This window comes from Serratia fonticola (genome assembly GCF_001006005.1).
GTDB classification, from domain to species: domain Bacteria; phylum Pseudomonadota; class Gammaproteobacteria; order Enterobacterales; family Enterobacteriaceae; genus Chania; species Chania fonticola.
Genome location: NZ_CP011254.1, coordinates 3,974,810 through 4,205,495, shown reverse-complemented (window position 1 = coordinate 4,205,495; position 230,686 = coordinate 3,974,810). Strand labels below are relative to the sequence as shown.

182 protein-coding genes, 1 tRNA gene and 10 pseudogenes (2 of these 193 cut by a window edge) are annotated in these 230,686 nt (G+C 51.4%); 65 read left to right on the top strand and 128 right to left on the bottom strand.

The window, feature by feature from the left end; genetic code table 11:
• The 18 genes from WN53_RS18615 to tssB form a co-directional block, all read right to left on the bottom strand.
• A protein-coding gene (locus tag WN53_RS18615) for an AHH domain-containing protein (protein ID WP_046808161.1) crosses the window boundary here: on the bottom strand, positions 1–3,242 show its 5' portion. Its footprint begins 1,222 nt before the window's first position; only the first 3,242 of its 4,464 coding nucleotides appear in the window; its start codon is at positions 3,240–3,242; the stop codon falls past the left edge of the window.
• Between the two features lie 32 nt (positions 3,243–3,274).
• Positions 3,275–3,694 (bottom strand): DUF1795 domain-containing protein, encoded by a 420-nt coding sequence (locus tag WN53_RS18610; protein ID WP_037413085.1) that lies wholly within the window; start codon positions 3,692–3,694, stop codon positions 3,275–3,277.
• Between the two features lie 22 nt (positions 3,695–3,716).
• The gene (locus WN53_RS18605; protein WP_390901734.1) at positions 3,717–5,612 is read right to left on the bottom strand and encodes a type VI secretion system Vgr family protein; all 1,896 of its coding nucleotides are present in this window, start codon (positions 5,610–5,612) and stop codon (positions 3,717–3,719) included.
• A gap of 355 nt (positions 5,613–5,967) precedes the next feature.
• Positions 5,968–7,356 carry a VasL domain-containing protein gene (locus WN53_RS18600; RefSeq protein ID WP_024486238.1) on the bottom strand — a complete coding sequence of 463 codons (1,389 nt, stop codon included), beginning with the start codon at positions 7,354–7,356 and terminating at the stop codon, positions 5,968–5,970.
• Positions 7,357–7,416: 60 nt separating this feature from the next.
• Positions 7,417–10,950, bottom strand: coding sequence for a type VI secretion system membrane subunit TssM (gene tssM, locus WN53_RS18595; RefSeq protein WP_024486239.1), 3,534 nt, complete (start codon positions 10,948–10,950; stop codon positions 7,417–7,419).
• 31 nt (positions 10,951–10,981) lie between these two features.
• Positions 10,982–12,376 (bottom strand): type VI secretion system protein TssA, encoded by a 1,395-nt coding sequence (tssA, locus tag WN53_RS18590; RefSeq protein ID WP_024486240.1) that lies wholly within the window; start codon positions 12,374–12,376, stop codon positions 10,982–10,984.
• 5 nt (positions 12,377–12,381) lie between these two features.
• On the bottom strand, positions 12,382–13,047 hold the full coding sequence (gene vasI / locus WN53_RS18585; RefSeq protein ID WP_024486241.1) for a type VI secretion system-associated protein VasI: 666 nt from the start codon (positions 13,045–13,047) through the stop codon (positions 12,382–12,384).
• Positions 13,048–13,049: 2 nt separating this feature from the next.
• Positions 13,050–13,832, bottom strand: a complete 783-nt coding sequence (locus WN53_RS18580; protein ID WP_037413088.1) for a helix-turn-helix domain-containing protein — start codon at positions 13,830–13,832, stop codon at positions 13,050–13,052.
• Positions 13,829–16,429, bottom strand: coding sequence for a type VI secretion system ATPase TssH (gene tssH / locus WN53_RS18575; protein WP_046808160.1), 2,601 nt, complete (start codon positions 16,427–16,429; stop codon positions 13,829–13,831). The genes WN53_RS18580 and tssH overlap by 4 nt, the downstream gene beginning before the upstream one ends.
• Before the next feature lie 9 nt (positions 16,430–16,438).
• Positions 16,439–17,206 (bottom strand): type IVB secretion system protein IcmH/DotU, encoded by a 768-nt coding sequence (gene icmH / locus WN53_RS18570; protein ID WP_021178397.1) that lies wholly within the window; start codon positions 17,204–17,206, stop codon positions 16,439–16,441.
• On the bottom strand, positions 17,206–18,552 hold the full coding sequence (gene tssK / locus WN53_RS18565; protein ID WP_024486774.1) for a type VI secretion system baseplate subunit TssK: 1,347 nt from the start codon (positions 18,550–18,552) through the stop codon (positions 17,206–17,208). The genes icmH and tssK overlap by 1 nt, the downstream gene beginning before the upstream one ends.
• 2 nt (positions 18,553–18,554) lie before the next feature.
• The gene (gene tssJ / locus WN53_RS18560; protein ID WP_024486773.1) at positions 18,555–19,061 is read right to left on the bottom strand and encodes a type VI secretion system lipoprotein TssJ; all 507 of its coding nucleotides are present in this window, start codon (positions 19,059–19,061) and stop codon (positions 18,555–18,557) included.
• Positions 19,058–20,362 (bottom strand): type VI secretion system-associated FHA domain protein TagH, encoded by a 1,305-nt coding sequence (tagH, locus tag WN53_RS18555; protein WP_024486772.1) that lies wholly within the window; start codon positions 20,360–20,362, stop codon positions 19,058–19,060. The genes tssJ and tagH overlap by 4 nt, the downstream gene beginning before the upstream one ends.
• Positions 20,363–20,387: 25 nt before the next feature.
• Positions 20,388–21,440, bottom strand: a complete 1,053-nt coding sequence (gene tssG / locus WN53_RS18550) for a type VI secretion system baseplate subunit TssG (protein ID WP_024486771.1) — start codon at positions 21,438–21,440, stop codon at positions 20,388–20,390.
• Positions 21,404–23,218 carry a type VI secretion system baseplate subunit TssF gene (tssF, locus tag WN53_RS18545; RefSeq protein ID WP_046808159.1) on the bottom strand — a complete coding sequence of 605 codons (1,815 nt, stop codon included), beginning with the start codon at positions 23,216–23,218 and terminating at the stop codon, positions 21,404–21,406. Before tssF ends, tssG begins: the two co-directional genes overlap by 37 nt.
• Positions 23,218–23,658 carry a type VI secretion system baseplate subunit TssE gene (gene tssE, locus WN53_RS18540; RefSeq protein WP_021178403.1) on the bottom strand — a complete coding sequence of 147 codons (441 nt, stop codon included), beginning with the start codon at positions 23,656–23,658 and terminating at the stop codon, positions 23,218–23,220. Before tssE ends, tssF begins: the two co-directional genes overlap by 1 nt.
• Positions 23,659–23,664: 6 nt before the next feature.
• Positions 23,665–25,146: a type VI secretion system contractile sheath large subunit gene (gene tssC, locus WN53_RS18535; protein WP_021804827.1), complete on the bottom strand. Its 1,482-nt coding sequence runs from the start codon at positions 25,144–25,146 to the stop codon at positions 23,665–23,667.
• Between the two features lie 27 nt (positions 25,147–25,173).
• A complete protein-coding gene (gene tssB, locus WN53_RS18530) occupies positions 25,174–25,671 on the bottom strand; it encodes a type VI secretion system contractile sheath small subunit (protein ID WP_024486922.1) in 498 nt (165 codons plus the stop codon).
• 761 nt (positions 25,672–26,432) lie between these two features.
• Between tssB and WN53_RS18525 the strand changes: the two genes are divergently transcribed.
• Positions 26,433–26,951, top strand: a complete 519-nt coding sequence (locus WN53_RS18525; RefSeq protein ID WP_021178406.1) for an Hcp family type VI secretion system effector — start codon at positions 26,433–26,435, stop codon at positions 26,949–26,951.
• A gap of 50 nt (positions 26,952–27,001) precedes the next feature.
• On the opposite strand, the gene WN53_RS18520 is transcribed toward WN53_RS18525, so the two are convergent.
• From WN53_RS18520 to hypA, 9 genes are all read right to left on the bottom strand, one after another.
• Complete coding sequence (locus WN53_RS18520) at positions 27,002–27,487, bottom strand: hypothetical protein (RefSeq protein WP_024486051.1); 486 nt, start codon at positions 27,485–27,487, stop codon at positions 27,002–27,004.
• A gap of 2 nt (positions 27,488–27,489) precedes the next feature.
• A complete protein-coding gene (locus WN53_RS18515; RefSeq protein WP_071785000.1) occupies positions 27,490–28,239 on the bottom strand; it encodes a winged helix-turn-helix domain-containing protein in 750 nt (249 codons plus the stop codon).
• Positions 28,240–28,617: 378 nt separating this feature from the next.
• Positions 28,618–29,268, bottom strand: coding sequence for a response regulator (locus tag WN53_RS18510; RefSeq protein ID WP_024486053.1), 651 nt, complete (start codon positions 29,266–29,268; stop codon positions 28,618–28,620).
• A 17-nt stretch (positions 29,269–29,285) separates the two neighbouring features.
• Positions 29,286–32,537 carry a response regulator gene (locus WN53_RS18505; protein WP_024486054.1) on the bottom strand — a complete coding sequence of 1,084 codons (3,252 nt, stop codon included), beginning with the start codon at positions 32,535–32,537 and terminating at the stop codon, positions 29,286–29,288.
• 86 nt (positions 32,538–32,623) lie between these two features.
• Positions 32,624–33,124, bottom strand: a complete 501-nt coding sequence (locus WN53_RS26885) for a winged helix-turn-helix domain-containing protein (RefSeq protein WP_024486055.1) — start codon at positions 33,122–33,124, stop codon at positions 32,624–32,626.
• Between the two features lie 53 nt (positions 33,125–33,177).
• Positions 33,178–33,756 (bottom strand): LuxR C-terminal-related transcriptional regulator, encoded by a 579-nt coding sequence (locus tag WN53_RS18495; RefSeq protein WP_024486056.1) that lies wholly within the window; start codon positions 33,754–33,756, stop codon positions 33,178–33,180.
• Positions 33,757–34,610: 854 nt separating this feature from the next.
• Entirely contained in the window at positions 34,611–36,677 is a 2,067-nt protein-coding gene (flhA, locus tag WN53_RS18490) for a formate hydrogenlyase transcriptional activator FlhA (protein ID WP_024486057.1), read from the bottom strand.
• A 139-nt stretch (positions 36,678–36,816) separates the two neighbouring features.
• Positions 36,817–37,110, bottom strand: coding sequence for a hydrogenase maturation factor HybG (gene hybG / locus WN53_RS18485; RefSeq protein ID WP_024486058.1), 294 nt, complete (start codon positions 37,108–37,110; stop codon positions 36,817–36,819).
• A 15-nt stretch (positions 37,111–37,125) separates the two neighbouring features.
• Positions 37,126–37,470: a hydrogenase maturation nickel metallochaperone HypA gene (gene hypA, locus WN53_RS18480; RefSeq protein ID WP_024486059.1), complete on the bottom strand. Its 345-nt coding sequence runs from the start codon at positions 37,468–37,470 to the stop codon at positions 37,126–37,128.
• 373 nt (positions 37,471–37,843) lie between these two features.
• On the opposite strand from hypA, the gene hydN reads away from it, so the two are divergent.
• The 15 genes from hydN (at position 37,844) to WN53_RS18400 (ending at position 54,837) form a co-directional block, all read left to right on the top strand.
• Entirely contained in the window at positions 37,844–38,386 is a 543-nt protein-coding gene (hydN, locus tag WN53_RS18475) for an electron transport protein HydN (protein WP_024486060.1), read from the top strand.
• 31 nt (positions 38,387–38,417) lie between these two features.
• On the top strand, positions 38,418–39,038 hold the full coding sequence (locus WN53_RS18470) for a 4Fe-4S dicluster domain-containing protein (RefSeq protein ID WP_024486061.1): 621 nt from the start codon (positions 38,418–38,420) through the stop codon (positions 39,036–39,038).
• Positions 39,039–39,040: 2 nt separating this feature from the next.
• The gene (gene hyfB, locus WN53_RS18465) at positions 39,041–41,056 is read left to right on the top strand and encodes a hydrogenase 4 subunit B (RefSeq protein ID WP_024486062.1); all 2,016 of its coding nucleotides are present in this window, start codon (positions 39,041–39,043) and stop codon (positions 41,054–41,056) included.
• An 11-nt stretch (positions 41,057–41,067) separates the two neighbouring features.
• Positions 41,068–42,018, top strand: a complete 951-nt coding sequence (locus WN53_RS18460) for a respiratory chain complex I subunit 1 family protein (RefSeq protein ID WP_046808158.1) — start codon at positions 41,068–41,070, stop codon at positions 42,016–42,018.
• 17 nt (positions 42,019–42,035) lie between these two features.
• A complete protein-coding gene (locus WN53_RS18455; protein WP_037413834.1) occupies positions 42,036–43,493 on the top strand; it encodes a hydrogenase 4 subunit D in 1,458 nt (485 codons plus the stop codon).
• A gap of 11 nt (positions 43,494–43,504) precedes the next feature.
• On the top strand, positions 43,505–44,155 hold the full coding sequence (hyfE, locus tag WN53_RS18450) for a hydrogenase 4 membrane subunit (RefSeq protein ID WP_024487063.1): 651 nt from the start codon (positions 43,505–43,507) through the stop codon (positions 44,153–44,155).
• 4 nt (positions 44,156–44,159) lie between these two features.
• Positions 44,160–45,743, top strand: a complete 1,584-nt coding sequence (locus tag WN53_RS18445) for a hydrogenase 4 subunit F (RefSeq protein WP_046808478.1) — start codon at positions 44,160–44,162, stop codon at positions 45,741–45,743.
• Positions 45,686–47,476, top strand: coding sequence for a hydrogenase large subunit (locus WN53_RS18440; protein WP_174469079.1), 1,791 nt, complete (start codon positions 45,686–45,688; stop codon positions 47,474–47,476). The genes WN53_RS18445 and WN53_RS18440 overlap by 58 nt, the downstream gene beginning before the upstream one ends.
• 10 nt (positions 47,477–47,486) lie before the next feature.
• Positions 47,487–48,032, top strand: coding sequence for a hydrogenase 4 subunit H (gene hyfH, locus WN53_RS18435; protein WP_024486964.1), 546 nt, complete (start codon positions 47,487–47,489; stop codon positions 48,030–48,032).
• 1 nt (position 48,033) lies between these two features.
• Positions 48,034–48,819: an NADH-quinone oxidoreductase subunit B family protein gene (locus WN53_RS18430; RefSeq protein ID WP_046808157.1), complete on the top strand. Its 786-nt coding sequence runs from the start codon at positions 48,034–48,036 to the stop codon at positions 48,817–48,819.
• Positions 48,809–49,225 (top strand): formate hydrogenlyase maturation HycH family protein, encoded by a 417-nt coding sequence (locus WN53_RS18425; RefSeq protein WP_024487075.1) that lies wholly within the window; start codon positions 48,809–48,811, stop codon positions 49,223–49,225. Before WN53_RS18430 ends, WN53_RS18425 begins: the two co-directional genes overlap by 11 nt.
• On the top strand, positions 49,222–49,674 hold the full coding sequence (hycI, locus tag WN53_RS18420; RefSeq protein ID WP_024487074.1) for a hydrogenase maturation peptidase HycI: 453 nt from the start codon (positions 49,222–49,224) through the stop codon (positions 49,672–49,674). The genes WN53_RS18425 and hycI overlap by 4 nt, the downstream gene beginning before the upstream one ends.
• A gap of 335 nt (positions 49,675–50,009) precedes the next feature.
• Complete coding sequence (gene fdhF / locus WN53_RS18410; RefSeq protein WP_080949246.1) at positions 50,010–52,154, top strand: formate dehydrogenase subunit alpha; 2,145 nt, start codon at positions 50,010–50,012, stop codon at positions 52,152–52,154.
• Between the two features lie 279 nt (positions 52,155–52,433).
• Positions 52,434–53,603, top strand: coding sequence for a putative lipopolysaccharide heptosyltransferase III (gene rfaQ, locus WN53_RS18405; protein ID WP_024485285.1), 1,170 nt, complete (start codon positions 52,434–52,436; stop codon positions 53,601–53,603).
• Positions 53,604–53,622: 19 nt separating this feature from the next.
• Positions 53,623–54,837 carry an O-antigen ligase family protein gene (locus WN53_RS18400; protein WP_037412605.1) on the top strand — a complete coding sequence of 405 codons (1,215 nt, stop codon included), beginning with the start codon at positions 53,623–53,625 and terminating at the stop codon, positions 54,835–54,837.
• A 58-nt stretch (positions 54,838–54,895) separates the two neighbouring features.
• Here the strand turns inward: WN53_RS18400 and WN53_RS18395 are convergent, their stop codons facing one another.
• The 5 genes from WN53_RS18395 to WN53_RS18375 form a co-directional block, all read right to left on the bottom strand.
• The gene (locus tag WN53_RS18395; RefSeq protein WP_046808156.1) at positions 54,896–56,494 is read right to left on the bottom strand and encodes an ABC transporter substrate-binding protein; all 1,599 of its coding nucleotides are present in this window, start codon (positions 56,492–56,494) and stop codon (positions 54,896–54,898) included.
• Between the two features lie 164 nt (positions 56,495–56,658).
• Entirely contained in the window at positions 56,659–57,453 is a 795-nt protein-coding gene (locus WN53_RS18390; RefSeq protein WP_024485284.1) for an ABC transporter ATP-binding protein, read from the bottom strand.
• Positions 57,450–58,352, bottom strand: a complete 903-nt coding sequence (locus WN53_RS18385; RefSeq protein WP_024485283.1) for an ABC transporter permease — start codon at positions 58,350–58,352, stop codon at positions 57,450–57,452. Before WN53_RS18385 ends, WN53_RS18390 begins: the two co-directional genes overlap by 4 nt.
• 80 nt (positions 58,353–58,432) lie before the next feature.
• Positions 58,433–59,395, bottom strand: a complete 963-nt coding sequence (locus WN53_RS18380) for an ABC transporter substrate-binding protein (protein ID WP_024485282.1) — start codon at positions 59,393–59,395, stop codon at positions 58,433–58,435.
• A gap of 364 nt (positions 59,396–59,759) precedes the next feature.
• Positions 59,760–59,948 carry an ATP-dependent Clp protease proteolytic subunit gene (locus WN53_RS18375; RefSeq protein ID WP_024485281.1) on the bottom strand — a complete coding sequence of 63 codons (189 nt, stop codon included), beginning with the start codon at positions 59,946–59,948 and terminating at the stop codon, positions 59,760–59,762.
• A gap of 439 nt (positions 59,949–60,387) precedes the next feature.
• Between WN53_RS18375 and WN53_RS26880 the strand changes: the two genes are divergently transcribed.
• Complete coding sequence (locus WN53_RS26880; RefSeq protein WP_052754322.1) at positions 60,388–61,176, top strand: winged helix-turn-helix domain-containing protein; 789 nt, start codon at positions 60,388–60,390, stop codon at positions 61,174–61,176.
• Complete coding sequence (locus WN53_RS18365) at positions 61,176–61,661, top strand: hypothetical protein (RefSeq protein ID WP_024485279.1); 486 nt, start codon at positions 61,176–61,178, stop codon at positions 61,659–61,661. Before WN53_RS26880 ends, WN53_RS18365 begins: the two co-directional genes overlap by 1 nt.
• Before the next feature lie 380 nt (positions 61,662–62,041).
• Here WN53_RS18365 and WN53_RS28700 read toward each other — a convergent pair whose 3' ends face one another.
• Positions 62,042–62,359, bottom strand: coding sequence for a hypothetical protein (locus WN53_RS28700; RefSeq protein WP_152526601.1), 318 nt, complete (start codon positions 62,357–62,359; stop codon positions 62,042–62,044).
• 593 nt (positions 62,360–62,952) lie between these two features.
• Here WN53_RS28700 and WN53_RS26875 point away from each other — a divergent pair.
• Together WN53_RS26875 and WN53_RS18355 are read left to right on the top strand one after the other, a co-directional pair.
• Entirely contained in the window at positions 62,953–63,405 is a 453-nt protein-coding gene (locus WN53_RS26875; RefSeq protein ID WP_052754321.1) for a winged helix-turn-helix domain-containing protein, read from the top strand.
• Positions 63,405–63,986 carry a helix-turn-helix transcriptional regulator gene (locus tag WN53_RS18355; RefSeq protein ID WP_046808155.1) on the top strand — a complete coding sequence of 194 codons (582 nt, stop codon included), beginning with the start codon at positions 63,405–63,407 and terminating at the stop codon, positions 63,984–63,986. The genes WN53_RS26875 and WN53_RS18355 overlap by 1 nt, the downstream gene beginning before the upstream one ends.
• 448 nt (positions 63,987–64,434) lie before the next feature.
• Here the strand turns inward: WN53_RS18355 and WN53_RS18350 are convergent, their stop codons facing one another.
• The 27 genes from WN53_RS18350 to WN53_RS26870 form a co-directional block, all read right to left on the bottom strand.
• Positions 64,435–64,953 (bottom strand): hypothetical protein, encoded by a 519-nt coding sequence (locus WN53_RS18350; protein WP_037412602.1) that lies wholly within the window; start codon positions 64,951–64,953, stop codon positions 64,435–64,437.
• Between the two features lie 1,073 nt (positions 64,954–66,026).
• Complete coding sequence (locus tag WN53_RS18345) at positions 66,027–66,620, bottom strand: hypothetical protein (RefSeq protein WP_024485275.1); 594 nt, start codon at positions 66,618–66,620, stop codon at positions 66,027–66,029.
• Positions 66,614–66,829, bottom strand: coding sequence for a hypothetical protein (locus tag WN53_RS18340; protein ID WP_024485274.1), 216 nt, complete (start codon positions 66,827–66,829; stop codon positions 66,614–66,616). The genes WN53_RS18345 and WN53_RS18340 overlap by 7 nt, the downstream gene beginning before the upstream one ends.
• 166 nt (positions 66,830–66,995) lie before the next feature.
• The gene (locus WN53_RS18335; protein ID WP_024485273.1) at positions 66,996–67,688 is read right to left on the bottom strand and encodes a hypothetical protein; all 693 of its coding nucleotides are present in this window, start codon (positions 67,686–67,688) and stop codon (positions 66,996–66,998) included.
• Complete coding sequence (locus tag WN53_RS18330; RefSeq protein ID WP_158645288.1) at positions 67,666–68,241, bottom strand: hypothetical protein; 576 nt, start codon at positions 68,239–68,241, stop codon at positions 67,666–67,668. Before WN53_RS18330 ends, WN53_RS18335 begins: the two co-directional genes overlap by 23 nt.
• A 26-nt stretch (positions 68,242–68,267) precedes the next feature.
• Positions 68,268–68,906, bottom strand: a complete 639-nt coding sequence (gene sctJ / locus WN53_RS18325; protein ID WP_235166977.1) for a type III secretion system inner membrane ring lipoprotein SctJ — start codon at positions 68,904–68,906, stop codon at positions 68,268–68,270.
• Between the two features lie 79 nt (positions 68,907–68,985).
• Complete coding sequence (sctI, locus tag WN53_RS18320) at positions 68,986–69,279, bottom strand: type III secretion system inner rod subunit SctI (RefSeq protein WP_024485270.1); 294 nt, start codon at positions 69,277–69,279, stop codon at positions 68,986–68,988.
• A gap of 47 nt (positions 69,280–69,326) precedes the next feature.
• Positions 69,327–69,602, bottom strand: a complete 276-nt coding sequence (locus WN53_RS27620) for a type III secretion system needle complex protein (protein WP_071784978.1) — start codon at positions 69,600–69,602, stop codon at positions 69,327–69,329.
• 5 nt (positions 69,603–69,607) lie between these two features.
• A complete protein-coding gene (locus tag WN53_RS18315; RefSeq protein WP_046808154.1) occupies positions 69,608–70,813 on the bottom strand; it encodes a PrgH/EprH family type III secretion apparatus protein in 1,206 nt (401 codons plus the stop codon).
• A gap of 1,714 nt (positions 70,814–72,527) precedes the next feature.
• Positions 72,528–72,776, bottom strand: a complete 249-nt coding sequence (locus WN53_RS18310; RefSeq protein WP_024485267.1) for an acyl carrier protein — start codon at positions 72,774–72,776, stop codon at positions 72,528–72,530.
• Between the two features lie 100 nt (positions 72,777–72,876).
• On the bottom strand, positions 72,877–75,078 hold the full coding sequence (locus WN53_RS18305) for a hypothetical protein (RefSeq protein ID WP_024485266.1): 2,202 nt from the start codon (positions 75,076–75,078) through the stop codon (positions 72,877–72,879).
• A 286-nt stretch (positions 75,079–75,364) separates the two neighbouring features.
• Positions 75,365–76,459, bottom strand: coding sequence for a hypothetical protein (locus WN53_RS18300; protein WP_024485265.1), 1,095 nt, complete (start codon positions 76,457–76,459; stop codon positions 75,365–75,367).
• Positions 76,460–76,495: 36 nt separating this feature from the next.
• Complete coding sequence (gene sctE, locus WN53_RS18295; protein WP_046808152.1) at positions 76,496–78,325, bottom strand: type III secretion system translocon subunit SseC family protein; 1,830 nt, start codon at positions 78,323–78,325, stop codon at positions 76,496–76,498.
• The gene (gene sicA, locus WN53_RS18290; protein WP_037412608.1) at positions 78,325–78,801 is read right to left on the bottom strand and encodes a type III secretion system translocator chaperone SicA; all 477 of its coding nucleotides are present in this window, start codon (positions 78,799–78,801) and stop codon (positions 78,325–78,327) included. The genes sctE and sicA overlap by 1 nt, the downstream gene beginning before the upstream one ends.
• A 163-nt stretch (positions 78,802–78,964) precedes the next feature.
• Entirely contained in the window at positions 78,965–80,032 is a 1,068-nt protein-coding gene (locus WN53_RS18285) for an EscU/YscU/HrcU family type III secretion system export apparatus switch protein (protein WP_046808151.1), read from the bottom strand.
• Between the two features lie 55 nt (positions 80,033–80,087).
• On the bottom strand, positions 80,088–80,852 hold the full coding sequence (gene sctT / locus WN53_RS18280) for a type III secretion system export apparatus subunit SctT (protein WP_024486133.1): 765 nt from the start codon (positions 80,850–80,852) through the stop codon (positions 80,088–80,090).
• Positions 80,853–80,856: 4 nt separating this feature from the next.
• Positions 80,857–81,117 (bottom strand): EscS/YscS/HrcS family type III secretion system export apparatus protein, encoded by a 261-nt coding sequence (locus WN53_RS18275; RefSeq protein WP_024486134.1) that lies wholly within the window; start codon positions 81,115–81,117, stop codon positions 80,857–80,859.
• 41 nt (positions 81,118–81,158) lie between these two features.
• Positions 81,159–81,818: an EscR/YscR/HrcR family type III secretion system export apparatus protein gene (locus WN53_RS18270; RefSeq protein ID WP_024486135.1), complete on the bottom strand. Its 660-nt coding sequence runs from the start codon at positions 81,816–81,818 to the stop codon at positions 81,159–81,161.
• Positions 81,808–82,773 (bottom strand): FliM/FliN family flagellar motor switch protein, encoded by a 966-nt coding sequence (locus WN53_RS18265; protein WP_024486136.1) that lies wholly within the window; start codon positions 82,771–82,773, stop codon positions 81,808–81,810. Before WN53_RS18265 ends, WN53_RS18270 begins: the two co-directional genes overlap by 11 nt.
• Entirely contained in the window at positions 82,770–83,756 is a 987-nt protein-coding gene (locus WN53_RS18260; RefSeq protein ID WP_024486137.1) for a SpaN/EivJ family type III secretion system needle length determinant, read from the bottom strand. Before WN53_RS18260 ends, WN53_RS18265 begins: the two co-directional genes overlap by 4 nt.
• Positions 83,744–84,199, bottom strand: a complete 456-nt coding sequence (locus WN53_RS18255) for a hypothetical protein (RefSeq protein ID WP_037413054.1) — start codon at positions 84,197–84,199, stop codon at positions 83,744–83,746. Before WN53_RS18255 ends, WN53_RS18260 begins: the two co-directional genes overlap by 13 nt.
• Entirely contained in the window at positions 84,183–85,475 is a 1,293-nt protein-coding gene (sctN, locus tag WN53_RS18250; protein ID WP_024486139.1) for a type III secretion system ATPase SctN, read from the bottom strand. The genes WN53_RS18255 and sctN overlap by 17 nt, the downstream gene beginning before the upstream one ends.
• Positions 85,475–85,876: an InvB/SpaK family type III secretion system chaperone gene (locus WN53_RS18245; protein WP_080660754.1), complete on the bottom strand. Its 402-nt coding sequence runs from the start codon at positions 85,874–85,876 to the stop codon at positions 85,475–85,477. The genes sctN and WN53_RS18245 overlap by 1 nt, the downstream gene beginning before the upstream one ends.
• An 18-nt stretch (positions 85,877–85,894) precedes the next feature.
• Positions 85,895–87,952 (bottom strand): EscV/YscV/HrcV family type III secretion system export apparatus protein, encoded by a 2,058-nt coding sequence (locus tag WN53_RS18240; protein WP_024486141.1) that lies wholly within the window; start codon positions 87,950–87,952, stop codon positions 85,895–85,897.
• Between the two features lie 135 nt (positions 87,953–88,087).
• Positions 88,088–89,233 (bottom strand): type III secretion system gatekeeper subunit SctW, encoded by a 1,146-nt coding sequence (gene sctW / locus WN53_RS18235; protein ID WP_024486142.1) that lies wholly within the window; start codon positions 89,231–89,233, stop codon positions 88,088–88,090.
• The gene (sctC, locus tag WN53_RS18230) at positions 89,224–90,918 is read right to left on the bottom strand and encodes a type III secretion system outer membrane ring subunit SctC (protein ID WP_024486143.1); all 1,695 of its coding nucleotides are present in this window, start codon (positions 90,916–90,918) and stop codon (positions 89,224–89,226) included. The genes sctW and sctC overlap by 10 nt, the downstream gene beginning before the upstream one ends.
• Complete coding sequence (locus WN53_RS26870; protein WP_024486144.1) at positions 90,915–91,706, bottom strand: helix-turn-helix domain-containing protein; 792 nt, start codon at positions 91,704–91,706, stop codon at positions 90,915–90,917. The genes sctC and WN53_RS26870 overlap by 4 nt, the downstream gene beginning before the upstream one ends.
• Before the next feature lie 373 nt (positions 91,707–92,079).
• On the opposite strand from WN53_RS26870, the gene WN53_RS18220 reads away from it, so the two are divergent.
• From WN53_RS18220 to WN53_RS18195, 7 genes and pseudogenes are all read left to right on the top strand, one after another.
• On the top strand, positions 92,080–92,520 hold the full coding sequence (locus WN53_RS18220) for a transglycosylase SLT domain-containing protein (RefSeq protein WP_046808476.1): 441 nt from the start codon (positions 92,080–92,082) through the stop codon (positions 92,518–92,520).
• 187 nt (positions 92,521–92,707) lie between these two features.
• Positions 92,708–92,901, top strand: a pseudogene (locus WN53_RS29165) (transposase); the annotation flags it as partial.
• A gap of 348 nt (positions 92,902–93,249) precedes the next feature.
• Positions 93,250–94,143: a hypothetical protein gene (locus tag WN53_RS18215; RefSeq protein WP_152526622.1), complete on the top strand. Its 894-nt coding sequence runs from the start codon at positions 93,250–93,252 to the stop codon at positions 94,141–94,143.
• 605 nt (positions 94,144–94,748) lie between these two features.
• Entirely contained in the window at positions 94,749–95,705 is a 957-nt protein-coding gene (locus WN53_RS18210) for a DMT family transporter (RefSeq protein WP_046808150.1), read from the top strand.
• A gap of 54 nt (positions 95,706–95,759) precedes the next feature.
• Positions 95,760–97,373: a pyridoxal phosphate-dependent decarboxylase family protein gene (locus WN53_RS18205; protein WP_244887727.1), complete on the top strand. Its 1,614-nt coding sequence runs from the start codon at positions 95,760–95,762 to the stop codon at positions 97,371–97,373.
• A gap of 16 nt (positions 97,374–97,389) precedes the next feature.
• A complete protein-coding gene (locus WN53_RS18200; RefSeq protein WP_024486080.1) occupies positions 97,390–98,643 on the top strand; it encodes a pyridoxal phosphate-dependent aminotransferase in 1,254 nt (417 codons plus the stop codon).
• A 145-nt stretch (positions 98,644–98,788) separates the two neighbouring features.
• On the top strand, positions 98,789–101,056 hold the full coding sequence (locus tag WN53_RS18195; RefSeq protein ID WP_024486079.1) for a M60 family metallopeptidase: 2,268 nt from the start codon (positions 98,789–98,791) through the stop codon (positions 101,054–101,056).
• Positions 101,057–101,206: 150 nt separating this feature from the next.
• Here the strand turns inward: WN53_RS18195 and WN53_RS18190 are convergent, their stop codons facing one another.
• The 5 genes from WN53_RS18190 to WN53_RS18175 form a co-directional block, all read right to left on the bottom strand.
• Positions 101,207–102,697 (bottom strand): IpaD/SipD/SspD family type III secretion system needle tip protein, encoded by a 1,491-nt coding sequence (locus tag WN53_RS18190; protein WP_046808148.1) that lies wholly within the window; start codon positions 102,695–102,697, stop codon positions 101,207–101,209.
• A 969-nt stretch (positions 102,698–103,666) separates the two neighbouring features.
• Positions 103,667–104,089 carry a hypothetical protein gene (locus WN53_RS28695; protein ID WP_158645286.1) on the bottom strand — a complete coding sequence of 141 codons (423 nt, stop codon included), beginning with the start codon at positions 104,087–104,089 and terminating at the stop codon, positions 103,667–103,669.
• 370 nt (positions 104,090–104,459) lie between these two features.
• Positions 104,460–105,251, bottom strand: a complete 792-nt coding sequence (locus WN53_RS18185; RefSeq protein ID WP_024486077.1) for a hypothetical protein — start codon at positions 105,249–105,251, stop codon at positions 104,460–104,462.
• Positions 105,252–105,492: 241 nt separating this feature from the next.
• Positions 105,493–106,197, bottom strand: a complete 705-nt coding sequence (locus tag WN53_RS18180; RefSeq protein ID WP_024486076.1) for a hypothetical protein — start codon at positions 106,195–106,197, stop codon at positions 105,493–105,495.
• Between the two features lie 446 nt (positions 106,198–106,643).
• Entirely contained in the window at positions 106,644–113,789 is a 7,146-nt protein-coding gene (locus WN53_RS18175; RefSeq protein WP_158645285.1) for a hypothetical protein, read from the bottom strand.
• Positions 113,790–115,158: 1,369 nt separating this feature from the next.
• On the opposite strand from WN53_RS18175, the gene WN53_RS28690 reads away from it, so the two are divergent.
• Positions 115,159–115,800 (top strand): hypothetical protein, encoded by a 642-nt coding sequence (locus tag WN53_RS28690; protein ID WP_024486259.1) that lies wholly within the window; start codon positions 115,159–115,161, stop codon positions 115,798–115,800.
• A 45-nt stretch (positions 115,801–115,845) separates the two neighbouring features.
• On the opposite strand, the pseudogene WN53_RS28970 reads toward WN53_RS28690, so the two are convergent.
• The 11 genes and pseudogenes from WN53_RS28970 to WN53_RS18130 form a co-directional block, all read right to left on the bottom strand.
• Positions 115,846–115,941: pseudogene (locus tag WN53_RS28970) on the bottom strand (recombinase family protein); the annotation flags it as partial.
• 132 nt (positions 115,942–116,073) lie between these two features.
• Positions 116,074–116,211, bottom strand: a pseudogene (locus WN53_RS28235) (IS3 family transposase); the annotation flags it as partial.
• A 56-nt stretch (positions 116,212–116,267) separates the two neighbouring features.
• A pseudogene (locus tag WN53_RS28480) lies at positions 116,268–116,400 on the bottom strand (IS3 family transposase); the annotation flags it as partial.
• Between the two features lie 810 nt (positions 116,401–117,210).
• A complete protein-coding gene (locus tag WN53_RS28230; protein WP_235167041.1) occupies positions 117,211–118,971 on the bottom strand; it encodes a reverse transcriptase domain-containing protein in 1,761 nt (586 codons plus the stop codon).
• Positions 118,972–119,334: 363 nt separating this feature from the next.
• Positions 119,335–121,881: a fimbria/pilus outer membrane usher protein gene (locus WN53_RS18160; RefSeq protein ID WP_235167039.1), complete on the bottom strand. Its 2,547-nt coding sequence runs from the start codon at positions 121,879–121,881 to the stop codon at positions 119,335–119,337.
• A 137-nt stretch (positions 121,882–122,018) separates the two neighbouring features.
• On the bottom strand, positions 122,019–122,792 hold the full coding sequence (locus WN53_RS18155; RefSeq protein ID WP_080949243.1) for a fimbrial biogenesis chaperone: 774 nt from the start codon (positions 122,790–122,792) through the stop codon (positions 122,019–122,021).
• A gap of 225 nt (positions 122,793–123,017) precedes the next feature.
• A complete protein-coding gene (locus WN53_RS18150) occupies positions 123,018–123,731 on the bottom strand; it encodes a fimbrial biogenesis chaperone (RefSeq protein ID WP_046808472.1) in 714 nt (237 codons plus the stop codon).
• A 73-nt stretch (positions 123,732–123,804) separates the two neighbouring features.
• Entirely contained in the window at positions 123,805–124,389 is a 585-nt protein-coding gene (locus tag WN53_RS18145) for a fimbrial protein (RefSeq protein ID WP_046808146.1), read from the bottom strand.
• A 46-nt stretch (positions 124,390–124,435) separates the two neighbouring features.
• Positions 124,436–125,014, bottom strand: a complete 579-nt coding sequence (locus WN53_RS18140) for a fimbrial protein (protein WP_024485645.1) — start codon at positions 125,012–125,014, stop codon at positions 124,436–124,438.
• 31 nt (positions 125,015–125,045) lie between these two features.
• The gene (locus WN53_RS18135) at positions 125,046–125,759 is read right to left on the bottom strand and encodes a fimbrial biogenesis chaperone (protein ID WP_024485646.1); all 714 of its coding nucleotides are present in this window, start codon (positions 125,757–125,759) and stop codon (positions 125,046–125,048) included.
• 85 nt (positions 125,760–125,844) lie between these two features.
• A complete protein-coding gene (locus tag WN53_RS18130; RefSeq protein WP_024485647.1) occupies positions 125,845–126,399 on the bottom strand; it encodes a fimbrial protein in 555 nt (184 codons plus the stop codon).
• A 448-nt stretch (positions 126,400–126,847) separates the two neighbouring features.
• On the opposite strand from WN53_RS18130, the pseudogene WN53_RS18125 reads away from it, so the two are divergent.
• The 3 genes and pseudogenes from WN53_RS18125 to WN53_RS18120 all read left to right on the top strand — a co-directional run bounded on the left by WN53_RS18125 (position 126,848) and on the right by WN53_RS18120 (position 128,888).
• Positions 126,848–127,559, top strand: a pseudogene (locus WN53_RS18125) (DUF4942 domain-containing protein).
• A 135-nt stretch (positions 127,560–127,694) separates the two neighbouring features.
• Positions 127,695–127,784 (top strand): annotated as a pseudogene (locus tag WN53_RS28475) (DDE-type integrase/transposase/recombinase); the annotation flags it as partial.
• 381 nt (positions 127,785–128,165) lie between these two features.
• The gene (locus WN53_RS18120; protein WP_024485649.1) at positions 128,166–128,888 is read left to right on the top strand and encodes a hypothetical protein; all 723 of its coding nucleotides are present in this window, start codon (positions 128,166–128,168) and stop codon (positions 128,886–128,888) included.
• Between the two features lie 47 nt (positions 128,889–128,935).
• Here the strand turns inward: WN53_RS18120 and WN53_RS27595 are convergent.
• From WN53_RS27595 to WN53_RS28020, 3 pseudogenes are all read right to left on the bottom strand, one after another.
• Positions 128,936–129,175, bottom strand: a pseudogene (locus WN53_RS27595) (IS3 family transposase); the annotation flags it as partial.
• 3 nt (positions 129,176–129,178) lie between these two features.
• Positions 129,179–129,268, bottom strand: a pseudogene (locus WN53_RS28850) (reverse transcriptase); the annotation flags it as partial.
• Positions 129,269–129,930: 662 nt separating this feature from the next.
• Positions 129,931–130,616 (bottom strand): annotated as a pseudogene (locus WN53_RS28020) (IS3 family transposase); the annotation flags it as partial.
• Positions 130,617–130,695: 79 nt separating this feature from the next.
• Between WN53_RS28020 and WN53_RS18110 the strand changes: the two are divergent.
• Complete coding sequence (locus WN53_RS18110; protein WP_046808145.1) at positions 130,696–131,070, top strand: hypothetical protein; 375 nt, start codon at positions 130,696–130,698, stop codon at positions 131,068–131,070.
• A 550-nt stretch (positions 131,071–131,620) separates the two neighbouring features.
• On the opposite strand, the gene WN53_RS18105 is transcribed toward WN53_RS18110, so the two are convergent.
• Positions 131,621–131,708 (bottom strand) — tRNA-Ser (locus WN53_RS18105).
• 228 nt (positions 131,709–131,936) lie between these two features.
• On the opposite strand from WN53_RS18105, the gene yccA reads away from it, so the two are divergent.
• Entirely contained in the window at positions 131,937–132,596 is a 660-nt protein-coding gene (yccA, locus tag WN53_RS18100) for an FtsH protease modulator YccA (RefSeq protein ID WP_021181987.1), read from the top strand.
• A gap of 109 nt (positions 132,597–132,705) precedes the next feature.
• Positions 132,706–133,035: a sulfurtransferase TusE gene (gene tusE / locus WN53_RS18095; RefSeq protein WP_024485653.1), complete on the top strand. Its 330-nt coding sequence runs from the start codon at positions 132,706–132,708 to the stop codon at positions 133,033–133,035.
• Positions 133,036–133,042: 7 nt separating this feature from the next.
• On the opposite strand, the gene yccX is transcribed toward tusE, so the two are convergent.
• Entirely contained in the window at positions 133,043–133,321 is a 279-nt protein-coding gene (gene yccX / locus WN53_RS18090; protein ID WP_021181988.1) for an acylphosphatase, read from the bottom strand.
• A gap of 93 nt (positions 133,322–133,414) precedes the next feature.
• On the opposite strand from yccX, the gene rlmI reads away from it, so the two are divergent.
• Positions 133,415–134,605, top strand: coding sequence for a 23S rRNA (cytosine(1962)-C(5))-methyltransferase RlmI (gene rlmI, locus WN53_RS18085; RefSeq protein ID WP_024485654.1), 1,191 nt, complete (start codon positions 133,415–133,417; stop codon positions 134,603–134,605).
• Between the two features lie 61 nt (positions 134,606–134,666).
• A complete protein-coding gene (gene hspQ / locus WN53_RS18080) occupies positions 134,667–134,984 on the top strand; it encodes a heat shock protein HspQ (RefSeq protein ID WP_024485655.1) in 318 nt (105 codons plus the stop codon).
• Positions 134,985–135,082: 98 nt separating this feature from the next.
• Here the strand turns inward: hspQ and WN53_RS18075 are convergent, their stop codons facing one another.
• Positions 135,083–135,496 (bottom strand): CoA-binding protein, encoded by a 414-nt coding sequence (locus WN53_RS18075; RefSeq protein ID WP_024485656.1) that lies wholly within the window; start codon positions 135,494–135,496, stop codon positions 135,083–135,085.
• A 239-nt stretch (positions 135,497–135,735) separates the two neighbouring features.
• Here WN53_RS18075 and WN53_RS18070 point away from each other — a divergent pair.
• Both WN53_RS18070 and WN53_RS18065 read left to right on the top strand, forming a co-directional pair.
• A pseudogene (locus WN53_RS18070) lies at positions 135,736–136,429 on the top strand (DUF2057 family protein).
• A 66-nt stretch (positions 136,430–136,495) separates the two neighbouring features.
• The gene (locus WN53_RS18065) at positions 136,496–136,954 is read left to right on the top strand and encodes a methylglyoxal synthase (protein WP_021182049.1); all 459 of its coding nucleotides are present in this window, start codon (positions 136,496–136,498) and stop codon (positions 136,952–136,954) included.
• A 178-nt stretch (positions 136,955–137,132) separates the two neighbouring features.
• Here the strand turns inward: WN53_RS18065 and helD are convergent, their stop codons facing one another.
• Entirely contained in the window at positions 137,133–139,187 is a 2,055-nt protein-coding gene (helD, locus tag WN53_RS18060; RefSeq protein ID WP_024485657.1) for a DNA helicase IV, read from the bottom strand.
• 200 nt (positions 139,188–139,387) lie between these two features.
• Between helD and WN53_RS18055 the strand changes: the two genes are divergently transcribed.
• Together WN53_RS18055 and yccS are read left to right on the top strand one after the other, a co-directional pair.
• The gene (locus WN53_RS18055; RefSeq protein ID WP_024485658.1) at positions 139,388–139,831 is read left to right on the top strand and encodes a YccF domain-containing protein; all 444 of its coding nucleotides are present in this window, start codon (positions 139,388–139,390) and stop codon (positions 139,829–139,831) included.
• A gap of 34 nt (positions 139,832–139,865) precedes the next feature.
• Positions 139,866–142,001 (top strand): YccS family putative transporter, encoded by a 2,136-nt coding sequence (gene yccS, locus WN53_RS18050; RefSeq protein ID WP_046808144.1) that lies wholly within the window; start codon positions 139,866–139,868, stop codon positions 141,999–142,001.
• 4 nt (positions 142,002–142,005) lie between these two features.
• On the opposite strand, the gene WN53_RS18045 is transcribed toward yccS, so the two are convergent.
• Positions 142,006–142,662 (bottom strand): TfoX/Sxy family DNA transformation protein, encoded by a 657-nt coding sequence (locus WN53_RS18045; protein WP_024485660.1) that lies wholly within the window; start codon positions 142,660–142,662, stop codon positions 142,006–142,008.
• Between the two features lie 277 nt (positions 142,663–142,939).
• Between WN53_RS18045 and sulA the strand changes: the two genes are divergently transcribed.
• Together sulA and ompA are read left to right on the top strand one after the other, a co-directional pair.
• Positions 142,940–143,401: an SOS-induced cell division inhibitor SulA gene (gene sulA, locus WN53_RS18040; RefSeq protein ID WP_235166994.1), complete on the top strand. Its 462-nt coding sequence runs from the start codon at positions 142,940–142,942 to the stop codon at positions 143,399–143,401.
• A gap of 359 nt (positions 143,402–143,760) precedes the next feature.
• On the top strand, positions 143,761–144,819 hold the full coding sequence (ompA, locus tag WN53_RS18035) for a porin OmpA (RefSeq protein ID WP_024485662.1): 1,059 nt from the start codon (positions 143,761–143,763) through the stop codon (positions 144,817–144,819).
• Positions 144,820–144,884: 65 nt separating this feature from the next.
• Here the strand turns inward: ompA and matP are convergent, their stop codons facing one another.
• The gene (gene matP, locus WN53_RS18030; protein ID WP_024485663.1) at positions 144,885–145,343 is read right to left on the bottom strand and encodes a macrodomain Ter protein MatP; all 459 of its coding nucleotides are present in this window, start codon (positions 145,341–145,343) and stop codon (positions 144,885–144,887) included.
• 208 nt (positions 145,344–145,551) lie between these two features.
• On the opposite strand from matP, the gene WN53_RS18025 reads away from it, so the two are divergent.
• From WN53_RS18025 to fabF, 4 genes are all read left to right on the top strand, one after another.
• Positions 145,552–147,300 (top strand): AAA family ATPase, encoded by a 1,749-nt coding sequence (locus WN53_RS18025; protein ID WP_024485664.1) that lies wholly within the window; start codon positions 145,552–145,554, stop codon positions 147,298–147,300.
• 68 nt (positions 147,301–147,368) lie between these two features.
• Positions 147,369–147,887, top strand: coding sequence for a bifunctional 3-hydroxydecanoyl-ACP dehydratase/trans-2-decenoyl-ACP isomerase (gene fabA, locus WN53_RS18020; RefSeq protein ID WP_024485665.1), 519 nt, complete (start codon positions 147,369–147,371; stop codon positions 147,885–147,887).
• Positions 147,888–147,999: 112 nt separating this feature from the next.
• Complete coding sequence (locus WN53_RS18015) at positions 148,000–148,524, top strand: winged helix-turn-helix transcriptional regulator (RefSeq protein WP_024485666.1); 525 nt, start codon at positions 148,000–148,002, stop codon at positions 148,522–148,524.
• Positions 148,521–149,795, top strand: a complete 1,275-nt coding sequence (gene fabF / locus WN53_RS18010; RefSeq protein WP_046808143.1) for a beta-ketoacyl-ACP synthase II — start codon at positions 148,521–148,523, stop codon at positions 149,793–149,795. The genes WN53_RS18015 and fabF overlap by 4 nt, the downstream gene beginning before the upstream one ends.
• Before the next feature lie 70 nt (positions 149,796–149,865).
• On the opposite strand, the gene rmf is transcribed toward fabF, so the two are convergent.
• The 6 genes from rmf to rlmKL form a co-directional block, all read right to left on the bottom strand.
• A complete protein-coding gene (gene rmf / locus WN53_RS27580) occupies positions 149,866–150,033 on the bottom strand; it encodes a ribosome modulation factor (RefSeq protein WP_071784464.1) in 168 nt (55 codons plus the stop codon).
• A 269-nt stretch (positions 150,034–150,302) separates the two neighbouring features.
• The gene (gene pqiC, locus WN53_RS18005) at positions 150,303–150,860 is read right to left on the bottom strand and encodes a membrane integrity-associated transporter subunit PqiC (protein ID WP_024486050.1); all 558 of its coding nucleotides are present in this window, start codon (positions 150,858–150,860) and stop codon (positions 150,303–150,305) included.
• Positions 150,857–152,503 (bottom strand): intermembrane transport protein PqiB, encoded by a 1,647-nt coding sequence (gene pqiB / locus WN53_RS18000; RefSeq protein ID WP_024486049.1) that lies wholly within the window; start codon positions 152,501–152,503, stop codon positions 150,857–150,859. Before pqiB ends, pqiC begins: the two co-directional genes overlap by 4 nt.
• The gene (gene pqiA, locus WN53_RS17995; protein WP_235167025.1) at positions 152,490–153,764 is read right to left on the bottom strand and encodes a membrane integrity-associated transporter subunit PqiA; all 1,275 of its coding nucleotides are present in this window, start codon (positions 153,762–153,764) and stop codon (positions 152,490–152,492) included. Before pqiA ends, pqiB begins: the two co-directional genes overlap by 14 nt.
• Positions 153,765–153,884: 120 nt before the next feature.
• Positions 153,885–155,789 (bottom strand): ABC transporter ATP-binding protein, encoded by a 1,905-nt coding sequence (locus WN53_RS17990; RefSeq protein ID WP_024486047.1) that lies wholly within the window; start codon positions 155,787–155,789, stop codon positions 153,885–153,887.
• A 5-nt stretch (positions 155,790–155,794) separates the two neighbouring features.
• Positions 155,795–157,915, bottom strand: coding sequence for a bifunctional 23S rRNA (guanine(2069)-N(7))-methyltransferase RlmK/23S rRNA (guanine(2445)-N(2))-methyltransferase RlmL (gene rlmKL / locus WN53_RS17985; protein WP_024486046.1), 2,121 nt, complete (start codon positions 157,913–157,915; stop codon positions 155,795–155,797).
• A 104-nt stretch (positions 157,916–158,019) separates the two neighbouring features.
• Between rlmKL and WN53_RS17980 the strand changes: the two genes are divergently transcribed.
• Entirely contained in the window at positions 158,020–159,123 is a 1,104-nt protein-coding gene (locus tag WN53_RS17980) for a YcbX family protein (RefSeq protein WP_024486045.1), read from the top strand.
• Positions 159,124–159,129: 6 nt separating this feature from the next.
• Here WN53_RS17980 and WN53_RS17975 read toward each other — a convergent pair whose 3' ends face one another.
• Together WN53_RS17975 and pyrD are read right to left on the bottom strand one after the other, a co-directional pair.
• Positions 159,130–159,678, bottom strand: coding sequence for a cell division protein ZapC (locus WN53_RS17975; RefSeq protein WP_024486044.1), 549 nt, complete (start codon positions 159,676–159,678; stop codon positions 159,130–159,132).
• Positions 159,679–159,835: 157 nt separating this feature from the next.
• A complete protein-coding gene (pyrD, locus tag WN53_RS17970; RefSeq protein WP_021804888.1) occupies positions 159,836–160,846 on the bottom strand; it encodes a quinone-dependent dihydroorotate dehydrogenase in 1,011 nt (336 codons plus the stop codon).
• Between the two features lie 600 nt (positions 160,847–161,446).
• On the opposite strand from pyrD, the gene ssuE reads away from it, so the two are divergent.
• Genes ssuE through ssuB form a run of 5 tightly spaced genes read left to right on the top strand, consistent with a single transcriptional unit; the run spans position 161,447 to position 165,749 of the window.
• Entirely contained in the window at positions 161,447–162,025 is a 579-nt protein-coding gene (gene ssuE, locus WN53_RS17965; protein WP_024486043.1) for an NADPH-dependent FMN reductase, read from the top strand.
• Between the two features lie 18 nt (positions 162,026–162,043).
• Positions 162,044–163,009, top strand: coding sequence for a sulfonate ABC transporter substrate-binding protein (locus tag WN53_RS17960; protein WP_046808142.1), 966 nt, complete (start codon positions 162,044–162,046; stop codon positions 163,007–163,009).
• A 15-nt stretch (positions 163,010–163,024) separates the two neighbouring features.
• Positions 163,025–164,173 carry an FMNH2-dependent alkanesulfonate monooxygenase gene (ssuD, locus tag WN53_RS17955; RefSeq protein ID WP_024486042.1) on the top strand — a complete coding sequence of 383 codons (1,149 nt, stop codon included), beginning with the start codon at positions 163,025–163,027 and terminating at the stop codon, positions 164,171–164,173.
• Positions 164,174–164,184: 11 nt separating this feature from the next.
• On the top strand, positions 164,185–164,976 hold the full coding sequence (gene ssuC / locus WN53_RS17950; protein WP_046808141.1) for an aliphatic sulfonate ABC transporter permease SsuC: 792 nt from the start codon (positions 164,185–164,187) through the stop codon (positions 164,974–164,976).
• Entirely contained in the window at positions 164,976–165,749 is a 774-nt protein-coding gene (ssuB, locus tag WN53_RS17945) for an aliphatic sulfonates ABC transporter ATP-binding protein (RefSeq protein WP_024484581.1), read from the top strand. The genes ssuC and ssuB overlap by 1 nt, the downstream gene beginning before the upstream one ends.
• A 32-nt stretch (positions 165,750–165,781) precedes the next feature.
• On the opposite strand, the gene pepN is transcribed toward ssuB, so the two are convergent.
• Complete coding sequence (gene pepN, locus WN53_RS17940) at positions 165,782–168,397, bottom strand: aminopeptidase N (RefSeq protein WP_024484582.1); 2,616 nt, start codon at positions 168,395–168,397, stop codon at positions 165,782–165,784.
• Between the two features lie 344 nt (positions 168,398–168,741).
• Here pepN and WN53_RS17935 point away from each other — a divergent pair, with 344 nt between their 5' ends.
• From WN53_RS17935 to WN53_RS17915, 5 genes are all read left to right on the top strand, one after another.
• Positions 168,742–170,442 carry a GGDEF domain-containing protein gene (locus tag WN53_RS17935; protein ID WP_024484583.1) on the top strand — a complete coding sequence of 567 codons (1,701 nt, stop codon included), beginning with the start codon at positions 168,742–168,744 and terminating at the stop codon, positions 170,440–170,442.
• A 253-nt stretch (positions 170,443–170,695) separates the two neighbouring features.
• Positions 170,696–171,901, top strand: coding sequence for a nicotinate phosphoribosyltransferase (pncB, locus tag WN53_RS17930; protein ID WP_024484584.1), 1,206 nt, complete (start codon positions 170,696–170,698; stop codon positions 171,899–171,901).
• A gap of 278 nt (positions 171,902–172,179) precedes the next feature.
• On the top strand, positions 172,180–173,580 hold the full coding sequence (gene asnS, locus WN53_RS17925) for an asparagine--tRNA ligase (RefSeq protein ID WP_024484585.1): 1,401 nt from the start codon (positions 172,180–172,182) through the stop codon (positions 173,578–173,580).
• Between the two features lie 303 nt (positions 173,581–173,883).
• A complete protein-coding gene (ompC, locus tag WN53_RS17920; RefSeq protein ID WP_024484586.1) occupies positions 173,884–174,996 on the top strand; it encodes a porin OmpC in 1,113 nt (370 codons plus the stop codon).
• Between the two features lie 247 nt (positions 174,997–175,243).
• Entirely contained in the window at positions 175,244–176,434 is a 1,191-nt protein-coding gene (locus tag WN53_RS17915) for an amino acid aminotransferase (RefSeq protein ID WP_024484587.1), read from the top strand.
• Positions 176,435–176,495: 61 nt separating this feature from the next.
• Here WN53_RS17915 and WN53_RS17910 read toward each other — a convergent pair whose 3' ends face one another.
• The 7 genes from WN53_RS17910 to cmoM all read right to left on the bottom strand — a co-directional run bounded on the left by WN53_RS17910 (position 176,496) and on the right by cmoM (position 187,262).
• Complete coding sequence (locus WN53_RS17910; protein WP_024484588.1) at positions 176,496–177,143, bottom strand: MBL fold metallo-hydrolase; 648 nt, start codon at positions 177,141–177,143, stop codon at positions 176,496–176,498.
• Between the two features lie 68 nt (positions 177,144–177,211).
• On the bottom strand, positions 177,212–177,760 hold the full coding sequence (gene mepK / locus WN53_RS17905) for a peptidoglycan L,D-endopeptidase MepK (RefSeq protein WP_024484589.1): 549 nt from the start codon (positions 177,758–177,760) through the stop codon (positions 177,212–177,214).
• Positions 177,761–177,941: 181 nt separating this feature from the next.
• Positions 177,942–179,792, bottom strand: coding sequence for a L,D-transpeptidase (gene ldtD, locus WN53_RS17900; RefSeq protein ID WP_024484590.1), 1,851 nt, complete (start codon positions 179,790–179,792; stop codon positions 177,942–177,944).
• A gap of 205 nt (positions 179,793–179,997) precedes the next feature.
• Complete coding sequence (mukB, locus tag WN53_RS17895; protein WP_024484591.1) at positions 179,998–184,452, bottom strand: chromosome partition protein MukB; 4,455 nt, start codon at positions 184,450–184,452, stop codon at positions 179,998–180,000.
• Complete coding sequence (gene mukE, locus WN53_RS17890; RefSeq protein ID WP_024484592.1) at positions 184,449–185,177, bottom strand: chromosome partition protein MukE; 729 nt, start codon at positions 185,175–185,177, stop codon at positions 184,449–184,451. The genes mukB and mukE overlap by 4 nt, the downstream gene beginning before the upstream one ends.
• On the bottom strand, positions 185,158–186,480 hold the full coding sequence (gene mukF / locus WN53_RS17885) for a chromosome partition protein MukF (protein ID WP_024484593.1): 1,323 nt from the start codon (positions 186,478–186,480) through the stop codon (positions 185,158–185,160). The genes mukE and mukF overlap by 20 nt, the downstream gene beginning before the upstream one ends.
• The gene (gene cmoM, locus WN53_RS17880) at positions 186,477–187,262 is read right to left on the bottom strand and encodes a tRNA uridine 5-oxyacetic acid(34) methyltransferase CmoM (protein ID WP_024484594.1); all 786 of its coding nucleotides are present in this window, start codon (positions 187,260–187,262) and stop codon (positions 186,477–186,479) included. Before cmoM ends, mukF begins: the two co-directional genes overlap by 4 nt.
• Positions 187,263–187,414: 152 nt before the next feature.
• On the opposite strand from cmoM, the gene elyC reads away from it, so the two are divergent.
• Entirely contained in the window at positions 187,415–188,188 is a 774-nt protein-coding gene (elyC, locus tag WN53_RS17875) for an envelope biogenesis factor ElyC (RefSeq protein WP_024484595.1), read from the top strand.
• Here elyC and WN53_RS17870 read toward each other — a convergent pair.
• The 6 genes from WN53_RS17870 to cspE form a co-directional block, all read right to left on the bottom strand.
• The gene (locus WN53_RS17870) at positions 188,185–189,081 is read right to left on the bottom strand and encodes a YcbJ family phosphotransferase (protein ID WP_024484596.1); all 897 of its coding nucleotides are present in this window, start codon (positions 189,079–189,081) and stop codon (positions 188,185–188,187) included. The two genes, elyC and WN53_RS17870, sit on opposite strands and share 4 nt — an antisense overlap.
• A gap of 132 nt (positions 189,082–189,213) precedes the next feature.
• On the bottom strand, positions 189,214–189,963 hold the full coding sequence (gene kdsB, locus WN53_RS17865) for a 3-deoxy-manno-octulosonate cytidylyltransferase (protein WP_024484597.1): 750 nt from the start codon (positions 189,961–189,963) through the stop codon (positions 189,214–189,216).
• Complete coding sequence (locus WN53_RS17860; protein WP_021804911.1) at positions 189,960–190,142, bottom strand: Trm112 family protein; 183 nt, start codon at positions 190,140–190,142, stop codon at positions 189,960–189,962. Before WN53_RS17860 ends, kdsB begins: the two co-directional genes overlap by 4 nt.
• A gap of 272 nt (positions 190,143–190,414) precedes the next feature.
• Positions 190,415–191,641 (bottom strand): winged helix-turn-helix domain-containing protein, encoded by a 1,227-nt coding sequence (locus WN53_RS17855; protein ID WP_024484598.1) that lies wholly within the window; start codon positions 191,639–191,641, stop codon positions 190,415–190,417.
• A gap of 110 nt (positions 191,642–191,751) precedes the next feature.
• Complete coding sequence (locus WN53_RS17850; protein ID WP_037412097.1) at positions 191,752–191,973, bottom strand: cold-shock protein; 222 nt, start codon at positions 191,971–191,973, stop codon at positions 191,752–191,754.
• A gap of 221 nt (positions 191,974–192,194) precedes the next feature.
• Positions 192,195–192,404 carry a transcription antiterminator/RNA stability regulator CspE gene (gene cspE / locus WN53_RS17845; protein WP_021804914.1) on the bottom strand — a complete coding sequence of 70 codons (210 nt, stop codon included), beginning with the start codon at positions 192,402–192,404 and terminating at the stop codon, positions 192,195–192,197.
• Positions 192,405–192,921: 517 nt separating this feature from the next.
• On the opposite strand from cspE, the gene hglS reads away from it, so the two are divergent.
• A complete protein-coding gene (gene hglS, locus WN53_RS17840) occupies positions 192,922–194,328 on the top strand; it encodes a 2-oxoadipate dioxygenase/decarboxylase HglS (RefSeq protein WP_024484600.1) in 1,407 nt (468 codons plus the stop codon).
• Between the two features lies 1 nt (position 194,329).
• On the opposite strand, the gene lpxK is transcribed toward hglS, so the two are convergent.
• The 10 genes from lpxK to ansB form a co-directional block, all read right to left on the bottom strand.
• Positions 194,330–195,307, bottom strand: a complete 978-nt coding sequence (gene lpxK / locus WN53_RS17835; RefSeq protein ID WP_024484601.1) for a tetraacyldisaccharide 4'-kinase — start codon at positions 195,305–195,307, stop codon at positions 194,330–194,332.
• Positions 195,307–197,052 carry a lipid A ABC transporter ATP-binding protein/permease MsbA gene (gene msbA / locus WN53_RS17830; protein WP_024484602.1) on the bottom strand — a complete coding sequence of 582 codons (1,746 nt, stop codon included), beginning with the start codon at positions 197,050–197,052 and terminating at the stop codon, positions 195,307–195,309. Before msbA ends, lpxK begins: the two co-directional genes overlap by 1 nt.
• 35 nt (positions 197,053–197,087) lie before the next feature.
• Positions 197,088–199,319, bottom strand: a complete 2,232-nt coding sequence (locus WN53_RS17825) for a ComEC family protein (protein ID WP_080660696.1) — start codon at positions 199,317–199,319, stop codon at positions 197,088–197,090.
• Positions 199,320–199,605: 286 nt separating this feature from the next.
• Complete coding sequence (gene ihfB, locus WN53_RS17820; protein ID WP_004928264.1) at positions 199,606–199,890, bottom strand: integration host factor subunit beta; 285 nt, start codon at positions 199,888–199,890, stop codon at positions 199,606–199,608.
• Between the two features lie 62 nt (positions 199,891–199,952).
• Positions 199,953–201,629: a 30S ribosomal protein S1 gene (gene rpsA / locus WN53_RS17815; RefSeq protein ID WP_021804919.1), complete on the bottom strand. Its 1,677-nt coding sequence runs from the start codon at positions 201,627–201,629 to the stop codon at positions 199,953–199,955.
• Positions 201,630–201,820: 191 nt separating this feature from the next.
• Positions 201,821–202,510: a (d)CMP kinase gene (cmk, locus tag WN53_RS17810; RefSeq protein ID WP_021804920.1), complete on the bottom strand. Its 690-nt coding sequence runs from the start codon at positions 202,508–202,510 to the stop codon at positions 201,821–201,823.
• 193 nt (positions 202,511–202,703) lie between these two features.
• Positions 202,704–203,990 carry a 3-phosphoshikimate 1-carboxyvinyltransferase gene (gene aroA / locus WN53_RS17805; protein ID WP_024484604.1) on the bottom strand — a complete coding sequence of 429 codons (1,287 nt, stop codon included), beginning with the start codon at positions 203,988–203,990 and terminating at the stop codon, positions 202,704–202,706.
• A gap of 116 nt (positions 203,991–204,106) precedes the next feature.
• Entirely contained in the window at positions 204,107–205,192 is a 1,086-nt protein-coding gene (gene serC / locus WN53_RS17800) for a 3-phosphoserine/phosphohydroxythreonine transaminase (RefSeq protein ID WP_024484605.1), read from the bottom strand.
• 248 nt (positions 205,193–205,440) lie between these two features.
• Entirely contained in the window at positions 205,441–206,133 is a 693-nt protein-coding gene (locus WN53_RS17795; RefSeq protein WP_024484606.1) for a DUF421 domain-containing protein, read from the bottom strand.
• An 85-nt stretch (positions 206,134–206,218) separates the two neighbouring features.
• The gene (gene ansB, locus WN53_RS17790) at positions 206,219–207,265 is read right to left on the bottom strand and encodes an L-asparaginase 2 (RefSeq protein ID WP_024484607.1); all 1,047 of its coding nucleotides are present in this window, start codon (positions 207,263–207,265) and stop codon (positions 206,219–206,221) included.
• A 148-nt stretch (positions 207,266–207,413) separates the two neighbouring features.
• Here ansB and ycaO point away from each other — a divergent pair, with 148 nt between their 5' ends.
• From ycaO to WN53_RS17760, 6 genes are all read left to right on the top strand, one after another.
• Positions 207,414–209,177 (top strand): 30S ribosomal protein S12 methylthiotransferase accessory factor YcaO, encoded by a 1,764-nt coding sequence (ycaO, locus tag WN53_RS17785; RefSeq protein WP_024484608.1) that lies wholly within the window; start codon positions 207,414–207,416, stop codon positions 209,175–209,177.
• A 527-nt stretch (positions 209,178–209,704) separates the two neighbouring features.
• Positions 209,705–210,565: a formate transporter FocA gene (focA, locus tag WN53_RS17780; RefSeq protein WP_024484609.1), complete on the top strand. Its 861-nt coding sequence runs from the start codon at positions 209,705–209,707 to the stop codon at positions 210,563–210,565.
• Positions 210,566–210,625: 60 nt separating this feature from the next.
• A complete protein-coding gene (pflB, locus tag WN53_RS17775) occupies positions 210,626–212,908 on the top strand; it encodes a formate C-acetyltransferase (protein WP_024484610.1) in 2,283 nt (760 codons plus the stop codon).
• 309 nt (positions 212,909–213,217) lie between these two features.
• Entirely contained in the window at positions 213,218–213,958 is a 741-nt protein-coding gene (gene pflA, locus WN53_RS17770; protein WP_024484611.1) for a pyruvate formate lyase 1-activating protein, read from the top strand.
• Between the two features lie 441 nt (positions 213,959–214,399).
• The gene (locus tag WN53_RS17765; RefSeq protein WP_024484612.1) at positions 214,400–215,020 is read left to right on the top strand and encodes a carbonic anhydrase; all 621 of its coding nucleotides are present in this window, start codon (positions 214,400–214,402) and stop codon (positions 215,018–215,020) included.
• Positions 215,017–216,516: a SulP family inorganic anion transporter gene (locus tag WN53_RS17760; RefSeq protein WP_024484613.1), complete on the top strand. Its 1,500-nt coding sequence runs from the start codon at positions 215,017–215,019 to the stop codon at positions 216,514–216,516. Before WN53_RS17765 ends, WN53_RS17760 begins: the two co-directional genes overlap by 4 nt.
• A 33-nt stretch (positions 216,517–216,549) precedes the next feature.
• Here the strand turns inward: WN53_RS17760 and WN53_RS17755 are convergent, their stop codons facing one another.
• The 11 genes from WN53_RS17755 to WN53_RS17705 form a co-directional block, all read right to left on the bottom strand.
• The gene (locus WN53_RS17755) at positions 216,550–217,695 is read right to left on the bottom strand and encodes an MFS transporter (protein ID WP_024484614.1); all 1,146 of its coding nucleotides are present in this window, start codon (positions 217,693–217,695) and stop codon (positions 216,550–216,552) included.
• Positions 217,696–217,816: 121 nt separating this feature from the next.
• A complete protein-coding gene (gene napF, locus WN53_RS17750) occupies positions 217,817–218,383 on the bottom strand; it encodes a ferredoxin-type protein NapF (protein ID WP_024484615.1) in 567 nt (188 codons plus the stop codon).
• Positions 218,383–218,991, bottom strand: a complete 609-nt coding sequence (gene dmsD / locus WN53_RS17745) for a Tat proofreading chaperone DmsD (protein WP_037412102.1) — start codon at positions 218,989–218,991, stop codon at positions 218,383–218,385. The genes napF and dmsD overlap by 1 nt, the downstream gene beginning before the upstream one ends.
• A 48-nt stretch (positions 218,992–219,039) precedes the next feature.
• Positions 219,040–219,900, bottom strand: a complete 861-nt coding sequence (locus WN53_RS17740; protein ID WP_046808140.1) for a DmsC/YnfH family molybdoenzyme membrane anchor subunit — start codon at positions 219,898–219,900, stop codon at positions 219,040–219,042.
• A 1-nt stretch (position 219,901) separates the two neighbouring features.
• Positions 219,902–220,519, bottom strand: a complete 618-nt coding sequence (locus WN53_RS17735) for a DMSO/selenate family reductase complex B subunit (RefSeq protein WP_021804936.1) — start codon at positions 220,517–220,519, stop codon at positions 219,902–219,904.
• A 10-nt stretch (positions 220,520–220,529) separates the two neighbouring features.
• Positions 220,530–222,980, bottom strand: a complete 2,451-nt coding sequence (dmsA, locus tag WN53_RS17730; protein WP_024484617.1) for a dimethylsulfoxide reductase subunit A — start codon at positions 222,978–222,980, stop codon at positions 220,530–220,532.
• A gap of 211 nt (positions 222,981–223,191) precedes the next feature.
• Positions 223,192–225,645, bottom strand: a complete 2,454-nt coding sequence (gene ynfE / locus WN53_RS17725; protein WP_024484618.1) for a selenate/tellurate reductase subunit YnfE — start codon at positions 225,643–225,645, stop codon at positions 223,192–223,194.
• A 263-nt stretch (positions 225,646–225,908) separates the two neighbouring features.
• On the bottom strand, positions 225,909–227,201 hold the full coding sequence (serS, locus tag WN53_RS17720) for a serine--tRNA ligase (protein WP_046808139.1): 1,293 nt from the start codon (positions 227,199–227,201) through the stop codon (positions 225,909–225,911).
• Positions 227,202–227,309: 108 nt separating this feature from the next.
• On the bottom strand, positions 227,310–228,653 hold the full coding sequence (locus tag WN53_RS17715; protein WP_024485996.1) for a replication-associated recombination protein A: 1,344 nt from the start codon (positions 228,651–228,653) through the stop codon (positions 227,310–227,312).
• A gap of 7 nt (positions 228,654–228,660) precedes the next feature.
• Positions 228,661–229,272, bottom strand: a complete 612-nt coding sequence (lolA, locus tag WN53_RS17710; RefSeq protein WP_024485997.1) for an outer membrane lipoprotein periplasmic chaperone LolA — start codon at positions 229,270–229,272, stop codon at positions 228,661–228,663.
• 270 nt (positions 229,273–229,542) lie between these two features.
• A protein-coding gene (locus WN53_RS17705; RefSeq protein WP_024485998.1) for a DNA translocase FtsK 4TM domain-containing protein crosses the window boundary here: on the bottom strand, positions 229,543–230,686 show its final stretch. The gene runs 2,324 nt beyond the window's last position; only the last 1,144 of its 3,468 coding nucleotides appear in the window; the start codon falls outside the window, past its right edge — the gene reads right to left on this strand; its stop codon occupies positions 229,543–229,545.

Genomic DNA, 230,686 nt, shown 5'->3' with positions numbered 1-230,686 from the left:
AACAGGGCCCGTGGATTGTTCACCCTTTGCTGCGTCGGATAGCCACTGGCATCGTAATTGTAGTGCTCCTGCAACTGGTTACCCTCGCTCACCGAGACCACCTGCCGGTTAGCGTTCACCACATAGCTTAAGCGCTCAAGGTCGTCATTGGCCGCCACCAGGTTCAAAGCACGGTCATAACAGTAGCTGCGATCCAACCCCGCCAAAACAGGCTGGGGAATATCCTGCACCTCTTCCGGAGTAAATATCCGTGTCTGCCGACCTGCCCGTTGGTGGACCAATTGCCCCATCAGGTCATACTGATTACGCAGCATAAAGCCGTCGCCAGCCTTACGCTCGGTATCCTGCCCATTGTCGTTTCGCGTTACCCGCAATGCCTGTGTTTCCGCTTGCTGCGGCAGTTGCAAGGATAACCATTCGCCGACTCGGTTAGTCCGCAGCGTGGTACTCAACGCTGGCTGCATCGCTTCGTCTTCCGGCATCTCCAGGTGGCGGGTTTGCGTCTGCCGATCCGGATATTCCCGACGGATCACCCGGCCATTTTGCGTTTCACGCACCACCCGGCCCTGTAAATCATACTCAAAACTCAGTTCACTAGCGGGCGCTACCACACTCAACAAACGGCCAAGGACATCATATTGGTACTGGGTTTCCCCCTCTGGGGTATGCAGAGAACATAACCGGCCCGCTGCATCGTACTGAAAACGGCTGACTTGCCCCAAGGCATCGCGTTTCTCTACGCACTGCCCGTCTTTATCGTAGACATACTGCCACTCAGTGCCCGCATAGTCCTGCTCAGTCACTACTTGGCCACTGGCGTTGAGCTGATAGCGATAGCTCTCCCCTTGCGGATTAATCACTTCAATGAGTTGTAAATGATCTGGATCGTAACGATATTGCCAGCGTTGCCCTTCCCCGTCCGTGCGCGCCATCGGCAGATCGAACGGGCCGTAATCCACCCGCCACTCAACCCCATTAGCATCCTGATAGTGCGTCAGGTTGCCATGGCGATCGTGGGTGAACTGCTCAAGGCTGTTGTTGGGACGATCGCTAACCGCCAACCGACGGTGATTATCATAGCGATAGCGCCACAGCGCACCGCCTGCATGGGAAAGGCTTCGCAGATCATCTCGTGTGGTGTAGCGTAGATGTAGGCCGCGGTTTTCTTCATCAAACAGGCTGCAGAGGCGATTTCGCTCATCGTAGCGCGCGGTTTGCTGATTGCCCTCGCTATCGGCCACTTGTGTGATCAAGCCAAACGCATTGCGACTCAGGGTAGTGGTGGTGCCATCTGGTGCGATAAAGCGGGACGGGTTACCCTGCTCATCGTATTCCTGCCACCAGACACGCTCCAGCGGATCGGTCATCGCCGTCAGGCGTTCCAGATCGTCGTAGCTATAACGCCAGCAGGCCCCGGCCGCATCGTAAAACGCACTAACCAACCCGGTTTCTTTCAGATACTCCAGCCGGGTAACCCGGCCAGACGGTGAGGTCTGCTCAATCAGGTTGCCAAAGTTATCGTAGGTGAAGCCAGTACGGTTCCCCTGAGGATCCTCTATCGCCGTGACCTTAAGTTGCTCGTTATATTCATAGCGTGTGGTGCGTCCTTGGCTATCGCTGACCAGAGTGATCCCTGGCTGATACTGGAAGCTAACCGGGTAATATCCCCCCGCTCCAATGCTGGTAATGCAGCGGCCCTTCTCATCGTACTGATAATCTACCCAGGTTTGATCATTATCATGCCAGCGGCTCATTAGCCCCTGAGAATTGTAGCTGTAGTACAGGTGATAGAACTGCTGGCTGTCAGCTTCGGTCAGGAAACCTTCTTCGTTTTGCTGATAACGGGCCAGGCTATCCTGCAAACCGCCATCCACACGGATAATCTCCGCCAGATAACCACTGGCATGCCAGCGCAGTTCTAACTCAATGCCGTCGCTGTGGGTAACCTGCAGTAAACGGTTGTTCTTATCATGGGAAAGAGTGAGAACGTTGCCGTTATTATCACTCTGGCGAGTGAGTAAGTAACGTGTTTGCCCTTGCTGCCTCACAGCCAGAGTAAACCACTGGCTGGTCCGGCTTCGCCTGTCGACCAGTTCCCATCCCTGTGGATGGCGATGTAAGGAGAAGTCAGGATGATCGGGATTTACGCTAACCTGGTGCCCTTTGGGCAGCGCAAAATACAATGCACTACCTTCTTGCGTGGTGACCTCAATCACGTCTTCAGTCGCATTGACCTCGACATATTGGTGGAAACTGTCAGTCCAGCCCTGCCCAAGCGCGTAGGTGTGCCCACAGCCTGGGGCCCAAGTACGGGTAAACCACAGCGGCAAGGTTTGCCCCAGCTCAATATCGGTGCGCTGTTCAACCAGGCTGCCATTGGTGACATCAATCGGGTCGCCTTTAACAAACTTTTTCCCGGCTTCGCTAAAGCGTTTTAGGCCTTTTCCTCCTTTAAACGCATTAGTAGCACAGCGGAAAGTTTTGCCAGAAGCGATCTTCGCCACCTGCCTCGCCCCCATTTTTGCGCCGCTTACTACGGCAGCACGGCCAGCTTTGGTAAACAGTTTACCAATGCCTTTCAGCATACCCCGGCTGGGGGGAACCAGGAATTCTACTGCGACCAGAATGGCCTTTTCCCACCAGGAGAATTCTTCATCTATCTCCAGATAACTGCCCTGCCCAGAGCCTACATAAACGCTGCTGGCCCCTTCCTTGATGGTGGCACCGCAGGTAACTTTATCCCCCACCCGTGCGGCGGGTTGGTCATTAATAAATACGCTCTCACTGCCCTGGGCAATTTTTGGGGGTGAACTGTGTTTGGTGCAGGCCACCATATCGACGATGGCTCTGGCGGCTTGTTTACCTTCGATATACACATTAGATGACGCAGTGGAGATAGGGCCATCCATGGAGCCCACACTATCGACAAAATCTGCCACTGCTCCGCTAGCCCGGCTGATCACCCCTCCCATCGCCATGGTGCCTGCCGTTCCTAGTGCCAGTACAGCGACAGTTGCCAACCCGCCAGTGCCTGCGATCAAAAGACCCGCGGCAGCGAAGATAGCAGCACCGATCAGCGCTCCGGTGACGGCCCCAAGTAGCGCCCCCAAAAAACTCTTGTGCTTAATCTGGTCGCCAAGACGTGCCGCAGCAGGGCCCGCTTGCGAAGTGAGAGGTGCAGGCCCGCTGGCAGCATTCATTGCACCGACCCGGGCAATACGCTGGATGATATCTTGTTGCATGGGTTAGGCCTCCTGCCTGTTATCCAAAGCGCTTATTCGGCGCTAAAACTCTGGATAATCTGCTGAAAATAGTCTCTTTGGCTCTCGGCCAAAGCGTTGGGCGAGGTGACGGTAAACGTCAACAGCAGCGCCTGCCGGACCTGCATCACCACATACTGATGCATTTCGCCTTCCGGGCTTTTCCAGCGGTATTCCAGCGTCTGAGCCTGTGCACCATCCAAAGGGATCTGATTACGTGCCAGTTCTTTAAAACCCGGAAGGCTGTTCTGAAACTGCTCCAGGGTCTCGGCATAGTAGGCCTCACAGTCCAATCCAACCGGCACCGGTGTGCGGTTGATTACCAGATTGACCCCACTATCATCAGGCACCACAAACACCTGCATAGAGTCGTCGCGCCAGTTCTCCGGAATGGAAATTTTCCCTTCGTTCATTCGGTAAGTGATGTTGTTCATTCTGTTTCCTGTTAATACACGCTCAGTTCAGATCAATTCGCTTACCGTTGATCCGCACATGTGTCCCTTGAATATCAATATTGCCCGCATGGTCCAACGTAATGCTGGCAGCGGCCGTAGAAATCTTGATGCCTTCGCTGGTGGAGGAGATGAAGATGCTTTTTTTCACCTCAAGCAGGCTGCCTCCCTCAACCGCAATCTGGCGATCCTTGCTTATGGCCGTGACCTCCTTGCCTTGGATCTCTTTAAAGCGATCGTTACGCACCGACAGTACCTGATCGTGACCGATGGCTTCGGTGTGATCGTGCATAACCTGAGTCGCCCTATCGTTCAGCACCGTCGTACTCATATCCTTCTGGGCATGCATAAACAGCCCCTCGCCCCCTTTGGCATCCTCGAACCGCAATTCGTTGAAGCCCTCGCCCTTATGGGTCTTGGAGCGGAACGCCATCTGGGTCTTGCTGGCAGGCAGCGATCCCGGTGGGATATTGTTGGCATGATAGGTACGCCCGGTGACGATCGGTTGGTCCGGATCCCCATGCAGGAAATCCACCACCACTTCCTGGCCGATACGCGGAATGGCCAACATCCCCCAGCCCTGCCCGGCCCACGGTTGAGTCACGCGGATCCAGCACGAGCTGTTGTCGTTGCTTTTACCGTAGCGGTCCCACAGGAATTGCAGGCGGATACGGCCGAACTCATCACAGTAGATTTCTTCCCCGGCTGGCCCCACCACCATCGCGATCTGTGGGCCATCCATGCTCGGTTTTGGCATCGGCGTCGGTCGCCAGGTTTGGGTGTGCGGCAGGAAAACGAACTGGTTGCTCAGCGTGGTGCCTTGCCCACCGGACTCCTGCTCTAGCGCTTGAGGCTGGCTGCCGCTGTGCTGAATGCTCAGTAGTTGCCACTGGTGGTTCAAATCGCCACGCGGGTGGCTGGTCAGCGAAAACAACAGTCCCGGCTGCAGGGTAAAGTCATTGCTCTGCCCCTGCCCCAGGTTGGCATCGTTGCGCAGGGCTTCCAGGCGATAATGGGTAAAGGCTTTGCCGTGCTGTTCGTCTTTGAAACGTCCAGGGAAGTCGAAGTGTTCGTAGTCTGGCCGCTGGTTTTGCAGCTCGCTGGCCTGCTCATTAAAGGCCGCCGACCACTGCGGGTTTTTAAAGGTGTAATCCTTCAGTTCAACCACGGCGGTGCGCACCTGTGCGCTGCGGGTGAAGGTGGTGACGCACAGCTCCAGTGCCTGTGAGGCTACGCCCGGGTTATACGGCAGCACAGCACCCTGCGGCAGGGTCCCTACGTCATCGGTATACACCACGATGTTTTTGCCTTCGGGGTATTCGAAGTAGTAGAACATCCCCTCTTCGGCGGCCAGCCGCTGGATGAAGTCAAAATCCGATTCCTGATACTGCACGCAGAACTCACGGGCCGGATGGGGGTTACGCAAGCCAAAGGCAAAGTCGGTGATGCCGTTCTCTTTCAGCAAGGTGGTGATGATGTTTTCAATGCTCTGCTGCTGGAAGATACGCGAGTTGCGCCGCAGCGTGGTGCGCCACAGTGCCGGGCGGATCACCATGCTGTAACGGGTCTGGTGCAGGCCGGTATCGCCCTGTTCAAAACTCGCCACCATGCCGGTGATGCTGCGTTGCACTACCCCTTCACGCTTGATCACCAGCGTCGCATCTTCATCCAGCACCGCGGCAAAGTCGATGGCCGGATCGGCACTGGCCAGGCCCACGTTCAGCACGAACGGTGAGGAGAGCATCTCGGTCAGGCTGAAATCCACCACCACAAAGGTCTGCGGCGGCAGGTTCGCCGTGAAGAGCGTAAACTGCAACCCGCTCGGTTCCGCACCGCCCAGCAGGGCACTGATAGCCGAAGACGCCATTGCCGTGGCGCTGCCGCCGCTGGCAAAGTTCATCGGCTTAACGCCCGCAGATGAGGCCATGCCCGCGGCACTACCACTGCTGACAATGTTCATCGGTTTCACGCCTGCGGATGAGGCTATGCCCGCTGCGCTCCCACCACTGACAATGTTCTTCGGATTGATGCCTACGGATGAGGCTATCGAACCGGCCTTTTTGGCAATATCTGCCGCCTGCGATACCACCTTGCCCGCCTTGCCGCCTACAGCGCCAGCCGCGGCTCCCACCATATCCGCCACCTGATCGCCACTGACTGTCGGCGTCTCCGTGGCCACAATGTTCTTCGGCTGCACACCCCCCTTGGGGGCGTTTTTCTTATCATCAGCAAACATATCTTTTCCTTCCTGGAGGTTAGCGGGCAGGTGCTGCCTGCTGCGTGAGTTGGTGATAGCGACTGAGCAGTGCATTCCAACGCTCGTCTATCTGCTTGAGCAGCACCGGTGAAGCCGGTTGTTGTTGTTCCACCGAAACCGCCAACTGCCGCAGCAACTCTTCCAGCGGCGTTTCACGGTTCAGTTCACTTTGCATCTGATAAACCTGCGTTTTCAGATAGGAAAGCGTCAGGCTGCCGCGCGTTTGTTCCTGTTCAAGCAACTTGTCCGACAGCGCCTGCAAGCGCTGCTGCACCTGGAAATAGCTGCTGTCGGCCCGCTCGCTGCCGAGCCGCGCCTGTAGCAGCCGTTGCCAACGTTGGCTTTGGGCAATCTGCTCCGGATCGGTCGGCCACAGCTGGTTGGCCAGCGCCACCGAGGCATCGGCGGTACGCAACCCGGCCAACGGAGAAAGGTTTTCCAGGGTGTTCAATTGCTGGCCGTAGCCGTCCAGAGTCGGTTGGGCCAGCCACAGCTGCGCCGAACCGTCCGGGGTGGCGGCCAACCCCGCCAGTCGCTCCTGCATCGGTTTCACCTGCATCAGGTAAACCACACCGGCAACCACCAGGCTGCACAGCACACCGCCGCCAAAGCCCCAAGCCGTCGCCGCGCATTTGGCCGCTTTGGGAACGGCCGGTGGTGGCGGTACAAAACGCACTTCCACATTGGGTAGTGGTTGTTCTTTTGGCTGCGGCGCGGGTTCTTCGTACGCCGGAGGAGGTTCATTCGCGGCCGGTTTTGCCCCCGAGAACAGGGTGCGGACCGGCTCCGTGTCGGGCACCGAGAGATATACCATCGAGGGCATCTTCAGCGGTTGCGCTGGCGGCTGTTTGGCCGTTTCATGGGCGGCTTCCAGCCGTTTGGCGGTGTTCTGCATCAGGTACAGCAGGTTTTCAATGCGTGGAACGCGCTTGAGCTCGACCTGCTGCAGTTTGTCGCACAGCAGTTGCAGCGCCCGCTCGGCGCGGTATACCAGGCGCAGGTCGTCAATGCCGAACTCGTGCTGGCGCAGTTGGCTACCGACGCGGGCGTTGAACCACTCCAGTATTTCCGAGCGGGCCTGCGGCTGCTCTGGCCATAGCCGCTCCCATTGGCTGACTACCATACCCGCCAACAGCTCGCAGCTTTCGGTAAACCCGGCCAGCCCGTGCCTTTGGGTACGCGCCAGGGCGTAGTACGCCGTGGTTTGCAGATCGACCCCGTTGGTACGAAACAGCGTCAACGCCAGGGACTCAATCAGGCGCCAGTTGACCTCTGGCCGTGCCGGGTGGTTGATCTTGTTGATCTCTTCACGAATGGCGCTGAATTCCGGCCAATGGCGCGGATCGCCGCCGGTTTGAATGATGATATTTTCTGAGGCTTCGCTCATGCGGACTCATCCTTAAAGCGTCTCTCTGCCAAGCGCGGCAGAGAGACGGAATAACAACGATTAATACAGCGTGTCTGGCAGGGTGAACTTGCTGAACAGACCGCCAGCGAACGGGTTGTCGGACTCATCCACATGGATGCGGTAGGTCATCTCGCCGCCGTCCACCTTGAAGCGGACATCGAACGAGTTGGTGCCGACGTTGGTCAACTCACCGGCGTTGATCAGCCGCAGCTGTGCCCAAGGGCCGCTGAAGGTGATGCTGCGCGGGGACTTGCCGTTTTCATCTGGAACCAGCGTTACCTTGCTTTCTACCCCGGCCCGCATGGAGTTAGGCCAAACCAGATGCACCATGTTGCTGCGGCCATGTGCGTAGTCCAGCAGCTGCCCATCCAGGTTCAGCACGCTGCGGCGTTTGTTGCCGCTCAGCACCACCGGTTCGATGGCGAACTGGGTGCCCAGACCGTTTTGTGCCGAGAAGAAGGTTTCGCGGATCTTCTGCGCCTGTGCCAGCTGTTGCAGCACGTCTGGGCGGATTAACAGTTGCCCGTCGCTGCCGCTGCTCAGGTTGTTATCCACGAACGGCTTCAGGTTCTGCTGGTAGAAGCTATCCAGAGTGCCTTTCGGGCCGAAGAAGCGTTCAAACTCGCTCAGCGGCACGTCCTGCTGCGATTTAGGATCGAACGGATAACGGCCAGCCAGGTAGGTGTGATACTGCTTCACTACCGTCTCGTTCCACTCGACTTCCAACGATTGGATGGCTTCCATCATCACTACGCGCCAGGCTTGTTCGGCCAAATCCCCTACCCAGCGGTTCAGCGGTTCCGGCAGGTTTTTCGCCAACTGCTGAACTTCGAAGATCGGGTCGCTGCTGTTTTGATCCAGGCGCAGCTGTACCGCCTTCATGGCCGCTTTACCCGGGGCCGGTGAGTTTTGGATCGCCAGCAGGTAACGGTGCAGTTCGGTCAGTTTTTGGTAGACGCTTTGCAGCACGCTGCCTTTGTCACCGTTCTCCACCAGCACGCCGGTTTCCGGCGCGAACTCGCGGTTGACGCGGCCCAGCAGTTGATAATCGGATTTTTGCAGCAGTTCCTGGCGTTCTTTACCCTGCAACGCGTCAGGCACCGCAGGCAGCCGGGTGTTATCACTCAGCGTCTGCAAGGCACGGCGGAAAGGCTGCTCGCCGCTGATCACCTGCTCGATGGCGCTGATCGCCTGCGGCAGATCTTCAAACTCACCGACCGACAGGTTATTCATCGCCGCACGCCAGGTGGCGGTATAGTCACCGATATACTGCTCGGTCACCTGCCGCTGGATCTCTTTGCGATCCGCCTCGCTATACTCGACGTTTTTGCTGAGATTCAGCACCCAGCTATCCATCACCGTCAGATCCACCAGTTGGTCATTCTGCTTGGTGAAGTAGTTCTGCAAACCGTTGCGCGTCAGGAACTGTGGCACCACCAGCAGGCGATCGTTGTTGGAGATAAAGATGTCGTCAAAGCTGGCACCGATCTGATCGCGCAGGTTCAGGGCCGGAGGCAGCGCTTCCTGTGCCTTGATGCGCAGGTTCTGGTACACCCGCTGATAAATCGACAGCTTGCTCAACTCGCGCTGTGCCAGCTGGATCGGCTGGCGATAAGGGATAAAGTTCTTGACGGCAATCTGATCGCCACTTTCCCGCGCGGCACGCCAATCGGTGTGCTTGAGCGCATAGTCCAGATGGCCCATCAACTGCTGTTGTAGTTCGCGCTGGCCGTTAAACTGCTGGCTCCAGCGATCGCCCATAAATTGTTCCACCAGCGCCACGTTGCGGCCACTGCCGTCTTCGAGCATGCGCATCACACGCAGGATCTCGAGTTTCTCTTCGCTACCTGGAGGCGCGGCATTCAACTGCTCCAACAGGCCACTCATCAACGCCGGAACAAAGCGCTGCTGCAACAGTTGCAGATAGGTGCTTTCCACATACGGGCCGATGTTGTTGCCTTGATACAGGCCCATGTCCGCCAACAGGCTGTTGCGCTCATGGTAGTTGCCATAAGCCAGCGTGGCGTCACGGATCGGGTTCAGCAACGGCAGTTGCAGGTTGCCATAGCGATCGTCACCCTTCGGCGTCGGGATGGAGAGGAAGGTTTTGGCCTGGGCAAGGACCTCTTGTCCGGCACGGTAGTTGCTCTGATAGTAGTATTGCCAGCAACCCCACAGCGTCAACGCCACCACGGCCCCCACGCAGGAGAACACCATCAGGCGTTTTCTGGAGTTACGCAGCCACAGGCCGTTTTCGCCCGCCAGATTCGGTTCCGCCAGCAACACCTGATTAAACAACTCTTTGGTGAAGTACGGGGTCGTTTCGGCGACCGGCCAGGTTGGGAAGGCCTGCGGCGACAGGTGATACTGCACGGCGGCAGACTGGGTAAACACGTCATCCATCTGTCCGCGCTGTTGGGCAGATGTCAGGTAGATACCGCGCAGCAGTGGCTGTTGATGATCGCCGCTGTAGAGGATCCCCTCCAGCAGTTGCACCACATACTCTTGCAGGCCCTGCATCTGGCGGGTAAAGCTGAACAGTTGGCTACGCTGCCCGGCATCGACGCCGTTGAGCATCATGTCTGGCATCGCGCCATTCAGTTGGGCGATCCATTGTTGCCAGAACTGCTGCAACTCTTTGCGCCATACCTCCGGCTCGGCGGCATTCAGGCTGAATGTCACCCCCAGCACCGCTTCGCGTTGCGCCTTATCCAGCGTCTGGTACATCGCTTCAAACCCGTACAGCAGGTCCAGTTTGGTAAACACCACGTACAGCGGCAGTTGGCTATGCAGCGCCTGGCGCACATCCTGCAAACGCTGATGGAGGCTGGCAATCATGTTTTCGCGCTGGGCCTTGTTCGCCGTCAGCAGTTGATGCAGATCGACGGTGAGGATCAGGCCGTTCAGCGGCTGGCGTTTACGGTGTTCAACCAGCCAGTTCAACAGGCTTTGCCACAGGCGGCTATTGAGCGCCGCTTTGCCCACTATGGACAGCGTTGGCTGCTCGATCAGTTCACCTGCCGGATCGATCAGCACCGCCTGTTCACCCAGCCAGCAGCGCACGCGCAGCTCACCGGCGTCTTCCACGCTGGTCAGTTCCGGGCTGGCGATTTCGGTCAGCTTGTAGCCTTCTTTGATCAGGGTGCTTTTGCCGCTGTTGCGGGTGCCAATCACCATATACCAAGGCAGACGATAGAGATAAGCCGGGGTATTCAGCCGCCGTTGCAACTGCTGCTTCCAGACGCCCAGATACTGGTCCTGCTGTTCGATATCAGCCAAGATCGGATCGTCGACCTGCGTTTTGGCCTGCAGCTGCAGCTTTTCCAACTGCTGCAAACGCCGCACCATTTTGAAGGTGAGCCAGCAAACCGCCAGCAGCACCACCAATGCAGTCACCAGCCAGCGGCTCAGCAAAGGCTCGAACGGTTGGTAATCCTTCAGCTTCCATTCCGGTCCGTAAATCCAGATCCAAATCAAGCCGATACAGGCCAACAGCGCCAACACCACCGGCACCGAGGCTTTGATGCGTGGAATCGCCGGTCTGGCAAAATGAATAAATGAGGGCAATTTCATGCGTTAACGCTCCTGTTCCCTTCCCTGGCCATCACGGCTTGAGCTGCCGCTGCTTGTCTGTCAGCAAGGCGATCAACGCCGGTTCCCATTCGCTTAGCTGCACTTGCTGCCCCACCTGCAACAGGTTGTGGTAGTGCTGCTGTGCCAGCGCCGTCATCCCCGCTTTTTCCAGTAACTGGGCGCTGAGCAATTGCAGGTAAAAACGGTCCCTGGGTTCGGCTTGCTGCGATTGCCGATCGACCATCTGTAACGCGGCTTCCAGTCCTTGCTGTTGATAGCATTGCCAAATTTCATCCTGTTCAATAGTGTTACCTCCCCCATTGGTACCCGTATCCTGCTGTAACCAGCTGGCAGATTCAGGGGAGAGGAATGGCGTCATATCGGTAAAATAAAGGGTAGTTAACGCCGGCATCCGCTCGATAAAGGCGCTCAGTTCGTCGCGTATGGCCTGCGCAACCCCTGCGTATCCCAGCCGAATAGCGATCTGCGCCGAAAGCGCGTGGCCATCCAGCCAGTAAGGCGCCAGCGCCAGGCTTTGTTCTACCTGTTGCCACAGGGCCAGATCCGAAGTGGCCACGCGCCCCAGATAATCGGCCATGCGATCGACAGAAACGGCTGCCAGCGGCGTGCGCCCATCGGCCTGCGCTATCGGTGGTGCAGTCAAGCTGCCCCACAGGGCATGGCGACGCAGGCGAAAACCAATGGCGGCCTCGGGGTGCAGTTCACACAGTAAATCCGCCATTTTCAGCAGCGTTTGCCGCCAGGCTTTATCGCTGGAGCTATCAATGCTCAGACTGGGGCTGATCGTTCTGCTGGCAGAGGTTGATGTCGATGCCGAACCAGACTGAGGGCGTTCTTCCTCCTCAACTACCGGTTCAACGGTGCGAGTAGGCAACCGCGCATAGCTGGTGCGCAGGCTATCCACCTCTTTCGCCAGGGCCGGTTCCTCGCTGTGCCAGACCTGGGCCAGATGTGCCAGCAAACCTTGCACATCCTGGCGTTGGGCATCCGTCGCCCGTTGGCTAAAGCTGCCGCTGGCGCTGTCAAAACGCTTGAGGATCTGCTGGGCAAAGCGGCGCTTATGCAGCGGGTTCAACGGCCAGGCGCTGGTCCAGAAGTTCTGCACGTAAGCGGTCAGCAAGGAGATCGCCAGCATCAGGTCGCCCGGCTCGCCGCCGTGCTGCAAGGTACGCAGCAGGTGCACCACCAAGCGGAAGTCTTTGCTTTTTTGCGACAACAGAGCCATCGCCTGCTGCTGAAGGTCATCAATATTCAGCGAGCTGTGGGTCAGCGAACCCACTTTGACCATCTGGCTGTCGATATGCTCCCATTGCGGATCGTCATCGGCCAACGCCTTGGCGGTCTGCTCGGGCGTCAGCGGTGTCAGCAATAATGCATGCCAGGGATGTTGTGACGTGCTATCCATAGTCCTCACCAGTGGCAGGCGTTACGCAGCGGTTTCAGCGCTGGCGTTAACTGCGAAATATTAAATGTCAGACGGGGTAACCCGCCGTTGGTGCCGTCGATCGTCAGCGTCTGCGCCGACATCAACCGCTTGATCTCATCAATGCCAGCCAGACCCCGGCTGGATTCCAGCAGATAGCCGTTTTCACGCAGGAACCACTGCACGTTAAACCGGTCGCTATCCGCCATTAGCGTCACCGCACCGTCTTTTTGCGGGCCGACCAAGGCGATCTGCAAACGGGTAATGTTGTCGATGCAGCTCAGCATCAGCACTGGCCGCGGTGGCGGCACACCTATCGCTGGCGTGGTCAGCACCACCTGCGGGTTGTTGCCCTGCCCATCGCTTATCAGGAATGCCGTCGAGTGATCGCGGCGGCCTTTTTCCTGTGCCATGGCTCGCTGCCAGGCTGGCCCGGCCTGTACCTGACCAGGATTGTCGCCGCTGGCCTCTGACAACGCGTTGTCATAGCAGTCCAGACGCACCAGCGGCGAGTTCTCACTGCGGCAGTTCATCAGCAGCGCCAACTGATGCGCATCCCCTTCGGGCTGCGACAACGAAAGGCCGCTTAGCCACTCGGTGGCTGAATTGCTGCCGGAAAGCAGTAACGAACCGATCAATAACCACGTATTCATAGCTAACACCTGTATTTCGCCAACTTGTAACCCAGGGTGCGCGGCGTGATCCCCAGGCTGTCGGCGATGCGGTTTTTGTCATTGCCATACAGACGCTGGCGCTGCGTCAGTACCGCGGCTTCAAACGCCTCCACCGCGCTAGACAGGTCATCTATCTTGCTGTAATCGCGTGATAGTTCTGGCGAGGTGGAAACGTCAGAGGTGCTCAGCGAGATCATCAGCTCATCCAGCTGTTTTTCACGCACCTTGAACATCGACCGCAGCTGGACCAACTGCGATCGCAGATGCTCCACCTCTTGCAGCTTGTTGAGACGGTGCTGAAAAATCTGGCAATAGATAGAGAACATGCCGCGGCTGTCCACAAATCGATCGATATCCTCAGCAAACACCGCAATCACCCCGCAGGCCCGCCCCTGAAAATCAAACAGCGGTACGCCATACATGCTGCAACCGTTGGGCAACGCCTCAATAAAGCCACGAAAGCCGTCATCTTCGATGCGCACCCCGCGATTGAGCGCGTACCAGACTTCGGGCGCGCCATTACGCAGCACCCGCACCAACGGGTGGTTGGTGTCTTCGATATCGGCTTCCAGCTTCACCGTAGCGCGCCGGTTGGCATCAGACAGGCGGAGACATTCCAACTGCCCCTCGCTGGCGTTGAACATCGCCACCATCAAGCCGTCGAACCCGTGACGGTGGTGATCCAGCGTCAAAAAGCCATGGACCAAATGCTCGACCGAATCGTTTTCCAGCAGCGCCAGTAAGCATTTCAGCCGTTGCCTCATAGCGCCTCCTCGACCTGTGCGGTAAACGCATTTCCCTCCGTGGCGATGCGGATATGGCTAATCGCCGTACCTGCCGCCATTTTTTGCAACAGCAGTAGGGAAACCGGTGGCAACAACGCCCCGTCGATAATCGACTCCAGCATGCGCGCCCCGTTCTCGGCACGGGTGGCGCGCAGCAGGATTTCTTCGATCACCTCAGGCTCAATCACCACTTCGGCGTTGAAGCGCTGGCGCAGCAGGTTATCCAGGCGTTTGAGCTTGCCGTGGATGATGGTTTGCAGCGTATCCTTGCCCAGCGGCAGGTAAGGCACTACTTCCATACGCGCCAACAGGGCCGGTTTGAAGAAGGCCGCCAGCTCGGGGTACAGCAGTTCGCCCAGCAGTTCCGGCTGTTCAGCGTGATCGACAATGGTCTGATAGCCCAGGTTGGAGGTCAGGAAGAACACCACGTTCTTGCAGTCGATGATGCGGCCTTCGCCGTCGGCCAGTTCACCCTTGTCGAACGCCTGATAGAACAGGTTGAGCACGTCGGGGTGAGCTTTTTCGACTTCGTCGAGCAGCACCACCGAATAGGGTTTCTGGCGGATGGCTTCAGTCAACACGCCGCCTTCGCCATAGCCCACATAGCCCGGCGGTGAGCCGATCAGGCGCGAAACGGTGTGTTTCTCCTGGAACTCGGACATGTTGATGGTGGTGAGATAGTGGCGCCCGCCGTACAACAGCTCGGAGATCTGCAATACGGTCTCGGTTTTACCGACGCCGCTTGGCCCCACCAGCAGGAAAGCACCCATTGGGCGGCCCGGGCGGCGCAAATCGGCCCTGGCGGTCAGCAGATGCTGGTGCAGGCAGTGGATCGCGGTTTCCTGGCCTTTGATCTGTTCGCCAAGATACGTGGGCAGCTCGGTAACCACCGACAGTTCGCTCTGCGACAGGCGGTTTAACGGCACGCCGGTCCACTCGGCGATCACCGCCGCGATCTGATGTTTATCCACGTGTGGAGAAACCAGGGTTTGATGCTGTTGCAGCTGTTCCAGCTCGGCACCCAGCGCAGCCAGATTAATAGCCTGCTCTTCCGTCGCGTTTTCTTCCTGCGTCAGCAGCTCTGCCCGCAGGGCGATGATCTGCTGCACCAACTGCTGCTGGGTCTGCCAACTGGCATTCAGGTCCGCCAGTTGCTGTTCGATCTCAGCGCGCTGTTGTTGCAATACGGATAAACGCTCATCCGGCTGGCTCAGGTTGAGGCGCTGCTCACGCTCCAACATCTGGATTTCCATCGCCTGCTGATGCAGCTGTGTTTTCAGTGCCGATACCTGGCGCGGTGCCGAAGTCAGGTTGATCGCCACCCGCGCGGCAGCGGTATCGAGCACGTCGATGGCCTTGTCCGGCAGTTGGCGGCCAGAGAGATAGCGATCGCTGAGCACCGCCGACGCCTGTAGAGCCTCGTCGTCGATCAGCACGCCATGCGCCTTTTCATAGATGGTGCGCAAGCCGCGCATGATCACCGTAGCCTCTTCAGCACTCGGCTCAGAGACTTTCACCAGTTGGAAACGGCGCGACAGCGCGGCGTCTTTCTCAAAATACTTTTTGTATTCGCTCCAGGTGGTGGCGGCGATGGTTTTCAGCTCACCGCGCGCCAACGCCGGTTTCAACAGGTTGGAGATATCCAGGCCACCCTGCTGATTGCCCGCGCCGATCAGCGTATGGGCTTCATCAATAAACAGGATGATCGGCGTTGCCGACTGGGCAACTTCCGCCATGATCCCCTTGAAGCGCTTTTCGAACTCGCCTTTTACCGCTGCACCGGCCTGCAACGCGCCAAGATCCAGCGTCATCAGTTCGCTGTTGCACAACTTTTCCGGCACCTGGCCGTCCACGATGCGCAGCGCCAGGCCTTCGATCAGGGCGCTTTTACCCACGCCAGCCTCACCCACCACGATCGGGTTGTTCTTGCGGCGGCGGCACAGGATATCGATCATCAGGTCGATTTCTTCATCGCGGCACAGCACCGGATCCAACGTCCCTTTACGGGCCTGCTCGGTCATGTTGCTGGCATAGCGCGCCAGCAGGCTTTCGCCGTTGGCGGCTGCGGCGGTTTTCTCGCCCGCTTTCGCTACCCGAGGGGCTTCTGCGGAATCGGCGGTCCAGTCAGCAAAGTTCTGGCGCAACAGTTCGCGGTTCACCGGGGATAACAACCGGCTGGCCGCCGGGGTGAGATAACGCATAGGGCTCAGCAGTAGGGTTAACAACATCACCCCGCCGCGCAGTTGGCTGTGATCCATCTCGGCCGACGCCAATAACCAACTGTCCTGCAGCCACTCCACCAACAAAGGCGAGAAGCTGGGATAAGCCTGAGTGACCGACTGATAGCCGGAAATACGTTGATCGAGCGACTCACGCAATGCGTCAGTGTCTACGCCAGCATGATTAAGGATCACCCTGACGTCGCTTAAGGGGCTGGCGACCATCTGCATTAATACCTGCGAGACCGTCACTTCCGCTTCCTGCAGGCTGACGCAATGTGCCGCCGCGGCCTCCAGGGCATGACGGGCGATGGGATTAAGGCGGTTTACCAGCGTGGGCAAGTCAATTTGAATCATCTGTGCTTCCTAGCTCAATAAATTGTTTAGCTGCTGCAAAATATCCTGAGTCTGTCCATGCAACTGGATGGCATAAAACAGGTAAATCACCGTCAACAGGCCTAAGCCACCCCATAGCAGATGCTTGATGGTCAACCGTTTACTCAGGTAATAACGCCCGCCGGTGCGGCTTTGTTTCTGGTGCAAGACGGTTGCGGGGGCTTCACCGCGCAGCTGTTGCAGTTGGTGATGCAGCCGACGGAACAGCCGTTCAAAGTCATCGCTGTTTTGCAATGTCACCTTGTAGCGGCCGCGATAACCCAGGCAGAAACACAGGTAAATGAACTCCAGCAGATCCTGATAACGTTTGGGTTCGCCCATCAGGCGTTCCAGCAGGACGTACACCTTCTCGCCGCCCCAGGTTTCGTTATGGAAATGCACCAGCAAGGACTGCTGCAACCAACCGTTTTGCGTATTCCAACCGTGCCCTAACGCCGTCTCATCGATAAAGGTACAAAGCACGTAGCGGAACGAAACGATCGCCCCTGGCTCGTAGCCTTTGGTTTGCAGGAACTGCTCAATGGCGCGGATATCCGTTACCACCTGCTGATAAAGCTGGTCTGGCAGCGGCTGGTTTTCCATGTCTTTCAAGCGCAGCACCATGCCGAGTAACGGCGTGGCGGCGTCCACCATCGCATTCAGGCTCTCGCCGCGCAGCGGGAGCTGATATTGCCGATACGAAGTGACGGTTTCCGTTTCGGGCAGCGCTGGGTTATCCGTGACGGCATGCATTTTCATTAGCTGCTCCTAATCGCCCAGAACTGCATATCCAGTTCAGGGAAGTCACCCGAAACGTGGAAGGCAATCGCGTTGCTTTGCAGGACCTCTTTCCAGGTCGGGCTTTGTCGATCCAACATGAAGTAGGTATAACCGGAATGGTAAGGCAGCTGACGCGGGGCGGCAGAGAGCGCCACCAGCGGTACACCAGGCAGTTGCAGGCTAACCAGCTCACGGATTTTCTCCAGCGAGGTGATCTTGGTTTGCTGCACGAATTGCCGGCGTAGCTGTTCCTGCGGGATTTGCGCCCGGACGGCCAGCACAAAGTCGGCGCTGCGCAACAGATCGCTATCGTTGATCGTCCCCACACGAATGCCGTTAGGCTGTGGATGCAGCTGTACCGAGATGGCACGCGGTGTCAGCACGGTGCTGAGCGTTTGGCGCATCGCCAGGAACAGCGGCTGGAAGCAGTCGGTCAGGTTGTCATGGTTATAAACGATGAAGCTGCCTGCCAGACGTGATTCGTCGGTAAAGGTGCGCAACTCGCCGCAGGTTTGCACCAGGTGGCTATAAAAATCCTGTGGGTGCAGCACCGCCTGATGAGACAGATGGGTGAACAAAGGCTGCATGCGGTTAAACACCTGCAGCATCATGAATTCGGCCACGTCAGCAATCCCCTGCTGGCCCGGCGAACCGATACGTTTGGCCAGCAACCGGGCGCGCTCCACCAAGGTGCCCTCCACTTCATCCATAAAGTCTTTCAACTGTACGGAGGCGTGCAGGGTGGTGCAGGTAGGAATAAATTCTTCATCCAGGATCAGCGAGCCATCTGGGTGCTTCTCTTTGATGCGGCAGACCGGCAGTACGGAATAGGCGCTGAGATCTTCGGAGCCCTGCATCAAACGCGGTGCCAACTGGGCCAGCAGTAATTGGCTGACATCGCCGCCGTCGGTGTGCAAATCGCGCACGTCATCGGTATGTTCGGCGTAGCGGATCGCCCCAGGCAGTTGGCTGTGCGGGCTGGCAACCTCATTGATGGTGTCGTTGAGCATCGGCAACGCCAGATAGATATCGCGGCTGGCGGCATCGTTGCAGTTCAGTACGTCCAGCGGCTTGGGCGCGCAATCCTGGTAAGGAATATCAAACACCGTGCCATCTGCCATGCTACCGCTGGCGTTGGTCAAACCGATACGCCCCAGCTTGAGCAGTTCCTGATTGATCTGCAGCGAGTGGAAGCCATAGGTGTAATTGGTCAGCGCGGTGATGCGTCGCTGCAGCTGATAATCGTTATGTCTTTGTTGCTGTTGAAAGTGTTGTGGCTTAATGAACAGGCCTTCGCGCCAAATCACCCGATTCTTGGTCGGCATGGTTATTCTTCCTCTTTCCTTAAGTCGATTTCATCCGCTTTAACGTGGATCAGCACGCCATAGTTATGACCAACATCTTTGATCTTGATGATTTTTTTCCACTCAGCGCGATCAACGTCGGCATAGTAGGCAATCACCCCCAGATAGTGGGTCTTCTCTTCCAGCTCAATAGCAGGTAACGGTTTATATTGGCTCGGCAGCAGGGTGTATTCCTGGTGGTCGATGTAGTTCTTACTGAGCGTTTTCTTCAGTATTTCCGTGTCGAGCTGGTCGTAGTCGGCCGCCAGCAGTTTGGAATCGTCGCTCAGGTACACCACCGCAATCTCGGTCGGCGCGGCCTCGCCTTTCTCATTGGGGTTGATATTCGCGTCCGCCAACAGCGTTAACCGCAGCGTAGAAGGCTGCTCGGTAACGCGCTCCGGCTTCTTGTTTTTCCATATCGTGCATCCTGACAGCATCAGCACCAGGCATAGCGCAGTCGTCAGAAAGTAACCTCTGCCACCTTTCATCGTTCGCTGTCCTTCATCCCCTGGCGCAGCGCCTGGTCGTAAGCCTGTTCATACACTTCGCCAAACAGCTTTTCGAAGCCCTGCTGGCGGCTGGAGGCCAATTCCTGGTAGTAGTTTTTGTACATTTCCCAGGCCCAGGCGGAGTCTTGTTCCTGGCGCTCGTTGCTGCGCATGTAATGGCTAAAGCGCGTCAGCAGTCGCTCTGGGGAGAAGGCTTCCAGCATGGTGTTCAACGCCTGGGCAATCGCCTGTTGGTTGGCCTGATGGTGCAGGCGCAGGTTATGCAGGCTCTCGGCCACCGCCGCCGGTGCGGAAAGGTGAACCGGGCTTTTTTGATCGGCAAACAGCAGGCTGAGCGTGGTGTCGTAATCCATATTCAGGCGCAGCGGGTTATCTTCGATTGGCCGCAGATGTTTGTCCCGCAGGCCGTGTTGGCTGCGCTGCAAGGCCAATAACCCTTCAATAGCTGCCCTGAGCGTTTTGCCGGCTTCTTCGAGAAAGTCATTGGCCTCCTGGCTGTTGCGGATTGGCAGTTGCGCGCCAAAACCCCGCATCAGCGGCGTGATTGCTACGTGCTGCTGTTCCATCTTGCTGTCTGACGGTGCCTGCTGGCCGGAAAGAAAACTGCTGATTTGCGGCAGATCGATAAACTCCTGATCCATGGCACTGTCCTTGGTGATATCAGAAAGTGGAGAAGAGAACAGCGGATCGCGGTAGCGATCCTGTTGTAATGATTGATCGGCACCGGTGAGGGTGCTCAAAGGTTCGTGCATCGTCAGGCTTTCGGTTTCCAATACCCGCAGCGGGTCGTGGCTGAAACCGTTAGCGACCGTGGCGGCCAGGCGGTTGTCCTGCTCATGGTGGGAAGGCTGCGCATTGCCCCCTTCCATCATCGCTTCCAGCGGGTTGCTGTAGCTGGAGACCAGCGATTCCGGCGAAACCATCAGCGGATCGATCATATCGGCGTTCGAGCGGCTGATATGGCTCTTGATGGCCAGATTGCCCACGCTGATCTCGTCACCTTGCTGGATGCGCACCAAACCGGAGTTTGCCGTCAGCATCGACTGGTTAATACTCACCGCACCGTTGAGCACCCGCAGGCAAAAGGACCCATCGCGCCATTCGATGGCAAACTGTGAAGGGCTGATATTGCCGCCCTGATCTTGAATAGACCAATGATGGCTGCCGTCACTGCCAACCACCCCACCCTGTGCATTAAACAGGCTGCTGGCCGGTTTGCCACTTTCCAATCTGTCGCTATTGACGACTCGCAATGATAGCGTCGGTTGCTGTTTATCCATGATCTCTCTTCCTGAATCCTGATTGTCATTCCATAACGCTGATGGTTACGTGGGGCTGTTGCTCGGGTTCCCCGAGGAAGCTGGTCCAGCCCAGCAGGTTGTTTTGTTCTGTCCCCAGGATCATGCCGCCCACCTGCTGCTCTGCCAGACCCAGGCGTAAATCCCACGAAAACTGGTCACGCATAATGAAAGCCACAAACATCTCTAACGGCTCGTAATTCTCCCCGTTAGGTAAAAATGACAAGAACTGTTCTCGCGTCAGTTGGTTGAGGCACAACTGATATTTGCCGCTGCGATCCGCCACCTGCGATCCCAGCGAGAAATTGACGCCCAGCACCGATTTCCCCTGGTATTTCTGGCCGCTGACCTTCACCCTGCCGCCCAGGCGATTTTGCTGCTCCGGGGCGATTTTGACCTTGCGCAACTGCCAACTTTGCAGCGTCACATCCGCCAGGTTGAAACAGTGCGCCACCAGGCTGCAAATCACTTCCGGGGCACGCCCAGGGCTGGCCAGCAAGCCGGCATAGGCCAGCATTTTGCCGTGGTGGATGCGCAGTTTTTTGCGGATCGCCTCGTTACTTAATCCCACTAACGCAAACATGCGCTGCGAGACATCATCGTTACCGCCCTCGTCAAAGCAGATGTAGTAGCGGTATTTGCGCCAAATCTGATGCAGCAGCATTAACAGCCGGTGGTTGAACACGTTGAGAAAATCCGTCAGGCGGTTTTCATTCTGGGCATCTTCCCAGGCCAACGAGTCCAGGTAATAACCGGGCAATGGCGACTGGCTGCCATGCAACCCAAGGAAAGAAACTTCCAGCTCAAACTGGCCGCGAGCGGAAGTCTCCAACGCGATCACGTCACGGGTTGGAAAAGCCAGGCTGGCGGTCGATTTAAAGCGGATTGCCTCATCGGCTGGCCTGGCTGAACCCGGGGATTTTTGCCACGCTACCGCCATTTGGTTGAGCAGCTCGACCAATTGGTAAAAGTTATAACGTGACACATCCAGCACTGGCTCAGGCGGTACGCCTTCACCCGCGCTTACATCAATGCATGTTGACCCGTCTGTACCGGCCATTGGTAACATTCCTGATTATCAAGATTGATGACTTTCAAAAGGTGGAACGAGTTGACGCTGGCATACAAGGAGAAGAAGCGTGCCAACACCGTACCAAACAGGTAGAGCTCACCTTCAGAACCAAAAGCGCTTTGCTCCAGCCAGAGGGTGGTTTGCAGACCTCTGACCGGTAAACCACGGAACAACCTGTCGATCGGCTGGGTTTCGATACGCGAAATCGCGTCCAGTTTTTTTTGCGACGACCGAGCGGATTGCCGGTTGTGTACGCTGGGAAAATCATAGGTCTGCAGGATCTGTTTTAACGAATCCTTGTCCAATAATGACATGTAGTTCAATGACATATTTGACAGCAAAGACCATTGCAGGCTGCCATCCAACACCGGATACAGCGGTACCGAAGGCCGGGTTATATTACGGAAGGTGGCAAATGACGGGCCTGCTTGCGTCCGTTGGCAGATATCACCCACGCGTAGCGCCAGCGGTAATTCGCGGTTGGTACAGGTCATGCTGACCGACACGTTTTCTTGAGACAGCGCCACCTGCGTCTCATCACTGCGCACAAAGGAGATGTAATGCTCAAACCCCTTGCGGAACAGCGAGTTTTTCACCCGCAGGCGGTAATAGAGCATGCTGCGCTCCTGCGCAGGCTCCACCTGATGATGGAAACTTTCGAACGCCGGGTAGCTTCTGGCCTGCCCCCGCCCGCTGCCTTTGGGATCTTTGCTTAACCAGCTCTCCACGCGATCGATCGAGAAAATCTCGTAGCGCTCAGGATGATGGTAGCTGGCGCACAACGGATATTCGGTTTGTGTGCCATCCAGGGCTATCGCCTCGCTGTCGCGTTTGAACAGGTTCACCGCGGGGGTACAGTTCAGGCGCAGCGTGGTTGGCCGTATCTTGACCTCAGGAGGCAATGGCTGGGAGAAATGCAGATTGAGGGTGAACTCGCTGGCTTTCAGATGCGCAGGGAAATCCACCACGCCAGCCACGTCAAAGAACAGGAAGCCTTCCGGGAAACAGAAATACTCCTGCAGGATACGGTAGCCGACATAGGCGTTCTTCGGATAAGGCAACAGCGCATCTTCACGCTCAAAGCCCACCGGGTTGAAATCGAAGTCCGGCATCGGAATGGTGATGCCGTTGACCACCAGCTCGGCCCGTTCGAAATAGTGGCTGATCCAGAAATAGAGCTGGGTGCTGGTGTAACCGTCCTCACCCAGATAGAAACGCAGTTTATCGAGCCGCATTTCCTGCACGTTCAACTCCGCCTTGGCGCCGAAGTGAATGCTCAATATCCCCTGTTCGTTGCTGTTGTTGACGGCGATATCCTGGATGCCCATAGGGAACAGCCAGACATCCCGGCACAGTGTGAAGCTGCACTGTGGTCCGTGTGTTTCGCTGTCGTTTTGCAACGCGCCGCGCTCCGCCCTTTGCGCAATCGGGACGCTCTCGATCTGGCTGCCGCGCTCGATCAACGTCGCTTCCGTAAGCGCACTGCTGTTCGGCGTGTATTCGACGATCGTCATGCTGGGCACAGGCCGCAAATAGTTCGGCCACAGCATATTCAGCAGGCCGTGCGTCAACTCCGGGAACTGGTCGTCGATCTTTTCGCGCAGGTTGCCGGTCAGAAAGGCGAAGCCTTCCAACAGGCGCTCAACGTCCGGATCGGAACCCTGTTCGGATAAAAAGGCAGCAAGATGCGGCCGTTCGATTGCGGCATCCCGCCCTAATTGCCGGAGGTAATCCAGCTCATCCCTGAAGTACTTTTCGAACGACATTATGCTTCCTGGTTTAGGCAGTAACGGCGGTTGCTGTCCAATTGGATATTGAACTCAACCACATCGCCGATATTGTCGAAATCAACTTGAGCACTGATATGGAAACTCAATAACAGTGGGTCCCCCTGATCCACCAGGGATTGAACGGCAACCTCGGAAATTCTTGGCTCGTAGCGCTCAATACACTCCTTGATGGCCTGCTCAATACTCTTACGAAAATCAGACGTGGTTGCCGTGGCATCATTGAGATCAATAACCCCCAGGCCTGCAGCACTTTGGCAGGCTCCGGGGCGCGAATTGAGGACTTCGTTCAAATGCTGCTTGATTGAGATTAATAGCTCTTGAACACGGCTATGTGAGGAAGGGCCTAAGCCCTTCCCCTGGATACGCTCAAACAAGCTGGCAGAACTTCCTCGCTCCCAATTAAGAAGCGCAGCCATTGCCTGTTATTCCTTATCCAAACGACCAACCAGCGAGAGCTCGAAGCTGGCGCCCATGTATTTGAAGTGTGGACGCACCTGCATCGCCACCTGGTACCAGCCCGGATCCCCTTCGACATCCAGCACCTGGATCTGAGCAGAGCGCAGAGGACGGCGGCTACGGACATCGGTCGGTGGGTTTTCCTGATCGGCAATGTATTGCTTGAGCCAGATGTTCAGCTCACGCTCCAGATCCTGACGCTCTTTCCACGAACCAATCTGTTCACGCTGCAGCACTTTGATGTAGTGAGCCAGACGGTTGATGATGAACATGTACGGCAGTTGGGTACCCAACTTGTAGTTGGTTTCCGCCATCCGTCCTTCATGGGTATTCGGGAATACCTTCGGCTTTTGCACTGAGTTGGCAGAGAAGAAGGCCGCGTTGTCGGTTCCTTTGCGCATGGTCAGGGTAATAAAGCCCTCTTCCGCCAGCTCAAATTCACGACGGTCGGTGATCAGCACTTCGGTCGGGATCTTCGCCTGTACCTGGCCCATCGCCTCATAGAGGTGAACCGGCAGGTTGTGCACCGCACCACCGCTTTGTGGCCCGATGATGTTCGGACACCAGCGATACTTGGCGAAGCTGTCTGTCAGGCAGGCTGCCAGCAGGAATGCGGTGTTGCCCCACAGGAAGTGTTCGTGATCCTTGCTGACGTCTTCGTAGTAGTTGAAATTCTTGATCGGGTTTTCAACGGTGGAATACGGCAAACGCAGCAGGAAACGTGGCGTGGTCAGACCCAGATAGCGGGAGTCTTCCGACTCGCGCAGCGCACGCCATTTGGTGTGTGCTGGCCCTTCGAACACCGACTTCATGTCTTTGATGGCTGGCAGCTCGGTAAAGCTGTTGATACCAAAGAAGTCCGGCGCAACGCTGGAAAGGAACGGCGCATGTGCCATGGCCCCAACGGCGCTGACGTATTGCAGCAGTTTCATATCCGGGGTGCTGTTGCTGAACGCATAGTTACCGATGATGGCTGCGGTAGGTTCGCCGCCAAACTGGCCGTAACCGGATGAGTACACGTGCTTGTAGAAACCAGACTGGATAATTTCCGGCGAGAACTCAAAATCTTCCAGCAGCTCTTCTTTGGTCGCGTGCATGATGTTGATTTTGATGTTTTCACGGAAATCGGTGCGATCCACCAGCAGCTTCAGTGAACGCCAGGAGGATTCGATTTCGCGGAATTCTTTGGCGTGCAGAATTTCGTCCATCTGGGCACTGAGCTTTTTATCCAGCTCAATGATCATTCTGTCGACCAACAGCTTGTTGATCGGCTCTTCGTTGGTACCAGTGTCCAGAATGCTGCTGATAAATGCAGCAACGCCCTGTTTGGCGACGTCATAGCCATCATTACCCGGCATCATGCGGGTCTGAGACATGATCTCGTCTAGCAGGAAAGTGGTACTGGTAGGCTCGGCAGCTAAAACCGCATTTTCTTCATGTAAAGACATACGTAAAATTCCCTCTTTCCGTCTCAATTATTTCTGATTAAGAATGTCCAGTTCCTTTAGCAACTGCTCACGCATTTCTTCATTGCCCAGGAGATCTTGCAGACGAGAACGGAAGGCAGGAATGTTGCCCAGAGGCCCTTTCAGAGCGACCAGTGCTTCCCGCAGTTCCAGAATTTTTTTCAGCTCGGGGACGTTTTTCGCCACGTTGTCCGGTGAGAAATCGTCGAGAGAATTGATCGCCAATGTTACCGGCATCTCTTCTTTCCCCTCACCTTCCAGGTGATTGGGTACAGTGAACGAAAGGTTGATATTGGCTTCGTTCATCACCGCGTTGAAATTGTTCTTGCTGACGGAAACGACCTGACGTTCCTCAATCGGAGTATCTTCACGCACCCCCTTGAGATCGCCAACGACCATCAGGTTCAGAGGCAATTCAATTTCAGCGGTTTGGTCGCCCGTGTTGGGAACGTACTTGATGTTGATCCTTTCCTTGGGGGCAACACTGCTTTGATTATTCTTACTCATCACTCGTCCTTTTAGTCACAATAAGGAATACCAGCTAATGTTTGTTGAATGTGCACTGGAAAATGACATTCAGATATCATCCATGCTAATAGAGTTGGCGCCATCTATTCAGATAGAAAATCTATCACCGTAAACCTAAATACCTTCCTTCTATGCCGCACCGAAGTTCGAGAATAATCCGGTTTTACACGTAAAGTTGGGAATCTTCCTATATTTCACAGAACACTGCGAATTATCCTAAACAATAACAAAATCCCCGGGAAATGGGTTTACGGCCCACGACAAAACTGGACATTTCCTGCATTAGCATAGCTTCACTGAATGTATCGTCCCCGATCTGACGGGTAAAAGTCCATAAATTTTTCTTTACTAAGCGTCCTAATAATTTATCGCCTGGCGAGAACAACTTTCGGTTTATGATCATAAAAAATAATTTCATTTAAATTAACTAATCCATAAAAAACAGATAGTTAAAAAACAATATAATTATCTAAGTTATATCTAAGACTCTAACCATAATCCACATCAATACTTAATCCAGCATAAAACACCAATAATGCAAATATTATAATCATTTATACCATTAACAAGAGCAATAAACCTTGCAAATTTGTGAGTGACTTGGCACTGGGGAAAGACCCGATTATAGTAATGGCCGAAGTGAGAAGTGGGGCAAGTTACATTCGGGGCCGACTATTATCGGCGAGGGGTGTGACTAACATTGAGATTTATTACTAAGCTTACTAACAAGGATCTTTAAGATGCCAACTCCAGCTTATATCTCTATCACAGGGAAAACCCAAGGTAATATTACCGCCAGCGCATTTACCGCTGAATCCGTCGGTAACATCTTTGTTCAAGGCCACGAAGACCAGATGCTGGTTCAGGAATTTGAACATATTGTTACCGTACCAACCGATCCGCAGTCAGGCCAGCCATCAGGGCAGCGTGCACATAAGCCATTCCGCTTCACCGTGGCTTATAACAAAGCTGTTCCATTGCTGTATAACGCATTGGCCTCTGGCGAAATGCTGCCAACGGTTGAATTGAAATGGTACCGCACCTCGATCGAAGGTAAACAAGAGCACTTCTTTACTACCAAACTGGAAGATGCCACCATCATCGATATCGACTGCAAAATGCCACACTGCCAGGATCCAACCAAGGCTGAGTTCACTCAGTTGGTTCGCGTTTCATTGGCATACCGTAAAATCACTTGGGAACACACCACTGCCGGGACTTCTGGTTCTGACGACTGGCGTGCCCCAATCGAAGCCTAAGGCTAGCCTTAGCTTCGCCCAAGCAGCCAATCGAGAGATTGGCTGCTCTTTTACATCCGCTTGCTCGCACATATAGCCATCGGGAAGATCATCTCGCGCAGCTCATAACCACCGTTGCCAACGGAGGTAATCGAGATATAGAAGTCTTGTTTGTTCTCAAAGATCAGGTCATTGAACAACGCATCCGGCACGCTATTGACGGTGGCGTAATTTTCATCACTGATTTTTTTAAGATGATAGTAGCTACCGTAGGGCTCATTGCTGTAGTTAAAGTAAATCTTGCGGTTGACATTATAAGTCACCCCTTCCTTGTTGAGCACCCCTCTTACATAAAGCATGCCTATATTGTCGCTTACCAGCATGAGAGAGATGTCGCCTTCAATCTTGCTGTGGCTGGTTACATTTTCGAAGTAGATCTCCGTATCACACTTGAAGTATTGCCTTTTGCTCTCTATAGACATCAGATACGCCAATGCTGAAGCACATAACAACAGAATGATGGTAAACACCCAAGCCAGCTTTTTCCTGTTCATCATCTTCAAACCACTTTTATGCTGTAGCAATGGTCATAATTGCCGCCATGCTCATTGCGGCACAAAGACAGCATTCTGAATTGGTTGGCGCTCTGTTCTTCGCCACTGAGATAGAAAAACACGTCATAACGGTCATACTCACAGTCAACGCCATTCTTACTTATCATCTCCATGATGATAGCGATGGACGCCTCCCGTTTTTTTTCAGGGATCTCCCTCAGGGTTTTCAATACGCAGCCTTTATACTTATAGAGAGTTTTAGGCTGAGTATTTGCAAACAGCGAGTGAATTTTATCGCCATACAGCGAAGTAAACAGTGCCAACAAAGCCACGATAAAAAGGGCGAGACTCATATAAATTGACCTGAAAGAAGATTTTTCCTTCACCGTTGATCCCTGAACCACCCCCGCTGACTGCCCTTCCTCCTCAACCAGGACAATCAGGTGTTTGCGGTTCAAGGCAAAGCCTTTTTTGGGCACGGTTTTAATCAGATCGTGCAGGCCAGCCAACTCTTCCAAATGCTTCCTCAATATACTAATATGATTATTGAGGTTATTATTTGACGCCGTTAGCCCATGTTCTGACCAGACAACATTTAGTAAATGCTCTCGAGTCACGCCGGCAGGATTTTTCAAAAGCTCACAGAAAAGCCGAGATGAAATAGCACTTAACGTTAATGTTTTATTATTCTGCTCATTGGAAAGTAAATGCTCTTCGGTATCAAAGAGTAAACTGCCGTTGATAATATAGTTCACTTAATCACCTGCTACTTTGCATAACATGATTAAATAGCTGCACCTAATGGTACTAGAGAAGGATGTCATTCATTTTACTCAGCAAAGCTAACGCTCTGTCATGGCAATATCATTCACCAGACAGTTTTTTTTATCAAGTATTATGCGGCTTGAGGATTATTTATGCTTAAATAAAAAACAGCAAAAAAACATAAAATAGCTACTTAATAGTAACTAAATATAATTACGCGACTTATTTTGTCGTTAAAACACAGAGTTATATATAAATATTCCTAATAAAACATAACATTCAGAATTTAAAGCTATTTATCCTCACCTAGCCAGACAAAAATGCCATTCCAGTCGACAGGGCTTCGGCCTCGCCAAACCGTCGCATTATCAGTCAAAAATATGGTTCCCCATGCAAAAGCGGATCAGTTCCTGATTACTCTCGACGTTCAACTTACGCATAGCGGAATTCTTCTGCAGGCTAACCGTCTTGGCACTCCGATTAAGCCGTTCAGCAATATGCGCTATGGAGTCACCCTCGACAAAATAACGCAAAACTTCAAACTCGCGTGGGGATAGGCTATTGATGCGTTGCTGTATAAATACCTCACGCTCATCACTACGGCCATCGCTCTGGAACGAAGCTGGATAATATCTGGCGTTCACCCTAACGGCCCGTAACGCTGATTGAACCTCTGATAGCGGATCCTGTTTGAATATTACGCCCGCCACCCCGGAGTCGTAGAGCGCTGAGACGATCATCGGATTGGATATCATGGTCAACACCAACATTTTGACCTGCGGGAAATTTCTGATCAGGAAATCGACGTAGCGTAAACCGTCTTTATGTACCTCATCATTAGGCATATTGTAATCGGTGATAACAACGTCGGGAGGGGTGTTTTTGAGATAGCGAACCAACTCATCGGTGGAGGTGAAGGTGGCCACGACCTCGACATGGAGGAGTTGATCCAGAAAGTCTTTCAAACCAGCCAACACCACCTGGTGGTCGTCCACAAGGACTACGCGTAATGTTTTCATCGGCCACCTTCTTTTGATCAGATTAATGCGATGTTGTTCAAAACCTGACGTATGTCAGCGATGATGGCGGACATTCTGGCTTTCCCTTGCTCATCCAGACCCTGCGTTTGCATATGTAACTCAATCGCTGCCATTTGTGCCGCCAACGCCCGATGATGGGCCAACGCCAGCGCAGCTCGCATACGGTGCAAGGCCGTGGCAATCCGGCCAGCATCGCCGTCAGCCATCCCCTGCTCTAGCTGACGCATATCTTCCGCCATGGTGCTAAGAAAGATATCGCGGTGTTTATTGAGCACGTTGGGTTCTACGTGTTTGAAATCCCTATCGTCGTTACTCTCGAGTTGATTATGGTCGCTGTGGGAATATTTGCGCAAGATTTCTACCAATGTCCGTAACTCAATCGGTTTGACTAACCAGGCATTCATACCCGCTTCAACACAGCGGCGTTCCTCATCCAGCATCGCGTTGGCCGTTACCCCGATAATCGGCACCGTAGCCCCTTCCGCACGCAGCTTACGCGCCAGATCGTAACCATTCAGGTAAGGCATGTTGACGTCGGTCAGCACCAGGTCGTAGGGAGTGATATCCCAGTGCGCCAGCGCTTCTTCACCATCGCCCGCCAGTTGGACCTCACAACCCAACAGTTCGAGTTGCCCTTGTAGCGTGACCTGGTTAAGGGGATGGTCATCCGCCACCAGTACGCGAAGGTGGAATTGCGGCAGTGCTATTTCGAACTGTTCGCTTGGTGGGTCACCGTTGAGCAGTTGGCCAATGCCATAACCTATGCTGCTTAGGCTGTACGCATCAACCACAGCGCCATTGGCAACTTCGCCGGATAAATAAACGGCTAAAATAGGCCCATGCCACTCAAGCGCTTCACCCGGCGAGCTCCGCTGCACATCCAGCAAAATAGCCTCGTCATTCCCCGGCAACAGCTGATCTATAGCCGGGGCCGCTCGAGCCCCCCAATACCGCAGCCAAATGCAGATATTTTCGGTCAGTTCCGGATGCGGCGAGCGTACTAACACGATGGCTCCTGCCAATTGCGGTTGCTGCACATCAGGCGTTTCGGCAACGGCAAGTTCCAACGTCACTGCAAACTTGCTGCCTACCCGAGGTTCACTCTTCAGCGTGATTTCCGTCCCCATCAAATCGGCAAGGCGTTCACAGATCGAAAGGCCCAGCCCCGCGCCCCCCACATTGCTGTGACCCTCGCCAGCCAAATAGAAGGGAGTGAACAGTTTTGCCTGATGTGCTTTAGAGATGCCGACCCCGCTGTCACAGACCTCCAGGTGCAGCCGGGTGTGCTCGCGGCCAGCTTCAACCTGACTGAGCCGAACGATGACATGGCCAAACTCGGTAAACTTGATCGCGTTACTGATGAGATTACTCAGGATCTGTCTGATACGCGCCGCATCCCCGATCGCCACCGGCGGCACCTCGGGATCGACCACAGAGAATAGCAGCAAGCCCTTGCGGTGAGCCATTGCCGCATAAGTGCCGGTGCAGCTTTGCACCAGCTCGCGCGGCTGAAATACCCTCTTTTCCAACCGCATCTGACCGGCCTCAATCTTGCTGACATCCAGGATATCGCTGATCAATTGCAGCAGCATTTGTGAAGAGTCGTCGATGCGCTCGACATATTGACGCTGCTGGCGATCCAACCGCGTGGTGGCTAACAGCTCCAAAGTGCCTAACGCACCATACAGCGGCGTGCGGATCTCATGGCTCATGGTGGCCAGGAAGGTGGACTTTGCCGCGCTGGCGTCATCCGCCGCCGCCTTGGCTCGCGCCAGTTGGCGTTCTATTTCCGCCCGTGCGCTGACGTCCGCAAAGGCGCACAGGATCACGTCATGCTGCCTGTAACGGGTTGGCGCATAGGCAACGTAAAGTATTTTTCCTGCCATATCCAGTTGCTCGATGACCCCGGCTGCCGGTGCAGAAAGTATCTGTTCCAACAGCCTGGCGGCGGGATCAGGCAACCGTTCACCGACCGTTGCCCCTAACCAGTCCAATGCCAGCGCATTACCAAACACCAAATGACTATCGACACGATCGATCAGGCATAACGCAACCGGCGCCGTCTGTATCAGAGTGCGGTTAAAGGCATCGCTTTCCAGTATTTCATGTTGGGCCACCTGGGCTGGCAAGATCACCTGCCGGTTATACCAACGCAGATAAGCCAAACCGATAGTGATGCCGATAAGCAACACCAGTAGCACGCTAACTGGCAACCACAGATTGTCCTGCAAAAAGCTCGCATAGCTTACGGAATAATACCCAGTCCAATTGCCGCTTGTGTCGACAACCTTGAACACCAGACCGCTCAGGGTGTAGTGCAAACCTGGCAGATCGACACTCGGTGGCTGGCCTTCCCCCATCAGCATGCCGTGCGCTTTATGGCTCAACCACATATGGTGATAGCGCTGTAGCCAGAATATATGACGTGGTGCCGGGTTGACGGCACGCTCCAGGACCCCCACCTGCGAACGGCTCAGCAGGGTTACCGCGTAGATACAGCTGGCAGGCCCTCTACTCAAGTGGCTCCAGATCCTGGGCGAAAACCCTGAAGGGATTAACCCAATCATCCGGCCTGGCAGAGCGGCTGGGCGAAACCAGATAGCCTCATCCTCTATCGGATTGTCCCCTGGTTGCCATTGGCAATCCTTGATTGGCACACTGCTGTTTAACCGTTTACGTACGGCATTGACCACGGCTCGATAAGTCTCAATGTCGATCGGTTCATATCTAGCACTGACATTAATCGCAGGTACGCTGATGCTGGCATCGTCAGCTTCATTAATGAAGAACACGTTAGCAGCAGGAAAGTAGGATGCGGCCCAAAACGAAGAGTAAAAATCGGCCAGGTAGCTACCTAGCGGTAGTAGCGCCTCAGGCTTGATAAGGCAATTTTTTTCACACAACAAAGAGAACGGCATATCCACCACGGACTCACGCCCTTCAAACAGCCTGTCCCCCCCAGCCGGCAAGGTGGTTATCTCATGAAAACTGCCAATGCTCGTAACGGGCAGCTCTGACAGTTGCCCGCTCTGATGACGCAATTGATGCAGAAAGGTTTCCTGTTCGTGGGCATACCCTACCAGCGTCAGGAAGTCTAAGGTGAAGCGGCCGCGCTCCTGATCGATAATGCGCTGTGCCCCCCAATACAGGCCAGCGACCAAAACCATCGCCAGCACCGCCAGACCAGACAGCGCCTTGTTTTGTCTTCGTAACGTATGGGTGATCCGGCTAAACGGCGTTTGTGGCATAGGATGACTACCTGCAATGAAACCCGGGCTATACTGATTATAAGATTAGCAAACCAGAATGCCCACCCAGTCTAACCAGACTTGATTCAACATAACCCAAATATAGCGTGGTAATCATTGGTAACCACCAAGGCAAGCAGCACCAGCAAAATAACAATGGTTATTGAGAGGAACCACAGGGTAGCTGGATAGTCCATCGCTGTAGCCTTTTTTGCCACTTTGTCTTCTTCCTCTGGCCGGTCAGAAATCTCAGCCCCGAGCACGTTCACAGCGTATTTCTTATTCACTACAAAGCCTTTTTTGGGCAAGGTGATGATCAGATCATCCACCTCAGCAATGCTGGCAATGTTCTTGCGTAACAGGCTGATATGGTTATTGAGATTATTATTTGACGGTTTCAGACCATGATTGGACCACACCGCATCCAGCAGATAGTCACGCTCAACCCCCGCCACATTTTCTAGCATCTCAACAAATAAGCGGGCGGTGATCGCCCCGATCTCGAGTGATTCATCTGGTGATTCTTGCAAGAATAGCGTTCTTTCGTCGCTATCAAATACCAGTCCGGTATCAATGATATACTTCATATTATATTAACTTTATATTTTAGCTGCAGATAAATGATCATCTGAGGAAGATTTCATCTCAGATTTTCTACTCCACGCATCTGCGGGCAATGCGTCTCGATGAGCCAACGCCTGAACTCGCCTTTGTGCTTGAAGTTAAGCTTGTTCATCGCTTTGATTTTGTGCGCACTGACCGTTTTCTGATGTATGCCAAGTAGTTCACCAATTTCAATATTGGTGTAACCAATGGAATAATAATGTAATACGTCCTTTTCTCGCAGGGTCAATGACAGAGGTTGCCTAATCTGCGCAAACCCCTGTGGCGCGAGATAAACCTCATCAATTTGCTGCAAGAGCGTGTTGACAGATTGATTGCGCAGCAGAATTTTCATCCCCTTTTCAGGGCGATTTAAAATCAACTCAACCTCAGGCTGAATAATAAATATCACCTCAGTACTGACCATTTTCCTGGCATAGAGATATTGCGATAGATTATTGACGCCAATAAAGGCCAAATAGTAATGAACATTGGCATCAAGTGTTTCATTAACGTCAACAAAGATACCTTTTTCATTAAAGTAGTGACCCAAAATTTGCGTCAGGCCCTGCGTAAAGAACTTGTCATCGTTCGATATAAGTACTTTTATCTTCATTGTGATATAAGGTTAATTTAGCTGATGCCTAATACCATTCAATGGTGCCAAGCAGTCCGTATCACGTGCGATAAGAGAGCATTATCCAAATTTATCAATCGAGCGATATAAGGAAAGCCTTAAAGCACGCACATTGATGTTTAGATGGACAACAAGTCGAAGGGCAAGATAGGTCTTGATTATCTGACACGCCATTCCTTTGCAAACTATTACAGCCTATTAACACTGGTATTCACACCAAGACCCCCATTATGTGGGGTAGGCCAACTTGAGTTCCATCCTCCAAGAATCTTCTGAGCAAAAATTCTTCCCTGCTAATATTAATTAATGTCGTCCAGCTGTCAACGATCGTAAGAAAAGCCGCATAGATTCAATTTAACACATTGATTTTAATAAATATTCACTATAAAAACGACTCTGCAGCGCAGTGATAAATCCCTTTTTTGGTGCTTTATCACAAAACCATGGCAAAAGTAGATATAAAAACCATTATAGAAAAATTAAGTAGATTTAAAAACTAATTACATATCTTTAAATAGTTAATAAAACTAAAATCATTACCAAAAACCATTCATTTCATTAAAAATGATAAAAAAATAGCTTTAATGATAAAATTTATCTCGCCAAGAGAGACAATATAGCCTTAAGGCTTATTTAAAATAAGGGTATAAGAAGAGGGATAGCTGCCTGACAGCATGAAACTCCAAGCCTTGGCGGCTGGGGTTAATTTGTGGCACATTCAGTTTTCTCCGCGAATACGGAACCGATATAAGGTTTAAAGCCAACCGGGGCACGTTCGGTCCCCTCTCCTTTTGGGAGAGGGCGAGGAGCGTTTATTGCCGCGTGCTATCTGATCAATTCACCGAAATTCCCCACTTCTTCATTCGCGATAGCAGCGTAGTGCGTTTCAATCCAAGGCGCTGTGCGGCCCCGCGTGGCCCGGCAACCACGCCGTTGGTTTCTCTCAGCACGCGGAGCACCCGTTGGCGCTCATCTTCCTCCGGCGATACCGTTTCCGTGGCTGGTGCGGAGAGCACCATTGAGGGTTGCGAATACTGCAATTCAGGCAGCGGTAACTCAAGCACCGAGCCGCGCGTCAGCAATACCGCCCGCTCAATCACGTTCTCCAGTTCACGCACGTTGCCCGGCCACGGCATCTGGCTTAATAACCGCAGCGTTTGCGCCGGGATACTGTCGATGGTGCGTTTCATGCGGCGAGCAATTTTATGGGTCAGGAACTTCACCAGTTGGGGGATATCCTCGGGCCGTTCACGCAGCGGTGGAATGACGATCGGAAACACGTTCAGGCGATAAAACAGATCGCTGCGAAACTCACGATCGGCCACCATCTGCTGCAAATCCCGGTTGGTGGCGGCAATCAGACGGATATCGACGGAGATCGGTTTGTTGCCACCGACTCGCTCAAACTCCCGCTCCTGTAACACCCGCAGCAGCTTGGGCTGCAGCTCAATGGGGATTTCTCCCACTTCATCAAGGAATAGCGTCCCCTTCTCCGCCAGTTCAAAACGGCCCATGCGTTGGGTGGAGGCTCCGGTAAACGAGCCTTTTTCATGGCCAAACAGATCGCTTTCCAACAGGCCCGCAGGCATCACCGCACAATTCATTTTCACCATGCGCTGGTCACGCCGTTCGCTCAGGTTATGGATCGCTCGCGCTATCAGCTCCTTGCCGGTGCCAGTCTCCCCGAGGATCAGCACCGAACAGTCGCTTTTAGCCACGATTTCGACCTGTTTGAGCACCGCAGACATCCCCGCGCTGCGCCCAACAATCTCGCTCAGATCGGGATGATTGACGTTGATCTGCTCAGTCAGATACAGGTTCTCATGCACCAGACTCTCTTTGAGCCGGTTGATCTCCTGGCAGGCCAGCGCGTTATCCACCGCGATGGCAATACGCTCGGCAATTTGTTGCAGCACCCGTAAGCTGGCCGCGTTAAAGCCATCTGCCTGGCATTGCGCCAGCTTCAGCACGCCCAGCTTCTTTTGGCCGAATATCAGTGGCAATACGCACAATGCCTCGATCCTGCCCTGTGAGAGTTCAAACAGCCGACGTTCATAGCCGGAAAGCTGCTCGGCATTTTTCAGGTTCAACAGCAGCATTTCGCCGCTGCGCATCACCCGTTCGGTTAAGGTGCCTGCCAATGCCACGTTGTACTGCTGACGTTCAGCAGTATTGTTGTTCAGATAGTGGGTGGAGTAGATGGTGAGCTGCTCGGCGTGGTTACTGCGTAATACTATGCTGATGGCATCACTGTTGAAAAAGTGGTGAATTTTCTCCGAGATCTCCCCCATCACGTCATCCAGATCCAGCTTTGACAGCACCGCATTGGTGACATCCACCAAGATGCGATAGTCATCCAGCTCATGACGTAGCTGGTGCTGTTGCCGTTGCGCGTTGTCCAGCAAAACGATCTGCTGCGTAGCCAGCGCCACCAGCTCCATCAGCGTTTGCAACTGCACCAGGCTGGCATCGCTGAACGGCTCGTTTCCGCTACGCAGTAATTCACAACCACCGAGCGGCCGACCACCCGCATGTAGCGGCATCAGACAGTATTGGTTGAAGGGAGGATGCAACTTCAGGGCGCGGATTTGCGGATAGCGTTCGTGCAGCTCATCGGCCTGCCAGCGTTGGGGTAACGAGCTGTGTTGAAAGCGGCTGACCGGACCATTCACCAGCAGCGTTTCGTCCTGATAGTTTACCGGCTGCAGCGCGTGATCCAGCCCGTGAAAACTCACCCGTTCGCTATGAGGATCAAATAGCACCAACGCGACGCTGTCGGCCAGTTGCAGACGCCGCAACACCTGACGCAATTGCAGTAACAGATCGATGAAAGTATGCTGCCCGAGCAGCATGCGGGTAATTTCGAGCAGGTCTTGTTGTTCTAAGCGTACAGTCGACATGGTTTATCACTTGTCTGAGTCACGAAGATTATTGCCAGCGAACATCCTCACAAAGAGTAAGGTTTGTTAATGGTAATTTCTCCCGACCGGATCAACAAAACACCGCAACAGGAATATCATTTGCCGGGGATAGCACAATTTATCGCCGTTCCTGGTTTCCTTCGCCTGCAAGGAACAGCGCCACGTCCTGCTCCACTTCCCCCATAGCTTGCAGTGCCGACAAGGTTTCCTGTGCTTCATGCTCATCCAGGCGGCTCATGGCAAAGCCTACATGGATCAACACCCAGCTACCGATTAGCGCTTCTGGCGGTTCATCGTCCTGGCACACCAGGGCAATATTCACTTCTCGTTGCACACCGCAGACGTCGACCCAGGCGTGCTGGTGTTGGTTTTCGTCCAGCGCCACAACCTTACCGGGAATGCCTATACACATGCTTTTTCCTCTTGGTTATTCAATTTCCAGGCGCTTGAGTTGCAAGCCGTCATCCGCCTGCACTCGCAGGTTGCGCCCGCCGCATTGCGGGCAGACCAAGACCTGGGGAGCCAGCAGTTGCACATCCACCCGGCAGTCGTGGCACCAGCACTGTGCCTGTTGTTCGAGCAGATGTAACTCGCAGCCTTCGGCCAAGGTGCCGCGACAAACCATGTCAAAGCAGAACCGCAACGACTCCGCCTCCACGCAGGAAAATGCGCCGATCTCAAACCAGACGGCGGTAATGCGTCGGGCATGATTTTGCCGGGCATGTTGCTGCATGATTTCCATCGCATGATGGCACAGGGTTATTTCATGCATCTGGGCTCCGTTGTTCGGCGATTAATAACCGATGCTTCAGCTAGTGCAATTAGGGTGCCAAGGTGATCCCATCACCCTCATCCGCTTGCCATCAGGGAGAAGGCAAGCGGATGAGGGCCAAACCGTCATTTTTGCTACCGATTTCGACAAAAATGACGAAGTGACGACGCCAACCCGGGCTGAATGTGACAAATCCCCCCTCCAGCTTCGTCGTTTATGCCATTCAGCCGTTCATACGCGGTCAATAAAATTACAACAACCTGTTTTATATCCATTTATTACGCTTGGCACGTTTTATGTATAGCTAACGGCAGCACAGACTCAAAGGCTCGCCGCCTGGGGTTTAACGATGGAAGGTAATCAGGAGTGACTGATGAACAGGTTTATCATGGCCGATCCGCAAAAATGCATTGGCTGCCGTACTTGTGAGATCGCCTGCGTAGTGGCCCATAGCCAAAACCAGGATGTCTCGGCGCTGGATGCCGCCAACTTCACGCCTCGCCTGCATCTGCTGAAAGGCGGCAATGTCAGCACCGTGGTGCTGTGTCGTCAGTGTGATGATGCCCCCTGCGCCAGCGTTTGCCCCAACGGGGCCATCAGCCAGAGCGACGGCATGGTCAAGGTTGCGCAGGAACGCTGCATCGGCTGTAAAGCCTGCGGCATGGCTTGCCCCTACGGGGTGATGGAAGTGATCACCCGCCCGGTAGTCCACCATGGCAATGCCTTGATGTTCCCCGCCGCCGAGAAAGCGGAAGCACACAAGTGCGATCTCTGCACCGGACGAGCCAATGGCCCTGCCTGTATGGAGTTTTGCCCCACCGACGCGTTGCACTGCATAGACCAACAACTGCTGCAAAAAATGAATGCTGAAAAACGCCGCCGCGCCGCCCTCAGCACACTGTCGTTGGCGATGTAAGCATGAACCGCTTTCTGTTGGAGGAACGGCCATGAACCGCTTTGTTATTGCGGAGCCTCAGCACTGTATCGGCTGCAACACCTGCATGGCCGCCTGCACTGAGGTGCATAAGGCCGAAGGGCTACAGTCGCATCCCAGGCTGATGGTGACGCGCGTTGGAGAGCAAACGGCACCGATGCTTTGCCGCCAATGTGAAGATGCCCCTTGCGCGCGCGTTTGCCCGGTCAACGCCATCACGCACGGCGAGCACGCCATCGAACTGAACGAGACCCTGTGCATTGGCTGCAAGCTGTGTGGCCTGGCCTGCCCGTTCGGTGCAATCACGCCTGCGGGCAGCGGGCCAGTCAATATCCCGTCGATGTTTGAGCAGTACGTCCCGGCAGAACTACTGCCCGACGTGCCAACCAGCCCCGCAAGCCAATCGCCCTATCTGTCCTGGAATGCCGGGATCAAAACGGTGGCGGTGAAGTGCGATCTCTGCGCGTTCCTCGCCGATGGGCCGGAATGCGTGCGCATCTGCCCAACCAATGCCTTGCATATCGTCGATGAGCAGCAGCTTGAGCAGGAAGCGCAGGCCCGGCGTTTGGCGCGAGCCGGCCAGGTCGCGATCGGCTGGCCATCCTCTCCTTCTCTCGTCAGGGGGCAGAAATAAACATGGACTCTCTCACTCTACTGCTGTGGGCTTTGGTGATTTATGTCGCCGGTGGCGTGTTATCACTACTGCTGTTTCGCCGGGAGCGCCTCGCCATTTTGCTGGCAGGCATCAGCGCGATGATCGGCGGCCTGTTAGGGCTATGCAGCGCCGTTCCCGTCCTGTTAAGCGGGCAAACCCTCACCTTCTCCACCCCTGGCCTGTTCTCATTTGCCGCCTTTGTGGTGCGCATGGACTCGCTGGCGGCCTTTATGCTGGTGGTGATTTCGCTGCTGGTCACCGTTTGTGCGTTGTATTCCATCGCCTATGTGCAGGAGTATCGCGGCAAAGGCGCCGCGAGCATGGGGTTCTTTATGAACCTGTTTATCGCCTCGATGGTCGGGCTGGTGGTGATGGATAACGCCTTCTACTTCATTATTCTGTTCGAAATGATGTCGCTGGCCTCCTGGTTCCTGGTGATCGCCGATCAGGATGACGAATCCATCAGCGCCGGTTTGCTGTACTTCTTTATCGCCCACGCCGGTTCGGTGCTGATCATGATCGCCTTCTTCCTGATGTGGCGGCAGAGCGGCAGCCTGGACTTTGACTCCTTCCGTTCGCTGTCGCTCTCCCCTTGGATGGCGTCGGTGGTTTTCCTGCTTTCCTTCTTTGGTTTTGGGGCCAAGGCGGGGATGCTGCCGCTGCACAGCTGGTTACCGCGCGCCCACCCCGCGGCTCCTTCTCATGCCTCAGCGCTGATGTCCGGCGTGATGGTGAAGATCGGCATCTTCGGCATCATCAAGGTCGGGATCGACCTGCTGGGTGCCACCGAAATGTGGTGGGGCATCGTGGTGCTAGCCTTCGGCGCAGTGTCTGCAGTGTTGGGAGTGCTGTATGCGTTGGCCGAGCACGATATCAAACGCCTGCTGGCCTGGCACACGGTGGAGAACATCGGCATCATTTTAATGGGCGTGGGCGTGGCGATGGTCGGCATGGCTAGCGGACATCCGGTGATGGCGGCGTTGGGCCTGCTCGGCGCGCTATATCACCTGCTCAACCATGCGGTGTTTAAAGGTTTGCTGTTCCTGGGTGCCGGTGCCGTGATTTGGCGCGTACATACCCGCGATATGGAACACATGGGCGGCCTGGCGAAGCTGATGCCGCTCACCGGGCTGGCGTTCCTGATCGGCTGTATGTCGATCTCCGCCCTGCCGCCGCTGAACGGTTTTATCAGCGAGTGGTACACCTACCAATCGCTGTTCTCCATGAGCCACGACGGCAACTTTGTGATGCGCCTCAGCGGCCCGATTGCCATGGTGATGCTGGCGATCACCGGGGCGCTGGCGGCGATGTGCTTCGTCAAGGTCTACGGCGTCAGCTTCTGCGGCGGGCCGCGCAGTGAAAAAGCGGCGCAGGCTCGCGAAGTGCCATGGCAGATGACAGTCTCCATGCTGTTGCTGGCCCTGCTGTGCGTATTGCTCGGCGTAGGGGCCAGCGTGGTCGCTCCCATTCTGGCCCAGGTTGCCATGACGCTGGTCGGCACTCATGACGTCACCGTGGTGCAAGGCTCAATGCTGGTGCCGCAACTGGCCAGCCAGGCCATGCTGTCACCGGCGCTGACCTTTATCCTGCTGCTCGCCCTGCCGCTGATCCCATTGGCGGTGTATCTGCTGCTGAAAAGCAATCAGTCCAGCTTCCGTCGCCGTGGCGACCCGTGGGCCTGCGGCTACAACTGGGAGCAAGCGATGGCGGTATCCGCCGGGGGCTTTACCCAGCCACTGCGTGCCATGTTTGCCTCGCTGTACCGTCTGCGCAAGCAGCTCGATCCAACGCCTGTATTGTCGCGAGCACTGGAACAGACCACCGCAGGGGCAACACGCGCCGAGCCGTTCTGGGATGACTGGATCATCAATCCGCTGGTCAAGGCCTCTCAACGCCTGGGTGTACGGTTGCAGGGCATGCAGAGCGGCGACTTCCGCTTCTATTGCCTGTATGTGGTGATCGCCTTGGTGATCCTGCTGTTGCTTGTCGCGGTTTAAGGGGAAATAGCATGTCGATGCAGGAAACACCGTCGTTAATGATGGGACTCTTCGCGCTGATGCAGGCGCTGATAATGCTGGCGATCGCGCCGCTGTTCACCGGGATCTCCCGCCAAATCCGCGCCCGGATGCACTCTCGCCGTGGCCCCGGCATTTGGCAGGACTACCGCGATATGGGCAAGCTGTTCAAACGTCAGGAGGTAGCTCCGGCACAGTCGGGCGCCATCTTCCGCGTGATGCCTTATGTGTTGCTGAGCAGCATGTTGCTGGTGGCGATGACGCTGCCCATCTTCACGCGGACGTCGCCGTTTGCCGGTGCGGGGGACTTGATCACCCTGCTCTATCTGTTCGCACTGTTCCGCTTCTTCTTCTCGCTGTCTGGTCTGGATACCGGTAGCCCGTTTGCCGGGATCGGGGCCAGCCGCGAACTGACGCTGGGCGTATTGGTAGAACCTACGCTGATCCTGGCGTTGTTGGTGGTCGCGCTGATTGCCGGTTCCACCAATATCGGCACCATCAGCGCCACCCTGACCGAAGGGTGGAGCTCCCCAACGGCCACCCTGCTGGCCATGCTGGCCTGCGGTTTCGCCGCGTTTATCGAAATGGGCAAGATCCCCTTCGATGTAGCAGAGGCGGAACAGGAACTTCAGGAAGGGCCGTTGACCGAATACTCCGGCTCTGGCCTGGCGTTGGTGAAATGGGGGATCGGTCTCAAGCAGGTAGTGGTGGCCGAGCTGTTCCTGGCGGTCTTTATTCCCTTTGGCAAGGCAGTGGAGCTGACGGTGCCTGCGCTGGCACTGGCGGCAGTCATCATGCTGGCCAAGCTACTGACGGTGTTTGTCATCGCCTCCATTTTTGAAAATACCTTGGCGCGTGGGCGGTTCTTGTTGACGCACCACGTTACCTGGCTCGGTTTTGGCGTAGCGGCGCTGGCCTTTGTCTTTTACCTAACCGGTCTGTAGCCGCCAGGAAACCCATTATGGAAAATACGCTCTGTTTGCAATATACCGCCCTCGCCACGCTACTGCTGCCGTTTATCGGCGCACTGCTGACGGCCTGCGTGCCGCAACGGATGGCCAAGTGGATATGTACCCTGTTCGCGCTGTTGGCCACGCTGGGTACGGTGGTCATCGGCTGGCTATTCCTGGCCCATGGCAAGGCGGATACGACCATCACGCTGCTGCAATACGGCAACGTGGCGCTGTTCGGCTTTATCATCGATCGCATCAGCACGCTGATTGTCTTCGCGGTGGTGTTTCTTGGCCTGCTGGTCAGCCTGTATTCCACCGGTTACCTCACCACCGCCAACCGCGAACATCCCCACGAGGGCAGCAACCGCTATTACGCTTTCCTGCTGATCTTTATCGGGGCGATGGCCGGGCTGGTGATGTCCTCCACCATTCTGGGACAGTTGCTGTTCTTCGAGATCACCGGCGGCTGTTCCTGGGGGCTGATCAGCTACTACCAGACGCCGAAGGCACAGCGCTCGGCCATGAAGGCCCTGCTGATCACCCATATTGCCTCGATCGGCTTATACCTGGCGGCGGCGACGCTGTTCCTCAATACCGGCACCTTCGCCCTGAGCGCGATTGCGCAGCTCAACGGTACGGCCAGCCTGGTCGTGTTTGGCGGCATCCTGTTTGCAGCCTGGGGGAAATCGGCCCAGCTTCCGTTGCAGGCCTGGCTACCCGATGCCATGGAAGCCCCTACCCCGGTGAGCGCCTATCTGCACGCCGCCTCGATGGTGAAAGTGGGCGTCTACATCTATGCCCGTGCCATCCTGTCTGCGGATGCGGTGCCGCATATTATCGGCTGGGTCGGCATCGTTATGGCGACCATCACCCTGATTTACGGTTTCCTGATGTATCTGCCGCAAAAGGATATGAAGCGACTGCTGGCCTGGTCCACCATCACCCAGCTCTCCTATATTTTCCTGGCGCTGTCTATTTCCATCTTCGGTTCCAAAACCGCCTTTCTGGGCGGCGTGGCTTACATCTTTAACCACGCGTTTGCCAAGAGCCTGTTCTTCCTGGTGGCCGGGGCGCTGAGCTACAGCTGCGGCACCCGGATGCTGCCGCGTTTGCAGGGCGTGATGAACAAGATGCCGCTGCTGGGCGTGGGGTTCTGCGTGGCCGCGCTGGCGATCACCGGGGTGCCGCCGTTTAACGGCTTCTTCAGCAAGTTCCCGATTTTTGCCGCCGGTTTTGCACTGTCGCATGAGTTCTGGCTGATGACGCCGCTGATGGTGCTGGTGCTGATCGAGTCGGTCGCCAGCTTTGCCTGGTTCATCTATTGGTTTGGGCGCGTTATTCCTGGCAAACCCAGTGATGAGGTGGCACATGCCGCTCCGCTGCCGCTGGTGATGAGCGCGGTGTTAGTGATTCTGATCGCGATGTCGGTAGGTTCCAGCGTGATTGCCGTCGCCTGGCTTGGATAAGGGAGTTGCTTATGACTGGTTCACTTATCGTCAATAACCTCGCGGGGCTGATGATGGTCACCTCGCTGCTGGTGATTGGCGCCAAACGGCCCGTGGCCTCGTGCTGGCTCTATGCCTTGCAGTCGCTGTTATTGGTGCTGATCTTCTTGACGCTGGGGCAAACCCTGGGCGCCCACCAGCTCACGCTGTGGGCGATCAGCGCCTTTATCACCAAGGTGGTGCTGGTGCCGGTGATCATGGCCTATGCCTTTCGCAAAATGGACGATCCCTCGGCGAACGGCAGCCTGATCGGCCCGGTGATGCTGATGCTGGCCGCGGCGGTGATTGTGCTGCTGTGCTGGTTTGTAGTGGAGCCGGTGCAGGTGCCGCTGCTGGCCTCACTGAAACCGGCGCTGGCGGTATCGCTGGGGCATTTTATGCTCGGCCTGCTGTGTATCGTCACCCAACGCAACATCCTCAAACAGGTGTTTGGCTACTGCCTGATGGAAAACGGATCGCACCTGACGCTGGCGCTGCTGGCGAATCGCGCGCCGGAGCTGGTGGAAATTGGCATCGCCACCGATGCCATTTTTGCGGTGATCGTGATGGCGGTGCTGGCGCGCAAAATCTATCGCACGCTCAACACGCTGAATGTTGAACAACTGACGGCGTTGAAGGGGTGAGATGATGAGTAATACCACCATGCTGTTTCTATTACTGCTGACGCCGCTGGCCTTCTCGCTGTTGACCTTTGCCTGCCGGTTGCTGGGCAATGCGGCACGGGCCTGCGTCACGTTGTTGCACTTTGTCGGTATCATGCTGCTGCTGGCGGTTTCCCTGTGGGTGGTGATGCAGGTGTACCAGCAAGGCGATATTCTGGCCGCCGAACGCTGGCTGCATCTGGACAGCCTTAGCGCGCTGTTCCTGGCGATCCTCGGCATCATTGGCTGCCTAACCGGGCTTTACTCCATTGGCTATATGCGCCATGAGGTCGATGAAGGCGAGATTTCGGTAGCGACGCTGTGCCACTACTACGGTTTCTTCCACCTGTTCCTGTTCACCATGCTGTTGGTGATCACCAGCAATAACCTGATCCTGATGTGGGCGGCCATCGAAGCCACCACGCTCAGCTCGGCGTTTCTGGTGGGGTTGTACGGGCAGAGCTCTTCACTGGAGGCGGCCTGGAAGTACATCATTATCTGCACCGTCGGGGTGGCCTTCGGGCTGTTTGGCACCATTCTGGTTTACGCCAACGCAGCCAGCTTTATGCCCGATCCCAACGACGCCATCTTCTGGACGGAAGTGCTCAAGCACGCCACACAGTTGGATCCGATGCTGATGCATCTGGCGTTTGTGTTCATCCTGATTGGTTTTGGCACCAAAACAGGGCTGTTCCCGATGCACGCCTGGCTGCCGGACGCCCACAGTGAGGCACCAAGCCCCACCAGCGCCCTGCTCTCTGCCGTGCTGCTCAACTGCGCGCTGCTGATCATCATCCGTTACTACATCATTATCAGCACCACGCTGGGCCATGACTTTACCGGCACGCTGCTGATGGTGTTTGGTTTCCTCTCCGTCGCGGTGGCGGCCTTCTTTATTCTGGTGCAGCGCGATATCAAACGGCTGCTGGCCTATTCCAGCGTAGAGAACATGGGGCTGATTGCCGTGGCGATCGGCATCGGTGGTCCGCTGGGCATCCTGGCAGCGCTGCTGCATACCCTGAACCACAGCCTGGCAAAAACTCTGCTGTTCTGCGGTTCCGGCAACGTGCTGCTGAAGTATGGCACCCGCGATATCACCGTGGTCAAAGGGATGCTGAAATGCATGCCGTTCAGTGCCGTGCTGCTGGCCGGGGGAGCCTTGGCGCTAGGCGGTATGCCGCCGTTCAATATCTTCCTCAGTGAGTTTATGACGGTCACAGCCGGGTTGGCGGCTGGCCATATTACGTTGACCATCTTCTTGTTGCTGCTGCTGACGGTGGTATTGGCCGGGTTGGTCCGCATGGTGGCCAGCGTGCTGTTCGGCGCTAAACCCGAAGAGGTCAACAAAGGCGAACTGGGAATACTGACGACCTTACCGATGTTGATCCTGCTGGTATTGATGCTGGTGATGGGCACCCATATCCCACAACCGGTCAGCCGACTGCTGGAAAACGCGGTCCACATCGTGATGAACAACAAGCCTGGCACTCATGCCCAGCCATTGAGCTGGCCATGGGCCGTTCAGAATCAATCCTCTGCGGCCGAACCTCAGGCAGGAGAAGTAAAGTGAGCTACGAAACCCACGTTTTGACCCTCAATAACGACGAAAAACTCGGCAAAGGCTATCTGGCCAAAGTACGCGAGAAGTTCCCCTCCGCCCTGCTGGATGCCGAGTGGCAAACCGCCAATCAGGTCACCATCACGGTCAAGCTGAACTCGTTACCCGAGATTGTGGAATACCTCTATTACCAGCTAGGCGGTTGGCTACCGGTGCTGTTTGGTAATGACGAACGTACCTTGACCGGGGACTTCGCCGTCTACTACGTGCTGTCGATGGAGGAAGGGGAAAAGTGTTTTATCACCGTCAAGGCTCAGGTTAGCGCCATCACGCTGGAGTTTCCGTCGGTCACCCCACGCGTTCCCGCCGCCGTGTGGGGCGAGCGTGAAATCCGCGATATGTACGGTTTGATCCCGGTAGGGTTGCCGGACGAGCGCCGCCTGGTGCTGCCGGACGATTGGCCAGACGATCTTTACCCGCTGCGTAAAGACACTATGGATTACCGCCAGCGCCCTGAGCCAACCACCGATGTGGAAACCTACCCGTTTGAAAATGCGGCCACCGGCGAATCACGGGTGGTGCCAATCGGGCCGATGCACATCACCTCCGACGAGCCAGGGCATTTTCGCCTGTTTGTTGACGGCGAGCGCATTGTCGATGCCGACTACCGGCTGTTCTACGTGCACCGTGGCATGGAGAAACTGGCCGAAACCCGTATGGGCTATCAGGAAGTCACCTTCCTGTCCGACCGGGTCTGCGGGATCTGCGGCTTTACCCACAGCGTGGCCTACACCACCTCGGTGGAAAATGCGTTGGGGATCTATGTGCCGCCCCGCGCCCATGCCATCCGCAGCATTCTGCTGGAGGTCGAACGGCTGCACAGCCACCTGTTGAACATCGGGCTATCCAGCCACTTTGTCGGCTTCGATACCGGCTTTATGCAGTTCTTCCGCGTGCGTGAAAAATCGATGACCATGGCGGAGCTCCTGACCGGATCGCGTAAAACCTATGGGCTCAACCTGATCGGTGGCGTGCGCCGCGACATCCTGAAAGAGCAGCGGGTTAAAACCATCAAGCTGATCCATGAGATGCGCGCCGACGTGACGCAACTGGTAGAGATGCTGCTCGGCACGCCGAATATCGAGCAGCGCACCAAAGGCATTGGCCTGTTGGATCGGCAGATCGCCCGCGACTACAGCCCTGTGGGACCGATGATCCGCGCCAGCGGCTTCAAGCGCGATATGCGCTTTGACCATCCTTATGCCAACTACGGCTCGTTGCCGAAAACGCTGTTCACCTTCGACGGCTGCGACGTGTATTCACGAGTGATGGTGCGCGTACAGGAAGTGCTGGATTCGCTGGCGATGATCGAATACGGCCTGGATAACCTGCCGGGCGGCCCACTGCTCACCGAAGGTTTCCGCTACCAGCCGCACAAGTTTGCCTTGGGCTATGCCGAAGCCCCGCGCGGTGAAGATATCCACTGGAGCATGCTGGGAGATAACCAGAAGCTGTTCCGCTGGCGCTGCCGGGCGGCCACCTACGCCAACTGGCCGGTGCTGCGTTATATGCTGCGCGGCAATACGGTTTCCGATGCCCCGCTGATTATCGGCAGCCTGGATCCCTGCTACTCCTGTACCGACCGCGTCACGCTGATCGATATCAACAAGCGTAAAGCGAAGACCGTGCCGTACAAGGAGATTGAACGCTACGGGATCGAACGCACCAATTCACCGTGCAAGTGAGGGAGGCAGCATGCTGAAACTGTTTAAAACCATCCTGAAGGCCGGTGAAGTCACGGTGAAATACCCGTTTAAGCCGCTGGAGGTGTGCCCGGGTTTTCGTGGCAAGCCAGAGTACGATCCTGAGCAATGTATCGCCTGCGGCGCCTGCACCGTGGCCTGTCCGGCCAATGCGTTAACTATGGAAACCCATGAGGCCAGCGGCGAGCGCGTCTGGCAGTTGTTCATTGGACGCTGCATCTTCTGCGCACGCTGTGAAGAAGTTTGCCCGACGCGGGCGATCCGGCTGTCGGAAGATTTTGAAATGGCGGTGATGCACAAGCCCGATCTGTATATCCGCGCCACCTTTACCCTACTCAACTGCCGCAGTTGCCAGCAGCCCTTTACGCCAACCAAATCGGTGAATTACGCCTTGGCATTGCTGGCCCACGCGGGCATGGGGGCAGACAGCGTTGAGGCCTTACGGCCACAGTTCGAGACCTGCCCCGCCTGCAAGCGTAAACAGACTCTGAGCCAACATCGGCCAATGAAACTGAGCCAGCCGGCGGGAGCGAAATGATATGACGATGCCCGATATCAAGGTCAATCATCACCGCAGTACGCCGATCACCGTTGATGAGCAGACCGCCAAACTCAAAAGCAAGCTGCTGAAGGATATCAAACGCTCGGCCTATGTGTATCGCGTCGACTGCGGCGGCTGCAACGGCTGTGAGATCGAGATCTTCTCCGCCATCACGCCGGTATTTGATGCCGAGCGTTTTGGCATCAAGGTGGTCCCCTCACCGCGCCATGCCGATATTCTGCTGTTTACCGGCGCGGTCACCCGGGCCATGCGCGTGCCCGCGCTCAGAGCTTACGAGTCGGCACCCGACCCGAAAATCTGTATCTCTTACGGGGCCTGCGGCTGTGGCGGCGGGATTTTCCACGATCTGTACTGCGTCTGGGGCGGCAGCGAGTCGATCGTGCCGATTGACGTGTGGATCCCCGGCTGCCCACCGACGCCTGCCGCCACCATCTACGGCTTTGCCGTGGCCCTGGGCCTGCTGGAGCAAAAGCTGAAGGGCGAAAACCACCTTGAGCAGGTAGACGAAAAGGCAGCATTGCTGCTGCCAGGCATCCCGCTACATACCCGCGTACTGATTGAACGCGAGGCACGCCGTCTGGCGGGCTACTATCAAGGCCGCATCATCAGTGACCGTTTCCTCTCCCTGTTGGCCGGTGCCAGCATGGATGCGGCCACGTTGCGCCTGGAAGAATGGTTGCAACAGGAAGGCGATCCCCGCCTGCGCGAGATAGTCGCTTGCCTGGTTGACTGCCTGCAACAGGAGCTGCCCCATGCAAAATGAAGGTAAGGCGGTATTCTGGTCATTACGCCAGAAGTTTCTTGATAGCGATGACGATATGCCTGCCCAAGCGCAGCAGGTGATGTATTACTCGCTGGCGATTGGCCATCACGTGGGAGTGATTGACTGCCTGAATACCGAGTTAAGTTGCCCATTGCCGCAATATCAAACCTGGGTTGAGCTGTTCCCGGAGGGGGAGGCCCAACGCAAGATGCGAGGCCTGCTGACCTTTGGCGAAATCACCATCGACTCCACCCACACCAGCCTGCTGGCCAATGCCCTGGCCCCGCTGATCGATAGCCAACCGGCTCCCTTTAGCGAATGGAGTACCAAGCTGCTCGGCTTGCTCGCCGAGATTGAGCGCGAACCTGCTATCTATCTGATTGTGAAAAAGGTGACCAACCCATGAATGTCGTCCTTACCGTAGGCAATAGCATGATGGGTGACGACGGTGCTGGGCCGCTGCTGGCCGAAATGATGGCTGACGCGCCAATCGAGGGTTGGATCGCCGTCAACGGCGGTTCCACCCCCGAAAATGTCACGCATCAGATCCGCGATCTTAAGCCCAGCCGGTTGGTGATTGTCGATGCCACCGATATGGAGCTGGCTCCTGGCGAAATCCGTATCGTCAATCCTGACGATATTGCCGAGATGTTCTTTATGAGCACTCACAATATGCCGCTCAATTTCCTGATCGACCAGCTACGTGAGGATATTGAGGAAGTGATATTTCTCGGCATTCAGCCGGACGTGGTGATGTTCTATTTCCCGATGACGGAGAAAGTGACGCAGGCGGTACGGGTGATTTATCAGCGGTTATCAATATGGGATACGGGGGAAGGTTTTGAGCGGCTCTGAATAGCAGCGCCTAATACCGCAACACGAAAGCTTGAGACAGGTGGGGATCATTGCAGGTTAGCCGACCGTTGAGCGCAAGGATGCGCGATACGAGCCTCCAGGGACGGATTCACGGCGTGTCGGCGTTCTGCATGATCCCCGCCTGTAACACCATCAACCACAGCAACTTGAGTGTTTTGGATGATGACAATAAATGCGAGTCGTTAATCCACATCAAGTCAGCGTGGCACAATTTATGCTTCAAATAAGTGAGACACATTTTTCGTCACCGGGGAGATTTTCTGGTCCAGTGGCGTGTTGAGCAATGTCGAACAGGTTTAAAAAGGAGTGCTGAGATGAAAACAGTCATCACGGTCTGCCCTTATTGCGCTTCAGGTTGCAAAATCAACCTGATAGTCGACAACGGCAGGATCGTTAAGGCCGAAGGCGCTAACGGCGTGACCAATCAGGGCGAGCTATGCCTGAAAGGGTATTACGGCTGGGATTTCGTTCACGATACCAAGATCCTGACGCCACGGCTGAAAACGCCGATGATCCGCCGGGAACGGGGTGGCAAACTGGAATCGGTGTCTTGGGAAGAGGCCATCGAGTTCGCCAGTTCACGCCTGCTGGCCGTTAAAGAGAAATACGGCCCGAATGCGATTATGACGACCGGCTCCTCGCGCGGGCCCGGTAACGAAGCCAACTATGTGATGCAGAAATTTGCTCGCGCCACCGTCGGTACTAACAATATCGACTGTTGCGCACGCGTCTGACACGGCCCCTCGGTTGCAGGTCTGCAGCGATCGGTCGGTAACGGCGCCATGAGTAACTCAATCTGCGAGATTGAGGATACCCAGTGTATTTTTGTCTTCGGCTATAACGCCGCGGACTCGCATCCTATTGTCGCCCGCCGCATTCTCAAGGCGAAGGAGAAAGGAGCCAAGGTCATTGTTTGCGATCCGCGCTATATCGAAACGGCGCGTATTGCGGATATCCATTTGCCGTTGAAAAACGGTTCCAACATCGCCCTGATCAACGCACTCGCTCATGTGATGATTGAGGAGAACCTGTACGATCAGGCGTTTGTTGAACAGCATACCGAGCAGTTCGATGAGTACCGCGCCATCGTGGCGGACTACCCACCGGAGTCGGTTGAAAAAACCACGGGCCTCACCGCCCAGCAGATCCGTGAAACGGCACGCATGTATGCTGGCGCGCCAACGGCAACCATCCTGTGGGGCATGGGCGTCACCCAGTTCTATCAGGGCGTGGAAACCGTGCGTGCGCTGACCAGCCTGGCGATGCTGACCGGTAACCTGGGCAAGCCGAACGTCGGGGTTAACCCGGTGCGCGGACAGAACAACGTTCAGGGTGCCTGTGATATGGGCGCGTTGCCTAACACCCTGCCCGGCTATTTCCAGGTAACGGATGCCGAGGCGCGGGAAAGGTTTGCCAACGCATGGGGGATCGACGCAATGCCAGCCGAGGCCGGCTATGCGTTGAGCGAAGTGCCGCACAATATCGACCATGGCAAACTCAAAGCGCACTACATCATGGGGGAAGATCCGCTACAAACAGAGCCGGATTTAGCCACCATCCGTAGAACCTTTGAGAAGCTGGATTTGCTGATCGTGCAGGATATCTTCATGACCAAAACCGCCGCGATTGCCGACGTTATTTTCCCGGCAACCTCATGGGGCGAGCATGAAGGGGTGTATACCGCGGCAGACCGCGGCTTCCAACGCTTCTATAAAGCAGTGGAACCAGTGGGCGATGTGAAGACGGACTGGCAAATCATCAGCCTGATGTCGACGGCTATGGGTTACCCGATGCACTACAACAACACGCAGGAAATCTGGGACGAACTGCGCGAGCTGTGCCCGATCTATTACGGCGCTACCTACGAGAAGATGGCAGACCTGGCTTACATTCAGTGGCCTTGCCCAACGTTGGATCACCCGGGTACCCCTTATCTGTACGAAGGCGGGGAATTCTCTCGGCCCGGTGGCAAAGCGGAGTTCTTTACCTGTGAATGGGCTCCGCCGATCGATCAGCTCAGCGATGAGTTCCCGTTCGTGCTGTCGACGGTACGCGAAGTGGGCCATTACTCCTGCCGTTCGATGACCGGCAACTGTAAGGCACTGGTCGCGTTGGCCGATGAACCGGGCTATGTGCAAGTCAACTCGGAAGACGCCGCACGGCTAGGGATTGAGGATCAGGCCTTGGTGTGGGTACGCTCCCGTCAGGGCAAGGTCATTACCCGTGCCAACGTCAGCGAACGCCCTAACCGGGGTGCGATCTACATGACCTACCAATGGTGGATCGGTGCCTGTAACGAGCTGGTGGCGGAAAACCTCAGCCCGATTACCAAAACGCCGGAATACAAATACTGTGCCGTGCAAATTGAGCCGATTAAGGATCAAGGGCAGGCAGAACACTATGTTCAGCAAGAGTACAGCAAGATCAAACAGCGCCTCCGCGAGGCCGCTGCGGGCTAATCTGTAAGGTCGAACCTCAAGGATGAGGTTCGGCTTTCCACCCATCCCTCACCACCCGTTATTCATCCTTACACTTCTGCCAGTGGCTGCCATACTAAAATTCTTAATAGACGATTTATCCCGTGGCTCACAAACTCGCACAATACCCCCTTACTTTGTCCTGGATTGATCGTTTTCAACGATCGGTCTGATCTTATTGATCTGTACAACCAATTATCTTTGTCTTTCCGCCACCTATAAGATCGCCTTTTATCGTTCTCTGGGATATATCAGCAAAATATGACGTTCGCGATGAGTGCTGGCAAGGCCGTGTTACCTGACCGTCGCTTGCCCAACGGACTACTGCACCGCGATCGGGTACAGCGCATCCTGGTTATCAAGCTGCGTCACTTTGGTGACGTCCTGCTAACTACCCCGTTGCTCAGTACGCTGCGCGCCAATTACCCCAATGCCCTGATTGACGTGCTGGTGTATGACGGCACCGAGGCGATGCTGGCAGGCAATCGGGATGTCTATCTGACCTATACCGTCGATCGCAGCCTAAAACTCCAGGGCTATAAGACACAGTACCGCGGTGAACAAGCCCTGTGGAACAGCCTCAACACCGGCCACTACGACCTGGTGATTAATCTGTCCGACCAGTGGCGGGCTGCGTTGTATTGCCGCTTTCTCAAACCGACATTCAGCCTGGGGTTTGCTTACCCCAAGCGTAATAATCAGCTGTGGCGTGCTTGCCATTCGTTGTTGGTGCCGGTGGACGGGCATGACCAACGGCACACCGTGCTCAATAACCTCTCGATTCTGTCCCCGTTGGCCTTACCCACCTTGGTGACCAAGGTGACCCAGGCTTACCGGCAGCGCGATATCGATGAGATTAATCGCCTCAGCCAACATCATCACCTGACGGATTTCGTGCTGATCCAGCCTACCGCGCGTTGGGCATTCAAAACCTGGTCGGTGGCGGGATTCACTCGGGTTATCGACCATCTCACCGCCAGCGGAGAAACCGTGGTGCTCACCGGGGGACGTTCTGCCGATGAGATCGCCATGATAGCCGCTATTCTGGCCCACTGCGCCATGCCACAACGGGTGGTCAATCTGGCCGGTCGCCTGGACCTGCCGGAGCTGGCCGTCTTGATCGATCGGGCGAAGCTGTTTATCGGGGTGGATTCGGTAGCGATGCATATGGCCGCCGCCTTGCAGACGCCTTCCGTCGTGCTGTTCGGCCCCAGCAATCTGCAACAGTGGTCACCCTGGCAGGCTCCTCACATCCTGTTATGGGCAGGCAACTACCGCTCATTACCACACCCCGATGAAGTGAACACCGCGACCCCGGAACGTTATCTGGACGCCATACCCGCCAATGAGGTTATCCGGGCCATAAACCGCCAGCTCACCTGCCTGGATATCCCAACTTCCCGCACGGTGAATGACACCGTGTTTAATTAACCCTGATTTGAGCCACTCCATGCCATCCACCGCACCGTGTTCTGTATCGTTACTCTCCCCTGCCCGCCTTCGGCTGTTTGGCTTCACTGCGTTTTTGATCGGTGTGTCCCTGCCGACTTCCAATGCGCTGATGAACGCTTCGCTGGTGTTGGCGGCGATATGTCTGCTGTGGCAGCGTGACTTTCGCCACCTGATGCCTTTGCTCAAACAACCGCTAGTGTGGCTGCCCGCATTGATGTTTGCACTGCTGGCCGCCTCGTTATTGACCCAGCACCACGAGTACGGCCCAAAGATGGTCGGCAAGTATCAAAAGCTCCTGTTTGTACTTCCTCTGGCGCTGTTCTTTCTCACCGACTCCAGGCTTATCACCCGGTTTATCAGCGGCTTTCTGCTCGCCAATGCCCTGATACTGGCGATCAGTCTGACTTCGGGGATCGGGCATGTGACGCTGGGTGGCCTCGATCCGCAGAATCCAACGGTGTTTAAACTGCAGATAACCCAGAACGTGTTTATGGCGTTTGCTGCGTTGATATGGCTAACCCGTGCTTTTGCGCAATCAGGCGTGCTGCGTTGGTGCTATGGGGCATTGGTTCTGCTGGCAACGGCGAACGTGCTGCTGATGGTACAGGGGCGTACCGGCTATGTGGCGCTATTGGTAGGCGTAGGGCTTTGGTTGCTGCTGACGCTGCCCCGCTGGCAGCGGTTGGGCGTTCTAGCCTGCGGCTCGCTGCTGACTATTATGCTGATTTTAATCCCCAATAGAGCGACGGAGCGCCTGACGCTCGGCCTTGCTGAGGTGCGCAATTGCGTGTTGGCCCCGGCAGAGCAGGCCTATCAGGCTTGCGACAACTCGATGGGGCAACGCACCGCCTTTGCCCGCGAATCGCTGCGCCTGATAAAACAGGCCCCACTGCTGGGTAACGGGGCCGGGAGCTTCTGGTATGGTAATGCGCAGACCGGTTACGGCGTGCATAACCCGCACAATGAGTATCTGCTGGAAACGGTACAAAATGGCTTGCTGGGGCTGGCGCTGTTTCTGGGGTGGATGTGGTGCTGCTTCCGAGCGGCCTGGCGGCAACCAACAGCCTGCCGCAACCTGCTGGTTGCCGTGCTCGGCAGTTATCTGGCCTGCCACCTGTTCAACTCGTTCCTATTGGACTCCGCCGAGGGGCATCTGTTTATGGTGTTGGCCGCCGTGCTGGCAGGCTACCGCGTTGCCCATCGGCCTATATAGCCTAAAAAAACGGGCGCAGCATGCTGCGCCCCTACAATGGTAGCCAGGTATATTGAGGTTAATTCAGTTTGGCTTTGGAAAAATCACTGCCCATCAAGCTGACGCTATAGCCACTAACGTTGCTGCGCGTGGCATAGAAGGTTTTACCATTCGCCAGAGCAATCCACGGAGCCTGCTGGTAGAAGATTTCCTGCGCCTGCCCGTAGAGTTTTGCACGCTCGGCAGGGACGCTAGTCAATCTGGCCTGCTGTACCAGACCATCATAGGTTTTATCGCACCAACGCGCGGCATTCGAGCCGGTTTTGATACTGTTGCACCCCAGCAGCACCTCGGCAAAGTTATCCGGATCGCCATTATCGGACATCCAGCCAAACAGCGCGGTGTCATGCTCGCCCTTACGCATACCGGCAAGATATTCCCCCCACTCGTAAGAGACAATTTTCGCCTTCACGCCAACCTTTTCCCAATCGCTTTGCAGCATTTCCGCAATACGCTTGGAGTTCGGGTTATACGGGCGCTGAACCGGCATTGACCACAACGTGATCTCAAAGCCTTTTTCCAACCCAGCCTGTTTCAGCAACGCCTTGGCTTTTTGCGGATCATAACCGTAATCCTGCAGGTCTTTATCAAAGCCCAGCATATTTGGCGGCAGCGGCGATTTCGCCACCGTGGCTGAACCTAAAAACACCGCGTTAACTATCGCCTTTTTGTCAGTGGCATAGTTGAGGGCTTGGCGCACCAGCACGTTATCCAGCGGTTTTTTCTCGGTGTTAAACGCCAGGTAACCGACGTTCAGCGCATCTACCTTATGCAGGGTCAGATCTTTGTTTTTATTGATTTCATCAAACTGTACCGGAGCCGGTGCAGGGATAATCTGGCACTCGTTAGTCTGGAGTTTCGCCAGGCGCGTCTGTACGTTCGGCGTTATGGAGAAGATCAGATGCTTGGTCGGCACCTCTCCATCCCAGTAATTAGGGTTGGCAGCATAGCGGATCAGTGAATCGACTTTATACTGCTGCAAGACGTAAGGGCCAGTGCCGATTGGCCAGGTATCCACGTATTCTGGCGTGCCTTTTTTTAGCATCGCATCGGCGTATTCGGCAGAAAGGATCGACGCAAAGTCCATCCCCCAGTCGGCCAGAAACGCGGCGTTCGGCTCGCTCAGAACAAACTGAACGTGATAATCGTCCAGCTTTTTCACTTCCTTAATCAGCGTATCCAGACCTACGTCGTGGAAATATTCGTAATTACCCTGCGATACCTTGTGGTATGGGTGATTTGGGTCTTTCTGGCGTAACACCGAGAACACTACATCGTCAGCATTAAAATCGCGGGTCGGCTTGAAGTTTTTATTGCTGTTGAATTTCACCCCTTGGCGCAGGGTAAAGGTGTAGGTTTTGCCGTCCGGGGAAATTTTCCATTCGGTTGCCAATGACGGCGTTGGCGTGTTCTTGATCGGATCGAAATTGATTAAACGGTTATACAGCACCTGCGAGCTGGCAACGAACGTTGGGCCTGAGCTGGCAATCTGCGGATTGAACGACTCCGGTGACGCCTCGGAGCAATAAATCAGAGTATCGTTAGCTGCCGCCATGGCAGCGCTTGCCGGTAAGAATGTGCTCAGCGCCAGCGCGAGCAGCGTTTTCCCTGTAGACATGGTCATCGCCTTGTTTGACTTTTTTTAGCAGGCGACAATCTCAGCACGGACGGGGAACCCAGGCAAATAACCAATTGCTCTCAGGTTATGCCAAAACCGTTGTTTTTGCTGTTTTATTCAGCTACGCGGGCGCAGCATGCCGCGCCCCAACAAAGTGAACAGCCTCAGCTCAGCAGTAGCCCATCATCATCCAGCTTTTCGCCACGTGTTTTCTCAAACATCGCCAGCAGATCGGTGACCTGCATGTTGGCCCGTTGCTCACCGACAACATCCAGCACCACCCGCCCCTGGTGCAACATCACGGTTCGATGGCCATGATCCAGAGCTTGACGCATGGAGTGCGTCACCATCAGTACGGTCAATTGCTGCTCGGCGACAATACGGTCGGTCAATGCCAGCACAAAGGCCGCCGTTTTAGGATCGAGCGCGGCGGTATGTTCATCCAGCAAGAGCAGACGAGAAGGCTGCAGCGACGCCATCAGCAGGCTGACCGCCTGACGCTGGCCACCTGACAGCAGCCCCATGTGATCCCCTAAACGATTCTCCAGCCCCAGTTCCAACGTGGCCAACTTATCGCGGAACAGTTGCCGCTGTTTGCTCTTGACGGCACGCTGAAATCCTCGGGTTTGACCGCGCTGCAGAGCCAGGGCCAGATTCTCCTCAATGCTCAGCCCTTCGCAGGTTCCCGCCAACGGATCCTGGAACACACGGGCGACCATACCGGCACGGCGCCAGGCGGGCATCAGGGTAACGTCCTGTTCGCCAATAAACACTTGGCCGCGATCGGGAGTAATATCACCGCTGACCGCATTGAGCAAAGTAGACTTCCCTGCCCCATTACTGCCAATGACCGTCACAAACTGCCCTGCCTCGATGTTCAAAGACAGGCCACGTAATACCGGGTTCTCCAGCGGGGTACCAGGGTTAAAGGTTTTAAACAACTGCTCGGCACGCATCATGATGGCTGCCTCCCCCGCTTGCTTTTCAATTTTTGTTTCAACTTCGGCAGGACCAGCGCCAACGTAACCAGTAGCGCGGTGATCAGATTCAGATCCTGTGCCTGCAAGCCGATAAAGTCTGCATTCAGGGCCAGAGCGATCATCAGGCGGTACAGCAATGCCCCTAACAGGGTCGCCATAGTGATCAGGAACAGGCTACGGGCAGGCAACAGCGTCTCACCGATGATCACCGCCGCCAGCCCGACGACGATGGTGCCGATCCCCATAGAGATATCGGCGCCCCCTTGAGTCTGTACGTATAGTGCGCCCGCCAGCGCTATCAGCGCATTGGAGACCGCCATGCCGATCACCGTCAGCCGACTGGTCGCAATCCCCTGAGCACGTGCCATGCGCGGATTCGCTCCGGTTGCCCGCAGCGCAAGGCCGACTTCTGAGGTCAGAAATGCGTCGAGCGCCAGTTTGACGACCACGACCACCACCAGCAGCAATATTGGTTGGATCAGCCAGGCGTTGTCCTCAACCTGACTGATGAAAGGAGTGAAAACGCTGGGTAAGCCGATCAGGGCCAGGTTTGGTGCCCCCATAATGCGCAGGTTGATAGAATACAGGGCAATCATCACCAAAATGCTGGCTAGCAGTTGCAAAATACCGAGCCGCACATGCAGCCAAGCCGTCAAACAGCCAGCACCGGCACCCGCGATAGCCGCCAGCAAACATGCCAACCAAGGGTTATAACCGCTGACAATCATCACTGCGGCAACCGCGCCCCCTAAAGGGAAGCTGCCATCGGCCGTCAGATCGGGAAAATTGAGCAAGCGAAAGGAAATCAATACGCCCAACGCGACCAGCGCAAAGATCAGGCCGATCTCAAAAGCGCCCATCAGGGAAATTAACGACATGCGTACCTCATAAACATCTTGGCCCGCCACCTGCGGCAGGCCATTTACACCCGATGTAAACCATCATTCAACGCAGATCGTTATTTGATGACTTCTTGTGCTGATTGCACCAGCTCCGCTGGCAGAGTGACACCCTGCTTCTGGGCTGCGGCAGGGTTGACGCTCAGGCTGAGCTTATTGCCTACCTCAGGAGCTATTGCGCCTGGCTTCTCACCCTCTAACAGGCGGACGACGATTTTACCGGTCTGGCGGCCCAGATCGTAATAACTCATCCCCAACGCTGCAGCCGCGCCACGTTTGGCAACGCTATTGTCACCGGCGATCAACGGGATTTTAGCCTGATTGGCAATGCCGACCAGCGACTCGTAGGTAGAGATAACGTTGTTATCGGTATTGGTGTAAATCACGTCGACTTTGCCCACCAGGCTTTTAGCCGCTGGGGCTACGTCGATAGTACGTGCGGCAGGAACCTCAACCAGCGTCATCCCGCGTTTGGTTAATTCATCTTTCAGCTCTTTGACCACCACCGTCGAGTTGACTTCCCCTGGGCTGTAGACCATGCCGACTCGCTTGGCATCGGGTTTAACCTGCAAGATCAGATCGACCTGCGGGCCGATGGCAACGCTGTCTGAAACACCGGTAACGTTGGTGCCGCTCGGCTGCCAGCTACTGACCAGTTTGGCCGCCACCGGATCGGTTACCGTAGTAAACACCACCGGAATAGTTTTGGTCGCCGCCACCACTGACTGTGCCGCAGGCGTTGAAATCGCCACTATCGCATCGGGCTTGTCACCGATAAATTTACGCGCAATCTGCCCAGCGGTGGCCGTATTTCCCTGCGCGCTTTGGAACTGGACCTTGACCTTATCCTTGTCATACCCCGCAGCCTTTAGCTCATCAATCACCCCATCACGGGTAGCATCCAATGCCGGATGGTCAACGATAGAGAGGATCGCCACGGATTTCGGCGCAGCCGCGTAACTGCTGACTGCAAATAGGGCAGCGGCGAGAGCTACAAAAATATTTTTATTATTCAAAGGCATGGTCATATCCTTTTCAAGTTGGCGTTGGTGCCAGAGGTGGTGATTAATCATCCTAGCACAGTGTTTTACCGCCATCTATCGGATAACGTTTTGTTATCATGTGGTTAACATACAGAATGAGAAGAAAACACTCAGGGCGCTTACATGGGGCAGTGATTCGGGTCACAAACCGCCACTGTTGGCCTCTGGTTGTTCGATGCATAGCCTTGGTGCCACGCCCTGCGGCTGGGCTATTGGGGCTTGATAATACGCAGGCCGTTTACAGCGTCCATAACCCGTACAGCTTGTGGGTTATGGAACTGAACAAAATGGCCTGCTGGGGTTATTTGAGGATTGGATGATACGGTGGGTTATTGCGCTATGCTCAGGCGATTTCTTTTTCGCTGACAATGGCTTTTGATACCAGGCCATAGTCGATCGCTTCTGCCACTGGCATCCAAAAATCGCGGTCAATGTCGTTCAAGACCTTTTCCAGTTTCTGCCCGGTTTCCTTGGCGATCAAGGTAGCGATTCTTTCACGGATGCGGATAATTTCCCTGGCCTGAAGCGCCACATCGGTAGCCTGACCACCGATACCACCGCTTGGCTGAACTGAACAGTGGCATCACCAGCCTGACGTAAACCGGGCCATATGCGCCCCTCTAAAAAGCGTTTTATGAAAGTTTCCCTCAACAAAAAATCACATAGTGGGACCTCATACAGTCAGCCTTATAGTCTGACGTAGTTACATGTCCATAAGGAAAAAATGCATCACCTTGTATCTGTCTCCCCCTATTGTCCCAGATGAGACGGTGCTTAGCCCTGCTGTGTGGTCAAGATCACCCTAACGTTCCTTCCACCCGGGTGAGGCCCACTACATCATCTTAAACTTATGAACAACTATTTCAATGAAGAGAATCACTTTACATTCAAATAGCTAGCGAAATTCACTGTCCTTGACTGCCATTTATAATATGTATAAACTAATGAGAAAAATCTTGAGAAATGCAAAAATGAAATACCTCATTGAGAACAAGGTAATTTTTCATCCTACCGAGGAAAGTCTGACTGGCGTTAATGAGAGAAGTGACATCACTGAAAAACTCCCCCGACCTACGTCAAAACTATTATTGGAGTTAATAAAAAGAAGAGGGGAAACCATCCCACGTCCTACTTTGCTGGATTCCGTGTGGGAAGCGCAAGGAGCCGTCGCATCGGATGCGGCGTTAAACAATCATTTAAGTTTAATCCGCAAACGATTTGACTTTTGGGGCATAGACAGAAACAAATTAAAAACCATTCCGCGACAAGGTGTGCTACTAAATATAAATATTGAAGAGCAGCCATCAACGCCTGCAACAGAAGGAACACCACACGCAGCTAAACATCCCCCGCACAATATAAAAAGCAACAAGCATTTCATGACCAATAAAGGTCTCGGTCATTATTTTTCTTATATCACTTTCATTATTATCCTGATAAGTTTGGGTGTGGGAGGCGCATATATACATTTCTCTTCGGATGGATATGAACCTGTACTGTCTATTGCCAATGTAGACAGTTGCAATATTAAACCAATAGGCAACACCTTAACCGACATCAGTACCCCCGATGCTCATGACGCACTGAAAATTGTCGAGGAAAATGCACAAGCGTTGAATTGTACTATCCCACAAGACATCTACTTGTCGGTTACCACTTTATCTGATAAACGCATGATATTTTTAACAACCTGCATAATCGCGGCGAATGATTCCTACCAGGCATGTAAAAACATATCTTATGTTGAAAAGAGAGATTAATGAACAAACGATATATGACGGTTGCCGGAATAATTGCGGTCTGTACCTTAAGCTACTTTTTTATGACCAAACAGCGTGAGGCTGATCCGTTCCCGCCGCGTTGCCATTTATACACCGAAAGAACGTCCTATATTGGTGGAAAAATGATGGATCTCACCCTGCAAACGACTTTGGTACACGCACCAGGACAAGATAGCGTACATATGTTTGCCAGCGGTGAAGTGGTAGAGCAGGAGAACGATCAGCGCTACCGGATAGCTAGAAATGTCACCTATACCTATAAATTGCTCGGAAAAGGCATGATCCAAATCCAGCTAGCCGACACAGATCTCCAAGCTTACGACGATCTGTCCGCTTCGCTGGTGGATTCACTGTTCGGCCACTCAGGCGGGCATCAGCTGATAATGATCAGAAAATTAAATAGGAATGCCTATCTGATCAAGTTGGCAGATAACCCATTAGGCATATGCGAAACAGACATGTGAAGGAAGGGGGAGTATATGTACGCTATCTAAGATCCCCTACGTCCCTCCAACCGGATTGTTCAAGGGGACATTTAGAGCCGAGTCACCGTGTCGGGACGGCTACCATGGGGCCGAAGGGTTGTCAAAACATGTCAATCCCAGTTCACAGACAGTGTGGCGATCGCTTTTAGAAGACCAATGAAGTTTAAAGGTCTTCTCCGAGTGTTGACGAAAACCCAGTTCTTCAAAATACCCATTTTAATGATTGCATCTTTTCATTCCTTATTAAACGCGGAAGCGCAATTACGTTAGCTCGGGCATACCTAGGTCGCTATTATCCACTCATCTCGTGATAAAAATGATGAAAACATAAGCGCGGTTACCCATGCCAGTAACAAACTTCACAGTACAGCAATAATTAAGAGGTAAATGCATCGAGCCTTGCCAGGAAGACGACCACGGCCTGCCTCAATATTGTTAAAGGTGTGAACCCCTGGCATTCTATGAATGCCACTAGTAGTAACAAGATTACCCTTGATATTAGCGCCGAGAAAAGTAGCAGAAACTGTCTCACTAGCCTTAAACTCTCCTTCACAACAGCTAATCCCGAGAATAAGGTCTTGCGCCACCGTATGTGTACAAACTTTGGTAAACCCTTTCATATTCCAGTTACCCATATCGAGACTTGGTGTCGCTTCCAGTTCACAAGTTGCAGCCAAAATATCACCTGTAATTGCCGTTTGGCACTTCTTTCCGCATGTGAGTAAATGCAAGACAGGGTTAAAGCAACAAAAATAGTGAATTTAATAAACGCATTTGAATTTTTTCATAAAAAGACACCTAAAAGTCAACAATAATATAAAAGTCACATTTTAGTCGTTCGCGACTTATAAACTAACAGAAACGACTATATGCGTTAGCGCTCGGACTCACAACAAGAATATTAACTCAGCCTATGGCAACAAAACAACAGTACTCTGTATCATTCCTGCCCCCCTTTTAATGGTAGACTAAAATTCAAAAAAATGATGGATAAATGATGGATAGATGATCAGGAAAATGATGGTAAGTTGAATTCCATATCCCCCTTAATCACTGCACCTAATTCATTGCCTGAGCAATCACTGGTGGATGGCGAGATAAATAACAATAAAATCAATTAGATAACAACAATGAGTTAGATAAATTAGATATAACTTATAATAAAATACAATAACTAACTTCACAACACGCAAAAAAACCGCCATTATTCTCCCCTTAGAAATTTCTTATCCAATTTTATTTTTACTTGTAACAACCCGAGGAATAAAACATGCTGACATATGAGTTTGGTGACTATGTGCTTACTGATGACGGGCAATTATCTTATAAGAATGAAAGCGTCGAAATCCCTCCCAAAGAACTAGCCCTCTTATACGTGCTCCTGAACGCTAATGGCGCACTACTATCCAAAGATGAAATCATCGAAAAAGTTTGGTACGGCGCCAGTATTTCAGACGAATCATTAACCCGTTGCATTTACGGGTTAAGACGTATATTAGGTATCAACAAACACTACATCAGAACATTTTACGGTAGGGGTTATCGTTTCTCACCACCTCAAATCAAAAAAAAAGAGATTGATAAGAGGATGACCACATCACTTGATGTGAGCAATCTATTTTATTCTAACACTTTCGCCCCTGGCAATTTGACTTACTCCGTCACCGCACCGAGTACGATGATATTGTCGACAAAAAAAATATCAAATTTGGGAAGGAATTAATGAAAAACATTATTCATATAACTATCCTAGATAATGACCAATACTTCAGCAATGGTCTTATGCGGGCTATTCATAACAGCCCGCAAATGAATACTGACATTAATCTAGCAGTGGATTGCATTACTCCTTACAAAAAAAAATCCATCATCAACTATAAATCCAGAGTCGACATGGATATTTATGAGAGTAAATATGAAACATCAAGAGTATTCTTTCCATGTGGGCAGGATGGGTTATGTATATTCAAAGATGCATCTTTAGAGAGAAACACTGACAGCATTAAACGTGCTATTCAGCTGCTGAAAGATAAGAGTAGCGAGAAAAGTAAGTATTGCGAAAAATGTCCTGCACCTCAACTCAGTCATATGGAGCATCATGTGCTTCAATTACTAAGCTGGGGCTTATCACCCACAAGTATTGCTCATATAAACAATTTATCTTTTAAGACAATTAGTCGACATAAACGTAATGCAATGGAAAAACTTTCGATACACAACAACACTGAACTCAACTATTTCATTTTGAAAACCAAAGAATTTATTAAGAGAAAAGCAACGGTAACTTTGTTTTTGCAAAAATAAATAGACAACTTGCATGATTATTCAGATTATCAAGCCTCTCCATAATTCTGTCTAACTGCCAGTTGGAATGCCCCACAACAGTAACATATCCTGTCCTCACGATGAGGCCTGCTCAAAGGCCTCTTGGGGCTGAGACTAGCTAAATAACGGTGACACAGCGAAGCTCACACTGTTTCTGTTCATTTAGAGACGTAGCTCCATAGCTTTTTGAACTTTCATACATGGTGAACATGCTGTTAAGTACAACGGCTAATATAAAAGTAGCTGAGATCCGCTATGATGGACGGCCCCACCTCAAATAATACATTTTTAGTCGTAGAGCAAAGGCAAGGCCGTTAATGGCTGATAATGCGTTTAACTCAGAATTGTAATTCAAAGGGTAGTGGCACCTAACAGCCACTACCATAGTTTCAACTGTATTTTTATTAAAACAATAATTTTAATTAAATTAAAAATAAAACATCTTTAAAACAGATTCTTGTGTGTCACTAGCCTCGAATTTCACAAGATCAAAATCGATAATCAGTGGCTTTTCATTCACTAACTTTGTATTTGAAGCTCCGTTATCTTCAATTTTTCTAGACATTGATTTCAACTCAGCAATCACAGTATCTTTTAATTCCCCTGTCGCATACATCTTTGATTCCACATCATCTCCGTTTATAAAATGTGTGCGTAAAACTATTTCATCAGAAGGTTGCCGTATAACCTTATCGGTTGCAAAGTTTTTAAATTCACTCTCATAACATTTGCTATAAAAATGATTCCATTCATTTGCAGCGTGTTTCATTGAACTTTCAAGAGTTACCTTTCCTTCACCGCCTAAAAGCGTGAAGGACTCCTTTGGTGTTTTATAAACATCTCCATCAATCAGCCATGCCTCACCAAATGCCCCTGAACCTAATGAACGACCATTCGTGCGAATGTCATCGATGGACCGAAGAGACACTTTGTCCACTTTTCTCATGTTCACCGTTGGTTGCACAATATTATGCATTTCATTTTTTGAAATATTCAAAGGAAAATAATTGCTGGCTGAAGTCGCTGTCGATGACGGTTTTAATTGAGAGAAAATCGAAGTGTAACTGTCGTCTAATGCCTTTTTATCGATTTATCTTGGCATTTCACTTAGGCAAGCAGGGATGTTGCCTGTTTTATGAGTTTGTCAACTAGTGGTTTATTCTTCCCATCACGAGGACAGGCCGATTGTTGTTGAGTAGTGGCACTAGCTCTGGGAGAGTTTGCAATTAAATTAGACACATTCATTATATTTCCGTCATATACAGTAAAAGCATTAATAATACGCCCCTTACTCTCTTTTACTTTAAAATAACACCTATATTAAACGATATAACACACTCCATTAATTTCATTATAAATGTAAGTCTGATGGGTTTTCTGCTGGTTATAAAATCAGATATAAATCTTTCGTGATTGCCATCGTGTATTTCAGCTCATAAATTCCTATAAAGCTAGAAAATCTGAGGTTAAAGAGCATGACGTATGCTGATAAAATGGCCGCATGAATCTTGATGCACGGCTAGCCTCAATAGCCCTCGATGAACTCCGCTCCCTAGTGTTGAAATTACTCGCTGACCTTGAGCAGTGGACGCCCATCTACCACTCTACCGTTACAACACATGGTGTCAACCTTCCTCGCAGTACGCTGGCGGCGGTTTCTGGGGTCGGCCCTGACACCGTTGGCCCAGGTACCTCATCAGGATCTGTCGCAATACCTGGTCATGCACGCTGATGAAACGCCTCTGTCCATCCTCGACCCAACGCGGCAACCTGTGGCCTACATCACAACACTTGAGGCTGACCGGTTAAGACTACCAATCAAGGCGCAGTAGCCACTATGCCAGCGATGTGCTTGAAGGCTCGCGCGCGCCGGTAGCTTCGATTACATTGAAGTCCTACTAAAGCCGGGTTAGGCGCCACTGACATCTCGACGGCGTCAGTCTGGAGGTCTGCGAATAGGCCACGTTGTGAGGGCTGGAAATATCTACTGTCGTGGGTTCAGTCCAGTTGGATCATGCGTTAAGCTATTGGACAATGGAGATAACTCTCAAGCGCCATGTACCAGCGTTGTTGGTCCCCCCTCCTTTCACCACCGAGATCGTCTTTCTGATCCATATACACTGCGCGATATTGTGGCCCGCCAATCAAACGGAGTTTATCGCAAATCACACCAAGTTGCTGCCGGTCCCCTAATACTGACTGGATGTGTCCCCAGAGCGCATCCCGTGGCTTATCTTTCAATTGAGCCAGATTGTCAACCAACAACTGGGTATGTTGGTTTTTCGCAAACGTCGTATCGAGCCTAGCTGCATCATACCAAGTGTAACTGCCCGCCAAGGCAAATAGCAATGTTGCTGAACGATAGTTCTGTTCATCGACACATTGGATCATTCTCTGATAGAGCTGTGGGGGGGGCTGTTTAGCATTGGTTGCACTGTCTGCGTTCTCACATTGTAAATGTTGCATCACCACTGTTTGTGACAGATGCTCGTCTTGTCCAATCCATGGAATATCGTCAAGCATGCTGCTGCACCCCGTTACCAGTAAGGTCATACCACCAATAATGCATCTGGATAGGCTGTGAATTAACGATGTGCTATTAAAGATCACCATTCAACCTGATCCTCCGCCGTTAGCCCATCTGACAACAGGGTTTGCTGCATCCAATCGTTATAGAGCAATTTAAATCCAAATTCCTTCATATCCACCACCGCCGGCTGCGACTGATTTTCTTCGATTACTGTGTCCAGAGATTTTATCGGAGATGATAATGTCACTGGCCCATTAACATCAGTATTGGTATGGAGTTTAACAATATTCATTATTTTAATTGCCCTTTAGAGAGTAAAAGTGTGAAAATTTTAAGTCACCAAATGTCATTAATCACCAATAACTATAGGAGTAAATTAGCCGGTGGGAGATCTGCCTGAACCCCCAATGACATTGATAGATGTTGATGTATTTAACGCAAACTATTGTGAGGATTTTTCATAGCCTTTCCGTCGGAAGGTTGTCTAGATGACACATGAGTTCGCTTTGCAGTATAGCCAACCCCTGCTGCGATAAACGCCCACATTGACGCTGCAACTCTATTATATCGATAAGCTGTGGTAGTTTTTTCTCAATAAAATCATCAGGAATAAACTCTGCTAATTGTCCTTTATACTTCAGAACATAGCGGTTTTCCTGATGGCGTGTGACTCGAACATTCTTACCACAGATCCGCTCAAGTTCTTGAGCAAGTTTCCCTGAACGTAGCCCCAATGAGGCTGGAATCAATAATTCAAGTGGCAGCAAATCGGAACTATCGCTATCCAGCGTGCGCGACCAACTTTCCAACAACGAAAGAAATATGGATTCATGGGAAAGCACAGTGGCTAACACGCCCCTAACCTTTTCCTGCAATTCCTGGTGCAAACGTAATGACAACGCTGAGTAGTCAGCCATGTAACTTTTAGCAGCGCTAGCGGCAGCCAGCACGCCTTGCTCATATCCTTGGCTGTACGCCATTCTACGTATTGCCTCTTGTTCCTCCCGAGCTTGAGCGATAAGATTCTTGGCCCGAACTTTAGCCGCTTGCAGAATATCTTGTCCTTTTTTCTGCCTGAGACGTTCTTCGCGAGTAAGTAACACCACGCCAGTCACCTGCACCGGAGGGTTACCATGGGTTTCGTTTTGCATGTTGAATTGCCAACCTTAATAAAGCGGTATCTGCACTAAATAAATTGCCAGTTTGCTCGCTATTGCCCAAAATAGGTGGAAATAAAAGTGGAACTCTCTGTTGTAACCATTTAGGTAGCTCATTACAGAAAGATAAAAGCTCCTGCCTAGCCAGATAAGGTATGCACTCAAGCGTCAGCAACTGTTCACCTTGTTCATATTTGCTGACCAATATTGATAATTGTGCAAATTGCTTTACCTCCCTAGGTAAAAGTTCCAACCTTCCCCGACAAGCCAGATTTGCGCGGTATCGTTGACAAGCGATCAAGAACCCTGCTTTGCGCAACATAAACCATTCATTTATAAACAAACGTTCTAATTCGTTCTGTGAGTTGCTATCCATGTTGGTGGCTAAATCTAGCGTGGTGAGTATGACTTCATTAATCACGCTACGGCAGCGGCCTTGATTGAAGCAGGCAGGAACCCTTACCTGCCCTGAATCGATCCACGATACCGGATCAAACATTATCCTCTGCTCATGGGTAAGATTACCCCCAACCTCTTTATCTAACATACTCATCCTCGCTTGCTTCGCCATTTTTAACTGTTGAAATCATTCCTCCTGCTAAAGAAATAAACAGCTCCACCTCCCACCGCAAACGTCACTATCCCCGTCAGTAGTAACCATAGGGACATGCTTACCCCCTGTGAAGTCGTTATCGGGGCTTGATGCTGTACCAGTGGGATCTCTGATAGCACGACGGAAATATTGTCATAGTCAACATCTTCAAAGCTATTTTTCAGAAACCGTTTAATATCATTAATCATTAAAGAGGCTTTATTGCTGGCGGCATCGTATTTTACCAACGCCGAAAGATGAACCGGGACTTTATTTCTTTCTCCCTCCATAGCACTAAGGTCATAACTCACATGGACTCGAGCCGCCACAACGCCTTTCAACACAAGAAGTGATTGTTCCAAGCGCTGCTCAATCCCCGAAAAAAGGCGTGCCTTTTCTGCTCGAGGAGACGATATTAATGAGTCACTGGGAAACATTTCGGCAATTTGCAATCTGGGTTTGGATGGTAGATCATAAATTCGCATTAATTCTACCGCAGTTGTAAAATCCAGTTTCCCCACAGAGACGCTATAACCTTGCTTGTCAACCTCCGTTTTCTTCACATTAATATTATTACTTTGTAACAATGAAATTATTTCATTTGCTTGTGTTTGGTCCAATCCCTTTAACAGTTCCTGTTCCTTACACCCAACGAGTAACAATAGAAATAATGGTAATATTATTTTCAATATCGGCATTTTACGCACGCACTACCGTTTCAACAGCACCAACGGCCTTTCGTGCCAAGGTGGAAAACAATGACATTTTCAAGTTATAATCAGAGGTACGCTGCTGTAGCTCAAACAGTTTAGCCGGATCTGTTGTCGTTTTTATCTCCTGAAGTTTAGACATTATTTCACTTCTGTCTTGATGAGATCCTACCGCATTTTCAGCTATTGAATTTAGCAGAAGGTTGTCTAATGGAATCACATCATCAGTATTAATAGATGTATTTTTGGATAACAGAGAAACAGATTGAATATTGGCAATCATATATCACCTTAATAAATAAGGAAGGGTGAAAACACCCTTCCATTTAATTAGCGGAAGTTGGAAATAATAGCAGAATCCACATCTTTATAAACTTTAACTACGTTGGACTGCGCATTTCGATACAAAGTATATTCAGAGAGTCGTGATTGGTATTCAGCCAAATTTTGCGGATCAGAAGGATCTGCCTTCAAACTTTCCAATGCCGTATCTAAGGATTCATTAAGTGCTTTCACACCATCATCAAATCCTTTCGATGATTCAGATAGGAACCCCTTCCAATCTGAACCTGGAATTTCACCTGCACGTACATTATTAATTGACATAAACGTTACTCTATTATTGATAAAGGTTTAGGAAAGTACCAATGATAAGGGGAAACCTTTATATACCCCTGTTCACCATATTTGAAAGATTTTCCATTAAGCCAGTTTTTCCTGAGCTCGATTGAAAACTGAATATACTGATCACCCCATATTTCTTCAAAGTGTTGAACAAAAGACTTTACTCTTTGAAGCTCATTATCATCAAGTGCCCCTTGGATAACAAAGCTGACACTATCTCGATGAGATAACTTTGAATAATTCACAGAAACCTTCTTGAGGCCTTGCTCCGCTTCCGTGACAACCAGGTCATCGTGGATCCTCTTAAAGACAATTTTATCCACATAGGACAGTCGTTTTTTTAATGCAAGTGACAACGCTTGCTGTTGCTGTATCTGACCTCCTCGCTCATCGCTCAAAAGCAGCTGAGGCTCTTTTGGCTGTTCCAGTTTTACTCGATGAAACTTTACCCCAGGCCAGTTTTCCTGCAACCACGATCTGATCTGTGCTTCTTCCTTCGGGACATAAACCACCCGATAGGCCGTTGCAGGTGGAGTGCGCATTAACGCCTGTTGAGCCCAATCTTTATCAGATTTTTCCTTTGCAAAAATGTAGATCACATCATCGTTGCCACGAACATAATCATACTTATCACGTTCTTTACCTAGTAGTAACGATATTTCTGTCATCTGCCGTCCGGAATTATTGTGATAGCTATAGACCAAAACAGCGGTCAGTAACGCGACGATGATAACTATCGCAATAATCCATACGAGTTTCTTTTTTTCGGTAATTTTATGGATAATGACGTTGTCCGCAGAAGGAGGATATAGCAAAACATCATCGTTCCAGTCTTCTCCCTCGTGGCGCATAGCTAGCGTCAGAGTACCAACATCAATAACTTGATTAGAAGATAATAATGAACCTTCCATCTCTTGCTCATTTACTTTACGCAATAAGACTTTAGGCCGACCAGGTGCATTATCAACAACGATAATCTCGAAGTTTACCCCACCACTCTCCATAGGGATAAATATCGTATTATCTTTATCAACCTCTTCTAGCGTCTGGTTTCTGGCTACATTTTCATTAGCCACGACAAATAATGTGGTACCTACATCAAGTGTAAATTCACACCCCTTCAACGCGCTGCTTAGTAAACGAATAACCACGCTATCCGGTAGGTCTATTATTTCACTTTCTTTAGTTATCATCAAAAGATATTCCCCCAACCGGTTTTCTATGCAATCTCTCAATCAAGTGACGCTATTAGAATCGATTTGGCACAATAAAACATGATTAAAACATCAGTTAAACATGATGACTAAAAAACCCGTTGTATACCACTCAACGATGCATAAAAGTCACATGGCTAAGGATAACTACCTTTTATCAGAAGGGAACCCCAGTTTTTACGACTCAAAGGCCACATTTTACTGACACTTACAAAAAATGCGACATCCATATACCAGAAAACCATAAACTTCATTATGGCCAACATTATATTCACGCTGTAGACCAAACGTATTCACAGCCAGTCTTCATTTGACGAAATCATTATGCCAATAACTAAGGTCATTGTTGGCCTGGTATACTATTGGATTTACAATCAGCATCCGCAAGATGCCTACGTCAGTAGATATTAGAGTCAAAGATAACCGTAATCGCACCGCGGTAGGTGTCTAGCCGGTTTTGAAGCATGGAATCCACATCTCGTTAGTTGACCAAAAAATCAATGCATCCCCTTTGATTCTGCCCAAATGATTTCGTTTTAAACAAGTTTTGTGATAGATTCTTACCGACGCAAGTTATTTCCGTGTTACCGTCGAGTCCGTTTCATCAATATGATTGAAAATACAGCTCATTACTCCAATTTTAGACCACTGGTTAAAACGATTGTAAATTCGTTTTCCAGTCACCATAGCGTTCGAGTAAATCTCTCTAAGGCGCATCTAAGCACAGTCCAAAAATATACCATTCATATTCTAATGCGACAGAACCTTTGTCTTACGATAGAGTCAACGTCAGAGAATTTGACGATGTGTATAGCCAGCTCAACCAGTAATGCCTCTTCCACAGTCTCAGGTTTAACCGCGCCAGCATGCCTGTAGACCTGCCCTCCTTGATTGCGCCTTCAATCTGTTTTTTTAACAGTAAAAAATTAACTACTAAAGAAAAAGAATCGTTAATAACAAAATTAATTATAAAAAACGTTAGTCATAACACAAACATTGAAAGTTTAAATTAGTTCATAATAAAACAAAAACTATTTGAACATAAAAACCTTTATGAAGCCTCATTAGCACTTTGTCATGCGCATCGAGCCCATTCGTTATCAAAGAAACATTTCCATGGAACATATGAATTAATACAAAGTCATTTTTTTAGAAACTCGAGTAAAATGGGGATTGACTTTTTTGAGAAAACAATATAGATATAATAAGCTCATGGAATAAATCGATGCATATTGGATATAAAAAATACCCATATCGGAAATAGAAAAAAAACCTATAGTTATAACACCAGAAGGCAATTAGATAAAAATTCCTCTGCGGAACCCATAAGATATTCTGAAATAAGGCATATGAAAAAGCATCATAAACAGGAGAACAATGGGATTACCCTGGTTTTTCTTGATAAAGATAGTGTTGCGTTTGCTTCTGGAGTTAATCAAGGAAAATGGATGGAACACGATACACCAAACTACTTGTTGGAGACAAGTAGAAAATCGACCGACCGTCTCGCATTGAGATAATGCTCGGTATCCTAGCAGGAGGAGAGATGCTAACTTAAAAACACTCCTACCTCCTGCGGGGCAGATTTATAATTTCTCAGAATATCAATGCCAGACTGAAAAATTAATTATGAATGAGTTCAGGTAAAGGCTTTTATTACATTAACATTGTTTATTTATGTTCACTATCCTATTCAATGCAAGTGCTCTGAATAAATATTAGTTTTTTTAGCGACTATATGATAAATTGACTCAACCGTACTAATCATATCAATATCATCCTCCGTAAATTCGAAACAAAAACACTCTCCCGTGGTGAAAATAATGTCAGCCAATGCTAATGAATCCACATATAAATCCATAAAGAGATCTTTGTCAGGTGTTATATCACTTTCTTCGCAAGCTAAACAGGAAATTATGATTTCATTTATTTTATTTTGCATTTCTCTAAATCTCTTATTTATCCTTGTGGGAAGCAAGGTCTAAAAGTTTACTCGATAAATACCTAGGAGGCTATAAACCCCCTAGCGCTCAAAACTCTATCTACTGGCCGGTTCTCGTCCGTGGCACATTAACGCCAGATAAGGCACTAAAAGACCCCGCACTAAGCGTTGCATTTCCCTCAGGAGCTCTTGCTGGCCGTTGTAAGGGCTTGGGCTGCAACTTACTAGTATCAGCATCAAGACTTTGCTGACGAAATGCCGCCAGTTTATCGCCAAATGAACCTGAGCCATCTGTATTGTCCGTAACATGTGAATTGTTAGACTCTGGTGTAACGGTTAATGGCCGGTGCATGGACTTGGATTGCAATTTAGTGACATCGCTATCGAGGCTTTGCTGACGAAATACAGACAATTTATCGGCGAATGAACCAGAGCCATCCGTATTGTTCCTAACGTGAGTATTGATAGGCTCTCGGGGGGTCGATGTTAATGACCGCTGCATAAGCTTAGATTGCAATGTCGTGGCATCACCATCGACACTTTTCTGACGAAACACCGACATTTTTTGAGTAAGTCCGCCTAAGGCAGCCTCACTACCCACAATTGAGGCATCACCCACGTTTCCATTTCCGGAATTAAAACTTGCTGACTGTTGCGCAAGCTTGGGCTTCAACTGGTTGGCATTAGTACCATCACCTAGCTGCCTAAAAAACGCCAGTTTGTCTGCAAATGTACCTGCATTATCAGGACGGGCCACTCCGCTCTCCTTTGGTTCAAGCTGACTCTGATATGTTGCTCGCGCTTCCCCAACCTGAGCCGTAGTATTTTGAAGAACAGAGCTGTCCGCCAGTTTGCCTAGCCCTTCATCAAAACTACCACGGCGATGGTTAAAGGTATCCAGACTCTGGGCCGACCCGACAGAACCGACGAAAGTGGTTGTTGGAGAGACTTTTGGCCATTTAAACTCGGGTTCTTGACTCTCCAGTTTCGCTGGCGTCTGAGACCTCGGGTCAACATTAACCCCATAGCCCTCATCTGCCTTATATCTATGTACGGGCTTGTGAACATCATTCCCACTATTTTGCTCTTTCGTTGAATCGGTATTTGCGAACACAGAAGGAGAGTTTATTTTTTCATTTTCGTCACCCATATGGTTATCAACGGTATCTACACTATCCGCAACGACTGCCGATAAGCTACCAAAGCTACCCTGTTGGGATTTCTGGGTCGGCTCAATAACCTCCGAGGATAGATTCTGACTCTTCAATTGATTAACCGTGTTTTGCAGATTACGGACTGCTTGCAGGAGATCGGCTATTGTAGCTTGTGAAGCACTATCAGGCGAAACAGTACTGGATGGGTTAGCCAGTTTCTCTGTACCTTGACTTTCGCGCAGTTGCAAACCGTCGATGGAAATGTTGGGACTAAAATGATTATTGATAAAAAAGGGTAAATCGCCACCAGATGAGCTCACGTCCGACGCTGTACTCGTTCCTGCTTCAACAGGCCCCTTTATAGGGTTACCCTCTGATGGCCGAGACTTTGAATCAACCCCCCCAGATGTCGGATACCTGTCGACCGCAGGAAATTGATGACTTTCAGTGTTCGTATCAGCCGAGTGAGCCCCTGTGACGGAGGAAGCATTATTTTCCTTGGCTGCGCAGCCAACTACGTCCAGCACCTTGCTTACCAAACTTAAATCGTTCAATAGGTTAACAAATGGATCTCGTGACGTCGACGCATTCTCTGCGTTTATCAAGCGCTGATGATTAATATGCTCGATAGAATCTCTGATATGAACCGTAACCTGAGGATTTTGTTGCGCAAACAGCTCAATCATCGGTTCGATCCTATTATTTAGCAGCCAATTCCCTAGTCTATAGGGTCCATCTTTTTGTAGGCTCTCGAATCTGTTCTTCAACTCCTCAAATCGCTTATGGTTTTTGTGCGAATGGTCGTTACCCAGTCCAGATTTATCATCCAGCTTATCCTTACGTAACAAACTGAAAAAATCACTTTTTAATTGTTTAATCTGAGCCTCAGACGATTTATCGCCCTTTGCGTCTGCATTCTCCAATACTTTCAGAGCATACATAAACCCTTGGATATTTTGCTTTGCATCTATATTTTTGGCAACGTTCACTTTGTCACTTAACGCAGTGGGCATCTCCGCCATCGCCTCTTGCGTTAAGCCCTTGTTAAATGATGCACTTGAAATCACTTGTTCACTGGCTCGATACTGAGCCTGCCAACCCGCAGCAGGAGGACGGCTAATTGATTCGCCTTGCTGGCCACTTAGCATGTAATTTCCAGCGTTTGACACTGCGTGTAGGCCATTTAACAATGGTGAACACCTAGCGTTCACCAGAGCAGCAGGTGTTAACTCGCTGTACTGGCTACGAATATTACTAATCGGAAACATTTTTTCTCCAATATTGGCAGGTGGAAAGAAGGCTGATTAATAGTCACGTCGTGTACCATCCATATCAGGAACAAAATCACAACTAATTAGGTCAATAACCGATGATTTGCTGTATGTTCACAATCTGATCCCCTGGAATATTTACCAGGGGTTTTAGAAAGAAACATCAAGCGCGAGTCGACGCCAAGGCTCCAGCCGTGTCCATTTGTTTTGCTGTGGTCTCGGTTAACAACGCGAGTAATTGTTGCAACAACTGCCCTGTCATCTGCTTGCTGTCTTCAACTTTGTTACGGGTGTTGTCAGTAACCTGCTTATCGGCATCAACCAACGTCGCATTAGCATTCTCATTGGCCTGTTCAACCTGGAAAGGTGATGCGGCGATTTGTCCACTCATGTTACCGATCTGAGTGCTGCCCGCAGACTGCGTACTTAATTTAGTTGCCTTGTTCTGATGAACGCCGGCCTGGATACCTGCCGACTGGCTCTTATGCTCCATCGGCAGCACCGCCCCACCACTGATAACCGCGCGATCTGCATCCAGTTGGCCCTGTGCCATAGGGGAACGTACCGAGGTTTGATGTAACCCACTTTGCAATGACTTGGCCTGTTGCTGGAAGTCAAGACTGTTGCGCTGTTGACTAATACCAAATTTGCCTTGTGTATAACTCTGACCTGCTTTACGTAAGCCAACACCTGCGCCAACAAGACCGATCGCACCGGAAGAAACAGCCTGACTTGCCGCCGCTTTGCCAGCCTGCCGAGTGTGATCGGCTGAATTATTCGCTAATTGAACACTGATTTTCTGCAGACCAACCCCTAACTGACCGTCCGCCTGGCGGAGTTTTAGCAGAGAGGAAACCAGAAGATCCTTAATGAGGTCCCGATCACCAGCACGAGACTCCTGCATCTTAGCCATACTAAATTCAAACTTTTCTGGTTGCATTAGCGGCGCAACCGCCTGCTGCTGAGCCATGCCACCAAACACCACATGTTTCATTTGATCCTGCAACTGCGAACTGTCCAGTTGCACAGTCGGCGGCTGGATTGCAGGTTTAAGCGTATCATCGGCCGGGCTGACTGATGCTGCCGTACGCTGGGCAACCTGATTAACGAAAACGTTTTTATTTTCCGCAATATTCTCAGTTGTCGGCATCACGCCATTAGCTTTCACATCTTTTGTTGGTCGCGGTGCATCACCTACCGATGAGTTATGGCTGAACGCGGGTAAGATCGGATTATGTTTCAACTCAATTGATTTCATTTATTTTCTCTCTCTTGATAAAGGTTGTTTACATCACTACGCGGAGGCACTCAGGTTACGCATGATAGTTCGCCCGGTACCGGACTGCTGAAGCAACTGATTACGCATCTCCCCCCACAGTTGCTGTACCAGCTCCTGCTTACGTTCGAAAGATTGATATATCATTTCGGCCAATTGCTTGAGGATCTCCATATCAGCGGCGCTGAGAGTGAAACCAGCCAAAGCATCCATGGCCTCTTTTTGCAATTGCCCGCTAATCATATTACCGGTGGCCTGAGTGGTACTCCCGGTAACCATGGCGGTATTGCGCGTAAGTTCCAAACGATTAAGCCATTTTTCCTGTGACAGGGGATCGTTTTTAAACACAGCCTTTTGCAGACTGCCTACTTTTTGACTTATCTTTTTGCTCCCGTTTTTCACCATGTCCGGGACCGCTTTACTGACCTGTTCAACGGTATCCTTAACCGCCTTGTTCAATGCCTCGGTCAAAATCTTCGGCATTTTGTCGATCATCGTTTTCGCCGCCGATTTAGCTACATAGGCAACAGCAATAAATACCGCTACCGTTGCTGCCGCTGCCGCTAACGCCTTGACCATATCCGTAATATCCAACCCTGTGAGTTTATCCAACTCTTTCAACAACAACCCAATCGGGGTATAATCGATGATCTTGTCAAGAAGCTTGCTCATCAAGTCCATCAGGGGCATAAACACATGCTCCATCACAGGGTCAAGTACCATACCGGTCAGTGATTTTCCTGTAATGGCCTCCATAATCGGATCGAGAACCATTAGACCAATACCTACCGCCATCAGACCAGCGCCGGCACCACCGAACACCATGCCGACAGCCCCTACGGCAGTGGCAATCCCCCCTATAATCTTGCCAAGACATCCAGTCGCTTTACTTGCCTCTTCTGCTTTTCGCTGCTGTTCGGCAAACTCCTCCGACTTCTTCAACATATCTTTCTGGTTGGCTTCTCGCATGGTGTTGGTGATCGCCAAATCATTTTTTAAATCTTCGACTGATTGATCCCCAACCGACTGAATAAACTTCCCTAGTAGTAATGACAAAGTAGCCGCATTATTGAGGTGCTTCTCTGTCTGTTGAGCAGTGCCAGAACGCATACTGGCGTAACCAGGCGTATCTGCAGAGGCTTTCATTCGTTCTAGCGCTTGGTCTGCATGAACCGCGGTCTCCATCGCAACCTGTTTTTTTTGCTCGGTTATAGCACCAGCCTCTTTGGTTGCCACTTTAGCAGCGTTTAAATCAGCATTGGCCTTGCTTAGTTTTTCCTCCGCAGCCGCCAGATTTGCCTGATAGCCCGGATCTGTCCCTGGTCCCGCATTCGCTTTAAGTTCCCCTAGCTCCTCACCCGCCTGTTTCGCCAATTGAGCTTTATTTTCCTGGTTACGCTGTGCCGTTTCCAGCCCGTCCATGGCTGTCTTAAATTCTTCTACTGCCTGCTCGTTTGCATTCACCGCGACTTCTGCTTCAGATGAGAGCTTATCCCCATTTTTTTTACGCGCTTCGAGAATTGCCTGCATAGAAGCGAGATTGCTGCTTAGCTTGTCAATTGCCTGCTGCCCCTGCAATTCAATCATGTTTGATAATACCAACAGCAACGAACCATCACGGGTCAGTTTACCTTTGGGTAATACCGGCGCTTCACGTAGCAAGGCATGATCAAACTCCATATCCGCTTCCAATGTGTCACCGATGTCGGTCACATTGACATTACGTACGGCCGCAGTCTCGACACGCTGTTGCTTGTTTACATCAGTTAAAATCTGCTGTGCACGCTCCGGTGAAATTCGAGTGTGTTGCAGTAAATTTACGGGTTTAAAACCTACGTCGATTGTCATTAAGTCTCCTGTTTCTCCGAACATGATTCAACTGCACTGTCAGTTCGGTTTTTTTTAATGGTTTGCAAATAGATCCTGGATTTTTTCTTCAAACTTTCATCATTCGCCCGCCTACATATCAAATCGAAACACTGCATGGCTTTGACAAAGTTCCCCATTAACAGCTGACATTGACCACTGTAAAATATCGGGCTAAAATTATCTTTCGCAATCACGTAAGCTAATGCATACAGATCACAAGCTTTTTGGTAGTTTTTCTTCAGTTGGTTAACTGCACCGAGGCCAATAAAGTAATCAGCATTGTTCAGGTCATACATGCATAGGAAACTAAAAAAGCTTTCAGCATCATCTAAACGGCCTTGCTGGTAAAAATGATGTGCATGGGAATACATTTGTTCCATCATTTCATTGGAAATCCCGTGGATATCCTTAAGCATCACCCCCTCGCTCATTACCGACATCAACATGGTTTCCATATCGTGCTGCTTAGAGGCAGCGGTGATGGGATCGCAAGTCGGATGATTTACTATTGTTTTTTGCGTCATACTCTTTTTCTCCTCGTTAGAGAGCCATAACCCTACAAGGTTTCGATGGCATCTATTAAATCAATTAGGGCTTTTCGTTTCATTCAAATAACGCTCAAGGTAGTGGCGGATGATCGCTTTCGTTCTCAACCACCCAAGCGTTTTCAACCTGTTCCAGCCAGTTCAAGAGGCGAATAACCTCCTCAACCGCCACCAAACTGACAAAGGAGTAACGTTTATGGGTTTTATAAATCAGTCTAGCTAGTTTAATATCCTCAATAACAGGAACCCCAACTTTTTGGGCATATGCACGAACAGCCTGCGCTCGGTTATTGGTTTCCAGCACAGAAATAAACGGGATGGGTACTACCTGAGGGTTTAAATACAATCCAACGGCGATATGCGTTGGGTTGGCGACAATCACTTTAGAATTTTTAATATCCGACTTGACTTGCTCAGACAAAAGTTCACTATGCATCTCTTTGCGTTTTGATTTCATCTCCTGGTTTCCTTCCTGATCTTTGTGTTCACGTTTCACTTCCTCCTTGTCCATTTTGTTGTCTTTTATATGCAGGAAAAATTCAGCTAACGCATCTAAAACAATGATCAGAATAATACAAGATAGGCATAGTACAATCAGAGAATGAAACAACTCCCCCCATACAAAAAATACCTGCTGCGGCGACCCGTGCATCTGTGACAACAGTAACAGCCTATTCTTTTGCCAGAAAATAACACCAGCCACAACAAAGCAAATCAAATAGAGACATGCTTTTACCGCGTCCTTCAAGGCACGCAAACTGAATATTTTTTTTATTCCTTGCGTGGGATTCAGTGAGTCGAAATTAATTTTTAACGCTTTGGTTGCAATAAGAAAACCCGTTTGTAAAAGAGTGGGAAACATCGAGGAAAATATACACATCATTAAAAAAGGAAGGAAAATCTTGATTCCCTCCCAAAATACCATGTGAGTGTATTCATGGAGACCACTGCTAAAGTCATTCTCTATAATACTAGTAAAAACCCCCCCCATCTTTTCAAAAGTGGTTAAATTAATGATATATTCAGCACCTAGCAATAGCAGACATGAGGTGACTAAATCCTTGCTTTTGAATGACTGGCCTTTTTCAGCTGCGTCCTTTAATTTTTTTTGTGTCGGTTGTTCCGTTTTACTCGAAGACATAAGCCACCCTAGTTAGCGAAGCAATATTTTCAGCACAATTGTTCATCTTTTGAATTTACGCCAGCCAGCTAGATAAAATATTAGCATGCATGCGCATATTGATAATCTCGACCGGAAAAAAAGGGGTGAAATACAAAATAAGTATGAAAAATGCAATGCTACTCTTTATCGTCAAGGCAATTGCAAAGGCATTCATTTGCGGTGCATAGAGCGACAGTAACCCCAACAATCCCTCTGCCAACAAGAAACTCACCAACATTGGGCTGGCCATAATAAAAGCCTTGCTGACCATGTTACCCATAAATCCGATGGAGGGTCGTAATGATGGTATTTCAAAAGAAAGAGGGCTCCAAAGTAAGTAGCTGGAATGAAATACCTGAGAAATCGACAAAAAGCCACCACTTTCCAGCACTATCACCGCAGCAAATAAGTTGAAAAAGTTCGCCAACTCCGAGGTGTCAACACCACTAAGCGGATCAATACTGCTACTCAAGGTCGCACCTCGCTGGTTGTCAACCATGCTACCCAATGCATGTAACACCCAGAAAGGCATGCATAAAAAACAAGCGATCACTAAGCCAATGATCGCTTCTTTGACCATCAACCCCAAATAGTGGAGCGTATCAAACGCGGGTAGATCCTGAAAGGGAAACGGCCAAAGTGAAGCCCCCAAGATCATAACAACCGGCATACGGATCATGCCAGTTAGCGTATTATTATTTAAAAACGGTAATAACATAAAAACAGGCATTAGCCTGGCTGATGCCATCGACATGGCCAAAAGCCAGTCGTGTATGCCAAAAAAAAATCCAATTTGCATAAATTTATTCGCGCCTTAAGGCCATCCTTAATACTTCTCCCGAATAAGCCAGTAATACATCACCATACCAGCCTGAGAGCAAAAAGAGACAGATCGTTACGGACAGCAACTTCACCCCAAATGGCAGCGTTTGCTCCTGTATCTGGGTCACCGTTTGAAACAACCCCACCAACACGCCTACGATGGTCGCAACCGCGACAGGTCCAGCAGACAAAATCAGGACTAAATACATTGACTTATTACCAGCAAATACAAGATCATTCATGTTTTCAACCTGATTTATAATAGAAACGATCATTTACGGTATTACAGGGCAACATCAAGATATTGTCTAATCAGGCCCTGGGATAACAGCGTCCACCCATCCAATACGATAAATAATAGTAATTTAATAGGGACAGAGATTGTCACAGGACTCATCATCATCATTCCCAGCGCCAACAATATACTGGAAATAACCAAGTCAACAACCACAAATGGTAGATATAGATAGAAACCAATTTTAAATGCACTTTTTATTTCACTCAGTGCATAAGCAGGTAACAAGGTTAAAATAGACGATTTTTCATTATAACCAGCCCCATCTACCTGTTGCGTTTCTCGTTGTGTTCCTACCCTTTCGAAAAAATGAACCAGTTCGGGATCCGCATATTTACTCAAATAATTACGGTAACTATCGAATCCATTCTCTATGAAATCACTCACTGAAGCGACGTTAGTGATATCAACATCATATTCACGATAGCTTTGATATCCTTGTTGAACTACGGGCATCATAACAAACATTGATAATATTAATGCAATACCATTCAGTGTCATATTCGAGGGAATCTGTTGCAAACCCAAAGCATTCCGCACCATCACAAATACAATCGAAAACTTGATATAGCAGGTGCCACAAGCAATAAGAAAAGGCAATAATGTGGCAAAAGCTAAAAGACCAACTAGTGAAACATCATTTCCCATTACCGGCCTCTTGATATAAATCGGTAATTTCAACCCCTAGTCTGTCCTCTACCCAGATCAGTTCCCCACGCGCCAATGCTAAGCCATTACCTTTGATCAGCACCTTTTTCTCGGCATCTGAATCGCAGTAAAAAACATGTCCTTGGCAGAGGGATTCCAAGTCTTTCACCGTTACCATCGCCTGTTGCAGAGTAAAGGTCAAACTTACTGGCATCCGCGAACGCGGCAATAAAGGCGACACACCATCATTCGCTTCGCTAGCTTGTAATAAGTCTTCATGTTCAGCTAAGTCTTCATGTTCAGCTTCAAATGATGGCTCCATAAACGCTTCGTCGATCATAATCTCATTCCCGTTACATTGATAAAAACCAAGATGCTTGTCACAAAGCGTAACGCGTTGCTTGACTTCGGTGATCAGCAGTACATCTCCACAGCGCAGCTTATTTAATACGCTCAGAGGACATTCACTCTTCCCCAGTTCAAAATGCAGAGGCAAGGGAAGATAATCTAAAGGAAACTCCCGGTCGAAAATTGATGAATTATTGCTATTGCCACAACTGCTCACCACCCAAACGACGCCTTGCGCCGTTCTTAAGCCATAAAGAGGCCGAGAGGCTGGTGGGTCAACAACCCGCCCCAAGTTGGTCAACTTTTGATAAACAAATTCAGCGATCCCCATCTCCAGCGGGAACTCACAGCTGAAAAAAAGTGATTCCAGCTGCGTCCAGCTAAAGGCACTACTCGCCAATCCGGCATGCTCAGGCATCATTGAGGCAAACCAGGCATAAAGATCGATCATGCCCTCCCAACCACTATCGGCACGAAAGGCCAACAGGTTGGATTTTGGCAACGGAATAGAATGTACAACCTCGCCTCCGAGGCGTTGCCAACGCTTGGCGGACTGCGCCGAATTTAGCTCTGCTTTGCTACACTGCCGAAGATATCGCCTAATCATTGACCAACCTCATCATCAATTTCATCCTGTCCCTTTTGTTGATGCCCCTGATGCTCTCCTCCTGCGTCTTCAAGCAAACTCCAGTAGGGAGGAATGTCAGTCTGTTCCCACTGTTCAGTCATGCGCTGCTCAACCAGACTGTCTGAAGGTTCAAACTGAAAATGGGTATCCTGCTCCTGATTAAGCAACGTAACATCAACTTGATGACCTTCACCCCACCGTCCGAAGTTATAAGTAAGCTTGCCTGAACCAATCGGTTTAGCAGGCGCAAGAGCGTCTTGCTCTTCCATCTCTGGATCGAGCGTCAATTCATTATGCTGTTCTACCGCATTATCATGTTGAGGGGATTGCAGTGTTTCCTGTGACTCACCACTGCTTATCTCTTGCTCTGACAAAGTAAAATCTCCTCCAGCCGTAGAGTCTGTACTTTTATCCAGCAGGGTTCCATCACGCTTTACTGTAGACGACTCCTTTTTCAATTCGCTGTCATCCTCCTCCTGTTGGGCCAGAAGTTCATCATCAGCTTTGAACAATTGTAATACGGTGTCTGCCGCGTTATTGTTACGAGCCTGTTCCATTGTCTTACTGTCGAGGCTGGCAAGGGGGGGCAAAAAATCCACCGTGTCTTTAGCTCTCTGCCTCTCAGCGAGTGCCTCGAAAGATACGGCATCCACCCGAATGTCATCCCCATAGTGCTGAGGCAAGCCCTGCTGTACACTTTGTGCCGGCTCGCCAACATCACAACGTTGGTAATAGCTATCCTGCACGCCCCGCAAACCAGGCTCGGGCGAGATGACAAACTGTAAATCTGGCGGAAAGACATTCAACCAAAAGACCCCAACATTCACAGATTCCTCTTCCGGTGGCATTGCAACCTCTTGTTCATGCATCTTTTCAGATGCAAGAGTATCTAGAGAATATAGGGTTGTAATCATCTCGTCCGCCCCCCCCCAGACTGGAGAAACTTTGCTTATTTCTTCCACACTATTATCTCCTCAACTTCAGACTCTTCCTGCCTCGCTAACGCCGCGCGAGTCTCTTTTCTTACGTGTTGTTGCAAATTTTTATATTTATCTGCCTGATGGTAAAACTGTTTTCGCTGAGTCATAACACTGGCTTTTTCTTTTTCACGGGATGCTAACTCCTGCTGTTTTAACCCCTGATCAAGTTCCAAATTACTAATACGTCGACGAATTACAGATTGTTTGCGTAATGAAGAATACAGTGCTGCACGATCGAGATTCTCGCCTTGCGGGGCCATATTTCTTAATAAACCTTTCATGGACTGTCGTTCCTTTCCTAGGACCAGAAGACTCTGTTGAATTTGCTTCATTTCCCTGTCGAGCAGCATCAGTTTTTGCTCCTGCCGCTGTATTTTATTGTCATAACATCCCAACAACAGAGTTATCTTACGAAGCAAGCTCATGAAGTTGACCTAATGTTGTTGAAAATACTGAGTTCTCATCCACTTTCTGACATAGCCATGCTGACAGAGATGCCTGGCGGTTTATCGCTCGATCATTTTCTGTATTTTCGCCAGCTTTATATTCTCCCAGATCTAAAAATATCTGAAGCTCTTCAATTTTCGCCATAATTCGACGCACTTCGCCGGCACTATGTAAATGTTCAGGCAAACAAACTTGGCTGGCTACCCGACTAACACTGCGCAGAATATCAATCGCCGGGTAATGGTTTTTCGCTGCCAGCTTACGGCTGAGATAAAAGTGCCCATCCAAGATCGAACGTATTTCTTCAGCTATCGGATCCTGTTCGTCTTCCCCCTCCAGCAGAATAGTATAAAACGCCGTAATACTTCCTCTTTGTGTACAACCTGGGCGTTCAAGAAGTTTGGGCAGCGCATCAAAAACCGAAGCCGGGTAGCCCCGGCGTGCGGGAGCCTCCCCTGCAGCGAGTGCCACATCACGTAATGCACGGGCATAGCGCGTTATTGAGTCCAGGAACAACACTACTTTTTTTCCTGCATCTCGAAAATACTCGGCCACCGTGGTGGCAACCAACGCGGCGTTACAGCGATCGAGCGAAGAGAAGTCAGACGTCGCATAGACCAAAATACACTGCTGCTGACGTTCTGACTGACGCAACGCCTCAATAAACTCGGTAACCTCTCTACCACGCTCGCCGATGAGTGCAATCACAAAGACGTCCGCATCTGCCTGTTCAATCAACATATGCATCAGGGTAGTTTTGCCGCAACCTGCTGCGGCAAAGATCCCTACACGCTGCCCAATGCCACAAGTGATCAAGCCGTCAATAGCCCGAACCCCAGTATAAAATGGGGTTCGTATTCCGACTCGATCCATGTATGACGGAGGAGAAGCGTCAATCGCTCGTAGCTCCTGTCCTCCAATCTCCTGCTCCGTTGTCAGCCTTTCTACCACCTGCCCAGAAGGATCTAACACGCATCCCAACAAGGAAGAGCTAAGCATTGCCATTAACGAACTGCCGGTAGGACAGATCACAGCTTCGCGGGATAAGCCGTTAGCATCACCAATCAGGCTTAACAAAGTCAGATCATGATTAAAACCCATCACCTGCGCACGAGCCACAATTTCTGTGGTACGCCAGTGGGGACGGATCTCACACACTTCACCAATTTTTACCCCCGGAAGCACTGCCTCAATTATCGGCCCAGCAATTCGTAAAGGGTGAGCCAGACGACGTAGTAACGGACTATCCGACATTACTGAAATATCCCCAAAAAGTTCTCCTGAAGGCTAAAGAACTCCTCCATTGCTGCTGAAAATTGCTGACTACTTTCCAAGAAGGCCGGACTAACCAAGCCTCGTAGCAAAATATAACCTTCATCAACGCTTAATTGTAGCTGCCCACTGGGCGTAAACTCACAACCCTCCATTAATGCAAACAATAATTCACTTGCCCTTTGTGTCAGTACGGCATTATTATCCTCCGCAATTCTCGACCAAATCCAGACATTGTCATCAAGCGTGCTGATCAATAAAGATGGGCGTTGGGTAAACTCCAATGCAATAGTGGTATGCCCGTCAAAGTTTGACAACATACTTTCATCACACCCTTTTTCCAGTAAGGCTTCACGAACCAATACATCAATATCAACATTCATTATTTACTTCCATTCTTATCACACGGTTTTAATAATATCTATGGTAACATTATCGGTTAATTCACCGAATGACATCACCTCCAACTCTTTAAACTGCACTTCAATAAAACGTTTGACAAAACGACGAATATCTACCGAAGACAACACCACCATGTCCTTATTGGAAATAGCAAGATTATTAGTGGCAACGGTAAGCATGTCCATTAATTCATCAGAAGTAGCTGGCTCCAAATTAAGGAAAGATCCCGAGGCGGTGGTCCTTATCCCCTGGCGCATTTTTTCCTCAAATTCTGCAGTAAGGTGGATCACGCGTAAGGTTCCCCCCTCAGCAAATTTATGGCAGATATAGCGTGAAAGCGCCCCACGAACATGTTCAACCAAAGCAATGACGTCTTTTTCTCTCGGTGCCCAAAGCGCTAGGGCCTCCAATATTAACTTCATATTTCTCAGGGAGATTCTCTCACCCAGTAGACGCTGAAAGACTTCGGCAATCCGCTGAACCGTAGCATGGCGCAATACTTCTTTCATCAAATCAGGATATTTAGCTTCCAACTTATCCAGGAGATTCTTTGTTTCCTGAATACCAAAATATTCATTAACGCTACGAACCAAAGTAGCAGATAGACAATAATAAATCTCATCAACATCCGTTCTTAATTGGTACCCTAAATTAGAGAGTGATTCACGATCGTTTTCGTTCGACCAATACTCATTATTATTCTTGACAATTTCAAATCCGAGCAACTCTAGCTCATCTTTACCGTTCACTACTTTTAACATTGAAAAATTAATCGAAAATTCGGTGGCCTTTATTTCATTAATTAAGAATATCACCTTACTTTCTGGCATATCGTCAGCAGCTTTTAGTGTTATTTCAGGCAAATGGACACCATAATCTATAAAGAACTGACTGCGATACCGCTCCAACATATTCGATTTTTGTAGAGCCTCGGCTTGTTTTGTCGAAACCATCAGAATTAAAGGCAGAGTTTCTGACGCAACGTTATCCAACCCCTTAATCATACCTAAGGAACTACCGTCTACAAGCGCAGACATACTACCGTCTTCCGAATTCCCCTCCGGACTACTTGGACCTAAGCCCCCCCCCCCTCGTTTTTTATCTCTCCATTTCAAATAAAATAGCACACCAAGTAGGCTAGACAGGATCACAAAAACAAAAAGAGGAAACCCTGGTAGCAGGCCAATTCCCAATGCCAAAAAAGCAGCAATCAACAATACAAAGGTATTACCAAATAATTGCCCCATCATGGTCTGGCCCATATTATCGCCATCGCCATTAACTCGGGTCACAATAAAACCAGCACTAATGGCAATCAACAATGAAGGGATCTGTGCGACCAAACCATCTCCGATTGTCAACATGGTATAGGTCGATAGTGCTGTCGACATATCCATACCATGTTGACTAACACCAACACCAATACCACCAACAAAGTTGATGAAAATAACAATGATACCCGCGATTGCATCGCCTTTGATAAATTTCATGGCACCATCAAACGATCCATAAAGCTGACTTTCTCGTTCAACGACGCTACGTCGGCTTTTGGCTCCCTCGGAATCAATAGAGCCTGCCCGTAAATCAGCATCAATGCTCATTTGTTTACCAGGCATTCCGTCTAACGAAAACCGTGCCGCCACTTCAGCGACTCGCTCCGCGCCTTTGGTTATTACCATAAACTGCACGATAGTAACAATAGCAAAAATAACGAAACCAACAATAAGGTTATCACCAATAACAAACAAGCCAAAAGTGGCAATAATATCACCAGCATCGGCATCATTCAGTATCAGTCGGCTCGTGCTGATTGACAGTGCCAGACGGAAAAGCGTTGTTATCAACAAAACGGCAGGAAATGTTGAAAAACTGAGTATTCTATCAATATAAAATGATGATAAAAAAACCAACGCAGAAATAACAATATTTAAACCTATCAAGAAATCAACGAGATAGGTTGGCAATGGTATCACCAGCATAGCAATAATGGTGATAATTAAAATCAGTATTAACAACTCAGGGTGTTTTCTGGTGTTAGAAATAAATTTCGTTATCAAAGCTGAGTCCTATTAATTATCCAACAACTAATTTTCCCCAATCGTTATACAATAATAAGATGAACTTTAAATTAACCTACCATTGAAAATGGTCCATAACATTCATCACATTATAAGTTAAAACTTTAAGAGGATTTAGAGTTCTTTTAGCCTTTCCCCTGTCTCGGTCATACTTTCATGCTGTTCATGATTATAAACAATAGAAATGATTTTCTCAAATTTATCGGACAACAAAACAACACCATCAGGTTCGAAGTACAATTCGCGAGGTAACTTAACACAAGCTTGGTAAATCGTTTGCAAAACTGAACCTCGTTCACGATGTTTACAGAGCATTATTTTGGCGTAAAGTAATCCATCTAATAATTTCTTTATATCGCTAGGGTTTTGCAAAACACAAAACATGAACAACAACCACTCTTCTTCATTGAAGTTGAACCCAGAAATGAGAGTATTCTTTAAAAGAACCCCCAAGAAAAGGGCGTCACTAGTACGTATTAGTTTAAGCTGAAGTAACCGTTGCAATAAATTACCAAATTCAATTTGTGAACAGCTTGGTTCTTGCGCATCTATATCTGCTAATAATGCTGACTCCATAAAATCAACGACTATCGCACGCTGTGCAGCCCCATAGGTCGAGATCCAGTCCTGATATAGCTCAATCTCATGTGCATCACTTTCTAGAAACTCACGATAACTTTCACGTGCGATAGCCGGTGAAAGTTGCAAAGCCTTACCAAACAGGCGGGCCTTGAGTGCCACATTAATACCGGATTTTAGACGACGAGGATCCGCCGTTTGCTCCACATGTTGAAGCAGTTTCTTTAATCTACTTTTTACCACCCCATCAAGGTTACGTCGTCGTAGCAACTCACGTAACACCACAACCAAATCACTATAGTCAGGGAACAGCAGACGTATCTGTTTAAGGAGGGTATTAATATTGCCACCATCGACACCCGCCGCTATCTTCAGTAACGAATGAACCTTTGGCAAAACATCGTCATCAAGCACCTGCTCAAAGCTGCTCTCACTGGTGCTGCCGGTTTTTTTCTCAAAATCCCGGCGATTACGGAACTGAGACAACAAGATAGACATTTCATCAACAGAATCACTAAACCGCTGTATTAATGCCGCTGGCGTAAGCTCTTCAAGATCTTTGCCACCACCGTCATTGACCGGTTCCGATAAGCTCGTCTGCAGTCCGCGGCTGTTATCCTGTAGTTTTGCCATCTGTTGTGCTGAAGACAGGCTGGCAGGCCCTAACGGATTCAATGCCATTTCTGGCTATCCATATAGTTACGCATCCAGTCATGCAATTCCGGCTTAGAGAGATTCTTTTTCATATCTGCAATCAAATCGCTGGCATCCTGTTGCAATGGTGCATCGATTTCCCGCGGCTGGATCAGAAATACACGCACCATATTAGAGTTGTGTGACTTATTGTATTTAAACGCACTGCCGATCCACGGTATATCCCCCAATAAAGGGATTTTGGCCTCACCTTCTGAACTTTCATCTCGGGTATAACCACCGATCAGTAGGCTCTTGCCTCGCGGAACACGGGCTATAGTGCTGATATTAGTACGCCCTACTTCCGGTAATCCCATCGTTGGATTAGTATCCTGGACCTGAGAACCATCCTCAACATTGAGCATCATTTCAATTTCATCAGCATCAGTAAAACGTGGCAGTACGTTAACCGATGTACCATAAGTGACATGTTGCAGTTCGACACTGCGCTCACCAATTAGCTGAGTATAAAATGTTCGACTATTGTCAAATATAGCGGGAATATTTTCCTGAGTTAACACCATCGGGCGAGAAACTATATTCGCCTGATTCTTTTGACTTAATGCCAGAATCGAAGCCATAAAACTCGCACCATCCACTGTACTGGCCACTCCACCGTTAAGTGAAATGCCCAGATTGCCTCCAACGTTTACCCCACCGTTCCACTCTACCCCGAGTTGTTCAAGTGCATCTTTTTGCAAATCGACGATCCAAACGGACAGTTCTATATGCCTTTTCTGCATGTCTAGCGTGTTAACTATATTTCTGACATAAGCAATCTGTTCTGAGCTGCCTTTTACCAGCAGGCTATTGGTGCCTGGATTGGCGACAATTTTGAAGCCACCAGCAGAAGGACGTTCCTTCATTGCATTTTCCAGGCTCATTACGGGCATGATAGGTTTTACCCTATTATTCCCTGGAAAATCCTGTAGTTTTGCCGTAGGAGATATAACCTCATGCTTATCCGAAGCCATATTGCTCGCTTCGCTTACCTCACCACCATTATCACGGTTGTTCAAAAGCTGTCTTATCACACTCGCTACACCGGGAATGGTGATCTTTTCGTTTCGATAGTTAAAATGACGATCCTCAACGAATGAATTAAACAGAGATATTGAGGAGACTTTTGAGCGACCATCCAGATCGTCATTTTTCTCATCCAAAAGTTTGGCTGCATTAGTCACCAACTCAACATAGACCGGTGGCCCTGAAAGGTAGAATGTAGAATTTATACCGTCCGAACGTAACGGGTAACGCTGATCATAAAGACCAGATTTCCGCAAAAAATTACTGACAACCGGAAGTGAAGTATTCCGTAATGTGATGATTTCCTTGCGCATTTCCGACGCATCATAAAGGTATATTGCTTGACCATCATGGTACCAAATCAAACCAAGCTGTTCAGAAATACGTTCTATAAACGCCTGCGGATTATGCAGATCAAAATCACCACTGACTTTTTTATTCGCCACAAGCTTACTGATGATAATCGGTTTATTCAACCTGGATGAAAGCGCATCGGTCAGGCCTTTAATATTATCCTGTTGTGCAATATAACCAGAACCTGTGGGCTTGGTCTGCTGAGAGATAGCCAACGTAGGTGCCATCGAGGAAATAAAAACAATCCCAATCAGGTAGGTTAACGTGTTTTTTACTTGATTAACAAATTTCATTTTTTCACTTCATTAGCAATGACATTTTTTAAGGCACGAGGAGATAAATTAAACATAATCTTTACTTCACTAGAAAAATGAGACAGTGATGAATATCCATGTTTGAACGCCAAATCAGTTAAGTTTGACTTTTCTCCCATATTATCCAGTAGTGCTCTAACCAAGCGCCAAGATTTTAACTCTTTTTTAGTCGTATTCCCCAATGCTTGACGGGACACTCGGCGAAAATGGGAAACAGATAACCCATAGCGTTTACTTAAGCTTCGTAAACTATCAGAAGCATCTGTTTGTTCAGAAGCATCTGTTTGTTGTATTAAAAATTTTATCAACCAGTAGCATTCCATTCCGCGCAGAATGGCGGAAATTTTTTTCATTCCCGGAGTCGCAATTAAAAATTGTTGGATCATCCAACTTTCAAGCTGTTTAAGACTCAAGGCCCCCTGCATCCGTAACGGCTCAAAACCGACACCGTAAACAGATTGACATTCAGCATCACTAAAATCTGAAAATCCTTGCGAAATATCTAAGAACACCTGTAATTTACACATGGTATTGATATCTAACGCCGTATAATCCATGGAGCCTTTTGTAACACGTAACGTAGGTGTCGAACACACAAAAATACCACTTTCTCCCGGTGGCAGACTATAGACGATGCCATCTTCAAGATTGCCCAGTTGGATGTTAACACCCATAGTGTTATCTGCTTTAACCCATGCAGCTTGTTGGTGCCCTGCGGTGTAGCATGCATTCTGCTGGAGTGATATATGTGAATTAAACTTTCCCATAATAATTACCGTGAATACCAACCCTTTTTGATTAATAAGGAATAACAACTAGATTAAGTCAAACTAATCTAGCCTATTTTTAACCACGCAAAATGATGGGAAAATGATGTCAATATCGGGACTATGCCCCTCCCCCTAGAGATAGAATAACTTTTCACTTTAGTTTCATAGAGTAATCACAAAAACAAAAAAAACCTTCATCTCACAGTAAAAATCATTATATAATCAGTAAAATAATGAGACAATATGTATGTACCATGGCGTATTTCCCTAGGTACTGTAATCATGTAACCGTGAATAATACCTCCAGCATACAATGCTTACCTTGATGATTGGAATATAGTAAAGAGAATGTATATTTATGATTAAAGTAATGTTCAAACTACTGACAATGAGCATTTTTATTGGCTTTAGCTCAATAGGCTATGCCACTTGCTGGGATTACTCTGCCAAAAAATTTGGTATAGAATCTCGATTACTGGCATCAATAGCGCAAGTTGAATCGGGTATGAACCCTAAAGCAATCGGTAAAAACACTAACGGCAGTGTTGATATTGGTTTAATGCAGATAAACAGTAACCATCTGCCAAAATTGAAAAAAATGGGTATTGATAGTCGGAAGTTAGAGCAAGACCCCTGTGTTGCCGTCTTGGTAGGCACTTCAATTCTTGCGGAAATGATGCAGATTTACGGGTATAGCTGGGAGGCCGTTGGTGCTTACAATGCAGGTACTGCCAAATCTCGCCATGCGCTACGAATGAAATACGCCAAAAAAGTTTGGCGCGTTTATAACGATAGTGAGTTTAAACTCTAACAATGGTAATAATTGGCACATGCAAATCATGCTCGGCGAGCACCCCCCATTAATAAATCGCGGCATTCAACCACCAAAGAAATAGTAATTGCTTAACAAATAACGAATGCAGATTGTTGATAAAGTCCTGTCCGTATGAACAGGACTTTAATCTAATAAGGTCAATGCATAAAACGGACTGTCTGCCATACTCAAAGAACTCTCTCCCCATCAGTCCCTGTTTGATACCATCATCCTCGATGAACTACTTCCCGAAGACCATTTGATCCGTAAAATTGATGCCGACATCGATTTTTAATTTATCCGCGATGCCGTTGCTCATCTCTATTGCCCCGATAATGCAGGCCCACAATCGCCCCTGCACGCCTGATTAAAATCATAGTAATAGTTACCAAAATAATCGGTTTTTGATAGCAATTCTGAGGCAAGGGATTATATTAATCCTTTTATACCTTAATGGATGAAGCCATGCCGGTATCATTGTTATATCCCCAAGGAAATTACCAGAATCGGAGTTACGCCCCCCTTATCGGAAAGATTTCGCCAGACTGTGACATAAACACAAACGCACTCCCAATGCCTACGAAAACCATCGACTTTTCGTCGCGGATCACGCGGGCCGTAAATACGGCTGATGGTCTGCACATACGCAATACCCTCGAGAAAATAGCCCCTCAACCCAACCACATTCTGCTGAGTAGAGAGAACAACCAGCAGGAGTTAGCCAGAATGGCACCGGTAAAGCAGTATAACCTAGTAACATTGCCTCTTCTCGATCAAATCAGTATACCCGCAGAAATGCTGATTGTTGATGTACTCAACCCCTTGTCAAAAGATCCTACCAATGCCTGGTTTGAAGAACTAATATGGCACCCACAAAATAATACATTTGAAACAACCCCAAAGGTCTATTGTGCCAAGATGCAGGTGCTAGCCGGTGCACATCCAGAGTGGAAAGATTACACAGGAGTAAAAACGGCATTTGCTATATTCCTTGATGGCACCGATAGTCGCCCTAGAATTTTTATTAATACTAAGTGCCAGCATATTGGCATCAAACCCAACATGGGTAATCCCGTGTATGCAGGGCTCATTGAACCAAGGCGAGATAATCTAGGGAGATTATTTTTTCATATTGATAACAACTCTGGACATTATCAACCAGCGGATAATATTGATGTAAAATCAATATTTAAGAATATTGTCACGAATGAAGGACTATACCATTTAAAATTTTCCTCAGTGGATCAATTACGTGCTCCAGATAATGCACGGCTAGCGCATATCTCCTCTATTGAGGATTATGCCATACTTGCCGACTCATTGAGGCACAGTGGCAATAAAGAACAAAGGCTCATTGATTACCTTGTGAAGCATGACCTATGGACCCCATTGAAAGACCATCGCAGCAACCAACCATGGGTGAAAACGTTAATGAAATGGGAGGACAATCAAAATGCAGATCATAATGCAGTAGAGAACACATCGAAAATCTCGGAGAAAACGACTTCTCCGGCCCTTTCTCCCAGATTCTGGCAACGGCTGACAAACTGGGTATCAAACACATCCGGATACCTAATAAAGTTGTTATCCTGTCGTAACAACGTGACGGACATGTCATAGCAGTAAGTGAAGCCAAGTTGTCGTATCCAGGTGCGGCTACCATGCAGACGCAATCTTCTACAACGACGTTGCTCATGTCGAGAGCCATTTTCTTAATGATGATTTCCTCATTTAAGCTCTTATTGAGGCCATGATTTCATCTTTCCGGCGTTTCTGAGCAAACTTATATCCATCCTTAATATCCTCATCAACACTTAAATACTCATAGTGGAATAATCGTTTATTGATAGTAACTCCAGGGAAAGTATTGTATTTATCATATTAAGCACAGATAAAAAGCCATGCTGATAGATGTACAGAAACCCACAAAAAACCTTCTGGTTTACGGCACTGGGTATCCTCTGTTATTAAAAAACCGTTCCCGATAATACGCGACTGATGCATATCGCCTCCCTAAAGGACAATGACATGCCTTCTGATGAAAACTCATACCACATAGCCTGCAATCCAGAATCATATCGATCTAAGCCAGAGGTTAGCATCGGTGCTTACCGTTTATTAAGGTCAACCGCGCAAGGACTTGCAGTAACGGAAAAAAGGTCATGCCTATGCCCCTCTTATTCGATGATGGGAGCGCCCTTGCGATCCCATGAGAGTTTAAAGCCATGACCCCCTCAGTGGTTGCGATCGTTCTAGCCCTTATCGCCGGTGCTTTATGGGGAACACTGGGTTTGATTACCCACTATTTACTCAGTTACGGGCTGAACACCTTGCAACTGGGTATCTTGCGCCTGAGCGGGGCATTTGTGCTGACTTTACTCATCGCCGCAGTGCTGGGCCGGATACGTGTACTTAGCATTCGACAATGGGCCTGGTTGGCTGCTATCGGCCTGGCTTGTCAGGCTCTGAGCAGCGTATCATTTGCTTCTGCAGTAGCCGGAGCGGGAAGCAGCCTGGCCATCATTATGCTGTGCATGGGCCCATTGTTCACCGCAGCGATTAACCGATTTTTATATGGCGAACATCTTGATAGTGCCTCACGCGGGTTGATTCTGCTGGGGTTGATTGGTCTGGCCCTGACCGTTCTGTACAGCCAGGGGGAACAACCCCGTGCAGCGTTGTTTGGAAAGCAGTGGTTCGTCGCTTTGGGATGGGGTTTACTCTCAGGGCTCTGTTATGGTCTGTTTCCCATATTGACCAACGCCCTGGGCCCGCTCGACTCCTGGGTTACTGTCAGCTTTAGTCTCGGTCTCGGTACCGTATTCCTAGCCCCATTGCAGGGAACCTACCCCGTCTTGACATTACCTACAGATGTTTCCGCATGGCTGCTGATTGCAGCGTTAATCCTGGTGCCAACAGTGATAGCTGACGTGCTCTATGTACGGGCCATAGCCATTGGTGGTCCTATGTTGGCCACCGTCTTCGCGCTGATTGAAGTCCCTGCCTCAGTACTTTATGCGTGGTGGTGGCTGGCGGTACCTCTAGTCCCTGCACAATGGGCTGGTATCTTTCTATTCTGTCTGGGTTTGGCCGGACTGGCACTGCGCCGCAACCAGAGACCAGTGCCTACGACGGAACCGGTCATTATTTCCCCCATACAAACGGAAAAACATTATGAATAAGTTACTGCATATTCCCCCCCTCCAATTTCCGCTGAGTCAGAAGGTTTGCAAGCCTTGATCAATTACACACAGGTACTCGATCACCATGTACAACAGCGTGCACGTACCTGTCAATCCATGCTGCCAGCATTAGCCTTTGCTCCCGATGCACTCACAGACACAGGTCCGAAGTACCCGATACGGGCCTTCTCCTATCTGGACGAGCTTGAACGCGATAATGATGAGACCCCCGCCGATGAAAACCAGCTACTTGATGAGGTCGCACGATACTTCCGGGGCGCCATTCGTCCCCAGTCACGACATTCTCTGTTTAATATGGTGCCAGAGCCCAGCGTGGCAGCAACTGCCGCCGCATGGCTGGCAACGGCATACAATACCAATAGCCTGATGGATGCTTTCGGGGGAGAAGCATTGCTGATAGAACAGCAGGTGGCTCGACGTATAGGCCGTTGGGCAGGCTGGACACATGCAATGGGTATCGCCTGTAACGGTGGCAAGTTAACCCTCATGTACGCCATAAAATCAGCGTTGAGTCGCGTTGCTCCCGATTCTCTACGGACAGGATTACCGCCTGATATCGTTATTTTATGTAGCGAAGGGGCCCATTATTGTGTGGAGCATGCCGCCAGTCTGCTAGGGCTGGGCTCAGACAACTGCCTGCGGGTACCTGCCAACAGTGAAGGCCGTATGTGCACAGAAGCTTTACGCCGTACGCTAAACGAACAACATGCCTGCGGACGCAGAGTCGCTGCAATCATCTGCTGCGGTGGAACCACAATCAACTTCAACTGTGAGGACACGCATGAGGTACGTGAAATTTCCCAAGCTTTCGCGCAGGAGCACCATTTAAAGCAACGACCCTATCTGCATTTAGACAGTGTTATCGGATGGTTATACCTGAGTCTGCCCGCCGCTGATAAACATCAGATTTCCTGCCCACGCATCAGAGCCCGCATTGCCGAAGTTCATCACCGATTACGCGATACCAGCGGTTTTGATTCATTGGGTGTGGATTTTCATAAGAATGGGTTGTGCCCCTATGCAAGCAGTTTTTTTATTGCTCGTGAACGTCGTTTTATGGATGAACTGGGTGACGGCAATTACCACTATACTGATAAGGACTTTCAGTATGGTCAGTTTCGGGCCTACCGTTATACCTTTGAGAATTCGCGACCGAGCCAGGGGATCCTGGCTGCCTGGATCAACCTGCGTAAGCTTGGCCGCTACGGCTATGCCGCTTACCTCAATCGCCTCCACGAAGCTCGTGACGCCTTAACCCATGCGCTTGAGCGTCATGGCCTGTTTCGTGTACTTAACCATGCCAGCCTTGGGTGGGAGGTGGTATTTGAGATCCCCTTTGAGTCTGATGTGGTCGCACTGGCATCCACCAGACAGGAGCTCGCCATGAACTTTATGCAGGAATGCTGGGAGCGGGTGGATGCAGGCTATGACCTTCCGCTGTTTAGCGTTGTGCCAGAATATCGTATTGATAATGATCCAAACGCCGTCACCACCGCTTTCTTCCTTTATCCTATGCGACAACGCAGCCATTACGAATGGGATGAAACGGTGGCACTTATCGCCACGCAGTTCCACCTATTCCAGTCTCGCTTACGGATAGAACAAAAGACATTAGGCCAAATGCAGTTTGAAAACCCCATCCGCTGACCTGAGGACCCCAGCCATGAACCAGATAACAGCCTCCGGGCCGCGTAATGCCTTCACCCTGCTCAAAACACTGGCCGAACGTTACCGTACCCGTCAGGAGGCAGCTGATTTTACCGGTGAACCGCTTCTAGACCTGTCGATCGGTAATCCCGATGTTGCACCAGACCCGTATTGGCGCAACCGCCTGCAGCACTTTATTCACCGTGATGACTTGCATGGCTATGGCGATTGCCGTTCCGACATCAACCGCCATTTATGCGAACGTTTCTCTGCTTACTTTCAGCGCCGCTTTTTACCCCATGATGCCCCCGTATTGCTCGATCCGCAGCATCATGTCGTCGATCTGCTCGGCTCCAAGGAAGGCATTTTCTATAGCCTGTTCTCCTGCCTGAAACCCGGAGAAGCCGTACTTATGCCCGATCCTTCATATGCTGTCTATCAAAGCTGCGCCCGGCTGATCGGTGCGCGCGTGGAGCTGTTTTCCTGCGACACATCCGGTCAGCCCGACCTGGGGTCGATTCGTGCCGAACAATTGCTCGGGGCCCGTATGCTGGTTATTTGCTCTCCGAGCAACCCTACTGGTGTAGAATTGTCGCCGGGCAAACTGCAGCAGATCATGGATTTTGCACAACGAAATGCGCTTTGGGTTATTATTGATCGCGCCTATGCAGAGATTGTCTTTAAGTCACCGCGTAACGGTAAACTCAAAGGCGCAGCTCTACCGCTACCCGGTGCGCTGTCCCGGGTGTTGGAGCTTCATAGCCTGAGTAAGTCGTGCAGTCTCGCAGGCTGGCGCATCGGTTTTGCGGCAGGCTCACCGGAACTGGTAAAAAGAATTCGTCACATAAAGTTCAACACCGACTTTGGTACATTCCTGCCGCTACAATGCGTGGCAGCTGAAATACTTGATGAACTGGAAACCCTCTCCGCACGCAACAGCGCAATCTATGCAACACGTATGCATCGGTTTGTAGAAGGAGCTGCCTCTCTGGGTTGGAATATCCCCCCTTCACAAGGTACTTTTTTCCTGTGGGCGCCTCTTCCCCCCGGGTTCGCAGGGGATGATCTCAGATTTGTTGAGGCCTTACTTGAATCTACTGGCATATTAGTCGCCCCTGGCAGTGGGTTTGGGCCTGGCGGCTCAGGGCGAGTGAGAATTGCACTGGTTCAGTCAGACAAAGTCCTTGATGACGTATTGCATCGGCTGGGAAAATGGTCGTCTTTGTGCCCCCACTCTGACATGTCGTTTATCCAGAAAGTGCACCCCTAATTACCAAAGTAGCACAGAATACCGTACGCCAATCGCTCATTGTGCAGCCGAGAACAGTTCTCGTCGTAATATACTATCAATCGAGCCTTGGCATTACGTTATTACATTTATAATATTATAAACACACCTAATTAAGGAGTATTGTATGACCGCAGTAACAAAAATAACGCAAACTCACCCTCTGCCAAATGCAAGAGCGAAAACATATACAAACAAGGTGGCATTCGATACGTATATTATTCGTAATGCACAACCCTCACAAAACCAGGATATAAAACTCGCTGTCAAAAAAGACGATCCCTGTGGTCCTGAACACAGCATTTCCTACCTCGGTTTTAATGCGGAAAAATATAACATCCCTGACATAATTGGCTCATTAAAAATCAAGCTTCACGTTACTAAAAACAACCTTGCTGGCGATATAGATGTCTATCTAATTACTGAGGATTCGTTTTGGGATATCGAATTCACCTATGAAAGTCGGCCTCATACGGATAGTTTTGTCACCTCATTTTCAACAAGTGATTCAGATCCCGATGGATGGTTAACCTTGGATATCAGTAATATGGATGTCATCAATAAATTCAGAAACGATGGAAAGCTATCATTTGCTCTTATGGCGAACGATAATCTTGTTTATCACGAGTTTTCTTCATCACAAGTACCAGATTACGCACCTTTATTGCAACTCATCACTACGAGTACAGAATGCTCATCATCAAATGCAATTCGATATATTAATTTCATTGCTGCCGAAAATGAAAATAACTTCGACATCGTCAAGATTTCTGAAATAAACTTAATTAATGCTGAGGGGCATATCGAGAAAAGAGATAAATGGCAAGTGATTGAAGGAAGTCATTTATCCAACTGGGAAAATATGTTTGATGGTTCATCCGCGACATACTGGGAGGCACTGCAGTCACTTCCTGTTTATTTTACACTCGATCTTGGCAAACCTATCGATATCAAAGCACTAGTCTATACACCTCAATCAAGTGGATATAATGGCCGAGCGTCAGATATTTTGATTTATGGTAGTGCAGATGGCAATGAGTGGGATCTCATTGGTTCAAGGGCTATCAAACATGGTGATGGTAATGCTCCACACATCATATTCACAGGAACGGAAGCATCGTTCAGTCAGGTAGAGGATTCGTATTCATTTCCGGTGAAAACCGCCTGGAGCATAGAAAAAAACAGATTGAAAAATAATGCAGGAAGGAGTCCTCTGAATGTCACGGGATTATACTTTAATCAGCCAGGGATTGTTTGTCTATGGATTGATGATAAACAAGCGGACGACGGAGACTTTCTGGAGGCACGTGAAGGGCACTGGGACGGTTCAACACGACACCGTTTACAATATGGTCTGAACAGCTTTCTTTGTGATGCGGATAAGCCTCTCTATTTACAGATTGCGTCAAACTCATCATCAGATAATTCACGCGTCGCATCTGTCAGGATCATGGCATCGAACGCGTTGTATTACCCGGTGTTCAAAACCCATGTCAACACTCAGTCAGAGTGGTTTTCCATGATTGATGCATATTCCAACGTCAATTATTACGAAATGGTGACAGAAAAAATCATCCTCGGGATGCAGAGAGAATATTTTTCTCCCTTCCGGGATGAGGTGAAGATGCAGGAACTCGCCGACACTTATGATGAATGCACGGTGCCGACTCAACTGGCCGCAGGCTTAAGAGACGATGATGAAAACCCCATACACTGCCCCGACGTAAATCCTTATCATTATGTCCCATCAGAAAAAGGTTACATGACAACATTTCAAAACAGAATAACCTACCACACAGACTTAACCAAAAGAATGATTATTCCATCCGAAGTGCGTTCATTTTGGGGGATTTGGCATGAAATGGGGCACAACCTGCAGACAACTGGCCTTAATTGGCCAGGCCAGGTAGAGGTTGCAGTCAATATATATGCGTTTGCCGAGCGAGCATATACAAAAACGTTGGGTTCATTGGTTACATCCTATGATCCTGACTTTAAGACAACTTATAACGCTCTAAAAAATGTTGATACATACCCACAACTGCCCGATGCTGACAGAGAGCGATTATTTCATCATCTTTTCTTCATTTTCGGAGAAACATTTATGCACATGCTTCATCGCCGCTATCGGGAAAATATGATCGGCGAACCTTGTGATCCTGAATTTATCATTGGAGCATCCGCAGATGAACAGATGAACGTGATGGCTATCATCGCATCAAAGGTTGCACGAAAAAACTTAACCAACTTTTTCAAGTTCTGGAAGTTTAATTTAACTAAAAAAACGGTCACCACAATAAATAATTATAATTTAGAGGTATTGAGCGGATTTGAAAAACTCCCCTCCGATCTCGTGAAGGGGCAGCCAGACGGAAGGTATGATATGCGCTTCTAATAGTGAATTTATATAGTGTTTGAAATGTAACGACCACGGCGAAGATCGCTGTGGTCTTTTCTCTCCAGCCGTTACGCATTGACATAAGCACTGCATAGCAACACGCTTTACCCAGAGCTTCAAAGGCGGGTTTACCCGCCCGAGATAAGATTAAATATTGAGGAAGCTTTTATCCGATTCCAGCAGACTGGCAATCGTGCTGCTTAATACTTTAATCAGGTTGTCAAAGGTAGAGTTGGCCGTGCTATATTTTTGGATCAGCGTTTGCATATTACTTTGGATTTTTTCTTTATGAACAGACAGAGCCTCGTTGACGGCCTGGAACTCATGGGCTGACATCCAGTCACCGGTACTGTCATACACAGTGGTTTGGAGTTCGCGAAGAGCTGATAGGTCAATCTTCACCTTCGTGCCGTCTGCATAGGCCAGTGGCCCTATCGACTCCGCCCAAGCCGTTGCTTCAGATGGGTTTAACCCATCGATCAACACATTGTCCCTCTCCCATTTTCGCAAGGTTTCGCCGACAGCGTCGCGGAACTCGCTTTCTATAAAAATCTTGCCACTTTCACTAGTCGACAAATGTTTATGCATACTGCCAAGGACATTATTGACATCATCGAAAAACCCAGTGTACTTACCGACGGCATCTTCGTACACCTGCAGGTAATTTTCATCCATCTCGGCGATAGCCTGACCTAGTTCTTTATGAATTTCCCAACTCGAGGACGGGTCGTCCGCTGAAGGCCAGGGTTCAGTCGCATGCGGCAGTAGACTCGACAAGGCGCCGAGAAGCCATCGCGCTTCGATTAAAGCGGCGTCGATAAGAGACATCGCAGTTTGGAGATCGTCCGTTCTCATCCACAGAATCGCGTCCAGTGCGTCAGTGGCGATAAGTACGTGGAACCCCCCGTAGATGTCTTGCTTGATGCTCGCTTCGATCCCCACCAGAGACAAAGCATACTGCATGCCGAGGGCGGTCTTTTCATCAAAATCCGGGGCTTTCCAACCATGCAGCAGCATTGCCACGTCGGAGAGCAGTTGGCCTCCAGACATGTTCCATTCCCATACCCCGTTCGAGTATTGCAGTTCTTCGAACGCGTTTTCAAGATAATTTATTAATCGCTCGAGTGAGTCGCAGTACTGTTTTATGGCCGACAGAGCCTCGTCGGACAAAGTCGGACCAACGATGCGGGCGATTGGCCCCGAGGAGGACAGTTGGACGACAGGCTGGCCGGCGGGGGCGCCGCGGGGGAGAACGGCGTTAAAGGCAGCGATTTGCCCGGCTCGCGCCTGGGTTACCAGCATCACCCACGCATTCACTTTTTCTTTATCGAACGTGCTCAGCGTACCCACCCGGGTCGCATCTCGAAGGGAAGCGTCAGTGGGGAAGGCAGGGCCAGCGGCCAGGAGATCGGACTGGACGGAAACAGGCAGAGCACGCAACATGACGGGCACGGATTTGGAAATCGGCGCAAACGACAGATGTGCCCGGAGGTGAGCCAGGGAATCATCGGACACGGACGGATGCGGCGAAAGCCCCAGCGGGACGTCGATGGAGCTCTCTGACGGGCTACAAGGGTTGACAGCGCGGGCAGCAAGGGTAGGGTTGCCGGGTACGAATTGTGATGTGGCAATGCGCATTACTGATTTCCTATGGGTTGGGATAGCGGCAGCGATGATAAAGAGCGTAGTTTGAAAGCCGCAACGGCCAACAAATCGGACGGATGTGTGCAACACCCTTGCGATGACAATGCGGGCAGGGGCTCGCTCCTAAAGCCGTATGCGTACATCCTAACTACGTTTACATAAAATTTTCATATTATTATAAACAGTTATTGTGCATTTTCTTTCAGAAAACACTCGTCCCCTCAGGTCGGGACCAGCAGGGGCAGTGCACAGCCGCGGCCGACGTCCCGGTCAGCGGGATACGATGTGACACATCGATTATTATCCCCGGTCTTAACGTAACAAAAATGATGGAAAAATGGGCGGACCGATGAAACGGAGGGCCAACTTGTCGACATCCCAACAGCCGCCGTCATGACTGTGAATTTTCAGATACTCTCACCGGGTACTCATAACCCCATCCTCCGCAGGAATAACGTCAGGTTCATTGGTTATTTCACCCTGCAGGCTCCGCACTGTGTTTATGTTTTCATCATGTTTGACGTGGCAAGGGTGCCTTGCCGAGCTGTACTGCATTGATCTGACGGCCTGGTCATTTCTGCAGGGGAATTTATAGCCTGGATGATCCTCGTAGAGAAATTGCGTATTTAATACGATGTACTTAGGTTATGCGAACAAGAGTGAGAAGCATACGTCATATTTTTGTAAATATTACCGTAGCTCTGACTGTCGTATTTCCCTATTAATTCTTGGTGGAAAAATGATGATATTGGCATGAATTCCTTCCTCATTGACAGAGTAAATTAAATATAACATTTATCCGAACCGTTCTATCAATAAACACTCATTCGGCCTAACCGCTTTTCTGGTTCTAGGCTGGTATCATTTCTTCCCGTCGTTTTTTTGCGTCTAGGCCAAAAAACCGACGGAAGGCGATAGATATCTATCCCCGCCGAACCTTACCTCTCGCAACCGTCCCCCCTCTCACACATCTGACTCTCCCGGACGATTTAAGTAGTATACACGCGCTAATTCTTCGTTACTGAGATTCCCCAAGTCTAATAAGGAAGCAAAACCAAAATCGGATGAGTGTGACTTTCGGAATAGTTGCATATCACTCCTACATCTAGCAAATTTTTGTTCTGGCAACTTTTCTGCTATTATGGAAACCAGTTCTTGAATTATAGCTTCTTTTTTTTCTAAAACCTTACTGTTTTGTCGTAATAAAACATTTTTAATACGATCAAGTTCGAATAAAGTGACACTGCACTCTGAAGAATTAATGACACTATTTTTCACTAACTTGAGTGTTTTTTCTAACGGACTACTACTGACTCGGTTCTCAATTAATGAGGTTGTATAGAGGTTAGAAATATAAATATGTGCTGAAAGTGGACCTGCATTCATACAATACCTTTTATTTATACATAAAAATAACATACGAAGGACCATGATATAAAGAGGTCTAACGCATGCCAAAGTTCGAAGTGATGCCGATCTTTCCGGCGATGATTTCCTCCTAAAAGGAACGCTCCTCTAAGAGATCCCCTAGCGCGTATCAACGCTAAATATGCGCTCCAGTAAACGCTTTCCAGCCACTCCGGATAATCCCATCTTCGCAGGCTAAAAAACGTTTGCTGGAGCACTCTGTTGTACTTGAACCAACGATCATGAGTCGTAAGTACTAACCCACTTAGTTCAAGTGCCAAAATGTGCGAAGTCCAAGCATTGATAGTTAACAACTATCCCCTTAGAGTAACGTTATCCAAGAAGAGGATTACGAGCTAATATCTAAGCTGATATTATTTCTTTTAGCCATATCTTTTATTTGAACCATTTCGTCTTTCAGTTTTCTTTCCCATTTTACTAAATTGATGATATCATTAGATAAATTAACCTCTTCATTTTCCAACTTATTTTGAATGCTAAGTAAGTTAATAATATTATAATGTATTTTATTAGATTTAATCTCATTCAACTGCTTTGTCATCGGTGCAAGTTCGTCCTCTATGGATTTTGATCGATTCAGATCATGTGCTGCATCATTTAGCTCTCCGCCTACTTCGTTACGAATGTGGTCAACACTCCGACTCCTACATACCGCTGTTCCTCGTTGGTTATTCAAATGCTTCAATTCACCGCAAAGTACATCGAGATCCGACTTAATGTTTGATCTAGTAATTGAGATCGTATCAAAATCTAGGTTTGCGGCAACTTGCTTACCAATTACTTTAGTTAGCTTATAGCCCAACACGCAAAACTCATTGCGGACTGACTCAGGCAAGACATTTCCCTTTATCTCATTTAACATGACTCGTTTCTTCCCATCAATATCAGCGCTTTTATCTTTCAGTTTTTGGGCAAGATTATCCAAGCATCGCTCAATGTCGTGGGGATTTCTACCCATTCCGCGGATGATATCATGGCTGTTTTTAACGACATGAAGTTTGATCATATCACTGAGCTTTTTAAGCGGCTTCTTAGCTATTTTAGATGCACACTCAAGCTCAATGCGGGTTGCTACAATCTGTTTTTCAATAGGACCAAGCTTTATGATTTTCAATGTCATTATTTACCTAATCTGTCAAATATATTATTTCATTACGCGTAAAACTTCTTTTAAAGGTACAACTGCGTAACAGGCCAAACAGCTATCCCGGATAAAATACATCATTTTTGAAGCAATATTAACAGGGTAATCAATTCTCATGAAGAACTGAACAGACCATTATACCGGGATACAGCTACGCGCATAAAATAGGCATCCATTCCATTGAATGCCCATTGCTTATCGTATTAATTTATGCTGTCTATTTTTTAATTAGTTTGTCGAGTAGTTCCGAGGTCAAACCCTGCGAGTGTTGGACGGCATTCCGACGCTGCAGAGTAGGATCATTCTTTTCGAGTGGTGATTTGGCGTGTTGATCCAAGATCACACTCTCCCACGGGCCTGAGACGCCATTACGACGCTGCGGAGTAGGATCATACCTTTCGAGTATTGCAGTCTCATTAGCACTTTCCTTGTATGAAAACATGCTTATATTATCACGCTTATTAGCATCTATAAGTAAATGACCGGCAAAGATTAAGTGGTTTCTATCAGATTCCAATTCAATTATTCTACGTTCACCCGCTTTATCGATTTTTTCGTTCAATTTGTCAATGACAACACTCATTCTATCAATGGTTTGTTTCCTCAGTGACTTCTCTTGACTACGTACTTCGTTTTTACCTTCAGTAGATAATTTATTCGTTAGACATGTATAAACCTTATCTAACATATCATTCTTAACTTGAGCTTTAGCTGAATACGAGGATGTAAAACCACTGACTTTCTCCATATTTGCTCGTATCGATTTAAATTTATCAAGAGGTATTGTGCCAGGCTCGTTATCAACTTTTTTCACTAGCGACACCATTGATTTTAGTTGAGAGGTAGTTGGCTTGTTGATCAGGCTTTCACATTGCGAAATTAATTTTGTTAAATGTTTAGCACTATTGTTGTTAATCTGCATTTCTTATAAATTCTCCATGGTGGAACTCAAGTTATGTAAAATATCGAGTACAAATATTTAAACCGGTTAATTTAGCTACCCGCTTATGGTGTGATTCTTTTTGATAATACATAGTGGATGCACATAATAATATCATAAAAAGCTCATTGTATCGGGATAGGGGCTGGTCTTACAACCAGCCTCCCCCCACACCACCGTACATACGAGTTCGTATACGGCGGTTCAGTTATGTTGATCGTCGCCTACCTATAACTCTGACAGGCCAAGTCTGATAAACAAGATTTTTCGAAAAATGGAGTATGCCGAACCAGAACTGATGGCGACAATGAGTCATTTTATTATCGAGTTCGGTAACCGCCTAAGCGGTCACCTTTTATACAGTGGCAGTTCACAGAATCGTTTACAGGATCTAATTATGGATAGGCTCAATCAAGCCTGAGCCAATACTATAGAGGCCTAAATACTCTCCACTCATGCATATCAGGATATGTTGCGTTAAAAGGTTTATCCAAAAACCAATATCTTCCCGGCATGACTTCTAATGTTGCAACTTTTCCCATAGGCGCTTTTACTGGGATCTTTAAAATATTTGCTAGCTGTTGAGCATATCCTGTTTTGCCTGCCCAGCAACTTATCAACCGAATTTCTGATACATTATTAGCTTTAACAAAAGGCAAAATCAATGTTGCAAATTGTTGCGGAGAATACTCATGTGCACCGCTACAATCTCCTTTAAATCGCATCGCATGCCGGTTTCCATGGCCAACGATATTGAGTCGCCTTTCAGTACCACTTAGATCAAAAAAATATTGATACTGAGAATCTTTGCTTTTTATTAGTTTTATACTGTTGGCTTTTTTTTCTTTGTCAGATAGTTTATTAAATTCTGCCTGCTCACTAAGATTATGGAGTTCCTTTGACGTCTCCGTAACAGTGCTCCTACGCTGAGAAAATGGCCCCCTCCCCCCTTTTAGATCAACTGAAAAATTCATGCTCCATTCAGAATTATTGTCCAACCTTACAGCCGGTGTCCAGTGATAGATACCAGAGTCAGCTGGATCGACAATTCGCCAGGTATTTTCAGCATCTGACCATCTGACCTGGTATAATTGTGAATTACTGGAGATGTAATAGTTCCCATCAGTGTCATTAATATACACTCCTTTAAATATATCCCTGTTGTTTTTGATCTGGTTTTCCATTGGTCTTAGTGAGATAAAGCCAATACTATTTCCACCTATATCTTCAACAGCATACTTACTATTAATTGCGGCGTTTTGTTGCATTGAGAATATACTACTTCCATTCCCTCCCCGGGTGAAAGAGAACACGTCACGAGGGGAAAATGGCAATGGATTTAGGATGAACTCAGCGGCATCACGCGCAATAACCTTTGCAATATCTTGTTTATTTTTAAGAATATTAGTTTTTCTTGCTGCATTAATTAATCGTATGCCCCGACTATGTCCGGCAGCGTATTCCCCGATAGCAGCCGCTGTCGAATCTTTAACTACACCGCTACTTATTTTAACACCTAACTCTGCACATACGCATAAAAGAGAAATAACATCATTCATAATGGACAATGTATCTCTAAAATCCCACCGATGTCCACTGTCATTAATTGCAGTATAAATTGTATCATAGAATGGTATGACCATCTGAGCAATTTGATGCATAATCCCCGTCTCATCAAGTGCCATTTTCTGAGTGTCAGTAAAGGATAAAATGGCATTTTCAATAACAGAGACGAAGGAATCTGCAATGTTTTTATCGTTTGTTTCTAACGCATCTCCTTGTATATTTACACTGCCTTCAAATGTAACTCCCTGGTGTGTTTTCATAAAATTTCGTAATTCTTTCTGAAAGGAGTTTAGTTCTTCGGTACTTAAGATAGCATTTGAGTTTATATCAGGCCCAGGGAAACCTATCTTATAGGCCCCTTTGCCATGAATCTCCAGCGGGTCTCTTAAGAAAAATGAGGGGAGATCCTTTCCTTGATGTATGTTAGCAAGAAACATATTATTGACACATGAGACAACAAGGAATTTATCATCTCCTGATGAAATCACATAAATGCTGTCATTTTTATTTCCGATAGTATTAAATTTCTTTACCCACTTAGGTTTTTTATACAATTCACTTTCAGAGGGAGCGTCAGGAATAAGTTTGAATAGTATCCTTGCAATAACTGAAGCTTCATAATTGGCATATTTTTCCTTATATTTATTGAATTGTTCATTAAAATAAAACTGAGACTCAAATTGTTTTCTGTGAAAAAATGTCAACCTTGAAAAATAACCATCCGGTTGTTCATTAACTTTGATTGGGTGGAGTTTAACCATATCGCCTATGTATTCAAAGTAAAAGTGCTGGGGATTCACACTCAGAAGCTCAGATTTATTGATGACTCCATGCTTTATTATATAATAAAAAATAGCTTGTATGTGTATTATGTCTTCGTGGTTTATTCCTTTGGTTTCTTTAATAAAATCATCTGCTTGTGATATTGCGCTTTCAATATCCCTATAGTCATGGTGGCGAGTAATTTTTTTTGTAATGTCATTGGTAGTAAATAACCCACATAACATGTTATACAATTTGGATTGGGCCATTAACTCCTGAATATATCGGGCTTTACTTCGTAAAATGGCAGACTCAGTATCCTTCCCTTCAGACAATAGTTTTTTCGACATCAGGATTTTTTGTGTAAAATCCGGCATTGCGCTATCATCGACTCTCACAGAATATAACTCTTTCATAAAGTTGATCATGTCTGCGAATTGTAATGGTGAGCTTTTGTCTTTTTTTAACCTTTCTATATTTAACCTGACCTCTTCTAGACTAGTTTTCAGATTATCTATTTCATCCTGTATTTTTTTGTTTTTACTTAAAACCTCCTCCTCATGTCTTTTTTTTGCGGTTGATAGCATGCTTAGCTCCATTTTCGCTCCTAATTGATTACTTCTTATCTTGCTATTCTCTTTAAGGACAATAGTTTTTTCTAAATATCTTTCCTGGAACTGTAGTCGTCGTTTCTCCTCTGTTAAGGCATCTGAGCCCCCAAATAAATACGTACCTAAAGCGTCATAATAGAGTTTATCACCCGGTATAACATTCTCTTTAGCATCAATAACTGTGAGATAATTCTCAACAAAGGAAACCAACTCTGCCCCGTCGTAGTCACGAGCCACTTTTAGTAATTTTGATAGCCAGTTAGAAGCTGCCAACCTGGATTTATCGCTGATATCTTTACTGGATACATATTGATGTATTATCTGAACTAAATTTATAAACTGCTCAATATCACACCCGCTTACTTCTGTTTTTTTTGCATCACAAAGGTGAGTCAATGAAAATATTCTCGAAAACTCAGCCTGAATAAAAGGGTCACCACTAGAGGTTTCAGTAATCATTTTTTTTATATCAAAATGAATGAAACATTTATCGTCTGCTATTTTTTTACTTACTGTTTCCTTCCAGTTTTTACCAAAATACGTTGTAATGTCAATACGGTTTAATTTATCTATCTCAGAAATATTTTTCTTGTGCTCGGCCTGAATCCTGTTCATATCATTCAGGTATAATTTAAAAGCATAATCATTATGATCGATAACATATTTGTTTCCAATCTTTCTAATCTTAACAGTTTCATTATCTGAACCTATATCATACTGTCCCTGTTGATATTTCTCAGACACCAACCAGAAGGAATCAAATAGATATATGTACTGTTTACTGTTTTTTGTAATTATCATCCCCTGCGTCGGTTTAGTTGCGCTCTCAATAGAATATTGTATTTTTTCCATTTCGTTTCTTAGATACCACTCCAAAGCAGGATGCAGCACATCAATCATCTTTTTTTCACAAATATTAATTTTGTTTTTAAGGTTATTTATTTTGTGGCCGATATTTTTTATGTCGGCTTCTTTTTTTTTGTTAAAGTTTTTTGCAGCGCGCCTATTTACAGCAACAATATCAGGATCACACCCGTAGTACGGGAAGGTGAATTTTCTATTTTTTATTTTTTTAACTTCATTCTCCATGATGTCAATATTACCTGAAAGGTTTTTATTTTCATTATAAATGACCGTCAAATCTGAAATTACTTTTTCGTTCTTCTCCTCATTTAAAAAGTTCAGATACTCATTAAAATTATCAGTATTATCCAACATTGGACTGGCATTTTCATCATAAGTAATTATGATTCGCTCTTTCCAAGCGTTTTCTATCTCAAAGACATTTTTTCTCCTATCGTAATGTAAATTCCATAACAAACCATTGATACAGATCACATTAGACTTACCAGTGCTATATGAAACCCCTTCTTCAGGGAAATACGGAGCTCCTTCAGGTTTTATATTTGTCCCCATCCATTTATAAGTCAGCCACCATTTCAATGCTTCAGTCTTTTGCGCATCACTGAATGTTATTGCCCCCCCCTTTTTGCCAACCTGACGTGTTTCAAGCGTCTGGGAAAGATAGGATTGTAACTGCGGTTTTTTTTCTTTTTCTAGTAAACCTTTAAAGTCAGATTCATAAGCAATCACCTGCTTATTTCCTCCTGTGGTTTGCGTGTTTTCAAGTTGCTTTCGCAGCACAGCCAGCATTTCTGCCGTAATCTGTTCATCTGTCACTTTCCCATCAACGGTATGTCTCTGGCAAGCCTGCACCCCAGCACCCCAGCCCACAAACCCGCCGACCCAGAACAGATCGCCCGGCAGTCTGGATACCGCCCTCTTCAGGAACTCATCTCGGTATCCCCCCCCTTCCAAGATACCCGTAGCGGTAATTCCAATCGCTACCACTGTTTTTGGGAACTGGGGAGAAAGCATTGAAATCAGCCGTACCGCAGCCTGGAATTTCTCCCGTGATTCATACTCAGCAATAAGTGCCGACGGTCGTGGATTTCCTGGTCTGACTTTTTCCATTGCATGCCGGGTCATTTCCAACCTTATGGGAGTCAGTAGAAGATTCAGTAAACGCAGGGGAGAACCCCGTAAACTCTTGTGCACAGAAAACATCGCTGCTATAGACCCATGAATCAAAAGATTATATAACATGCCGTAAGTCAGTCGTTTTTCAGCCCAAGCCTGGATATAGGCTTTGTTAGCTTTTGTCCCTCCAAGGTGCGCCTCTGCTGTTAGGGGCCACGCAATCCCTTCTCCTTCTGCATCCTTTAACGCCAGCATGATCCTTGTATTGAACAGTTGCCCCTCAGGATCATCTTCGCTCGCAAACTCTTTGCTGATGCATCGGATAATGTTTTCTATCTCCTTATTTATTTCTTGCTTTGTATATTTTCCGTCCCACTCTTTCCTGATAACGGCAAGCCACTCACCCGCATCCTTCGCTATCATGCCTTCCCGCGGGTTATTATGTAGCCGTATTCCCGTGGCAGCCCAAACCACATTTTTAATTTCAGCTTTGATTGTCTCCAGCTGTTTTGTCATTCTGGTCACTTCCAGCTTAAGCTTTTGTTTATTTTCATCTGCTGACCAGGCCGCGCTCCCTGCGGCGATCTGTAATCTCTCCGCAGTTTCCTGCAACTCTCCCGATAACCTCCTAATTACTTTACCTAATGTTGTTGAGTGGTTAGCGTCGATATCGCCCCGTTGATAAACAACAATATCCTTCAAGCCTAAAACCTGCACCGTGTAGACCCCTGTATTGCGGATATCATTCAGATCAAGACCTCTGCATTTTTGAATCGCGGTGTTGAGTGCCTGGTATCCTGAATCGTTTTTTTTCCCTGACGTAGATAAGGCCATCTCGAGCATTCTATTTGCCACACGAACTTTTTCTACCTGATTCAACATTGGCAGGATCGACCGGTGGATCTCACTGAAGCGGACTTTATTTATCCTGACTTGATCAGCGTTGTGCGTAAGGACCGGGTATTGGGTATGGTTTTTTCCGGTTATGCAGGTTACCGGATGCAGTGTTCGCAGGAATATGTTCTTCTGTTCATTGAGCCTCTCTCGGCCGGAGTCGAGTGAAACACCAGTGCTGGATTCAAGTTGATATCTGAGGTCATTCTGCATTTTCCCGGTGATTCTGATAACACGGTTAAGGCTGTCGGTAACACTCTGTTGCTGAAGGTCATTTTCAGCTAACTGCAGGGTTTGATTCAGTTGCCTGGCTGCCAACTGTAAAGTGCTGATGAATTCCTGGATAAAGAGGTGGAAAACCTTTTCTGTTTCTGTGGATACTGCCGACTGCGGTAATTGTGGGGTTGCAGGGGCATTTTGCACTTGCAGTGCCACGTTCCGTGCCGCCTGAATAGCCTGAATCAGTTGGGCTTGTGGGGTGTCATGAGTGAGCATTAAAAGCTCGACAAGCACAGCGTTCTCAGGTGTATCGACATTCACCAGCGCCTTAATTCCCTGATTTTTTGCGAGCGTAATTGCATTATTAAGCTGTCGTGCCGTCCGTTGCAGGTGAATAGCCTGGTCCTGAAGCGGTAAACTCATTTCCTTCAACGTCAGGCACAGTTCTCTGATGTTAGCAGTAGCCTTATTAAAGCTAATTAATTGTGAGCGTGGTAATGAGCGAGTCGATTTATCGAACAATTCGATAGGGTCAAAATAATTTGTCACCTCGCGGATTGTATTTTCTGCAGACGTAATTATTTTTTTAGCGGGCACAGACCAACGAATGACCTCCTGCGCTCCCCATCGCTCTCCTCTTCCATGCTTTACTGCATCTTTCTGAGACGTTGGCTTCTCCTGGAGATGAGACACTATTGTATAAAGTATTTCAGAACACTTTTTGACGTTATGTCGAAAATCGGTACTGGCAACCGGAAAAGGGGCAGGACCCGTTGGCATGGCATGACTCGGAGCCTCAGAAAGGAAACCTCGTGCATTCTTTAAGATATAGCTAACCCTGTCCAATTCTTGCTGTACAGGCTCCTGAAGCTTTGCCAACCCAGCGGTTAAAAATGACTCCAGTCGCTCCCGCAGCTTTATTCGCATCAAATGCGGAGAAGTATGAATAATCGCCCGTATTTTCGCCTCCTGCGACTGACGATCTTCTTCTGTTTTCTGTCCGCTCAATAACCTGTCCAGCGCGCCCTTCACCAGTTCTTCCCTCAGCGCTGCCCGGCTTTTTTCACGGATATCCGCCTGTTTATGCGGAAGAAAATCAAGCAACATAGTGAAAGCATGGATTAGTCCGCTGACCACCTCCTCTCTCTTGTTCACGATATCGCGCTGTTCTCTTGTCAATCGTTCTAGAGCATCCAGCATCAACAACTCACCAGCCAGCTGTTCCAGCGCGGGCAACAGAGCAGAAATGTCCTCAACGGCGTGCCCATAATCGTTCTCCCTTTCCGCAGAAAGTCTTGATTTCAGGGTCATCAACATTGACTGAGCATTGCAGGGGTTATGACCACGACAACGATACTCCTTATACCCTGCCAGTTTCAACCTCAACTCTGATTTGTCGAAAATATTGGCCTCCTCAGCGGCAGTCTGACCTCTGCCTGGCACGCTCATCGAAAGAGATTCGTTGATTTTTTGTGATTTTTCTGAAGAAGAGGATCGTATAATTTTTGATGCGTTTGAAACAGATTCAATATTACGAGTCATATTGTTACTCTTTTCTGTTTGCTCACAAGATGCAGTCGCGCTGCTTATCTGCGGACAATTGCTTATAGATTTAATCATTGTCTTTGTCTCTGTCTTTATGAAGTAAGCCTGAACTAACTGATCAGCATCAGCGGGGCTATTATGTCATTCCTCAAAGCTGTATTCTGGTACAACGGCCTGTTCAATTCTTCATGAGTATTAGTTGCCTAGTGAATGCTGCTTCCGAAGTGGTGTATTTCATTCAGGATGCCTGAGCGGCCTTGGCTTTTTCCCTCTATCTGTGGGGTATCCCCTCTGAAATTATCGTGAAGCTTATTATGGTAAGCTCCGGCTGAAACTCTGTGCTGCAACGCTAATACTGGCATGATTAAGAATTTTTTAATGAAAAGAACTTAATCACATATCTGCGCCTGCATGGCTATCAATTAACGATTATTTTTGTTCATTATTTTCTTCTGACAATGCCCGATTACGTATTAACGTCCGATAAAATGGTTCTGTCGCATTAACCTTTCTAACTTGCTCAAAAAATGCACTTAGCGTTCAGTTTCGTGCATATGGTCTGCAAGACTATTCTACTTTTCGAGAAATTTTCACAGACTCGTCTACTCTAATGTAACGGAGCTATAAATACTCGCGCATGTAATGAAAATTAATTTAAGTACTTTCTGAAAGAAATGAATTCAGGGTATGTTAATATATTATTACCAGTAATGATCGTTTGCTGGCATCTAGCTGATGCCTGGAGCGGGAACTTTGCAAGAAACATCTGAAACATGGACTACAGTCAGTTTGACACCATTTAGACTATCCAGCGCAATATTTCTCCTGAAACTATTGATCGCTCCCTTTTCTTCCCTACAGATGCAAAAGTGGTTGAGGGACATCAATGGGGAATGGTGACTGCTGAATATTTAAGCAATATGGCTGCGTGCGGGGATCGCACGCAACTTTCTGCTTATCAAAACGCATAAGCACGTGTCGGCATGTGGTTTGAAATTGGAAAACGATGTGGAAGGGCAAACATGCAACGTTAAGTTTTATGACCCTGTTCGTACGGTATGGTAGCGATGCTACCGGACATTGATCTCTGCCGATTGGGACTCTACGCCAGCGGATCAGGGGTCAGTTTGGATATCGAAAATCATTCTACATCAAGGTTAGTATTTGACCATTTTAGGTTGATAAATGTGTACTCCCACATGCTAAGCATCTCGTTTCGAAAACCATAGATCATGATGACTTTACTGCTCTTACTCACCATAATAGTTGATATACTTTGCATTCCATGTGAAAGATTTAGTCGTTTTATAAAAGAAAAAAGTAAAAATCAATATACAATAAGATAAAATCCAATGGCAAGCGACATATGATAAATAAGATAAATGGCAGCGTAACAAAAAACATAAAGATTGCCCCCCCTCCTAAAAAGAAAACAATCTTGGACGTTTTTTTTCACCGGAAAGTAAAAAATGTTAGTAATTCGTCAATTAATCTGCATCCAAAAGGCATCGGGAAAGGATATGAAAAATATCAGGCCTTCAGTAGAGAAACCATTGGTAACGTTAACGCGATCATAGGATATGTAAGTAACTTCAGAAATTCTGGCGAAGAGGCGGTTTTAATACACGGAACTAAAAATGGACGAGTCACTTTACATTCTCATTTTGTTGACAACAGGAAAGAATTTTCAGTTAAAGATTTTATAAGTCACATTAAAAAGGTACATAATATCGATATAAGTGAAAAAAAAGGTCCATTACACGTCATGTCTTGTTTTGGTGTTACCAATGGTGTATATCAGGCATTTTCAGATGAATTAAGGAGAGAAGTTATAGGGTATGGCGATGGAAATGCCATTTCAACTAGTGGTAACTTAAAGAATCATTTCAATAAGGAAACTAGCATCATAAAATCAGTGAGCGGTGATGTAGAGAAAGACCAACCTGATGACCTAAAACTTACCAAGGCAAGTATTCACAAATATATCCCGCAGCCCCCCAAGAACTAAAACGTCTGTTCTGAAAGAATTGTGAAAAATAAGCCATGTGTTTTTATCGATGACTTTTTGTTGGTACAAGGTCTGTATGCGGCATATCAGAGAACAGCTGTACCCGGTGGCCTCAGCAGTTTCCCGGATACTCGGTTTCTTACCTTACCGGTACCCGCCAGCCGTTTTGGTTTTGCTGTCCTTTCTGACGTGCTACTGAAGCATATCGCCAGCAGACTAAAACTCACTAGGGGATCTCCGCCCCGCTTACCTTTCCGGCAAGGATTGTAGTGGTCAAGTAATACTGGCCACGGTTATATGAACTGCGTGGTGTCTTCTCTCTGATTCGTCAGGCGTCAGACCTCCGTTATATTGATGAGGTCTGAACGTGTTGTAGTAATCCGTTATATATCGAGTTACTTCTCGTTGAGCTGTTTCCGCTACACTGTGCCCCTTCACGCTCCAGACGGAGCTGTCTTGCCCATGCCCTAAACGAGGTTCTGGTTTTCAAACTGTTCCGGGCTGAAACAGCCACAGGCACTTGTGACGTCTCCAGCGATTTTAATCGCACTCATTGTAATTAAATACCGTCTTTCGTATTATTTCCCGGCTGGAAAAATGTTATATTTCTACAAGAAACAAGACTCCGACATTGGTAATGCATCAGATCGTGTCCGATTATTGATTTAATTAATGCTAGGTTGGTCGGCGACGGCGAGAGAGTTGCATATCATAATATGGATTGTACCAGTCCTGCCACAGATTTATCAACTAATTATCCCGCAATCATTTTCATTGCCACTAAAAATGGGCCGATATGATAAATCGCGTATCTTTAACAATAATAATGAATTAAAAGAACTAATTAAACGAAGTCAGAAGCTCAGGGTACTACATTAAAATAAATCCAGCATGGGAAAAGGAACTTGGGAAAATCAATGCTCATAACTTTGAGAGTTCGAAGGAACAATTAATGAGAAGTTTTAAATTGACTCCCTGATGATTTTATAAACCGCGGATCGGGAAACATGGAGTTACCGCGAAATTCCGGTAGCTCCAGTTCCCTGACAATGAAGCGGCAGAACTTAGCCCACGAAGACAGGGCGTTTACGACCTAACGGGACTCCTTTCGGCTTTGCTTCCTGTCTGCCTTATTGGTATGCTCAAGCATTATATTCCTTTCAGACTGCTCCATTGCTGATAAAACGGTGGTACTGATCTGTGATGTCGACGGCCAAGTACAAGCATTTCCAATGACCTTTGTCTTTCAGGTAGGTTCCCGTCATTTGCCATCGGGGTCCACGGTACGTTTACGCAGCAGAAAGGTCGTTTCCAGTGTGCCCCACATTACTTTTCGAGACCAGTAAGCACCTATCCGTCCAATGAACCAGGGTGGTGCTCACCCTTTCTCCTGGCCTACGGCACCGTGGCTTAATCCCAGGTGACGTCCACCAGCGCGCTCGTCTCCAACCCCCCCCCCTGAGATCGGCTTCTGTTACGCCCGTCAGGTAGATAGCAGAGATTCCAAACTATCGATTGCGCCGATGGCTTTCCAGGGGAGACAAAGAAACCATGGGCCGCCCCCCCGGGGCGCAGATCAAGGCCCTCATCGGGAGAGCAAGTAGGCCGTCCAATCGCAGCATGGACGTACCAATCAGGTTGCGTTGTACCCAGCAAGCTTAGTCCGCGAGGTGAGTTGGGAAGCGCGGATGAGACTTTCAGCCGAGCATCCACTCCGTCCTTAGAACGACACACCGTAGTCACCTCAGTGGTCACAGGGTCCCCTGCGTCGGACCAGGAGACGTCACCGAAAGCGACATGTTTAGACGACAAGGTCGCGGTACAGGACACCGGAGCAGGCAGGAGATTTATGTCCGCTTGCGTAAGAGGAGGGTTGCCTAGGTTGTCATTTATTAGGACTTTATATCCAGCAGACGCCGGCGAGTATACGTCGTGCACAAGGACCGTAGGCTCGGATATTGTCTTGAATCTTTTGACATAGAAGCGGTCGCGGTTTTGCCCAAGCTTGAAGAGGATCTCGATGCCATCATTGGCGACCATAGACACGAGAGGGTTGGAATCCGTTACACAAAAGCCGTTCCCCGGTGCGGATTTAATCGTTGCATTGGTGGCGGAAAGGTTTCCGCCGATGGACGCATTTACGGTTATGTCGCAGTAGTCGCCGGGGGTTGCCCAGTCTTCGAGACGAAATGCGAGTTGTAGGTACTTGGGGGATCCCATGGACACATTCTTAGTATGAGGGGTATATATCGTGATCGTGGAGTTCGACCTTTTTTCTGCACGATACTCTCGAGACGAGGGTCCCGTGCCCCGCAGGTCGTATGTACGGACGTCATGAGACATTTGCACGGTTTCAGCTAGGAGTGTGCCGCACCACATACACAGGGAGCCTACAAGACACCTCCGCCAAATTTCCCAGCGGCGAAGATAATTTGACACGCGCCTGGCCCGTTCTGCAACAGGCAGCGATCGCGTTTGCTCATAAAGCCGCCGTACCTTCGTCCGATGGTTTGTCAGCGCGCGCGGAGCAATACCCTGCAGCCCCGCACGCCCCAACTGTGCGCCCATCCAGTCAAAACCCTTGGCCAGCTGGCCGACATAGGTCTTGTCCGGATGTTGATGGAAACTTAGCTTTTCAAAATGCCCGTTAAGGGCTTTTACATGACGGCGCAGAGACCAGCGTGTTTTCGTCATAATCACCACGTCATCCATATAGCGTGCATAATATATATTTTCCTGTTGTGAAAAATGATGGTCCAGCGCCCACAAGTGCAATGCCCCCATCAGGGGGCTCAGAGCGCAACCGCGGGCAATGCCCCTCTCTGGGGTATAAAACTCACCGCCGTCCTCAACGCAGTAGTGGATATACTGCGTCAATAGATTTATAAGGACGGGGTGCTTCACATGCCGAGCCAATTGACCAAGCAGCACTTTTTTATTGATACTGGCGTAGTAACCTTGAATATCCGTTCTACACACCCACGAATAGCCTTCACGCAAGATAGCCTGCTGCATACGTGTCAATGAAGTACGGCCTCCGCCATGCCCCCGTACATGCTCACACTTCGGGTGCAGCGGCAATAAGGGCATAACGTTCAGTGCCACCCACTTGAGTACCAGCGCATCCTCAGCAGACCACATCACCTGACGTTGATTGCCAACAACATTCATCGGTCTCAATGAATAGGCACCCGCCTCCAATTGGGCCAACAGGGACTCGCGCCGGTTCCTCCAGCGGAACCTTAAATCCCAGACGTCCGCATTAGGAGGTGCATTTTTCCGGGAGTCACACAGCCACTGATAGGCCGCGTCCAGATGTCCAAATGTGCCTTTTCTCCCCTCGTCCGGGCACCGGAGTCCAGGGACTATTGTCAATTGCATCTTTTTAGTCCTTTCGTTAAAGACAAGCTGCCGGAGATAGCCATAGCGAGCCGCACCGTGATAAAAGAACGGCAAATGGCCGCTTGCCACTCCCAAGCGTTGCTATTATCCATCGATCACGCGATGAAAAATGATGACAACATGAGCATAGGGTTACTCACAATGGGCCGTTATCTGTTTCATCGGAGTGAAGCCCGCGTCGATATTAAGCACTACCGGCTCGCCGAGCTTGAATGCAACTTTGCACTGGGAATGGCTACCATTACCCCACTTCACCTGTATCTCACCGTTTTCCGGTAAGCCATTGAGGTAAACCTGGCCCCCATCACCCACAATACTTGCGCTATCTTCATCCCCTTGCAGCGAAGCCATTGCCCCAAAAGGAACAGGTTTTCCGTGGTAAATCAACGTCATCAGTACCTGCTGGCCAATACGGGTATGGTAGTTTGCCAACACCACCGCGCCACCGGTCGGATATACATTAACGCTGGTATTGTTAACGTCAGTCCCTTCCTCCAGTGAACTGGGATCAACGCTGATGGTATTACTTTGATAATTAGACAGGTAAGGTACGACGGCATAACCCCAACGGTTAGTCTGAGTACGACCACTTACTTTCAAGTCGGCGACGCCCGGCGCGCGCACTAACGCCACCGAGTCCCCCATGGTCTGGGAAAGCGTTACGCCATAAGGATGTGCCAACACTCCGCCCGCCAGGCCAAAATTCACGCTGCGGGAGCTGTCGCTGTAGTTGTAGCCAAGATTGAGGTTGCCGTTGCCCCCTTGGTAGCCCAGGCTGGCAGAACCCGAGTTAGCCTGCCCCTGGCCCCCGCCCTGCATGACGTTATAGTTGAAGCGCCCCTCCAATATGCTGCCGCTGATGCCACCCTGATGGCTGGTTTTCCCATCATTGTCACGACTTGTGTTGTAACTGGCATAAGCATTACCGAAGGCATCACTTCCCCCAAGCAGGCTCAAAGGCAATTGCACGTTCAGCGCCACCTGACGGTTTTCCGGCCAATCGCCATCGCCTTTGATGCGGTCGATGCTGTAGCTTAACGAGTAACCGATACCTGCCAGGTTTCCACTAAAACCACTGGACAAGCTGGTGTTCACATGTGAATTTCCCCAATAGCTGTCACGGACAGCGGAGAAATACAGCGATCCCCATGAACTCAGCTGCTGGCTTAATTGCATTTGCCAGGTGCTGCGGCGGCGTTCGCGTGCCCATGGGATAATGTCATCATTCAAACGAAATCCCATGCTATTCACATCGGAAAAGCTATAATAACTGTCGGTAGAATAGCGATAAGCTGTGAGATCCACCGAAGTGCCAGTAGCCAGCATACTTTTGGAGTATTTCAGGCGATAAGAGCTCCCCCGGGCAGGCCGATCCTCCCCTGGCAGAAATGCGCGTGATAATGTCATATCAGCCGAAACAGCCCCTAAGTAGCCGAGGGAAAAACTAGTACCCAGCACTGAAGCCTGGTAATTGGACGCCAACAGTCCACCACCATAAAGCGTAATATTGTAGGGTAAGCCATATATCAGGGTCCCCATACCGAACGTCGGCTGCTGATTGCCCTCGGTCATACCGCCACTGCGATAGCGACCCGCCGCCAGCTCAAAGTTCATTTTTCCTGGTCGTTGCATGATGGGCAACGCGGAATAAGCTTGGGTAGAGGTTCGTTGGCTACCGTCCGCTTCTACAATCGTTATGGTTAAATCCCCGCCAGAACTGGCCTGGTAGACATCCGTCAGTTTAAACGGACCGGGCGGCACATAAGTCTGGTAAATCACGTTGCCATGTTGGCTGACCGTCACTCTCGCATTGGAACTGGCAATGCCCGCAATGACTGGCGCAAAACCACGTTGGCTGTCAGGCAGCATGTCATCATTGGAGCTTAACTGCACACCCCGAAAAGGCATACTGTCAAAAATGTCGCCACCACTGGAAATATCGCCCATTGTCAGCTGGGCTCTCAACGTCTGAATATCACGCTGCAGATATGTATTTAGAAATTCTGTTTCCTGAAATGAGCTGTCCCCCCAAGAAGAATTCCCCGTTGCTTCAGAACGGTTATGGGTCATATCACTGCGCAACCGCCAGGCTCCCCAATTGAGACCGCTATGAAGATTGACAAACAGACTCTGATTTCTGCTTTTATCGCCACCAGAGTAGCCATCCAGCCATGAACGAGAACCACTGAGGTTATAGTTCATTAAAAAAGCCGGGATCCCCTGATCCCATAGTGTGGGATCAACATAACCAGTGATATTCGGCTTTAATGCTACCTGCGGTATGCTTAAATCCAAACGTAACTTTGCCAGATTCATCGTCACCGAAGCCTGGGGGATCAACAGCCCCAAATCACCGACTGGGCGGTTTTTTGGCAGATCTTTCAACGTCGCCGACGCCGTAACATTCACCCCCCAGTCTTCCAGCATTCTCGGGGTCAACTCCGCAAGTACTTTATTGGATCCATTTTCTTTGGCGAAGACGATGTCATTGCTACCGATACGCTGCTGGTTAAGATAAATATCCACCAGATAGTGTCCTGCCGGAACGTAACCGGCAGTCGAAAACTGGGATAAATCAATATCAGACGAACTGCTGCTGTCGCCCAGGGATAAGAGCGACGGGTCAAAATAATCGTCGGCAAAAGCGGAGCCTGTACATCCAGCCAGGAATAAAAACAAATAAATTGGGTTCCAACGTGGTTTTATCTCAGCCAAACAAGTTGCATGTTTTTTCTGTGGTTTACATCGCTGATTGATCATATAAACATCATTTGTTATTCAAAGGAACTTACCGGTAAAATACTAGAACTGCTTAATCACAACTGCCGCTGTTCTTGAGTGGACTCACCCATCTCATCTATTAACTTCCACCTCACCTCGCCCCTGGCAGAAGAGGGTATCTGCCAGCTTTGTTGACCTTTAGGAGGCACCATTAATTGCAACTTATCTTTATCCAGCAGATAAGGACCGACCGCCAGATGCGATAAAGTGAGATAAAATGGAGAAGGGTTAATTGCCGTAAGTTGGTTTCCGTTACGAGTAAACTGCAGTTTATGGGCAACCGCATTAATTCCATCTTTTGGTAAGCCCTGCGGGCGGTAAAACAGTTTGATACTATTTTGCAGCACCAACGTCACCACTCCAGTCCCTTCTTGCTTAGCGGAGATTGTCGGCACCGCTCGCATTGTCAGATAAAACACAGACTCACGATCCTCGGGCAAATTGCCCCCCGTGCGCAAGATGCGTAAGTTCAGGCGCTCCTGTGGATCCACGCGTTTAAGAGGAGGCAGGACAATAAAGGGAGCTTTATCCTCTCCATCCAGCATGCGTATCCAGGACTGCATAAGAAAAGTATTTTTCGAGGTATTCATCAGCGAGAACTTGGTGCCATTTTTATTGGCCTCAGGATAAACTACTCGCATAGACCCCAATTGAATCCCTTCGATTAGCGCGGCCTGGCTTACAGTTCCGCACCCTATTAAAAAAACAAACCCACAGACACTCACCAAGAATATTCGGTAAAAACCTGTGCAAAGGGCGAAAGAAAGAAATGAACTTTCTCGCGGTGTCTTTTCATTTATGTTTGACATTTAATTTCACCCTCAGGAAATCAATTGAAAAAATGCCTTACAGCATTATCAGTTAAAATCACAGGAATCTGGAGCCCATATAGAATAAGAACAGAATTATTAAGCCTGCAGTTACAGGTAATCAACAAAGGACACAGTCAGTATAGCTACCTCTTGACATTAAACATGCAAAGGTCTATATAATTCCCATAATTTAAATTTATACCCGCCGCACCGGTAACGCCGTTACTTTTCAGCTGTTATTTTGCCATTCTTTGTGCTGGAAATAGATATTGTTTTACGTTCAGTAACCGACCCATAATCAGTAATCAACTGCCAAGAGACCTGTGTCACTGGTGGTGTAGCAAATACCACTGAGCTGTAAGGCGCTACCATCGAAGGAACCTGATTAAGGTTCACTGAATGTGTTCCTAACGTTAACGACGCCAATGACAGGAAGTAGGGGGAGTCATTGTTCGCTGTCACATTGCCATTTTTATAGCTGAACGTCAGTTGTTCATATGCCTGCGTCGGTTTCATCACCAACCCGGTTGGGCGATAAAACATTTTAATGACTGAACGAACCCCCAGAGAAAGGGCGCCCGCAACTTTGGGTTGGTTCTCACTGTTCCCGGTGGGTTTGGCCGTTGCCGGTATCGCCAACGCTGAAAAGTAGAACAGCGATTCACGATCCTGCGGCAAACTTTCCCCCTGACGTAAAATACGCAGCGTGTTCTGAGAGCGAGGCTCCAAACGAAACAACGGAGGTGTTACCCAAAATGGAGCGGTAACCTTCCCGGCAATATCACGCGTGATCACCGACTTTACCAAGTAGAGAGCCTCTCCCCGATTACGTAACGTCACAGATTGAGCCATATTAGCCTGTTGGAAAATTACTCGTGTTCTATCTAAAGATAATCCTCCGTCCGCAGCCACATGAGAACATTGAAGAATTAACATTGCCCCAATCCCCCATGCTTGCCAACGTCTTTTGATCGCCTCTCCCACTTTCACTCTTTATATCTCCTAATAATTAACGATAAAGGAATTCAAGCTGCGCAGAGGCTTCCAGCGTGCCTACTTTAACGTCCTTACAATCAACACCACATGATACCGCTGTATATAACGTCATGATATCGCCATTAGCTACGCTGCCTCCCTCGGTTTTTCCAGCGAAAGCGAACTCGGTTCCATTTTTGGCCAATCCAATCCCATTTGGAATATCAATGTCAGCATTTTCAGAAATCACCACGCCAAAGCCAGAGGAGGTCCCACCGTTACGAAATAAATTTGGTTCTCCTCCAATAGTTGCCCCCTTAATGGAAAGTAAGGGTTTTTGTGGGCCATCTACAATTCCCTTACATTCTGTTAACTGCACATCAACCTGTTTAATTTCTGAGTGTTTCTTGGCACCAAGCATCTCGGTAGCCTGCATCTCTCCAAATTCCACTACCGGGGTTTTAAGAGATATTTCGCAACTTCCTTGCAAAACGGTAGCGGAAAAGGTGATTTTTTGAGGTACAGCCTGGCTTGTTGTACAAATAAAACCAAGCACGATACCAACACCCATACTAAAATTATTACGAAAAAGCGATAAACTCAGCTGTTTTATATTCATCTAACTGTTCTCTCCGTAGAAAAATCAAATAACAAAGTAGATATATTCAATGGTAAACAAAGACAAACTCAAGTGTGGCTTGCACATGACCAATGACAGAACTCAGATTACCTGCCATGCCCCGTGTTAAACCGATGCTATAGGATAACTGTTTACCTGACAGCGACTCACCGGGAGCTTGTTCATGCGTAAACTCACCATGAACTACGGTTCCGGGTGCCGAATAAAAGTCTTTTATTGGCCCCTTATAGTCGTAATCCTTAACCATAATGCCAATGTGTTGGGCGCTGGAACCGCTATCTCGAAATAACGACTCCATACCAGTGACTTCGCCCATATGTCCATTTACCTGAACAGCTGCATTTAACGGTCCGCCCTCAGTACAGTTGCTTAGCGTAATGGTCAGAGGCCTTACTTCGCTGGTATCACCTTCTTGAGAAAAATTACCCGCTATTGTCTGATTAAACACCACCGAAGAAGGTGCGGTTATATCACATGTCCCATTTAGAATGGTGGCATTAAAATCCAACGCTTCCGCCCTGGCATGAGAAATTCCAGATACTAATAAGACCGATAATAATACCGGTAATGTATAAAGTTTTGCGTGGATAAATAGTATTTTCATCTGACCTCACGCCTTAATTAAACCAGATCGCTTAACTTAAAGTGGCCTGGTAAGACTCAATACCACCCAGATCATTGATCACTTTCCAGCGAACATCACCCGAACGCTCATTGCTGCCGTAGCTTGCCTCACTAAAAGGAGCTAGCATTTCTTGCTGGTTTTCCTTCAGGGATAAGGCTTTTCCATTAACGGTGATTTCGGCAAAACTGAGATAATAGGGCGATGTATTCTTCAACTTAATGCCCCCAGGACTCAACATTACCTGAAGAGAGCGCCCGGCCACTGAAGGAGTCATTGCTAACCCAGCGGGACGATAGAAGAGCTTGATCGTATTCGTCATGGAAATTTTCATCCCTGCCGAAAGGTGGCCTTCGCTGGAGTGATCCGCTACAAGTTTGCTGCTAGGGATAGCCGTTGCCTGAAAATAAAAAACCGACTCACGATCCTTTGGCAGCGTTGCTGTATCACCTTTGATACGCACTTTGTGCAACGAATCTGGCTCCATTCTGAAAATAGGCGGCGATGCATGGAATATTTTTTGCTCGCCCCCTTTGAGATCAGACAACACCCTGGTCTGCAACAAATAAACATTATCTTGGCTGGTATTTCGTACCCCAATAGAAACAGATTGATTTTTTTCGGGGTAAATAACGCGGGTTGCATTGATACCGACTCCTGCAGCCACGGCTATTTTCGTTAATAGTAATAAAAATATTGAACACCCAAACTTTAATAATTGAGACATTATCTGCTCCTCTCAATTAAAGTAGTGCCGTCCTTGGCTGCTACGGTTTAACTAAAATCTGTATGCTAAGGCTAACAGGTAGATCTTAGTTATAAATAATACTGAAATTAATTGGGGCTTCTACATGCTGAATGTTCGTTTGTGCAGTAGTACTAAACAGCTGCGCTTTCAACTTTACTGTATGGCCATCTAAGCTGGAATTCGCTTGCCCCTCTGGGTCCAGTTTAGACTGGCTAGCAATCAGAATATCTCCACCGTTAGCAATAACAGTGCCTTTAGCATCGCTCAATTGCACACCAACAGTGTTGGTGGAGCCAGACTTGCTAAAAACAGTAGGAGAGCCTTCAATATTATAGCCACGAACCATTGCGGAAATTGCCCCCCCTTCTTTAAGCGCCCCCTTACAACCGCTAATGCCAAGCGTAAGATCTTGAGTTTCTTTATGTGGCCCAACTTTATCAAATTCGCTTGCAGCCCAGTTACCGAGATCCACAGTTGGCGTAGCTTCCAACTCACAGGTTGCGGCAACAACATCACCGGTAATAACAGTTTGAGCATTACTTGCCGCATGTGCAGTAAAACCAGTCATGGCCAGCGCAGCAAAGATTGCGCTCTTGATAATTGCATTTGCGTTTTTCATAAAATTCCTTAATAGAGTTTAAATATTAACCCAGCCAGTATCTCTCACAGGGTGAGTTTGTTTCGCAGCAAAATAGAAAATATATTCTTCTTTTTCAGCCGATAAGATGATTCAACAGACCACCTCGCAGTTGAGCGGAGCACAGAGTAGTTTTGTTTTCCGAAACAAACATGATTGAATAATGATTCAAACACAATCACACCCTGTAAATCAGGCTGCAAAGGGGGAGCATAGATATAATCAATAGCCCCCCCTATTTATATAAACTTGATCAATCATTAGATAAACAAAAAATAAAATAAAAACAATCAATTATAACCAATGTCAACTTAGCGACGTAATACGTGCAGTAAGCCAGCAACTAACCGGTTCAGTGCCATCCACTGTTAAGCTTGCATGCCGTCAACTTCATCACGGCAATCCGCCTTGCTTCGTCCCCCCGCAACGAGTGCTCACCTACCATACGGAAATCATTTGCTCCACCAGCATTGAGCGTATCGTTTCTGGACGAAACGCTGCACTGATGCAAATTGAGGCCCTTATCCACCAGTTTGATGAAATATCGACGCTGACCAGCAGTATCGGAGGTGGAATGGCAAAAGAATGGGCCATGCGACCGGGGCATCGCTATGACTGCTGGTTTACGGAGAAGACGGAAACCGCAATGAAAGCCATCACTCGCAACATAGAGTAGCATCTGGCGGGATCGGATGCTGAAATCTGAAGATTTCGCTGATGGACGCGCAAGCCCGTGGCGAATGGCACAAGAGCCTGGATGAGGAGGAACTACCGGAGATTAGCGAGGCCAATATTCTGGCGACTTTCGAGCAGTTGCATCAGAGCAAAGAAGAAGTGTTTGAGCGAGGTGTTATCAACTTGTTCAAAAATCTTAACCGGGACTACAAATAGAATAGCCCCTGCATGTTCGGGAAAAAAATTATTTTCGAGGGTGTCGTAAAGCACGACCAATGGGGTTTGGACTCGACTGGGGATGGCAACGTGACAGTTTAGCCAACGTTGAGCGCATGCTGATGTACTCGATGGTCAGTCCATATTTTCAGAAGGGAACAGCGCATATCAGATTTAAGCGATCCGAACTGGTTGATAAGCTGAATGACATTATCGCCAGACACTATCCGGGAGCACTGGCAACGAAATGAAACTGGAGATGGATGATTACCTGTCCGATGTATTTTCAGGGATACCAGCGCAAGCCAGACGGAATTGGCATACGGGATGATATACCGAGGGAAAAATAAAAAAACATCATGTCAATCAGTGATATGAACTAAAATATTAAAGACCAGTGGAAATATCTGTACCGGGCAGTCGATACTGCGGGCCAGACCATCGATGTCCTGCTGACGGCTAAACGGTACGCGGCGCCACCACAGCCCATCATTTTTCGCGACCAAGGAATAGGTATTATGCATGTACTGCAGGGATGATGCTAGCGACTATGGCAGAAACAAGTCGTGTCTCTACGTCACTCTATAAATGCTAGTGAAGCTCATAGAGCCTCCGGAAAAGAACTCCGATGATAGTATCATGAAAATGACTGGCTGGGTTCTACGTGACCAAAATGAGGTGGGGATCGCTCCATAAGCCTTAGCGAATCACCGACTGAGGCCTCGACGGCTTGAATTCGCAAACGCTCTATCTGCCATTGGCAGAGCAAGCCCGACGTATGTTGAATTGTCGCCGTCTATGGAAAAATTCCCATTTTTTATCTGATAACCTATTTGGAAAAATACCTATGACATCTATTGGCAAAAATCCCAGCCTTGCGCAAGTTTTTCAAAAATGTGCGGCCCCAATGTGAAAAGTCGAGCAAAGCCTCCACTGGTACCCTTCTAAAACTATTGAAAGACATACGGCAGTCTCCCCTCACTATGCTAACCCGGCCCGAGCGTGAAACTCTAAAGGACAACTTTAGTACCATCGAAAAGATGAGTCGCCAAACCCCAGGGGGAAAAAATGGCAGTGCACAACTAATCCGTGACATGATATGGCAAGTTTCCGAACAACAACAAGGAAATGGAAAATCCCAACCGGACAAAGTGACGAAGAAAGAACTAGGTGCCTTGAATACTTCTCACAAGAAGCTTATGACCGAAATCGTTACGCTACTCGCACAAAATAAATCTAATGCTCCAGCTCCTCTTGGAGCGGGCCTAACGAATATTCTTTCCAGGTCGCCCGCACAGTTGAGTGCGTCTCTGACGAAACTGCGCGGCAACATCGAGAAGGTCAAGGACAACTTTATAAAATCTGAAGTAAATCAAAAAAAGCCTAACATGGATAAGGCGAAGACCATAGAGACGCTCTCAAGAAAACTTGAGGTTTTGGACGAAAAAATATCCGAATTGGATAGCGTCAAAAGCTATAAAGAGTCTGTTCGGAAAGCTCAATCCGAAAGTCAGGAGTACGCACTCAAACACCGATTCGACCCTAAAGTCCAAAAGCACTTCCTCGGTGATGGTTGGTGAAATGCAGCAAGTTGGAGTGACCATATCCCAGTAGACAGTTTCTGTCCTCACGGCGAGGCCTTTTCGAAGGCCTCTGGACTTACGCCACCGAGATGACTGTGGCGCCGGGTACGGTTGTAGAACACTTCAATATAATCGAAGATATCCGCCCGGGCCATGTCCCGGGTTTTATATATTCGCTTTCTGACACGTTCTTTTTTTAGCGAACTGAAGAACGATTCTGCCACAGCATTATCCCAGCAGTTGCCACGCCGACTCATACTCGGGGCCAGGTTATTGGCCCGGCAGAGTGTTATCAGACGCAGCAGCCGCTCAACCCGTCGTGACGGGTCTGCTGCTGTCCATGTGGCAAGCTTGCGTTGCATTTCGCTGATTATCAAAGGTCTTCACCTCGTAGGGTCAGTTAATACGCTTCACAAATACCTTTAGACTGCTTCCCTTCGCCATGTAATGGGCTTTCCCCATCGCGGACTACTACGGAAGCTCCGCCAGCCAGTGCGTCATCGGGGCCATGCCCCCTTAACATTCGCAACTGATCTTCCCCGGTTCACCTGTCTGGACTCAGACATGCTGAGGAGGCTGCCCGTCGCACTCTTTATCCTTGCTTGCCGCAAGTTGGCAGGGAGCAGCAGTTCGGACTGTGAGAAAAAAAAACTGCTGACCCGATATTCAGCTTACATGTCTGATTATCTTCGTCCGGTAACAGCTATTTATCGTTGCCGGTTCCCCCTGCATGACCTGTCAGATCACGTAGGTCATGGTGACTTTTTCAACCCACAGAGGCGGATTAACGGGTTCATGTTCTTCAACCTTTCAGTACTTAACCTTGAGGATCATCTCAGCTTAGTGATCTCGCCTCAATCCCCGTTGTCAGCGGGTTACATCACCCTGCAGGCATGCCGTAGGTCACTGCCGCTCAGGTTCTCCACCGTCACACCCGGTGGGATTGTTGGGCTTCTCGTCATGAGTTACCGGTTCAATATTCCAGACAGACTCGTGGTTCATTTGAGCATCCTTGCTCGCCCTGAACTCCGGGCACACTATAGGTAATATCCGTTACCCAGACCTGATTAGGTTTCACAACCGTGAACTCCCGCTGCACACGGTTAGGGGCTATCAGTGACGGCCGTCCTCTGGTACCACGAGGTATCTTGTAACCATGTACGGCACGTATCCTGTTTTGTTTCATGATCTTGGCTACCCGGTTTCTGCTACACGCCTCACCGACTTCACGCAGATCGCAGTGAACCCTGCGATAACCGTAAACACCGCCGCTTAGTGCATAAGAGTTTCGGATTAACTCCAATAATCGCTGGTTATCCTTTTCTCCAGCAGAGACAGGGCAATGAAGCCAGACGTAAAATCCGGCACGGGCAACTTTTAGAACCCGACACATAGCTGCGATCGACCAGACATCACGGTGATCGTTGATGAAGCGGTACTTTAGTCGGGCTCCCTTGCAAAGTACCGCGCTGCCTTTTTCAGAATATCTCGTTCTTCCTCAGTACGTTTAAGCTGTGCTTTCAGCTTGAGGATCTCCGTTCTGGCCTCCAGTAAATCCTGGGCCTGATGTCCGCTATTATCAGGTTTTACGGAACGGACCCATTTATAAAGACTGTGTGCCGACACGCCAAGGCGTTCTGAAACGTCGACAACGGAATAGCCCCGCTCAGTGATCTGGCGGACAGCTTCTTCCTTAAATTCAGGGGTAAATCGTGGTGTGCCCATAGACTCCTCCTATGCTCAAAATATAGGCCAGATTTGTCTACGGGTTCGGGGTCACTCCATTTATCTAGCAGATGATACATTGGAAAATAGTATAATAGAGAGTCTTGAGCACTTTTTATCAAACCCTAAAGATATACCTGATGATTACATAAGGGAAGGGCTTGAGTTAAAGAGTGAAGCTCATGTTCATCCCATGCATAGAGATGAGTTTATAAAAAAATTAAAAGACCCTCGCTGGAGAGCCCATTTTTTAATGTTTAATGCAGATAGCACTGCGTATCTTACCTTAAAATTTTCTGAAAAATTTGAGGTCGACAGCTCAGGGAGAATAGTAGAAGCTAATAGGAATAAGAGAAGTACACACGATTCCAAAAATAAAAAAATACTTCTTAAAGCCGGTCATGTATTCACTGAAAATAAATTTATAAACAACAAGGAGAAGTACTTTATTTGATTTCATATAGGCTCTTGATATTCTTTTAGTATATGGGCGTAACACGGTATTGATATGAGCCGCGCAGCTTCGGGGATATTCATGACCTGAGCTCCCTTCGGTTCTGTCGCATTAAGGTTTCGTCAGGTAATATGCTGTTTTTTGTGTGTTGCCTGAGCATACCTCTGGGCTCTGTCGAAAATTTTATACAAAGTTGATAGCACTATTGCAAATAGCGGCTCTATCGCATTAGCGTAGGCAAGTAAGAAAATACTGTGCTGCCCAGGATAATCGGGAACCAGTGGGCTCGATGGAGAGGGATGGGCCGAAGCCGTCAGTTATGCGGTAGGTCTCGGCGTCAAGCTTGGAGAGCCTGATTTGGTGGTCGGAAAGCGGCGGCATGCGAATAGTTTGTTGAGGACCTATAGAACAGGAAACTATACAAAAAATCATCCATAACTCTATGTAGAGTTGAGTTAATTTCACTAGACGAGGAGATAATGCCTTCGATATTGAAGCCTTGCTGGCTTTGGCTTCAATAGACTTCGCGATAGACTACTAGTCAAAAAAATGGCGGAGGAGCAGAGATTCGAACTCTGGAACGGTTTCCCGTCGACGGTTTTCAAGACCGTTGCCTTCAGCCACTCGGCCACCCCTCCGTAATGCAGCGAACTATAAACACAGCCGATCCCGTTGTAAAGCCTGAAACCGTTCAACCGAACGAAAAAACGGCATCTGCAAGCTGACCGATGAAGAAATCAACAATCGGGGTGCGGCAATACCCTAGTAGTCACGTAGGGTAAAGAATGGTAAACAATCTTTAATCAATGGCTTGCACTGCACTATCATCATGATTAATTTTGTGATGACCTGATAAGAGAGATCATATGGACCGCATTGTCGTCTCATCCTCCTCGCGCGACTCTTTGCTAAGCACGCATAAAGTCTTGCGTAACACCTATTTTCTACTGTCGTTAACGCTGGCCTTTTCAGCACTGACCGCAACCGCCAGCACCATGCTGGGCTTACCGGCTCCTGGGCTGCTGTTAATGCTGGTCGGCTTTTATGGTTTGATGTTCCTGACCCATAAGCTGGCCAATAGCCCTGCCGGTATTCTGGCAGCCTTCGCCTTCACCGGCTTTATGGGCTACGCCCTTGGCCCGATCCTGAGTTCGTTCCTGAACGCTGGCGCGGGTGACCTGATCATGCTGGCGCTGGGCGGTACCGCAGTGGTGTTCTTCTGCTGTTCGGCCTATGTACTGACCACCCGTAAAGACATGTCGTTCCTGTCTGGCATGATGATGGCGGGCTTCGTGGTGCTGCTGGTGGCGGTTATCGCCAACCTGTTCTTGCAGATCCCTGCCCTGCACCTGGCCATTAGCGCACTGTTTATTCTGTTCTCTGCCGGTGCCATGCTGTGGGAAACCAGCAACATCATTCATGGCGGTGAAACCAACTATATCCGTGCCACCGTCAGCCTGTATGTTTCGCTGTACAACATGTTTATCAGCCTGTTGAGCATTCTGGGCTTCGCCCGCAGCAACTGATACAGCGCATTTGTTTTGACCTGAGCCCCGCATTGCGGGGCTTTATTTTTGCCGGAGCAAAAGTTTGCTAGACTGTGGCCCGCAATAAATTACCAATCACCGAGGCTGTATGTTGGAGTTTGAAGGTCAGACGATTGAAACTGACGCCCAGGGCTACCTGAAAAACAGCGCCGACTGGCACGAAGGGCTGGCCCCGCTGTTAGCGGCACAGGAAGAGATTGAACTGAGCGAAGCGCATTGGGAAGTCGTACGCTTTGTGCGTAGCTTCTATCAGGAATTTAATACCTCACCGGCCATTCGCATGCTGGTAAAGGCGATGGCGCAAAAATACGGCGAAGAGAAAGGCAGCAGCCGCTACCTGTATCGCCTGTTCCCGAAAGGCCCGGCCAAACAGGCGACCAAGATCGCCGGGTTGCCAAAGCCGGTGAAGTGTATCTAGCCACGGGTTAATAGCGAATACTGAAGCCCTTATATTCGGCAACCCCACGCGGTTCCACCAGCACGCGGTCAACGCGGGCGCTGCGTGGGCCGCCGCTTTTCAGCCACGCCATCAGTTGGTCAACGGCCTGTTGTTCGCCACAGGCCAGCACTTCCACGCTGCCATCATCCAGATTACGCGCATAGCCGGTTAACCCCAAAGCCGTAGCCTGATGTTGAGTGTTATAGCGAAATCCTACCCCCTGCACCACACCATAGACATACGCGGCAATACAAACTTGTGTCATAATCGGCTCCTGATCGATTTCATTACAGGCATTCTCTGCGCTGATGCCCAGAGTGTGTCACTCTTTTTTCTCTATCTGGCAGCATACTTAATTATGACCGCACGCTTGATCCTTGCCAAAGGACGTGAAAAGTCCTTACTCCGTCGCCACCCGTGGATTTTCTCTGGCGCTGTTCTCCGTGTCGAGGGTAAAGCCCAGTCCGGCGAAACCATCGATATCCATGACAGCCAGGGCAAATGGCTGGCACGCGGTGCCTATTCACCAGAATCGCAAATTCGCGCACGCGTCTGGACCTTCAAGCAGGACGAAGATATTGATATCGCATTCTTTATCAATCGCTTGCAACAGGCACAGAGCTGGCGTGATTGGGTCGCAAAGCGTGACGGGCTGGACGGTTATCGCCTGATCGCCGGTGAATCTGACGGTATGCCGGGGATCACCATCGATCGCTTCCAGAACTTCCTGGTTTTACAGTTACTGTCCGCCGGTGCCGAATATCAGCGCGCCCCGCTGCTTTCTGCTCTCCAGCACTGCTATCCAGACTGCGCGATCTACGATCGTTCAGACGTTGCCGTACGTAAAAAAGAGGGCTTGCCGCTCACCCAAGGCCCGGTGCTGGGCGATCTTCCTCCTGCCCTGCTGCCGATCACCGAGCATGGTATGAAACTGCTGGTGGACATTCAACAAGGCCACAAGACCGGTTTTTATCTCGATCAGCGTGATAGCCGCCTGGCTGCGCGTAACTATTCCGCAGGCCGACGCGTGCTCAACTGCTTCTCGTACACCGGCGCTTTCGCGGTGTCTGCCTTGATGGGCGGGTGTGAGCAGGTCATTAGCGTAGATACATCGCAGGCCGCGCTGGATATCGCCAAGCAGAACGTCGAACTGAACCAGTTGGATTTGAGCAAGGCCGAGTTTGTACGTGATGACGTATTCCAACTGCTGCGCAACTACCGCACGCAGGGTGAGAAATTCGACCTGATCATCATGGATCCACCGAAGTTTGTCGAAAACAAAAATCAGTTGGCCAGCGCCTGTCGCGGTTATAAAGACATCAATATGTTAGCCTTCCAGTTGCTGAACCCGGGCGGCATTCTGCTCAGCTTCTCCTGCTCTGGCCTGATGCCGACCGATCTGTTCCAGAAAATTTTGGCCGATGCTGCCGTAGATGCCGGGCGTGATGTACAATTTGTAGAGCAGTTCCGACAGGCTGCCGATCACCCGGTGATTGCGACTTATCCTGAAGGCTTGTATCTGAAAGGGTTTGCGTGCCGGGTGATGTAACTTGAAATGCGCTGTTTTTGTCCTCATATAGAGTTCAATGCACTGTTTCTCAGGAGGTCATATGATAGCCAGCAAATTCGGTATCGGTCAGCAGGTTCGTCACCGGCTGCTGGGGTATTTGGGGGTGGTGATTGATGTCGATCCAGAATACTCTCTGGAGCACCCAAAAGCAGACGAGATTGCAGCCAACGACGAGTTGCGCCTAGCCCCGTGGTATCACGTGGTGATGGAGGACGATGAAGGCCAGCCGGTTCACACTTATCTGGCCGAAGCGCAGTTGGCGGGGGAAGCACAGGATGCACACCCTGAACAGCCTTCTCTGGATGAGCTGGCAGAATCCATTCGCAACCAGTTGCAGGCCCCCCGGCTGCGTAACTAAACGTCAAGCCTGAGAAACCAGCGCCTCTACGTAGCGTCACTGGTTGAAGTCTATCAGCAGTCTCAAACGCCAGGGCCAACCCTGGCGTTTTCACACAATCAGCGTGCCAATCCCAGGCGCGGGATTTCAATCTTCGGGCAACGATCCATAATCACCGTTAACCCGGCCTGTTTGGCCAATGTTTCCGCCTGTTCGTTGATCACCCCGATTTGTAACCACAGCACCTTGGCACCTATCGCAATAGCCTCCTGTGCTACCCCATACGCCGCCTCCGAGTTACGAAACACGTCCACCATATCGACAGGATGAGGAATGTCCTCCAATGTGGCATAAACCACCTGCCCAAGCAGCGTCTGCCCGGCCAGCTTCGGGCTCACCGGAATGACCTGATAGCCTTGCGCCAATAAATAAACCATTACGCCATAGCTGGCTCGAGCCGGTTTATCACTGGCGCCCACCAGCGCAATGGTTTTGACCTGCTTGAGTACCTCTGCAATTGCTAGGTCTTGCATTTTTCGCTCCTGATTTTTTACCAAAAAGCACTTCATCAGTGTAACCGAAACGCCAACATCAGTTAAAATTTGTTATCAGTCTGCGTCTATACTGCTCGCAGGCTGGTTTGACCCAATGTTATGTTTCAAATACCATCAAAATGTGTGTAAATGTAAATTAAACGGCATTCTGAAAAGATTTGACATAACTAGTGGCGTATCCAACACTAGTCATCCTGTTCCACGAAAAGGAAGTAACAATGAAATTTGGTCTGGTGGTTGCGGGGCTGCTTGGAATATCGCTAAGCGTTTCGGCCGCAGCTACGACCCTGAAGCTTTCCCCGGACATCGAACTGATGATGGTCGACGGCAAGCAAATGACGGGCTCGTTGTTAAAAGGGGCCGATAGTCTGGAATTAAATGGCGGGCAGCATCAGCTGTTGTTCAAAGTCACCAAATCCGTACGTAAAGAGCCGCGCTCTCAGGTGCTTTACACTTCATCCGCGCAGATTGTGGTGTTCAACAGTCAAAACGTCAGCGCTGTCACCATCGAGCTACCGCGTCTCGAAAATGAGCAGGATGCCCAGCGGTTTGATAAAGCACCGAATTATAAAATTCTGGGCAACCATGGTAAACCGTTGGCGATCAAACAAGATGTATTACCGCTAACAACCTCATCCAATGAGAATGACCTGGAAAAGATCGTTGCTGATTATAACGCTCAAAATCGCAAGGCCTCCGTTCCGGCATTAGCGCATCTGCGTGCCAGCGTGATCGCAGCGGTTACCCCCTGAACGGTGACAACATTGCCGAGAAATGTACGGGGTCCAGCAAGCTGATCCCGAGACGCAAAAGCGGTTTATCGCCTGGGCCGGCCAATCTCGCAACCGTAACTGCAGCCAACCACGCCTTTATGCCATAAAGGTGTGTTTTGTTCGCAATTTCCCGCGTTAGCACTAGGCAGTGAAATACAGTTTCAGTAATCTGTGGCGAATCATTCGATTTTCCAAGGATAGCGACATGGAACAAACCACCCGCACCATCGCAGCGCGCAAGCATATTGCGCTCGTTGCTCACGACCATCGCAAGCAGGCCTTGCTGAAATGGGTTGAAGACAATAAGGAAATACTTGCCCAGCATCAGCTGTATGCCACGGGCACTACTGGCAATTTGATCCAGCGGGCCAGCGGTATCCCGGTGCAGAGCATGCTGAGTGGCCCGATGGGCGGCGATCAGCAAGTCGGTGCACTGATATCCGAAGGCAAGATCGATATGCTGATCTTCTTCTGGGATCCGCTAAACGCCGTCCCCCACGACCCGGATGTCAAAGCCTTGCTGCGCCTGGCCACGGTCTGGAACATCCCGGTGGCGACTAACCGCTCCACCGCCGATTTCCTGATCGACTCTTCGCTGTTCAAGAGCGAAGTGGTGATCGCCATTCCTGATTACGAAAAGTACCTCGCCGAACGCCTGAAATAATGCCCAAGGCCTGGTGGAATACCAGGCCTCAGATTGATGACAAAGTGGCAATATTGCTGAATTGGTCGGAATCCATCTACACCAGCATCTGCTAACCCATTGATTATCCAGCGGGGGCTGCATGGCCCCCTACGTTGGGAGCACGGTGATGATTTGTCAGCAGTCTCAGGCCTGTGGTTTACGGCTTTCTTTGCGACGGCACGCCAATATCTTGCAACTGCTCGATAAATACCGACGGGCGTTCGCGATCTTGTAATAACCAAACCTGATGTCTGGCCCGCGTGAGGGCGACATAGAGCAAACGCCGCTCCTCCGCATCCGGGAAATCCTCTGGCTGAGGCAATAATACCTCTTCAAGCACGGATTCACGGACCTCCGCCGGGAATCCATCCTTGCCTTCATACAGCCCGGCAATGATCACGTAGTCGGCCTGTTGGCCTTTGCTGGCATGAATGGTCATAAACTCGATATTCAGCTTCGGCCAACGCGTTGCCGCCTTTTGCAATACCTCTGGCTTGAGATGGTGGTAGCGCGCCAGCACCAAGATCCGTTCTTGCGGCTTCGCATAGCCACTTAGCTTGTCCAGCAACGCTTCCAACTGCTCCTGTGGCAGGATAACCACCGACTTCTTGTTGCCCTTGGTCAGGCTATTGAGCGGCTTTTTCAACTGGTGCGGGTTCTGCTGTATAAAGCCGTTGGCCACTTCACCAATCCGATCGTTAAAGCGGTAGGTGGTATCCAGCGCACACTGATCGCCTACGCCAAAGTTCTCGGCAAAGGCGGTGGTCAGCGACAGCTCTGCCCCGCTGAAACGGTAAATCGCCTGCCAATCATCGCCGACCGCAAACAGGCTGGTCTGCTTGTTTTGCTTACGCAGCGCCGCCAGCAGCTGCGCACGCTGCGGTGAGATATCCTGGAACTCGTCCACCAGAATATGTTTCCACGGGCTGATAAAGCGCCCTTTTTCCAACAGATTGACGGCTTGATGGATCAGCCCGGCAAAGTCGACCGCTCCCTCATCCTTCAGCGCGGTTTTCCACGCTTTCAGCAACGGTGCCATCAGGCGAATGCGTTTGCTGAACAGATCGCGGATCTCTTCGTCAGCCTGCTCTATCATTTCGGCCTGGCTACCTCCGTGGGTGCGCATCAAGCCAAGCCAGCGCTCCAGGCGCCCACTCAAACGCTCTGCCAGACGCTTGTCATGCCAGAAATCGCCCTCGGGCAATTCCCACTCCAGCTCTTCCGTTAACCATTGTCGCCAGCCTTTGGCCTGCGCTTTTTTCTCGCTGCACTGTTGCTGCCAGTGGGTGATCAGCAACGTCCGGCGCGCTTTACTGTCGGTTTCCAACTTGCTGATCGCAGGCGCTTTGCGGCTACCCTGCTGGATAATCTGCAGTGCCAGCGCATGGAACGTTTTCGCCTGTATCGCCACGCTGCCCAAACGTTCCTGGATGCGTTCGTTCATCTCTTCGGCGGCTTTGCGCCCAAATGCCAACAACAGGATCTGCTCAGGCTCGGCCTCTTGACGCAGTAGCAGCCAACCCGCCCGCGCCACCAGCACCGAGGTCTTGCCACTACCGGCTCCTGCGAGCACCAGCACGGTATCCTCGCCATTCACCACGGCCCGGCTTTGCGATTCATTCAACGGTGACGTTTCAACGGTCTGGAAGAAATCCTGGTGGGTTTCCAGCATCCGGTCGCACCACAGTTGATTGCGTTGCGCCACGCTGCGTAGGCCAGACTTGAGCCACTGCTGGCACAAGTGATAACTTTCACGGCAGTTTTCAAACTCTTCCAGCCGCGCCACCGGCATTGGCAATGCGCCAAACGATTGGCGGATCTGCTGCTGCAAGTTGCTCAATTCGGCACGCTTGAACCACTTGTCCTGTTGCTCAATTTGGCGGATATGATCGACCTGCTGTTGCAATACCTCGGCGCTCACTTCACTCATCTCGCTACTCCACTGCTGCCAAGACTGCTGCAAGTAGTGGTAAAAGCGTTGGGTTTCCTGCCATTCGGTACCGTGTAGGCGCACAACCTTTTCATCCGGCAGTTCGAACTCGAGCTCCCCCCAGACGATCCCGCGTTTACAACGCACCTGGATCAACTGGTTGAAAGGGATCAAGTATTCATGCTTCTCGCCGCTCACCTCAACGCCAGCATGCAACAACCGTACGCGGTTGTAAGGGTGCTGTGCCAGGTGCTTGCCCAGCGATGTCGCTTTAAGTTCCATATGCCCACGCCATAATCAAGTTGAGATATACCCGTCGTCTTTCAAGCTGCGGCTTGAAATCCATAGAGTAGAATTGCTATCAGTTTACCCGCGTTAAGCAATGGCACTCTAGCGTTAAAAAAAGGGTAGAATAGTTTTTGCGTTATGCTGATGAATACTTCCCCCGTGCCTTTGGCCATCATTAGAGCAGAATGACGACTATGCGTACTGTATTGAACGTTCTTAATTTCGTTTTGGGTGGTTTTTTCACCACGCTTGGCTGGCTGATTGCCACCTTCTTCAGCGTCGTGTTGATTTTCACCCTGCCATTAACCCGCTCCTGCTGGGAAATTACCAAAATCTCCTTGCTGCCATTTGGCAACGAAGCGATCCATGTCGATGAATTATACCCAGAAAAAAGTAATGCCCTGCTGGCTGCTGGCGGTTCTTTGCTGAATATCGTCTGGCTGGTCCTGTTCGGCTGGTGGCTGTGCCTGTCACACATTATTGCGGGTATCGCCCAGTGCATCACCATTATTGGTATTCCGGTAGGCATCGCCAATTTCAAGATAGCCGCTATCGCCCTGTGGCCGGTAGGCCGCCGCGTCGTTCCGGTTGAGGTGGCCCAACAGGCGCGGATCGAGAACGCCCGCCGCCGCTTTTAATCGCGTTAACTTTTCTCCCATTTAGGAGCTTGTCGTGCTCTCTTTAGCACCCAAAATTCGGCGTTATACCTATAACAGTAACCTGCTTTATAACCTGCGTATTTTTATCGCTCTGGCCGGGGCCTCTGCGGTGCCGTGGTGGTTGGGCGTCCCTAAACTGACCATTCCGTTAACGCTGGGTGTCGTTGCCGCCGCGCTAGCGGATCTGGACGACCGGCTGGCAGGAAGATTGCGAAATCTGCTCATTACGCTAGTTTGCTTTTTCGTGGCCTCGACATCGATTGAACTGCTGTTTCCTTACCCCTGGCTGTTTGCCCTCGGGCTGACGACCTCAACCTGCGGTTTTATCCTGTTGGGGGCATTAGGGCAGCGTTACGCCACTATCGCCTTCGGTGCCTTGCTGATCGCCGTCTACACCATGCTTGGCACCTCCATGTACGACGCCTGGTACCAGCAACCTACCCTGCTGATTATCGGTGCCGTTTGGTACAACTTGCTGACGCTGATCGGCCATCTGCTATTCCCTATCAAGCCCCTACAGGAAAACCTGGCCCGCTGCTATGAACAGTTGGCCAACTACCTGGATGCCAAGGCCAACCTGTTCGATCCAGATGCCGAATCGGACGCCGATCTGCCGTGGGTAGACGTGGCGATGGCTAACAGCACACTGGTCACCACGCTTAACCTGACCAAGGCTTCACTGCTGACCCGCTTGAAAGGCGACCGTGGCCAGCGCGGCACCCGCAGAACGCTGCACTACTATTTTGTCGCTCAGGATATCCATGAGCGCGCCAGTTCTTCTCACGTACAGTATCAGGCGCTAAGCCAACAGTTCCGCCACAGCGATATTCTGTTCCGCTTCCAGCGGCTGCTGGCCAAGCAGGCCCGTGCCTGCCAGCAACTGGCGCAGTCGATACTATTACGGCAGAAATATCTGCATAGCCCGCGTTTTGAGCCCGCTTTTTCACGCCTGGAAGAGGCGCTGACCCGGGTTACCATTACCCCAGAAAATCGCGAACTGACCAGAGCGCTATCCCATCTGCTGAAGAATTTACGGGCAATTGACGCCCAGTTGGCCAATATCGAGTCTGAGCAATCCTTGGCGAGTGGCCAAACCGAGGAAAACAACCTGTCAGACGACCGGCTCACCGGTTGGAGCGATATTCGCCTGCGTATCAGCCGCCACCTGACACCACAATCCGCCCTATTCCGCCACGCCATCCGTATGTCTGTGGTGCTGTGCGTAGGCTATGCGTTTATTCAACTGACCGGGATGCAGCACGGTTATTGGATCCTGCTGACCAGCCTGTTTGTCTGCCAGCCCAACTACAACGCCACCCGCAGGCGCTTGGCGTTAAGGATCATCGGCACTCTGGCTGGCATTTTGATCGGGCTGCCGATCCTGTATTTTGTGCCCTCGCTGGAAGGGCAGTTGATTCTGATCGTGATCTCGGGCGTGTTGTTCTTCGCCTTCCGAACCGTGCAATATGCCCACGCCACGATGTTTATCACCCTGTTGGTCTTGCTATGCTTTAACCTGCTGGGCGAAGGGTTCGAAGTGGCTGCCCCGCGCGTCTACGATACCCTGCTGGGTTGTGCCATCGCCTGGGCAGCGGTGAGTTTTATCTGGCCAGACTGGAAGTTCCGTCAGTTACCGGCCATGGTGCGTAAGACACTGAATGCCGACTGCCGCTATCTGGATGCCATTCTGGTGCAATACCATCAGGGCAAGGATAACGGCCTGCCTTATCGTATTGCCCGCCGCGATGCCCATAATAGCGATGCCGAATTGGCGTCGGTGATCTCTAACATGTCTGCCGACCCTAAAGCCGATAAAACCATTCAGGAAGCGGCATTTCGCCTGCTGTGCCTTAACCATACCTTGCTGAGCTATATTTCTGCCCTGGGTGCCCACCGTGAGCGCCTGGAAAGTGCCGCCGTGCTGGATTTGCTCAACGATGCGGTTTGCTATGTTGATGGTGCATTACACCACGACGCTCATGATCGTCAGCGTATCACGCAGGCACTGGAAGCCCTCTCCGAGCGTATTACTGCGCTGGTTCCGGAGCCGGAAAGCAAAGAACAACTGGTGTTGCAGCAAATTGGCCTGGTGCTCGAATTGCTACCAGAGCTGACGGCACTTAATACACAAATTACTCAAGCCGGTTGATAGTTCAAAGATGTGGGCCGCAGGCACGGTCTTCTGACCGTGCCTCAAAGGAGGGAAAGAGCGCGTTGTTTTCGAACCATTCGGTCAACGCCTCCCTTTGTAGATTCGGCAAGGCGGCATGGTGGTAACCCGCCATGGCACCCGCCAGTGACATCAGCACTTTCATGCCCAGATTTTTTTGCTGTTGCAGCAACTTCAGATAGCTATCTCTGGCCCCCAACAGGCGAAAATCATAAATATTGCATATGCCTGCTCGCCACAGCTGGCGCTCTAATGAAGCATCAATATTCGGTAAATCTTTCAATCTGCCATTGCAGCTTTTTTTCACCTTAATCTCTTTACGCGTCTCACAGAGAGCCTGCCAGGCAAGCGCACACAGTTCGCGACGCTGCCGCCACAACTCTTCATTCACCCAGTAATAGCGCATGACCATGGGGACCCCTCGCTTTAAATAGGTCATATTCACCATGCCACGCTCACGGAACGCGGTTTCCAGACTTTCTGTTGCACGCAAATACAGCTCACCTTCGGTAATGACCGCAAACATTGTGCCGTCCGCCAGCAGGCCATAGCCGCCAAACTGCGAGCGTATGGCAATATTTCCCAGGGCGGCAAAGCAGGACTTTGCCTGTTCGATCCTCCTTAACGATCCTCCATTCATTTAACTCTCCTTATATGAAGCCATAGCCATTAGGCATGTTTTGGTTGGAATAAACGTAACTGGAACAACTAATTAAAAAAAATACGCATTATCCCTAGTCGTGCCAATCATAAATTCAAGACGTACAATAAATAATCTCAATTATGCGAAGCGTTACGAAAATTTGGGTTGATCTTCTGTTTCGATGGCTATACTGTATATACATACAGTAACACTACGGGCGGGAGACGACATGCGTACTCAATCACTTTATCAACCTCATTTTAGCCAATCCTCAATGCCGGCAAAGCAAGCGGTGATCCCTGCGCAAGAGGGCAACGAAAATGGCCTAATCAGTGAGCTTGTTTACAATGAGCGGCAACCCGCCGTAGCCCAGTTGCTGGTGCCTTTGTTGCAACAGTTAGGCAGGCAATCACGTTGGTTACTGTGGCTGACCCCGCAGCAGAAACTGAGCAAAACCTGGCTGCAACAGGCCAGCCTGCCGGTTGATAAGGTCGTACAGCTTAATCAGATCAGTCCACTGGCTACCGTAGACGCCATGGAGAAGGCTTTACTGACAGGAAATTACAGTGTGGTGCTTGGCTGGTTACCTGAATTGACACAAGAGGATCGTCTAAGGTTAAGTAGAGCGGCAGAATTGGGCAATGCCTATGGGTTCATTATGCGACCCCAACGTGACATCGTGGCTGCCGACAGACACTGTTCAACCTTAAAAATTCACTCTTCTTTGTATCATTAAGTAAATTTAGGACTTTTCCCATCACTTTTATCGTTTGGTCTGGCAATCGCAGGCAGATCAGGCGAAAAGCGAGGTTGGCTGCGGTTCGGCGCGACCTTCCAGGTGAAAAAAAGTCTCGTTTAGCACCCCGATATGTTAGAGGATATGTCTAATTCCATGTTTTTTTTTAGAGCTTTATCACATCACACTTGTAACTTTCGCGCCACGTTGTAGACTTTACATCGCCAAGGTTGCTCTATAACGCCAGAAAAACTGGCAGAGTAACAAACGAGGGCTCAAACCTTGGCGAAGGAATTTAAACCAAGGGCTTAAAGCAGCTTTAAAGCTCATTGCCTATTTGGATGATAACGAGGCGCAAAATGAAAAAGACAGCTATCGCATTAGCAGTGGCACTGGCAGGTTTCGCTACAGTAGCGCAAGCCGCACCAAAAGACGACACTTGGTACACTGGTGCTAAACTGGGTTGGTCCCAGTTCCATGACACCGGTTTCTACGGTAACGGTTACACCGTTGATAACGACGCACGTAAAGACCAGATTGGTGCTGGTGCGTTCGTTGGCTATCAGGCAAACCAATACCTGGGCTTCGAAATGGGCTACGACTGGTTAGGTCGTATGAAATATACCGGCGCTAACACCGGTTCTTTCAAAGCTCAAGGCGTTCAACTGGCAGCTAAACTGAGCTACCCAATCATGAACGATCTGGACATCTACACTCGTCTGGGTGGCATGGTATGGCGTGCAGACAGTGATGGTGCTGGCTCTAACGGTGGCAACCATGACACTGGCGTTTCTCCATTGGCAGCAGTGGGTGTTGAATACGCACTGAACCGTGACTGGGCTACCCGTCTGGACTACCAGTGGGTTAACAACATCGGTGATGCAGGTACCGTTGGCGCACGTCCAGACAACGGCATGCTGAGCGTAGGTGTTTCCTACCGCTTTGGCCAGGAAGTTGCTGCTCCAGTAGTAGCTCCAGCTCCAGCCCCAGCTCCAGTTGTTGAGACCAAGAAGTTCACTCTGACTTCTGACGTTCTGTTCGCGTTCAACAAAGCGACCCTGAAGCCAGAAGGCCAACAAGCTCTGGATCAGCTGTACACCCAACTGAGCTCACTGGATCCGAAAGACGGTTCTGTTGTAGTTCTGGGCTTCACTGATGCAGTAGGTTCAGCAGAATACAACCTGCGCCTGTCTGAGCAACGTGCACAAAGCGTTGTGGATTACCTCGTGTCTAAAGGTATCCCTTCAGACAAGATTTCTGCACGTGGCATGGGTAAAGCTAACCCAGTTACCGGTGACTCTTGTGGCTACCGTTCAGGCCGCGCAACTGCAGCTCAGATCGCATGTCTGGCTCCAGATCGTCGCGTAGAGATCGAAGTTAAAGGCATCAAAGAAGTTGTTTCTCAGCCTCAGGGCTAAGTAAGCGCTTCTTAGTAAAAAACCCCGCATTGCGGGGTTTTTTTTTGGCCTAACGTTAGGTAATGCTATTTATCATCCTTACCCAGGATCGCCTGTAGATCCTGTTTCAGCGATGACATCTGGCTGGCATACTTCTCTTTTCGCTCGGCATCTTCGATCAGCTGTACGACAGTTTCCGACAGGGTGACGCCACGGCGATGCGCCAGCGCAGCCAAACGTTGCCAGACCAGGAACTCCAGATCGATCGATTTCTTGCGCGTATGCTGATGTTCTGAGTTGAAATGACGCTTACGCCGGGCGCGGATGGTTTGTTTCATCCGATTATCCAGCGTCGGATTCATGTGCTCATCGATCCACGCCAGCACTTTGACCGGTTCATTTTCCAGCTTCAGCAGTTGGTCAATGACCTCCTGAGCAAGGCTGTTTTCAATGTAGCGGGTGATCGCTTCACCTTCCCGGTGCTTTTTCACCAGGTACTTCCATTTCCAACCGCTCTCCAGATTTTCCAGTTGCTGATATTTCATCGTGAACTCTGCTGTGACCGTGTAACTTTAATAAGCATAACAGCTTTAGCCAACTTTTCCTCGGCAATTACCCGCCGTTTTTGACTGTTTTTTGCACAGTCATCGGGCAATGTCAAACTCCGATGCTCAACAATGACTCTGGAGGTATCAAGCTGGCGTTATTCTTGTATAATCGCGCTTTCCCTTTTTGACGATTGCATCTAACACTTTGACCAATAACCGACTTGAATGGCAATCTCTGTTGCCTGCTGCTACGCCTTATCAGGCGATTTTCGATTCCGCTGCTCAATTGGCACCCGTGGCCTTTTCTGCAATCCAGCCCCGTTTGGAGAATGCGCTGACGCTGTTTTTGCATCCGCTGTCTCTGCCACGTTTTATGCTGTTGAAAGCACAGGAAACACGTGAGTATCTGGCGTTGATCGCCCGAGCGGCAGAAGAGTTGCAACCGCAGAATACCGTTAAAGGCAGTCACTACGTGATTGAAGGCGACACCGTCAGCATTAAAAATGCCCTGCGCGGCGATGAACCTTTTGCCGCCGGCGGTGCTTGCGTTTACCAGGAATGGGTTGAGCCAGAACAGTTATTTGGCTGCGTCAGAATGCACAATGGTGCGATCACCTTGCAACCGGGCCTGGTCCATCAGGCTAACGGCGGCGTGCTGATCCTGTCGGCGCGTGCCCTATTGGCACAGCCGCTATTGTGGCTGCGTCTCAAGCAGATGATTACCCAGCGCCAGTTCCAGTGGCTGACGCCAGATGAAACCCGGCCACTGCCGATTTCCATCCCTCCGATGCCGTTGGAGTTACGCCTGATTGTAGTGGGCGATCGCCATGGCCTGGCTGATTTCCACGATATGGAGCCTGAAGTCTGCGGGCAGGCCGTCTACGGTGAATATGAAGACGATCTACAGCTCACCGAGCCAGACGATATGGTGCAATGGTGTGGCTATATCAATAGCGTGGTCGCCGAACAGCAATTACCACCGCTGGCAGCCGACGCCTGGCAGCCTCTGATGGTCCAGGCGGTGCGCCATACCGGTGACCAGGGTAACCTACCGCTATCACCACTTTGGGTCAGCCAGCAGCTTTCTGAGGCCGCTCTGTATGCCGAAGAGGAGCAGATCACCGCTAAAGCGTTAGAAGCGGCGCTGAATGCCCGCGAATGGCGTGAAAGCTATCTCGCAGAACGCATGCAGGACGAGATTGAACTGGGCCAGATCATGATCGAAACCGAAGGTGAGGTGATTGGTCAGATTAACGGCCTGTCGGTGCTGGATTATCCAGGGCATCCGCGCAGCTTTGGCGAACCTTCGCGCATCAGTTGTGTAGTCCACCTGGGCGATGGCGAATTTACCGATGTGGAGCGCAAGGCCGAGCTTGGGGGCAATCTGCACGCCAAAGGTATGATGATCATGCAGGCGTTCCTGATCTCCGAACTGGATCTCGATCAGCAACTGCCCTTCTCCGCTTCGATCGTCTTTGAGCAATCCTACGGTGAAGTTGACGGGGATAGCGCCTCACTAGCCGAACTCTGCGCCCTGATCAGCGCATTGTCACAGCAGCCGATCACCCAGCAAATCGCCGTGACAGGTTCCGTTGACCAGTTTGGTAATGTGCAACCGATCGGTGGCGCAAACGAAAAAATCGAAGGTTTCTTCGAGGTCTGTCTACGCCGCGGCCTGACGGGCAAACAGGGCGTGATCCTGCCAGCCAGCAACGTACGGCACCTTTGCCTGCGCCCAGACGTCGTCGAAGCGGTGCGTGTTGGGCAATTCCATCTGTGGGCGGTAGATAGCGTTGCGGAAGCCTTGCCGTTATTGACCGGCTATCCGTTCGCCGAGGAGCAGCAGCCGAGCTTGCTGGCCGCCATCCAGGAGCGAATTGCACAGGCCATGTTGCCAGAACGGCGTCCGTTGCCGTGGCCATTGCGCTGGCTTAACTGGTTCAGCCGTGGCTGATCGGACTTGTTCAGCGTACACGTGTAAGTTAATCTGCGTCCTTCATCAAAATAAGGTTTACTGAGAACATGGTAGATAAACGCGAATCCTATACGAAACAAGATCTCGAAGCATCGGGCCGTGGCGAACTGTTTGGCGCCGGTGGGCCACCGTTGCCATCAGGCAACATGTTAATGATGGACCGCGTGGTCAAGATGACCGAAGACGGTGGTAGCCACAATAAAGGCTACGTAGAAGCTGAGCTCGATATCAATCCGGATCTGTGGTTCTTCGATTGCCACTTTATTGGCGATCCGGTCATGCCAGGCTGCCTGGGTCTGGATGCCATGTGGCAGTTGGTAGGGTTCTACCTCGGCTGGATGGGCGGTGAAGGCAAAGGCCGTGCGCTGGGTGTCGGCGAAGTGAAGTTCACCGGTCAGGTACTGCCAACCGCTAAAAAGGTCACCTACCGCATCAACTTCAAACGCGTGATCATCCGCAAGCTGATTATGGGCGTGGCTGATGGCGAAGTGCTGTGCGATGGCAAAGTGATCTATACCGCCAGCGATCTGAAAGTGGGCCTGTTCAAGGACGCAGCAGCGTTCTAATGCCCTACGGCGGCCTCTCTCGGTCGCCGTTTATTTCCCCTGTGTTATTACTGAGCTGGTCGTTTAATCGCCACTCAGTGACTACAATAAATGTATTCACCAAGAGGGCTGCATGAAAAAGACCAGTTTTGCGACGACCCCCTGCCCAATCGCCCGTTCGTTAGGGCGCGTGGGGGAATGGTGGAGCATCTTGATCCTGCGCGATGCTTTTCATGGCCTGAGCAAATTTGACGAGTTTCAGCAAAGCCTGGGGCTATCCCCCACGCTGCTGACCCGCAGGCTTAAATTTTTGGTGGAAAGCGGCATTCTATATAAGCAACGCTACCAGACTCGCCCGGTACGCTATCAATATCTGCTCACCGAGCGCGGCAAGGATTTCTTCCCGGTCTTGGTGACGTTGTTCCAGTGGGGAAATACTCATCTGAGCGAAGGGGCGCACAGCGCAGAACTGGTCGATCGACGCAGCGGTCAACCCATACAGCCTCAATTAATCGATGCGCTAACCCAGCAACCTATCGCCCTACAGCACATCACGTTAGCGGCAGGTCCTGCGGCCGGAGAGGCCATGTCACGCCGTGCTTCTCTGATGCAGCATCACTACGCCTTACTTAATGAATCATCCAAGGAGTCACTATGAGCAGTCGTCGTATAGTTATCACCGGTATGGGGGCCGTCTCTCCTTTAGGTTGCGGCGTAGAGCCGATCTGGCAACGCCTGTTGGCGGGTCAGTCAGGGATCAGCCCACTGCCCGAAGAGATGGTGGCAGATTTGCAGGTCAAGATCGGCGGTCAGGTGCCCACGCTGGAGCAAGATGCCGCTGCCGGTTTTGATCCAGACCTGAGCGTGGCACCGAAAGACCAAAAGAAAATGGACCGCTTTATTCTGCTGGCGATGGCCGCCGCTGACGAAGCCATCAAGCAGGCTGGTTGGAACGCCGATAGTGAGGAGAAACAGGAACGGACGGCCACCGTGATCGCCTCCGGCATTGGTGGCTTCCCCGCTATCGCCCATGCGGTGCGCACCACGGATAGCCGCGGGCCTAAGCGCCTCTCTCCTTTCACCATTCCCTCCTTTTTGGTTAACCTGGCCGCCGGCCATGTCTCCATCAAGCATCAATTCAAGGGGCCGATTGGCGCACCGGTCACCGCCTGTGCAGCAGGCGTACAGGCCATTGGCGATGCGGTGCGGATGATCCGCAACGATGAAGCCGATATCGCCTTATGTGGCGGAACGGAAGCCGCTATCGATACCGTTAGCCTGGGGGGCTTTGCCGCTGCCCGAGCCATGTCAACCACGCCTGCGGATGCCGCAACCAAAGCGTCACGCCCGTTTGACAGCGCCCGCGACGGCTTTGTGATGGGTGAAGGGGCCGGGATGTTGGTGATCGAGACGTTGGAACATGCGTTGGCACGCGGTGCCAAGCCGTTAGCTGAGATTGTCGGTTACGGCACCAGTGCGGATGCCTACCATATGACTTCCGGGGCCGAAGATGGCGACGGCGCCTATCGGGCGATGAAGATTGCGCTGAAACAGGCTGGCGTCACGCCAGATCAGGTTCAGCATCTGAATGCACACGCCACCTCAACCCCGGTTGGCGATCTGGGTGAAATCAACGCCATCAAACACCTGTTCGGCACCGATGGGCATATCGCTATCACCTCCACCAAATCGGCCACCGGCCATCTGCTGGGAGCCGCAGGCGGCCTGGAAACCATTTTCACCGCCCTGGCGCTGCGCGATCAAATCGCTCCGGCCACTCTGAATCTGGATAATCCAGACCCTGCCGCCGCCGGTTTGCATCTGGTGGCCAATAAGCCGGAACCGATGGCAATGACCTATGCCCTGTCGAACGGATTTGGTTTTGGGGGAGTCAACGCGAGTATTTTGCTGAAACGCTGGCAGGAATAATTTTACGCTTAAAACGAAAACCTCCGCTTGTTTGGCGGAGGTCGTTCCTTAATTCATGACAGAGAGCCGCTTAAGCGGTCACAGCCCTGTCCTCCATGGCTTGTCGCCAACCTCCCAGCCAGTTAGCCCGGGCGTCTAAAGATTGGTAGGGACAAAGTTCCCTTGAACGCCCTGCAATACCTGCTTGGTAACCACGTGATTCAGCCCGTTCCAAACGATCTCTTTTCTGTCTCTTCATGCCTCATTTCCCTCGTTGTGACTTTGTGGAAAGAAAACAATGGCCGCACGAAATACAGCCACATTTAAGGAATAGCCCTAAATGGCGAGAAGATCAACGTTCAAATTTCATACCGTTGTCATATTTGTGAGCTATGCACGGCGCATAAGCTAAGTGGCTGATATTGCTCGAGTGGATTTAATTACATGATAATAAAATAAAAAAATCCCGGCGAGGCATTTGCTTTGTCTCACCGGGATGGCTTTAGAACGAATTATTACAAGCTATGATTAAAGGCGAGCTGCCTGTGCGGCAATCTCCTGCGCTTCCTGCAACCAGCCCTGGGCCAAGGTGCGAACCAAGGCGTCATAGCCATCTTCACCCTGTTTCAATTCCAGGTTGAATGGCCGCTTGATCAGCCTGCCCTGATGGCTCAGCACCCATTCACCACGCACGATCGCTTTACCATCGTAGCGGCCATGGAAGCCGCTGATGGTGACGTTAAGCACATCCTGATCGCTGCTCATCGGCTGTGATGACACCACCCAACCCGGCAAAGCGCTGCCCAGGTTGGTCACCAACGTCTGCTGCAATTGCTGATCCAACGGGCTGGCCCACAGGTTGTTTTGCCCAATCACAAACTGCACGTCGTTAGTCTGGTAGACCACCCCACTCTGCGCCAGGAAATCCGCCACGCTAACGTGCTCCAACCACAGCTGACGTGACGCCTGGGTACCACTCACCTGAGCCGGCGTGCCCAACGCCGGTAACTGATAGTAGGTCTTGTTGGGCGTACTGCTACAGGCACTCAGCAACAGCGCCAGAACTACCGGGATCCATTTTTTCATTTTTTGGCCTTCTTCGGCTGAGGGTCATTACTGCCCGCGGCTTCAAATACCAGGGCGTTGCTCTTATCGTTCAGGGTACGCAGCACCGGTTGCAGCTCACGCAGCACCTGATCGAGACGTTGCATATCACCGACCATCTTGTTGTAGGCAGGCGATCCTGGCTGGAACCCTTTCATACTGCGATTGAGTTCTTGCAGGGTTTTCTGCATATCTTCCGGCAATGCCTTCATCTCTTTACTGCTGATGATGTCATTGAGCGACTGCATGGTTTTCTGCGTTTCTTTCATGGTCTTCTGGCTTGCGGCCAGCGTTTTGGTCGCTTCGTTGATCATTGGATTGATCGGCATCGAATTGATCTTATCCAGCGTCTGTACCAGCTTCTGCTGGATCTGCGCCAGGCCACTGCCGGTAGTTGGCAACAGCGGATAACCGAACAGCTCACGCGGCCCCTTCCACGGCTTCTCGTTTGGATAGAAGTCCAGATCGATATATAACGCTCCGGTCAGCAGGTTAGCAGACTTCAGCGAGGCGCGTATGCCCCGTGCTTCTGCATCTTTCAAATGCTGTACTACGTCGAAGCCCTTACCCACCTCTTGGTTAAAGCGCTCTGGCTCAATACGGATCAGCACCGGTATGCGATAGTCATTATCCAGTTGCTGGCGCATGCCCTCTTTGTAGAACGGCACTTGCCCCACGGTACCCAGGCGAATCCCACGGAACTCGACTGGTGCCCCTGGCTGCAAGCCACGGATCGATTCGGAGAAGAACACCAGATAATCGACATGCTCGGTATACAGCGAATCCTGAATATTGCGCTGGTTATCGAACAGGGCAAACTCGGCCTTTTCTTTCACCGCAGGGCCACGCTCCCAACCTTCAGGCACGTCAAAGCTCACGCCACCGCTAAACAGCGTGGCCAAGGATCCCATTTCCACACGCATACCTTGTGCGGACATATCGAAGGCAACGCCGCTGTCTTTCCAGAACCGGACGTTGGTGGTGATCAACTGATCGTAAGGCGCGGTAATAAACAGCTGATAGCGCATGGCGCGCAGCTTGGGATCGAAATAGCTGGTTTCCACTGAACCGACGCGGTAGCCACGGAACAACACCGGATCGCCAGCGTTCAACTGGCCGGACTTGTCACTGTCCAGTATGACGCGCAACCCTTTGGCATCGGGTGAGGCCAGCGGCGGAGCATCCAGCAGTTGATAATCCTCTTTCCCTACCTTGCCCTTGCTGCCCGGCTGCAATTCAATGTAGGCGCCAGAGAACAAGGTTCCCAGCCCAGAGACGCCTTCACGGCCAATCTGCGGTTTCACCACCCAGAAGGCCGAATCGTCACGCAGCAGCTTTTCCATGCCGGAGTTCAGGCGAGCCTGCACCAGCACTTTACTCAAGTCTTCGCTCAGGGTGACACTTTCCACCGTACCGACATCCACACTGCGGCTTTTGATCTTGGTTTTTCCCGCTTCCAACCCTTCGGCAGAGGTCGTGACCAACGTCACTTGCGGCCCTTGATGGCTGAAGTGATAAAACAGGATCCACGCACCGATCAACGCGGTGACAATGGGAATGATCCACACCGGCGACCAGCGCTTGATCTTCTCAACATCCGCGACGCCATGATTACTTTCCGTCACCTTGCGGCTCCTTTTTTATTGTTTCATTTGCGCGATCCCAGGTTAAACGGGGATCAAACGCCATAGCAGCAAACATGGTGAGAATGACCACCATGGCGAACAGTAGCGCTCCAATGTCTGGATAAATACTCATCAACTGTCCCATACGTACCAACGCCGAAAGCACGGCGATCACAAACACATCGATCATTGACCAACGGCCAACAAACTCCACCACTTCATAAATCAGATGCATACGTTCGCTATCGGCCTTGGCCTTGCCTTTGCCATTGGCATCCAGGCATAACCAGCCAATCGCCAACATCTTGAGCGAGGGCACCATAATACTGGCAATGAAAATCACCATCGCCACGGGATAGGACCCTTCGCCCCATAGCAGTACCACCCCGGCCATGACCGTTGACGGCATTTTATTGCCCAACGCCTCGGTGATCATAATCGGCATCAGCATCGCCGGAATATACAATATGATCGAGGTGACCAATAACGCCATCGTCCATTGCAGGCTGTGGCGACGGCGTACATAGCCCACCGTGTGACAACGCGGGCATTTGGACTGCTGGGCGGGCAGGATGGCCGTACAGCAGGAGCAGGAACGAACGCCTTGCCGCAGGCCGGTACGCCCAACCTGCAACGGTTGTTCAATCACAGGGGCCGGTTCAATATCTTGCCACAACCAGCGACGATCGACGCATTGGAAGGCTCGCACCTGCAGCAGGCAAAACAGACAGTAAGGGATGAAACTGGAGCCAATGCCGATATCACCATAGGCCATCAGTTTGACGAAGCTGACCAGCACGCCAGCCAGAAAGATCTCGACCATGCACCAGGTCTTCAACTGGAACAGCACCTTGGCCATCCAGATCTTCCATTGTCGTGGCAGCCGCACCCTGGCACACAACAGAATAATCGCCAACATGCAAAACGCCGGGATCAGTTGCACAAACACCATAAACAGGGTGGCCATGCTGGCATAGTCTTCTGCCACCATCACCTGAGGAATTTGGATCAGTTTGATTTCATTGCCCAGACCGGCAACGCGCATGTTGATAAATGGGAAGATATTGGCTAACACCAGCATGAATAATGCGCTGAGGGCAAAACCAATCGGTTGTTTACGCGGTTCTGCCCAGCGGGCGCTGAGTGTCGTTTTACAACGGGGACAAACGGCCTTGGAGCCTGATTGCAAAGGCGGCAACGCCACCAGCATATCGCATTGTGGGCACAGTATCAGGTTATCCTGTTGACGCTCGCCATGCATCGCATGACTCTGCTGCTTATGACTTTCGTGGGAACACACCATTATCCTCCTTAACCGTGTCGCTCATCGGTACAGCCTGGGTTGCCCACAGCAGCAGCGTGCGGGCAACCCTGTTTCCAATCAGCCGTTTTTCATTGCTTCCAGCTCTTCCCAGCGGGCAAAGGCTTGTTCCAGTGCCTGCTCCGCAGTGGCAAGATCGGCCAGCACCTGCTGGGTTTCGCTATGTGGGCGTGAGAAGAACCCTGCGTCACTCACCTGTGCCTGCAAGGCTTCAATATCCATTTCCAGCTGTTCAAGGCGCTGTGGCAACTGCTCCAGTTCGCGCAGCAGGTTATAACTCAGTTTGGCTGCTGATTTCTTAGGCTGCTCGGTTTTTTTCTCCACTGCTGCCTTGGTTTGGCTGGTGGCTACCGTGCGGATCGGCTTGGCGGTGGCACGTTGATGGTGTGCATCGTAGTAGCCCCCAACGTAAGTGTCGATCACGCCATTACCTTCGAAAATCCAGCATTCGGTCACGGAGTTATCAACGAACTGACGATCGTGGCTCACCAGCAATACGGTACCCTGGTAGCTATCAATCATCTCTTCCAACAGTTCCAGCGTTTCGACGTCCAGATCGTTGGTTGGTTCATCGAGGATCAGCAAATTACTTGGCTTAAGGAATAATTTGGCCAACAGTAGGCGGTTACGCTCCCCGCCCGACAACGCTTTGACCGGTGTCATTGCCCGTTTAGGGTGGAACAGGAAGTCCTGCAGATAGCCCAGCACATGGCGCGAACGGCCATTGACCATCACTTCCTGCTTACCTTCCGCCAGGTTATCCATCACGGTACGTTCTGGATCAAGCTCGGCGCGGTGCTGGTCAAAGTAAGCCACTTCCAGCTTGGTGCCACAGTGCACTCGCCCGCTGTCGGCTTTCAGTTGACCGAGCATCAATTTCAGCAAGGTGGTTTTACCACAGCCGTTTGGCCCCACCAATGCGATTTTGTCACCGCGCTGCACCTGGGCGCTGAAGCCCCGGACCAGCACTTTGTCGGCAACCTGATAATTGACGTCTTCCATTTCGAACACAATCTTGCCCGAACGCACGGCCTCTTCCACCTGCATCTTGGCGGTGCCCATCACTTCACGACGTTGTGAACGCTCGTTACGTAACGCTTTCAGAGCGCGTACCCGGCCTTCGTTACGCGTGCGGCGTGCCTTGATGCCCTGGCGGATCCAAACTTCTTCCTGCGCCAGTTTGCGGTCAAATTCGGCGTTCTGCAGCTCTTCGACCCGCAGCGCTTCTTCTTTGCTTTCCAGATACAGCTCGTAGTTACCCGGCCATGACACCAGCTTGCCGCGATCGAGATCGACAATGCGCGTGGCCATATTGCGGATAAACGAACGGTCGTGCGAGATGAAGACGATGCTGCCCTGGAACTCTTTCAGGAACCCTTCCAGCCAGTCGATGGTGGTGATATCCAGGTGGTTGGTAGGTTCATCAAGCAGCAACACGCGCGGTGAACTGACCAATGCCCGGCCCAGTGCCGCTTTGCGTAGCCAACCACCGGACAGGGAGGAAAGTTCCGCATCGCCGTTCAGGCCCAGTTGCAACAGAACTTCACTGATACGGCTGTCCAACTGCCATAAGCCCTGGTGATCGAGGATTTCCATGACCTGCGCCATACGCGTCAGGTTCTTTTCGCTCGGATCCAGCTCTACCTGGTGCGAGATAGCGTGATACGCCTTCAGGTGTTCCGCCTGCTCGGCCACGCCTTCGGCCACAAAGTCGAACACCGTGCCGCCGATATTGCGCGGAGGATCCTGCTGCAAACGCGCCACAATCAGATCCTGCTCGTAAATGATGCGCCCATCGTCCAATGGGATCTCTTTACCGAGGATCTTCAGCAGGGTCGATTTACCGGCCCCGTTGCGCCCAACCAGGCAGACGCGTTCATTGTCTTCAATATGAATTTCGGTGTTGTCTAACAAAGGTGCATCGCTGAAAGAGAGCCAGGCACCGGACATGCTGATTAACGACATAGTAATTATTTTCCTTCGCCGGCGTGGGTGACCAGCCAGCAGTTGTGGATCTGACGGTTACGGGCAAAGTCTTCTGACTGTGTCTTGGCGGTAATTTCTTTCGCCTCCAGACCCAGTGCGTTCAGACCTGCCAGATCCATCTGGAAACCGCGTTTGTTGTTGGAGAACATAATGGTCCCGTTACGGCGCAGTATCCGTTGTAAATCTTTCATCAGCGCCAGATGGTCGCGCTGTACGTCAAAGGTGTTCTCCATCCGTTTGGAGTTGGAGAACGTCGGCGGATCGATAAAGATCACATCGAACTGTTCGTCGGCATTGTGCAGCCAGGACAGGCAATCTGCCTGGATCAAGCGGTGCTGTCTACCGGTCAGGCCGTTAACCCGCAGGTTCTTCTCCGCCCATTCCAGATAGGTACGCGACATATCCACCGTGGTGGTGCTACGTGCGCCCCCCAACCCGGCATGTACGCTGGCGGTGCCGGTGTAGGCAAACAGGTTGAGGAAGTCTTTGCCTTTGCTCATCTCACCCAGCATACGGCGAGCGATGCGGTGATCGAGGAATAACCCGGTATCGAGATAATCCGTCAGGTTGACCCACAGCTTGGCATTGAATTCTTCTACCAGCAGGAACTCGCCCTTCTGCGCCAGCTTCTCATACTGATTCTTGCCCTTCTGACGTTCGCGGGTTTTCAGGATCAACTGATTAGAAGGCAGCTCTAACACCGCCAACGTGGCGTTAATCACGTCAAACAGGCGCTGGCGGGCTTTCTGCGCGTCGATGGTTTTCGGCGGCGCGTATTCCTGGACCACTACCTTACTGCCATAGCGATCTACCGCCACGTTATAGTCAGGCAGATCGGCATCATACAGGCGATAGCATTCGATCCCCTGCTGCTTCGCCCATTTGTCCAATTTCTTCAGATTCTTGCGCAGACGGTTGGCAAAGTCTTCCGCCACCTGCACGCCACCAGCACCCTGCGGATTCTCCGCCAACTGGTAGTTTTTCTGTACGCAGTCCAACGGGCCGTTTTTCGCTTTGAACTGGCGCTCGGCGCGCAGTTGCAGGCAACTGAGCAGTTCTGGTGAGGCGCTGAACAACGAAAGCTGCCAGCCACCAAAATGGCTCTTCATGATGCGCCCTAACATATTGTGCAGCGCAATCAGTGCCGGTTCGCTCTCAAGGCGTTCACCGTATGGCGGGTTGCTGACCACCGTGCCTACCGGGCCTTCCGGCAGTGGGTTGGTCAGTTTGCTGACGTCATTCACGTTAAAGGTGATCAGTTCAGCCACGCCAGCGCGGCGGGCGTTCCCCTTCGCCATTTCAATGACGCGGCGATCGATATCCGAACCAAAGAAGCGTGACGGGGTTTCTTGCAGACCACGTTTCGCCCGCACCTGCGCTTCGGTGATCACTTCACGCCACAGTTCGGCATTGTGGCCGTTCCAGGCGGTAAAGCCCCAATGTTGGCGATGTAGGCCAGGCGCCCGATCGGAGGCGATCATCGCCGCTTCGATCAACAGCGTGCCGGAGCCACACATCGGGTCCAGCATCGGCGCCCCTGGTTGCCAACCGGAACGTTGGACAATCGCCGCCGCCAGGTTTTCCTTCAACGGAGCCTGGCCGGTCAGATCGCGATAGCCGCGCTGGTGCAAACCTTCACCGCTCAAATCGAGCGCTACGCTGGCCATATCACGCTGCAGGAAAACGTTCACGCGAATGTCCGGCTGCTGTTTCTCTACCATTGGCCGATCGTTGAGCTTGCGGGTAAAGCTGTCCACAATGGCGTCTTTAACCTTCAACGCGCCATATTGGCTATTGCGGATCTCTTCATTGAGGCCGCTGAAGTGCACGGCAAAGGTTTTATCCAGGCCAAATATCGATGGCCAGTCAATGGCCTGCACACCGAGGTACAAATCCAAATCGCTGTGCACGCGAAATTCATTCAGCGGCAACAGAATACGCGAAGCCAGGCGGCTCCAGAGCAGGCTTTGGTACAGAAGACGATCGTCACCCTGAAAATGTACTCCCCCCTGCACCACTTTGCAGGAGTGAGCGCCAAGCCGCTCCAGTTCGCTTTTTAACAGTTCTTCCAGTCCACGCGCCGTGCTGGCAAACAGAGTGTTCATATCGTGCTTATCACCAAAAAGAAAATTGTTGCGCATTATAGCTAATCCAGACCGCTTGTCATAAAGTTGCTCCCTTCTATTTCATTTATCGCACGGAGGCAGGGGTGATCACGCTCTCCCGACTTTACGTTCATCCGGTCAAATCACTACGGGGTTTGCAGCTTTCTCACGCCCAGGTGGCCAGTCATGGCCTGGCTTTTGATCGCTCTTTCATGATCACCGAGCCAGACGGTACCTTCATCACCGCCCGCCAATACCCGCAGATGGTGCTGTTTACTCCGGCGTTGTTGGCCGATGGCCTGTTTCTGACTGCACCGGACGGTGAAAGCGCGGCGATCCGCTTCGTTGATTTCGCCCCCGATGCGCAGCCGACCGAGGTGTGGGGCAACCATTTCACCGCGTTGATCGCACCGGAGGCCATCAACAGTTGGCTAAGCGGTTATTTTCAGCGCGAGGTCCAGCTACGCTGGGTGGGGCCTGAATTAACCCGCAGGGTAAAGAAACACCCGGAAATTCCGCTCTCCTTTGCCGACGGTTACCCTTATCTGCTGATTAATGAAGCCTCATTCCAGGATCTGCAGCAACGTTGCCCAAGCAACATCAGGCTGGAGCAGTTTCGCCCAAACCTGGTGGTAACCGGTAGTCCGGCCTGGGCAGAAGATGGTTGGCAGGTGATCCGCGTCGGCGACGTGATGTTCGATCTGGTAAAACCCTGCAGCCGTTGCGTATTGACCACGGTCAGCGTCGAGCGTGGTCGCAAACACCCGAGCGGCGAGCCGCTGAGTACGCTGCAACAGTTCCGCACTGCCGATAATGGCGACGTCGACTTTGGTCAAAACATGATTGCCCGAAACAGCGGTATTATTCGCGTCGGCGATAGCGTTGAAGTGCTGTCAACCAAACCACCGCGGCCGTATGGGGCAGGCAAGGTCGTCGAAAGCCTACAGGCACCGCAGGACAGCACCACCAGCGTGAACATTGAGTATCAAGGAAAGGTGTTTGCCGGTAATAACCAGCAGATCTTGTTAGAGCAGTTGGAGCAGCAAGGCATTCGCATTCCTTACTCCTGCCGGGCTGGCCTGTGTGGCAGTTGCAAGATAACGCTGGTGGAGGGCGAGGTTGCGCCGTTAAAGAAAAGCGCAGTGGCCGCCAACGGCGCCATCCTCTGTTGCAGCTGTATTCCTAAAAGCGATGTGAAGCTGGCATAACGCAGATTACACTGCCCTGTCGTAAGCCGGGGCAGACTGTTCATCCGGGATGCAAGGTTTCAGGCGGTCGTGCATCACTTTGATCGCATCCCCCAGCACCATGGTGCGCCCAGCCAACGTCAGTTGATTTTGTGCCAGCAAACACAGGCTGGCATTATCCCCGGCTTCCACCACCAGCAGACGCGCATCGACACCGCTATCCATCACCTTTACCGCCGCCAACTCGCCATTTTTAGGGCGTAGCGGATAGTGTTGCTGAGCAAAATGCCAGCTCTTGGGCATCAGGGGTTTAAGAAAACGAAAGGCCACCAGCGCATTTAATACCAACTCGGCACGTTGTTCATGGCTGAGCTTTATCTGTTTGCACTGTTCTTCATAATCAAAATAAAGCGCTGCATCATCGACGCAGAATGCACATTCAGCGAAGGCGTCCGGGGTTAGCATTTTTGCCGGAAAGCGTGAACGGAAGATCATACCATTGGCTAAATCGAGCATCAGTCGATCGTGCTCAGCGTCAAAATACCAACGCCAATTGTCATCAGGTTTTATCTTCATTGCTTATCCTTCTCACCACATGCCAACGCAGTATTACGCAAAGGGCGATTTTATCACCGGAAAGGTTGCTTAAACATCGGATAATTCCGCTACCGAACAAAATATAGACGAGCCGGGGGCAGAAATAAACCCCCGGTCGAAAATGAAAGGCAAAATATTAGATATGGGTAACGATATCTTTAATCAAACGCGGTCCGTGGAAGATAAAACCGGAATAAATTTGTACCAAAGTTGCCCCGGCCTCCATTTTTTCCCGCGCCGCCGTCAGGGAATCAATTCCACCAACGCCGATAATCGGCAAGCGCCCTTGCAACTCCTGTGACAGGCGACGGATCACTTCAGTGCTGCGTAACTGTACCGGACGGCCACTTAATCCCCCTGCCTGATCGCAGTAATTCAATCCCTGAACCAGTTTACGATCGAGAGTGGTATTGGTGGCAATGACCCCATCTATATTATGACGAACTAAACTGTCCGCTATTTGGATCAGTTCTTCCTCTGAAAGATCCGGCGCGATCTTTACCGCAACCGGCACATATTTGTGATGGCGAGCCTGCAATTGGGCCTGCTTATTTTTTATCGCCGCTAGCAGATCGTCCAGCGCTTCACCATACTGTAAGGATCGTAATCCCGGGGTATTGGGTGATGAGATATTAATCGCGATATAGCCGGCATACGGATAAACCTTATCCATACAGATCAGATAATCGTCTTTGCCCTGCTCGACCGGCGTGTCTTTATTCTTGCCGATATTGATCCCCAGCACGCCGCCAAAATGGGATTTCTTAACGTTTTCAACCAGATTGTCTACGCCGTGGTTATTGAACCCCATGCGGTTGATCAACCCTTCGGCCGGGACCAGGCGGAACAGACGCGGTTTATCATTGCCCGCTTGCGGACGCGGCGTAACGGTACCGACCTCAACAAAGCCAAAGCCCATCGCGCCAAAGGCATCAATGCACTCGCCGTCTTTATCCAGACCGGCAGCCAAACCTAACGGGTTGCTAAAAGAGAGCCCCATGCAGCTCACCGGCTTGCTCGGCACCGACTGACGGATAAGAAACTCTAGTGGAGTGCCGGTAATACGGCGCAGTTGACTGAAGGTCAATTCGTGTGCGCGCTCGGGATCGAGCTGGAACAAGGCTTTCCTGACAATGGGGTAGTACATGTACTCTCCTGATTTCCCGGTTATATCCTGCTGACTTGAGGGTGCAATTAAATCGCTGCGCATGATGGTGCTACAGGTGGAAGTCATGCAGAACGCCGACACGCCGTGAACCCGTCCATGGGGGCTCGTATCGCGCATCCCTGCGCTCAACGGTCGGCTAACCTGCATGACTCCCACCTGCCTCAAGCTTTGGCGTAGCGGTTACTTAGCGACAACCTCAAGTCAGCAGGATAGGCCTGTAGACCGGGGGCGTATTATCCGGTATCCCCTCGCCAATTGGAATTGATTAAAGGCAAAAAAAGCGCGTTTAACGCAATCGTTTTCCTTGTATGCCGCGATTTCCCCGCTTTTCCCCCTTTACGCATATCAAAATCAAAAAATGAGATTTAAACAACACCCCCTTTTGCTGTTAGCTTTAAAACACTTTACGAACATTAATTTAACAAAATCAACCTTTATACCCTATGGATTTCAAGTTGCAGCTAGGCGACAAACTTGTTCATCCCCAGGAGCTTACTTTTAGTAAGTGACTGGGGTGGACAAGTGCAGGTAACAACGCTGCAGCTTGAAAGACGACGGGTATAGGTATAAGGAGTGGCGATGCGCGTTTTATCTCTAGCTGGCAGCCCAAGGCTCCCCTCACGCTCGGCGGCGCTGTTACAACTGAGCCAACGCTGGCTACAACAGCAGCAGGTGGAAGTGATCCCCTATACCCTGCACGATTTTCAGGCGGAAGACCTGCTACGTGCCAATTTTAACAGCCCTGATATTAAAGCCTTCGCTGCGCAACTGGCCGCAGCGGATGGCCTCTTGATCGCCACGCCGGTTTATAAGGCATCGTTTTCTGGCGCGCTGAAAACCTTACTCGATCTGCTTCCTGAACGTGCGCTGGAACACAAAGTGGTTTTGCCGCTGGCCACCGGCGGTTCCATCGGCCACATGCTGGCGGTGGACTATGCGTTGAAACCGGTGCTGACGGCACTGAAAGCCCAGGAGGTGCTGCACGGCGTGTTTGCCGATGACGGCCAGATAGTGCTTAACGGTGAACAGGCCCAGCTATCCGATGGGGTGGCCGTACGCCTGAACGAAGCGTTGGACAGTTTTTATCTGGCGCTCAGCCGCCGTAAACCGCCGGTGCCAAACACCACCGCCTCTCTGTTAACCCGGCAAACTGCCTAACCGCCTAAGGAAATCATCATGCCACTCTCTTTCCGCCGTTGGCTTAACACCGGTGCGCTGGCCGCCATTATGGCGCTGGCGCTAACCAATACCGCTGTCGCACAAGATAACGCGCCTGCTCAGTTTCGTATCGGCTACCAAAAAGGTTCGGTGAGTCTGGTGTTGGCCAAAACCCATCAGTTGCTGGAACAACGCTTTCCTGCCACCAACATCAGCTGGATCGAATTCCCGGCGGGCCCGCAGATGCTCGAGGCGCTGAACGTCGGCAGCATCGATCTGGGCAGCACCGGCGATATCCCGCCTATCTTTGCCCAAGCCGCCGGGGCCGACCTGCTGTATGTCGGCGTAGAACCGCCAAAACCCAAGGCGGAAGTGATCCTGGTGCAGGAAAATAGCCCGATCCACAGCGTCGCCGAGTTGAAAGGCCACAAAGTAGCCTTCCAGAAAGGCTCCAGCTCACACAACCTGCTACTGCGGGCACTGCAAAGGGACGGCCTGAAGTTTACCGATATCCAACCGGTTTATCTGACGCCTGCCGATGCCAGAGCGGCCTTCCAACAGGGCAACGTCGATGCCTGGGTGATCTGGGATCCCTACTATTCTGCCGCGTTGCTGCAAGGTGGTGTACGGGTACTGACCGATGGCAGCGAACTGAACCAGACCGGTTCTTTCTACCTGGCCGCTCGCCCTTATACCGAAGCCAACGGCCCGTTCATCCAGCAGGTACTGGCGGTGCTGACCCAGGCCGATGCGCTGACGCATAGCGATCGGGCACAGAGCATTACCCTGCTGGCCAAAGCGATGGGCTTACCGGAGGCGGTGATTGCCAGCTATCTGGATCATCGCCCACCGACGGCCATCAAACCCCTAGGGGACGCCACCATTGCTGCCCAGCAAAAAACCGCCGATCTCTTTTTCGCCAACCGGTTGGTTCCGGTTCAGGTCGATATTTCTCAACGCGTCTGGCACCCAGCCGCACAATAATCAGGAGAAAACGCTATGAGCATTAACGTATTCTGGTTTTTACCGACTCACGGAGATGGCCACTATCTGGGGAGTTCAGAAGGGGCACGTGCGGTCGATTACGGTTATCTTCAGCAGATCGCCCAGGCCGCTGACCGACTCGGTTTCGGCGGCGTGCTGATCCCAACGGGACGTTCCTGCGAAGACTCTTGGCTGGTTGCCGCTTCGTTAATTCCGGTCACGCAGCGGCTGAAATTCCTGGTGGCCCTGCGCCCCGGCATCATATCCCCGACCTTGGCAGCCAGGCAGGCCGCCACGCTAGATCGCCTTTCCAATGGCCGCGCCCTGTTCAATCTGGTGACCGGTGGCGATCCAGAAGAGCTGGCAGCGGAAGGATTACACCTTAACCACACCGAACGCTATGAAGCATCCGCCGAGTTTACCCACGTATGGCGCAAAGTGCTGGAAGGTGAAACTGTCGATTTCGCCGGTAAGCATATTCAGGTGAAAGGCGCCAAGCTGTTGTTCCCCCCAGTGCAGCAACCTCGCCCACCGCTGTATTTTGGCGGCTCCTCAGAGGCGGCACAGGATCTGGCAGCCGAGCAGGTTGAACTGTATCTGACCTGGGGAGAACCCCCTGCCCAAGTGAAAGAAAAAATAGAGGAAGTACGAGCCAAAGCAGCGGCCCTGGGGCGCAAAGTCCGCTTCGGTATCCGCCTGCACGTTATCGTGCGCGAAACCACCGCAGAAGCCTGGCAGGCAGCCGACCGTTTGATCGCCAACCTCGATGTTCAAACCATTGCGGATGCACAAAAAGCCTTCGCCCGCTTCGACTCCGTTGGCCAACAACGTATGGCGGCCTTACACGGCGGCAAGAAGGACAATCTGGAAATCAGCCCTAACCTGTGGGCCGGTGTCGGATTGGTGCGTGGCGGTGCAGGCACGGCGTTGGTGGGCGATGGTCCGACGGTCGCTGAGCGTATTCAGGAATATGCCGACCTGGGTATCGATACCTTTATTCTTTCCGGTTACCCGCATCTGGAAGAGGCCTATCGCGTAGGTGAACTGCTGTTCCCGCATCTCGATCTAGCAACCAGCGAACAACCGGCACAGCTGCGTGCGATCAAGCCGCAGGGCGAAGTGGTCGCCAATATCTATGTCCCACAAAAAGTGTCACAAAGCTGAGGAGAACCGTGATGGCGATCGGTGCACAACAAATTCTGCACCGGCTGGCCCCCTGGGCTTTGCCGGTAGCACTGGTGATTGGCTGGCAGACCGCCGTTGAGGCCGGCTGGTTATCTAACCGTATCTTGCCCGCGCCGAGCGCCGTAGTGGCTGCCTTTTGGGCTTTAACCAAGAGTGGCGAACTTTGGCAACACCTGACCATCAGCAGTTGGCGTGCGCTGATTGGCTTCAGTATCGGTGGCAGCATTGGCCTGGTGCTGGGATTCATTACTGGCCTGTCCCGCTGGGGAGAGCGTCTGCTCGACAGCTCGGTACAGATGATCCGTAACGTGCCGCATCTGGCGCTGATCCCGTTGGTGATCCTGTGGTTCGGCATCGACGAGTCCGCCAAAATCTTCCTGGTGGCGCTGGGTACGCTATTCCCGATCTATCTGAACACCTACCACGGCATCAAGAATATCGACCGTGGCCTGCTGGAAATGGCGCGCAGCTACGGCCTGAGCGGCTTTAGCCTGTTCACGCAGGTGGTGTTACCCGGCGCGCTGCCTTCGATCATGGTCGGCGTGCGTTTTGCCCTCGGGTTTATGTGGCTGACGCTGATCGTCGCCGAAACCATCTCCGCCAACTCGGGCATCGGTTATCTGGCGATGAACGCCCGTGAATTCCTGCAGACTGACGTGGTGGTGGTCGCCATTATTCTATATGCCCTGCTAGGCAAACTGGCCGATGCCTGCGCACAGCTGCTCGAACGTGTCTGGTTACGCTGGCATCCGGCCTATCAACTGAAATCAGGAGAAGCATAATGACGGCACCGACTCGCATCCCGCAAGGCACCCCCATTACGCTGGAAGCCATCGCCAAACGTTATGGCAACCGCACCGTGCTGGACGATCTGCAACTCCGCATCACCGCGGGCCAGTTTGTGGCCGTGGTTGGCCGCAGCGGCTGTGGTAAAAGCACCTTATTGCGCCTGCTCGCAGGGCTGGAAACGGCCAACAGCGGGACACTGTTGAGTGGTAATGCCCCGCTCAGCCACGCCAAAGATGATACGCGGCTGATGTTTCAGGATGCTCGCCTGCTGCCGTGGAAAAAGGTGATCGATAACGTGGGGCTTGGCCTACGCGGTAACTGGCGTGATGCTGCATTGCAGGCGTTAACCACCGTTGGGCTGGCCGACCGTGCCAATGAATGGCCGGCCGCACTGTCTGGCGGGCAGAAACAGCGTGTCGCCCTGGCCCGTGCGTTGATCCATCGCCCACGGTTGTTGCTGTTGGATGAACCCTTGGGGGCACTGGATGCGTTAACGCGTATAGAAATGCAGGGGCTGATCGAAACGCTTTGGCAACAGCATGGCTTCACCGTACTGTTGGTCACGCATGACGTTAGCGAGGCGATCGCACTGGCCGATCGGGTGCTGTTAATCGAAGAAGGACGTATCGGGCTGGATCTGACTATTGATTTGCCACGGCCGCGCCGTAAAGGTTCGGCAAAGCTGGCGGAGTTGGAAGCAGAAGTGTTGGCAAGAGTGTTGGCACCACCGCAAGCCGTTGGAACTTCCCGCCGGGCGGCGAATTAATCAGGGGACGGCAAATGCCGTCCCCTTGCTTTTTATGCGTCTAATGCCTTGGTGATCTTCTCAAACAGATCGCCAGACAGGTTCTCCAGCCCTTTCAACTGCTCCAGCGCCTGACGCATCAACGCCTGACGAAAGGCATCATAGCGCTTCAGACGGATCAGAGGTTCAATCAGCCGCGCGGCAACCTGTGGATTACGCTTGTTCAGATCGCTGAGGATCTCCACCAGGAACTGATAGCCACTGCCGTCTGCCGCATGGAACGCCGCCGGGTTAGCCGAGGCGAACCCACCAATCAGCGAGCGGGTGCGGTTTGGATTACTCAGGCTGAATGAACGGTGTTGCAGCAGCGCACGCACCTTGCCGAGCACGTCTGCCGCCGGGCTGGTGGCCTGGAGGATGAACCACTTGTCCATCACCAGTCCATCCTGATGCCAGCGCTCATCAAACTCGGCCATCAAGGCATCACGGCAAGGCAACTGTGCCCCCATCGCCGCAGCCAGTGCCGCCAGCGAATCGGTCATGTTATCGGCCTGCTGGAACTGTTGCACCACCAGCTTGTCGGCCTGCTCTACATCGCCGAAAGCCAGATAGTGCAGACAAATATTACGCAGCGAACGCTTGGCAATATCGCCGTGCTCAACCCGGTACCCTTCGGTTTTGTTAGCGTGATACACCGCCAGCCACTCATCGGCCAGCTCTTTAGCCAGGCAACGGGTGATCGCTTCATGCACCGCCGAAATGGCTTGCGGATCGATGATGGCGAACAGCTCGGCAATTTCGTTTTCCGATGGCAGCGTGAGGATCTGCGCGGCCAAGGCCGGATCCAACTGCTCATCCAGCAGCACCGCCCGGAAGGCATCTGCCACATGCAGCGGCAGCGACAATGGCTGCTTCTGCTGATATTTGGCGACGTTCAGCTTGATGTAGATGGCCAGCAGGCTCTGCGCGGCATCCCAGCGGGAAAACTCATTGCGCGCATGCTGCATCAGGAAGGTCAGTTGCTGATCGCTGTACGGATAATCCAGCTTGACCGGTGCAGAGAACTCACGCAGCAGCGAAGGAACCGGCTTATGCGCGACGCCATCAAACACAAAAGTCTGTTCGGCGGCGGTGACGTTCAACACGTTATTGACCGGGGAACCGTCTTTCTGCAAGGCAATGACGTTGCCTTCGCTGTCGTAAAGCTCAATATCTAATGGGATATGCAACGGCAGTTTTTCTGGCTGATCGGCCGTCGGCGCGGTTTTCTGGCTGACGTGCAAGCGGTATTGCTGATCCTCAGCGCTATAGTCATCACGCACCGTCAGCAACGGCGTACCAGACTGGCTGTACCAGCGGCGGAACAGCGACAGATCGACGTTGGAAGCGTCTTCCATTGCCTGCACAAAATCGTCACAGGTGGCCGCACTGCCGTCGTGACGTTCGAAATAGAGCTGCATCCCCGCCTGGAACTGTTGTTCCCCCAGCAGCGTGTGCAGCATGCGGATCACTTCGGATCCTTTCTCATACACCGTCAAGGTGTAGAAGTTGTTCATCTCGATCACTTTATCCGGCCGGATCGCGTGCGCCATCGGGCTGGCGTCTTCGGCGAACTGCGCCCCACGCATCACCCGCACGTTATCGATGCGGTTGACTGAACGGGAGCCCAGGTCAGAGCTGAACTCCTGATCGCGGAACACCGTCAGCCCTTCTTTCAGGCTCAGTTGGAACCAGTCGCGGCAGGTCACGCGGTTGCCGGTCCAGTTATGGAAATATTCGTGGCCGATCACCGCTTCAATATTCAGGTAATCCTTGTCGGTAGCGGTTTCGGCCTTGGCCAACACATACTTCGAGTTAAAGATATTTAACCCTTTGTTCTCCATCGCCCCCATGTTGAAGAAATCCACGGCGACGATCATGTAGATATCCAGATCGTATTCCAGGCCAAAGCGGGTTTCGTCCCACTTCATCGAGTTTTTCAGCGAGGTCATGGCCCAGTCGGCACGATCCAGGTTGCCACGATCGACAAACAACTCCAAGGCCACCTTACGACCAGAACGGGTGGTGAAGCTATCGCGCAACACGTCGAAATCCCCTGCCACCAACGCAAACAGATAGCTAGGCTTAGGGAACGGATCCTGCCATTGTACCCAGTGACGGCCATCTGCCAGGTCACCCTCAGCCACCCGGTTGCCGTTCGACAGCAGGAACGGATAACGCGCTTTATCGGCGACGATGCGGGTTGTGAAACGGGCCAGCACGTCTGGGCGATCCAGATAGAAGGTGATATGGCGGAAGCCTTCGGCCTCGCATTGGGTGCACAGCGCTTCGCCAGACAGGTATAGCCCTTCCAACGCGCTATTTTTGGCCGGATGGATGTCGTTGACGATCGTCAGGGTAAACTGAGCCGGTAGCTGTTCAATCACCAGTTGGTTTTCTTGCTGGTGATAGGCGCTCCACGGCTGCCCATCCACTTGAATACTCACCAGAGTCAGGTCTTCGCCATTCAACGTTAACGGGGCACCGGCGGCACCCTGCCGTTTGATCTGGCTGACGGCGGTAACGCGCGTGGTGTCTGCATCCAGTTCAAAATCCAGGTCGATATCGGTGATGGTATAATCTGGGGCGCGATAATCGTGGCGATACTTCGCCTGTGGCTGTTGTGTCATAAAAACCCTTTGACGTCTCAGTGAGTTACAGATCCCGGACTCGGAGCGTACCGCCGTGCAGGACGACGCGGTACCTCAATGGCCCGATTGTGAATAAACTGTATCACAGCTATAAAAAAAACCCAGAAATGGCAGCAAATCGCACCAAGAAATCACACGACTCACGCAGACATTCGCTGTTGTTTGCTATGCTCCAGCTACCCTGGCGCTTCACTTAACGTCAAACTCAGCATTTTATGCTTAAACAGGCGCGGTTCCGTCCCCGTTGGCAACCGAATTGCGGAGGAAAACCAGCGGTAGCAATGATATAATCATCCAAGAGCCAGTAGGAGAAACAGATTGGCATGAAAGTAAAATACCTGATCTATTTCTTCACCTTCGCCATCATGCTGTCCTTTGCGGTTTTTATTGCCAATGGGCTGATAAAGGCCCGGACCAGCTATGAGCAAAGCCTGGAAAACCTGTATAAAATCAGCAGGACCAAAGAAGTGGCCGAGGCCTTTCAGGCTACGCTGCTGGCACATCGGTTAAAAAGATTAGGTCTGGCGGATAAATCCGTCACCCAAGCCGAATGGCAGCAGGCCGATAAACAGGCGCGTGATAAAATCGCGATTGTTAAAGCCAATGTAGATGCCGATCTCGCCCTGCGCCTGGGCATTCGGCAAAAGATTGCCATACTTTCTATGCTCGATTGGATGGAAAGGCTGCTGGATAACGATTCGCGTCAGGTCACGCAAGTCGACACTGCCAACAGCAATCTGTTCAATATCAACAGCGCCTATTATATCGTCCAGACCACCAAAGCCTTCTACCGCTATACCTACGACACGCGGCTGATCAATGCGGACTCATTTCTGTTTTTGGAGGCCGTTCGCCTTAATAACCGGCTGAATATGTCGCTGACCGAGCTGATCGATCAGATTATCGACGTCAATCTCAGCAGCCTGGAACGCAAGAATGCTTATCTGAAGGCCATCCAATTGACCGGGGTATTCACCCCGCTCGGTACCCGTTTGGCGTTCTTAAAGCTGGCCTATAACGATCCGCAGATTGCCGAACTGGTGGATGAGATACTCCGTAACATCTCCAACAATCGGATCAGCAACATTTCCGACGGGTTATATCAAGCCATTACCCACAATACCGTCTATGACATCAACCTGATCGCCAGCTATATCGAAGAAATGGACGAACTTTCTCAAAGACTCTATGAGCGTAGCTTTGAGCTGGAGATGGCCGCTTCCGAAGCCAAAAAGTATGATAGCCAGACGGCCATCTACGGCATGATTTCTCTGAGTGGGCTGATTGCCTTGTTCATCCTGCTGCCTTCCATGATCTTCTGTTCCAACATCACCCGCTGGCTGACCAAAACGCATAAAAATATTCTGCGCCTGTCACAAGGTGATATGAATATTGATGAAAACGACGCTTTTTACAGTAAAGAGTTAATCGCCATCAGTGATGCCATCACCCAGCTCAAACAATACAATCAGGTCAAGATCGCGCTGGAAAACGAAAAGCAGCAGCTAATCAAAGAGCTGGAAGTCTCGTCATTCTTCGATCCCTTGACCAACATTTATAACCGCCGCAAATTTTTCCTCGAGTGTGAGATGCTCGCCCAGAGCAGCTACCCGCTGGCGTTCTGTCTGATCGATATCGATAACTTCAAGCGTCTTAACGATACCTATGGCCACGATGTCGGCGACCGAGTGCTGGTGATGTTCGCCCAGTCGTTAAGTAACACCTTCCGTTCCAGCGATATCTTTTGCCGCTATGGCGGTGAGGAGTTTGCCCTGCTGCTCGGCCACTGTTCCCTGGAAAATGCCCGCAGCATGATGGAAGCGCTGCGTGAACAAACCCAACAGATGTGCCTGGAGTTACTCAACGGAAAACGGGTGCGCTTTACCATCAGCTGTGGCATCGCTGCCGTAGGCAACCTGGCAGAACTACATCCAGCCATCAAACAGGCCGATGAAGCGCTCTATTTTTGTAAGAAGAGCGGGCGCAATCGGGTCAGTATTTATACGCCAACCGGTTTTATCTGAATCTGTGTTTAAAATAATTAACCTCATAATTTTTATGAGTAAATCAACTAAGCCATTCAGTTTATTGGATTAAATGGCTTTTTCTGGCTGAGGTTATGCCGCCGGTAAAATAAAGGCACGTTTTATCCTCGACCCGTTCCGGCCATTTGTGGTGTGATGAGGCTTCAATAACAGGATAATCCGGGTATACTCCCCCCACTTTTTTGATTATCCGGATTTGGACACGCGCCTGACGAGGATGCTGTAACGCGATATGACTCTATACGCTTCCCCGATTTTGACTTCACTGCTTGATACTGACGCCTACAAGCTTCATATGCAGCAAGCAGTGTTCCATCGCTACCCCGCAATTACCGTTGCGGCGGAGTTTCGTTGCCGTGGCGACGAACTGCTGGGCGAATATGCCGACGAGATCCGCGCGCAGGTTGCCATGATGAGCGAGTTGGCGCTAACCGAAGCCGAACACCGCTATCTCTCCAGCCTGCCTTTCTTCCATCAGGATTACCTGAGCTGGCTACGGGAGTTTCGCTACGATCCGCAGCAGGTCAGCATTAGCAGTCACGACGGCAAATTGCATATCCGTATCGCTGGCCCCTGGCGCGAAGTGATTATGTGGGAAGTGCCGTTGTTGGCCGTGATCAGCGAAGTAGTGCACCGCCACCGTTCGCCACAGGCCACGCCAGAGATGGCAATTAGCCAGTTGCGCCAGAACCTGGCGCAGTTCAAGCAACTGAGCGGGGATATTGATATCTCACGCTTCAAGCTGATGGACTTTGGCAGCCGTCGCCGCTTCTCCCGCGAGGTGCAACAGGCCATTGTCAGCACGTTGAAAAACGAATTCCCCTATCTGGTTGGCACCAGTAACTACGATTTGGCGCATCGGCTGGATCTGATCCCGGTTGGCACGCAAGCCCATGAATGGTTCCAGGCTCATCAACAGATTAGCCCGGTGCTGGCCAACAGCCAACGTGCCGCCTTGCAGGCCTGGCTGGATGAATATCCCGATCAGCTCGGCATTGCACTTACCGACTGTATCACCATGGATGCGTTCCTGCGTGATTTCGGCAAACAGTTTGCCCAGCGTTATCAAGGATTGCGCCACGACTCTGGCGATCCGATCGAATGGGGTGAAAAAGCCATTGCCCATTACCAGCAATTGGGCATCGATCCCATGAGCAAGACGCTGGTGTTTTCAGACAATCTGGATCTGGATAAGGCGTTGGCGCTGTATCGCCACTTTGATCGGCGTATCAACCTGGCGTTCGGCATCGGTACGCGTCTGACCTGCAATATCCCCGGCGTCAAGCCGTTGAATATCGTGATCAAGCTGGTCGAGTGTAAAGGCAAGCCGGTGGCCAAACTGTCCGATAGCCCAGGCAAAACCATCTGCCAGGACCCTGCGTTTGTCAAAGCGCTGCGCAAAGCCTTCGATCTGCCGCTGGTGAAGAAAGCCAGTTAAGGCATCCCTTCACTCCAACCCTCTCCCACTGGGAGAGGGAGCTGTACGGAGCTGCGTTAAGGAACAGGAGCCAATTGGTGATGCAAACGTGTGGGCATTTCTCGCCAGCGATCCCTCTCTTCCTTTATATACCTCCTGTTTTTTTACCTCACTGTAATAAATCTTGTCCCATTCTGATGATTTCTACTTGTGCTCTGCAACGCGGCAAGTAACATAGCAATATCCCCAAATTCTTGGGTTGTTAGGCTATTTCTGAAAAACTTATAAGAGAGAAATCTATGAGCGTAGTGCCTGTAGTCGACGTACTGCAAGGTCGTGCTGCGGTTGACAGTGAAGTCACCGTGCGCGGTTGGGTACGTACCCGGAGAGATTCTAAAGCTGGTATCTCCTTCCTCGCCGTTTATGACGGCTCCTGCTTTAATCCGTTACAGGCCGTCGTTAATGATTCTCTGCCGAATTATCAGGACGAAGTGTTACGCCTGACCACCGGCTGTTCCATTGAAGTGACCGGTACCGTGGTACCTTCGCCGGGTGAAGGCCAGAGCTTCGAACTGCAGGCCACAGCCATCAAGGTGGTGGGTTGGGTTGACGATCCTGACACCTATCCAATGGCGGCCAAACGCCACAGCATCGAATACCTGCGCGAAGTTGCCCACCTGCGCCCACGCACCAACCTGATTGGCGCGGTTGCCCGCGTTCGCCACACCTTGGCACAGGCGATCCACCGCTACTTCCACGAGAACGGTTATTTCTGGGTTTCCACCCCGCTGATCACCGCCTCTGATACCGAAGGTGCCGGTGAAATGTTCCGCGTCTCCACGCTGGATATGGAAAACCTGCCACGTACTGATAAAGGTGCCGTCGATTTCAGCCAGGATTTCTTCGGTAAAGAAGCCTTCCTGACCGTATCCGGCCAGTTGAACGGCGAAACCTACGCCTGTGCACTGTCAAAAATTTATACCTTTGGCCCCACCTTCCGTGCCGAGAACTCGAACACCAGCCGTCACCTGGCGGAATTCTGGATGATCGAACCGGAAGTCGCCTTTGCTTCCCTGGACGACATTGCCGGGCTGGCCGAAAGCATGCTGAAGTATGTCTTCCAGGCGGTGCTGGATGAACGTGCCGACGATCTGCAATTCTTTGCTGAGCGGGTAGATAAAGATGCCATCGACCGTCTGAAGCGCTTTGTCTCTTCCGATTTCGCCCAAGTGGACTACACCGAAGCGGTCGAGATCCTGATTGCTTCCGGCCAGACCTTCGAGAACCCGGTTTCCTGGGGTATCGATCTGTCGTCTGAACACGAGCGCTATTTGGCCGAGCAACACTTCAAGGCTCCGGTAGTTGTGAAAAACTACCCGAAAGATATCAAAGCCTTCTATATGCGCATGAATGAAGATGGCAAAACCGTCGCGGCGATGGACGTGCTAGCGCCGGGCATTGGTGAAATCATCGGTGGTTCACAGCGTGAAGAGCGTCTGGATGTGCTGGATCAGCGTCTGGCAGAGATGGGCCTCAATAAAGAAGATTATTGGTGGTATCGTGACCTGCGCCGCTATGGCACCGTGCCACATTCTGGTTTTGGCTTAGGTTTTGAGCGTTTAATCGCCTATGTGACCGGGGTGCAGAACGTCCGTGACGTGATCCCGTTCCCAAGAACGCCACGTAACGCCAGCTTCTAAGTCATAAAACCCAGCATAATTTAAACATTTTTTTTACATAATAAAGGCCAGCTTAGCTGGCCTTTCGCATTTTTGATTATTGACCTACATCACAAAGTTCCCTAAAATACACAAATTGTTACACATCGTTTCTTTCTGAAACCAGATTGCGACATTGGTAGCATTTTCGTTCTAGATAAACCTGCCCGTGAATGGAACACTGCGTGCAGACACAGGACGACACCAATCTATCAACAATAGTTCCAAAAGAATTATTGGCGGCAGTGGCAAGGTGTCCGAATAAAACCAATGAGGGTAATAATGATGATGAAGCGCAACATTCTTGCAGTAGTGATCCCAGCTCTGTTAGCAGCTGGTGCAGCCAACGCAGCTGAGATCTACAACAAAGACGGCAACAAACTGGATCTGTACGGTAAAGTTGACGGTCTGCACTACTTCTCTAACGACAAAGGCAACGATGGCGACCAGTCATACGTGCGTTTTGGCTTCAAAGGTGAAACCCAGATTACTGACCAACTGACCGGTTACGGTCAGTGGGAATACAACGTGCAAGCTAACCACGCTGAGTCACAAGGTACCGAAGGTACTAAAACTCGTCTGGGCTTCGCGGGTCTGAAATTTGCTGACTACGGTTCATTCGACTACGGTCGTAACTACGGCGTAGTGTATGACGTTGAAGGCTGGACAGATATGCTGCCAGAATTCGGTGGCGATACTTACACCACTACCGACAACTTCATGACTGGCCGTACCAACGGTGTTGCTACTTACCGTAACAACAACTTCTTCGGTATGGTTGATGGCCTGAACTTCGCTGTGCAGTACCAAGGCAAGAACGAAAACGACAAGCGTGACCTGAAGAAACAAAACGGTGACGGTTGGGGTGTGTCCTCTACTTACGCAATCCTGGATTCAGGCGTTAGCGTAGGTGCTGCCTACTCTGGTTCTGACCGTACTGACGCTCAAACCAATCTGTCTACTGCTGGTGGTAAAGACGCTGAAGCATGGACCGTTGGTGCTAAATACGACGCCAACAACGTCTACCTGGCAACCATGTATGCAGAAACCCGCAACATGACTCCATACGGCGAATCAGATTTCACCATCGCTAACAAAACTCAGAACTTTGAAGTGGTAGCTCAGTACCAGTTCGATTTCGGCTTGCGTCCATCCATCGCTTACCTGCAGTCTAAAGGTAAAAACCTGGCTGGTCGTAACGCAAACGGTAGTAACTTCGGCGGCGGCGACGCTGACCTGGTTAAATACGTTGACGTAGGTGCGACTTACTACTTCAACAAAAACATGTCTACCTACGTTGATTACAAAATCAACCTGCTGGACGAAAACGACTTTACTCGTGCTAACAACATCGCTACTGACAACATCGTAGCTACCGGTCTGGTTTACCAGTTCTAAGTTGTTGCACTTGATGACGGTTCGTCGTCAGCTAAGTTAAAAAAACAGGGCTTCGGCCCTGTTTTTGTTTTTAGCGCTTTACGCCATTTTTTATTCTGCCAATCTGCCCTTCCCCGTCATTTTTTGTGCTGAATCTGCCGCCGTCACAAGATCGAGGTGTTTTTCTCGCAAACGGTTGGCAAAGACGATAACTGGCGCTACCCTGATGTTTCTGTCTGCTTAACTCTAGGCCATGGAAGCATCTGACATGTTTGAAAAAATCACCGCTGCACCTGCCGATCCGATTCTGGGTCTGACCGACATTTTCCGCGCCGACAAGCGTGAGAATAAAATCAACCTGGGTATTGGCGTCTATAAAGACGAAACTGGCAAAACGCCGGTGCTGACCAGCGTCAAGAAAGCTGAGCAGTATCTGCTGGAAAATGAGACCACCAAAAACTACCTGGGTATTGAAGGTATTCCTGAATTTGCCAGCTGCACGCAAGAGCTATTGTTCGGCAAGCAGAGCCCAATCATTGCCGACAAGCGTGCCCGTACCGCGCAAACCCCTGGTGGTACCGGTGCCCTGCGTGTCGCGGCCGACTTTATTGCCAACCAGACCAGCGCCAAGCGTATCTGGGTCAGCAACCCAAGCTGGCCAAACCATAAAAACGTCTTTGGTGCCGTTGGCCTGGAAGTGTTGGAATACAACTATTACGACGCCGCCAACCATGCGCTGGACTTTGACGGTCTGCTCACCAGCCTGAACCAGGCTCAGGCCGGCGACGTGGTGCTATTCCACGGCTGCTGCCATAACCCTACCGGTATCGATCCAACCGAAGCACAATGGGCTCAGTTGGCTGAGTTGTCCGTAGCCAAGGGCTGGTTGCCGCTGTTCGACTTCGCCTACCAAGGCTTCGCCAAGGGCCTGGAAGAAGATGCACAGGGTCTGCGTATCTTTGCTGCCAAACATCAGGAACTGATCGTTGCCAGCTCCTACTCGAAGAACTTCGGTCTGTATAACGAACGTGTTGGTGCCTGCACCGTGGTAGCTGCCGATGCAGAAACCGCCGAGCGTGCCTTCAGCCAGGTGAAAGCCGCAATCCGTGCCAACTACTCGAACCCGCCGTCACACGGTGCGGCCGTAGTTGCCACCATCTTGGGTAACCCGGCGCTGCGCGCCATTTGGGAACAAGAGCTGACTGACATGCGCCAGCGCATTCACCGTATGCGCCAGCTGTTCGTTAATACCCTGCAGGAAAAAGGGGCGGAGCAGGATTTCAGCTTCATCATCAACCAGAACGGCATGTTCTCTTTCAGCGGCCTGACCAAAGAACAGGTTCTGCGTCTGCGTGATGAATTTGGCGTGTATGCCGTTAACTCCGGCCGCGTTAACGTGGCGGGGATGACGCCGGACAATATGGCGCCGCTGTGCGAAGCCATCGTTGCCGTGCTGTAAGCGGATTTAGCATTGAAAAGGGGCGCATATGCGCCCCTTTGTTGTTTTGTATGGGAGAGCTCTACCAGATGGCTGGCTCTTCGCGCAGGAACGGGTTGGTTTGACGTTCATGGCCAAAGGTAGACATCGGCCCATGTCCTGGAATAAACGCCATATCATCGCCCTGAGGCAGTAATTTGTTACGGATTGAAGCGATTAGCGCCTGATGGTCACCGCGCGGGAAATCGCTGCGGCCAACGCCACCGTTGAACAACACGTCACCCACTAATGCCAAACGCGCCTGTTCGTTGATAAAAACGATATGACCAGGCGTATGACCAGGGCAATGCAGTACGTTCAGCGACATTTCGCCCACCTGCACTTTATCCCCCTCTTCCAGCCATTTGGTCGGCGTTAGAGCGGCGCATTCATCCAGGCCAAACATACGGCTCTGTGCTGGCAAACCTTCAAGCCAGAAGGCATCCTCCTTATCCGGGCCATAGATTGGCACCTGATAATGTTCGGCCATTTCTGCCGCTGCGCCTACGTGATCGAGATGGCCGTGCGTCAGCAAAATCTGGCTGATCTGCACGCCCTTTTCGGCAATGGCGGCCTTAAGTTTTTCCGGATCGCCACCAGGATCGACCAGCGCCGCCTGTTTGGTCACGTCGCACCAGATGAGCGTACAGTTCTGACTGAACGCCGTAACGGGGATAATATGGTATTTCATAAAGCTCCAACGACAACGGCACCACGCCCAAGGGGCGGGTGCCATTCAGCGATCATGATGCACAATGATTACCAGGTCCGCACCGGGCCGGTATCGATGTGCACAAAGTTACTACGTGGATAATAGCCTACCCCGCCAGCACGCATTTTTAGCGCGGCCTTACGGATATTACTCAGTTGGATCCCTTCGATATGGAAATCCATCGCCTGGCCTTTGGTGTGGTAGCTTTGCTTGGCCACGCCACGGCTGTGCGCACGCATTTCGGTGTTGGTCGCCATTGAACGGTAGCCGGAAATCAGCTGTACCGGTTTGCTGGTGCCCAGCATCACCTGTAGGCGATAGAGATGATCAAACAGAGCCGGATCAATGCTCTTGACCTTATTGGCCCGATAGTCACGGAAGATATGGTTCAGGCGCGCCAATTCTTCTTTATTGTAACCTTTACCGTTGAAGAACTCGGCCTTGATGGATTCGCCAGTATTGAGGTTGTTCAACAACAGAATACGTGGGCGAGCGGTAGAAAGACTGGCAAACGCTTGCCCTGGGAGCAGCGCGATACCCACGGCGGCGCTACCTAACGCCAACCATTTACGGCGATGATGATCAATTTTGTCCATGACTCTTTTAAACCCGGCAAGAATGTCAAAATATATGCACAAAACTGCGCACTGCCCGAACCATAACCGCCAGCGTATGCGGAGTCAACCCGCGATACGCTGTGGTTTACCAGTGCTCACAAAAAACAGAGCCTGCTACTGGCCAGACATTCAGACCGTTATTTATCTAGAATTACTGCATTTATTGCATCAATTTTTCGGCCTGAGCCAAAATTTGTGCACCCGATCTCACTGTCGCATCATAATTGTAAATATCTGTGCGGAACTGTGGCTTACCATCATCAGAGACCCAGGCCGTCAGGTAATACAGCTGCACCGGGATGTTCTGGCGGATGTTCACATACGTCGTATTGCCGCCTTTCAGCGTGGAGGAAACACGCGCGTTGTTCCAACCCGCATCCTGCAACAACATATTGGCCAAATCGGAAGCCTTGTTAACGCGCACACAGCCAGAGCTTAACGCCCGGATATCCTTCTGGAACAGGCCGTGGTTCGGGGTGTCATGCAGATAGATGGCATCCGAGCTCGGCATGTTGAATTTGAAACGCCCTAACGAGTTGCTGCTCCCCGGTGCCTGCTGGATGCGGTAAGGGAAGTTGCGTGGTGAAACCACAGTCCAGTCAATCATTGCCGGATCGATCACTTGCGCATCGTTGCTCCAGCCAGAGAATACACGGTAACCGTGTTTCTGGAAGTAGCTGGCATCATGCATGGCCTTAGGCACGATATCTTCACGGATCAGCTTGGTTGGCACGTTCCACGGCGGGTTGACCACCACGTTATTCAGCGCGCTGCTCATCAATGGCGTTTTGCGGCTCGGACGGCCAACAATCACCCGCGAAGATAACACTTCATTACCATTCAGATAGTAGGTGAGCGAGTAGTTAGGGATGTTGACCATAATGCCGGTATCAACGTGCCCTGGCAGAATGCGCAGGCGCTGGATGTTCAACGCCAGCAGTGAAGCACGAGTTTGCGGCGAAACGTTCAGCCATTCACGCGTCCGGGCACCGATAACGCCATCAGGCGTCAGCCCTTGCCAGGTTTGGAAGCGTTTGACTCCTTCCACCAGATCTTCGGTGTAACGATTATCCGTTACCGAAACCGGACTGGCCGGTTGTACCTGCGCTGTCGCTTCTGGAGAGGGAGCAAGATCTTTGATCGATGCCGCGCCCGGGCTAACGACAGCCACTGCGGTAGCACGATCCTTCTCTTCATCCACCGACAGATCGTCATCCGCCGCCGGAGTCGTCGCGCTGGCGTTGGTGACTTGAGGCTCAGGCGAAGCAGATGCTACCGCCGGAGTGGCGATTAGCATTCCGGTACGCGCCAGAATATCGCGCAGTGCGGGAATATCGTCGCTGAGCTGACCTGGACGCAGGCTTGCGCCATTGGTCATTTGTGGCCACGGGCGCCCAGCCGCCAGCATTTCGCGCAGCGCCAAATGCATTTTGGCGTACTGAGGGTGCTGCGGGGCCAACGAATTAATATACGCCAGCGTTTTGCCCTGATGTATCGAGAGCTGCCACTGGTTGATCACCGTATTCGCTGGCACCTTCAGCTTGTAAGGTACATTGCTGTACAGCCAGTTGTTGCCGTTGGCCCCGATTGAGGAGACAAACTGCAAATAACCCAGCATCGCATCCGACAGCACAATATCACGTGCCATATCGGTGATGAGCGGATCGGTCAGCAGTTTTACCCATTGAGTAAACTGCGGCTGTACGCCAGAAATGGCCAACTCAGCCAGTTGCTGTTGAAATTGCTGTACCGCTTCCCGATCTTGCCACATAGGCTGCATCTGGTTGGCGGCGTACAGCGGTGCCAAAGTGGAGAGATAATACGGCACAACGCTTTTCGGCAATGCCGCCAGCAGTTCGGCACGACTTTGTGCCACGGACATTCCCGATGACGATGACGCCACCGGTAACGCCGGTACAGTTGCCCATGCGGAAAACGACACGGCAAAACCACACGCTATCGCGCAACTCAATGCCAGACGTCGTACTGAGTTTCCATTTTTAAGCAACATCCCTTGCCCCCTGTAGGCTCACAAAAATACCGCACAGACTATTATTAGTTTCAGTATACAAACAGAACGGCGCTTTTGCTCTCAGCGCCGTAAATAACCGTTTCATCCCAGCTTACCACCGGCAAAAAAACACGCCTATCATCCTCGTCATGCAAAAAAATAGCCACCTTCAGGCGGCTATTTTCAGATTTATAGGGCATTTATTTTAGCTTTGTGGCGATTCTTCTGCCACCGAGTTTAAAGCCGGTTGTTCGCTGGCGAACCCACGCAGGCCAACCACGTGCACATGCTCATGGTTCTGGAACACTTTACGCACCAGTTTATAGGTGGTCCCTTTTTCCGGGCTGATGTTTTCTGGCGCGGCGATAATCAACTGCATCTCCAGACGATCGCACAGCTCAAACAGCGTGGCGATGGATTTGGCATCCAGACGCGCGGCTTCATCAAGGAACAGTAGGCGGCAAGGTGAAATATCTTTACCCCGCAGGCGGCGTGATTCCTCTTCCCAGCTCTGCACCACCATGACCAGAATTGACATGCCGGTACCGATCGCTTCCCCGGTAGACAACGCGCCACTTTCTGCACGCAGCCAGCCGTCGGAGCCACGGAAGACTTCCACTTCCAGCTCCAGATAGTTACGGTAATCCAGCAGCTCTTCACCGATAGTTTGTGGCGTGCGCTGGCCCATATCGATCTGCGGGTTCAGGCGCTGATACAGCTTAGCCAACGCTTCCGAGAAGGTCAGACGGTTGCTGTTAAACAGATCCTGATGCTGTTCCTGCTGCTCAGAGAGCACATCCAGCAAGGTGGCATGCGCTTCCCGTACGTTGACGTTCAACCGCACGCTCTTCACCTGACCGAAGGAAACCGCTTGCAGCCCCTGGTTAAGCATCCGGATACGGTTCTGCTCGCGCTGAATAGTCTTGCGGATAATGTTCGCCACGCTCTTCGAACTGATCGCCAGTTTCTGTTCGCGCGCGGTCAGCTCTTCGGTCAGACGGCCCAGTTCGATCTCCATCTGTTCGATAGCTTCGACCGGATCGTCAGTGCGGATAATATCCTGACGGATACGCTCGCGCAGATGCTGATAGACCGCGATAAAGAACTGGATCTTGCGCTCTGGCCGTTTCGGATCTTCCGACAGGCGCAGCACATCACGCAGATGTTCGTTATCCGCCACCGCCAGACGCAGCGCACCCAATGCCTTATCCGACATCGAACGCAGCTCGTCACCGTCCATATAGGCCAGTTCACGACGGTGCAGACGGCGTTCAACCCCGTTGTCTTTCACCAGACGCATCACGGCACACCAGCCCGCCTTGGCGGTCACCACTTGCTCACGCAGTTGGTAATAATCACGCTCCAGCTTGCGCAGTCTCTTTTGCAGGCTGTCCATTTCCGCTTCGCAGAAGGTCAGTTGTTTCTCCAACTGGTTGCGGCGGTTACGGTTATTACTCAGCGAGGCATGTAATTCGTCCCGACGCTGCCGCGCGCGGGCTTCGGCATTGGCATCGGCCTGCACACCAATGTCCACCAGTTCCTGGCTCAGCTCTTTAAGCATGTCGCGTTTGGCGTCATAAGAGCTTTTCAGCGAGGCCAGCACCTGGCTGTATTGCGTAAACTGGGTCTGATACTGGCGCAGTTGCTCGCGGGCGCGGGTACGTTCCGCTTCCGCATGTTCCAGGCGTTGACGCAGTTTATCGTTGAGATCGTTATCGGCATTCTGCATACCTGCAGAATCGGTATAGCTGAAGTGCGCGCGGCGCTGTACCACTTCCGTCAGGGCAAAGGCTTGCTGTTTAGCCTGGCGTTGGGTGGCCTGGGCCTGCACATAGTCCTGCTGTAGCTGCTCATGTTGCTCCGGATCGCTTTGCAGCACCGATAACATAGGCTCCAGCTTGGCCAAGGAAACGCCGTGCTGTTGGATATAGCGCGCAGCATCATGCGCCTCTTCCATTTCCTCGCGGATCTCTTCGACACGATCCTGCAAGGTTTCATCATTCAGCAGTGAGACTAGCGGCATCAGGCGGTTGAGTGCGGAAATGCCCTCTTTGGCCTGATCGTATTGCTGACGCTGCTGTTGGTTCTGCGCTTCGTGGTTATTCAGCGCACGCTCAATTTCACCACGGCGGCTGTTCAGAGCACGGATATCCGCTTCAGGATCTGCGTCAAACGCCACGGCGAGGTGCGAACCGATAAAGCGACTGAACGCCTGATGAGAACGCTGGGTTTTCTGCACGTCAAATGACAAGGTAGCGTAGCGTTCGGCCAATGAGTCACGCTCTGCGTACAGCACTTCCAGGCGATTTTCCCGAGCAGCACGGCCAAACAGCGGGACTTCCGGATAGCGGGAGTAACGCCACTGGCGATCGGCGATTTTCACCACCACCGCTTTTTCTTGCTCTTCGACGGCGAACACGCTGTCGTCAAACGACTGCGGATCCCCTTCGATCAGGTAGAGATCTTCCGGGCAATCTTCCAACCCTTCCAGCATCTCACGCACCAGCGACAGATCCGGCACCACAATGGCGTGGCGCGATGGACCGTACAGCGCGGAGAAGTACGGGGCATCGTCAATGGTGACATCGTCATAGATTTCTGACAGCAGCACGCCGCCAAAGCGCTCCGCCAGCGTTACCAGACGCTGATCTTCTGCCCCGCTCGGCTGGCTGAGGCGTTCAACCTGCGCTTCGATTTCGCGCTTGCGGCTGGCCACTTCATCACGTTCAACCGTGGTTTCGCGTTCGCGCTCCAGCAGTTGCTGCATGTATTCGGTAACCTGCTGACCATCTTCGAAAGCTTCACCGCTCTGCTCGCTGAGCTGGGTCAGTGAATCCTGCGCGGCCAGCCAAATCGGTGCCCTGGCGGTCAGCTCTTTGATGCGCTGCTGGATCTGCTCCAGCTCCTGGCGCATTTCCATCCGGCGCTCACCGGCCTCGCTGACGCTTTGCGACAACGATTCCAAACGCTCTTCCAGCTCTTGCTGCAAGGCGTCAAGTTCATCCGGTTGATAAGTCTGCCCGTGACGTTTACAGAACTCCTGCAACAGACGTTCGGCATCCTGCTGTGAGCGCAAGCGTTGCTCCAGCTCGCTCAAACGCATCCGCAACGGCTGCACTCGCTCGGCCTGATGCTGCTGCGAAGGCCAGTCACGCAATAGCTCACGCGCAGTTTGCCAGGCTTCACTGCGGCTGACTTCGCCCGCAATTTTACCCACCAGCTGGTAGGCCTGCTCGAACTGGCTGTGAGCCGCATCCGCCACGCTTAACTTTTGTTCCAACAGCAACAGGGACTCTGTCGCTTCCTGCTCACGTGCCTGGAAGGTATCCAGCCACTCTTCGGCATTTTCGGCGGTCAGTTCCGGCACCTGACACAGTGCACGGGCGCGTTCAAGTGCCTGAAGTGCCTGCTGATATTGAATGGCGCGGGTTTGTTGCACGTCCAACGCCTGCTGGTAATCGGCGAGCTGGCTTTTCAGCTCATCCACCTCCAGCTCTGCGGCTTCGGCACGCGCTTCGTTTTCCGCCTGCTGCTCGCTCGCTTCGGCGACAACCTCATTCTGTTCTTCCAGACGGTAGGTCAGCTCTTCCAGATCGCCTTCATAGCGTTCGATCTTTTCCTGCTGGCGCATTGCGGTCTGCACCAGATTGAGGTGATCGCTGGCGGCCTGATAATCGGTTTCCAGATCGGATTCAGCACCGCTTTGCTCAGCCAGCTCACGCGCCATTTCAACATGGCGGAACTGCTCAGCGGCCAGCTGTTTGCGGCTGCTCAGCAACTCGTTGCGTAATACCAGCGCTCCATCCAGATGGATACGCCGTTCATTGGCGTGGCGCATGTAGTCTGCGGCAACGTACGAGGTCGCTTCAGAGATCAAATGCTTGAACAGATCGCGGTCCGACTGAGTGACGCGGATCGCTTCCAACGTCATGCGGTTCTCGCGCAGTGCGGCTTCCATATCCTGGAACGCTTTACGCACGCCGCCGTTTTCCGGCAGCAGGTAATCACGCAGAGAACGGGTGATGGCGCTGGAAATCCCGCCGTACAGCGAGGCTTCGATCAGGCGATAGAACTTGCTGCGGTCGGAGGATGTGCGTAGACGCTTGGGCAGCACCCCCAGATCAAACATCAGGGCGTGGTAATCGGTGATGGAGTTGAACTGCTTGAACTGCACCCCTTCCATCTCTTCAACACGCTCTTTCAGTTCCTGCAACGAGAGTACTCGAGCCTGACGCTCACCCACGGTCTCGGTCAGCAGTTCAGTCGGTTGCACCGCCGTTGGCAGGCCCTGAATGGTGAAAGGTTTGATATCGACCTTACGATCGCGCCCCGCAACCTGTTGCAGACGAACCCCGACCACCACACGCTGGTGGCGTGAGTTGACTACGTCCAGCGTTGAGTAGCAGACACCGGCACGCAATTTACCGTGCAGGCCTTTATCGCGTGAACCGCTGGTGGCACCGGCTTCGGTAGTGTTACGAAAGTGCAGCAGCGTCAGATCTGGGATCAGCGCCGTGACAAACGCCGCCATGGTGGTTGACTTACCGGCCCCGTTACCGCCCGAAAGCGTGGTGACCAGCTCATCAAGATCAAAGGTTCGGGCAAAGAAACCGTTCCAGTTAACCAGCGTCAGTGAGCGAAATTTACCGCGTTCAATCATTCCTGTTCATCCTCTGCACTGTCCGGGGTGGCTTCTGCCTGCGCATCTTCCGCATCAACGTCATCGTTCAGTGACAGGCTGTTTTCAACCGGCATCGCCTCACCATCGCGGATCATCCGCAATTGGGCTTCGCGCGGGTCGTCACCGCTACGCACATCGGCACCGAAGCGGAACACCGCCTCGGTAATGCGGAATTTGCTGTTGTCATTGCCCATGAAATACACCATGCCCAGACGGCGCAGGCGATTGAGCGAGGAGCGCACTTTTTCGTGCAGCTTCTGACGATCGAGATCCGAACCGGTGGAGCGCTGGTTGACGAACTTCAGCAGCTTGCTCTCATCCGCCAGGCTCAGCAGCTCATCATACAGTTCCTGTTGGCTGAAAATGCCTTCGTGCGCCAGGCGCTCGGGGCTCAGGTAGAGGTAGCACAGGATCTTGCCGACCATCATGTCCAGCTCGGAAAGCACCGAGCGTGGAATGAGCGTGGTCGAGCGCGGGCGCAAATAGAAGAACCCTTCCGGCGCCCGGATCAGCTCGACGCTGTAACGGGTATAAAACTCTTCCAGCTCGTCTTGAAAATCCATGAGGAATGCGTGGTTGTCCAATTCATCGATACCGATGTGACGACCTGCGCGCAATTGGCTGTCCAACGCCGGAAACAGCGTGTTAGACAATGCCTTGGCCAGCTTGACTGGCATTACTTGTTCAATATTTGTCGATGACATGGGCCTGTACCTTGGCTCCGTAATCATTGATTGCCTGCCACTGCGCGGGCAACCCTGAAAAATCAGCTTCAGCCACACCAAGGCGCACTGCCTGGTCGACCACTATGCGGGCAACGTCAAAGTGACGCACACGCGGATATTGCGCCAGATAATCGCGCATCACTGCCCCTAAATCGAGCGGCATTTTTTGTTCCTGGTAAACCTTCAGTGCCTGTTCGATCATTGCTGCCAGCTGTTCGCGAATTTCGCTGAACTCTTCATATTCCAGATCTGGCGGCAGCTCCCCGGTGACCTCTTCACTGCGCAACGCCAGCTCTTCGTCTCGCATATCGAGCAGACGATCGGCGTTGGCATGGGTCAGCGTCCAAGGGTTATCGAAGTAGTTTTGTACCGATTGGCGCAGGCGTTGGGCGAACACGCGGTTTTTATCCATATCGATGGCGGTACGGATAAACTTGTGCACGTGGCGGTCATAGCCGATCCACAGGTCAATCGCCTGTTGGCCCCAACTGATGATGCGATCCAGCTTGCTTTGCAAATCAAACACCAACTTATCGACAAAGCCCAGCTCCATCTCACCCAACGTGGCGTCCTGAATGCGCAGCAGGTTGGCCTGGAGTTTATCACCTGCGGCCTCCAGCGTATCCTGAAGTTCACGCAAGGTACCGGAAGTTTCCGACAGCAGCATTTCACAGCTGGAGATCGCCGCACGCCAATCCTGGTTGAGCAGCGCCGCAATATCGGTTTTCACGCTCTGCTGCTGTTCATCCATCAGGCGCTGGGTCAGATCGATACTGTCGAAGATCTCCGCTACCGAGTATTTCAGCGGAGCAAAGACGTTGCGGTGCCAATGGAAATCATCGCCGCCCTCTTCGGCAGCGTCTGCGGCACGCTTTAACTCTTCCGCCACAATCGACAACTGCATGGAAAGGCGCAGGGTCGAAAACTCACGCTGGCGGATATAGTAATCGGTAATACCAATGCCCAGCGGAGTCAGGCGATAGATGGCATTGCCGTCCGCCAACTCGCTGGTAAAACGGTTCAACAGGCGCTGGCGCACCATGTCGTTAATCGCATTGTTGGCGCGTATCGCCACCGTTTCATGCGTCTGTTCAAACCCTTTGCTGACATGGCGAAATGCATCAACCAGCTCACCTTCGCTCATCTCGCCGTCCAGCCGCTCACCATTTAACGTGGCAATAGCCAGCAAAAACGCAAGACGCTCAGTGGGGAGCGAAATAGAGAAATCATTTTTCCGTGCCCAGGCGACCAGTTCGGGTACTGTCTGGGAAAATTCACTCATAGTTCGTCCTTCAGGTTCGGTTTATGCGCCGAGACGTGAATATAGCGCCCCAAACTCACGTAAGGCTCTTGCCGACAATAAAGCTGTTCAAGCGCCAGTAACTCTTCAAATTTTTGGGTCTGTAGCTGCCTGCTTTGCAGATAATCATGGAAAACCCTCACGCCGGTTTTGCCTGAAATCTGCATGCCCATCTGCTCCAACCAGCCGTAGACCAGCGGTGGGCTGTGTGGATACTGCGGCGACAGCGAACGCTTGCGACGCCGCCTGACCTCGGGATCCACCAGTTGGAAATTGCCCAACACCACATTACGCATCAACAAACCGTTGGCATTAAAGAACATCAGTGACAGTGCGCCGCCGGGCACCAGGCAATCAAACAACGCCTGTAATGCCACCTGTGGTTCGGCGATCCACTCCAAAACCGCATGGAACAATATCAGATCGACCGGTTGTGCCAAATGCTGACCAATCTCTTGCGCCGAACTTTGTATGAATTGCATGTTCTGGCTCACACCTTTCTGCTCGGCCAGCAACGCAGCGCGTTGGATCATCTCACCAGAAAGATCGCACAACAAGACCTGATGTCCTAATTCTGCCAGTTGGCAGGCCATATGGCCTTCGCCTCCACCGGCATCCAGAATACGCAGCGGCCGCTGTGGCAACTGGGCCAGCAGCGTGGTCAGATCCTGCCAGACCACCGCCTGACGGATTTTCCCCTTGGTGGTGCCGTAAATATTACGCGCAAACTTCTCGGCAATATCGTCAAAATTGCGATCCTGCATGGACAACGGCTCCGCTGATTTTATCTTGGCCGACGGCAAAGCGCCTGCCCATTCAAACCTGCTATTTTGGCACAGACTGGCTTAGAATAAATCTTCTTGCAGCATGAATGCGGCCAGATGTCGTTTTTTCGCCCAAAAGGACCTGATTTTTGATGTTATTTAACTTAAAAAAATTTATTGGCGGCCTGATGATGCCTCTACCCGCCCTGCTGTTGTTAATGGGGCTGGCATTATTGCTGCTGTGGTTTACCCGTTGGCAGAAAAGCGGCAAAGTCATGTTAAGCCTGAGCTGGCTGCTGTTGCTGTTGCTCAGCCTGCAACCGGTCGCCGATCGCCTGTTGAAGCCGTTAGAATCCAGTTACCCGACCTATAGAGGCAACGGCCCGATTGACTATATCGTGGTGTTGGGTGGCGGTTATACCTATAACCCAGACTGGGCCCCTAGCTCTAACCTGCTCAATAACAGCCTGCCACGGGTGACCGAAGGCGTCAGGCTATACCTGTCGCACCCTGGTAGCAAGATGGTCTTTACCGGTGGAAAAGGCGCGAAAACGCAAAGCAGCGCGGCCACCGCAGCACTGGTGGCGGAAAGCCTAGGCGTACCTGCCAGCGACATCGTGCTGGTGGATCGCCCGCGGGATACTGAACAGGAAGCCGTAGAAGTCGCCAAATTGGTGGGGACGCAGCCGTTTGCGCTGGTGACATCCGCTAATCACTTGCCGCGTGCCATGCGCTTCTTTGAGGCTCAGGGCCTGCACCCAATCCCGGCTCCGGCCAATCAACTGGCCATTACCTCACCGCTGAATATCTGGGATCGGGTGATGCCTTCCGCGATGTTCCTTGGGCACAGCGAACGGGCGGCATACGAAACGCTGGGCAGCCTGTGGCAGCAGCTAAAAGGTGACGGAGAGGCCAGCAGCGATTAGTGAGCCAGCCAGGGCCGCAGCTGTTGCGCGGCCTGATCGAACGCCGGGCGATCCAGCTTGCCGGTATGGATCATCCTGGCTACCGCTTCCCATACCACATACAGCCAACGACGAGACAGGAAAGACTCCGCCACTGGCGCACGCTGTAGATAGTGGAACAGCAGTTGATCCGGCATCCCCGCCTCGCAAAGTCTGAACAGCTCATATTCCCGTGGCGCCCACAGCATCATGCCAGGGTTGAGCATCGCCAGCAGTTGGTCGGTTTTGGCATCTTTCAACATGCTGCGCAACCCCAGATTGCCGTGCACCAACACGCAAGGGTCGTCAAAATCGGCAAAGAAGTCGATCAGCATTTCGCGCGTGCGGTACAGCAGACGGCGATCTGCCATGCTTAACAGCGGCGAGTTCATATTACCCAGAGTTGACCAAAGTACCTCGATACGCTGATGGTACCAGCTGCACCAATCATTCTCCTGCGTGCTGTCTACCGAGCCCACACAGCCATGGCTGTCGATACGGTGCCAGGCCAGCATGCCGTCGACAATCTGCTCCATCAAGGCTTCCCAACGGGCCAAGGTTCGGGTTGGCGCCTCGACCGACACGCCACGCAGGCGTTCGATCAACAAAATCTCTTTGTAGGGTGCTTGCCGGGTGTAGACCACGCCAAATACCGTTGGCAGACGAATGTCCCCTTCTCGCGCCAACATGGATAGTTTATAAGCTTCCTGCTGGGCAATACCCTCACAGACAAAGCTTTTCGCCATCAACGGGATCGCCTGATCCTGGCGATCGTACAGTGAATACAGATGGGCATAAGGCTGTTCGCTGACGCGTTCAAGACGACCGACGGATTCTCCCAGCACAATACTCAATTCGGCACGCAGCTGCTCCATGGGACGAACCCCTCCAGATTAAGGATAAGCATCTGTCATCATTGAACGGTGAGCGGAGAAATTCTTCAATGCAGATCAATAAAAGGGGGATCAGGGAATTGAGATGGCCGGGGTCTCCGGCCAATAGACGGCTCAACGCTTGATGCAGTCCCGCACTCGTTGCAGATCTTCTGGGGTATCGACACCGACGCTCGGGATGGCTTGCGCCACCGCGACGTGGATCTTTTCGCCGTACCACAGCACACGCAGTTGCTCCAGCAGTTCAATCTGTTCCAGCTGGCTTGGTTGCCAGCTGACATAGCGGCGGACAAAACCGGCACGGTAGGCATAAATGCCGATATGCCGCAGCAGGCTATTGCCAATACTCTCTTTTGACTGAGCAAAACGCTCACGATCCCAAGGGATGGTGGCGCGTGAGAAATAGAGCGCATAGCCTTGCGCATCCATCACCACCTTGACCGCATTCGGGTTGAAGGCTTCTTCTGCGGTTTCGATCGGCACCGCCAGCGTGGCCATTCCTGCGCTGCTGGCCGCCAGGTTTTCTGCCACCTGACGCACGATAACCGGCGGGATCATCGGCTCATCGCCTTGCACATTGACAATGATTTCATCATCGGCAAAACCACATTTCTCGATCACTTCCGCCAAGCGTTCGGTGCCGGAATGGTGGTCCGGGCTGGTCATGCAAACTTCACCGCCGGCAGCCTCGACCGCTTTGGCCACCTCAGGGTGATCGGTGGCGACAATCACGCGGGAAGCCCCTGATTCACGGGCTCGTTCCATCACATGCACCACCATCGGCTTACCGTGGATATCCGCCAACGGTTTACCCGGCAAGCGGGTGGACGCGTAACGCGCCGGGATGATAGCGATAAAACTCATGCGTGTTTCTCGTCCAGTGGTATGGTGCGCGCTTCGTTTTCCAGCAATACCGGAATACCATCACGCAGTGGGTAGGCCAGGCCGTCCAGCTTGCAGACCAGTTCCTGATGTTCTTTGTTGAAATAGAGCTTACCGTTGCAAACCGGGCAGGCAATGATTTCGAGTAAACGGTGATCCATGCTTCCTCCAGGGGAAGATATGCTAACTAGGGAAAGTGCGTGAGGATAGCATAACGCCATAGGGCCGGTTAATCACCGCCTGATTTGCTGAGACGGTTGCCGAACGGGAAATTTTTCTGCGGGGGTTGAATCACTCCATTCGCAGGCGTAGAATTTTTTGTGACTTACATCACAAAAAAATGAGAGCCTGCAAATGATCAAACGTCTTCATAAAATCATCGCGCTGTTTGCCAACTACAGCAACTAACAAAGCTTAGGGCGAGGGGCGTTAGTTATTCTACTTCCCAGCCCTGCCCCCACTCTGCGGCCAACAGCGCCGGAACATCGCCCAGCGCAATCTGCCGCGCCCCGTGCCATTTCGCCGTACGGGTGATTGCCTGACGAATATCCTGACAACGCTGCTTACCCAGCTTGACCCCAGATTCAAGATGGAAACTGATCACTTCAAACACGCCCTGCTTGCGGTGCATTTTCGCATCTACCCGGCCAATCAGTTCGCCCCGCTGTAACAGCGGCAAGGTGAAATAGCCGTACTGGCGTTTTTCTTTTGGCGTGTAGCATTCCAGCCGATAGTCAAAGTTGAACAGTTCCAGCGCACGCCGCCGATCCCACACCACCGGATCAAAAGGAGACAGCAGGCAGGTTACCGTGGATTTCAACTTCCCTTGTTCTGCCAGCGCCAACTCGGCCGCCAGCGACTGATGGACATAAAATTCCCCTTCCAGCCCGTCGATAGCGATCTGGGAGATCTCTCCCTGCTGTAATAACGTCGCCAACAACGGTTTGGGGGCGACGCGTTTCAAGCGGTAATAATCTGCCAGCCATTCGGCTTTAAACACGCCGAGATAACGACAACTGCGGGTGAGCATCTGTTGCTGCGCTGTCGCCTGAGATAAGGCATGCATATCATCATCCCACTGCGGCAATAAACGTTCGGTGAGATCGTAGACACGGTGAAAATTACGGCGTTCAGCCACCATCAACTTGCCAGAGGTAAACAGAATTTCCAGATGACGCTTTTCCGGCTTCCAATCCCACCAGCCGTTAGCGCCTTTCTTTTCGGCGCTAAAATCGGCCGAACGCACCGGCCCCTGCACCGCGATATGCTGTAGCAGTTCATCGATAGCCTGCTGGTGCTGTTGCACCCATTCCTGCGAGTATTTCCATCCCATCCCCTGCGGTTGCAGCATGCGATGGCGCAACAGACCAAAGTCATCGATGGGAAGAAAGCAGGCTTCGTGCGCCCAGTACTCGAACAGTTTGCGGCTAGCCAAAGCCTGTTCCAGCCATTCTGGCCGATAATCGCCCAGGCGACTGAACAGCACCAGGTAAGGGCTGCGGGCCACCACGCTGATGGTGTCAATTTGCAGCAACCCCATACGATCGATGGCGGTAATCACATCATCGGGGCAGGCCTGGTGTTTGATTGGGGATAGCAGCCCTTGAGCGGCAAGATGAAGCGCGCGGGCAGAGGAAAGCGAAATAACGGGGATTGGCATCCTGATATCCAAGGGTCATTGAGCAATGGCCTGATGATAGAGGATCCTGGAGAAATTTTCTTCGCCAGTGCATGGGGTGGCGGCACCGGCACTGGCGAGGAAAGTTTGGGTCAGAACGCGATAACGTCTGCCGCTGACAGCCCGTGAGAGCTACGATAAATCGAGAACTCGACGTTCTGACCTTCGTTTAATGACTTGTTCTTGGTATTGGCGATAGCACGGCGGCTAACATAAATTTCGTCACTACCATCGACCGGTGAAATAAAACCATAGCCTTGAGCCTGATCAAACCATTTCACTTGGCCCATTTTTAGCATTGTATTCTTAAACATATTTTATATCCTTTCACTTGAGCATCCTTCACAACGTTATTTTTGTTATTGTGTGGACGCTACCAGCCCATCCTAAAGTTTCTCGTAACAAACCTCTCGTGAGCAAAAATTAAAAAACCCGCACTACGGCGGGCTGTTTGAACTTAATATCTTCCGCATAACTCAGCATAAACGCGTCATTATGGTTGTATTAAGCTCTCTATACGCTATTCCCTGTAAACTTACAGAGCAACAACGTTGGCGGCAGCCGGCCCGCGCGGGCTGTCCTGAATGGTATACTCAACACGCTGGCCTTCTGCCAGAGTCTTGAAACCTTCGGTCATGATTGCAGAGAAGTGTACGAATACATCTTTGCCGCCATCTTGTTGTTCAATGAAACCAAAACCTTTACTTTCGTTGAACCACTTAACCTGACCAGTCTTCTTAGACATTACTATTACCTTTTAAATATTTACAAAAACCTGCCCTATGGCAATTTGGCCGTTTTTCAGAATCATTACTTATGGGAGGTACTTAGAAGGTTCGTCTTTGAAGCGGAATCAGATGATAACGTCTTGGGAGGAACTACTTAATCTATACTCGTACATAAATAGCGCTGCATCACAGGCCGGTATGCATTTACTCATAAACTCATCATCAAGACAAGAGGTTTATCACACTTTTTAGCTACATCCGCCCAGAACATTCCTATCACACTGATTTTAATAGTTTAAATTCCTCATATTTTTAGCTCATCAAAGGGGCATCTCGCTCATCACCCGCCACTTGGGGTGATGCCTGCAAATGAGAGCCAACGCATAAAACACTAATATCGTTAGCCAATCGATAACAAATCACGAACCAACTGACTAGACTTGAGTCAAAAACACGGTGAGGTGTCATCCAGCCAGCACTATTGGCGGCCTAAACCGCATTTTTCAGATTTTATTGAGCTAAGGAGCTAGCAGTATGATCGACCAGCACTTCGTCTCGCCGAATGACATTCGCGCCAAATTTTCCCTGGCAATGTCGGCCATGTATCAACAAGAGGTGCCACTGTACGGTGACTTGATCGAACTGGTCGCTGAAACCAATCGGGAGGTGCTGAGTAAAGATTCAACCTTGGCACATGGGTTACAGATTACCGGTGAAATCGGTCGATTATCGATGGAGCGCCACGGCGCTATCCGCGTCGGCACGGCTGCTGAATTGCAAACTTTACGACGACTGTTTGCCGTCATGGGCATGTCTGCGGTGGGTTATTACGATCTGACCGCTGCTGGCGTCCCCGTCCACTCCACCGCCTTTCGTGCCGTACATGAAGCCGATCTGCAAGTCAGCCCGTTTCGCATCTTTACTTCGTTGCTACGGCTGGAACTGATTGAGAATGTGGCACTGCGCGAGCTGGCACAACGACTGCTGGATCGCCGCTGCATTTTTACCGAGCGGGCTTTGGAGTTGATAGCGTTACATGAAATCCAGGGCGGGCTGGATGCCGAGCAGGCGCAAGAATTCGTTGCCCAGGCGCTCGAAACCTTTCGTTGGCACCGTTTGGCCACCGTCAGCGCCAGTGAATATCAACAGTTGCACAATCAACATCGCCTGATCGCCGATATCGTCGCCTTCAAAGGGCCACATATCAACCATCTGACGCCAAGAACGCTGGATATCGATCGGGTACAGGCGGCAATGCCAGAACGCGGAATCCCGCCCAAAGCAGTGATCGAAGGCCCACCTACGCGCCACTGCCCTATTCTGTTACGCCAGACCAGTTTCAAAGCGTTAGAGGAACAAGTCCTGTTTATCGAACCCGACGGTCATCAGGTTATGGGGCATCATACCGCGCGTTTCGGTGAGATTGAGCAACGGGGAGTCGCCCTGACCGCCAAAGGGCGTGCGCTTTACGATCGCCTGCTGCAGGCCGCCCAGGATGCATTACAGGTTCCGGCTACGGAAGATAATGCTCCACGCTATTACCAACTGCTGGCTGAACATTTCCAGGCCTTCCCGGATGATTACGATGCACTACGCGTGCAGCAATTAGCCTGGTTCCGCTATTTCCCTACCGAATGCGGGCTGGCAGCGAAAGACACCGTTGAGCAGAACAGCACGCTCGAACAGCTTATCGCACTGGACTACATCCGCTTCCAGCCGTTGGTGTATGAGGATTTCCTGCCGGTCAGCGCCGCCGGAATTTTTCAGTCTAATCTGGGGGGGAGCAGCCATGCGCAATACGCTGCGTCATCAAGCCGTACGGCGTTTGAACAGGCATTAGGGGCAGGCGTGATTGATGAATTGGCGCTTTATCAGCAAACGCAGCAGCGCTCACTGCAAGCTTGCGCGCAAGCCTTGGGCTTGCACACTTTGGAAGCTTAGATTATTTGATTAACTTCTGGATCCCTTGCAACAGTTGCTCGGCCTGCTCGGTGGGAAGTATCGCTTCAACCGGTAAATACCACCAGTCAGGCTGGGCAAAGGCACGGCATTTCACCTCATCCTTCTCGGTCATCAGCAGCGTTTGGCCTTGGCTCGCCAATGCGGCTAACTGCCCGTGGTTGTATTCTTGGTGATCGGCAAAGGCCACCTCGCGCTCGACCTCAACTCCCAACTTTTCTAGCGTGGCGAAAAACCTTGGGGGATGTCCGATCCCTGCCATCGCCACCACGTGGGGCAATTCGATCGCCGGGCGGCGTTCACCGCTGGCGATATTCACCGCATCCTGGGCCTGGAGCTTCATGGCGATTTCCCCCTGCTGGGCAACTCCGCCATTTGCCACACAGGCATCCACCGTCTTTAAGCGGGATACACGCTCACGCATGGGGCCAGCGGGTAGCCACCAGCCATTGCCGAAGCGACGAACGCCATCGATCACCACCAGTTCAAAATCACGCTGTAAAGCGTAGTGCTGGAGGCCATCGTCGGTGATGATCAAATCAAGCTCGCCCTGATTCAACAAGGCTTGCACCGCCTCGGCGCGCTTTGGCGAAATAGCCACCGGCGCCCCGGTACGCTGATAGATCAGCACGGGTTCATCACCGGCCTGCCGGGTGGTAGTCTGAGCATCCAGCACCAGCGGATAAACCGCCGATTTGCCGCCGTAACCTCTGGAAACCACGCCGACCCGGTAGCCACGCTGTTGCAGCTGTTCAACCAACCAGATCACCATCGGTGTTTTACCGTTGCCACCCGCAGTGAGGTTCCCCACGATAACCACCGGTACCGGCGCACGCCAACTCTTGCGCAAGCCACAGCGGTAGCTAAGGCGGATCAGGCCGCTCACCAGGCCATACAGCCAGGAGAGCGGCAACAGCAGTAGGTAAACCAGTGAACTACCTGACCAGATGCGCTCTATCATTACTGACCAAACTGCATGCGGTGAAGTTGTGCGTAAGCCCCTTTCTGCTCGATCAACTCGGCATGCTGGCCACGTTCAACGATACGCCCATCTTCAACCACCAGGATCTCATCGGCTTTCTCGATAGTCGACAGACGGTGGGCAATCACCAATGAGGTACGGTTTTTCTGCAGTTCGTCCAAGGCCGCCTGGATCGCACGCTCGGATTCGGTATCCAGCGCGGAGGTGGCTTCATCCAGGATCAGGATTGGGCAATCTCGCAGCAAAGCACGAGCGATAGCAATACGCTGACGCTGCCCACCGGAAAGCATCACGCCGTTCTCACCGATCACCGTATCCAGACCATGCTCCATTTTATCAATGAAGTCGGTGGCATAGGCCATACGCGCCGCTTTCTCGATCTCTTCACGGCTGTAGCGCTCTTCACGAGCATAGGCGATATTGTTGGCAATGGTGTCATTAAACAGGTGGACGTTCTGTGAGACCAGGGCAACCTGATCGCGCAGCGAGGCCAGGGTATATTCCCGCAGATCGTGGCCATCCATCAGGATCTGCCCTTCCTGCACGTCGTAGAAGCGCGTCAACAGGTTGGCAATCGTCGATTTACCCGAACCAGAACGGCCAACCAACGCCACCGTTTTACCTTCTGAAATGCTCAGATTGATATCACGCAGCGCTGGTATCTCGCGCCCCGGATAGGCAAAGGTCACATTACGGAATTCGATATCACCTTTGGCACGTTCAACCTGGCGGGTACCGGTATCCTTTTCCTGTTCCAAATCCAGGATCGAGAACAACGTCTGGCAAGCCGCCATCCCGCGCTGGAACTGGGCATTCACGTTGGTCAAGGATTTCAGTGGGCGCATCAAGGCAATCATGGCGGAGAACACCACGGTAATGGTACCGGCTGTCAGCGTATCCATCACGCTAGGGAAGCTTGCTGCAAACAGCACAAACGCCAATGCCAATGAGGCGATCAACTGAATAATAGGATCGGCAATAGAAGAAGCCGAAACCAGCTTCATCCCCTGCTGGCGCATGCGGTTACTGACGGTGTTGAAGCGCTCGGTTTCCACCTGTTGGCCACCAAAGATCAGCACTTCTTTATGCCCTTTCAGCATCTGTTCTGCACTGGTCGTCACCTGCCCCATGGTGTTTTGCATATTTTTACTGATATTGCGGAAACGTTTGGAGACTAGGCGGATCGCGAAGGAGACGATCGGTGCCAGCACTATCAGGATCAGCGAGAGTTGCCAGCTGTAATAAAACATCATGATGAACAGGCCGATGATAGAAGCCCCTTCACGCACCACGGTAACCAACGCGCTGGAAGAGGATGAAGCTACCTGTTCCGAGTCGTAGGTAATACGTGACAGCAGAGTTCCTGTCGATTGCTGGTCAAAAAAGGCCACCGGCATTCGCATCATATGGCCGAACAGACGACGGCGCATCTGCATCACCACCATGCCAGACACCCAGGAAATACAATAGCTGGAGACATAGCTGGTGATGCCACGCATCAGCATCAGGCCAATCACGACCAGCGGCATCCAATGCAAGACTCGGCTATCGGCTTTACCAAAGTCGTCTAATAACGGTTTGAGCAGGGACAGCATTAACGTATCCCCCGCTGCGTTTAAAACCAGCGCAATGGCGGCGACCACCAACCCGGTTTTAAAAGGTGTGATCATCGGCCAGAGGCGGCGGAACGTCTGCCAGGTGGACAGATCTTTATCATTCATCATGCAAATACCAGCATCGGAAGAAATAGCGGCCCATTCTACTCATTATCCCCCTCAACGCCAAACCGCTGATGATACCAACGTGGATTTAGTTGTTCGCGAAAGCCTTTAACTTGCCAATCATGACGATAAAAAAACACGCTGAGCTGCCCTGAGCGGGCCGTATCACGCCAGGGAATGTGATTTTCCCGATAGCGTTTAACTATTTTTGCTGCCGGTAACCGCCAAGCGTTATAGCGGGATGCCGAGGCAAACGCCAGCTCAGGGGCAACGGCACGCAAAAATGGCGGCGTTGAAGATGTCTTGCTGCCATGATGAGGCACCTGAAGGATAGTGCTAGGTAAATTCGCACGTTGTTTCAGCAACGCCTGCTCGGCCCGGCGTTCAATATCCCCCGTCAGCAACAGGCTGAACTTGCCGTCATCGACGCGCACTACGCAGGAGTCATCGTTAGCGGCATAATCCACCCGTGCAGGTGGCCACAACACCTGAAAGTTTAGCTCTCGCCACACCCACCGTTGCCCTTGTACGCAAGGCAGGTGGCCTACGTTAACGATCGGCGTACGCACGCTGGCCTGTGGAAATGCGGCTGCCAATATCGGCAAGCCGCCGATATGATCCAGATGGCTATGGCTGATAACGATTTGCTCCAGCGAGATCTGCCGCCAGCGCAGGAATGGCAAAATGTTGCGCTCTGCCGCGCTGGAGGCTTGCCAGCGGTTACCCGTATCAAAGATGACGGCCTTTCCTTCCCGCTCGATTACCACCGCCAGGCCGTGCCCTACGTCGAGCATATCGACCCGCCAGCGATAATCTGGCGATCTTTCCCGCCAGAACAGGCAACTTAACACCACAACGGCGCAACCGACAGGAAAGTGATACCACCAGCGAAAACGCCAGCAAACCACGGCTAACCACCCTAGGGCGCTAAATTGCAGCAAGGCAGCCCCAACCTGTAGCCACCCTTGCTCGAGCCCGGGAAGCGGCCATAAGGCCCAACTGACGGTAAGATCGGCCAATTGCCAACACCAGTGGCTTACCTGCGGAATAAAAAACAGCATCAGTGCCAACAATATCAACGGAACCGACAGCAAAGAAACGATCGGTACCGCCCAAAGGTTGGCGGGTAACGATGTCCAGCTCAAGCCATGAAACAGGCCAAATTGTAGGGGCATCAGCAAGAGCGTCATCCCTAGTTGCATGTGTAGCCAACGCAGAGGTGCCCACCCCCAAAAAGTGCCGAAGCGCCTGGGCAACGGTGCCCATTCGAACCAAAAGATTAAGGCCGCAACCGCCAGGGCAGAGAGCCAGAAGCTGTCCGAAAGCACTGACATAGGATCGCACAGCAACAGCAGGCTGATACACCACAGCCAGATTTGCCAGGAAGTGCAGGAAACTCCTTTGAGGCGCAACCAGAGCCATAGAGACAAGGCAATAAAGGCCCTCATTGCCGGAGGTTGCCCACCTGCCAGCCACACATAGCACAGCGCCATCAACCAACTGACGATCAGAGGCAGACGGTAGCCGATGTAGCGCGCGGGCAATAAAAACTGCACGCCACGCGCCAGCCCCCAGGCAAAGGCGGCGGCCAGGGAAATATGCAGGCCAGAAATCGCCATCAGGTGAGCCACGCCGGTTTTCATCAGTTGCCCACGCAGCTCATTACTCATCAGCGTCCGTTCGCCAAACGCCAGCGCCAGCAACACCGGGCGTTGCGTCAGCGGTATGAGCGATCGATCCCTCTGTTTGACGATCAGTTGGCGCCAGTTGCAGCCCTTATCCAGTGCCGTTGCGGAACGAACAAAGCCACGCAACGGTTGCCGATTAGCAATGGCCCAACGCTGCCCGTCAAAGCCCCCTTCATTCAGGCTGCTGTGTACCGGGCGAAAGCGAACCTTCATCGCCCAACGTTGCCCCGCACAGGGCTTTTCGCCGCGCCAGTTTGCCGTAAAGGACAATGCAGGCACCAGCCAGCGCCCGCTAACCTGCTCAATACGCAGTTGCACCTGTGGCGTTTCAACCCCGTCCAACCGAATGCTACGCACGGAAGCAATCACGGCTTTATCACCGCTGGTCGTCAACGTTGCGATTTGTTGCATCAACAGGCTGGCACTGCCGGTGGCGTAAATAAAACCCAGCAGGCAACAGCACAGTGCCTGGCGCCATGGATTCGGTTTATATCGCCATAGCCACAAAGCCGCAACGGCTAGCCCCATCAATAAAAGCCACGACGGTAAGTGGGGCAAAAACAGTATTGGCAGCATCCCCATCACCAAAGCGATGGCGGCCCTATCCAGTGAGATCCTGATTTCCGCGCTCCTTGCCAAGTTTATCCTGCAATAAATGTGACTTCTCAGACGGATAACCGCCAGTTGCAGGTTGCTACTCAGGAAAGCAGGTCGTAAACAATCGGTTGGCTATTTGGCATTTGCAGGAAAGGTTGCGTAGCGGAGCGCAAATTTTGGCAGGTATGGGGGGTTTTAGGCGAAAAAAAACGGCACCCTAAGGCACCGTTTTATATTCTTTACAAGCAACAACACTATGGGTGGTCAGCGACTAGCCATAGATATTGGCACGGTCACGTAACTCTTTACCTGGCTTGAAGTGAGGAACGTACTTGCCGTCCAACTCAACTTTATCACCCGTTTTAGGGTTACGGCCGACGCGCGGAGCACGGTAGTGAAGAGAAAAACTGCCGAATCCGCGGATCTCGATGCGCTCACCCTCGGCTAGCGTAGCTGCCATGTGTTCGAGCATCTCTTTCACTGCATCCTCAACGGCCTTCGCCGGAATATGAGATTGCTGGCCAGCAAGTCTTTCAATAAGTTCAGACTTGGTCATAGTTCCTCCAAGCTTTGCAGCTAAACTACCGTATCGGGGCGGTCAGAAACCGCCCCCCGTCATTACTCGCCTTTAGCCGCTTTGAAGGCTTCAGCCATAGCGTTAGAGAAGTTGCTTTCTTCCGGCTTGGTGTTGTTAACCGTAGCGATTGCATCTTTCTCGTCAGCTTCGTCCTTCGCACGGACGGACAGGCTTACAACGCGGTTCTTACGGTCAACGCCAGTGAATTTAGCTTCAACTTCGTCACCAACGTTCAGAACCAGAGTTGCGTCTTCAATACGGTCGCGAGAGGCTTCAGAAGCACGCAGGTAACCTTCTACGCCGCCTGCTAATTCAACTGTAGCACCTTTGGCGTCAACTGCAGTGACTTTACCAGTAACAATAGTACCTTTCTTGTTCATAGACAGGTAGTTATTGAACGGATCTTCAGCCAGTTGCTTCACGCCCAGGGAGATACGCTCGCGCTCTGCGTCAACTTGCAGAACCACAGCTGCGATTTCGTCGCCTTTCTTGTATTCACGAACTGCTTCTTCGCCTGCAACGTTCCAGGAGATGTCAGACAGGTGAACCAGGCCGTCGATGCCGCCGTCCAGGCCGATGAAGATACCGAAGTCAGTGATAGACTTGATTTTACCTTCAACGCGGTCGCCCTTGTTGTGGGTTTCTGCGAACTGCTGCCATGGGTTGTTTTTGCACTGCTTCAGGCCCAGGGAAATACGACGACGCTCTTCATCGATGTCCAGAACCATCACTTCCACTACATCGCCCACGTTAACAACTTTGGACGGATGGATGTTTTTGTTGGTCCAATCCATTTCAGAAACGTGTACCAGACCTTCAACGCCTTCTTCGATTTCCACGAAGCAGCCGTAATCAGTCAGGTTGGTAACACGACCAGTCAGCTTGGTGCCTTCTGGGTAGCGTTTAGCGATAGCAACCCATGGATCTTCGCCCAGTTGCTTCAGGCCCAGAGATACACGAGTACGCTCGCGGTCGAACTTCAGCACCTTAACAGTGATTTCGTCGCCCACGTTGACAATTTCGCTTGGGTGCTTAACGCGTTTCCAAGCCATGTCAGTGATGTGCAGCAGGCCGTCAACGCCGCCCAGATCCACGAATGCACCGTAGTCAGTGAGGTTCTTAACGATACCTTTAACTTCCATGCCTTCCTGCAGGTTTTCCAGCAGTTGATCGCGCTCTGCGCTGTTTTCGGATTCGATTACTGCACGACGAGAAACAACAACGTTGTTGCGCTTCTGATCCAGCTTGATGACTTTGAACTCAAGCTCTTTGCCTTCCAGGTGCAGAGTGTCGCGAACTGGACGCACGTCAACCAGGGAACCTGGCAGGAACGCACGAATACCGTTCAGCTCTACAGTGAAGCCACCCTTAACTTTGCCGTTGATAACACCGACGACAGTTTCAGCTTCTTCGTAAGCTTTTTCCAGCGTGATCCAAGCTTCGTGACGCTTAGCTTTCTCACGGGACAGCAGAGTTTCACCGAAGCCATCTTCAACAGCGTCCAGCGCAACGTCAACTTCGTCACCAACCTGGATTTCCAGCTCGCCCTGGGCGTTTTTGAATTGCTCAGCCGGGATGGCAGATTCAGATTTCAGACCGGCGTCAACCAGTACGACATCTTTATCGATAGCAACAACAACACCACGAACGATGGAACCCGGACGGGTTTCGATTGTTTTCAGGGATTCTTCAAAGAGTTGAGCGAAAGATTCAGTCATGTTTAATCTTCAGGGTTCTATAGTTTAACGTCCATTTAGCGTCCCGCCGAATGGGGTTGTTTCACATACCTTGCCATTGGCTTCCTGCCGACAAGGTTTAGGTTACAGGGGTAAAATTTTACCCGATATATTCAGTTACTGCTATGCAGTACGATGACAAATATAACAAAAAGCTAAAAACGCCGCCGCGCTTATTGCTGCGGCAACGCCAAAACTTCATGTGCATATGCCAACGCCCGCTGGATCACTTCCTCGATCGACATGCTGGTAGAATCCAACACGAGGGCATCGAGAGCCGGTACCAGTGGCGCAATAGCCCGATTACGGTCACGGTCATCCCGTTCCTTTATCTCGGCTAAAAGACGTTCAAAGTTAACATTAAAGCCCTTTTCCTGCAACTGTAGCATGCGACGATGCGCACGCTCTTCGGAACTGGCGTCAAGGAAAATTTTAACCGGCGCATCCGGGAACACCACCGTGCCCATGTCACGGCCATCGGCGATCAGGCCCGGAGCCTCGCGGAAAGCGCGTTGGCGGCGCAGCAGCGCCTCACGAACTCGTGGGAATGCGGCCGTTTGCGAAGCCGTATTGCCAACGGTTTCGGTGCGGATCTCATTACTGACGTCCTCACCTTCCAAAATAACCTGCAGCTTGCCGTCCTGAGCAACAAAGCGGACGTCGAGATGGGCGGCCAAGGGGACTAACGCCTCTTCAGAGGTGATATCCACCTGATGGTGCAACGCTGCCAGGGCCAAGACGCGATAAATCGCGCCGGAGTCCAGCAAACGCCAACCAAGGGATTCTGCCAGCGCTTTGCACAGCGTGCCTTTGCCTGCACCACTTGGTCCATCAACGGTTATCACCGGAACTGTAGCCGTCATTTCTCTCTCCTTCAGGTAGGAACCTCACAGGAACACGCCCTGCTGTCTGCCCAATTAGGAGCAGATTCGGGGGCGTATTATACGCGCCTGTGGAGTTTACTGTTACCGCGAACTGTCTGATTGCCGAAAAGATGGGCACCAATGCGCAAAAAAGGCCTCAAACGAGGCCCATTGATAACGAATATAGAGAAGATTAGGCCAACTGGCTGATACGCGCCAACTGCTCAAAATAGTCTGGGAAGGTCTTGGCGGTACACTTCGGATCAAGAATGGTCACCGGCGTATCGGACAGCGCCACCAGCGAGAAACACATCGCCATGCGGTGATCGTTGTAGGTACCAATCTCGGCAAACTGCAGCTTGCTTGGCGGCACGACGTGAATGTAATCCTCACCTTCATCGACCTCTGCACCCACTTTGCGCAGTTCTGTTGCCATCGCCGCCAAACGGTCGGTTTCTTTTACCCGCCAGTTGTAGATATTGCGGATGGTGGTCGGCCCGGTCGCGAACAGCGCGGTGGTGGCAATGGTCATCGCCGCATCTGGAATGTGGTTCATGTCCATATCGATGCCTTTCAACTCACCGCGGCTACACTCGATAAAGTCATCGCCCCAGGTGATGCGCGCGCCCATTTTTTCCAGCACATCGGCAAATTTGGTATCGCCTTGCACGCTTTTCTTACCGATACCGGTGACACGCACGGTGCCGCCCTTAATCGCGGCAGCGGCCAGGAAATAGGATGCCGAAGAGGCATCGCCCTCCACCAGATAGTCGCCTGGCGAACGGTAAGTCTGCTGCCCACGGATATGGAACACGCGATAGTTGTCGTGCGTGACTTCAACGCCGAAAGTACTCATCAGGTGCAGGGTAATATCGATATAAGGTTTGGAAACCAGCTCACCCAAAATATGGATAGCGGTGTCTTGGGCCGCCAACGGTGCCATCATCAGCAAGGCAGTCAGGAACTGACTGGATACGCTGCCGTCAACGCTGACGTCGCCGCCGCGGAAACCGCCACGCAGACGCACAGGTGGATAATCGGTTTGTTCAAGGTAATCGATTTGCGCTCCGCCCTGGCGTAAGGCATCTACCAGATGGCCAATCGGGCGCTCTTTCATGCGCGGTTCGCCGGTCAACACCACGTCGCCCTCACCCAGGCACAGTGCCGCCGCTAATGGACGCATTGCCGTACCGGCATTACCGAGGAACAGCTCCAACGGCTGCGTGGCGACCAACGGGCCAGCGTTACCCTCAACGGAACAGGTGGTGCGATCGTCGGAGAGCTGGTAACTCACCCCCAGCGCTTGCAAGGCATTCAGCATATGACGCACGTCGTCGCTATCCAGCAGGTTGGTCAGCCGGGTTGTTCCCCGCGCCAGCGCAGCCAGTAGCAAAGCCCGATTGGATACGCTCTTGGAGCCGGGTAAGTTGACGGTGCCATCGACCAAAGCAACCGGTTGTAACGTCAGGGAATCCACCATGTGAACAAAACTCTCCAGAATCTGATAAACGAAACGGCCCCGGGATAATGCCGGAGCCGCTTTAATGCAAAAGGACAACAGCGGTACGACCGCCCGTTCAATGCGGGCGGTGGCAATCAACCATGGCGACGTTCAAAATCGACCATAAAGTCGGTCAGGGTCTTCACGCCCGCCAGCGGCATCGCATTATAGATGGAAGCACGCATGCCGCCTACTACGCGGTGGCCCTTCAGTGCCTGCAGGCCAATGGCTTCTGCTTCGCTCAGGAACACTTTATCCAGCGCAGGATCGGCAAGCTGGAATGGAACGTTCATCCAGGAGCGGTTGGCAATGGCCACGCGGCTACGGTAGAAGTCCGACTGATCGATAGTGCTATACAACAACTCAGCCTTGGCCTGGTTACGCTTTTGCATTTCCACCAGGCCGCCCTGCTCTTTCAGCCATTTGAAGACCAGGCCAGACAGATACCAGGCGAAGGTTGGCGGCGTATTGAACATCGAGTCATTTTCTGCCAACACGGTGTAATCCAGGATCGACGGGACTTCACGACGTGCTTTACCCAGCAGGTCATCACGCACGATCACCAGCGTCAGACCAGCGGGACCAATGTTTTTCTGCGCGCCCGCATAGATAACGCCGAAACGGCTGACGTCCAACGGACGGGAAAGGATGGTCGAAGAGTAATCGCCAATCACCACTTTATCGCCAAAGTCTGGCGTTTCATCAATCGCCACGCCGTCGATGGTTTCGTTCGGGCAATAGTGGACGTAAGCCGCGTTATCGCTCAGCTGCCACTCTTTCATTGGCTTGATGCCGCTTAAGCCATCAACGGTGGTTTTAACGTCGATCACGTTGGGTTGGCAGTATTTTTCCGCTTCGGTGATCGCACTGTGCGCCCAGTAACCGCCATCGATATAGTCGGCAGTGGTGTTATCTCCCAACAGGTTCAGTGGCAACGCGGCGAATTGCGCACGGGCACCGCCGTGGCAGAACAGCACTTTATAGTTGGCGGGGACTTTCAGCAGATCGCGCAGATCCTGTTCGGACTGTTCGGCGACGGCGATGAATTCTTTACTGCGATGGCTGATTTCCATCACCGAAGTGCCAAGACCGTGCCAGTTGCACAGCTCTTGTTCCGCACGACGCAACACTTCAACCGGCAGCATCGCCGGGCCTGAGCTAAAATTATAAACCTGAGTCATTTCCCCTCACCACATTCACTGTGCGCCGTAAAAACCGGCTTTCGACATATGCCCGAAGTTAACGCTGATGTTAACCAACTCCATCGGTTTTATCACTCACGTAACCCGGCTGCAATGCTTATTGTTCCAAGGGTGGGAAACTGGCGAGGCCGCAAATAACAGGCTCTGCGGCCTCAGGGTTTATTTGTGCCATAAAACGCTGTGACACTGGCGTATTCAGCGGGTTAACGCGGGTTTTTGTGCTGTATTCAGCTGACCCGGCTATGGGACAGGGCTGCGATCCATTTACGGTTGCCACAGCGTGGGCAGTCGTGTTCCGGTGATGGCGTCAAGGTGGAGATCAGGCTACACATGCCGCAGGCGTAATCCCCCTCCACATCAATCTCAACCACGCTTTTGACGCATTTTGCCGGTAATACCGGTAACCCGGGCCGTACCTGCTCATCCGGGTAGAAATACACCGATATGGTGCCGTTCACCTCAAGGATGCCCAATCTTACCTGCCCAAGGTGCTCAACACCGGCCTGACGGAGTTCCATAAAGAACTCATCATGAGTGATATTTTCCCGGCACAGGATGTCCCAATCGAATAGCCCCTCACTGACCAGAATCAACGGTTCACCCTCCATCCAGGTCTGGAGTTTTTGAAAGCGATCCATCAGCCAGGTGGAAAAGCGATACATCACCATGATGGAAACAAACACCATCAGCACCGGTAGCAAAGGAACATCGTGATAAAACGCGACGTCACCAGCGGCGGACCCCAGAGTCAGGATGATCAGCACTTCAAACAGCGACATTTGGCGTACGCCACGCCGCCCGGTCATTTTTAAAAAGATAAATACCAGCAAAAAAGTGAACAGGCAGCGTAGCGCCACCTCGGCCAGGAACTCTGGCGTGGTCTCGTCAAATGCCATTCTTTGGATATCAAATGCCTGCATGAAATCATTCCTGTGAAAAGTGATTTCCTACAGCATAGTCTGGGCGGGGAAAATGGGGGCATTACGCCCCCACTTGAGTCAGGAATCAATACTGATTAAACATCGCCTGGATCTGTTTGGCGTCTTTGGTTTGGGTTAATGCCAGCTGCAGCAAAATTCTCGCTTTTTGCGGATTCAGCGTTCCGGCTGCCACAAAACCGAGTTTAGTATCATCCACTTCCGCATCTTCAGTGGTGGAACCGGTAGGCACGCGGGAGGAACGCACTACCGCCACGCCGTTATGGGCCGCCGTGGCCAGCGTATCAAACACGGTTTTATACAGGTTGCCGTTACCCACACCGGCGCTGACGATCCCTTGATAACCTTCGGCGATCAGCGCTTTGGCTGGCGCATCGGAGGCATTGGCATAGTTATAGATAATACCGACCGTCGGCAGCGTACTCATCTGGTCGACGTTAAACGGCGTTTCGCTGGTGTGCTTGCGCTGTGGCGAACGTTGGTAGTCGATTTTGCCGTTGTGGATGTACCCCAACGGGCCAAAATTAGGTGACTGGAAAGTCTGTACGCCGGTGGTATTGGTTTTGGTCACGTCGCGGCCATCGAGCACCGTATCATTCATCACCACCAGCACGCCACGCTTGGCCGATTGAGGGTCAGCGGCTGTGACAACTGCGTTATACAAGTTAAATGGGCCATCGGCACTCATGGCCGTTGCCGGGCGCATCGCCCCCACGATCACTACCGGCTTATCGCATTTGACGGTGAGATCCAGGAAATAGGCGGTCTCCTCCAGCGTGTCGGTACCGTGGGTGATCACGAAACCATCGGTTTTGGCACAGTCGGCATTAATTTTCTTGACCAGCTTGAGCCAGACTTCGTCATTCATATCCTGCGAACCGATGTTGACCACCTGCTCGCCCTGCACGTTGGCAACTTTTTTCAACTCCGGCACCGCATCCACCAACGCCTCTACACCCAGTTTACCCGCAGTGTAGTTAGACTTGGTGGCCGAGTCGCCGCCGCCAGCGATAGTACCGCCGGTGGCCAGCAAGGTGATATTAGGTAACGCCAGTGCCGAACCACAAACCCCGGACAACAGTAGTGCCAATACGCTAAGTTTCACTGATTTCATTACGTTTCTCCGTTATTGATAACCCGCTGAATTATCGTCTTTATCCACATAATTACTGTGACATCTGATCGGCTTTCGGAATACGTGGAGCTTGAGAACAAAACCCCGTATCATTGCGCGTTTTTAGTACGCCATATAAGTGAAGACAATGACGCAAACTTTTATTCCTGGCAAAGACGCTGCGCTGGAAGACTCCATCGCCCGTTTTCAGCAGAAATTAACCGATCTGGGTTTCAATATCGAAGAAGCCTCCTGGCTGAATCCGGTGCCACACGTCTGGTCAGTGCATATCCGCGATCGCGATTGCCCGCTGTGCTTCACCAACGGTAAGGGCGCCAGCAAGAAGGCCGCGCTGGCTTCCGCGCTGGGCGAGTATTTCGAGCGCCTGTCGACCAACTATTTCTTCGCCGATTTCTATTTGGGCCAACAGATTGCCGAAGGCGATTTCGTTCACTATCCCAATGAGAAATGGTTCCCGATCCCGGCTGACAACTCACTGCCAAAAGGCATCCTGGATGAGCGCACGCACGCCTTCTATGATCCGGAGCAGGAACTGACAGCCGGCGATCTGATCGATCTGCAGTCTGGCAATAGCGATCGTGGCATCTGCGCCCTGCCATTTACCCGCCAGTCGGATCAGCAGACCGTTTATATTCCGATGAACATCATCGGTAACCTGTATGTGTCCAACGGCATGTCCGCTGGCAATACCGCCAACGAAGCGCGGGTTCAGGGCCTCTCCGAAGTGTTCGAGCGCTATGTAAAAAACCGCATCATCGCCGAGTCCATCAGCCTGCCGGAAATCCCGAGTGAAGTGCTGAACCGCTATCCTGACGTGGTTGAGGCGATCGCCAAGCTGGAGGCCGAAGGCTTCCCGATCCTCTCTTATGATGCCTCGCTAGGCGGCAACTACCCGGTGATCTGCGTGGTGTTGTTCAACCCCGCCAACGGCACCTGCTTTGCCTCCTTTGGTGCTCACCCTGATTTCGGGGTCGCACTGGAGCGTACCGTTACCGAGCTGCTGCAAGGCCGCGGCTTGAAAGATCTGGATGTGTTTACCGCCCCGACCTTCGATGACGAAGAAGTGGCCGAGCACGCCAACCTGGAAACTCACTTCATCGATTCCAGCGGTTTGATCTCCTGGGATCTGTTCAAACAGGATGCCGACTATCCGTTTGTCGACTGGAGTTTCAGCGGCAGCACGCAGGAGGAGTTCGCCACCCTGATGAGCATCTTTAATAAAGAAGATGCCGAAGTGTATATCGCCGATTACGAGCACCTGGACGTGTACGCCTGCCGCATCATCGTTCCGGGGATGTCCGACATCTATCCGGCAGAGGATCTGCTGCTGGCAAACAACAGTATGGGCGCACACCTGCGTGAAACCCTGCTGCAACTGCCGGGCAGCGAATGGGAGCCGGAAGAGTACCTGGCTCTGATCCAGCAGTTGGATGATGAAGGGCTGGACGATTTCACCCGCGTACGTGAATTGCTGGGCATTGCCTCAGGTAAAGACAACGCCTGGTACACCCTGCGTGTTGGCGAACTGAAATCCATGCTGGCATTGGCCGGTGGCGATCTCGAGCAGGCACTGATCTGGGCCGAGTGGACGCAGGAGTTCAACGCCTCGCTGTTTACCCCGGAGCGCAGTAACTACTACCGTTGCCTACAGACGCTGCTGCTGTTGGCGTTGGAGCCAGAACGCGACCCTGCCCAATATCACACGGCCTTCGTGAAGATGTATGGTCAGGATGCGGTTGACGCGGCCTCTGCGGCCATGAGCGGCGAAGAGCGCTTCAACGGCCTGTTTGCCATCGACAGTGAATTGAAAGCCCTGCCGGCCCACCAAGCGCTGTTGGCGGCTTACGAAAAGCTGCAAACCGCTAAACGCCGTCACTGGGCGCAGGCATAAGCCTGATTGCTGAATTTGGCCGTAGGGGCGCCGCATTTGCAGCGCCCTTATGTTGTGAGCCAATGTAGTTGGTCATAAATTGGATTGATACGCCGGTAGAACCTTACCGGCGTTACTCCCAAAGAAGCAGCCTTGATTCGGTTGCCGATCAAAAAAAAGGCAAACCCTGGCGTTGAATGTTTTTATCAAAAGCGCACTTATCAGCCAACAGGATAATTAAATCGCCAATTGTTACGCCGGTGTGAAATATTAATTAACCATCAATTAATGCTTATTCATCAAAAAGCGACAATAAGTACAAAAACTTAACCCTTCCCAGCCCAAAACGCCGTTAACTTCAAAATTTTTTGTAAACATTAAAAAATATTTTTCACATAAATATCAATAATATAACTCAATAAACCCTACTGATTTTGCGGTTTTAAGCCGTTTTACTTCCGCGCGTTATGATCCAAGTCAATTTTTACCCTATACTGCTTTGCTAGTATCTCAGTGTGTTGTAATAACCCTTAAGAGCGAGAGTTAGTGTGAGAGCTGACAACCCCTTCGATATGCTGTTACCTGCCGCGATGGCGAAAGTTGCCGAGGATGCGGGGGTGTATAAAGCCACCAAGCATCCGCTGACGACTTTTTATTTAGCGATCACCGCAGGTGTGTTCATTTCTATCGCCTTTGTTTTTTATATCACAGCGACTACCGGCACCGCCGCCATTCCTTTCGGCCTCGCCAAGCTGGTGGGTGGTATCTGCTTCTCCATGGGGTTAATGCTGGTCGTCGTCTGCGGGGCGGACCTGTTTACCTCCACCGTACTGACCGTGATTGCCAAAGCCAGCGGGCGTATTACCTGGGGGCAACTGGCCCTTAACTGGTTAAACGTCTATATTGGCAACCTGATTGGTGCCTTGTTCTTCGTTGCTCTTATCTGGTTCTCAGGCGAGTATATGGCAGCCAATGGCCTGTGGGGTTTGAACGTATTGCAAACCGCCGACCATAAACTGCACCACACCTTTATCGAAGCCGTCTGTCTGGGCATCCTGGCTAACCTGATGGTTTGCCTGGCAGTCTGGATGAGCTACTCCGGCCGCAGCCTGATGGACAAGATGTTCGCCATGATCCTGCCGGTAGCCATGTTCGTTGCCAGCGGCTTTGAGCACAGTATCGCCAACATGTTTATGATCCCTATGGGTATAGTGGTTAAGCATTTTGCCACGCCAGAGTTTTGGCAAGCCGTGGGGGCAGCACCCGAGCAATTCGCTCATCTGACCGTAAGCAACTTTATCATCGACAACCTGATCCCCGTCACCATCGGTAACATCATTGGCGGTGGTCTACTGGTTGGGTTGACTTACTGGGTAATTTATCTGCGTGGCGGCAAACAGAATCACTAATCTGTTGGCTGGCACGGCGCCGGGTTTACAAAGAAATCCACATTAGAAGGTAGGTGTATAATGACCGAACTTAACGAGAAGTTAGCGACCGCTTGGCAAGGTTTCAGCGAAGGTGACTGGCAGAAAGAAGTCAACGTACGTGACTTCATCCAGAAAAACTACACTCCTTACGAGGGTGATGAATCCTTCCTGGCTGGCGCAAGTCAAGCCACTACCACTCTGTGGGACAAGGTTATGGAAGGGATCAAACTGGAAAACCGCACCCATGCGCCAGTTGATTTCGATACCAACGTCGTCTCCACCGTGACTTCTCATGATGCGGGCTATATCAACAAAGATCTGGAAACCATCGTTGGTTTGCAGACCGATGCTCCTCTGAAACGCGCGCTGATCCCATTCGGCGGCATCAAGATGGTTGAAGGTTCATGCAAGGTTTATGGCCGTGAACTGGATCCACAAGTGAAGAAAGTGTTCACCGAATACCGCAAAACCCACAACCAGGGCGTATTCGACGTTTACACCAAAGACATCCTGAACTGCCGTAAGTCTGGCGTGTTGACCGGTCTGCCAGATGCGTATGGCCGTGGCCGTATCATCGGTGACTACCGTCGCGTTGCATTGTACGGTATCGACTTCCTGATGGCCGACAAGCTGAACCAGTTCAAGTCTCTGCAGACCCGTCTGGAAAATGGCGAAGATCTGGAAATGACCATCCAGCTGCGCGAAGAAATTGCTGAACAGCACCGTGCCCTGGCTCAGATTAAAGAAATGGCCGCCAAATACGGCTACGACATTTCTGGCCCAGCTAGCACCGCTCAAGAAGCCGTACAGTGGACCTACTTCGGCTACCTGGCCGCGGTGAAATCCCAGAACGGTGCAGCCATGTCCTTCGGCCGCGTATCTACCTTCCTGGACGTGTTCATTGAGCGCGATATCAAGGCCGGTAAACTGACCGAACTGCAGGCGCAAGAACTGATCGACCACCTGGTCATGAAACTGCGTATGGTTCGCTTCCTGCGTACTCCTGAGTATGATGAGCTGTTCTCTGGTGACCCAATCTGGGCAACAGAATCCCTGGCTGGTATGGGTGTTGATGGTCGTACGCTGGTAACTAAAAACAGCTTCCGCTTCCTGAACACGCTGTACACCATGGGGCCATCTCCAGAACCAAACATGACCATCCTGTGGTCTGAAAAACTGCCGTTGAACTTCAAAAAATACGCCGCGAAAGTGTCTATCGACACCTCCTCCGTACAGTATGAAAACGACGACCTGATGCGCCCAGACTTCAACAACGATGACTATGCCATCGCCTGTTGCGTCAGCCCGATGATTGTCGGTAAGCAAATGCAGTTCTTCGGTGCGCGTGCCAACCTGGCGAAAACCATGTTGTACGCAATCAACGGCGGCGTTGATGAAAAACTGAAAATGCAGGTTGGCCCGAAAGAAGCCCCAATGATGGACACCGTGCTGGACTATGACAAAGTCATGGAACGTATGGACCACTTCATGGACTGGCTGGCCAAGCAGTATGTGACCTCGTTGAACATCATTCACTACATGCACGACAAGTACAGCTATGAAGCTGCGCTGATGGCTCTGCATGACCGTGATGTTTATCGCACCATGGCTTGTGGTATCGCGGGTCTGTCCGTAGCTGCCGACTCCCTGTCTGCCATCAAGTACGCCAAAGTATCCACCATCCGTGACGAAGACGGCCTGGCTGTCGACTTCAAAATCGAAGGTGAATATCCGCAGTTCGGTAACAACGATTCTCGCGTAGATGACATCGCTTGTGACCTGGTAGAACGTTTCATGAAGAAAATTCAGAAACTGCGTACCTACCGTAATGCGGTACCAACTCAGTCCGTGCTGACCATCACCTCTAACGTGGTTTATGGTAAGAAAACCGGTAACACCCCAGATGGCCGCCGTGCTGGCGCTCCATTTGGTCCAGGTGCCAACCCAATGCACGGCCGCGATCAGAAAGGTGCTGTAGCCTCCCTGACCTCCGTAGCCAAACTGCCGTTTGCCTATGCGAAAGATGGTATCTCTTACACCTTCTCCATCGTGCCTAACGCGTTGGGTAAAGATGATGACGTGCGTAAAGCCAACCTGGCGGGTCTGATGGATGGTTACTTCCACCACGAAGCGTCCATCGAAGGCGGTCAGCACCTGAACGTGAACGTGATGAACCGTGAAATGCTGCTGGACGCGATGGAAAACCCTGAGAAATATCCTCAGCTGACCATCCGCGTATCGGGTTACGCAGTACGCTTCAACTCGTTGACCAAAGAACAGCAACAAGACGTGATTACTCGTACTTTCACCCAGTCGATCTAATCGCGGTTTCTCCGGGGCGGATCGCTCTGCCCCGCTGAACAAATCTTACCAAGGCCGGATATTCCGGCCTTTTTACTAAGTACTCCCTGACTCTGGTCTTGAGTCTGTTTTGCCAGGTATCTACGCTGCTGCTTAGCCTGTGATAGGTATATACTGCATGGATATCTGGCAAAACAGTGATCCGGTACGTAACCGGCCAACAGGAATCGTTTTACCTGGCGCCTTTTTTCGCCACATCGTTGATCCCTGCCTGGCGGTTACCAGCCTATTTTAGACTGCGTTTGACAGTCGATTTTGGAGAAACCCGCAATGTCCTTGAAAGGCCGCATCCACTCTTTCGAATCCTGTGGCACCGTTGATGGCCCAGGTATCCGCTTTATCGTGTTCTTCCAGGGTTGCCTGATGCGCTGCCTGTACTGCCATAACCGCGATACCTGGGACACCCACGGCGGCAAAGAGGTCACGGTTGAAGAGCTGATGACCGATACCGTAGCCTACCGTCACTTTATGAATGCTTCCGGCGGTGGCGTAACGGCATCCGGCGGCGAAGCGATCCTGCAGGCCGAGTTTGTCCGCGACTGGTTCCGCGCCTGTCACAAGGAAGGGATCAGCACCTGTCTGGACACCAACGGTTTTGTCCGCCGTTACGACCCAGTGATCGATGAACTGCTGGATACCACCGATCTGGTGATGCTCGATCTGAAACAGATGAATGACGATATTCACCAGAACCTGGTGGGAGTTTCCAACCACCGCACGCTGGAGTTTGCCCGTTATCTGGCCAAGCGTAATCAACGCACCTGGATCCGCTACGTGGTGGTGCCGGGCTGGTCTGATGATGATAAATCAACGCATCTGCTCGGTGAGTTCACCAAGGATATGACCAATATCGAGAAGATCGAGCTGTTGCCTTACCACGAGCTAGGCAAGCACAAATGGATCGCGATGGGTGAAGAGTACAAGCTGGACGGCGTTCATCCGCCGAAGGCCGACACCATGGATCGCGTGAAAGGGATCCTGGAAAGCTACGGCCATAAAGTGATCTATTAAGCTCCCGCAGATGTCCTAACCTTCTTCCTGTGAGCAGTCTCTTGATCAGGTCCCCTGTTCAAGAGACTTCGCCAACATTGCGGTTGAACTGCTTTTTTGCAAAATTCATTAATAAATAACACTTAACAAAAAGGCAGATTGCAGGGGAGATGCCGGTCTTTTAAATATTAACCAAACTTAAATATCGATTATTATAACAAATACAGATAATTACCTTACCCCCTTACCCGCCGCAGTTTTATTCCCGCATAGATTAAATTACATTCCCCCCACCCATCTTTACTTATTCATAAGATAAGTTTACATATTACCTGCTTAGTATAACTGCGTCGCTCAAGCCAAACATCAGCAATGCTGGTAGAAACAAGGGTGGTTTACGCGTCAGCGATGAATTCTACAACGGCTGGTCATGGCCGATTAATACCAACAAAGGGACATGTTATGAACTCCTTGAATCATCTATTAGTAAGAAACCGTAGCTGGGCAACAGAACAGCAATGGCGGGACCCGAGTTACTTCTCACAGCTTGCAAAATCTCAGCACCCTGAAATTCTATGGATCGGCTGCTCTGACAGTCGAGTCCCTGCTGAAACTATCGTGCGTGCACAACCCGGCGAGCTATTTGTCCATCGTAATATTGCCAATATGGTCGAAGAACAAGATGATAATTTGATGAGTGTGGTGCAATACGCCGTGGAACATCTTGGTGTAAGCAGCATCGTCATTTGCGGGCATTACGGTTGCGGTGGGATCCAGTCAGCTTTAAGTACCCAAAATGTTCCAGTAAAAGACTCATTAACACGCCGTCTTGCATCTCTGCGCTGCTCTCTGCCCCCCCATCTGGTCACTCTAAAACCTCCCGAAAATGAAGAAACTGAGCATTTGAAAAAGGCCGTGTATGCCAACGTACAGGTACAACTGAATAAGCTCAGTAAAACCGCCATAATCCAGAGAGCCTGGCAACAGAATAAAGCATTGACGCTATTCGGCTGTATTTACGATATGCACACGGGATTCCTGAATGTACTGGCGCAATACCCCGATGACGGAGAAGTGCCATGAGATACGCTAATTTTCGCTTTGATCTTCCGGCTGGATTAGTCGTATTCCTGGTCGCTCTGCCACTGTGTCTGGGGATCGCTCAAGCCAGTGGAGTTCCCCCCTTCGTGGGGTTACTGACTGGGATCATCGGCGGGCTCCTTGTCACACTACTCAGCCCTTCCCCTTTTTCCGTTAGCGGTCCTGCGGCCGGGTTGGTCACTATTGTTACCAGCGCAATCGTTTCTTTGGGCGATTTTCCAACCTTCTTGTTCGCGTTGCTACTGTCAGGAATATTTCAATTTGTCTTTGGGATGCTACGCAGTGGCAAATTGGCGGCACTGATCCCCAGTGCGGTGATCCACGGAATGTTGGCAGGTATTGGCATCCTGCTTATTTTACAGCAGTTACCGCTGGCTATGGGATACCCTGTAGGTCATGGGCTGAGCGAAGAAATCACTTTGCAGCAACTACAGGCAGACATTACCCCGGCAGCCATAATAGTCAGCATCGGGGCGCTACTGCTTATCAAATTCTGGGGGAGCTCTTCTGTTAAGCAGCGCCTGCGGCTTTCCGCATTACCGGGCCCTCTGATTGCCGTTTTATGGGGATGTTTATTTGTCTGGCTCGCAGAGCGTTTGTCACCCGGGCTGGCAAATCTGGCACGCATTGAATTACCTGCGCTGACGAGTGTGGAAGCATTACAATCTCAACTCTCTTTTCCTAACTGGCAAGCTTGGCGTAATCCTGCGGTCTATGTGATAGCAATGACTATTGCCATCGTCGGCAGTCTGGAAACGCTGCTCAGTCAGGAGGCGTTGAAGAAAATTGCCCCCATGACGCCAGAACCGAGCGCCGATAAAGAGCTGCGTGCACAAGGGGCCGGTAATATGCTAAGTGGCCTGATAGGGGGCTTACCTATCACCTCTGTGATCGTAAGAAGCTCTGCCAACGTGCAGGCTGGCGCGCGCAGTCGTCTGTCGATCCTCATCCATGGGCTATTATTACTGCTCAGTGCGGTGATATTTACAGATTTACTTAACAATATTCCCTTGGCGAGTTTAGCGGCAATTTTGATTTATACTGGCTTTAAGCTGGCACATCCAAAAATTATCTTATTGCTATGGCGGCAAGGCCTACAACAATTTATCCCCTTCACCGCCACCCTGTTCGGTATTTTATTTCTCGGTATGTTAGAAGGGATCGCCCTTGGACTCGTTGTACAACTGGTAGGGAGTTTGTATCAAAGCAACCGCAACGCCCTGCGGTTGACGCATTACGACAATCACTACTTAATCAAATGTCAGCAAAACCTGACCTTTCTGAACAAGATGCGATTAAAACATTTATTGGGACAAATTAAGCCGGATAGCGAAGTGATCATAGATTGTGAAGGCATCGACTATCTGGATGACGATATTCGCGAAATGCTCAATGAGTACCGATATAGTGCAGCTAAAAGAGGGATAAAAATTAGCCTGCACTTATCGGAAAATATCTTGGTACGCAATATCAATTAATCGCCTGCCAATCGAAAGATCGGTTTTTCATGTTCAGGCCGCAGCTAACGGGGTGTGGTGATGGTCCGGTTTCTTCAGCAGCATCACCAGATAGACCAGCGCCACTACCGCAATCATCACAAACAGCAGCCGATCGGAGTAGCTCTGCATCAGCATCGACGTCATCGATGGGCCGAGTAAGCTGCCGACGGTATAGCTCATCAACAATGTCTGGTTCATCGCCACCAACTGATGCGGCTGCACCTTTTCGCAGGCCCAGGACATCGCCACCGGGTATAAGGTAAAGCCAGCACAGCCCAGAATAAACAGCGCCGGAGCCATCGCATAGTTACCCAGCATTGCGATGCTGGCAAGGATCACCACGAACACCTGAATGCGCAGCACCAACAAGCGACCATAGCGATCGGCCAGGCGCCCTATCGGCCACTGACCCACGATGCCGGAACTGACCAGCAGCGCCATCCAGTAACCCACGTTGGCATCACTCATCCCCTGATGGTTTAAATAAAGCGGCATCAGGCCGTACAGCGAGCCCAGCACAATCCCCGAGATAATACAGCCGTTGATGCCCAACCGGGCGTCACGACGCTTAAACATCTGCCAGATAGAGGCCTGCTGCGGCTCGTCATCTTGGTTATTAACCCGCGCAAACAGCATCGGCAACATAGCGGCCATCACAACGGCGGTCACCCACGGCACTACATCCAGCAGTTGGGTTGAAACACTGCTTAGCAGCAACTGCCCCGCAACCGTACCGAGGTAGTAAACTATCATATACGCCGCCAGCAATTGGCCACGGTTACTCAGATTACCGCTGCGCAACAGTGCGCTTTCAACGATCACCCAAATCCAGGCACAGCCTACCCCGGCAAAGAAGCGCCAGCCGATCCAACTCCAAAAGTCCAGCGACAGCACCATACCCACGGTAGCGAAGGCAAAGACCAGACAGGCGAGATGATAGCTGCGGGTAAAGCCAATCCGCTTGATCAGTTTGCCCGCCACCAGCGTTCCCAACAGGTTACCGGTAAAATAAGACGAACTGACCACCCCCACTTGCCAGGTTGGCAATTGAGCATGCGTTAACCAGAGGGGAACCAAAGTGTTCAAAACGGCGATGGAAACCGTAAGCAGCAATAGGCCACAGAGCAACATAAGCACTGGGCGAGAATATGCGGACATAGTGAAATTGAAACCGAACAGACAGAGTAGAGTGCGCGCATCATGCCACTGGCGATAAAAAAGTCAATCGGCGGTTAACGGGCGATCGCACAATATGTTTAACAACGGGTTAAAAGTGGCTTTATAGCTGTTCCGGCAACGATTTTTCACCCGAGGCGGACAGGGAAATATGCCCATGAAAGCAGGAAAGCTTGCACAGTCCGCAACCATTACACAGCGTGTCGTCACACTGCAATTGGCGGGCACCGTTTTCAGAAAGCTGGAAGGATAAAGCCTGTTGCGGGCAGTTGATGGTACACATCCGGCAGCTGTCTTGCCGCCCCAGGCAGCTATGGCTGATTTGCGGGCGCAGCAGCGTGTCGCAGGGCATTTTGTCACGCAGCGCCCCGGTTTGGCAGGCGGTGGTGCATTTGCGGCAGACATCACACTCGGTGAAATCGATGCTCAATACCGGCTTGCTTTGCTCGAGGCTCAATAAACCGTACGGGCAGCTGCTCACGCAGCCGCCACAGCCGTTGCACAACGCGCTGAACAACGCCTCCGGCAAAGCCTGAGGTGGACGAGCCACCGCAGGCAATGTCACAGAGGGCGTATCCTGTTCCGGCAAGGCTTTACTACGATCCAGCCAACCAGTCAGCAACCGGCGGCGGCTATTGCCTTGCGCAGATAACTGCTGGTCGTTGTTCATTAGAAATACAGCTCCAGGCTCGGCACCGGTGACGGGCACTCTTCCGCCCAGGCTGCCAGCGTGATTTGTGCCAGCTGAGCCACACCTTGATAGAACGGATGTCCGGCATGTTGCTGCAGCAGCTCCAGATAACGCGGTGCCCACGGCAGAATGTGCAGCGCAATCAGCCCGGAAATCATTTTGTGCTGCTTCTCTTCGGCCAACCAGGCCGCCATCATCAGCAAAGTGCCAATATGGTCTTCCGGCTCATTCTGGTTGCGCTGGGCTTCGATACCGTTCACCCGCAGCCATTGGCGCAGGCGCAGCGTCGAATCACCAAACAGCACGCTCTCTCTATCCAGGTAGACCGATCCCCAAGGAGGAGCAACCAGCGTATGTGGGCCAACAAACAGGCGTTGATAAGCTTCTGACAGCGTCTCTGGCTGGTTTCCAGTCAAACCTTCGGCAATCAGGGCTGCTGCCTCTTGCGCGCCTTCATAAGGCCATTCGGTCAACCACTGCGGGTCGGCCAGAGAATCCAGTAAAGGCTGGCACTCTTTGCTCTCCGGTGGGGCATACAATAAAACACCTAGCACACGGCCAGTCAGGGCAATTTTTTCAAGCATCATAACTTGGGGCTTCTCCAGGGGCGCAGCCAGGCCGCGCCCAGATTAATGTTAGCCAGCCACGGCCATGCCAACGGTCATATGCAGGCCGTAGAACACGCCACGGCCAATCAACTCACCGGCAAAGACTAACACAAAGCCCAAGGTCAACCCCATCACACTGGCGTTACCACGGCGCAACTGCGGGCAAATCCAGCAACCCAGGCCGAGAACCAGCAATACCAGCCGCCATACCATCAGTTGGCCATATTCCGGGATCAGCGCCGACGCCTGCTGTACCGAGCTGCTGATGGTCGCCAACTCACTGCCCTGCAACAGCGCCGAGCACAGGCTAAGCAGCAGCGCCAGCACGCTGATCATCATCAGTTGGCCACGGCCAGCCACTTGCAGACCGGCGGCCCGCAGCAGCAGCACGCCCAACAGCGGCCCACCGATAAACACCGACAGGAAGAAGTTCAGCGTGGTGTAACCGTTATGCCAGGTCGGTACGGTATCGATCTGGTAGACACGCGTCATGGCGTAGACAAACAGCAGGCCTAGCACCATGGTGAGCACCAGCCAGGCTTTACCCAGCGCCGGCGGCATTTTTTTCAACACGGCCAGCAGCCAATAGAGGCCACCAACCGCAAAGAATACCGAACCGCTGGCGATCTCATTACTCAACGCCGACTCACCGATGCGATTGAGCGAGTTAAAGGCCCTGATCGGCGTCCCCAGGTGCATCACGGAGGCGATAAAGGCGATCCCCATCAGCAACCACAGGAAAAACATAGAACCGTGTACCGCCTTGCTCTGGCGATCGGTCAGATTACCGGCGATCAACGCCAGCCCCATTACGATGACGCCGCCCACCACAAACTGCCCTAATACGGTGAACACCATCAGCGGCCATTCATGCCATCCCGTTCCCATTTTAAACCTCCTTCGGATTAGCCAGATGGCCGGTAGTGTCACCACTCGGGCGGCTGTTGGCGTTAGGTTTCAGTACGATGCACGGTTTGGTGAAATGCGCGGCCGGTAACGGTGCCACTTGCGCCAGGGTGCCATGTTGTTTACGCAGTTCGTCGATCGGGCCAAAGTCCAGTGCACGCAGCGGGCAGGACTCGACACAAATCGGCTTTTGGCCAACGGCTACGCGCTCATAGCAGCCATCGCATTTGGTCATGTGGCCTTTCGCTTCGTTGTACTGCGGTGCGCCGTATGGGCATGCCATATGGCAGTAGCGGCAACCGATACATATCTCTTCGTTCACCACTACAAAGCCGTCTTCCCGCTTGTGCATGGCGCCGCTTGGGCACACTTTGGTGCAGGCCGGGTCTTCGCAGTGGTTACAGGCAATCGACAGGTAATAGGCAAACACGTTCTGGTGCCAGCTATCGCCGTCCTGCTGCCAGTCGCCCCCGGCATACTCATAGATGCGGCGGAAGCTGACGTCCGGAGTCAGGTTTTTATAGTCTTTGCAGGCCAGCTCGCAGGTTTTGCAGCCGGTGCAACGACTTGAATCAATGTAGAATCCATATTGCGTAGTCATCAGCTACTCCTTAAAGTTTGGCGACCTGGACCAGATTGGTGTGAGAAGGATTGCCCTTGGCCAACGGCGACGGGCGCTGGGTGGTCAAGACGTTGATACTGCCAGCATGATCGATACGGCTACCATCTGGCGCATACCAGGCTCCTTCGCCCATAGCGACCACCCCTGGCAACATGCGCGGCGTCACCTTGGCATTAATGCGTACTTCACCACGGTCGTTGAAAATACGGATCAGGTCGCCGTTGGCTATGCCGCGGGATTGCGCATCAATCGGGTTGATCCACATCTCCTGGCGGCAAGCGGCCTTCAGCACGTCGACGTTGCCGTAGGTGGAGTGGGTTCTGGCCTTGTAGTGGAAACCGGTCATCTGCAATGGATATTTGCCGCTTAACGGATCGTCGAGGCTTTCAAAACCGGCCGCATACACCGGCAGCGGATCGATAACGTCGTCCTTGGATAATTCCCAAGTCGCTGCCAGCTCCGCCAGTTGGGCAGAATAGATCTCGATCTTGCCTGAAGGCGTTTTCAGTGGATTAGCCTGCGGATCGGCCCGGAATGCTTTGTAAGCCACATGGTGACCATCGGGATCGCGCTGCTTGAAGATCCCTTGCTTGAGGAACTGTTCAAACTCCGGTAGCGCCGGAATGGCTTCGCGGGATTGCTGATAAAGGTGACGCAACCACTCTTCCTGAGTCCGCCCCTCGGTGAAGGCCTGCTCAACCCCCATACGTCGGGCGATCTCGCTGGTCATTTCATAAATGTTCTTACACTCAAACTGCGGCTTGATCGCCTGATCGGCGAAGATGACGTAGCCCATATTGCCGCTTGAGGCATCCAGACAGAAGTCCATCTGCTCAGAGGCGGTGCAATCTGGCAGCACCAGATCGGCATATTTCGCCGACGAGGTCATGTGGTTATCGATTACCACGATCATCTCGCACTTCTTCTCGTCTTGCAGAATGTCATGGGTACGGTTGATTTCTGAGTGCTGGTTGATCAGACAGTTACTGGCATAGTTCCAGATAAACTTGATCGGCACGTCCAGCTTGTCTTTGCCCTGCACGCCGTCACGCTTGGCGGTCATTTCCGGCCCACGCAGAATGGCATCGGTCCACATGAACATGGAGATGCTGGTTTTAACCGGATTCTCCAAGGTCGGCATCCGAACAAACGGCAGGCCGTAGGAGCCTTCGCGCGCGCCCGTGTTACCGCCATGGATCCCGACGTTACCGGTTAGGATCGGCAACATAGCGATGGCACGTGAGGTCAATTCACCGTTGGCATGGCGTTGCGGCCCCCAACCTTGGGAAATGAACGCCGGTTTGGTACTGCCTATTTCGCGCGCCAGTTTGACGATGCGGTCGGCCGGGATACCGGTAATTTTTGAGGCCCAGGCAGGCGTTTTCTCAATGCCGTCGTCACCTTGGCCCAGGATATAGGCCTTATAGTGACCATTAGCTGGAGCCCCCGCAGGTAAGGTTTTTTCGTCGTAACCCACGCAGTATTTATCCAGGAACGGCTGATCGACCAAGTTCTCGCTGATTAACACATGCGCCAACCCGGCAGCCAGTGCCGCATCGGTGCCAGGGCGAATGGGGATCCACTCGTCTTCCCTACCGGCAGCGGTATCGGTGTAGCGCGGATCGATCACAATCATGCGCGCATTCGAACGCTCACGCGCCTGCTCCAGCAGGTAGGTGACCCCGCCGCCGCTCATGCGGGTTTCGCCAGGGTTGTTGCCGAACAGCACCACCAGCTTGCTGTTTTCGATGTCCGTCGGGCTGTTACCGTCAGCCCAACCGCCGTAGGTATAATTCAGCCCCATGGCGATCTGCGCGGTGCTGTAGTCACCATAGTGGTTCAGATAGCCGCCGCAGCAGTTCATCAGGCGCGCGATCAACGTAGAACCCGGTGGCCAGGAGCGGGTGACAGTGCCCCCCAAGGTGCCGGTGCCGTAGTTCAAATAGATGGCTTCATTGCCATAGTCTTTGATGATGCGCTTCATGTTGTCAGCGATCAGCGTGTAGGCTTCATCCCAGCTTATCTGCTTGAATTTTCCTTCGCCCCGCTTGCCCACGCGGAGCATGGGGTACTTCAGGCGGTCCGGGTTATACACGCGGCGGCGCATTGAACGCCCACGCAGGCAGGCACGAACCTGATGCAACTCTTGGTACTCGTCGTTGCCTGTATTATCCGTTTCGACATATTTGATCATACCGTCGACCACATGCATCCGCAGCGGGCAACGGCTACCGCAGTTTACCGTACACGCGCTCCACACCACTTTTTCTTCTGGTTTGGCAAGGGCGGATGTCGGGGAGGTTTCAGCGCTGGCACGACGGCTGAAAGGTAGGGAAACGCCACCAACGGCAAGGGCAAGCCCGCCAATGGCACTGTTTTTGACCAGCTTTCGCCTGGAACACTGAAAGCCGGTTAGAGGTTTTTTGGGGGACTCGCTCATAATATTTCGCTCTGGGTTGCTTCAATCAGCCAGGGGTATGGCTACAGGAAAATCTGCAATCAACTACGCAGATCGGTTTTAAAATGGCAGGTAATGGTTTTTTTATTTTGACCTGCTCTAGGTGGAACTATCCTCCTAAATAGGTAGTTCCACCTTGTTCACAATCAATAAATAGTTGATATCACTGCCATTATTGATAATGATTATTATTTCATACCTTTTCGATCTCGATCAGATTGGTATGCTGCGGGTTACCTTTCGCCAGCGGCGATGGCCGGTGGGTGGTGAGCGTATTCATGCAGGCACCGTGATCGATACGGTCGCCGTTCATGTTGGCCTGATGCCAGGCTCCCTGCCCCATAGCTACCACGCCCGGCATGATGCGCGGTGTCACCTTGGCGGCCACGCGAACTTCGCCACGGCCATTGAATACCCGCACCGTTTCACCGCTGGCAATGCCGCGCTGGCTGGCATCCAGCGGATTGATCCAGACTTCCTGCGGGCAAGCCGCCTGCAGCACATCGATATTGCCGTAGCTGGAGTGGGTTCGGGCCTTATAGTGGAAACCGAACATTTGCAGCGGGTAGGTGTTACGCAACGGATCATCCCAACCTTCAAAGGTTGAGGCGTAGACCGGCAGCGGGCTGATGGTTTCGTCCTTCTCCAGCTCCCAACTGTTGGCAATCTCTGCCAACTTGGCCGAATAGATCTCAATCTTGCCTGAAGGCGTTTTCAACGGGTTGGCTGCGGGATCGTCACGGAATTTTTTATAGGCCACAAAGTGCCCATTCGGGTCTTTACGCTTGTAAATCCCCATGCTGCGCAAGGCTTCATACGAGGGCAACTGCGGGTCCTTTGCCAACATCTTGGCGTAAAGGTATTGCAGCCACTGCTCCTGAGTACGCCCTTCGGTGAATTTTTGGTGCACCTCAGGCCCAAGGCGGCGCGCCACCTCGCTCATCACTTCATAGATGGGTTTACGTTCAAACTTGGCAGAGGTGGCCGGCTGGATAAAGATCAGGTAACCCATATTGCCAGCGTAGTCGTTTGGGATGATGTCCTCCTGCTCGACCGTCATCAGGTCCGGCAGCAGAATATCGGCGTATTTTGCCGAGGAGGTCATAAAGTTTTCCAGCACCACAATCATTTCACACTGGGAGTCATCCTGCAGAATGTCGTGGGTTTTGTTGATATCGGAGTGCTGGTTGGTAATGGTATTACCGGCATAGTTCCAGATGAACTTGATCGGCACATCCAACTTGTCTTTGCCGCGTACCCCATCACGTTTGGCGGTCATTTCCGGGCCACGGGCGATGGCATCGGTCCAGCTGAAGCAGGAAATCTGCGTTTTTACCGGGTTTTCCAGCACCGGCATCCGTTCAATGGTGATGGTGTAGGTTGATTCACGCGCGCCACTGTTACCGCCGTTGATCCCCACGTTGCCGGTCAGGATCGGCAGCATGGCAATGGCCCGCGAGGTGAGCTCACCATTTGCCTGGCGCTGTGGCCCCCAACCTTGGGAGATATAGGCCGGTTTGGCACTGCCAATTTCACGTGCCAGCTTGATGATACGCTCGGCCGGAATGCCGGTGATCTGCGATGCCCACTGTGGAGTCTTCTCAACGCCGTCCTCGCCCTGCCCCAGAATATAGGCCTTGTAGTGGCTATTGGCTGGTGCACCGACGGGTAAGGTTTTCTCATCGTAACCCACGCAGTAGTTATCCAGGAACGGTTGGTCGACCAAATTCTCGCGGATCAATACGTGCGCCAATCCGGCGACCAGAGCGGCATCAGTGCCTGGCCGGATCGGGATCCACTCATCTTCCCGCCCGGCGGCCGTATCCGTATAACGCGGATCGATGACGATCATGCGCGCGTTAGAACGTTCCCGAGCCTGCTCCAGGAAGTAGGTGATGCCACCGCCGCTCATGCGGGTTTCCGCCGGATTGTTGCCGAACAGCACCACCAGCTTGCTGTTTTCAATATCAGAGGTGCTGTTACCTTCATTGCTGCCGTAGGTATAAGGCATGGCGCAGGCGATCTGGGCGGTGCTGTAGGTGCCATAGTGGCTGAGAAAACCACCGTAGCAGTTCATCAGGCGGGCAACCAGCGAGGCATAAGGCGAAGAACGGGTAATATTGCCGCCGACAATGCCAGAGGTATAGTTGATGTAAACGGCTTCATTGCCGTATTTGGCGACGATGCGTTGCAGGCTGACGGCAATTTCGCTGTAAGCCTCTTCCCAACTGATGCGTTTGAATTTACCTTCGCCACGTTTGCCGACGCGTTTCATCGGGTAATTCAAACGTTCCGGATGATTCATGCGCCGACGCATGGAGCGGCCGCGCAGACAGGCGCGCACCTGATGGTTGCCATAAACATCGTCGCCCGTGTTGTCGGTTTCAACCCAGTAAACTTCGTCATCGCGTACGTGTAACCGCAAGGCGCAGCGGCTGCCACAGTTAACCGAGCAGGCTCCCCACACCACTTTATCCTGCGGTGCGGGTTGCACCGCGGTGTCGACCGTTTCTGCCACTGCATGGCGGCTAAAAGGCAACGAAAAACCGCCAGCGGCCAGGGTCAAGCCCGCTACCGTGCCGGATTTCATTAGCGTACGGCGGCTGATACCGTTGGATGATGATGTTGCAGATTTTTGCTTCGACATAGCTCACTCCAGGTCTTGCCCGAACAACGGGAAAAGTCATGCCTTGGTCGGCAGAGACAGGAGGAAGCTGAATTAGCGCTGGGTGGTTTGATGTGGAAAAATAATTCCCCCTCCATGGGTAAGGATATTACTCACAAGGAGGTAATAAACTTTGTCTGCTATCAATAAATGTGGCTTTCATTCGTAAATGAAAATTATTCACACGAAAAAAAGCGCCCGTAGGCGCTTTCGATATAACATTTCGCTACCACCGTGGGGGTGGATTAACCGATATATTCCAGGCCGCCCATGTAAGGACGCAACGCTTCTGGCACCTGAATACGGCCATCGGCCTGCTGGTAGTTTTCCAGCACGGCAACCAGAGTACGGCCTACGGCCAAGCCAGAGCCGTTCAGCGTGTGCACCAGGCGTGGCTTTTTCTCGGTTTTGCTGCGGCAACGAGCCTGCATACGACGTGCCTGGAAATCTCCCATATTGGAGCAGGAAGAGATCTCACGATAGGTGTTCTGCGCAGGCAGCCACACTTCCAGATCGTAGGTTTTGCAGGAACCAAAACCGATATCACCGGTGCACAGCAGCACTTTGCGATATGGCAGGTTCAGCAGTTGCAGCACTTTCTCCGCATGGCCGGTCAACTCTTCCAGCGCATTCATCGAGTCTTCTGGGCGCACGATCTGGACCATTTCGACCTTGTCGAACTGGTGCATACGGATCAGGCCACGGGTGTCACGCCCGTAAGAACCGGCTTCTGAACGGAAGCATGGCGTATGTGCGGTCATCTTCAGCGGCAGATCTTCTTCATCGAGGATCTCGTCACGCACCAGGTTAGTAACTGGCACTTCCGCAGTTGGGATCAGCGCGTAGTTGCTGCTTTCTGATTCTTCTTCCAGCGGTTTGGTATGGAACAGATCTTCACCAAACTTCGGCAACTGACCCGTACCGTACAGCGTGGCATGGTTCACCAGATACGGCACGTAGGTTTCCAGATAGCCGTGCTGTTCCGTGTGCAGATCCAGCATGAACTGGGCCAACGCACGGTGCATGCGAGCCATTTGGCCTTTCATCACCACAAAACGCGCACCGGTCAGTTTCACCGCAGCGGCAAAGTCTAGCCCACCGGCCATTTCGCCCAGCTCAACGTGATCGCGTACCGGGAAATCGTACTGACGCGGTTCGCCCCAGCGGCAGATTTCCAGGTTTTCGCTATCGTCTTTACCGTCCGGCACCGCGTCGTCCGGCACGTTTGGCATCACCAACGCGTAATCACGGATCTCGCTCTGCAGCTTATCCAGTGCGGCCTTGGCAGCATCCAGCTTGTCACCCAGTTCGTTCACTTCGCGACGCAGTGGCTCGATATCTTCACCGCGCGCTTTGGCCGCGCCGATGGATTTCGATCGGGAGTTACGTTCTGCCTGCAGTGTTTCAGTTTCTACCTGCAGAACCTTACGGCGCTCTTCTTGCGAACGCAGCAGATCCAGATCGAGTTTAAAGCCTCTGCGAGCCAGTTTTACGGCGACTGCGTCTAGCTCATTACGCAGCAGATTGGGATCGAGCATGCTAATCCTGTGCTTGTTGTTATTGAAAGAGAAATTATGTTTTATGCCGCAATGGTATAGCCGCATAAAAGAAGTGTGATACCCGCTAACCTTACCGCAACGGCAACGCTAGCGGTAGCGTTTTGTCTGGCTATTTTGATCCTGCTCAGCCAGCCATGCCAACTTTTCACCGATTTTACCTTCCAGCCCGCGCGAGGTTGGATGATAGTAGCGCGTGGTGGCCATTTCCGCCGGGAAATAGCTCTCTCCGGCCGCGTAGGCGTTGGGTTCGTCATGGGCATAGCGGTATTCTGCGCCCAGCCCCATTTCTTTCATCAGCTTGGTCGGTGCGTTACGCAGATGCCCCGGCACGTCATAGTCTGCCATCTCTTTGGCATCACGCATGGCGGCTTTAAAAGCGGTATATACGGCGTTGCTTTTGGGGGCACAGGCCAGATAAACGATCGCCTGTGCGATAGCGCGTTCCCCTTCCGCAGGGCCAACGCGGGTGAAGCAATCCCAGGCGGCAATGGCCACCTGCATTCCGCGTGGATCGGCGTTGCCAACGTCTTCAGAGGCAATGGCCAGCAGGCGGCGCGCCACATACAGCGGATCGCCACCGGCGGTAATAATACGCGCATACCAGTACAAGGCGGCATCCGGTGCCGAACCACGCACGGATTTATGCAGTGCTGAAATCAGATCGTAATAGCGATCGCCTTTGTTATCGAAGCGCGCACTGCGTTCACCAGAAACCTCTTTGAGCAACTCCGGGGTTAATACCCGCATGCCTTTGCCGTCGATTTCCGCCATATCGGCCATCATCTCCAGGCTGTTCAAGGCGCGCCGGGCATCGCCACCCACCAGTTCCGACAGCATGCGCTTGGTTTCCGGCGGCAGCTCAATGTTTTGATCGCCAAAACCACGCGCCTTGTCTTCCATCGCCTGATCCAGCACCTGGCCGATGTCGTCCGCCGTTAGCGCTTTGAGTAGATACACCCGCGCGCGGGACAGCAACGCCGAGTTCAGCTCAAAGGAGGGGTTTTCCGTGGTGGCGCCGATAAAGGTAATGGTGCCGTCTTCGATATGTGGCAGGAAAGCATCCTGCTGGCTTTTATTGAAGCGGTGGACCTCGTCAACAAACAGGATGGTGCGGCGGCCTGCATCCCGGTTTTGCCGGGCGCGCTCAATGGCTTCGCGGATCTCCTTGATGCCGGAGGTTACCGCTGAGATACGCTCAACATCGGCCCGACCGTAGCGACCAATCAACTCTGCCAGCGTCGTTTTCCCGGTTCCCGGCGGCCCCCACAGGATCATCGAGTGCAACTGCCCCGCCTCGATGGCGCGTGGCAACGGCTTGCCCGGGGCCAGCAAATGCTGCTGGCCAATGTATTGCGCCAGCGTGGTTGGCCGCATACGCGCGGCCAGTGGCTGGAACTCATTGTGGGAAAAATCGAGTGACATGTTGCTCACGTAGACCTCACTGGCGCTGGTCGTCCAGCGTCACCCCCTTCGGTGGGGTAAATTTGAATTTGGCAGCATCAACGCTGCTGCTCTGCTGGCTCTTCAGCTGATAAGCGCTGCGTTGGCCATCTTGCTCAACCGCGGCAAAGCTCTTGATGGTGCCGCTATTGGTCACGGTGATGGCAAACTGCTTCAGATTACCGCTGCTGGCCTTTGGCGTCAGTTCAAAATCATCGCCCTTCTGCTTCACGTTGTACTTTTTCCAGTCGTTAGCATCGTTACGGGTGATCAGCATAAACGGCGTATTGCCTGTGGCGTTCTTCAGCCAGGTGGCCGTCACCTGCTCGACGAACGGGTTGTAGAACCACAGGGTCTCGCCGTCCGAAACCAGCACGCTCTCATCCGGAGAGGTCATGTGCCAGTTAAACAGATTAGGGCGTTTTACCCATAATTCGCCTTCCCCTTGCTGCACTGCAGCGCCGTCACTACTGGTGACCGATTGGGAGAAGCTGGCATGGAAACTGTTTACTTTCGCCAGACGACTTTGCAAATCTTGCGCAGCATCCGCCAACACGGAAGTAGACGCGAATCCCGAAAGCAGACAACAGGCAATCAACAGTTTTTTCATTATTCCAGATACCTTATGAAATGCGTTTACCGCAAACTGGGTCAATATAACCCTGAACACCTCCACTCTACCCGAAGCGCTCGACAGACAGCCAGAGCAGTATTCCGATAAAGCAGGGGTTTACGCTTCTTTGCACAAGGGCCGCAAAGCGGCCCTTCAGATTGATAACAACGTGATAATGTTGCTGAGTTTGCAAGCTGATTATCTAGCCGGGCGCAGCATGCAGCGCCCCTACGTTATAAGTCCGGTTAAGAATTGTCCGCATGGCAATCAGTCATGCCGCGGTGGGGCCAACACCTCACGGTTACCGTTATGCCCCTGCTCGCTGACAATGCCCTGCGCTTCCATCTGTTCGATGATACGCGCGGCGCGGTTGTAGCCGATACGGAACTGACGCTGTACACCGGAAATCGAGGCGCGGCGTTTATCCACCACGAACTCAACCGCCTGATCGAACAGCGGATCCAGCTCTTCGTCACCGTCCAGACCACCGCCTGCGCCACCCTCACCGTCTTCACCGGCGCTGAGAATGCCCTCTTTATACTGCGGCCGCTCACGCGCTTTCCAGTCTTTGACCACGGCATGAACTTCCTGATCGCGGACAAACGCCCCGTGCACACGCACCGGTATTGAGGAGTTCGGAGCCAGATACAGCATGTCCCCCATCCCCAGCAAGGATTCCGCTCCGCCCTGATCGAGAATGGTGCGGGAGTCGATCTTGCTCGATACGGTAAAGGCGATACGCGTCGGGATGTTGGCCTTGATCAAACCGGTGATCACGTCCACCGAAGGACGCTGGGTTGCCAGCACCAGGTGGATCCCCGCAGCACGAGCTTTCTGTGCCAGGCGAGCGATCAACTCTTCAACCTTTTTGCCCACCGTCATGATCAGATCGGCAAATTCATCCACCATCACCACGATGTACGGCTCTTTTTCCAACACCGGCGGCGTGATATCCATGCTGTCGCTTGGCTTCCAGAACGGATCCGGGATTGGCCGCCCCATCGCCTCGGCCTGATCGACCCGCTCGTTGTAGCCTGCCAGGTTACGAACCCCCAGGGCAGACATCAGCTTATAGCGGCGCTCCATCTCGGCCACACACCAACGCAAGGCATTGGCGGCGTCTTTCATGTCGGTAACCACGTCTGTCAACAGGTGTGGTATGCCTTCATAAACCGACAGCTCCAGCATTTTCGGGTCGATCATGATAAAGCGCACTTCTTTCGGCGTGGCCTTATACAGGATGCTGAGGATCATGGCGTTGACCCCAACCGACTTACCGGAACCGGTAGTACCGGCCACCAGCAGATGCGGCATTTTAGCCAGATCGGCGACCACTGGCTGACCCGCAATATCTTTACCCAATACGATCGCCAGAGGCGATGGATTGTCGCGGAAGGCTGGGCAATCCAGC

Bases quoted from the DNA above. Each gene is read 5' to 3' on its own strand.
- WN53_RS18610 (WP_037413085.1), bottom strand. From the start codon at position 3,694: ATGAACAACATCACTTACCGAATGAACGAAGGGAAAATTTCCATTCCG.
- WN53_RS18605 (WP_390901734.1), bottom strand. From the start codon at position 5,612: ATGAACTTTGCCAGCGGCGGCAGCGCCACGGCAATGGCGTCTTCGGCT.
- WN53_RS18600 (WP_024486238.1), bottom strand. From the start codon at position 7,356: ATGAGCGAAGCCTCAGAAAATATCATCATTCAAACCGGCGGCGATCCG.
- tssM (WP_024486239.1), bottom strand. From the start codon at position 10,950: ATGAAATTGCCCTCATTTATTCATTTTGCCAGACCGGCGATTCCACGC.
- tssA (WP_024486240.1), bottom strand. From the start codon at position 12,376: ATGGATAGCACGTCACAACATCCCTGGCATGCATTATTGCTGACACCG.
- vasI (WP_024486241.1), bottom strand. From the start codon at position 13,047: ATGAATACGTGGTTATTGATCGGTTCGTTACTGCTTTCCGGCAGCAAT.
- WN53_RS18580 (WP_037413088.1), bottom strand. From the start codon at position 13,832: ATGAGGCAACGGCTGAAATGCTTACTGGCGCTGCTGGAAAACGATTCG.
- tssH (WP_046808160.1), bottom strand. From the start codon at position 16,429: ATGATTCAAATTGACTTGCCCACGCTGGTAAACCGCCTTAATCCCATC.
- icmH (WP_021178397.1), bottom strand. From the start codon at position 17,206: ATGAAAATGCATGCCGTCACGGATAACCCAGCGCTGCCCGAAACGGAA.
- tssK (WP_024486774.1), bottom strand. From the start codon at position 18,552: ATGCCGACCAAGAATCGGGTGATTTGGCGCGAAGGCCTGTTCATTAAG.
- tssJ (WP_024486773.1), bottom strand. From the start codon at position 19,061: ATGAAAGGTGGCAGAGGTTACTTTCTGACGACTGCGCTATGCCTGGTG.
- tagH (WP_024486772.1), bottom strand. From the start codon at position 20,362: ATGGATAAACAGCAACCGACGCTATCATTGCGAGTCGTCAATAGCGAC.
- tssG (WP_024486771.1), bottom strand. From the start codon at position 21,440: ATGGCCGGTACAGACGGGTCAACATGCATTGATGTAAGCGCGGGTGAA.
- tssF (WP_046808159.1), bottom strand. From the start codon at position 23,218: ATGTCGTTCGAAAAGTACTTCAGGGATGAGCTGGATTACCTCCGGCAA.
- tssE (WP_021178403.1), bottom strand. From the start codon at position 23,658: ATGGCTGCGCTTCTTAATTGGGAGCGAGGAAGTTCTGCCAGCTTGTTT.
- tssC (WP_021804827.1), bottom strand. From the start codon at position 25,146: ATGTCTTTACATGAAGAAAATGCGGTTTTAGCTGCCGAGCCTACCAGT.
- tssB (WP_024486922.1), bottom strand. From the start codon at position 25,671: ATGAGTAAGAATAATCAAAGCAGTGTTGCCCCCAAGGAAAGGATCAAC.
- WN53_RS18525 (WP_021178406.1), top strand. From the start codon at position 26,433: ATGCCAACTCCAGCTTATATCTCTATCACAGGGAAAACCCAAGGTAAT.
- WN53_RS18520 (WP_024486051.1), bottom strand. From the start codon at position 27,487: ATGATGAACAGGAAAAAGCTGGCTTGGGTGTTTACCATCATTCTGTTG.
- WN53_RS18510 (WP_024486053.1), bottom strand. From the start codon at position 29,268: ATGAAAACATTACGCGTAGTCCTTGTGGACGACCACCAGGTGGTGTTG.
- WN53_RS18505 (WP_024486054.1), bottom strand. From the start codon at position 32,537: ATGCCACAAACGCCGTTTAGCCGGATCACCCATACGTTACGAAGACAA.
- WN53_RS26885 (WP_024486055.1), bottom strand. From the start codon at position 33,124: ATGAAGTATATCATTGATACCGGACTGGTATTTGATAGCGACGAAAGA.
- WN53_RS18495 (WP_024486056.1), bottom strand. From the start codon at position 33,756: ATGAAGATAAAAGTACTTATATCGAACGATGACAAGTTCTTTACGCAG.
- flhA (WP_024486057.1), bottom strand. From the start codon at position 36,677: ATGTCGACTGTACGCTTAGAACAACAAGACCTGCTCGAAATTACCCGC.
- hybG (WP_024486058.1), bottom strand. From the start codon at position 37,110: ATGTGTATAGGCATTCCCGGTAAGGTTGTGGCGCTGGACGAAAACCAA.
- hypA (WP_024486059.1), bottom strand. From the start codon at position 37,470: ATGCATGAAATAACCCTGTGCCATCATGCGATGGAAATCATGCAGCAA.
- hydN (WP_024486060.1), top strand. From the start codon at position 37,844: ATGAACAGGTTTATCATGGCCGATCCGCAAAAATGCATTGGCTGCCGT.
- WN53_RS18470 (WP_024486061.1), top strand. From the start codon at position 38,418: ATGAACCGCTTTGTTATTGCGGAGCCTCAGCACTGTATCGGCTGCAAC.
- hyfB (WP_024486062.1), top strand. From the start codon at position 39,041: ATGGACTCTCTCACTCTACTGCTGTGGGCTTTGGTGATTTATGTCGCC.
- WN53_RS18460 (WP_046808158.1), top strand. From the start codon at position 41,068: ATGTCGATGCAGGAAACACCGTCGTTAATGATGGGACTCTTCGCGCTG.
- WN53_RS18455 (WP_037413834.1), top strand. From the start codon at position 42,036: ATGGAAAATACGCTCTGTTTGCAATATACCGCCCTCGCCACGCTACTG.
- hyfE (WP_024487063.1), top strand. From the start codon at position 43,505: ATGACTGGTTCACTTATCGTCAATAACCTCGCGGGGCTGATGATGGTC.
- WN53_RS18445 (WP_046808478.1), top strand. From the start codon at position 44,160: ATGAGTAATACCACCATGCTGTTTCTATTACTGCTGACGCCGCTGGCC.
- WN53_RS18440 (WP_174469079.1), top strand. From the start codon at position 45,686: ATGGGCCGTTCAGAATCAATCCTCTGCGGCCGAACCTCAGGCAGGAGA.
- hyfH (WP_024486964.1), top strand. From the start codon at position 47,487: ATGCTGAAACTGTTTAAAACCATCCTGAAGGCCGGTGAAGTCACGGTG.
- WN53_RS18430 (WP_046808157.1), top strand. From the start codon at position 48,034: ATGACGATGCCCGATATCAAGGTCAATCATCACCGCAGTACGCCGATC.
- WN53_RS18425 (WP_024487075.1), top strand. From the start codon at position 48,809: ATGCAAAATGAAGGTAAGGCGGTATTCTGGTCATTACGCCAGAAGTTT.
- hycI (WP_024487074.1), top strand. From the start codon at position 49,222: ATGAATGTCGTCCTTACCGTAGGCAATAGCATGATGGGTGACGACGGT.
- rfaQ (WP_024485285.1), top strand. From the start codon at position 52,434: ATGACGTTCGCGATGAGTGCTGGCAAGGCCGTGTTACCTGACCGTCGC.
- WN53_RS18400 (WP_037412605.1), top strand. From the start codon at position 53,623: ATGCCATCCACCGCACCGTGTTCTGTATCGTTACTCTCCCCTGCCCGC.
- WN53_RS18395 (WP_046808156.1), bottom strand. From the start codon at position 56,494: ATGTCTACAGGGAAAACGCTGCTCGCGCTGGCGCTGAGCACATTCTTA.
- WN53_RS18390 (WP_024485284.1), bottom strand. From the start codon at position 57,453: ATGATGCGTGCCGAGCAGTTGTTTAAAACCTTTAACCCTGGTACCCCG.
- WN53_RS18385 (WP_024485283.1), bottom strand. From the start codon at position 58,352: ATGTCGTTAATTTCCCTGATGGGCGCTTTTGAGATCGGCCTGATCTTT.
- WN53_RS18380 (WP_024485282.1), bottom strand. From the start codon at position 59,395: ATGCCTTTGAATAATAAAAATATTTTTGTAGCTCTCGCCGCTGCCCTA.
- WN53_RS26880 (WP_052754322.1), top strand. From the start codon at position 60,388: ATGAAATACCTCATTGAGAACAAGGTAATTTTTCATCCTACCGAGGAA.
- WN53_RS18365 (WP_024485279.1), top strand. From the start codon at position 61,176: ATGAACAAACGATATATGACGGTTGCCGGAATAATTGCGGTCTGTACC.
- WN53_RS26875 (WP_052754321.1), top strand. From the start codon at position 62,953: ATGCTGACATATGAGTTTGGTGACTATGTGCTTACTGATGACGGGCAA.
- WN53_RS18355 (WP_046808155.1), top strand. From the start codon at position 63,405: ATGAAAAACATTATTCATATAACTATCCTAGATAATGACCAATACTTC.
- WN53_RS18350 (WP_037412602.1), bottom strand. From the start codon at position 64,953: ATGAGAAAAGTGGACAAAGTGTCTCTTCGGTCCATCGATGACATTCGC.
- WN53_RS18345 (WP_024485275.1), bottom strand. From the start codon at position 66,620: ATGGTGATCTTTAATAGCACATCGTTAATTCACAGCCTATCCAGATGC.
- WN53_RS18340 (WP_024485274.1), bottom strand. From the start codon at position 66,829: ATGAATATTGTTAAACTCCATACCAATACTGATGTTAATGGGCCAGTG.
- WN53_RS18335 (WP_024485273.1), bottom strand. From the start codon at position 67,688: ATGCAAAACGAAACCCATGGTAACCCTCCGGTGCAGGTGACTGGCGTG.
- WN53_RS18330 (WP_158645288.1), bottom strand. From the start codon at position 68,241: ATGTTAGATAAAGAGGTTGGGGGTAATCTTACCCATGAGCAGAGGATA.
- sctI (WP_024485270.1), bottom strand. From the start codon at position 69,279: ATGATTGCCAATATTCAATCTGTTTCTCTGTTATCCAAAAATACATCT.
- WN53_RS27620 (WP_071784978.1), bottom strand. From the start codon at position 69,602: ATGTCAATTAATAATGTACGTGCAGGTGAAATTCCAGGTTCAGATTGG.
- WN53_RS18315 (WP_046808154.1), bottom strand. From the start codon at position 70,813: ATGATAACTAAAGAAAGTGAAATAATAGACCTACCGGATAGCGTGGTT.
- WN53_RS18310 (WP_024485267.1), bottom strand. From the start codon at position 72,776: ATGCAAAATAAAATAAATGAAATCATAATTTCCTGTTTAGCTTGCGAA.
- WN53_RS18305 (WP_024485266.1), bottom strand. From the start codon at position 75,078: ATGCTAAGTGGCCAGCAAGGCGAATCAATTAGCCGTCCTCCTGCTGCG.
- WN53_RS18300 (WP_024485265.1), bottom strand. From the start codon at position 76,459: ATGAAATCAATTGAGTTGAAACATAATCCGATCTTACCCGCGTTCAGC.
- sctE (WP_046808152.1), bottom strand. From the start codon at position 78,325: ATGACAATCGACGTAGGTTTTAAACCCGTAAATTTACTGCAACACACT.
- sicA (WP_037412608.1), bottom strand. From the start codon at position 78,801: ATGGAAACCATGTTGATGTCGGTAATGAGCGAGGGGGTGATGCTTAAG.
- WN53_RS18285 (WP_046808151.1), bottom strand. From the start codon at position 80,032: ATGTCTTCGAGTAAAACGGAACAACCGACACAAAAAAAATTAAAGGAC.
- sctT (WP_024486133.1), bottom strand. From the start codon at position 80,852: ATGCAAATTGGATTTTTTTTTGGCATACACGACTGGCTTTTGGCCATG.
- WN53_RS18275 (WP_024486134.1), bottom strand. From the start codon at position 81,117: ATGAATGATCTTGTATTTGCTGGTAATAAGTCAATGTATTTAGTCCTG.
- WN53_RS18270 (WP_024486135.1), bottom strand. From the start codon at position 81,818: ATGGGAAATGATGTTTCACTAGTTGGTCTTTTAGCTTTTGCCACATTA.
- WN53_RS18265 (WP_024486136.1), bottom strand. From the start codon at position 82,773: ATGATTAGGCGATATCTTCGGCAGTGTAGCAAAGCAGAGCTAAATTCG.
- WN53_RS18255 (WP_037413054.1), bottom strand. From the start codon at position 84,199: ATGAGCTTGCTTCGTAAGATAACTCTGTTGTTGGGATGTTATGACAAT.
- sctN (WP_024486139.1), bottom strand. From the start codon at position 85,475: ATGTCGGATAGTCCGTTACTACGTCGTCTGGCTCACCCTTTACGAATT.
- WN53_RS18245 (WP_080660754.1), bottom strand. From the start codon at position 85,876: ATGAATGTTGATATTGATGTATTGGTTCGTGAAGCCTTACTGGAAAAA.
- sctW (WP_024486142.1), bottom strand. From the start codon at position 89,233: ATGGCATTGAATCCGTTAGGGCCTGCCAGCCTGTCTTCAGCACAACAG.
- sctC (WP_024486143.1), bottom strand. From the start codon at position 90,918: ATGAAATTTGTTAATCAAGTAAAAAACACGTTAACCTACCTGATTGGG.
- WN53_RS26870 (WP_024486144.1), bottom strand. From the start codon at position 91,706: ATGGGAAAGTTTAATTCACATATATCACTCCAGCAGAATGCATGCTAC.
- WN53_RS18220 (WP_046808476.1), top strand. From the start codon at position 92,080: ATGTTCAAACTACTGACAATGAGCATTTTTATTGGCTTTAGCTCAATA.
- WN53_RS18215 (WP_152526622.1), top strand. From the start codon at position 93,250: ATGGCACCGGTAAAGCAGTATAACCTAGTAACATTGCCTCTTCTCGAT.
- WN53_RS18210 (WP_046808150.1), top strand. From the start codon at position 94,749: ATGACCCCCTCAGTGGTTGCGATCGTTCTAGCCCTTATCGCCGGTGCT.
- WN53_RS18200 (WP_024486080.1), top strand. From the start codon at position 97,390: ATGAACCAGATAACAGCCTCCGGGCCGCGTAATGCCTTCACCCTGCTC.
- WN53_RS18195 (WP_024486079.1), top strand. From the start codon at position 98,789: ATGACCGCAGTAACAAAAATAACGCAAACTCACCCTCTGCCAAATGCA.
- WN53_RS18190 (WP_046808148.1), bottom strand. From the start codon at position 102,697: ATGCGCATTGCCACATCACAATTCGTACCCGGCAACCCTACCCTTGCT.
- WN53_RS28695 (WP_158645286.1), bottom strand. From the start codon at position 104,089: ATGAATGCAGGTCCACTTTCAGCACATATTTATATTTCTAACCTCTAT.
- WN53_RS18185 (WP_024486077.1), bottom strand. From the start codon at position 105,251: ATGACATTGAAAATCATAAAGCTTGGTCCTATTGAAAAACAGATTGTA.
- WN53_RS18180 (WP_024486076.1), bottom strand. From the start codon at position 106,197: ATGCAGATTAACAACAATAGTGCTAAACATTTAACAAAATTAATTTCG.
- WN53_RS18175 (WP_158645285.1), bottom strand. From the start codon at position 113,789: ATGACTCGTAATATTGAATCTGTTTCAAACGCATCAAAAATTATACGA.
- WN53_RS28690 (WP_024486259.1), top strand. From the start codon at position 115,159: ATGATAAATAAGATAAATGGCAGCGTAACAAAAAACATAAAGATTGCC.
- WN53_RS28230 (WP_235167041.1), bottom strand. From the start codon at position 118,971: ATGAATGTTGTTGGCAATCAACGTCAGGTGATGTGGTCTGCTGAGGAT.
- WN53_RS18155 (WP_080949243.1), bottom strand. From the start codon at position 122,792: ATGTCAAACATAAATGAAAAGACACCGCGAGAAAGTTCATTTCTTTCT.
- WN53_RS18150 (WP_046808472.1), bottom strand. From the start codon at position 123,731: ATGTTAATTCTTCAATGTTCTCATGTGGCTGCGGACGGAGGATTATCT.
- WN53_RS18145 (WP_046808146.1), bottom strand. From the start codon at position 124,389: ATGAATATAAAACAGCTGAGTTTATCGCTTTTTCGTAATAATTTTAGT.
- WN53_RS18140 (WP_024485645.1), bottom strand. From the start codon at position 125,014: ATGAAAATACTATTTATCCACGCAAAACTTTATACATTACCGGTATTA.
- WN53_RS18135 (WP_024485646.1), bottom strand. From the start codon at position 125,759: ATGTCTCAATTATTAAAGTTTGGGTGTTCAATATTTTTATTACTATTA.
- WN53_RS18130 (WP_024485647.1), bottom strand. From the start codon at position 126,399: ATGAAAAACGCAAATGCAATTATCAAGAGCGCAATCTTTGCTGCGCTG.
- yccA (WP_021181987.1), top strand. From the start codon at position 131,937: ATGGACCGCATTGTCGTCTCATCCTCCTCGCGCGACTCTTTGCTAAGC.
- tusE (WP_024485653.1), top strand. From the start codon at position 132,706: ATGTTGGAGTTTGAAGGTCAGACGATTGAAACTGACGCCCAGGGCTAC.
- yccX (WP_021181988.1), bottom strand. From the start codon at position 133,321: ATGACACAAGTTTGTATTGCCGCGTATGTCTATGGTGTGGTGCAGGGG.
- rlmI (WP_024485654.1), top strand. From the start codon at position 133,415: ATGACCGCACGCTTGATCCTTGCCAAAGGACGTGAAAAGTCCTTACTC.
- hspQ (WP_024485655.1), top strand. From the start codon at position 134,667: ATGATAGCCAGCAAATTCGGTATCGGTCAGCAGGTTCGTCACCGGCTG.
- WN53_RS18075 (WP_024485656.1), bottom strand. From the start codon at position 135,496: ATGCAAGACCTAGCAATTGCAGAGGTACTCAAGCAGGTCAAAACCATT.
- WN53_RS18065 (WP_021182049.1), top strand. From the start codon at position 136,496: ATGGAACAAACCACCCGCACCATCGCAGCGCGCAAGCATATTGCGCTC.
- helD (WP_024485657.1), bottom strand. From the start codon at position 139,187: ATGGAACTTAAAGCGACATCGCTGGGCAAGCACCTGGCACAGCACCCT.
- WN53_RS18055 (WP_024485658.1), top strand. From the start codon at position 139,388: ATGCGTACTGTATTGAACGTTCTTAATTTCGTTTTGGGTGGTTTTTTC.
- WN53_RS18045 (WP_024485660.1), bottom strand. From the start codon at position 142,662: ATGAATGGAGGATCGTTAAGGAGGATCGAACAGGCAAAGTCCTGCTTT.
- sulA (WP_235166994.1), top strand. From the start codon at position 142,940: ATGCCGGCAAAGCAAGCGGTGATCCCTGCGCAAGAGGGCAACGAAAAT.
- ompA (WP_024485662.1), top strand. From the start codon at position 143,761: ATGAAAAAGACAGCTATCGCATTAGCAGTGGCACTGGCAGGTTTCGCT.
- matP (WP_024485663.1), bottom strand. From the start codon at position 145,343: ATGAAATATCAGCAACTGGAAAATCTGGAGAGCGGTTGGAAATGGAAG.
- fabA (WP_024485665.1), top strand. From the start codon at position 147,369: ATGGTAGATAAACGCGAATCCTATACGAAACAAGATCTCGAAGCATCG.
- WN53_RS18015 (WP_024485666.1), top strand. From the start codon at position 148,000: ATGAAAAAGACCAGTTTTGCGACGACCCCCTGCCCAATCGCCCGTTCG.
- fabF (WP_046808143.1), top strand. From the start codon at position 148,521: ATGAGCAGTCGTCGTATAGTTATCACCGGTATGGGGGCCGTCTCTCCT.
- rmf (WP_071784464.1), bottom strand. From the start codon at position 150,033: ATGAAGAGACAGAAAAGAGATCGTTTGGAACGGGCTGAATCACGTGGT.
- pqiC (WP_024486050.1), bottom strand. From the start codon at position 150,860: ATGAAAAAATGGATCCCGGTAGTTCTGGCGCTGTTGCTGAGTGCCTGT.
- pqiA (WP_235167025.1), bottom strand. From the start codon at position 153,764: ATGCATGGCGAGCGTCAACAGGATAACCTGATACTGTGCCCACAATGC.
- WN53_RS17990 (WP_024486047.1), bottom strand. From the start codon at position 155,789: ATGTCGTTAATCAGCATGTCCGGTGCCTGGCTCTCTTTCAGCGATGCA.
- rlmKL (WP_024486046.1), bottom strand. From the start codon at position 157,915: ATGAACACTCTGTTTGCCAGCACGGCGCGTGGACTGGAAGAACTGTTA.
- WN53_RS17975 (WP_024486044.1), bottom strand. From the start codon at position 159,678: ATGAAGATAAAACCTGATGACAATTGGCGTTGGTATTTTGACGCTGAG.
- pyrD (WP_021804888.1), bottom strand. From the start codon at position 160,846: ATGTACTACCCCATTGTCAGGAAAGCCTTGTTCCAGCTCGATCCCGAG.
- ssuE (WP_024486043.1), top strand. From the start codon at position 161,447: ATGCGCGTTTTATCTCTAGCTGGCAGCCCAAGGCTCCCCTCACGCTCG.
- WN53_RS17960 (WP_046808142.1), top strand. From the start codon at position 162,044: ATGCCACTCTCTTTCCGCCGTTGGCTTAACACCGGTGCGCTGGCCGCC.
- ssuD (WP_024486042.1), top strand. From the start codon at position 163,025: ATGAGCATTAACGTATTCTGGTTTTTACCGACTCACGGAGATGGCCAC.
- ssuC (WP_046808141.1), top strand. From the start codon at position 164,185: ATGGCGATCGGTGCACAACAAATTCTGCACCGGCTGGCCCCCTGGGCT.
- ssuB (WP_024484581.1), top strand. From the start codon at position 164,976: ATGACGGCACCGACTCGCATCCCGCAAGGCACCCCCATTACGCTGGAA.
- pepN (WP_024484582.1), bottom strand. From the start codon at position 168,397: ATGACACAACAGCCACAGGCGAAGTATCGCCACGATTATCGCGCCCCA.
- WN53_RS17935 (WP_024484583.1), top strand. From the start codon at position 168,742: ATGAAAGTAAAATACCTGATCTATTTCTTCACCTTCGCCATCATGCTG.
- pncB (WP_024484584.1), top strand. From the start codon at position 170,696: ATGACTCTATACGCTTCCCCGATTTTGACTTCACTGCTTGATACTGAC.
- asnS (WP_024484585.1), top strand. From the start codon at position 172,180: ATGAGCGTAGTGCCTGTAGTCGACGTACTGCAAGGTCGTGCTGCGGTT.
- ompC (WP_024484586.1), top strand. From the start codon at position 173,884: ATGATGAAGCGCAACATTCTTGCAGTAGTGATCCCAGCTCTGTTAGCA.
- WN53_RS17915 (WP_024484587.1), top strand. From the start codon at position 175,244: ATGTTTGAAAAAATCACCGCTGCACCTGCCGATCCGATTCTGGGTCTG.
- WN53_RS17910 (WP_024484588.1), bottom strand. From the start codon at position 177,143: ATGAAATACCATATTATCCCCGTTACGGCGTTCAGTCAGAACTGTACG.
- mepK (WP_024484589.1), bottom strand. From the start codon at position 177,760: ATGGACAAAATTGATCATCATCGCCGTAAATGGTTGGCGTTAGGTAGC.
- ldtD (WP_024484590.1), bottom strand. From the start codon at position 179,792: ATGTTGCTTAAAAATGGAAACTCAGTACGACGTCTGGCATTGAGTTGC.
- mukB (WP_024484591.1), bottom strand. From the start codon at position 184,452: ATGATTGAACGCGGTAAATTTCGCTCACTGACGCTGGTTAACTGGAAC.
- mukE (WP_024484592.1), bottom strand. From the start codon at position 185,177: ATGTCATCGACAAATATTGAACAAGTAATGCCAGTCAAGCTGGCCAAG.
- mukF (WP_024484593.1), bottom strand. From the start codon at position 186,480: ATGAGTGAATTTTCCCAGACAGTACCCGAACTGGTCGCCTGGGCACGG.
- cmoM (WP_024484594.1), bottom strand. From the start codon at position 187,262: ATGCAGGATCGCAATTTTGACGATATTGCCGAGAAGTTTGCGCGTAAT.
- elyC (WP_024484595.1), top strand. From the start codon at position 187,415: ATGTTATTTAACTTAAAAAAATTTATTGGCGGCCTGATGATGCCTCTA.
- WN53_RS17870 (WP_024484596.1), bottom strand. From the start codon at position 189,081: ATGGAGCAGCTGCGTGCCGAATTGAGTATTGTGCTGGGAGAATCCGTC.
- kdsB (WP_024484597.1), bottom strand. From the start codon at position 189,963: ATGAGTTTTATCGCTATCATCCCGGCGCGTTACGCGTCCACCCGCTTG.
- WN53_RS17860 (WP_021804911.1), bottom strand. From the start codon at position 190,142: ATGGATCACCGTTTACTCGAAATCATTGCCTGCCCGGTTTGCAACGGT.
- WN53_RS17855 (WP_024484598.1), bottom strand. From the start codon at position 191,641: ATGCCAATCCCCGTTATTTCGCTTTCCTCTGCCCGCGCGCTTCATCTT.
- WN53_RS17850 (WP_037412097.1), bottom strand. From the start codon at position 191,973: ATGTTTAAGAATACAATGCTAAAAATGGGCCAAGTGAAATGGTTTGAT.
- cspE (WP_021804914.1), bottom strand. From the start codon at position 192,404: ATGTCTAAGAAGACTGGTCAGGTTAAGTGGTTCAACGAAAGTAAAGGT.
- hglS (WP_024484600.1), top strand. From the start codon at position 192,922: ATGATCGACCAGCACTTCGTCTCGCCGAATGACATTCGCGCCAAATTT.
- lpxK (WP_024484601.1), bottom strand. From the start codon at position 195,307: ATGATAGAGCGCATCTGGTCAGGTAGTTCACTGGTTTACCTACTGCTG.
- msbA (WP_024484602.1), bottom strand. From the start codon at position 197,052: ATGATGAATGATAAAGATCTGTCCACCTGGCAGACGTTCCGCCGCCTC.
- WN53_RS17825 (WP_080660696.1), bottom strand. From the start codon at position 199,319: ATGGGGATGCTGCCAATACTGTTTTTGCCCCACTTACCGTCGTGGCTT.
- ihfB (WP_004928264.1), bottom strand. From the start codon at position 199,890: ATGACCAAGTCTGAACTTATTGAAAGACTTGCTGGCCAGCAATCTCAT.
- rpsA (WP_021804919.1), bottom strand. From the start codon at position 201,629: ATGACTGAATCTTTCGCTCAACTCTTTGAAGAATCCCTGAAAACAATC.
- cmk (WP_021804920.1), bottom strand. From the start codon at position 202,510: ATGACGGCTACAGTTCCGGTGATAACCGTTGATGGACCAAGTGGTGCA.
- aroA (WP_024484604.1), bottom strand. From the start codon at position 203,990: ATGGTGGATTCCCTGACGTTACAACCGGTTGCTTTGGTCGATGGCACC.
- serC (WP_024484605.1), bottom strand. From the start codon at position 205,192: ATGACTCAGGTTTATAATTTTAGCTCAGGCCCGGCGATGCTGCCGGTT.
- WN53_RS17795 (WP_024484606.1), bottom strand. From the start codon at position 206,133: ATGCAGGCATTTGATATCCAAAGAATGGCATTTGACGAGACCACGCCA.
- ansB (WP_024484607.1), bottom strand. From the start codon at position 207,265: ATGAAATCAGTGAAACTTAGCGTATTGGCACTACTGTTGTCCGGGGTT.
- ycaO (WP_024484608.1), top strand. From the start codon at position 207,414: ATGACGCAAACTTTTATTCCTGGCAAAGACGCTGCGCTGGAAGACTCC.
- pflB (WP_024484610.1), top strand. From the start codon at position 210,626: ATGACCGAACTTAACGAGAAGTTAGCGACCGCTTGGCAAGGTTTCAGC.
- pflA (WP_024484611.1), top strand. From the start codon at position 213,218: ATGTCCTTGAAAGGCCGCATCCACTCTTTCGAATCCTGTGGCACCGTT.
- WN53_RS17765 (WP_024484612.1), top strand. From the start codon at position 214,400: ATGAACTCCTTGAATCATCTATTAGTAAGAAACCGTAGCTGGGCAACA.
- WN53_RS17760 (WP_024484613.1), top strand. From the start codon at position 215,017: ATGAGATACGCTAATTTTCGCTTTGATCTTCCGGCTGGATTAGTCGTA.
- WN53_RS17755 (WP_024484614.1), bottom strand. From the start codon at position 217,695: ATGTCCGCATATTCTCGCCCAGTGCTTATGTTGCTCTGTGGCCTATTG.
- napF (WP_024484615.1), bottom strand. From the start codon at position 218,383: ATGAACAACGACCAGCAGTTATCTGCGCAAGGCAATAGCCGCCGCCGG.
- dmsD (WP_037412102.1), bottom strand. From the start codon at position 218,991: ATGATGCTTGAAAAAATTGCCCTGACTGGCCGTGTGCTAGGTGTTTTA.
- WN53_RS17740 (WP_046808140.1), bottom strand. From the start codon at position 219,900: ATGGGAACGGGATGGCATGAATGGCCGCTGATGGTGTTCACCGTATTA.
- WN53_RS17735 (WP_021804936.1), bottom strand. From the start codon at position 220,519: ATGACTACGCAATATGGATTCTACATTGATTCAAGTCGTTGCACCGGC.
- dmsA (WP_024484617.1), bottom strand. From the start codon at position 222,980: ATGAGCGAGTCCCCCAAAAAACCTCTAACCGGCTTTCAGTGTTCCAGG.
- ynfE (WP_024484618.1), bottom strand. From the start codon at position 225,645: ATGTCGAAGCAAAAATCTGCAACATCATCATCCAACGGTATCAGCCGC.
- serS (WP_046808139.1), bottom strand. From the start codon at position 227,201: ATGCTCGATCCCAATCTGCTGCGTAATGAGCTAGACGCAGTCGCCGTA.
- lolA (WP_024485997.1), bottom strand. From the start codon at position 229,272: ATGAAAAAACTGTTGATTGCCTGTTGTCTGCTTTCGGGATTCGCGTCT.